The following is a 230,686-nucleotide window of genomic DNA, read 5'->3' on the forward strand; positions in this document are numbered from 1 at the left end:
TATGTTAATAGATTTAAGAAATAAAGATATTAGTGGTAAAGATGCAGAAAATGCATTGACAAAAGCTGATATTACAGTAAATAAAAATATGGTTCCTTTTGATGATAAATCACCTTTTGTAACTTCAGGAATTAGAATTGGTGCTGCAGCTGTTACAACACGTGGCTTAAAAGAAGAGGATATGAAAACTATTGTTGATTTAATTGATGAAGTAATTCAAAACCATTCAGACGAAGCAATTTTAGAAAATATTGCAGAAAAAGTAAACGAAATGATGTCTCACAGACCTATATTTACTTGGTAATATTAAATATTTTTTAATTAAATACTAAAAAAGACTGTTTAGAATTTCTAGACAGTCTTTTTTTATAGTCTTATTTTTTATAAGTAAAACTTCTATTTTATAAACTTTAAAAACATTAAACCTGGTTATACATTAAAAACCTCCATTTTACCATATTTTTTTTAAAATAACGTGACAAATGTCACTAAATTTTTTTTAAAATAAACTGGTAAACCAATTGTTATAAAGTATCTTTGTAAGAAAATTTTTTATAATGAATAAAGCTATTTATATAGCAACAAGTGAGGCCAATACCGGCAAATCAATTGTTGCTCTAGGCCTCATGAGTATGTTACTAGGTAAAACTGCTAAAGTAGGATATTTTAGGCCAATTATTGATGATGTAAAAAAAGGAGAAAATGACAATCATATCAATACGATAATTTCTCATTTTAATTTAGACATTAACCCAGCAGAAGCTTTTGCTTGTACGCGTAAAGAATTTATTAGTAAGCGTAATAAAGGTAAAGAAGGTGAAATTGTTGATACAATAATAGAAAAATACAAGGCGCTAGAAGAAAAAAATGATTTTGTTCTTGTAGAAGGTTCTGATTTTTCTGGAGAAGGTAGTGCAATAGAATTAGATGCAAATATTGAGATTGCTAAAAATTTGGGGATACCTGCGGTTATTGTTTCTAGCGGTGTAAATAAATCTTTAGAAGATTTTACACAAGGTATGCATTTAGCATATGATTCTTTTAAAGAAAAAGAAGTTGAAGTTATTGCTGTAATAGCAAATAAAGTTGAAGAAAAAAATATTGAAATTGCTAAAAAAGGCTTACAAGATAATTTACCTAAAGATGTTTTTGTAGGTGTTATTCCTTTAATTTCTTCATTAAAAAACCCAACTGTTAAAGAAATTGCCGAAGCGATTGATGCTAAAATATTATTTGGAGAAGAACATATAAATAATCAAACGGATAGTTTTACAGTAGGAGCAATGCAGTTAAGAAATTATTTAACGCATTTAAAAAAGGATAACTTAATTATTACACCAGGTGATAGAGCAGATATAATTTTAGGAGCTCTTCAAGCAAATATATCATCTAATTATCCTTCTGTTGCCGGAATTGTATTAACAGGTGGTATTTTACCTGAAGAACCAATTGTTAAATTAATAGATGGTTTGTCTCAAATTATACCAATTTTATCTGTTAACCAAGGTACTTTTGGTACTGCAAATAAAATAGGTTCTGTGCGTTCGCATATGTATGCAGGTAATACACCAAAAATTATACAGTCTATAAATACTTTCGAAAAATATGTAGAGTTTGATCAATTGGCTGAAAAAATGGCAACATTTGTTAATGGAGGTACTACGCCAAGAATGTTCCAATATAACTTAGTTAAACGTGCAAAAACACAGCGTAAACACATTGTATTACCAGAAGGGAATGACGATAGAATTATAGCAGCTGCTGTACGTTTATTAGATACAGATATTGTAGATTTAACCATATTAGGAGATAAAGTAGCAATTGAGAGTGCTATTGTTAGATTAGGTTTAGTAGTAGATATAGATAAATTAAATATTATTAATCCAATAGAATCTGAATACTTTAACGATTTTATAAATACTTTGTTTGAATTGCGTAAACACAAAGGTTTAACTTTAAAAATGGCTGAAGATTTAATGGGTGATGTTTCTTATTTTGGAACTATGATGGTGCATAAAGGTTTGGCAGATGGAATGGTTTCTGGTGCAGCACATACAACAGGACATACCATTTTACCAGCATTACAGTTTGTAAAAACAAAACCAGGTGTTTCTGTTGTTTCATCGGTATTCTTTATGTGTTTAGAAGATAGAGTGTCGGTATTTGGAGATTGTGCTATTAACCCAAATCCAAATTCTGAACAATTAGCAGAAATTGCAATTTCATCAGCAGAATCAAGTATTAATTTTGGTATTGAACCAAAAATAGCAATGCTTTCATACTCTTCTGGAGCTTCTGGAAAAGGTGCAGATGTTGATATTGTAAGAGAAGCTACAGAAATTGTTAAAGCAAAACGTCCAGATTTAAAAGTAGAAGGACCAATACAATACGATGCCGCAGTTGATCCATCAGTAGGAAAAAGTAAAATGCCAAACTCTGAAGTTGCAGGACAAGCAAATGTATTAATATTCCCAGATTTAAATACTGGAAACAATACATATAAAGCTGTACAAAGAGAGACTGGTGCATTAGCAATTGGACCAATGTTACAAGGTTTAAATAAACCAGTAAACGATTTGAGTAGAGGATGTACAATTGACGATATTTTTAACACGGTAATATTAACAGCAATACAAGCACAAGGTTTATAATGAAAGTTTTAATAATTAATTCAGGTAGTTCTTCCATTAAATATCAATTATTTAATATGCCTCAAGAAGAAGTAGTTTGTTCAGGTTTAGTAGAAAGAATTGGATTGGCTAATCCAGAAATTCATTACAATTCAGAAAACCATACTATTGATAAAATTTGTGAAATTCCAAATCATGAAGTAGGTTTAGAAAAAATTGTAAAATTTTTACTAGATGATGAAGTAGGTGTTATAAAAGCTACTTCAGAAATAACAGCAGTTGGACATAGAGTTGTACACGGAGGTTCTGCATTTTCAGATACTGTTATAATTGATGAAACGGTAAAGGAAATGATAAAAGAACTTTTTCCATTAGCACCATTACATAATCCAGCTAATTATGAGGGGATTATAGTAGCAGAATCTATGTTTCCAAAGGCTACACAAATAGCCGTTTTTGATACAGCTTTTCACCAAACAATGCCTGTTAAAGCATATAAATATGCAATACCAAATAAATTTTTAAACGTAAATAAAATACGTAGATATGGTTTTCACGGCACAAGTCATAAATATGTTACAGAAAAAGCGATTAAACATTTAGGTCTTAAAGCTAGTTCTAAAATTATAACCATTCATTTAGGTGGTGGTTGTAGTATTACGGCTGTAAAAGATGGAAAAAGTGTCGATACATCTTTAGGTTTTGGTCCAAATGAAGGTTTAATTATGGGAAGTAGAAGTGGAGATGTAGATCAAGCAATTATATTTCATTTAATTAACAATTTAGGTTACGGTGTTGATGAAGTAAGTAACATACTTCTTAGAGATAGCGGTTTAACAGGTTTAACTGGTTATAGCGATTTAAGAGATATTGAAACTCTTGCAACTAAAGGTAACGAAGACTGTAAATTAGCGTTAGAAATGAGTGCTTACAGAGTTAAACAATACATTGGTAAGTATGTTGCAGCTTTAAACGGTGTAGATGCTATTGTGTTTACAGCTGGTATTGGTGAAAATTCTATTTTAACAAGAAAAAGAATCTGTACAGATATGGAATTCTTTGGAATTGAAATTGACGATGAAAAAAATGCAATTAGACCAAAAAACTTAGCAGAAATTCACTCTGAAAATTCTAAAGTAAAGATTTTAGTAATTCCAACTAACGAAGAATTAGAGATTGCAAAACAATCTTATACTTTACTAAGTTAGTGAGTAGATAATTAATTTTATAAAAAAAGCTGTTTAGAAATTCTTCTAAACAGCTTTTTTTATGCTTTATAGTAAATAGAATTAATATTATAAAACAATTATTTTTTTAAAGGTTTTTGCATTGTTATTTAATACTTGTAAGAAATATAATCCTTGTTGAATTGAAGGTAAATCAATTGCATCTTTATCATTATTTATTTCTTTTGAAAAAATCAGACTTCCTTTTACATCATAACAAACAATTTGTGATGAGTTTTCTAATTTCGAAAAATCGTAATAAATTCTATTGCTATTGTAATACAATGTAATATTTTCTTTTAAAATATCATCTGCTACAGAAAGTGATTTTTGGGCACTCCACTTACTATTATTAAAGTTAGGCGTATCACCAGAAATTTTTTGGTTAGTAGTGTTGTTTACCCATACATTACCATCATAATAAACTTCCATTCCAGGTAAATATGTCATTGTATCATCATATTCAGGAACTCCATTTATAAAAGTACATTCATTACTATTTTCAAAATATCTAACAAATTCCCAAGCATCATTGTTAGCTCCAGGAGCAGTTCCAGCAGGTGAGTTATCTACTTTTTTCCAAAGTGTACAATTAAAATAGATTTCAGTTTCAGGTTGATATACTACTTCTTCAATATATTTTTCGGCACCATCGTAAAGTTTATATTCTTCAACTAAACTCCAGTTATATTCACTTTCTCCAGGAGTAGACCAAGAACCTACTTCGTTTATTTTTTCCCAGATGTTATTGTCATAATAAACTTTCATTCCAGGTTGGTAAGTCATAGATTTATCAAATTCAGGTACTCCATTATAAAAAGTACAATTACCCCCATCATAATAATTAACAAATTCCCAAGCACCATAGCTTTTTCCAGGAGTAGTCCCAGCACCAGACTTATTTATTTTTTTCCAGATGGTACAATTGTAATATACCTCCATATCAGTTGGGTATATCATATTTGCATCATATTCAAGAACTCCATTGTAAAAAGTACAATCACCTTGATCGTAATATTCAACAAATTCCCAAGCATCATAACTATTTCCTGGTTCAGTACCAGCTGGTGAATTATTTATTTTTTCCCAAGTCATACAGTTATAATATACTATATCTCCAGCATTATAACTCTGATTTTTATTATACTTTTTAATGGCACCATAAACTTGTTCCTCTTTGTCTTGGCTTATAAGATTTATTGGAGAATTTAGTATGTTACTAAAGTCTGATACGGTAGTTGTATTTTTACTATTTAAGTCGGTATATTTATTTTCAAAGTTTTTTGCTTCACTAGTTTGAAGGCTCAATAAAACTATAAAAATAAATAATAAATTGTGTTTGTGGGGATACATCTTATTATAAATTTTGTGCAAATATATGCTCAATAAAGAGTTATATTTTTACAAATTAACGGATGGTATGAAAAAGCTAATAATTGGTAACTATTTCTTTACCGTAGGATAATACACACTTTAAAATAGTTGATTTAAAGGTTTATAAATATAAAATTTATAATGAATAGGTGTTTCTAAATCATATTATTGAGGTTTACACAGGTTTCACATTCTTCAAGTGTAATATTAGCTAAACGTATAGCTTCATTTTTTAAGGTTGTAGCGTTTTTATGTGCAGAATTTTTAATTTCAGCAGCTTTATAGTAACCAATTTTAGTATTTAAGGTTGTGCCTTATATTAATAAGTCTGTAATTAAATTTCTTTAAAAGTTATTAATAAAAAGGATAAATAAACCTTTTTTGTAGCAGCTGTTTTTTACTTCCATTTTGTATATTTGCAGGAGTAAAAATAAAGTTACAAAAAAATATATAAGATGTCTGAATTTAAATATCAAAAGCCGTTTCCTATTACAAAGGACACTACAAAGTATCGTTTATTAACTAAAGAACATGTTTCTGTAGTGGAGTTTGATGGACGAAAAATTTTAAAAGTAGCACCTGAAGGTCTTGAATTTCTTTCGCAAGCAGCATACCATGATGTGTCTTTTTACTTGAGAGCTTCTCATTTAGAAAAGTTAGAAAAGATTCTTAAAGATCCTGAAGCTACGGATAACGATCGTTTTGTTGCATATACTATGTTATTAAACCAAATGGTAGCAGCTTCTGGAGAATTGCCAACTTGTCAAGATACAGGAACTGCAATTTGTGTAGGAAAAAAAGGTGAAGATGTATATACTGGTGTGGATGATGCAGAATATATTTCAAAAGGTGTTTATAATACTTATGAAACTGATAATCTTCGTTTTTCTCAAATTGTTCCTCAAACAATGTTGAAAGAAAAAAATTCAGGTACAAATTTACCAGCTCAAATTGATATTTATGCAGCTACTGGAAATACCTATGAATTTTTATTTATTACAAAAGGTGGTGGTTCTGCTAATAAAACATACTTATATCAAATGACAAAGTCTTTGTTGACTGAAGAAAATTTAACCAATTTTGTTGAGCAACATATAATGGACTTAGGAACAGCGGCTTGTCCGCCTTACCATTTAGCATTTGTAATTGGTGGTACTTCGGCAGAAGCAAATTTAGCAGTTGTTAAAAAAGCATCGGCTGGATATTTAGATCATTTACCAACAGAAGGAAATGATGGAGGTCAAGCTTTTAGAGATTTAGAATGGGAAGAAAAAATAACAAAAATTTGTAGAGAAAGTGGAGTAGGAGCTCAATTTGGAGGTAAATATTTTGTACATGATGTACGTGTTATTCGTTTACCTCGTCACGCAGCATCTTGTCCTGTTGGTTTAGGAGTAAGTTGTAGTGCAGATAGAAATGTAAAAGCTAAAATAACAGAAGAAGGTATTTTTCTTGAACAACTAGAAAAAAATCCTGAGAAATTTTTACCAAAAGAAGCTCCACATTTAAAAGATGCTGTTGAGTTAGATTTAGATCAGCCAATGGATAAAATTCGTGAAGAGCTTTCTAAATATCCTGTAAAAACTCGTTTTAGTTTAAGAGGAACTTTAATTGTAGCTAGAGATATGGCACATGCAAGAATTAGTGAAATGCTTGCAAATGGTGAAGAAATGCCACAATATTTTAAAGACCATCCAATTTATTATGCTGGACCAGCAAAAACACCTAAAGGAATGGCTTCTGGTAGTTTTGGACCAACAACGGCTGGTCGTATGGATCCTTATGTAGGTCCTTTCCAAAAAGTTGGTGGTAGTATGGTAATGGTTGCAAAAGGTAATAGATCACTTCAAGTTACTGAAGCTTGTAAAGCTAATGGAGGATTTTATTTAGGTTCTATTGGTGGTCCTGCTGCAATTTTAGCTAAAAATAGTATTAAATCTGTTGAAGTAGTTGATTTTCCAGAATTAGGAATGGAAGCTGTTCGTAAAATTAGAATTGAAGATTTTCCAGCGTTTTTATTAGTTGATGATAAAGGAAATGACTTTTTTGCTGAATTTAAATAGGAATATTTAAAGGTTTAAAATTTCATTTAAATAAATTATAAAAGTAGTATGTTTAATTAAAAATAAATATTATTTTTGTAAAAATTAAATAAGATATAAAAGTTATGGATTTATCTCAGTTTTCTGGTTTTTTAGTATTTTTAGGAGTCTTTACAATGGGATTTTGGTTGATGTTGTTTTTATTAACATTTGCAATTCCTTATTGGATATTTGGCGCAGCTAAAGAAGCTTGGAAATATAGAAAAGAAGGTAGAGCAATACCTAAAAAATAATTTAGGTTCTAATATATATAAAAGGGTAATTGAAAAATTACCCTTTTTTTTGGTTTATATTTTAAGCGTTTATTTTAATTAAAGCTATTTAGTTATTCCTTTACAATAAGAAATTTGTGAGTCTTTGAGTTTTTATAATAATTGATTTACAGTAAGTTAAGGTTCTGAAATAAATTTAGAATGGTGCGAATAGAAGTTTAAAAAAATTGTATGATATAGTGTAATACTTGAATTTAAGATATAAAAAAAGGACAATTATTTAATTGTCCTTTTTTTATTTTTTAGTTAGTTATGCTTTAAACATTTCATCACCACCACCATCATCAAAGCCACCGCCTTGAGGTCTTTCTCGTTTCTTTTGTTGATTAAATCTATATGTAAAGTTTAACATAATTTGTCGTTCTCTCCATTGAAATTCTCCTTTAGATATTGTTGTTTCAGTGTATGTGGTAGATTCTCTTTTTCTTGTATTAAATAAATCACTTACATTTAAAGCTAAAGTAGCATTTTCGTTAAAAATATCTTTGCTAAAGGCTAAGTTTACCATAAGCATACTTTCTCTTTTAGATACAGCACCTTCGTTTGGGCCCATATAAAAACCAGTTGTTTGCCAGTCTATTGCACCTGGTAAAGTAATTCTAGAAACCATTCTAGTATACCAGTTAACATCGTCAGAATCGTAATTAATACCTGCATATTCTCCATCAGTTACAGATTTAAAGAAGTTAAAACTGTTGTTTAATTTCCACCATTTAAAAGGAGTGTAGTTTGTTGTGAATTCAAATCCATAACGGTCTTGAGAACTAAGGTTTATTGGGTTGGTTATTAATACTAAAGCTTGTTCACCATCAACATCTCTGTATTCTTCGGTTTGCACCATTTCTATATTATTAATAGAGTGGTTATAATACATAGAGGTGTTAAATGTAAATTTATCCCATCTTTTTAAATATCCTAAATCAAATGAGTTTGTATAAGTTGGGTCTAGGTTTACATTTCCTTTTCTAACGTGAGTTTCACTTGTTCTTGATTCAAAAGGATTTAAAAACCAACTTCTTGGACGTCTTAATCTTCTGCTATATCCTAATGTTAAACTTTCAGTATCATTAAATTCTAAGCCTAGATTTACAGTAGGGAAAAGTTCAGTAAATTTTTTATTATAAACTTCATCAGTTTCAACTAAATTAATTTTTCTGTCAGTTGTTTCAGATCTTAAACCCAATAAATAAGAGAATTTATCTATTTTTTTCCCGTATTGTGTATAAACAGCATAAACGTCTTGATCGAAATTTAAAAGGTTGGACAAATCTGTGTCATTTACAAATGCACCATTTTCATAATTTTCAACTCTATAATCAGTAGTTAATTCGTCTAATGTGGCTTTAAAACCAAATTCGAATTGTGCAGTTTCTCCAAGTGGTAAAACATAATCTGCTTGTACTAAAATATCTTTAGATTCTTCATCTGTAAAATTATTTTCATCATTAGTATTGATAATAGCATCACTATCTTCAGTACTTTTTCCGTATTGAAAATCTAATGTTAATTTGTGTCCGTCTGTTTTAAAATCTTGTGTAAAGTTTAAAGAATATTCTATAGTTTCATCTAAATCACTTTCAAGTTCAATACGTTCGTAGGTGCTATCTAATATATAGTCAGCATCTAATAGGCTGTTAATATTTGTTGCAATGTCTTCACCATCAGATTTTCTATACAATACAGAACCTGTTAAAGAGCTGTTGTCACTTAAAAAATACTCAATTCCAAATGTTGTATTAAATCTATTATTTTCTCTTTCGTAGGTTGTTTGTTCATCTCTATAGCTAGTAATAGCTCCGTTGTCATCAAAGTAAGTAGTTTTGTTACTAGAATTTCCAGGTGCATTGCTATAATTATAACCAGTGCTGTTAAAGAAATTTACTTTTTTAGTACGGTAATTTAGGTTAACAGAAGCTCCAAAATTATCTGGGTTACCAGCATTTGCAGTTAAAGAACCATTAAAACCTAGGGCTTTTCCTTTTCGTAATACAATATTTAAAATTCCAGCAGTTCCTTCGGCATCATAACGTGCAGATGGACTTGTTATTACTTCTACTTTTTCTATTGCATCGGAAGGTAATTGCCTTAAGGCATCTGTACCATTTAAACCTACTAAACCAGAAGGTTTTCCATTTATTAAAATTTGAACATTTTCATTACCACGTAAACTTACATTACCTTCTACATCAACAGTAACAGAAGGTACGTTATCTAAAACATCGGAAGCAGAGCCACCTTTAACAGTCATATCTTTACCAACGTTGTATATTTTTTTATCTAAACGAATTTCAACAGTACTTTTTTCAGCTATAATTTCTACTTCATCAAGAGCTTGTGCGTCAAGTTGTAAATAAATTACGCCTAAATCTGTTGTTTTTGAAATGTCTTTATTAAGAAGTGTTTGTGTTTTAAAAGAAATAAATTCTATTGAAATATTATAAGTTCCTTTTGCTACTTGTATATCAAATTCACCATTTACATCTGTAATTCCTCCTGTAACAATGTTTCCATCTAAAGATTTAACCACTATTGTAGCATATTCTAAAGGTTGTTTAGTGTCATTGTCAATCACTTTCCCTAAAATAGAAATTTTTTCTATAGGTTCGTAAGTTTTGGCATTTACGCTTGTGGCAAATAAACTTATTAAAATTAAAAATACAATATTTTTCATGAATTATCTATTAGTTTAATATAGTGCAAATATAGCTTAGCCTAGACTTCTTTTATGTTAATGAGTGTTAATGTCTGTTTGATGTAATTAATACATTGTTAAACAAAAACAATACAATAAAAATTTATATAACCTACTAATTATTAGTCTGTTAAACTAGTTTTTATTAAATTATAATTTAGGGTAATAACTATTTAAGCAGGTTTTGAGGTGTTAAAAAAAACTTAAATTTTATAAAATAGATTTTATTATTTCTGGAGGTCTACCAACTACAGCTTTGTCATTATTTACAACAATTGGTCTTTCAATAAGTTTTGGGTTTTCTACCATTGCAGTAATTATTTCAGCATCAGATAGTTCTAAGTCTTTGAATTTTTCTTTCCATATAGCTTCGTTTTTTCTAACTAAATCTATAGGAGAAATTTTTAGTAGTTTAATAATATTTGTTAATTCTTCCTTTGAAATTGGAGTTTCTAAGTATTTTATTGTTTCAAAAGTTAATTTAGATGCTTCTAGAATAGCTAAGCCTTGTCTACTTTTGCTGCAACGAGGATTGTGATATATTTTCATTTTATTTATTTTGCTGCAAAAATAGTAATTTAATAGGTTGGCTTAATATCTTTTTTATCAAAATCAATTGTTCTATTCTTTTTACTTTGATTGATACGGTAGGTAAAAGAAAGTAGTATTGTACGATATTTATTTTTTATAAAGCTTTTAGAAAAATAATTGGTGTCATAACGATCTCTATCTGTTTTATTTGATAAAAATAAATCGTCAATTTTTAAACTTAATGAAGCATTATTTTTTAATAAATCTTTTTTAATTGCTGCACTTGCATACGAATACGCTTTTCTTGTTGAATAAGGTCCAATAGATTTTAGTTTGTGATTTCCGTTTATTTGAAAATCTATTATTTTTGGTATTCTTAATTGTGTAAATAAGCTAAAAGAACCGTTAGTGCTTTTAGAATTATAGTCTAAAGTAATTGTTTTATTTGCCGTATTTTGTGTTGTAAACGTGCCTTTTTGATCGAAGTTATAGATGTTTATGTTTCCGGTAAAACTTAGCATTCTACTTGCTTTATAAGTAGCACTAATATTTATACCATAATAATTTACTTTACCTAAATTTATAGGCATAGTAATTATTTTATTAATATTGTTTACTTGTTCGCCAGTTTCATAGGTTACATTTTGCCAATAATCTTTAAAAGTCTGAAAATAGATACTTGGTATAAAAGTAAATTTATTACTGTAGCTAGAAAAACCTAAATTAAATCCATCTATATAAATTGGCTCTAGTGTTGGGTTTCCTATAAAAGAAGATGTTTCACTATATTTTTCTTCAAAAGGTCTTAATTGTTCATAACCAGGTGTAAACATATGTTGAGAAAAACTAAAAGTTAAGTTTTTTGTATCATTTATTAGGTATTCTAACGAAATTGAAGGTAAAAGTTTATGATACTTATCTTTTTGAATATTATTTTGGTTTAAATATTCAGTTTTCATGTCAATAAATTCAGCTCGTAAACCTATACCGTAATAAAATTTTTCGGATTGATGTTCAAATTCTATATAAGCTGCATTTATTTTTTCACTATAATCTATTGTAGTTAATTCATTTGTTGTTTGCTTAAAAGGTAATTTAAAATAATCTCCTTTAAAGCCAATATAATAGGTAGTATTTTTATTAATAGGATTAATATATTCTAATTCAACGGATGTACTTGTGGCTTTATTTTCTTCAATATAACTGTCATTTGTAAAGTTTGAATTAGAGTTTGTAATATTATTATCAAATTTATCGTTGTCTTTACTAAAAGTTACTGATGTAGAAAAAACGTGGCCTTCTTTTTTAAATGAATGCGTAAAGTCTGTTGCAAGCTCAACCATTTCATTCTGAAAATCGCCATAAAGATTTCTATCATTCAATTCAGTTAAACTATACCCTGAATCAAATATTTTTGAAGTTGTTAAAGTGTTACTATTGCTGTTTGTGTTAACGTAATTAATACTTGTATTTAATATACTGTTTTTTGAAAAGTTAAATTCTACCCCTACAGTACCGTATAATACTTTTTTATTGTTTTTAAATAAACTGTTTTCATTTAAAAATGAAGTAGTTGTGTTGTTTTCTAAATATTCGTTTTCTGATAATGAATTTTCTACAGTTGTACTTTTATTAAAGGAAGAATTAAAATAAAAGTTGGCAAGTTCATTTTTGTTATTAATAGTAACTAAACCACCATAATAATCTTTGTGTCCACCAGTTGTAGTTAATGAAGCGTTTAAGCCATAATCTTTACCTTTTTTTAAAATAATATTTATAACACTTAAAGCAGAACTACTATATTTTGCTCCAGGGTTAGTGATAACTACAATATTTTCTATGGCACCTGCAGGAAGCGACTTTAAAGCTTCTTCACTAGAAAGTGAGGATGATTTGCCATTAATCATAACTTGAACGTGACCTTGACCTTGCACAGAAATTTCTCCATTAGAATCTACTGAAACAGATGGGATATTTTTTAAAATATCGCTAGCAACACCGCCAGAAGTTTCAAGGTCTTTTTCTATATTGTAAACTATTTTATTAGGTTTAAAATCTATTGTTTTTTTTGCGCCTATAATTTCAATTTCATTTAAAAATTCGGTATCTGTTTCTAACGTAATAGTGCCAATATTTGTGTTTTTAGTAATGTTTGATAAATCAATCTTTTTTGATTCAAATGAAACAAACTCAACAAAAGCATCATAAACCCCTTTTTTAACTTCAATCTTAAATTTACCTTTAGCATTGGTAATAGTACCATATTTAATACTGTTAGATGTTTTATTTTTAAATATAATAGTTGCGTCTTCTAAAGGTTTTTTAGAAATGCCATCAATTATTTTTCCTGAAATTGTATAAGTTTGGGGGTTATTGTTTTGACTATAATTAACTAGAGGGGTAAGTATTATTAAAAATAAAAATATCCGTCTCATAAAAACACTTTTTATTAAACATAACAATTTTTGTATTATTAGAATAATTACAATTTGAATGCATGCTAATGTACTAAATATTGTTTAAAACCTGCCGATTATTTAGTTTTTTTTACCATTTATTGTGTTTTAAGCTTTTTTATTTTTTTGTTAAAAAACTACATTTAAAGATTTTAATACATCTGTTAAGTTAATTTTTTTGGAATAATGAATGCCTTTAATATTTAAAGTATTGGCAGTTTTTACATTTTCATTATTGTCGTCTATAAAAATGGCATGTTCTGGAGTGATATTGTATTTATTTAAAATTAGCTTATAAATTTCAGGAAATGGTTTTATTAATTTTACCTGTCCGGAAACAACAACTCCATCAAAATCTTTAAAAAATGGGAATAATTTTAAAGCAATATCCCATTTTTCAGCACTCCAATTAGTTAATGCGTATATTTTATAATTGTTTGAAGCTTTTAGGCTTTTAAAAAGTTCTAAATTTTCTGTAATTGGACCTGAGAACATTTCTTCCCAATGCTTGTAAAAACTAATAATTTCATTTTTATATTCTGGAAATTCAGCAATTTTTGCAGCATTTGCTTCCTCAATTGTTCTGCCTGCATCTTGTTTAATATTCCATTCAGGTGTACATACATTTTTTATAAACCATTGTACTTTTTGTTCATCTCCTTTAAATATTTTTCGGTATAAATATTCTGGTTTCCAGTCTACTAAAACACCGCCAAGATCAAATATTATTGTATCGATTTTAGTGTCCATTACAACTCATTTTTATTTTCTGTTTGTCCTTGTTGCATTAAATAAGCTTTAATAAATCCGTCAATTTCACCATTCATAACAGCATCTACATTACCGGTTTCAAAAGCTGTTCTAACATCTTTTACTAATTTATATGGATGCATTACATAATTTCTAATTTGAGAACCAAAATCAATTTTCATTTTACCGGCTTCAATGTCACTTCTAGCTTCTTGCTGTTTTCTAAGTTCTAATTCGTATAATTGAGATTTTAGCATTTGCATTGCTCTATCTCTATTTTCGTGTTGTGAGCGTGTTTCTGAACAAGAAATTTGAATATTTGTTGGCTTATGTGTTAATTGTACTTTTGTTTCAACTTTATTTACATTTTGTCCACCAGCACCACTTGAACGTGAAGTAATTATTTCAATATCTGCTGGATTAATAGTTATTTCTATACTGTCATCTACAAGCGGATATACATATACAGAAGCAAAACTTGTATGACGTTTTGCATTACTATCAAAAGGAGAAATTCTAACCAAACGATGCACTCCATTTTCACCTTTTAAATATCCAAAGGCAAATTCACCATCAATTTCTAAAGTAACTGTTTTAATTCCAGTAACATCACCTTCTTGGTAATTGAGTTCTCTAATTTTAAAGCCTTGTTTTTCTGCCCACATTAAATACATGCGCATTAGCATAATTGCCCAATCACAACTTTCTGTACCACCAGCTCCAGCCGTAATTTGAAGTACTGCACTTAAATTGTCTCCTTCTTCAGAAAGCATATTTCTAAACTCTAAATTTTCTAATAGTTCTATAGTTTTGTTATACAATTTTTCTACTTCTTCTTCCGTAGCTTCTTCTTCAGTATAAAAATCTAATAGGATAGAGGTTTCTTCAAAAAATGTTTTAATAGCTTCAAAATCTTCAACCCACTTTTTTTTAGACCGTAAAGCTTTCATTACAACTTCAGCTTCTCTTGGGTTGTTCCAAAAATCTGGATTTGCAGTTTTCTCTTCCTCGTTAGAAATTTCAATTAATTTCTTGTCAATTTCAAGGTAGGATTTTAACTTATTAATTCTTTCTTGTAGTTTATTTATGTGCTCGTTAGATATCATATAGGTGTTTGAAAAATACAAAAATAACTTTTCATTTTTAAACAAAGAAAATTAATTAAATTGATATTGAATAAATTGTGTGTTTTATCTGAAATTTTAAAATTTAGTGGCTTTTACTTCTTATTTTAGTCACTATATTTGAACTTATAAAAGTTAAGCAATGCAAATAAATTTAATTAGTGATACGGTAACAAAGCCTACAAAAGGTATGTTAAAAGCAATGATGAATGCTGAAGTTGGTGATGATGTATTTAATCAAGATCCAACTGTAAATAAATTACAACATAAAATTGCCGAAATGTTTGGTATGGAAGAAGCTTTATTTTTTCCATCGGGTACTATGGCTAACCAAACGGCTATAAAAATACATACGCACCATGGCGATAAAATGTTTTGCGATAAGTATGCTCATGTACATAATTTTGAAGGAGGAGGAGCCGCAGCTAGTTCTGGTGTAACTTCGCATTTAATAGATGGTACAAGAGGAACTTTTACGGCAAAACAATTAGAAGAATCTGCCTTAAGTGGTCGTTCAGATATTCACTCTCCTTATGCACGGTTAGTAGCGTTAGAAAATACTACTAATAAAGGAGGTGGTGCTTGTTGGGATTTTGAAGAAATTTTAAAAATTAGAAAAGTTTGCACCACAAATAATTTAGCATTGCATTTAGATGGTGCGCGTTTATTTAATGCATTAGTAGCTAAAAATGAAGGTCCGGAACAATATGGAAAAGTGTTTGATACTATTTCAATTTGTTTATCTAAAGGTTTAGGAGCACCTGTTGGTTCGTTATTACTAGGTTCAAAAGAGCATATAGAAAAAGCATTAAGAGTGCGTAAAATTTTTGGAGGAGGAATGCGTCAGGCTGGTTATTTAGCTGCAGCAGGAATTTATGCTTTAGACAATCATATAGATAGATTAGAAGTTGACCATACACGAGCTAGAATTATTGGTGCTGCACTTCAAAATTGTGCGTTGGTAAAAAATGTAGAGCCTATTGAAACTAATATTATAATTTTTAATGTAGTTGATACTATAAACGAACAAGATTTTATAAGTAGGTTAAACGATGCTGGTATTGGGCTAATTTCTATGGGGCAAGGCAAGTTAAGAATGGTTACACATCTAGATTTTAAAGAAGAGATGTTAGAATCTGTTGTACATACGCTTGAACATATTTAGTTTAAATAAAATAAAAGGAATAAAAGTTCTTTTTTTTGAATTATAAAAGCGATTGTAATTAAAATGTATGCATTTCGACTTATTGTAAAATATTAATAATGAAGAAATATATTTTAGCTGTATTTATTGTAGTTTTTATAATTAGTACAACTTACGGACAATCTAAACTAACTAAATTAAATTCAATGAAAACTATAGAAACAGCAACCTTAGCAAACGGATGTTTTTGGTGTACTGAAGCGATATTTCAATTGCTAAACGGAGTAGAAAGTGTTACTTCTGGCTATACAGGTGGAACTTTAAAAAATCCAGCATATAATGAAATTACTACAGGTAAAACAGGCCATGCAGAAGCTATTCAAATAAGATATGACGCTTCTAAAATTACATTTGTAGAAATATTAGAAGTGTTTTTTAGTACGCACGATCCAACTACGTTAAACAGACAAGGTTATGATGTTGGTACACAATACAGATCTGCAATTTTTTATAATTCTGAAAATCAAAAAAATGAAGCAAAAGCATTTATAAATGTACTTTCTGAAGCTAATGTGTTTGAAAAGCCTATTGTTACTGAAGTAACCGAATTGAATGTTTTTTATGAAGCTGAAAATTACCACCAAAACTATTATAACAACAACAAAACACAAGGCTATTGTGTAGCAGTTATAAACCCAAAATTAGAGAAGTTTTTAAAGCAATTTAAAAGTAAAATAAAACAATAAAAACTAATTTTTTTGAATAAATCAGTAAGTATATTAGGATGTGGTTGGTTAGGGAAACCTTTAGCGGTTAAGTTAATCTCAGAAGGATATACTGTTAAAGGTTCTACAACTACAAAAGAAAAGTTTACTGATTTTAATGCTTTAGAAATTCAACCTTTTTTAATTTCATTAGAAACTATTTCAACAACAATTAAAGAGTTTTTAACTTCAGAAATTCTTATTGTTGCCTTGCCTTCAAAAAATATAGAATGTTTTAAAAATTTAGTGGAATTTATAGAAAAATCTACTATTAAAAAGGTATTATTTATTAGTTCAACTTCGGTTTATGTAGCCAATAATAAGATTGTAACAGAAGATTCTCCATTACAAGACGTACCTTTAGTTAGTATTGAAAATCTTTTTAAAGAAAACATCTTTTTTAAAACAACAATAGTCCGTTTTGCAGGTTTGTTTGGATATGAAAGAAAACCAGGAAACTTTTTTAAAAATGGACGTATAATTCCAAATCCTGATGGTTTTGTGAATATGATACATCAAGACGATTGTGTTTTAATTTTAGAAAAAATAATAAAAAATAATTTTTGGAGTCTTGTACTAAATGGTTGTGCAGATACGCATCCTAAAAGACGAGACTATTATATTAAAACAAAAGCAGCTATAAATAATGAACTTCCAATTTTTGCAGAAACAGAAAACAGTGTTTTTAAAATTATTTCAAATAAAAAATTAAAAGCTGTTTTAAATTACAAATTTAAGTATGGTAATTTAATGGATATTAATTATGAAAATTTTGATAGTTAAGCAATTTGTAAAAAATAAAAATCTTCTATAAAATAAAATTGGCATTTTAATTGTTATAGAATAAGAAAAGAATATATTTATTTATGCAAAAAAAATACAAATTATTATTATTAAGTCTGTTGTTTGATGGTATTGGAATGCTATCATTTGTTATACCGTTTATTGGAGAGTTTTCAGATGTTGTTTGGGCTCCAGCTTCAGCATTTTTAATCTATAAAATGTATAAAGGTACAGAAGGTAAAGTAGGTAGTATTGTTTCTTTTGTTGAAGAGGCAGGTTTGTTTGGTACAGATTTTTTACCAACTTTTACATTAACATGGATTTATAAATACGTAATAAAAAAAGATAAAGCAGATTAATCTTCATTAAAACGTTTAAAGCCTAAGCGAACTAACATTTTTTTAGTAAAAAAGATCCAAAAGAATTTAAATTGCCCAAAACAAAAACCAACTAAAGGCAAGGTTATTTGATAAATTATAAAAATTAGTAAAATTCTAACAGGCCAAAATACCCAAGGATTGGTAGTTTCATAATCTAAACCAATAAATTCTGTTAAAGGTTTTGCAATATACGCAGCAAAAGATCCATTAATAGAAAAAACAATTAGTATTACTACTATTTGAAAGTTTGATTTTAATCCCCAACGTTTTTTTAAGCTCTCCATTTATAAAAATTTCGTTGCAAAAATACATTTTAATTTTACATTCAAAATTTTATCATAAAAAAAGGTCAAACTTTATAGCTTGACCTTTTGTATTTTATAATTGTATACTATTATTTTCCAAATAAACCACCTAGCATTCCACCAAGTCCACTTTTCTTTTGGCTATTTCCACCTAAAAGCATTCCAGCAACATCATCTATAACGCTTCCGTCACCATCAGCATCTAATAATTGATTAACTAAACTTTGTTGTGAACTAGATTCTCCACCTAGCATTCCACCTAATAAATTTCCAATTCCATTTTGGTCTGAAACACCTTGTTGACGAGTTTCTTTACCTAAAGCTCCCATAACTAAAGGTCCAGCTACTTTTAATATATTCATAGCAGAATTTAAATCAATTCCACTAGATTTACTAACAGCTTGTGCTACATTTTCTTCTTTACCTCCAAATACATGTCCTAATATTCCAGCACCATCTGTAAGAACATCTTCATCAACTCCGCTACCACCTAATACGCTTCCTAAGTTATCTAAAATTCCTCCGCTGTGTTTGCTATTTCCTAATGCGCTTAATAATCCTGAAGCTCCCTCTGGAGTAGAAGCATTGTTTTTCATTGCACCTAAAATTAAAGGCAATGCAGTACTTAATGCACTTGTAGTTTTTCCTTCATCTTGTCCAAATTGTTTACTAGCTCCGCTAATAAGTGTTTTACCAAGGTCGCTATTTAATAAATCTAAAATTCCTGACATATTTTTTATATAAAAAGTTAATAATTTCTCTAAAGTAATAAATATTTACATAAGGTTTGACACAACATTTAAAAATGAGTCACTATAAAATAAAAAATTGCAATTAACGTTGTCGCTAAAATGGCATAAACATTGCATTTTAATCATGTTTACTAATTTAAAAAATAATATAAATATGAAAAGAATAATTTTAGTGGTATCCATTTTATTTGGAGGAGTTTTTTATGCAAGTGCACAGCAAATTTCTGATAACGCTTTAGGTTTAAGACTTGGAGATAATGATGGTTTTGGAGGAGAAATTTCGTACCAACATAAATTATCTCCCGAAAATAGATTAGAAATTGATATGGGATACAGAGATCATAGTAATTATAATGCTTTTAAACTTACAGGGTTGTATCAGTGGGTTTGGAATATTGATGGTGGCTTTAATTGGTATGCAGGTTTTGGAGCAGGTATTGGGTCTTGGAGTTACGATTCGGATTTTGTAAATGTTAAAGATGATGGAATGTTTTTAAATGCAGATGGAAACGTAGGAATTGAATATAATTTTGATGTTCCTTTTTTAATTTCATTAGATTTTAGACCTGAAATAGGAATTATTGGAGACTATGGTAAAGATACAGATCTAGATTTAGCTTTGTCTGTTAGGTATCAATTTTAATAAAATATTGTAAAATATATAGAAAAAGCACTTCATGTGCTTTTTTTTATGCTCAAAATTTAAGTATATTTTCAAGTATTTTTTTATCTTTCCACCAATTATAAAACTTTTTAATGAAAAAAATAGCATTACACTGGCAGATTATTATAGGAATGGTACTTGGGGTTGTAGTTGGATTATTAATGACCAAATTTGAAGGTGGCGAAAAAATAATACAAGATTGGGTAAAACCATTTGGTGAAATATTTATAAATTCATTAAAATTAATTGCAGTTCCCTTAATTTTAGCTTCATTAATAAAAGGTGTTTCCGACCTAAAAGATATATCTAAGTTATCTAAAATGGGAGGAAAAACTATTGGTTTATACCTAATCACTACCGTAGTTGCTGTTTCAATTGGTTTAGTGTTAGTAAATATAATAAAACCAGGTAATTCAATTTCTGAACAAACAAGATCGGAATTAGTTGAAAATTATACAAATGATACTGTAAAATATAAAGAAGAAGCAAACAAACAAAAAGATACAGGACCATTACAAGCTCTTGTAAATATTGTACCAGATAATATTTTTGGAGCAGCTTCAGATAATAAAAATATGTTGCAAATTATCTTTTTTGCAATCTTTTTTGGAATTGGGTTAATCTTAATTCCTGAAAAAAAATCAAAGCCTGTTAAAAACTTCTTTGATGGTTTTAATGAAGTCATATTAAAAATGATTGATTTAATAATGCTTGCAGCACCTTACGGTGTATTTGCTTTATTAGCTGCTTTGGTTGTTGAATCTCCAAGTGTAGATCTATTTAAAGCGTTAATTTGGTATGCTTTTACAGTTGTCGTAGGGTTATTATTAATGATTGTTTTTTATAATTCAATTGTTTGGCTAGTAACTAAAAAGAATCCATCAACATTTTTAAAAGGAATTTCCCCAGCTCAATTGTTAGCATTTTCAACAAGTAGTAGTGCAGCAACCTTGCCGGTAACTATGGAACGAGTTACAGAACATTTAGGAGTAGATGAAGAAGTAAGTAGTTTTGTTTTGCCTATTGGAGCAACAATTAATATGGATGGTACTAGTTTGTACCAAGCTGTAGCTGCTGTGTTTATTGCACAAGCATTTGGAATGGATTTATCTTTAGGTGCTCAATTAGGTATAATTGTAACAGCAACATTAGCAAGTATTGGATCTGCCGCAGTGCCAGGAGCAGGTATGGTAATGTTGGTTATTGTTTTGGGACAAGCAGGAATACCCGAAGCAGGTTTAGCATTAATTTTTGCTATTGATAGGCCGTTAGATATGCTTAGAACTACTGTAAATGTTACCGGAGACGCTTCTGTTTCTATGTTGGTTGCAAAATCAATTGGTAAATTACACAAGCCAAAAGTAAAAGAATGGGATGATGATTATCCAAAGCATAAATCTAAAAAGTAACGTATTATTACGTTAGTTACCTTAAACTAGTTTTAGGGGTTCTTGTAATCAAATTTTCAGACAGTAATTGAGTTTCTGAATTTGAAGATTGATAAATAGTTTAAGTAAATAATAAAGTATGCAAATAAATTTAGAAAATTTTATTTTATAAATCGATTTTTTAATTCGGGAGTAGGAATCATACAATTTTCTTTTTTTCCAAACCATTTGTACCTATTTTTAGCAATATAATTATAAACCCAATCTCTTATAAAAGGATGGATTATTATAAAAAGGTATAATAAACTAAAACCATTGTTTAATTTTTTTGAAATTTTTAAAGCTGCTGTAGATTTTTCATAAAAATTATTGTTTTCTATAAGAATTATTGAGTCCATATTAATTTTTTTTGAATTGTATTGTAACAATAATTCCTTTGCAGCGTCTGATTGAAGAGAAGCAAACTTAAAATGTTCTTTTTTATCGTGTTTTATAATAAAATTAACCGATGCATTGCAAAGGTTACAAACACCATCAAAAAGTATTATTGAGTTTTTTTCTGTATTGTCCACTAAGCAAAGTTACATATTTAAAAAATAAGTATTTTTAAATTTATACCAAGTTTTAGTAGCAAGTTATAGTTTAGTTAAAACAACAACCAAATGATTAGAATTGAAAAATTACATAAATCCTATCCAATAGGGAAGGATTCACTTCATGTATTAAAAGGATTAGATTTACATATTAAAGAAGGTGAATTTGTATCTATTATGGGTTCATCAGGCTCAGGAAAATCTACCTTATTAAATATTGTTGGGTTATTAGATACACATGACGAGGGTAACTATTATTTAAATGGACAAAAAATTGAAAATTTAAATGAAAAGAAAGCTGCGGTTTTAAGAAATAAGTTTTTAGGTTTTATTTTTCAATCATTTAATCTAATAACCTATAAAACGGCATTAGAAAATGTTGCATTGCCTTTATATTATCAAGGTATCGCTAGAAAAGAACGTCTTGAAATTGCCATGCATTATTTAGACAAAGTTGGGCTTAAAGAATGGGCTACACATTTACCTAGTGAATTATCTGGAGGGCAAAAACAACGTGTTGCCATTGCAAGAGCCTTAGCAACCAAACCAAAAGTTGTTTTAGCTGATGAGCCTACCGGAGCATTAGATTCTTCAACATCTAATTCTGTAATGGAAATGCTAAAAGAAATTAATAAAGAGGGAATGACGGTTTTTGTTATTACACACGAAGAAGAAATTGCAGAACAAACAGATAGAATTGTACGCTTAAAAGATGGCGTTATTATAAGTGATGAAAGAACCAATAAAAAAGTAACTGCTTAATTATGTTCGATTTAGATCGTTGGAGAGAAATTTTCCAGTCCTTAAATAAAAACAAACTTAGAACAGCATTGTCTGGTTTTACCATAGCATTTGCTATTTTGTTATTTACACTATTGTTTGGAGTAGGTAATGGATTAAAACACACATTTGAAGAACAATTTGCAGGAGATTCTCAAAACTCAATATACATTAATACCGGTTTAACAACAAAACCATATAAAGGTTTGCAGAGTGGAAGAAGAATTCAGTTTAGAAATGACGATTCTAAATTTATAAATGAAAAATTTGGAGATAAAATTCAATTCTTTAGTCCAAATATTCAAAGGAATATGCAAGTAATTTATAAAGGTGAACAAAGTAGATACCAAGTAAGAGGTGTTTATCCAGATTATCAACCTTTAGAATCTTCAGAAATAGTAGATGGTAGGTTTTTAACATATTTAGATATTGAAAGAAAATCTAAAGTTGTTGCTATTGGTAGACTTGTTGAAAAAGATTTGTTTGGTAATTTAAGCGCCATCGGAAAAAATATTAATATGGAAGGTATTTCATATAAAGTTGTTGGTGTTTTTAAAGATCCTGGAGGAGATAATGATGAACGCTATATTTATGCTCCTTTTTCAACGTTTCAAGGTATGTACAAGCCAAACGATGAAATAGATTATATTGGAATGACTTTTAGTCCAGATTTAAATGTAGATCAGGCGTTGGCATTTAGTAATTTATTAACTAAAGTGCTAAAAGAAAAACATAGTGTAGATCCTAGAGACCAAGGTGCAATTAGAGTTCGAAATTATGCAGAAGGAACAAAAAACGTACAACAATTTATGGGCGTTTTAAATGTAATAATTCTATTTATTGGAATTGGTACTTTGGTTGCTGGCGTAATAGGTATAAGTAATATAATGGTATATATTGTTAAAGAACGTACTAAAGAACTAGGTATTAGAAAAGCTTTAGGAGCAACACCAGCTTCTATTGTAAGTATGATTATGCTAGAATCTATATTTGTAACTGCTATTGCTGGTTATTCTGGACTTATGTTAGGTGTATTTTCTTTAAAAGCTTTAGGAGATACTCTAGAAAAGTACTTTATTTTAAATCCTAGTGTAGAAACTTATGTAGTAGTTGGAGCAACTGTTGTACTAGTTATTGCAGGTACTATTGCAGGTTATATTCCTGCTAAAAGAGCAGCAAGTATAAAACCAATTGTAGCATTAAACGACGAATAATTATGAAATTTTTATTTGATTCAGATACCTGGCAAGAAATATTTAGCAGTATACGTAAAAATAAAATGCGTACTGGTATTACTATTATTGGAGTAATGTGGGGAATATTTTTATTAGTTGTGCTATTAGGTGCTGCAAAAGGTGTAGAAAACAATTTTAATAAATTATTTGGAACCTTTGCTACAAATAGTGTTTTTATTTGGGCGCAACAAACTAGTAAACCTTTTAAAGGATTTCAAGAAGGAAAATCACTAACATTAAAAATGTCTGATTTAGAAAATATTAAAAATGAAATTGAAGGTTTAGAATTTGTTGTACCGCGTCATCAAACGCAAGCATTGGCAATTAATAATTTTAAATCTGGAACCTTTGGTGTTTTTGGTGACTTTCCAGAATTAGATAATGTGCAAAAGAAAGATTTAGTTTATGGTAGATTTATAAACGATAACGATATTAATGAAAAAAGAAAAGTATGCGTTATTGAAGAAGAAATTTACAAACAACTTTTTGATAAAGATGTCTACCCAATTGGTACGTACATTAAAATTAACAACATAAATTATAAAGTTGTTGGTATGTATAAAGAAGGTCAAATTGGAGGAGGAGGACCACAAGGTAATATTCACATACCATTTACTACATACCAGCAAGTATATAACCAAGGAGATAATGTTGGTTGGATGATGGTTACAGGTAAACCAGAATACGATATTACACAAATAGAAGCAGATGTAAAACTACTTTTAAGAAACTTACATAAAGTACATCCAGAGGATGAAAGAGCTTTTGGTAGTTTTAATTTAGGAGAAATGGTTAAACAGGTAACAGGTTTTTTAACAGGAATGCAGTTTTTAACTTGGTTTGTAGGTATAGCAACTTTAATTGCAGGGGTTTTTGCCATTGGTAATATACTTTTAATAACAGTAAAAGAAAGAACTAATGAAATTGGAATTAGACGTGCATTAGGAGCTAAACCGTGGGAAATAAAAAGACAAATTATTTTAGAATCGGTCTTTTTAACCAGTATTGCAGGAGCTTTAGGAATTATTTTTGGAGGCTTGGTTTTAATGTTAATTGATGCAACTATAGGAAGTGGACCAGAAGCGGTTTTAAATAACCCAACTGTAGATATTCCAGTAGTAATAATTGCAGCAATTACATTAGTTATTTTAGGAACATTAATTGGGATGATTCCAGCACAAACAGCAGTTAGTATAAGACCAATAGAAGCATTAAGAGAAGAGTAAACAATTATAAATTACGAATTACGAATTGAGAAAAAAATGAATATTTATGAATAACGATTTTTTAATTATTCAATTTTTCAAGCATTAAATAAACGAATAGAAACAAGTAAATAATCAACTAATGAAAAAAACATTAATTTTTGGAGGAATAGCAGCAGCGCTTATAGCAGTTTTACTTTGGTTTGGGGCAAAAAATAGCCAATCTCCAATTCAATATGAAACAGAAACACCTTTTATAACAAATATTGTTAAAAAAACTGTTGCAACAGGTAAAGTTGTACCTTTAGAAGAAGCTGAAATAAAACCAAAAGTATCTGGTATTATTGAAGAAATTTTTGTTGAAGAAGGAGCTGAAGTTGCCGTAGGAGATTTAATTGCAACTATTAGAGTTGTGCCAAATGTACAAAGTTTAAACAGTGCGCAAGGAAGCGTTAAAACAGCTCAGTTACGTTTTGATAATGCAAAAACCAATTACGATAGAGTTAAAGGTTTATTTGAAAAAGGTGTAAAAGCACGTTCAGAATTTGAAGCTGCAGAATTAAGCTATAACAGTGCGCAACAAGATTTAAGAAATGCTAAAGACAATCTTCAAATTATTAAAAAAGGTTCAGCTGCTGGTATGGGACAAACTGCCAATACAAATGTGAAAGCTGAAATTTCTGGTACAATTTTAGAAATTCCAGTGCGTAAAGGAAACCAAGTTATAGAAAGTAATACTTTTAATGCTGGTACTACAATTGCTACCATAGCAGATATGACTAAAATGATTTTTGAAGGTCAAGTTGATGAAGCTGAAGTTGGTAAAATTAAAAACGGAACAGTTTTAGAAATTTCTTTAGGTGCTATTGAGAATAAGAAATATCCAGCAAAATTAAATTTTATTGCACCAAAAGGTAATGAAGAAAACGGAGCAGTTCAGTTTAAAATAAAAGGAGATGTAACCTTGGATGATGAATTTTTTGTAAGAGCAGGTTATAGTGCAAATGCAGATATAGTTTTAGACAAAAAAGATAGTGTACTTTCTATTAAAGAAGCACTATTACAATTCGATAAAAAAACAGAAACTCCTTATGTTGAAGTAAAAATAGGAGATCAAGAATTTGAAAAACGTGATGTAGAACTTGGAATTTCTGATGGAATTAATGTTGAAGTTTTATCTGGTGTAACCATAGAAGACGAAATAAAAATATGGAATAAAACATCTAAAAAAGAAGATGAAGAAGATTCTAATAACTAATTAGCTATTTAACAAATTTTTTAAAGTGTTTTAATTTTTATTAAAACACTTTTTTTATACCTTTATAGTAGGCACTTATTATTTTTTTTAATATGATTTTTATCAGATAAAAATTAAAATAAAAGTCCGAAATTTAATATATAAATTTAAAGCCAATTGGATATGGAGAGTCAGTTATTATTCTTAAGTGATCTTAACTTCAATTTAGAAGTTTGGAAAAGAGAGTTGAAATTTCAAGAAAGTGAAATGGATTATTTTGAAGAAAAGTTAGAACATGTTGCTATGCGAAAACTTGGAAGCGATGTAATGGTACAATTAGAAGGGTTTCAAAATAAAATAATTCGTGAACGGGAAGTTATGGGGCATTTAAGGCATAGAATTAGAATGAAAAAAAGAGAGATAGCTCAAATAAAATATCAAGAAAATTCTGAAGTTAAATTTCCAGAGAAACAAACATTGTTAAGAGATGAAATGAAAACTTTTGTGAAAATGCATTATGATTTAAAAGAAGACATGATGGATTTCTTCTTAAAATATTTATAATATTAAAAAAAAACCTTTCCAAATTTGGAAAGGTTTTTTTAATTAAAAGTAAATTTTATATAAATTGTTTTGCTATTTTTTCGGCCTTTTTGGTTTCGGAATAATCGTAAAACCCTTCACCAGATTTAATACCTAATTTACCCGCTAGAACCATATTTACTAATAATGGGCAAGGTGCATATTTTGGATTTTTAAAACCATCATACATTACATTTAGTATAGAAAGGCAAACATCTAAGCCTATAAAATCTGCTAATTGTAGAGGCCCCATTGGGTGTGCCATACCTAATTTTAAAACAGTATCAATTTCATAAACGCCAGCAACACCATTGTATAATGTTTCAATTGCTTCGTTTAACATTGGTATTAAAATTCTATTTGCCACAAAACCAGGGTAATCATTTACTTTAACGGGTACTTTATGTAAGCTTTCAGAAAGCTTCATAATTGTATTAGTTACTTCATTAGAGGTATTGTATCCTCTAATTATTTCAACTAACTTCATAATTGGTACCGGATTCATAAAATGCATTCCTATTACTTTTTCTTGCCTATTGGTAACTGAAGCAATTTGTGTTATTGAAATTGAAGAAGTATTTGAAGCTAAAATTGCTTTTTCTGGAGCAGCTTCATCTAATTGTTTAAATATTTTTAATTTTAATTCTAAATTTTCAGTAGCAGCTTCAATTACTAAATCTACATTTTTAACACCTTCAATAATTGAAGTATGTGTAGTAATATTATTTAATGTAGTTGTTTTTAGTGTTTCGGTAATTTTATCTTTTACTAGAAGTCTGTCTAAATTTTTAGTAATAGTTAAAATTCCTTTATCAATTGCTTTTTGTGAAATGTCAATTAAATGAACATTATAATTATTTTGTGCAAATACATGTGCAATTCCGTTGCCCATAGTTCCAGCTCCTATTACTGCAATATTTTTCATAATTATAATGGGTAGTTTAACTGTTATTTTAAAAATCGTTTATAATTAAATGTGCAACACGTAATGCTTCTGTACCTTGTTCTAAAGTAACTATTGGTGTTGTATTATTTACAATGGCATCGGCAAAAGTTTCTAATTCATCTAAAATAGCATTATTTGCAGCAACTGTAGGGTTTTCAAAATAGATTTGTTTTTTTACTCCTTCTGCATTTTGTAAAATCATATCAAAATCTCCAGGTGTTTTTGGAGCATCTTTCATTTTTACTACTTCAGTGGCTTTTTCAAAAAAGTCAACAGCAATATATGCATCTTTTTGAAAAAAACGTGATTTACGCATATTTTTTAATGAAATTCTACTAGCTGTTAAATTAGCTACGCAACCATTTTCAAATTCTATACGTGCATTTGCAATATCTGGCGTATCACTAATTACGGAAACTCCGCTAGCATGTACACTTTTTACTTTTGATTTTACAACACTTAATATAATATCAATATCATGAATCATTAAGTCTAATACAACTGGTACATCTGTACCTCTTGGGTTAAATTCGGCCAACCTATGAGTTTCAATAAACATTGGATTTACAATTGAATTTTTAACCGCTGTAAATGCAGGATTAAAACGTTCTACATGTCCAACTTGACCTTTTACATTATGTTTACTAACTAAATTTAAAATAGCTTCAGCTTCTTCAATTGTTTTTGTAATAGGTTTTTCAATAAAAATATGTTTATTTTTTTCAATAGCTTCTTTGGCACAATCGAAATGTGAAAGTGTTGGTGTTACAATATCAACTACATCAACAGCTTCAATTAATTCTTGAACAGAGTTGAATTTTTTATACCCAAATTCTTCTGAAACTTTTTGTGCATTTTCTTCAATTGGATCATAAAATCCAACTAACTCATATTTTTCTGATTGATTTAATAACTTTAAGTGAATCTTGCCTAAATGACCGGCTCCTAAAACTCCTGCTTTTAGCATCATAAGTATGTATAATTTTATGTAAACAAAAATAACAATCTTTATGCATTTATTCCTATTTTTAGCATCTCAAATTTTAAATAATAGTGAAAGATACGCACAAACACCAAGGACTTAGAAATCAATTAGTAGCAACAATTGTCGAAAAAGGAATTACAGATGAAAATGTTTTAAAAGCTATTGCAGCTGTGCCAAGACATTTGTTTATGGATTCTGGGTTTGAGAATTTTGCCTACCAAGATAAGGCATTTCCTATTGCCGCTGATCAAACAATTTCTCAACCTTATACCGTTGCTTTTCAAACTGAATTATTACAAGTTAAGCCAACCGATAAAATTTTAGAAATAGGTACGGGTTCTGGATATCAAACAGCTGTTTTACTTGAAATAGGTGCAAGGGTTTATACTATTGAACGTCAAAAAGAACTATTTAAAAAAACAAAAATATTTCTACCTAAACTTAGTTATAAACCAAAAAAAATAATTTTTGGAGATGGTTATAAAGGATTGCCAGAAGAAGCTCCGTTTGATGGAATTATTGTTACTGCAGGTGCGCCTTATGTACCAAAACCGTTATTGTCTCAATTAAAAATAGGAGGTAGGTTGGTAATACCTGTTGGTGATAAAGTACAAATTATGACTTTGTTTGTAAGAACAGGTGAAAAAGATTTTGAAAAATTAGAATTAGGAGATTTTAAATTTGTGCCAATGTTAAAAGAAAAAAATTAACAGTATTTAATGTGTTGTTTTATAGTTTAATTGCTGGTAAAAATGAAAATAATGACATTTTTACCAGCAATTCTAAAATAGATGAATACTATAAATATTTTGCAATTTAAGCTTTTTTATTATTTTACTTTGTGCCAATATTGAGTTCTTCCTAGTAAAGCAAAACCAATATATCCTCTCACTTTAAGTTTATTTGTACCTTCGAGTGTTATATAGCATTTATATTCTTTACCTGTTTTAGGATCTAATATTTTAGCATCGTTCCATTCGCTACCATCTTTAGTAAGTCCGTCAATTATTTCCATTCCTACCATAGGCTTATTTTTTTTATCACCTTTGCAAGCTTCACAAACTTTATTTTTGTTTCCTTTTTCTAAAAGTTGAACAATTTTAGCGTAAGCTTTACCATCTTTTTGATAAATTTCTACAATAGATTTTTCATTACCAGTTTGATCATCAATTGTTTTCCATTTTCCAAAAATAGATTGTGATTGTACTGATAAAATTCCAATAAAGAATAAGCAGCTTAAAATTGAGATTGTTTTTTTCATAAGTATTTGATTTAGTAGTTAAAAAAACTGTCTAAAAGCAATAATTATTTTAGACAGTTTCTTTTGTTAATTATATAATTATTTATGTTTGGTTTGGTATATTAATCAGTTTGGGCATTAAATTGCTTTGCCCACTTTCCTTGTACTTTTAAAACTTGTTCAATAACATCTCTAACACAGCCAGTTCCTCCTTTTTTTTGCGATACATATTTTGATACTTCTTGAATTTCTGAAACGGCATCTTTTGGACAACAAGGTAAGCCAACTAATTTCATAACAGGGTAATCTGGAATATCATCTCCCATGTATAACACATTTTCCGGGTTGATATTGTTTTTAGTAAGATATTCGTTTAACTGAACAACTTTAGTATGTGTACCTAAATAAATATCTGTAATTCCTAAACCTTCTAGGCGAGAGCGTACACCTTCATTACTTCCTCCAGAAATTATGCATATATTATAGCCTGCATCTATTGCAGTTTTTAAGGCATAACCATCTTTAACATTCATGTTTCTTATAAGTTCACCTTTTGTTGTTACTGTAATTAAACCATTTGTTAAAACACCATCAACATCAAAAATAAAGGTGTTAATCTGGGGCATTATTTCTTTATAACTTTTTTCCATACGTATTGTAAATAGATTGAGATAGCAATTTATAAATTTCTTTTTGATTTTTACTTAACATTGCCTCGTGTTTTTTTAAGGTTTTAGTATCATTTCTTTTTGCAGGTCCGGTTTGTGCATCAAAAGGAGTTAAAGTTTCTATTTTTGAAGCTGTTTCTTTAATTAAAGGACGTAAAATTTCAAAAGGAACCTCATTTTCTTCACAAATTTGATTTCCAATATAATAGAGATGATTAACAAAATTATTAATAAAAACGGCAGAGACATGTATGTTTTTGCGTTGTTTTGAATTTATGTAATAACTGTTTTTTGAAATTTTTTTAGCTAATGTTTCTAGTAATTCTAAATCTTTTTTAGTTTCAGCTTCTAAACAAATTGGAATGCTTGAAAAATCGATGTTTTTATTTTTTGAAAAAGACTGAAGTAAGTAAAAAACACCTTTGTTTGCATTGCATTTTAATTCGTTTAAAGCAACACTTCCAGATGTGTGAACTACTAACTTGTTACTAAAATTTAGTTGTTTAGAGACTTCTTCAATAGCATTATCTGAAACACAAATTATATAAATATCAGCGTCTTTTAACGTGTTTAAATTTGCCGTTATAGCTGTTTTATGTTTTAAATATTGAATTTTATCTAATGTTCTATTATAAACTTCAACCAGTTTAACAGTGGGTGTTTTTAATAAAATAGCTGTTAAATGGTATGCAACATTACCACCGCCAATTATACTAATTTTTATCATATTACGAAGATACTGTAATTGTAGTATAAAAAAAACCCCAACTTTTTTAAAAGTTGGAGTTTTAATCTACTAACTAAAAATTATATTATTATGCTTGTTTTTTTATAGCTGCTTGTGCTGATGCAATACGAGCAATTGGCACTCTAAAAGGAGAACAACTTACGTAGTTCATTCCTGTATTGTAGCAGAATTCTACAGAACTTGGCTCTCCACCATGTTCACCACAAATACCTACTTTTAAGTTTGGTTTTGTGCTTCTACCTTTTTCTGTTCCTGTTTTAACTAATTGACCAACACCTTCTTGATCTAGAACTTCGAAAGGATCTACATTTAAAATTCTATTTTCTATATAAACTGGTAAGAATTTACCAGCATCATCTCTAGAATAACCGAATGTCATTTGTGTTAAGTCATTTGTTCCAAAAGAGAAGAAATCAGCTTTTTTAGCAATTAAATCAGCTGTTAATGCAGCTCTAGGAATTTCAATCATTGTACCAACTAAGTATTCAACTGAGTCATTTCTTTCTTTAAATACTTCTTCTGCTGTAGCTCTAATTACTGCTTCTTGATTTTCAAACTCAGCAATTGTACCAATTAAAGGAACCATAATTTCTGGTTTTGCAACAATTCCTTTTTCTTTTAAGTTTAATGCAGCTTCAATAATAGCTCTTGTTTGCATTTCGGTAATTTCTGGATAGGTAATACCTAATCTACAACCTCTATGTCCTAACATTGGATTAAACTCTTCCAATTCTGCAACTTTAATTTTAACAGCTTCTAATGAAATGTGCATATCTTCTGCTAAACTACGTTGTGTTTCTAATTGGTGAGGTACAAATTCGTGTAATGGTGGATCTAATAAACGAACTGTTACTGGTAAGCCATCCATTGCTTCAAATATACCTTCAAAATCTTCACGTTGCATTGGTAATAATTCATTTAACGCTTCTTTACGACCTTTTACGGTGTCGGCTAAAATCATTTCACGCATTGCTTTAATTCTGTCTACTTCAAAGAACATATGTTCTGTTCTTGTTAACCCAATACCTTGTGCACCAAATTTAACAGCTACTTTGGCATCTTTAGGAGAATCAGCATTTGTACGCACTTGCATAGTAGCGTATTTGTCTGATAGTTTCATAATTTCTGCAAATTCACCACTTACTTCTGGTTCAGCTGTAGCAACTTTACCTTCAATAATATTACCTGTAGAACCGTTTAAAGAAATCCAATCACCTTCTTGGTATTTATGGTCTCCAACAGTTAATGTTCTAGCTTTGTAATCAATTTTTAAAGCACCTGCACCAGAAACACAACATTTACCCATACCACGTGCAACAACGGCAGCGTGAGAAGTCATACCTCCACGAGCGGTTAAAATACCTTTAGCAATATTCATACCTTCTAAATCTTCAGGAGAAGTTTCTATACGTACTAAAATACTGTGTTTAAATTTGTCAGCTTCATCTGCAAAGAAAACAATTTTACCTGTTGCAGCTCCTGGAGATGCTGGTAAACCTTGAGCAATAACATTTGCTTTTTTTAATGCAATTGGATCAAAAACTGGGTGTAATAATTCGTCTAATTTATTAGGCTCAATTTTTAAAAGCGTTTCTTTTTCAGTTATTAAACCTTCTTTTAAGAAATCCATTGCAATTTTAACCATTGCAGCACCAGTACGTTTACCATTACGTGTTTGAAGAATCCAAAGTTTACCATCTTGAATGGTGAACTCCATATCTTGCATATCTTTATAATGCAATTCTAATTTTTGTTGGTACTCGTTTAATTCTTTATAAATTTCGGGCATTAACTCTTCTAATGAAGGATAATTAGCAACTCTATCTTCTTCTTCTACTTTAGCTAATTCAGCCCAACGTAAAGAACCAATTTTAGTAATTTGTTGAGGTGTTCTTGTACCTGCAACTACATCTTCACCTTGTGCATCAATTAAGTATTCACCATTAAAAAGGTTTTCTCCTGTACCCGCATCACGTGTAAAACATACTCCAGTACCAGAGTTACTTCCCATATTTCCATAAACCATAGCTTGTACGTTTACGGCAGTTCCCCATTCACCTGGGTAACCATTCATTTTTCTATAGTATACAGCTCTATCACTATTCCAACTATTAAATACAGCCATTACTGCACCCCAAAGTTGATCCCAAGGGTTTGTTGGAAAATCGAAACCTGTACGTTTTTTTACAGCTTCTTTAAAATCATATACTAAATCTTTTAAATCTTGAATTGTGAATTCTGTATCTAATTCAATATTACGCTTATGTTTTAGAGCTTCCATTATTTCTTCAAAAGGATCAATATCATCTTTTGATTCTGGTTTCATACCTAAAACTACATCTCCATACATTTGAATAAATCTTCTGTAAGAATCCCAAGCGAAACGTTCGTTTCCAGATTTTTTAGCCAATCCAATAACTACTTCATCATTTAAACCTAGGTTTAAAACTGTATCCATCATTCCTGGCATAGAAACTCTAGCTCCAGAACGTACAGAAACTAATAGTGGGTTTTCTTTGTCTCCAAATTTAGAACCCATTATTTGCTCTACATTGTCTATTGCGTCTTCTACTTCTTTAGTAATCAATTCAACAACTGCATCTTTTCCAAGTAAGTTATACTCTGTTGAAACTTCTGTAGTAATGGTAAACCCAGGAGGAACAGGTATTCCTATTAATCCCATTTCAGCTAAATTAGCTCCTTTACCTCCTAAAAGGTTCCTCATTGTACTGTTACCATCAGCTGTTTTGTTTCCAAACTTGTAAACTCTGGTTTTGACTTCTTGTTGCGTCTCCATCTTAATATTTATTTATGTTATCTTTTTATTTTAAGAGAACAAATTTAAGAACAGTAAATAAAGTAGAATATGACTTTTGTCAGTATAATTTTCCGTTTTTAAATAAAAGTAATATTTGTTACAATTAAGATTTTGTATTTTTTATTAAGAAAATTATGGTTTTAAATACGTTTTTTATAATATTTTGATATTCAGTATTTTATTTTTATTTGATATTTTTTTTATTCTATAATTATAAAATAATAAAGCCTAAAATTTAGTGATGAAGCTAAATTTTAGGCTGTTAAACTGTTAATGTTTTAGTTAAATTTTTTTTTGAAGAATTTTAGTATTTAAAAATCGGTATCTAATAGCTCTCCTGAAAGTTGTAGCAATATTAATTCTGCATTTTTAGCATCGTATTTAGCAATGTTATAACTAGATTGTGCATTTAATAAATTTAATTGCGCTTGTCTAAACTCTATAGAGGTAGTTTGACCTAATTTAAATTTTTCTTCTGTTCTAGAAAAGTTATTTTTATTTGTTTCCACATTTTTTTCTTCAGCATTTAAAATAAATAAGGCATTGTTATAAACTTCTAAAGCATTTGCAACGTTGCGTTCTAATTCATTAAGAGTTTGTTCTTTTTGAACTTTTAAATTATCTTCATAAATTTTTGCATTTTGAATGCTTGTTTTTGTGCTTCCTCCATCAAATATATTCCAATTTAAACTTAAACCTGCATTTAAACCTTTAGAGAGTTGTTCTGCATAGGTAAAAGTACCATCGTTATTATTTTTATTAAATCCATAAGAACTATTTAAGCTTAGACTAGGTAATAAATTGGATTTATTTATTTTAATATCGAATTGGCTTAATTCTAGGTTTTTATTAGCTTTCTGAATTTCTATATTGTATTCTTTTGCTTTTTCAATTAGTGTATTTAATTCAAAAACTAAATTAAATGTAATATCTGTATCTACAGTAAAATCTGTATTTACATTTCTACCTAATACTAAATTTAAATCTCTTTTAGAATTAGCCAATAAGCGTTGTGTATTTATGTAATTAATACTATCATTATTAACATCAACTTCAGCATTTAATACTTCTAGTTTTGTGTTTTGTCCATAATCAAACCCGTATTTAGCTCTTAATAAACGCTGTTTAGAAATGCTTAACGATTCTTTAATATTTTTACTGTCTTCAGTTAATTGAGCTACATTATAATATATTGAAAAAACTTGTAATAGAGAATTTTCAATTACGGTTTGGGCTTCTAATTCTGATAAGTTATGAGCTTCTTTTAATTTTTTATAATTGTAAGTTCTTCCTAAACCATCATAAAGTGTGTAATTTAAGCCAATAGACGCATTGTACGAATTTGATTCAGCTCCATTAGTTTCTGAAACAGTTCCATTTTGAAGCGTATATTCGGTATCATCTAAATTGTAATTAGCACCAGCACTAGCTGTTATTTGAGGTAAATAACCGCTATTATTTAGACTGGCATTGTTTTCGGCAATTTTAACATTATTCTTAGCAATTAAAATTCCATAATTATTTTCTAAAGCTAAGTTTACGGCATCTTCTTTTGTAAGCTTTTCTTGTGCAAAACCACTTGTTAAACAAAGTAAAAATGCAAATGCTATTTTATTAATATAATTCATCTTCTTCAATATTTGATTCAATAATTGCTCTTTCTACTTCTTCTTTGGTTACTTTTTTTCCTGTTCTTAGCCATTTAAAAAAGACTTTTATAGAATTACCTAGAGATAATAAAAGAGGTAACATAACCAATGTTAAAACGGTAGCTACGCCAATACCATAAGATATTGATAATGCCATTGGTTTTAAAAATTGTGCTTGTCTACTTTTTTCTAATAGGAGTGGAGCTAAACCTGCAATTGTTGTTAATGAAGTTAAAAAGATTGCTCTAAATCTAGAAATACCTGCTTTATACAAAGCTTGATCGTATTTTAAACCTTGTTTTAAATTAGAGTTTACTTTTCCAATAAGCACTAAACCATCGTTTACTAAAATACCTATAAGTGCAATTATTCCTAATCCAGATAAAACATTAATTGGAAAACCGTGAATCCAATGGCCCCAACCAACACCAATTAAACTAAAAGGTATCATTATCATTAATAACAAAGGTTGATCGTACGATCTAAATGTAAAGGCTATTGTAAAATAAATTAGCAATAAAATTATAGGAAATGTTTTAGCAGCTGAGCTAGAAGTTTTATTGGCTTCTCTATTTTGTCCTTCATAAAGAGCAGAAACTGTTGGGTATTTAGATAGAATTTCAGGAATTATAGTTGTTTTTATTTTTTCTATAGCATCTACAGCACTTCCGTCAGGATCTTGTAAATCTGCATTTACTTGAATTTCTCTTTTACCAGCTAAGTGATTTATAGCTACTTCTCCTCTTTGTATGGTATATGTGGCAATTTCACTAAAAGGAACTCTATCTCCAGTTGGTGTTGTAATCCACATATTGTCTAAATCTTTAATAGAAGATCTATCTTCTTTTAAATAACGCACCCAAACTTTAATTTCATCTTGTCCACGTTGAAAACGTTGTGCTTGGTAGCCAAAAAAACCGGCTCTAACTTGACTCATTACAGTTTGTAAGTTTAAGCCTAATATATAAGCATCGTTTTTTAATTTAATTTGAACTTCTTTAATACCTTGTGGGTCGTTGTCTGAAATATCTTTTAAATCAGAATCTAAACTTAAAGCAGCTTTAAGGTCGTTTTTAGCAGCTTTTAATTCGCTGATATTGTTTCCCAAAAGAGATACAGATACTGGACTTCCTCCAAAACGGCCACCAGAGCCATAGGTTAAACTTTCTGTACCATAAAAAGTTCCTGCTTTTTCTCTAATGGTATTTGTTATTTCTGTTGAAGAAAATTCTCTAGATTCACCAGGTAATAAATTTACGGTTAATGAAGCATTTGAAGTTCCAGGTCCTATACGTTTTATTACATTTTGCACAACTCTTTGGTGGTCAGATTGTTTTTCGGTATATTCTTCACTTACCAACCAAACAGCTTTTTCAATTTCAGAAATTATAGAATCTGTAACTTTTTCATTAGTACCTTGTGGCATTGTTAAATTTATACTAACTCTATCACTAGCAACTTTTGGAAAAAAATCTGTTTTAATAATACCTCCTTGAATTCCATATATTGTAAAAATTAATAAAGATAATGGAATTGCAAAACCAGCAATTTTATTTCTTAAGAAGAATCGTAAAAAAGGAGCGTATATTTTATCTCTAATTAAAAATAAAAATGTTTCAGATTTAGTATTAATTGCTGAGAAAAATTGATTGATTTTAGATTTCTTTTTTTCTTTTCTAACCAGTGCTTTTGAATGTGCAATATGGGCTGGTAAAATAATTAAAGCTTCAAGTAATGAAATTAACAGAGTGAGAATAACTACAGAAGAAACTTCGCCAAAAAACTTACCAATTCTACCATCTAAAAAATAAAATGTAGAAAAAGCTAATAAGGTTGTTATAATTGCTGAAACAATAGGAGGGATTACTTCAACAGTTCCATCTATTGCAGCTCTAATAGGGCTTTTGCCTTTTTCGTAGTGATTGTAAATATTTTCTCCAATAACAATTCCATCATCAACTAAAATACCAATAACTATAATCATTCCAAATAGCGATAAAATATTAATTGTAATATCTAACATTGGAGCAAAAACAAACATTCCAAAAAACGAGATTGGTAAACCTGCGGCTACCCAAAAAGCCAATCTTGGATTTAAAAAGAGCGATAAAAATAAAAGCACTAATAAAATTCCAACAATTCCATTGTTTACAAGTAATTCTGTACGTTGCATTAATGTAATTGAGCGGTCACTAGTAACATCAATTTTTACATTGGTATATTGTTGATTAAATTTATCGATATACTCGTTTACAATATTTGCAGATTTTATTAGATCTTCACTATTAGTGTTGGTTATTGAAATATTTAAAGCAACTTCACCATTAAAATAGACTCTATCTGGAGTTTCAGACCAAGTATCTCTTACTTCAGCTACATCACTTAGTCTTATAATATTTCCAGAATTGTCGCTTTTTACTGGAATATTTAAGAGTTCTATACCTTGATATTTTTTGTTTCTAGCTCTAATTAAATAATCTTCTTCAGTAGTTTTAATATTTCCACCAGAAATTAAAATATTAGCATTTGCAACTGCTTGAGCCACTTCTTGAAAAGTTATATTGTAAGCTCTTAAATCACTTTCTTTAAGGGCAATGTCAATTTCTTCATCAGGGAAACCAGTTAATGAAACTTGAGAAATACCTTCTATACCTCTAATGTCATTTTCTATAGTTCTACCATATTGTTTTAAAGTAGCTAGCGGTATATTGTCTCCGCTTACTGTAAAAGAAATAGTTTCTCTAACACTTTCAATTTTTGAAATAACCGCAGGTTCCATACCAGAAGGGAAGGAGGGAACTCTATCTACTGCATTTTTTACATCTGCTAAAACTACATCTACATCTTTTCCTTTTTCAACTTCAATACTAATAGAAGCTGAATTTTCACGAGAAACAGAAGTAACTCTATCTACACCAACTATACCTTTTAAGTTATCTTCAATTTTAAGAACAATACCTTCTTCCATTTCTTCAGGAGATGCTCCAGGATAGGATACGCTAATGCTGATACTATCTGAATCTGATAGTGGAAAAAAGGAAGATTTCATTGAAAATACTCCAACAATCCCAAAAATTATAAATGCAATAATAAAAATATTAACTGCAACTGGGTATTTTATAAAATATGTAATTATTTTTTTCATTGTTTATTCGTTGTTGGTAGTTTCATTAATAGTTTTAACTAACATACCATTATAAGCACCTGGAAGTGGTTTAGATAAGATGTTTGTGCCATTTTCTAAACCTTGTACAATTACGGTGTTATCATTAAAATATACCGGTTTTACAGTTACTAAATTTAGTGTAGAATCTTTTATTGTGAATAGTTTTGTATCATCTACTAATAATTGTCTAGATACTTCTATGGCATTTTCAATAGATTTGGTTTCTAGATCTGCAGTTAAATACATACCTTCTCTTAGTTGTTCTCCTTTAACTTGTAAAAAAGCTTTTACTGTTTGTGTAGTTTGGTCTACTTTACCATTTACCCTAACCACTTTAGCTTCCCAAACATTAGTTTTATTTTGGTTGTAAATACTAACGGTATTTCCTTTTTTTAGTAAATTAGCATAGGTTAGGTTTATATTAACTTCCATTTCATATATAGATGGATCTATAAATTCGCCTAATTTTTGACCAGATCTAACCAAAGAACCTTGTGTAACCATTACTTCTGTTAAAATACCTTTAAAAGGAGCTCTTAAAGTATATTTACCATGTTTAACCTCTAAATTTTTAACATTGTAATAAGTTGTAATAATGCCTCTTCCAGAAATAAAGAATTTTTCTTTTTCTGAATTTGTATCAGGAAGTTTAGGTATTGGTTTATTAATATCGAAACTATTTAGGTACGACTTCCATTTTTCATATTCATTAGGGTAATCTAACTGAATATCTGGCATTATTGCAGTAATAACATTAAATAAATTACTTTTTTGAGCTTTTAAATTGGCATAAAACTCATCGCTATTAATAGAAATAATAGCTTCATTTTTTGCAAACTCTGTTCCTTCTTTAAATTCTTTAGAAGTTGTTTTTAAAATACCTTGTACTTCAGAATACAATTCAATTTTATTACTAGCAGTTATACTTCCGCTAGTAGTTATAACAACAGGAATAGCGTTGTTTTTAATTTTTTTAGCATAAACGGTACTTACAATTTTATCGAAAGTTGGGTTGCCCTTTTTACTGTTGTTTACAATTGCTGTACCTCCAATAATTGATAGCGCAATTAGTAAAAGGCTTCCAATTGTAATAATTATTTTTCTCATAATTTAAGTGAATGTTCTTGGGTTATATTAAGTTGTATTTTTTTTATAGTTTCTATTGCTTGAGAAATTTCTGAATTTGTAATGCCTTCTTGAAGTTGCTCAAAAGATTTTTTAATTATTGGTAATGTTATAGCGTAGAGTTCTTCACCTAAGCTTGTTAAACAAATATTTTTTACTCTTTTATCCTTTTTTATAGGTTTTCTAGATATAAGGCCTTTTTTTTCCATAGTAGAAATTAATCTAGAAAAAGAAGTTTTATCGCTTTCGGTAATTAAAGCAATATCGTGTTGAGGCTTACAATTATTTTCAGTTAAGACTTTTAGAACTACAAATTGCTCTTTAGTTAAATCAATTGTATGTTCTTTAAAAATTTTATTTATATAGGAAGCGTGCATTTTTGCTGTAATACCTATCCACGGAAAAATTGAATGTTCTAAAAACAAAATATTTAATTTTTTTGCAAATATAGTATTTAATGATATAGTTGTATGTGCAACTATGTTAATTAGTGTTAACAAAAACAGTTAAAAAATACTTTTATGGTATTTATTATATTATACCTTTGCTTTTAAAATTTAGAGCGGTTTAATACAAACAGAACGCTGTTTAAAATTATATAGACATGAAATTAGATATTTTAGCAATTGGTGCGCATCCAGATGATGTTGAATTAGGTTGTGGAGCAACAATATTAAAAGAAATTTCTTTAGGGAAAAAAGTTGGGATTTTAGATTTAACAAGAGGAGAACTTGGAACAAGAGGGTCTGCTGAAATTAGAGCTATTGAAGCTAAAAATGCAGCAAAAATATTAGGAGTTGAAGTTCGAGAAAATTTAGCTTTTTCAGATGGATTTTTTGTTAATGATAAAGAACATCAGCTTGAAATTATTAAAATAATAAGAAAATATAAACCTACAATTGTATTGTGTAATGCTTTTGATGATAGACATATAGACCATTCTAAAGGAAGTAAATTAGTATCTGATGCTTGTTTTTTATCGGGTTTAATTAAAATTGAAACTAAATTAGATGGAGAAGTTCAAGAAGCTTGGAGACCAAAACAAGTGTATCATTACATTCAATGGAAAAATATTGAACCAGATTTTGTAGTTGATGTTTCTGGCTTTATAGAAACTAAGTTAGAAGCTGTAAAAGCTTATAGTTCTCAGTTTTATGATCCAAAGAGTAATGAGCCAACTTCACCTATTACAAGTAAAAACTTTTTAGATAGTATTATTTATAGAGCCCAAGACTTGGGTAGATTGATTGGAACTTCTCACGCAGAAGGTTTTAACACAGAGCGTTATGTTGCTGTAGAAAATTTAGATAAATTAATTTAAAAAAATACTTGTATAAAATTATACAATGTTTTACATTTGCATCCGCGAATAAATGGTGGTTGTAGCTCAGCTGGTTAGAGCGCCGGATTGTGGTTCCGGAGGTCGCCGGTTCGAAACCGGTCTTCCACCCAAAATAAAAGGTCTGTTTTACAGACCTTTTTTTGTTTATAAACTTACTTTTTTCTACAAATCTTATACTAGATCACAATTATTTTAATAGTTTTACAAACTAAAAAATTAAATTATTAAAATGAAAAATTATATATTTATTGCTGTACTATTTGTAACAACTTCAATTTTAGCACAAACTACAAGTAATTTAGAGTTACAACAACAAAAAATAAAATTAGCTTTAAGTTATAATGATAAAGAAGCTGCTGCTTCTGCAATGTATTCTATTATTGCTATGGAAGGTGCAGAAAGCACTTATAAAGATAGCTTGGCTTATATGTATTTTAATAATGCTAAATATGTCTCTAGTTTTTTAGTTACCAACGATATTTTAAAATACAAACCAGACAATGTTGAATTGTTAGAAATGAATGCTATTTCTGTTGAAAATATGGGAGCTTTAGATAAAGCTATTGAAGTTTATACAGATTTACTTTCTAGAACTAAAAATAATTACCACGCATATAAACTAGCTGGTTTGCAATTAGCATCTAAAAAATATATAGATGCTTATAAATCTATTAAAAAAGCAGATTTATTAGAAGATACAGGTAAAATTCAAGTAACCTTTCAAGTAAATAAAAACTACAACCAAAGTGTTGATTTAAAAGCTGCTATTGCTTATTTAGAAGGAATTATTTTACTAAACCTAGAAAAAGAAAAAGAAGCTAAATTAAGTTTTATGCGTGCTGTAAACTTATTTCCAGATTTTGTACTTGCAAAAAGTAAAATAACCACCTTAGAAAATTCTGAACAAAAAGAAGAAGAGTAGGATTAAAAATACCAGAATCAAAATTGTATTAGCTAAATAGTATTAAAGCCTAAATGCGTAACTCTTTATAGAATACTATAAAATTTGCCAATGTAGGCATAAGTATGTTATGTGCTGGTAATATTTAAAATCCAACAAAAGGCAGGCTTTTATTTTATTGAAAATTATTAATTTATACGTTTAACTTTTCGGCTAAATAAGGTGCTGTTAAAGAACCTTTACATTTAATTAGTGCTTCTGGTGTACCTTGAAATAGGAGAGAACCTCCATTTTTACCACCTTCTTTTCCTAAATCTATAATATAATCGGCACATTTAATTAAGTCTATATTATGCTCAATTACAATTATAGAATGTCCATTTTTAATTAAAGCATTAAACGATTTCAATAATTTTTTAATGTCGTGAAAGTGCAAACCAGTTGTAGGTTCATCAAAAATAAATAACGATTTACTTTGTCGCGTGCCTTTAACTAAAAATGAAGCTAATTTAATACGTTGTGCTTCACCACCAGAAAGTGTTGAAGAAGACTGTCCTAATGTTACATAACCCAAACCTACATCTTGTAGAGGTTGTAATTTTTTTACAATTTTAGTTTCGTTATGTTCTTTAAAAAAGGAAATAGCATCGTCTATAGTGCTATTTAAAATATCATTTATATTTTTTTTATAAAATTTAACTTCTAAAATTTCTTTTTTAAAACGCATTCCTTTGCAAGCTTCACACTCTAAATGCACATCTGCCATAAATTGCATTTCTACGGTTACTTCACCTTCTCCTTTACAAACTTCGCAACGTCCGCCTTCAACATTAAAAGAAAAATGTTTTGGTTGGTAGTTTCTTATTTTCGATAATTTTTCTGAAGCAAATAACGCTCTAATATCGTCATAGGCTTTTATGTAAGTAACAGGATTTGATCTGCTTGAACGGCCAATTGGGTTTTGGTTGATAAATTCTATATGTTCAATGGATTTAAAATTGCCTGTAATTTCGGTAAACTGACCAACCTTTTCGCCGTAACCGCCAATTTTCTTTTGAATGGCTGGAAACAAAATTTTACTAACCAAGGTGCTTTTACCACTTCCAGAAACACCTGTAATTACGGTTAGGCAATTCAATGGAAAAGTAACATTGATATTTTTTAAATTATTTTCTCTTGCTCCAATTACAGTAACTGCATTTTTTGAAGTTCTTCTTGTTTTTGGAACTTCAATTTGCTGTGTGTTATTTAAATAGTGAGCCGTTAAAGAGTTGGATTTTAGTATTTCTTTATAAGTACCTTCAGCAACAATTTCTCCACCAAAAGTTCCTGCTTCTGGGCCAATATCTATAATTAAATCGGCAGCCTTCATAATATCTTCATCGTGTTCAACCACAATAACTGTATTGCCTAAATTGCGTAAATCTTTTAGTACTTTTATTAAACGTTCGGTATCTTTTGGATGTAAACCTATACTAGGTTCATCTAAAATATACATAGAACCAACCAAACTACTACCAAGAGAAGTTGCTAAGTTAATACGTTGACTTTCACCGCCAGATAGAGTGTTTGAAGTTCTGTTTAAAGTTAAATAATTTAAGCCTACATCATTTAAAAATTGCAACCTGTTATTGATTTCAACCAATAAACGTTTCGCTATTTTTTCTTCATAAACATCAAGTTTTAGGTTTTTAAAGAATGTTGCTAATTCATTTAAAGGTACGTCAACTAATTGGTTAATACTTTTAGAATTAATTTTTACATAATTGGTTTCTTCTCTTAACCTTTTACCTTTACAAGTAGTACATTTAGTTTTTCCTCGGTAGCGAGAAAGCATTACTCGGTATTGAATTTTGTAACTTTTTTCTTCTAAATGCTTAAAAAAATGTGTTAATCCGTTAAAGTATTTATTACCATCCCAAATAAGTGCTTTTTGAGCTTCGGTTAGTTCGAACCAAGGTTTATGAATTGGAATATCAAATTTATATGCGTGTGATATTAAGTCGTTTTTATAATGGCTAAATGTATCTGTTTTCCAAGGAAGTATAGCATCTTCATAAATAGAGAGTGCTGTATTTGGAATTACTAAATCTTCATCAACTCCAATAACATTACCATAACCTTCGCAAGTTGGGCAGGCTCCATAAGGATTGTTAAAACTGAATAAATGTGTATTTGGTTCTAAAAATTGAAGACCATCTAATTCAAATTTATTATTGAATAAGGTTTCGTTTTTGGTTTCTAAATTTTGAATAATACAAGCTCCTTTTCCTTCAAAAAAAGCAGTTTGAATAGCATCGCCTAAACGGTTGTAAAAATCTTCATCATCCTTTACTATTATTCTGTCTATTACTAGATAAAAATCACGATCAATTTCTTCTGTAATAGTTTCAATTCTAAGAATTTTATTTTTATATTTTATTCTTGCATAGCCTTGTTGAGCAAGTATTTTTAATGTTTGAAGAACACTTCTTTCTTCTGGTATTTGTACAGGAGCAAGCAGTAATAATTTTGTTTTTAAGGGTGTTTTTTTTATATGATTAATTACGTTGCTAACGGTGTGTTTTTTTACTTCATTTCCAGAAATAGGAGAGTAGGTTTTACCAATTCTAGCAAACAAAAGTTTTAAATAATCGTAAATTTCTGTTGAGGTTCCAACGGTAGATCTAGGATTTGTGGAGTTTACTTTTTGTTCAATAGCAATAGCTGGAGCAATACCTTTTATATAATCTACTTTAGGTTTGTTTAATCTGCCTAAAAACTGACGTGCGTACGATGACAAGCTTTCAACGTATCTACGTTGTCCTTCTGCAAATAAAGTATCGAATGCTAAACTAGATTTTCCAGAACCAGAAAGTCCTGTAATTACAACCAATTTATTTCTAGGAATTGCAACATCAATATTTTTTAAGTTATGAAGAGAGGCTCCTTTTATTAGAATATTTTCTTTTGGGTTTAATTCGGCAAGGTTTTTGGTCATATTACTTCAGAAAAATTAAAAAACAAAGATAATTACAATAAATGAGAATTTTAATAGCATTGCAAAACATAATTTAAAAAATATATGTAGTAAATTTAAATTTTACTTGTAAATGTTAAAAAAATACTGCATATTTGATTATTAATTCTAAAAAAAGAGCGCCTATATAACACAATTACTTTTTAAATCAAATACAAATTAATTAAACCCCACTTAAATGTATTTTTATTATGCAAAGTAAAGTTATATCCGATAGCGTTTTAGTTAACGACTATATAAATGGTAATGAAAAGTCTTTAGAAACTTTAATTGTTCGTCATAAACAGCGAATTTTTAGTTTTATATTGTCTAAAGTACTCGATAGAGAAATTGCAGAAGATATTTTTCAAGATACTTTTATTAAAGTTATAAATACCTTAAAAAGAGGTAAATATAATGAAGAAGGTAAGTTTTTACCATGGGTTATGCGTATAGCTCATAATTTAGTAATTGATCATTTTAGAAGAAATAAAAGAATTCCAACATTTAAAAATACCGACGAGTTTGATATTTTTACTGTAATAAGTGATGAAGTTTTAAATGTAGAAAAACAACTTATAAAAGATCAAATTTTAGACGATATTAGAGGTTTAATTGTTGAATTGCCCGATGATCAAAAAGAAGTTTTAGTTATGCGTATGTATAAAGACATGAGCTTTAAAGAAATTGCAGAAAATACTGATGTAAGTATAAATACTGCACTTGGAAGAATGCGTTACGCTTTAATTAACTTGAGAAAATTAATTGAAAAACACAATATTGTTTTGGTTAATTAATACTAAATGTAAAATTTCATCGTTATTAAACTATAAATAAGTTATATATGATGAAACTTTACTCTGAAAAGATTCCAATTATGGAACAACCAAAACCTGAAATAATTCAATATTTGCTGAGTTACTCTAAACAAATAAGAGTAATTAAAACCAACAAAAACAACTATATTGAATTACATTTGAATTAATGTTCTTTAAGCCCATTTTTTAACCAAAAATGGGCTTTTTAGTGTTTTAAATTAATCGTACTTTGCTTTTTTAGCCTTTTTTGCAGCTTTTTTTTCTTTAGTAGTTTTAAGCGGCTCTTTTTTTACATTTTTTTTTGCATCTTGACCTTTAGACATTTTGTGTGGTTTTAGACATTAAATTTAAAATAAATAAATAAATATTAAAATTGCTATTTATTTTAAGTATGAAGGTAGGTTAATTTTTTTACTTAAATAATAAAATATTGCTTCTTTATTTTTAACTTAAATTATGAAAAAAGGGCCTTCTTAGGCTTAAAATTAGTATCGAGAATGGTGTTTTTATAGAATTATAATGGTTATCAATACGATTTTTACCAAAAATCACTCGAGCTGACGCGTATACACAAATAAATAATTAAAATGCATAACGGGTTATTCATAATTTAAAAAATTAACTTAATAACTAAATTTTTTCCGTAAAAAAACATTTATTCACTTTCTTGAGATTTTCTAACAATGGCTTTTAAGCGTTCTTTGTTGGCTATTTTAGAAGCTTTTAATTTATTTTTTTTCTGGTTCATTAATTTTGAATGTAAAGCTTTGTTCTTTGTATTTTTTGCGCTTCCTTTTTTAGCCATTTTTTATTTTATTTAAAATAGATTTTCTACCAATGGTTTTAGTAATTATATCCTTCTCAATATCCCAGCCTCTAGCAGGAGAATATTCTCTACCATAAAATATAATTTGTAAATGAAGCTTGTTCCATAATTCTTTAGGGAATAAACGTTTGGCATCTTTTTCACTTTGTTCAACATTTTTTCCATTTGATATACCCCAACGATATAATAATCTGTGAATGTGAGTGTCTACGGGAAATGCAGGGAACCCAAAGGCTTGACTCATAACAACGCTTGCAGTTTTATGACCTACAGCTGGTAATTCTTCTAAATCTTTATAATTTTGAGGAACTTTTCCTTGGTGTTTTTCTATCAATATTTTAGATAATCCATAAATGCCTTTAGATTTCATAGGAGATAATCCAACAGGTTTTATAATTTCTCGTATTTCTTCTACCGTGAGTTTTACCATATCGTACGGATTATCAGCTTTTGCAAATAAAATAGGTGTAATTTTATTAACTCCAATATCTGTGCTTTGGGCAGACATTAAAACTGCAATTAGTAGCGTATACGGATCTTTATGGTCTAAAGGAATTGGAACTTTTGGATATAATTCTTCAAGAGTATCAATTACAAATTGAATTTTTTCTTTTTTTGTCATTATTTAGTTATTGTAAAAAATAAAAGTACAAAGTTTCTTAAAATTTACAGAGATAATTCTTAAAAAAGTTTTAATTGTACTAATAACTTTTTAACTTTCAATTTTAAAACCAATTATAAATGACAACATTAAAAGTAGGTGATAAAGCACCAAATTTTGAAGCATTAGATCAGCAAGGAAATACCATTAAATTAGCAGATTACGCAGGGAAAAAGTTAGTATTATTTTTTTACCCAAAAGCAAGTACACCAGGTTGTACAATGGAAGCCTGTAATTTAAGAGATAATTATCAATCTTTTTTAGCTAAAGGATATGATGTTTTAGGTGTAAGTGCCGATTCTGCAAAACGTCAACAAAATTTTATTAATAAAAATGAACTTCCTTTTCCGTTATTGGCAGACGAAGATAAAACTGTAATTAATGCTTTTGGTGTTTGGGGACCAAAAAAGTTTATGGGAAGAGAATATGATGGAATACATAGAACTACATTTGTTATTGATGAAAATGGAATTTTAGAAGATATAATTTCAAAAGTAAAAACAAAACAGCATACAAGTCAGATTTTAGAATAATTTGACTGTGTTTTTATAATTATAGCCTATTTATTTTTAGTAGTGTAGGGGAGAAGTGTAGTTTTAAGAAGTTGTATTTTAAATAGTTATATTTTAGTTTTTAATTAAAATTTAATATATTTGAAATGCTATGAATAAAAATCACATTTCATTTACTACAGTTATTTTAAAAAAAGTAATTCACAGAAAAAAACCTGTTTTACTTTTTACATTTAAATATGATGACAAAATAATTAACCTTTTACGTAAAAAACATTTTTTTAAATGGAGTAAAACCTTAAAAGGTTGGTATTGCAATTATACTGATGAAAATTTAAAGATCGTAAAAAAAGAAATTATACCTTACCTTAAATATACTTTTGATAAAGAAAGTTTTAATACTAAACAATTAAAATATTATAAAGACCGAAAGCTTTCAGATAAAAATAAATTACTTATTAGTAATTATATAAAATATTTAAAAGGTAAAAGATATAGCGAAAGTACTGTTAAAACCTATTTTACATTTATAGCAGACTTTATTAATTATATACAAGCTAAAGCTATTTCTGAGATATCAAATAGAGATGTTGAACTTTTTATAGAAGAAGTTTTTGTGCCTAGAAAATACAGTATTAGTTCGCAACGTCAGTTTATTAGTGCAATTAAATTATTTAATAATTTTTATCCAGAATGTAAAATAGAATCTATAGAGTTAGATCGTCCCAAAAAAAGTAAAATATTACCCACTGTTTTATCTAAGGAAGAAATTATTGATTTGCTTAGATGTACAAAAAACTTAAAGCATAGGGCTGTTATAGCAATGATTTATTCGGCTGGTTTGCTATAAGTGAGTTGATTAATTTAGATTTAAGCTATATTGATATTGATAGACGTCAAATTATAGTAAAAACAGTAAAGGTCGTAGAGATAGAAATATTTTTTTGGCAGAAAGTTTTATTCCGTTATTACTCAATTACTTTAACAGTTACGAACCCCAGCATTATTTTGTAGAAGGAAAACCAGGAACTAAGTATAGTGTTGAAAGTGTACGTGCTTTTTTAAAACGTTCGTGTATAAATGCAAATATTACAAAACGTGTAACACCACATATTTTACGACATAGCTATGCGACACACTTATTAGAAAATGGTATTGATATACGCTATATTCAGGAACTTCTTAGACATTTACCCCATGGGATAAAACAATTAGCATGAGTTATTATTATTTTATCTACTTCTGCTCCCTTCTTTATAGGTTTTAATACCTTGTTTAAGCCAACGTTTAAGTTCAATACAAGGCTGAAAATTTAAATGGTATTTTAGAATACTGCGTTTAGGAGTTAATTTTTTAGGATCTTCATTAGCTTTGCATTTAAAACCTATTTTAAATTTTCCAATATTTTCTAAATCTACAATTTGCCCTTCTTCAAGGTGTTGTTTTAATTTTCCTCCTAAAGCCATTAAAACAAATTTTACATCAATAGCACTTAAACTGCACTCGTTGCTAATTTCGTAACTAATTTGATTTAGATTAATAGTTCCCGTATTAACTGCCTGCATAATGTATTGCTCTTTATTTTTACTTGTAATAGTATTACTTCTTTTTGTAATTCGATATCTTGGAATTACTACATTAGACTGGACATAAAGATGCGAGATTTAGAGTTACTTAAATTAACTTTGAATTATGAAAAGACAACACAGAAATTACAGTACATCATTTAAACAAAAGGCCTTAGAATTAAGCTATGCACGAGGTAGTGTTAAGCAAATATGTGAGGAATTGGATATCCCATATTCGGTATTACATCGTTGGCGGCGTGAGTCACAAGATTATGGGAAGAACAGTTTTCCAGGTCGAGGGAAGCCAAAATTAACAGATGAGCAAAAAGAACTAGCGTTATTAAAGCGTCAGTTAAAAGATGTTTCAGAAGAAAATGAGATATTAAAAAAGGCGGTGAGCATCTTCTCCAAGAGCGACAAGAGAAATTCAGGTTTATAAAACACCATAAATTTAAATTTTCAGTTGAGAAGATGTGTAAAGTATTAAAAGTAAGTACTAGCGGTTATTATAATTGGTTAAAGGCTAAGGCGTCAGATCTTTGGTTATATAATCAGAAGCTGTCAGCAATGATTGTTACTATCTTTAATGATAGTTTTGAAAGCTATGGAGCTCCAAGAATAAAAGCCGCATTAGAAAAGCTAGGTCATTATATTTCTAAACCAAGAGTAGCTAGAATTATGAGGGTTAACGGGTTATTTGCTAGAAGAATACGAAAATTTAAAGTAACTACAGATAGCAATCATAAATATTCTGTAGCAGCAAATATTTTAAATCAAAACTTTGAAGTCTCTAGAAAAAATCAAGTATGGGTGTCGGATATCACTTATATAGAAACTAAACAAGGATGGATGTATTTAACGGTCGTTATAGATTTGTTTAACAGAAAAATAATTGGGTGGTCTATGAGTGATAATTTAACAACTAAAGACACTATAATCTCTGCTTGGAATATGGCTGTTAAATCGACTGTAATTAAAGAAGAACTCATTTTTCATTCTGACAAGGGAGTTCAGTATGCTAATAGTCGTTTTACAGATATTATTAAAAATTACAAGGGGCTAGTAATACAATCTATGAGTAGAAAAGGGAATTGTTGGGATAATGCGGTTGCAGAATCCTTTTTCAAAAGCTTAAAAACAGAATGGGTTTATAAACACAAATACAATTATAGATCTCAGGCAGAACTATCAATCTTTAGTTGGATAGAAACTTGGTATAATAAAAGAAGGATACACTCAACTTTAGGTTATAAAACTATTAATGAATTTGAAACAGAAATGTATAATCAAAATGTAGCCGCTTAAATCTCGCAATTAATTGTCCAATGTTTTGTTGCAAGTCCACTTATAAAATTAACAAAAACAAGTAGTTATAAAACAAAAAGAAAGATAATTACTTTCCGATACAGAAGTTGGCGAAAATATTACCCAATAAATCTTCTGTAGTGACTTCTCCGGTGATTTCTCCTAAATGAAATAATGCTTGACGAATATCAATTGCAAATAAATCGGTACTTATATTATTTTCAATTCCTTTTTGAACTTCTTTTATAGACAAATACGCATTGTTTAGTGCTTCAAAATGTCTAGAATTACTAACAATTGTTTCATTATTACTTAAGGCTCCTTTGTTTACTAATTGAGTTAAAGTTGTGGTAAGTTTATGAATACCTATTTTATTTTTTGCGGATAAAATGATTAGACTTTCGTAGGTGTTTTTTAGTGTAGTTATTTGTGCTTCACTTAATAAATCTGATTTATTTACAATTGTTAAAATCTTTTTTGAAGGGTATTTTTGCTCTAATTCTGAAATATTTTGTTGTAATGTTTCTATATTAGAAGCATCTATTAATTGTAAAACTAACTGAGCTTTTTCTATAGTTGAGAATGTTTTTGTAATTCCTATGTTTTCAACATAATCTTCTGTAGTTCTTATACCTGCAGTATCTATAAATCGATAAGCTATACCTTCAATATTAATTTCATCTTCTATAGCATCTCTTGTTGTTCCGGCAATATGACTAACTATTGCTTTTTCTTCATTTAAAAGAGCATTTAATAAAGTAGACTTTCCTACATTTGGCTCTCCAACAATGGCTATTGGTATTCCGTTTTTTAATACATTTCCTAAGGCAAAAGAATCTATTAGTTGTTTTAAAACGGCACTAATTTGATTGATTAGATTAGAGAATTCAGTTCTGTCAGCAAATTCAACATCTTCTTCTGCAAAATCTAATTCCAATTCAATTAAACTGGCAAAATTTAGTAATTGTTGACGTAGTTTTTCAATTTCTGAACTAAATCCGCCACGCATTTGTTGTAAAGCTACCTGGTGAGAGGCTGCAGAATTTGAAGCAATTAAATCAGCTACAGCTTCAGCTTGACTTAAATCCATTTTACCATTTAAAAAGGCGCGGAGTGTAAATTCTCCGGCATCGGCATTTCTAACGCCACTTTTTATAAATAATTGTATAATTTCTTGTTGAATATATACAGAACCATGACAATTTATTTCAACTACATTTTCTCCAGTATAACTGTTTGGGTTTTTAAAAACAGATATTAAAACTTCATCTATAATGCGTTTATTATCTATAATATTTCCTAAATGAATTGTATGAGATTTTACATTGTTTAAGTCTTTATTTCCAAATTTTGATTTAAAGTGCTTGTTTACAATTTCAATAGATTTTTCACCAGAAAGTCTAATAACAGCAATAGCTCCAACTCCAGATGAAGTTGCTAAAGCAATAATAGTATCGTTTTTAATTGCATTCATAATTGCAAAAATAAGGTTTTCTTTAAAGATGGAGGAGAAAAGATGAAAGAGAAAATATAAATTGAATAAAGAGAGTGAAAATATGTGTGTTAACTATAAAAAAAATAGCAAATAGTAACTAATAGCTAGTAGATTGCTCTTTTTATAAAGTCTTCATAATATTCATAAAATTCTTCAAATTGGTGCATAGCTTCATTAAAAAAATAATATACATTTTGCCAGGTATTTTTGTTATGAATATTAAATTCGCCATTGTATTTTACATAAATTCTATGAATTACTTTTCCGCTTTCTAAAAGGTAAACTTCATCAAAAATTACATCAGGTAAATAATCTTCTATTAAAATGTCTTTTAATTCTATAACTTGATCAAAAAGTAATTCATTTTTAGTTCTATCAAAAGATTCAATGTCTAAACAAACAAGTGCTTGTTTTTTGTCTGCAACAAATTTAAACCCGAAATCTTTAATTTTGGTTCTATACAATAACCATTTTCTAGGAAATGATTTTCCAAAACTAGTCCAAAATTCTTTTCTTAATTGTGCAGATTCTTCTTTGCTAAACATTACCCGTGTACTTTTGCTTTAACACCTCTTTTTTTCATAAATTCAGCTTCATAGGCAACAAGTCCTTTCCATTTTTCATCTACAATTTTTCTGTCTTGATATTTTCTAGCAAAATTTAAAAAAGTAACATAATGGTTTGCTTCTGAAACCATTAAGTCGTAATAAAATTTAGACAGTTCTTCATCTTTCATATTCTCAGAAAAAACTTTAAAACGTTCGCAACTTCTTGCTTCAATTAAAGCTGCAATTAGTAAACGTTGAATTAGACTTTCTAAACGATCTTTTGTTTTTGGAAAGTAGTTTTGCAAATGCATTGCATAGTCGTTTTTTTGTGCTCTACCTAATGTCATACCACGTTTTACCATTATATCATGCACCATTTTAAAGTGCTCTAATTCTTCAATAGCAATTAAAGCCATTTCTTGAACCAATTCGGTTTCTTCAGAATAATTTATAATAAGTGAAGTGGCATTTGCCGATGCTTTTTGTTCTGCATAGGCGTGATCGGTTAATATTTGTCGTAAATCGTTTTTAGCAATTTCTGCCCAAGAAGTTCCTGTTTCAAATTGTAGACCAAGCATCATGATAAATTAATTTTTATTGTTTGAAATTATAAATCTAAATCGAATGTTTTTTTTAGTAACGCTAACGCATCATTTTTTTCTTTTAACTTTTCATATTTTTCTTGAGGTGTGTATGCAAACTTTTTAGTTTCCTCTTCATTAACATGTAAAATTAAATCTACTTTAAAATTATTTAATTTTTCTCGTATAAATTTTAAAAGAGGATATTTACCTTTTTCTAATTGGTCTTTCATTAAATGATTTGGTAAATTAAAATGTAGATTTGAATCTTTTAAATATGGTTTGTTGGTATTCATAACCGCAGTTAGACTTTTTTTTCCTTTACTTAAAAGTAATTCTGCATATTTTTTCCAAGCTAAAACAGCTTCACCTTCTGAAAAACTATCTGTTGGTAAACCTTCAACTTCATCGTATTCAACTTCTATTTTTTCTAATTCTTTTTTACGGTTAATACTTGTTAAAGATAGGGCAGAGCGTCTTCTAGTTGTTTCTATTATTGGCTTTACTATTTTTTTCTTAACAGGAACCTCAGTTTTAGAAATTATTGGAGCTTTTTCTACGTTATTTACTTGTTTTTGGTACGTAGGAATTTGTTTTGAAAACGTGCGTCTTTTTACTTTACTTTCAAAATGAATAGCTGCAATTATGTAAGGTTTGTTATTTTTTTTTTCTCTATCAAAAGTGATAGAGGCTAATTGCATTAAAGTAAGTTCTACTAACAACCGTTGATTTTTACTGCTTTTATATTTTAAATCGCAGTTGTTTGCCAAGTCAATAGCTTGTAATAAAAAACGCAGATCACTTTTTTGTGCCTGTGCTAAATATTTCTTTTTAGCATTGTCTCCAACTTCTAATAATTCTAAGGTAATTTTATCTTTAGCAACTAGTAAATCTCTAAAATGAGAAGCTAAACCACTAATAAAATGATGGCCTTCAAAACCTTTAGATAAAATAGTGTTATAATGAACTAAAACTTCTGGTATTTTATTTTCTAGCAGCAAATCTGTGGTTATAAAATATTCATCATAATCTAAAACATTTAAATTTTCAGTAACTGCTTTTCTTGTTAATTCTTTTCCTGAAAAACTTACAACTCTATCAAAAATAGATAAAGCATCTCTCATAGCTCCATCTGCTTTTTGAGCAATTATATGAAGCGCATCATCTTCGGCATTAATATTTTCTTGAGCAGCAATTTTAATTAAATATTCTTTAGCGTCTAAAACTCCGATTCTTTTAAAATCAAATATTTGACATCTAGATAGAATAGTAGGTATTATTTTATGTTTTTCTGTTGTTGCTAAAATAAAAATAGCATGTGCTGGCGGTTCTTCTAATGTTTTTAGAAAAGCATTAAATGCAGCTTGAGAAAGCATGTGAACCTCATCTATAATATAAACTTTATATTTTCCGGTTTGTGGTGGAATTCTAACTTGATCGGTTAAGCTTCTAATATCATCAACAGAGTTATTTGAAGCTGCATCTAATTCAAAAATATTAAATGCAAAGTCATCTTCGCTAGTTTCGCCTGCATTTTCATTAATTTTTTTAGCTAAAATTCTAGCACAGGTTGTTTTACCAACACCACGAGGGCCTGTAAATAAAAGTGCTTGTGCTAAATGGTTATTTTTTATAGCGTTTTCTAGCGTGTTTGTAATCGCTTTTTGCCCAATTACATCCTCAAATGTTTGAGGTCTATATTTACGAGCTGATACTATAAATTGTTCCATTAATTATAATTTAGTTGTTTTACAAAAATAGATAAACTAAAGTGTTTTTTAACTTAAAAAGCAGAAAAAAGTTATAAAAAACACATAATATTCTTGTTGAAAAATGCCATTGTATTTTTTATAACTTTTAATTAATTAGCTTAGTGTAGCTTACCGTTGCCCTTTATTTAGGGTTATTTTCATATATTTTATTATATAAATGAGTGTATTTCTTTAAAATTTCGTTTCGTTTAGGTTTCATTGTAGGAGTAAGCAGGTTGTTTTCAATACTCCAAACATCTGGTGTTAATTCGAAACGTTTAATAGTTTCCCATTTTGCAAAGTTTTTATTTCCTTTTTTAATTTCTTTGCTAATACGTTTAATTACTTTTGGGTTATCTATTAATTCTTGATTGTCTTCTGAAACTTGTTCTTGATGAATACGTGCCCAATCTCTAATAAATTCAAAGTTAGGTTGTACAATAGCTCCAGGCATTTTTTGACCTTCACCTACAACTAATATTTGTTCTATAAAACGAGATTGTTTCATTTCATTTTCTAGAAGGGCAGGGGCTACGTATTTTCCACCAGAGGTTTTAAATATTTCTTTTTTACGTCCTGTAATAGATAAAAACCCATCTTTATCAAATTCTCCTTTATCACCAGTATGAAAATACTCACCAGTCATAACACTTGCAGTACGTTCAGGGTCTTTATAATAACCTTGCATTACATTTGGACCTTTTACTAAGATTTCACCATCTTCAGCTATTTTTACAGTTACATTGTCTATTGTTTTTCCAATAGTTCCAATTCTAAACATATTGCCATTAATCATATTAACAGAGATTACAGGAGATGTTTCTGTTAATCCATAACCTTCCATTACAGGCATTTGTGCTGCTGCAAATACTCTTGAAAGTCTTGGTTGAAGTGCTGCACTACCAGATACCATAGTTGCCATTCTTCCACCTAAAGCTTCACGCCATTTGCTAAAAATTAATTTGTTTGCTATTTTTAATTTTTGTTCGTACCACCAGCCATTTGCGTTGTATGGTTCATATTTAAGGGCTAAATCTACAGCCCAAAAGAACAGTAATTTTTTAATTCCTTTTAATTCTGAACCTTTATTAATAATGCTATCATATACTTTTTCTAATAAACGTGGAACAACGGTCATAAAATGCGGTTTCACCTCTTTAAGATTATCTACTATTGTATCCATCCCTTCTGCAAAATAGATTGAAGTTCCTGTGTATTGGTATAAATAATGTAACATTCGTTCAAATACATGGCAGACAGGTAAAAAACTTAAGGCTGTAATTTTTCCAAATTCTAAAGGAAGTCTAGGTACACTATCTAAAACATTTGTTACTATGTTTTTATGAGATAACATAACACCTTTTGGTTTTCCTGTTGTTCCAGATGTATAAATAATTGTAGCTAAATCATCTGTTTTTACTTCTTCTTTTATTTTATCTACTTCAGCCTGTAAGCTTTCATCTTTCCCTAATTCTATAATTTCATTCCAATTTTTACACTTTTTTAATGTATCAAATGAATATATTTCTTTTAAAGATGGCACTTCTTTTCCAATACTTTTGGCTTTTTTATATAAATCTTTATCAGATAAAAAGCAGTAAGAAACTTCTGCGTGGTTAAAAATGTATAAATAATCTTCTTCAGATATTGTTGGGTAAATAGGAACATTTATAGCGCCTATTTGTAGTAAAGCAAAATCTAAAAGATTCCACTCTGTTCTATTATTAGAAGAAATAACAGCTATTTTATCTCCTGGTTTTACTCCTAATTTAAGTAATCCACGGCTAAGAGTGTTTCCTTTATTAATAAATTCTTGTGAAGAAGTAGCCTTCCATTCACCATTATATTTGGTATTGAAAGCATTTGGTAATTTATAAGTTTCAAGTTGGTGGTATGCAAACTCAAATAATTTAGTTATGTGTTTAGACATGTATGTTTGGTTTTATGTAGCGTTGCAAAGTATAAAATATTAAATAATTTTACAAGAACAGAAGTTACTAAGTAGGCTACTTTGTTGTTAAATATATTTTATCAATTAATTTTTGGTATTTATTTTTAATAGCATTTCTTTTTATTTTCATTGTTGGGGTTAGTAATCCGTTTTCTATACTCCAAACTTCTGAAGTTAATTCAAAAACTTTTATTTGTTCCCATTGACCAAATTTTTTGTTTGCTTGGTCAATTTCTTTTTGAATGCGTTTTATTACTTTTTTATTGGTTATTAATGCATTTAAAGAAGCGTCAGTTTTAATTTTTTTTCGTTTCAACCATTCATTTAAAAATTCAAAATGAGGTTGTATTATTGCTGCGGCCATTTTTTTACCTTCACCAATAACCATTATTTGTTCTATAAAACGAGATTCTTTTAATTTGTTTTCTAGTACAGCAGGGGCAATGTATTTACCTCCAGAAGTTTTAAACATTTCTTTTTTTCTATCGGTAATTTTTAAAAAACCTTCATTGTCTAGTTCTCCAATATCGCCGGTATGTAAATAATTATTTATGATAGTTTTTTTAGTAAGATCTTCGTTTTTGTAATACCCTAGCATAACATTACTTCCTTTTACCAATATTTCACCATCGGTTGCTATTTTAATTTCTATAGCTTCTAGAGCTTTGCCAACTGTACCTATTTTAAAGCTTTTATTTCTAAAATCGTTTATAGAAATTCCAGGTGAAGTTTCTGTCATTCCATAACCTTCAAAAACTGGAATATTTGCTGCAGTAAATACTTGAATTAATTTTGGTTGAAGAGGAGCACTTCCTGAAACTAAAAATTTAATGTTTCCGCCTAAAGCTTCTCGCCATTTATTAAAAATTATTTTGTTTGCAACTTTTAGTTGAAAATGATACCACCAGCCATTTTTATTATATGGTTGATAGTTTTTTGCAAGGTCTAAAGCCCAAAAGAATAATAGTTTTTTAATACCAGTAAGGTTGCTTCCTTTGTCTACAATTTTATCGTAAATTTTTTCTAATAAACGAGGAACAACAGGTATAAAATGTGGTTTAACTTCTCGCAAATTATCACCTAATTTATCTATAGATTCTGCAAAATAAATTTCAAAACCCATTAATTGGTAGTAATAAAGCGCAAAACGTTCAAAAATATGACAAACAGGTAAATAACTTAAAACTTTATATGTTTTTGCATCTAAGGCTAAAGCTTTAGAGCTGACATAGGTGTTTTCTACAATATTTTGATGACTTAGCATAACTCCTTTTGGTATTCCTGTTGTTCCAGACGTATAAATAATAGTTGCTAAGTCTTTTTTGTCGACTTTGTTTTTAAGAGAATTTACATTTTTTTGATTTGAAGTGTCTTCACCTAATTTTAATAAGGATTTCCAAGATAATATATTTTTTAATGTATCAAAAGAGTAAATGTCTTTTAACTGTGTTTGGTCTTTTATTTTAGATACTTTTTTTGCTAAATATTCATCGGAGACAAAGCAATAAACAGCATCTGAATGATTGATGATATACGCATAGTCTTTAGATGAAATTGTAGGGTATAACGGTACATTTATGGCTCCAATTTGTAAAACTGCAATATCTAAAATGTTCCATTCAATTCTATTTGTGGAGGTAACTACGGCAATTTTATCCCCAGGTTTAACACCTAACCTTAATAATGCTCTACTAATTTTATTTGCAAGTTCTAAGTATTCTAAAGTTGATGTTGCAACCCAAGAATTATTAACTTTTGTGTTAAATAATTTTTCTTGTTGATTGTATTTTAATTGCAAGTATGCAAAATCAAATAATCTAGTAGCTGTTTGAGTCATTATATTAAAAAGACAAGTTGGTTAATGCAAAATATAAATTAAAAACTGATTTTGCAAATTATGAATTTTAGTTAATTTAACGATACTAAATATTTAAGCTCAAAAAATATTCTTTTTTTACATATTTATCTTTTTAACGAGTGTTTTTTTTATAATATTTTAAATAAATGTCTTTTTTAAGCCTTTTTAGTGTATTTTAGATAAAATTAATATATCTTAAATTAACTTGAAAATGTATTAAATTGATATTTTAATACCTAAACTTTTTATTGCATTTTTAAAAACATTTCTCTAGCTATATACTTCAATCGTTTTAGTAAATAAGTGAAAAATAAAAGTCTATTTAGTCTTAAATAGGGTGTTTTTTATGGCTTTTAGACTTAAATTTGTAATGAGAATTAAGCAAATATTTTAAAGTTTTTTAAACAATAAAAAAATGACAGAAATCGATTTTAAAAGTGGAATTTGGAATAAAACAGTTAATGTTAGGGATTTTGTATTAAATAATGTAACACCTTATTATGGTACACATGAATTTTTAGTTGGACCAAGTTCAAAAACTGAAAAATTATGGGAAATTTGTAAAAAAGCAACATTAGAAGAAAGAAAAAACAATGGAGTACGTTCTTTAGATACAGAAACTATTTCTACTATAGCTGCATTTGAAGCTGGGTATATAGATAAAGAGAACGAAGTAATTGTTGGTTTGCAAACAGATCAATTATTAAAAAGAACAATGAAACCTTTTGGAGGTTTTAAAGTTGTACAAAAGGCATTATCTGAACATGGAGTAGAACCAAACAAAACATTAACTAACTTATTTTCTAAATATGTTAAAACACATAACGATGGTGTTTTTGATGCGTATACTGCTGAAATTAAAAAATTCCGTTCATTAGGGTTTTTAACAGGTTTACCTGATAATTATGCACGAGGAAGAATTATTGGTGATTATCGTAGAATTGCATTATATGGTATAGACTTTTTAATTGCGTCTAAAAAAGCTGATTTGGCTTCAATAAAAGGACCAATGACAGATAGCGTAATTCGTTTAAGAGAAGAAGTAGCTGAACAGATAAGGGCTTTAAGTGAAATGATAGCCTTAGGAAAAACATATGGTTTAGACTTATCTCGTGCAGCTGTAAATGCTCAAGAAGCCGTTCAATGGACATATATGGGATATTTAGCAGCCGTAAAAGAACAAGATGGTGCTGCAATGTCTTTAGGAAATGTTTCTACATTTTTAGATGTATATATTGAGAATGATTTACAAAAAGGGTTAATTTCTGAAGTTGAAGCTCAAGAGTATATAGATCAATTTGTTATGAAGTTAAGAATGGTACGTCATTTACGTATGGCTGCTTACGACGAAATTTTCGCAGGTGATCCAACTTGGGTAACAGAAGCTATTGGAGGTATGTTTTCTGATGGAAGAACTAAAGTAACTAAAACATCATTCCGTTTTTTAAATACATTGTATAACTTAGGACCATCACCAGAGCCAAATATTACAATTCTTTGGTCTTATAGTTTACCTCAAAATTTTAAAGATTACTGTGCAAAAGTATCAATTGATACTTCATCAATTCAGTTTGAAAATGATAACTTAATGCGTGAAAACCGTGGGTCTGATGATTATGGTATTGCCTGCTGTGTTTCTTATCAAGAATTAGGAAAATCTATTCAATTTTTTGGAGCTAGAACCAATTTAGCTAAAACATTATTATTAGCTATAAATGGTGGTAGATGTGAGTTTACAGGAACACAAGTTGTTGATGGAATACCAGCTTATACTGACGAGTATTTAGACTTTGATACTGTAATGGCTAATTTTAAAATTGCAATGAAAGAAGTTGCACGTGTATACAACGATTCTATGAATATTATTCATTATATGCACGATAAATATTATTATGAAAAAGCACAAATGGCTTTAATTGATACAAATCCATCAATAAATATAGCATATGGTATTGCTGGTTTATCAATTGTTGCAGATTCTTTATCAGCCATAAAATATGCAAAAGTAAAACCTATTAGAAATGAAGAAGGTTTAACTGTAGATTTTAAAATTGAAGGAGAATTTCCTTGCTATGGTAATGATGATGATAGAGTAGATGCACTTGCAACACAAGCTGTAGCTGATTTTAATAATGAATTGAAACAATTACCAGTATATAAAAATGCAGAACCTACAATGTCTGTATTAACAATTACTTCAAATGTTTCTTATGGTAAAAAAACGGGAGCTACACCAGATGGTAGAGCTTATGGTGTTGCTTTTGCTCCAGGAGCAAATCCAATGCACGGTAGAGATAAAAATGGCGCAATAGCTTCATTAAATTCTGTAGCTAAAATTAATTATAAAGATTCTCAAGACGGAATTTCTAATACATTTTCAATTGTTCCAAAATCTTTAGGAGCAAACGAAGAAGATAGAATTAATAATTTAGTAACTACCTTAGATGGTTATTTTTCTAGAAATGCACAACATTTAAATGTTAATGTATTAAATAAAGAAACATTATTAGATGCTATGGAACGACCAGAAGAATACCCACAGTTAACAATTCGTGTTTCTGGTTATGCAGTAAATTTTGTACGTTTAACAAAAGAACAACAACAAGAGGTTATTACACGTTCTTTTCACGAATCTATGTAGCTAATATTAAAAATATGAATATAATTAAGCATCAGAATAAATATTTTTTGATGCTTAATTTTTAAACTTTTGCTTTATCAAAACAACTGAGGAAATATTAAAAGTACATTCAATAGAATCTTTTGGAACGCATGACGGTCCCGGAATAAGATTGGTTATTTTTTTACAAGGTTGTAAACTTAAATGTTTGTATTGTCATAATCCAGATACCATTCAAACTTCTGGAGGTATGGAATATAACATTGAAGATTTGGTTGCTATGGCCATAAAAATGAAGCCTTATTTTGGTAAAACTGGAGGAGTAACAGTTTCTGGAGGAGAACCTTTATTGCAAGCAAAACAATTAATTCCGTTTTTTAAAAGATTAAAAGAAGAAAAAATCCACACTAATATAGATACTAACGGAAGAATTTTAAATCATTTCACAAAAGAATTGTTAGATAATTATGCCGATTTGGTAATGCTAGATATAAAACATATGACTGAAGAAGGCTATGTTGCATTAACTGGAATGCGCAATAAAGAAACAACATTTAAGTTTGCTGCATATAGAGAGGCTTCAGGCAAAAACATGTGGTTACGCTATGTTTTAATTCCTGAAATAACTAATAAACCAGAATTATTACATGCCTTGGGTAAACACTTTAAAAAGTATAAAACCATAGAAAAAATTGAGATTCAACCTTATCATAAATTAGGTATTCACAAATGGAAAGCTTTAGGTTGGGAGTATCAATTAGAAGAAGCGAGAGAAAATACACCGGAGGAATTAGAAAATGCTTCAAAAATTTTAAAAGAATATTTTAAAGAAGTAAAAATTAACTAGAATTCTTTATAAAAGTAAATAATATAGCATGAAACAAAAATTAAAAAACCGTTGGTTAATCGCATTATCTGCAATTGGAATTCATATATCTATAGGTTCTGTATATGCCTATTCAGTAATGACAAACCCAGTAAAAAATATTTTTGAAGTTGAAGGAGGTGATATAAAATGGGCTTTTAAATTAGCTATATTGTTTTTAGGTTTAACAACAACATTTTTGGGTAAATGGGTAGAGAAAATGGGACCTAAAAAAAGTGGTATAATAGCAGGTATATTTTATGGTATAGGTATTATTGGTGCTGGATTAGCTGTTCAAATTACTTCATTATCGTTGTTTTTTATATGTTATGGTGTTATTGGTGGAATTGGTTTAGGTCTAGGATATATTGCACCAGTAAGTACACTAATAAAATGGTTTCCAGATAGAAGAGGGTTAGCTACTGGTATGGCAATTATGGGTTTTGGTTTTGCAGCTTTAATTTTTGGTCCTATTATGCAAAAATTGTTTGAAAATGTTGGTGTAGCTAATACTTTTTATATTCTAGGTATCATTTATATGATACTTATTTTAGTTTCTGCAAGTTATTTATCAACTCCACCAGATGGATATTTACCTGAGGGTTTTATACCTGGAAAAGGAAATAACGTACAAAAAGATTTAGCGACTATAAGCTCAAAAGAAGCTTTAAAAACAACGTCTTTTTATTATTTATGGATTATGATGTTTATTAATATTGCCTGTGGTATTTCTTTAATTGCAGCTGCAAGTCCTATGATGCAAGAAAAATTAAATTATACACCAATTGAAGCTGCTGCTATAGTTGGTTTTATAGGTGTTTTTAATGGTTTAGGACGTCTATTTTGGTCGAGTTTATCAGATTATTTGGGAAGAATAAATATATTTATATTATTTTTTGTTTTTCAAATTTTCGCTTTTTATTTTCTTCCAAAAATAGATTCTGAATGGATGTTTTTAGCAGTATTATTTACCGTAATTACAATGTACGGAGCTGGTTATGCTATTTTACCTGCAATTGTTGGTGATTTATTTGGGACAAAAGATTTAGGTGTTATTAATGGTAGAGTTTTATCTGCTTGGGCAATTGCAGGAATTGTGGGACCAACAATCTATGATGTAATTAAAAAAAGCACAGGATCTTTAGATATTACATTAGCTGTTTTTGCTGGTTTGTTTGTGATAGCTTTAATTGTTTCAATTTTATTAAAAAAATTGATTGTAATAACGCAGAAAAAAATAGATTTAAAGAAAGTCATTGTTTAAAGTTTAAATGCTATAAACTGTTATTCGTCTAAATTAAATTAAAAGAAATTTGAATTATAGTATATTTAGAGTGCTAATATATATTATATGAAATTCCAATATTTTTTAATTTTTAGTTTATTTACTTCACTTATTTTTTCACAACAAAAGAAAAAGCCTAATGTGCTATTTATTATTTCAGATGATTTAACAACAACTGCGGTTTCTTCTTATGAAAAAAATGTTTGTAAAACACCTAATATAGATAAGCTCGCTTCTCAAGGTACACGATTTACAAAAACTTATAGCCAATATCCAGTATGTGGGCCTTCAAGAGCTTCATTGTTAACAGGCTATTATCCAAGTGCAATTAAAACGTATGGTTATGTAAGTGGAAGAGAAAATATTGGAGATTCTAGAAATACTTTACCTCAGTTATTTAAAAATAATGGATATTATACTGCTAGAGTAAGTAAAATTTACCATATGGGTGTTCCAATTGATATTGAAACAGGTTCAAATGGACAAGATGATGAGGCTTCATGGACAGAACGTTTTAATAGTCAAGGTCCAGAATGGAAAGCTAAAGGTGAAGCTGAATTAATACAAGGTAATCCTGATGGAACGCTAGAAAGAAAAGGAGGAAATGTTATGACTATTGTTAAAGCAGTTGGAGATGATTTTGTACATTCTGATGGTAAAACCGCTAAAAAGGCAATAGAACTTATTAAAAAACATAAACATGAACCTTTCTTTTTAGCTGTAGGTTTTGTTAGGCCTCATGTGCCTTTTGTAGCTCCAAAAAACTACTTTAAACCTTATCCTTTTGAAGAAATAAAAGTTCCTAAAAAAATAGATGGAGATTGGAATGATATTCCAAAACGAGGAATTAATTATGTTAATAGTAAAAATGCTCAAATGAGTTTAGAGCAAGAGAAGAAAGCAATAGCAGCATATTATGCAAGTGTTTCTTATATGGATGCACAGGTTGGAAAAGTTTTAAAAGCTTTAAAAGATGAAGGCTTAGAAGAAAATACTATTGTTGTTTTTACTTCAGATCACGGATTTCATTTAGGGGAACATGATTTTTGGATGAAAGTTAGTTTACACGAAGAATCTGTAAGAGTTCCAATGATTATTAAAGTCCCAGGAGAAGAGCCTGCTGTTTGTAATTCTTTTACTGAATTATTGGATCTATATCCAACCTTAGCATCGTTAGCTGGATTAAAAGTTTCAAAACACATTCAAGGAAAAGATTTAACACCGTTACTTTCTAATTCGAAGAAAAAAGTAAGAAATATGGCTTTTTCAGTAAGTCAAGGTGGAAAAACTCTTTTGATTAGGACAAAAAAATGGGCATACATTCAATACAATGAAGATGCAACAGCAGGAATAGAACTTTTTGATATGAAAAATGATCCACAACAATTTACAAATTTAGCAGAAAACCCAAAATATAGACGTGTTGTAAAAAAAATGAAACGTAAATTAAATACTAAACTAGCTAAAATTAGAACGAACGATTTAAATATAAAATATTAATAATTGTATTTAATACGTTTATTAAATATTTTAGTACTTTTATACTATTAATATTTTTAATGCTTCATAATATGAAATTAGAATTCAGAAGAATAGCCTTACTATTAGTTTTATTAGTAAACTTAAGTGCTTGTAAAGAAGTATCTACAAAACCAAATGCAACAAAACCAAATGTAATTTACATATTAGCCGATGATTTGGGGTATGGAGAATTAGGTGTTTATGGTCAAGAAAAAATTAAAACGCCAAATATTGATGCGTTAGCAAATTCTGGAATGTTATTTAAGCAACATTATTCTGGAGCTCCTGTTTGTGCTCCTTCTAGATATATGTTAATGACTGGAAAACATGCAGGACATGCAAGAATTAGAGGAAACGATGAATGGGATGAAAGGGGAGATGTTTGGAATTTTGAAGCAGCAATAAATGATCCAAATTTAGAAGGTCAACGTCCAATTTTAAATACTACCGAAACAATTGGAAAAGTGATGCAAAAGGCAGGTTATAAAACAGCAATTATTGGAAAATGGGGATTAGGAGCTCCGTTAACAGAAGGAATACCAACAAAAAGTGGATTCGATTTTTTTTATGGGTATAACTGCCAAAGACAAGCACATCAACTATATCCAAAACATTTATGGAAAAATGAAGAAAGAGAATGGTTAAATAATAATTTAGTAGTTCCAGGAACAAAATTAGATAAAGGTGTAGATCCAATGGATATTGCAAGTTATAGTAAGTACGAACAAGTAGATTATGCGCCAGCTAAAATGCAAACAGAAGTATTAAATTTTATTGAAGAAAATAAAGAACAACCATTTTTTATGTATTATGCTACTCCTTTACCTCATTTACCTTTGCAAGTTCCACATAAATATGTAGAGAAATATGTTGAGTTGTTTGGAGATGAATCGCCTTATTTAGGTGATAAAGGCTACTTTCCTCATAGATATCCACATGCAGCTTATGCAGGAATGATTTCTTATTTAGATGATCAAGTTGGAGAAATTATAGCTAAATTAAAAGAGTTAAATTTATATGAAAATACCATAGTAGTTTTTACAAGCGATAATGGTCCTAGTTATTTAGGTGGTGTAGATGCTCAATTTTTTAATAGTGCTGGACCTTTTAATAATAATTATGGACATACTAAAGGTTTTACTTATGAAGGAGGAATACGTGTACCAATGATTGCAAGTTGGCCTGGAAAAATTAAAGCAGGAAGTAAAACTAATCATATTTCTGCTTTTTGGGACGTAATGCCAACACTTGGTGAGCTTGTAAATACTGAAGTACCAAATGATATTGATGGTATTAGTTTTTTACCAACTTTATTAGGAAAAGATAATCAAGAAAATCATGAATTTTTATATTGGGAATTTCCTGCTCAAAAAGGGCAACAAGCTGTAAGAATGGGAGAGTGGAAAGCTGTAAGAAAAAAAATATTTAAAGGAAATAAGACCTTAGAATTATACAATTTAAAAAATGATCCATCAGAAACTACAGATGTTGCATTAAAATATCCTGAAATAGTATCTAAAATTGAAACTATTATGAAAAATGAACATACAGCTGCAGAATTAGATAAATTTAAAATTAAACAATTAGGAGATTAGTTTTTAAAACAGGCATTATTATTTAAGTATTTCCTTTGTTGTATTAATACGCTATTTTATAGATATAAACTATTTGTTTATAGTAGAATAATCCATATATTTGGTAAACCAAATTGGTAAACCAGTTTTAAATTAAACCAAATATAATTTATACTACTTGTAAATATGAAAAACAAATACAATCAAATACGTATTATTGTTAGTGTTTTATTTTTACTAATAACACAGCTTTCAATTTCTCAAACAATTTATAATATAGATGATCCAGAAGAATTAGAAGAATACACCTATGTGGCTGGTGATGAAATTATATTAGCAAATGGAGTTTATGATACGGATGAGCGTATAAAATTTGTTGGAAACGGTACTGCGGAGAAGCCTATTATATTTAGAGCTGAAACGCCAGGTGGTGTTACTTTTACTGGCGGATTAAAAATGAGCATTGGTGGAGATTATGTTGTTGTAGATGGATTTTATTGGAAAGGTGGTTATGGTGCTAGTAATTTTATTGAATTTAGAAATGGTTATGATTATGCAAATCATAGTACCATTCAAAATTGTGCAATAGATGGTTTAGAGATAGAACCAGATGATAAGGCCGATGATTTAGCTGAAGGATCAATTACAAAACATAGATGGATTGTATTGTACGGAACATTTAATACTGTTATTAATTGTTCTTTTATGAATAAAGAAAGTGCAGGTGCTTTAATATTAGCAGAATATGCTTATAATGCATTTCCACCAGTTGCAGATGGTGAACCAGAAATTAATAATAGTTGTGAACTAGTTGGGCATACTATTAGCAATAATTATTTTTACAATTTTGCTAAAATGGATGCATCATTAAGTAATTCTGGAGATAGTGAAACAATTCGTATAGGTACTAGTGAATATCAAAATGTAAATAGTGGTGCTACAGTTAGCAATAATTATTTTGTTGAAGCTAATGGAGAGAATGAAATTATTACTAATAAAAGTAAAAACAATACCTATATTAATAATACTTTTAGAAGATCTAGAGGTTCTTTAGTACTTAGACATGGTTCTAAAGCTACTGTTGAAGGAAATTACTTTTTAGGTGAAAATGTTGATGGTACTGGAGGTATTAGAATTACAGACAGTTACCATAATATAACCAATAATTATATTCAAGATTGTATTACAGTTGTAGATCAAGCAAAATGGAATAATGGAATCACGTTTATTGGTGGAAGTGATAAAGCGGATGTTGATTGTAATTCTACCAATGTTTCAAATGGGTATCAAAAAACTACAAATATTAATGTTTCTAACAATACTATTATTAATACAAATGCTCCTTTGTATTATAATACAGATAAAGGATCAACCGATCCAACCGGAGATATAACTAATAATTTAATTTATTTTACGCCAAATAATGCAAATTTAACAGATGTTATTTCTGGACAATATTCTAGTTTAGGAACAGCTCTAACATACAATAGAAATGTTTATAATGGAACCAATTTAGGAGTAACTAATGATGGTTTTACAGAAGAAACAGCAATTAATGCAATTGCAGATGGCGAAATTTATACTTTTTCAGGTGCAGATGGTAAAGGTGCAGATATGGGAATGTATAAACCAACAACAGATACTATGGTTGGCTACGGAATTGGAGCTTGCTTTTTAGATAATACTGGAGCTAAAATAACAGACGGTGATTGTACAATTGAAATTAGTGAATCTTTAATTGTTAGTTCTTTACCAGCACTTAATTATGAAGCTGATAGCTATAATGTTTCAGTGAATGCAAATGTAAGTTGGACAGCTGTTTCTAATGATGATTGGATAACTATTGATCTAAATTCAGCAACTGGTGATGCAGAAATTTCTCTTTCAGTTACTTCAAATACAACAACTACAGAAAGAACCGGTACAGTAACCTTTACGCAAAATACAGATGAAGATGCTATAGTAAAAACATTAACCATTATTCAAAATGGCGTGCCACCAACATATGGCCTTAAACTTATTAATGATGGGTCTATAAACGATAATGTAGCTGTTTATTCAGTATTTCATGAAGAAATAACAGATTCTAAAAACAATATTGCAATACATAGTTTAGATAAAGATACTGATACGCAATGGTCTGGTAACAATGAGATTTCAGAAATTAATGAAGGTACAAATGTAGGTGAAATTATTTACGATTTAGGTGGTAGTTTTGATTTGAAATTAGTTGATTATATGGCAACTAATGGTAAAACTTATGAGTTTAAAATATTAGTTTCTTCTACAACTACTGATGATACTGCATTTACAAATCCGTTTGGTGAAAGTAATCTTGTCTGTGCTACCGAAGCTGATGAATTCACAAATTTTCTTTTACCGCAGGTAGCAACTGGAACCAAATATGTAAAAATTATAGGTTTTGGTCAACCAGCTAGACCAAGTGGTTGGAATACCATTGTAGAAATTGAGTTTTATGGAGTTGCAAAGGATTTAAGTGACGATAGTGATAATGATGGTGTTATGAATAATGTTGATCAATGTAACAATACACCAGCAGGTGAAGTGGTTGATGCAGAAGGTTGTTCAGAAAGTCAATTAGATGATGATAATGATGGTGTTATGAATAATGTTGATCAATGTAACAATACACCAGCAGGCGAAGCAGTTAATGCAGAAGGTTGTTCAGAAAGTCAATTAGATGATGATAATGATGGTGTTATGAATAATGTTGATCAATGTAATAATACAACAGCAGGTGAAGTGGTTGATGCAGAAGGTTGTTCAGAAAGTCAATTAGATGATGATAATGATGGTGTTATGAATAATGTTGATCAATGTAATAATACAACAGTTGGAGCAACTGTAAATGAAGTTGGTTGTTTTGTTTTACCTGCAAATAATTTTAAAATTGAAACTGTTAGTGAAACTTGTCCGAATAAAGACAACGGAAAAATAATAATTACTACTGAAGAAAATTTAGATTATGTAATAACCATTAATGAAGAAACATATAGATTTAATAATAGTTTAGAAGTTGATGGGTTAGAACCAAAAAACCACGATTTTTGTATTTCAGTAGAAGGAGAAAGCTTTGAACAGTGTTTTAATGCTATTGTTGAAGCTGGTACAACTATATCTGGTAAAACGTCAATTACTTCAAACAAAGTAATTATTGATATTGAAAAAGGTACTGCTCCTTATAATATTTCTATAAATGGGAAAGAAGCTTTTGTAACTATGAATAATTCATTTTCATTAGATGTTATGCATGGAGATGTTATTCAAGTTAAAACCAATATAGAATGTGAAGGTGTTTTATCAAAACAAATAGATTTATTTGAAACCATTACAGCATATCCAAATCCAACAAATGGAAAATTAGCAATTAATTTACCTGTTGAAATGGATAATGTAAAAATTGAATTATTTACGATGCATTCGCAATTAATTTCATCAAAAACATATAATGTTGACTATGGAAAAGTAGTAATTTCTTTAGAAGATTTGCCTACTGGAGTTTATTTAGCAAAAATTATGTTAGATAAACCTAAAACTATTAAAATTATTAAGGAATAATTGTAAATTTAGTTGATCTGAATTTATTTACTCATCCATAACTTATTTTAAAATAAGAAATTTGAGAGTTTAGAAATTCAGGTTCTAATAGTAATTGATTTTATTAGATAAGATTCTGAAATAAATTCATAATGACGGGTTTCTAGACGTTTTAGATGTTTTTTTAATTAAATCTTCTTAATTAACGTTTTCTAAATACTCCAGAAAACAATAAACCACCAATAATTCCCATTAAAGTATAAGCTACTTGTTCGTAAATATTATCAGCAATTATAATTGATGAATTTAAAAAAGAATTGCTTAATCCCATAAAAGATTTACTACCTGGAACAAGCATTACAATACCTTGTGTTAAAAATACTGTTTTTGGTGTTTTTGTAATTCTATTAAAAAAGTGACTAATAGCAACAGCCATAATTGTACCAATAAAAGTACTAAATAGCACACCATATCCTGAAAATAATACAGTAGTAAAAAATACAAGAACTCCAGTAACTGCACCAAAAACCATATCTTTTTTTCGTACTTGAAAAATAGCTAAAAGACTTATAGAAAATAAGGGAATACCACTAAACATAATCCAATGTGGTAAATTGGAAACATGAACTAATTGCTTAAAATCAATAATAGAAGCCATTAAAGCTAAACCTAATAATACTCCAAAAAATTGTTTAAATAAAGATATAATTGAATCAAACAACTTTGCTCCGCCAGAGACTAAACTTTTTGATGTTATTTCTTCTAAGGCTGTAGTTATTGATAACCCGGGAATAAAAATAATTATGGAAGATAAAATTATGATTCCAACATTAAGTTCAGGAAATATTAAATGTAATAAACTAGCAAGTACTGTTACTATAAAAGAGGCTAAAGATTCTAAAACGGTTTCTAAATAATTAGATCTGGTAGATAAATAAACAAGTGGATAAACCAATGCACCTAAAATCAATGCGAAAATTAAAGAAATCCAGTTAGTGCCAATCATTAAACTAAATGCTCCTGAAGCCACTGCATAAGAAACAGTTAATATAAAATGATTAATTTTAGTGGACTCTTTATTGATTTTGTCTAATTCTAGAACTACTTCTGTACTGTCAATTTCTTTTGAAATTACTTTATTTGTAACTTCATCTACACGAGATAATCCACCTAAATTTAAAACTCCAGGAGGAATACATTCTATATAATTATAGGTTTGTTCATCTTCATAAAATACATAATTTATCCAAGTAGGTAAGTCCATAAACACACCTTTTATATCTTCCGTTTTAGACACTTTAGTTAAATAAGATTGCACTTTGTAAGAAGGCACACCATAAATATGAAGGGCTTTCCCTAATTCAATAATGTGTTTATATTTTTCAGGAATATTCATTTGGCTTAATTCAATTTAAAAAATGCAAATGTAAACTATTGAATGATATGTTTTTAAAATAATTTATAAGAATTTCTCACGTTTTAATTTTTACATTTAATGTAAAGAATTATTGAATTAAAAGCATAAAAAAAGCTCTCATTAGAGAGCCTTTATTAGATATGCATTATTCTTATTTGGTAAGCCATTTTCTAGCATTTACAAAAGCTTCAGCCCAAGGAGAAACTTCGTCTTTTCTTCCAGCAGGGTAGTTTGCCCAGTTCCATTGAAAAATAGAACGTTCAATATGTGGCATCATTACTAAATGTCTACCATCTTTAGAGCTCATCATTGCTGTATTATAATCTGAACCATTTGGGTTTGCAGGATAACCTTCGTAACCATATTTAGCTACAATATTGTATGCGCTTTCTTCCATTGGTAAGTTAAATTTTCCTTCTCCGTGTGAAATCCAAACTCCTAATGTACTTCCAGCTAAACTAGAAAGCATTACCGAATTATTTTCTTGAATAGTTACTGAAGTAAAATTACTTTCGTGTTTGTGAGAATCGTTATGTAACATTTTTCCGTGTATTTCGTGTTCTGGATTTATTTCTTCTAATTCCATAAACAACTGGCAACCATTACAAATTCCAACAGATAAGGTATCTTCTCTTTTAAAGAAATTTTGTAGCGCTGTTTTTGCTTTTTCATTGTATAAAAATGCACCAGCCCAACCTTTTGCAGAGCCTAAAACATCTGAATTACTAAATCCGCCAACAGCACCTACAAATTGAATGTCTTCTAGGGTTTCACGACCAGAAATTAAATCGGTCATATGCACATCTTTTACATCAAAACCAGCTAAATACATTGCATTAGCCATTTCACGTTCAGAATTCGATCCTTTTTCACGAATAATAGCTGCTTTTGGCCTTGGTTTTGTTGCATCAATTTCTGGAAGTTTTCCTGTAAAGTGATCTGGGAATGTATATTTTAAAGGTTGTACTTTATAATTATTAAAACGTTCTTTAGCTAAATTATTTGCTGTTTGTTTATTGTCTAATAAATAAGAGGTTTCAAACCAAATATCTCTGTATTTTGCAATGTCTAATTTACAAGGGCCAAAATCTAATGTTGCTTCATTAGTTACGGTACCTAGTTTGTAAAAAGAAACATTATTTTTAGTTAGTTTATCCTCAACCAAAGCGTTTTCTTTTGCTTGAAAAACAATTCCAATATTTTCAGAAAATAAATATTTGATAATGTCTTTTTCTTCAAAAACTGAGAAATCTATTTTTAAACCTAAATCAGTATCGGCAAAACACATTTCAAGCAATGTAGTAATTAAACCACCACTTCCTATATCGTGACCAGCAACAATAGCTTCTTCAGAAATTAATTGTTGAATGGTATTAAATGCATTTTTAAAAAAAGCAGTATCTTTAATAGTTGGCGCGTCATTTCCAATTTTATTGAGTGTTTGTGCAAAAGAAGAGCCTCCTAATTTAAAATCGTCTTGCGAAAGATTGATATAATAAACTGAAGCACCATCTTTTTGTAAAACAGGCTCTACAACTTTTTTAATATCAGTACAATTTCCGGCTGCGGAAATAATTACTGTTCCAGGTGCAATTACTTCGTTGTTAGGATATTTCTGTTTCATAGATAAAGAATCTTTACCTGTTGGTACATTAATACCCAATTCAATAGCAAAATTTGAAACAGCTTCAACAGCTTTGTATAAACGAGCGTCTTCACCTTCATTTTTACAAGGCCACATCCAGTTTGCAGACAAAGAAATACCTTTTAAACCATTTTTAATAGGCGCCCAAATAATATTAGATAGAGATTCTGCAATGGCAGTTCTACTACCAGCAACAGGATCTATAAGCGCTGCAACAGGTGAATGACCTATTGAAGTGGCAATACCTTCTTTTCCGTTATAATCTAAAGCCATTACACCCACATTATTTAAAGGTAATTGTAGCGGTCCGGCACATTGTTGTTTGGCAACTTTACCACCAACACAACGGTCTACTTTATTTGTTAACCAATCTTTACAAGCAACGGCTTCTAACTGCAATACTTGTTCTAAATATGTTGAGATATTTTGGATTGAATATTCTAAGTTTGAATAATCATAAACAACAGTTTTGTCGTTCATAATTGTTTTAGGTGAACTTCCAAACATATCATTCATTTCTAAATCCATAGGTTTTTCGCCAGTAGTTTTAGATTCAAAAGTAAAACGGTTGTTGTTCGTAACATCACCAACTTCGTAATAAGGAGAGCGTTCACGATCTGCAACTCTATGTAGGTATTCAGCATCTTCTTTTCCAATAACCAATCCCATACGTTCTTGAGATTCGTTTCCAATAATTTCTTTTGCAGAAAGGGTAGGGTCACCAACTGGTAATTTATCTAAATCGATTAATCCACCAGTTTCTTCAACTAGTTCAGATAAACAATTTAAATGTCCACCTGCACCGTGATCGTGAATAGAAACAATACTATTTTTATCGCTTTCTACCATTCCACGAATAGCATTTGCGGCTCTTTTTTGCATTTCAGGATTAGAACGTTGTACGGCGTTTAATTCAATTCCGCTTTCAAATTCTCCAGTGTCTGCTGAAGAAACTGCAGCTCCACCCATTCCAATTCGGTAGTTGTCACCACCTAAAATTACAATTTTATCACCCGAGTTTGGTGTGTCTTTTAAAGCTTGTTCAGCTTTTCCATAACCAATACCGCCAGCTTGCATAATTACCTTATCAAAACCTAATTTACGTGCTTGTTCTTCGTGCTCGAAAGTTAATAAAGAACCCGAAATTAAAGGTTGTCCAAATTTATTTCCAAAGTCTGAAGCACCATTAGAGGCTTTTATTAGAATATCCATAGGAGTTTGGTATAACCATTTACGTTCTTGCATACCGTTTTCCCAAGGACGATTTTCTTTTAAACGAGAATAAGAAGTCATATAAACTGCCGTACCTGCTAAAGGAAGAGAACCTTTTCCTCCAGCTAAACGGTCTCTAATTTCTCCACCTGAACCTGTTGCAGCTCCGTTAAAAGGCTCTACAGTTGTAGGGAAATTATGTGTTTCAGCTTTTAATGAAATTACAGATTTAAAATCTTTTTTCTCGTAAAAATCTGGTTTATCGGCAGATTTTGGGGCGAATTGTTCTACGGTCGGTCCTTCAATAAATGCTACATTGTCTTTGTAGGCAGAAACAATTCCATTATGATTTGTTTCTGAAGTTTTTCTAATTAATTTAAATAATGATGAAGGCATTTCTTCACCATCAATAATAAAAGTTCCGTTAAAAATTTTATGTCTACAATGTTCAGAATTTACTTGTGAAAATCCAAAAACCTCAGAATCGGTTAATTTTCTGCCAATTTTTGCACTTATGCTGTTTAGGTATTCAACTTCTTCATTACTTAAACTCAATCCTTCTTGTATGTTGTAAGCTGCAATGTCATCAATGGCTAAAACTGGTGCAGGTTTGGTATTTATAGTGAAAATATCTTGATCTAATCTTGAATATTTTTGAAATATCATTGGATCAAAGACTTCATCTTTAGTTGAAGCTATAAATTCTTCAATTCTAATAATACCATCAATAGCCATGTTTTGTGTAATTTCCACAGCATTTGTACTCCAAGGAGTAATCATAGCAGCTCGTGGTCCAATAAAAAAAGCATCTATAGATGCCTCTTCAAGTTTTGGTTGATTTCCAAAAAGCCAATTTAATTTTTGCGTGTTTTCTTGCGCAAAATCTTTTGACGTTTGCACAGCATATATTTTACTGTTTTGGTTTCCAAAGAAATGAATCATATGTAAGATTTATTTGAATATAGTTAGAAAAATGCAAATTTAACCAAAATATTAGAAATGTCTTTGTTAGTTTTTACAGAATTTAAACAGTTATTAAATGAGTTTTAAACAATTTATACTATAAAATAGGTAGTGAGTATTTTAAAGTATCTTGTAAATTAGTAGTTTATCTGCGGTTAGTGTTAGATTATCAGTGTTTTAGGTTGCCAATATAAGCTTGCGTTTAAAATTAATTTTTAAAATTATAAAACAACTCTAAGTATGTATATTTATAAAAAATTTAATTAGGTGTTTTATGTTTCAAAAAAGCATTAACTTTTCAATTTCTGAACGAAAATTTCTATTGAGATTTTTTGATGTATTAGTTGTAATAATTGGATTGTTTTTAGTGTTTTATTTTTTCGATTTTCATTATTTTAAACCTAATGATTCAAATTTTTATGGTTATTTAATTGTTCTAATTTGTTATGTGTTGTTTTTTGGACAATTATTTGAAATGTATAATTTAAAGGTTTCAAATGATGCTTATCAAACTTTAAAAAACACATTGATTACAGGGCTTTTAACTACTTTTTTTTATGTGTTTACGCCGTTTATTACGCCTGTTTTACCTGTAAATAGGTTACAGATAGTATATTTATTTTTAGCAATTACTATTTCAATTTATTGTTGGAGATTTATTTATATTCAATTTATTTTTTCACCATTATTTTTTAATAAGATTTTAATTATTGGATCTAACAAAGAGTTTATTGAAACTCTAATTAAGGATATAAAAATGAAAGCTCCTTATAATTATATTGTGGGGTATGTAAGTCCTAATAGCATTGAAAATCTTTCAATAAATTATATTAAAGCAACAAACTTAGATCTTAAAAAATTGGTGAAAGCTCATAAAATTAAAGAAATTATAGTTGAAGACTTTCAAAAAAATGAATTTATAAATAATTTTACGCCTAAGTTAATTTCACTTTTTAATGAAGGTATAATTATTACAAGTTCAGAAAAATTTATGGAATTTATTTATAAATGCATTCCTGAAAGTCAATTAAATGAGAATTTTTATAATTATTTAAACTTTAGTTTAAATCACCAAAATAGAATCTATCTTATTTTTCATAGATTATTTGATATAATAATATCGTTTATAGGTATTTGTTTTTTAATTTTAAGTATTCCCTTTATAGCTATTGGAAATTTATTTTTTAACAAAGGATCTTTATTTTATTTGCAAGAAAGAGTAGGTAGAGGTGGTGTTTTGTTTAAAATTATTAAATTTAGAACTATGGTTCCAGGTGCCGAAAAAAATGGTGCAGAGTGGGCACAAAAAAATGACTCTAGAATTACTAAATTCGGAAAGTTTTTAAGAAATACTAGATTAGATGAGGTGCCTCAATTTATAAATATTTTAAAAGGAGAAATGAGTGTTATTGGGCCTCGTCCAGAGCGTCCAGAGTTTGTTGAATCATTAAGTAAAGAGTATCCATTTTATACAATTAGAAATGTAATTAAACCAGGTTTAACAGGTTGGGCTCAAGTTGAGTATCCGTATGCAAGTTCTAAAGAAGAGCAGTATGTGAAGCTACGATACGATTTATATTATATGAAAGAACGTAATTTATTGCTTGATTTTAAGATTATTATAAAAACAATAAGTACCGTTTTATTTTATAAAAACAGATAAAAAAAACACCGAAATATTTAAATTTCGATGTTTTTAATTTAACCTTTAACTAATTTTAGTTAGTAATTAACTATTATTAACTTCTTCTTTTAGTTTTACTGCTAGATTTAGATGCTGTACTTTTAGTAGAACTTCTAGTTGTAGGTGTAGAAACACTTCTTTTTTGTGTACTTCTATTTGGTGTATAAGATTTAGAACTTTTTGTTCTATTTTGATTTATTGAACTACTTCTATTTTTAGAACTATTTGAGCTCCTATTTTGGGCAGTTCTAGTAGGAGTGTTAGTTTTTACTGTTTTTGTACGTGTTATAGTTGTACTAGTATTTCTTTTTTGAGCTGTGCTATTTCTATTTCCAACAATATTAGTGTTACTACGTGTGCGGTTGTTTACAGAAGAATTTCTGTCGTTTCCAATTATATTAGTACTACGTGTACGATTATTTACAGAAGAATTTCTATTAGTACCTATAACATTTCTTTTTACTTGAGTATGTGATTTACTTGTATTTTTATAAGCAATATTACTTGTTCGTCTTTTAGGTACATTAGTTGCTATACGTTGTCTGTTATTACTTTTAGCATATGTTTTATGTCTGCTGTAATATTTATTGTTTTTATAATATTTGTTTCTAGAATGATTGCTATAATATCTATAACGATTAGGTTTGTAATTATGTCTGTAAGGTTTGTAACTTACAATTCTAAAATCGAATAATGGTCTAGAAAAATAATTATGGTATGGGTGAAATACATATCTACGGTTGTAACTATTTATATAGCCAGAGTAGTGAGAATAATATCCATAATTATCATAGTATACTCTAAGTCCACCCAATCTAACTAATCTGTTATTATTGTAATTAATGTCTACATTTCCAACTTTTACTACACGTCCATAATAATCGTAATAAATAGGGATATTTTCTATTTGAATGATTGCTCCATAGTCGTCATATTGAACATAAGCATCGTAATTATAGCCAGAGTTATAGCTTATGTTTATACCATTACTATTGTAGTTAGCGCTAAAATTACTACTTGGATTTATATAAAAATCGAATTCACCATTTTGAAAAACAGAAAATGTTACACCATTTTCAACAAATGTAAATGAATCTCCGTAATCATTATAAGAATTATGGTTTGTTGAGGTTGTATTAGTTGTGTTTGAAGCGAAAGTTCCAAAACTAACTAATAAAAAGATTCCGAATAAAAGTATTTTGTTTTTCATAATGTTTGTTTTTAAGGTTACTACTAAAATAGCTGGTTAGTTAGCAACTACGTTAGTTTTAAAACAAACAACGTGCCAAAAAAAAGTCCGATAAAATATCGGACTTTAAAATGTATAAAAATAGGTGTTTAAATATCGTCTGGTAATTCTCCAGTTAAAGAATTTAAAAAAGCAAAAATAGCTTCTAGTTCATCAGTAGTAAATTCTTTATCTAGTTGTACTTTAGCCATTATTTGTATCGCTTCTTTTAAATCGTAAACACTTCCATCATGAAAATAAGGATATGTTTTAGCAATGTTTCTTAATGATGGTGATTTAAAAATATATTTATCAGATTCTTTTTCTGTAACTTCAAATTTACCTTCATCAATTTTTTCACTTTGTGTATGTTTCCAATAATCATCAAATATTCCAAATTTTTGATGCATATTACCTCCTAAAGCTGTTCCAGAGTGGCAAGCAACGCAACCTTTATCTATAAATAATTGTAAACCTTTAATTTCTGTAGATGTAAGAGCAGTTACATCTCCTTCTAAAAAATCGTCAAATTTAGATGGTGTTATTAATTTACGTTCAAAAGCTCCAATGGCATCTTGAATATTTTTATAAGAAATAGGACTTTTATCTTTAGGAAAAGCTATTTTAAATAGTTCATTGTATTCTTCTTCTTTAGAAAGTCTTTTAACAACTTCTTCTTCACTAGGCATTGCCATTTCTACAGGATTTAATATAGGTCCTCCAGCTTGTTCTTCAACATCTTCGGCTCTTCCATCCCAAAACTGATTTATATGTAATGCGGCGTTAAAAACTGTAGGTGAATTTCTAGTACCTAAATTACCATCGTTTCCAGGAGATGTACTTAAATTATCAACTCCGTATGTTTCTAAATTATGACAAGTATTACAACTTTGTGTATTGTCTTTAGATAATTTATTATCAAAATATAATTTTTTTCCCAAGGCAACTTTTTCTTCTGTAATAGGGTTGTTTGGGTTTTCAGCAACTTTAGGTAGTAAGCCAAAAAGTGCAACAGATTTTTGTTGAAGTGCTACATATTCTGGATTTACTTTTTCTTGTTCTTTGTTCTTTTGTTTCTCTTTACATCCAATAAAAAGAGTAACTAATAAGCTAGCAATTATGTATTTTTTCATACGAAACTAATTTAAGTTTAAATTATCTCAAATTTAATAAATTTGTTCTTAAAAAAAGTAACTTATATAACAGATTTTAATTTTTTTATATAATATTTGTCATTCAAATTATTAGAGATTGAACTACTATTGTAACGTAATATTACCAATTCCACTTTCTAAGTTATTTACTTATAAAATAACTGAAGCAGAGGCTAATTTTTTAAAGCCAGGAATGCGTATTGCAGTAGAGTTTGGTAAATCTAAAATATATACAGCCTTAGTTTACAATATTCATAATACAGCGCCAGTAGGATATGAAGCTAAAGATATTTATCAAATTTTAGACGAGTTTCCAATAGTTAACCAACTACAATTAAAACATTGGGAATGGTTGGCTAATTATTATATGTGTGCTTTAGGCGAAGTTTTTAGAGCAGCTTTACCAAGTGCATTTTTATTAGAAAGTGAAACAGAAATTCAATTAGTAGCCGGTTTTACCAATGAAGAAATCTTATCTGACGAAGAATTTTTAATTTTTGAAGCCTTACAACATCAATCTCAACTTTCAATTTTTAAAATTATAGAAATTTTAGGTAAAAAGAATGTATTTCCCATAATTAAAACATTGATTGAGAAGAATGTAATTGTAGTTAAAGAGCAAATTTACGAACAATATAAGCCAAAACTTATAAAATATATCCGTTTAAAAGCTCCTTGGGATTCAAATGATAAATTATCTAAATTATTAGAAGAGTTAAGTAGGGCAAAAAAACAACGTGAATTAATTTTAACATATTTTCAGTTACAAAGTTTAAAAAAACCAATAAAAGCTACAGTACTTCAAGATAAAGCAGGTACTTCAAGTTCTGTACTAAAATCGTTGATAGATAAAGAAATTTTAGAGTATTATTTTATTCAAAAAGATCGTATTAATTTTAATGGAGTTTCTTCAGAAATTAAAGAGTTAACAAGTCATCAACAAGAAGCGTACAAAGGTATAAAAACATCATTTGAAACCAAGAAAGTAACTTTATTAAAAGGTGTTACTAGCAGTGGTAAAACTGAAATATATGCTAAATTAATAAAGCAATTATTAGAAGATGGTAAGCAAGTACTTTATTTATTACCCGAAATAGCTCTAACCACGCAATTAATAGAAAGATTACAGTATTATTTTGGTGAATATTTATCTGTCTTTCATTCAAAATATTCTATGAATGAACGAGTAGAAGTATGGAATAATGTATTAGAAAATAAACAAAAAGCGCAACTTATTTTAGGTGCTAGATCTTCATTGTTTTTACCGTTTTCTAATTTAGGGTTTATTATTGTTGATGAAGAACACGAGCTTTCTTTTAAGCAATATGATCCTGCTCCACGTTACCACGCAAGAGATGCTGCAATTGTTTTAGCAAGCCAGCATAAAGCTAAAGTTTTATTGGGGTCGGCAACGCCAAGTGTTGAAACTTTTTACAATGCGCAACAAGGTAAATATGGCTTTGTAGAATTGAACAGACGATTTGGAGATGTTTTATTACCAGAAATTGAATTGGTTGATGTAAAGGAGAAATATAGAAAAAAACGAATGAAAGGTCATTTTTCTGATAGATTATTAGAAATGATTCAAGATGCGTTAGATGAAAAAGAACAAGTTATTTTATTTCAAAATAGAAGAGGGTTTGCACCAGTTGTAGAATGTGAAACATGTGGTGTTTCTCCTCAATGTCCGCAATGCGATGTAAGTTTAACGTTTCATAGTTTTAGAAAAGAATTACGTTGCCATTATTGTGGCTATAGGCAAGCAATGCCTCATAATTGTGGTGCTTGTGGAAGTGAAAAATTAAACACAAAAGGTTTTGGAACTGAGCAAATTGAACAGGAATTAGAACAATTGTTTCCAGATGTGTCTATTGGTAGAATGGATTTAGATACAACGCGAGGTAAATATGGATATCAAAAAATAATAGGTAAATTTGAAGCGCAAGAAATTGACATATTAGTTGGTACACAAATGCTTTCTAAAGGGCTAGATTTTGCAAATGTTTCTTTAGTTGGAATTATGAATGCAGATACGATGCTTAATTTTCCAGATTTTAGAGCACATGAACGCAGTTATCAATTAATGGTTCAAGTTGCAGGAAGAGCAGGAAGAGCAAAAAAAAGAGGTAAAGTAGCCATACAAACCTTTAATCCTTACCATCAAATTTTACAGCAAGTTTCTACTAATTCTTATAATGAAATGTTTAAAGAACAGTTAGACGAACGCTGGCAGTACCATTATCCACCATTTTATAGAATTATTAAAATTACGTTACGACATAAAGATTATGTTAGGGTGGAAGAAGGAGCTAATTGGCTAGGTAAATCTTTAACAAATATTTTTAAAGAACAAATTTTAGGGCCAACAACGCCTGCAATATCTAAAATTAGAAACTATTACATTCGTCATATTATTATTAAAATTCCGCAAAAACAATCATTAGCAGTTACTAAAAGTAATATTTTACGTGTTAAAAATTCATTTCAAGCGATAAAACAATTTCGTTCTATTAAATTTAATATAGATGTAGATAATTATTAAGGTGGTTTAAAAGTTGAAAATTTAAAAGTTGAAGTTTTACGGTTTAACTTGGTTAAGTTGTTGGTTTTAACAAGCAGCACCGCAATACTAACTACTTAATATTAAATACTTTATTTTTTATTAATTTATGACTTGTTAGTTCCATAAATAACTGTATATTTGCAGCCTTAAAAGTAAAACTTAAAATTATAAATTATGAATCATTACGAAACTGTTTTCATTTTGAATCCCGTTTTATCTGATGTACAGATAAAGGAAACAGTAAAGAAGTTCGAGGACTATCTTGTTTCTAAAGGTGCCGAAATGATCTCAAAAGAAGACTGGGGGCTAAAAAAATTAGCGTATCCAATCCAAAACAAAAAAAGTGGTTTTTATCACTTATTTGAATTCAAAGTAAGCGGACAAGAAATTAGCGCTTTTGAACTTGAATTTAGAAGAGATGATAGCGTTATGCGTTATTTAACTGTAAAGTTAGATAAACATGCTGCTGCTTGGGCTGAGAAAAGAAGAGAAAGAGTTAAAGCAACTAAAAAATAAGAGTTATGTCTATAGAACAACAAGCAAAAGGAGGAAAACAAGGTGATGTTCGTTACCTAACTCCACTAGATATTGACACTAAACAAGTAAAAAAATACTGTCGTTTTAAAAAGAATGGTATCAAATATATTGACTATAAAGATGCTGACTTTTTATTATACTTAGTAAACGAACAAGGTAAAATTTTACCACGTCGTTTAACAGGTACTTCATTAAAATACCAACGTAAAGTTTCTGTAGCTATTAAAAGAGCTCGTCACTTAGCTTTAATGCCATATGTTGGCGATATGTTAAAATAAAACTGAAAGGAATCATGGATATTATATTAAAACAAGACGTTGAAAACTTAGGTTTTATAGATGATATTGTTACTGTAAAGAATGGTTACGGTCGTAACTATTTAATTCCTCAGGGATTTGCAGTATTAGCAACTTCATCAGCTAAAAAAGTATTAGCAGAAACTTTAAAGCAACGCGCTTACAAAGAAGAAAAACTAATAAAAGATGCAACTAAAATTGCAGATGCTATTAAAGAATTAGAAATTAAAATTTCTGCCAAAACTGGTGACGGAACTAAATTGTTTGGTTCTGTAAACAATGGAAATGTATCAGAAGCATTAGCTGCAGCTGGTCACGAAGTTGATAAAAAATACATCAAAGTTGAAGGTGGAAATATTAAAAGACTTGGTAAATACAATGCAACTATTAGATTACATAGAGCTGTAATTGTTGAATTACCTGTTGAAATAATTGCAGAAGACAAATAAAATCGTAAGATTTTTATATATTTAAGCCGCCCAATTTGGGCGGTTTTTTTTTGATAGCTAAGTAACAAAATTGATTTTTTTTAGTTTTATTTAAACTTAATTACCTATGAAATACAGACAATTAACAAAAGAACAATTATTAGAATTGCATGAAGAATTTGCTAAATTTTTAGCAACACAGCAAATAGATGTTAAGGAATGGAAAACTATTAAAGTTGAAAAACCTGAAGTTGCAGATGAAGAATTAAATATTTTTAGTGATCTTGTTTGGGAAGATGTACTTTCAAAAACTAAATATTTAGAACATATTTCTAAAAATGATATCAATCTTTTTAAATGCTCTTCAAAAGAAATAATTAGAATTTACATAAAATTAAACGATACAACTAAAAGTTTTTTAGATACAAACGATTTTAATTGGTTTTTAAAAAATCCTGTAAATGATAGTATTGATTATTTTAAAGCTTCAAAAAAATATGCCGAAGAACGTAACTTAGAAATTTTTAAGTTAATTGAAATGGGAAGTGTAATTTCAAAAGGAGATTTATTTAAGGCTACAAGTCAATTAATTCAGTAACTACTTTAGCAACTCCTGTACTAGCTTTTTCAGAAATAACTGTTAAGTTTGGAAAGTAATTTTTTTGAATTGCAGGTTTTGGATCAATAAAATAAACTGGAATTTTAGGCTCTATAAAATTAATTAAGTTAGCAGCTGGATATACCTGCATAGATGTTCCAATAATAATAAGTATATCTGCTTTAGATGTTATTTCTATTGCTTTTTCTAACATAGGAACTTCTTCTCCAAACCAAACAATATGTGGTCTTAATTGCGAATGGTCTTCACATAAATCACCTAATAAAAGATCTTTTTTCCAAGAATAAATTAAGTTAGGGTTTTTAGTGCTTCTAACTTTTAATAATTCTCCGTGTAAATGCAATACGTTTTTGCTGCCTGCGCGCTCGTGTAAATCGTCTACATTTTGCGTAATTATGTTTACTTGATATTTATTTTCTAATAAAACTAATGATTTATGAGCTAAATTTGGAGCTACAGATAATAATTGTTGTCTTCGTTTATTGTAAAAATCTAAAACCAGTTCTTTATTTTTATTCCAACCAATAGGAGATGCTACTTCCATAACATCGTGTCCTTCCCAAAGTCCGTCGCTACCTCTAAATGTATTAATTCCACTTTCTGCGCTAATTCCTGCGCCAGTTAGTATTACAACTTTTTTCATATAAATGTTTTAGAGTTTTAATAAATGCTATTTCGAATTTTTATTATTCAAAAGTAAAGATTTATCTTTGAAAAAAGATAATTTTAGATGGTAGATGAGAAGTATATTGAATATTTAGAGCAATTTGTTACTGAAAAAAGAAGAAACCTATTTGAAAAGGTGTTAAGCGAACGTACAAGACATTTTACGGTTGCAATTGAAGATATTTTTCAACCTCATAATGCGAGTGCTGTTGTAAGAACTTGTGATATTTTTGGAATTCAAGATATGCATGTAATTGAGAATAAATATAAATTTTATGCATCTAGATTGGTTGCAAAAGGAGCTCAGAAATGGATTGACTTTTCGATGTATAATCAAAAAAACACCAATAATACACTAGATTGTATTTCGGCTTTAAAAGAAAAAGGCTATAAAATAATTGCAACTACACCACATAATGAATCTTGTTTATTGCAAGATTTTGATATTTTAGAAAAAGCAGCGTTCTTTTTTGGAGTTGAAAAAGAAGGACTTTCTAAAGATGTGATGGATAATGCAGATGGTTATTTAAAAATACCAATGGTTGGTTTTACAGAGAGTTTAAATATCTCTGTTGCTGCTGCAATTATTCTTCAAAATATGAATCAGAAATTAAAAGCCTCAACTATTGATTGGCAACTAACAGAAATTGAGAAAAGAGAAAAATATCAAGATTGGTTAGAGAAATCCATTAAAAGTATTAGAAAAATAAAGGAAGTATATTTTAATGAAAATAAACTTTAAAATAAAAAAAGTAGTTAATTATACATATTAACTACTTTTTTATAAAAATTAAGCTGCTTTTTGTTTATTGATATAATTCTTTATAATTAAAAACAAAGTCAGTAGGAGCAGTTCCTATGTTCTCAAACTTATTTAATTCTTCGCCTTCTTCATTAAAAATTAGCATTACACTATTACTCATATCAAAAAAGTCTGTTACACCGGCTAAATAAATGTCTCCAGTTTTAGGATGAATTTTAAGAGCTGTAGTAAAAAACAGGTTGTAATTAAATGGTGTTATAAATAATTCTTGAGTTTTATTTTCGCTATCAAAACGATGAATGTTTCCTGTTGAAGTTTCTTGCCAATAAAAATATTTTGAATTAGCTGAAGTCAACATTCCATTACGATATAATTTTACATCAGTACCTAATTTTACGGTTTCTGCAATAGATAAATCAGCGTTTAATTTTACAAATGTAGCTTCTTCATTTCTACCTTCTGTAGCAATCCAAATATTGTTATTTGGATCGGTAACAATTCCTGAAACATTATCTGAAAATGTAAGTATTTCATTTACAGACTCAGTAGTTGTATCAAATTCTTTTACTGAATTTCCATCAGCAATAAGTAATTTATTTTCTATAGCTAAAACAGCCGATTGTATAGCAGGAACATCTGAAATACCATCTATTTTATTTTGAATTGCAGCATTTGTAAAATCTACATTATAAAGTAATCTGGTATTACTGTAAGCGCTTAAAATATATGCTTTATCATTATCTACTAGTGAAATATATGCTGGATTTCTAGCTTCAGAAGTAGAAATAGTTTCTTCAAGTTTTAAAGTTTCAGCATTTGTAACAGTTATATAGTTAGCACCACTTTGTGAAACGAAGTAAAGTTTATTATCTGAAATTTGTCCACTAATTAAATCGGTTCCTAATGTTTTATCTGGATTTTCTAGTTGAAAAACTTTAGATGTAAATATTGAATCTTTTAAGAATCCAACAGTTCCATTATCATTTTCAGAAGAAGCAGAAACAATAAAAACACCTTCGGCATATTTTCCAAAAACACGGATGTTATATATTAAGGTTTCTTTACCTGCTGAATTTTCAACAACTAATTTTAATTCGTTTTCACCAATTGAATTTGATAAGAAAGTATATGTTGGTTCAGTTGATACAATTTCATCATTTAGAAACCAATTTATAGTAGTTTCTGTTAAATTTTCTATTTCAGGGTTCAATACTATTGCTTCTTCAAAATCTAATTGGTAATTTGTTTTTTGAACTAAAATTTTTGGGGAAAATAGCGAATTGTCTTCAGAACAAGACATAAAAACAAGTGTAAACAGCGTTATACTGAAAATTAATTTAAGTTTCATTTTATTTGTTAATTTATATGGTTACAACAATATAAACCTTAGGTAATAAATATGGTAGTATACAATAACGTACCATAAGCTTTTATTCCCGAAAGCTTTGATATTTAATATGTATTTAGGCAGGTTTCCTGACTGATTTCAGCTTTATTTACCTTCCCATTTAAAAAAACAGTGGTTGTGGTAAAGCCATTTCGGTGAAAAAATCACCTGTGAAATTTACAGTAGCGGGTACTGTTCAGAGTTTTCATCTGATTCCCTTTTAAACTTATAAAGTCACCTAAAAACGCCGCAAAGTTAATTGTTTTTTTCCTAATTAATTTCCTTTTAGATATAATAAAAAAGAAACAATTTAAGTAGTGTTAAGTGTCAATTAGTTATGTTTAAAAGTATAGTGAAGTATTGTTTTAAATAGGTGTTATTTTGTGTAAATAGCTACTTAAACTTGGGTTTTATTCAACTTTAATAGCTTTAATAATAGCATTAGATTCACAATTAATAACTGTAAGTGTAATGTTTTTTAGGCTATCAATTCCTTTGATATTATATTGATATAGGCAACTGTCTAATTTAATTTTATGAGCTAAATCTACATCTCCATTCTTTAGGATTTGAGAAATATATGCGGTATCAATTTTTTTGGTATTTAAAATAGTCAATGCATTTTCTGAAAAAATACGTTCTTTAGCTCTAATATTTTTTAATACACGTGCATTTGGACCGTAATCAAAAGTAGTATTTTTTTTACCCCAAATAAATACTACAATAATGGTTCCTATAATTAATCCGCCTAAAAAGTATGGCAATCGTTGTTTAAAAGTCATATTATAAAAATAATAAATTTACATCTCTAAAAGGAATATTAAACCAATCTGCAACAGATTTGTTAGTTAAGATTCCGTGGTAAAAATACATACCTTTTTGTAAACTTTTGTCATATCTAACAGCATTTTCAAATCCACCTTCTTCAGCAATATTAGAAAGGTAAGGTGTAAAAATGTTACTTATTGATACTGAAGCAGTTCTTGAGTATCTAGAAGGGATATTTGGAACACAATAATGAGAAACCCCATATTTTTCTATAATTGGATTTTTATGTGTAGTAACTTCAGAAGTTTCAAAACAACCTCCACGATCTATACTAACATCAACAATAACAGCACCCGTTTTCATTTGTTCAACCATTTCTTCTGTAACAATTACAGGGCAACGAGAATTACCTCTAATGGCACCAATAGCTATATCGCAACGCATTAAAGCTTTTTGAAGTGTTTTAGGTTGTATAGTTGATGTGTAAATGGGTCTACCTAAATTGTGTTGAATTGTTCTTAATTTTGTTATTGAATTATCAAAAACTTTTACATTTGCTCCTAAACCAATGGCCGAACGAGCTGCAAATTCAGCAACTGTTCCTGCACCTAAAATAACCACTTCGGTAGGAGGGACTCCATTAATATTTCCTAATAGTAATCCGTTACCTTCTTTATCGTTACTCATTATTTCCGCAGCAATTAAAATTGAGGCGGTACCTGCAATTTCACTTAAAGATTTTACAACTGAATAAATACCATGTTCATCTCTAATATAGTCAAATGCAATAGCTGTAATGCGTTTACTAGCTAAGGCTTCAAAATATTTTTTAGATTGCGTTTTAAGTTGTAATGCAGAAAATATAATGCTTTGCGGGTTAATTAATTTAATTTCCTCTAAGGATGGTGGTTCTACTTTTAAAATAATATGGCATCCAAAAACTTCTTTAATATCGTATGATATTTTAGCGCCAGCTTCAGAATATTCTTTATCAGAAAAATTAGCACCATCACCAGCGCCTGTTTCAATAATAAATTTATGCCCTTGGTTGGTTAATGCTGCAACTGCATCTGGCGTTAAGCAAACACGTTTTTCTTGGTAGTGTGTTTCTTTAGGGATTCCAACAACAAGTTCGCCTTTTTGTTTTGAAATTTCTAAAGTTTCCTCTAAAGGAATTAATTCGTGCTTACTAAATGGTGAAGTAATTTGTTTACCCATTATTTATAACTTCTATAGTTCGTAGTTGTTTTTTTGATGTGGTAATTTTAATTATTACCGAGTTTAAAGGTAGTAAATTTTCTACTTTATTTGGCCATTCTACTAAACACCAATTATTACTGTAAAAATATTCTTCAATTCCCATATCCATAGCTTCTTCTTCTTCTTCAATTCTATAAAAATCGAAATGATAAACTTTTTCGTTTTTTAAAGTATGGTATTCGTTTACTAAGGAAAAAGTAGGGGAGCTTACGGTATCTAAAACACCTAATTTTTTAACAATTTCTTTTATAAGAGTAGTTTTTCCAACTCCCATATCACCATAAAAAAGGAGAATTTTATTTTTTGAAAATTTAAGAACTTCTTCAGCAATTTTTGGAAGTTGTTCTAGTGTGTAATTTTTTATCATACGCGTACTTAATGTTTAATGGTTGATTTGTTGAACTGTTTAATTGTTAGTTTTAATGGTCGTCAAATCTGAATTTATTTCAGCATCTCACGTTTAGTAACTAACTATAATGAGAGACTGAATCAAGTTCAGGGTGACGAATTTTATTGGCTTTTATTACTAAATTCAACCTCTCAACTTTATTTCGGTACAAATATAGCACAAGGAATTATCATTTCCTCTAAAGAAATTCCACCATGTTGGTAGGTATTTCTGTAATATTTTACAAAATGATTGTAATTGTTTGGATATGCAAAAAAGTAATCTTCTTTTGCAAAAATAAATGAACTATTTAAACTTAAAGAAGGTAATAAAATGTCTTTCGGATTTTTAACTGCGTATACTTCTTTGTTTTCGTAAGAAAGACTTTTGCCTGTTTTATACCTTAAATTTGAACTAATATTTTTATCGCCAATTACTTTTGAAGGAGCTTTAGAATTTATGGTACCGTGGTCTGTAGTAATAATTAATTTTAATCCTAATTTTTGTGCTTTTTGAATCATATCTAACAACGGAGAGTTTAAGAACCAGCTATTTGTTAAAGATCTATAGGCTTTATCGTCACTAGCTAATTCTTTAATAACTTCCATTTCTGTTTTGGCATGAGAGATCATATCAACAAAATTATAGACAATAACAGTTAAATCATTTTCTTTTAAAGTGTTAAAATTATCTGCTAAATGTTTACCAGACTTTAAATTGGTTATTTTATAATATTCAAATTTAATAGTTTCTCTAAGTCGTTTTAATTGTGCTTCTAAAAACTCTTTTTCGTGTAAATTTTTACCGCCTTCATCTGTGTCGTTTTTCCATAAATCTGGATGTTTTTGCTCCATTTCTAAAGGCATTAAGCCAGAGAAAATAGCATTTCTAGCATATTGTGTAGCTGTAGGTAAAATACTTAAATAAGGTATTTCTTGTTGTTTTTTGTAGTATTTATTAATTGTTTTTTCAATAATATTAAATTGGTCGTAACGTAAATTATCAATTACAACTAGCAGTGTTCCTTTTGAGTTTTTAACTTCAGGAATTATTATTTTTTTAAATAAGGTATTTGATAAGATTGGAGCTTCTTCGGCATTATTAATCCAATCTTTATAATTTTTTTTGATAAATTTAAAAAATAAAGAATTTGCTTCTTGCTTCTGACTTTCTAGAATTTCAACCATTCCAGAATCATTAATATTTTCTAATTCTAGCTCCCAATAAACTAATTTTTTATAAACAGTAATCCATTCTTCATAAGAATTTACCATTGCCAAATCCATTGCAATTTTTCTAAATTCCTGCTGATAATTAGAAGTTGTTTTTTCTGAAACCAAGCGAGAAAGGTCTAAATTCTTTTTAAGGCTTAGTAAAATTTGATTTGGATTTACGGGTTTTATTAAGTAATCTGCAATTTTATTACCAATGGCATCTTCCATAATATATTCTTCTTCACTTTTAGTAATCATTACTATTGGAAGATTGGCACGTTTGCTTTTAATTTCAGTTAAAGTTTCTAGCCCACTTAAACCAGGCATGTTTTCATCTAAAAAAACAATATCGTAATTATTTTCTTCACATAAATCAATGGCATCAGCACCATTATTACACTTTGTAACCGCATATCCTTTTTTTTCTAAGAATAGAATGTGTGGTTTTAGTAAATCAATTTCATCATCTACCCATAAAATACTTATTTCACTCATATTGTTTGTTATATTTGTACTGTTATTAAAAAATAATTGTTTTGAACGAAAAAAACACGAACAAACTTAAAATATTAAACGATCCAATTTACGGTTTTATTACGATTCCGAATGCTTTAATATACGATTTAATAGAACATCCTTATTTTCAGCGCTTAAGAAGAATATCTCAAATGGGGATGTCTTATTTAGTATATCCTGGTGCACATCATACACGGTTTCATCATGCTTTGGGTTGTATGCATTTAATGCAAAAAACGGTCCATATTTTAAAATTTAAAGGTGTAGAAATTTCAGATGAAGAGGCAAATGCACTTTACATAGCTATTTTATTACATGATATTGGACACGGACCTTTTTCACATGCCTTAGAAAAAAGTATTGCTACAGGTATAAATCATGAAACAATTTCATTAAAATTTATGGAAGCGTTAAATGTCGATTTTAAAGGTAAATTAAGTTTAGCTATAACTATTTTTAAAGGAGATTATCATCGTAAATTTTTATATCAATTAATTGCAAGTCAGTTAGATATGGATCGGTTAGATTATTTAAAAAGAGATAGTTTTTATACGGGTGTTTCTGAAGGAAATATAAATTCTGAACGATTAATAACCATGTTAAATGTAATAGATGATGAATTAGTTGTTGAAGAAAAAGGTATTTATTCTGTAGAAAAATTTATTGTTGCAAGACGTTTAATGTATTGGCAAGTTTATTTGCATAAAACAGGCTTAGGAGCTGAAAAACAGTTAGAAAGAGTGTTAATGCGTGCAAAAGAATTAGTGTTAAACGGAGCTAAATTACCTGCTAGTAAAGCATTTAATTACTTTTTAACCAACCAAATAGATGAAGCTAATTTTACTACAAATACATTAAAAATATTTGCCAAATTAGATAATTATGATGTTTTGGCTTCTATAAAAGAATGGATTTCTAACGATGATTTTATTCTTTCTAAACTCTCAGAAAGTTTAATTAATAGAATACTACCTAAAGTTGTATTGCAAAATAAACCCTTTAGAAAAGAAGAAGTTCAACGTGTTAAAGATCTTGTAAAAAATAATTTTAATCTAAGCAATAAAGAAGTTAATTATTTAGTTTATAATGGTAAAATTTGTAATCAGGCATACGATTCAACTAAAAATACAATAAAATTATTATTTAAAAATGGAGATGTTAAAGATGTTGTTGAAGTATCAGATCACTTTAATATTCAGGCACTTTCTAAACCTGTAAATAAGTATTATTTGTGTTATCCTAAGAAATAGGTATAATGATTCTTTTTTTTTACTTTTGCAACAATGAAATTTACAGCAAGTCAAATAGCAGAAATTTTAGGAGGTGAGATTTATGGCAATGCAGATGTTGAAGTATTTAAACTTTCTAAAATTGAAGAAGGGGAAAAGGGCTCTTTAACTTTTTTATCGAATCCAAAGTATACCCCATTTATATACTCAACAAAAGCATCAATTGCTATAGTTGGGAAAGATTTTATTCCTGAAAAGGAATTTGAAACTACACTTGTAAAGGTTGATGATGCATATCAATCTTTTGCATTATTATTAGAGTATTACAACCAGGCAAAACCTCAAAAAACAGGTATTGAACAGCCTTCGTATGTTAGTGATAACACCGAGATTCCAGAAGATATTTATATTGGAGCATTTGCTTATATAGGTGAAAATGTAACTATTGGAACAAACGTAAAAATTTATCCAAATGTATATATTGGAGACAATGTTAAGATTGGTGATAATGTAATATTTTTCTCTGGCGCAAAAATATATTCTGAAACAGAAATAGGGAATAACTGTGTTATAAACTCAGGAGCTATTATTGGAGCAGACGGTTTTGGTTTTGCACCTGATAAAGAAGGTGTTTATGGAAAAATACCTCAAATAGGAAATGTAATTATAGAAGATAATGTTGATATAGGTGCAGCAACCACAATTGATAGAGCAACTATGGGATCAACTATTATTAGAAGTGGTGTAAAGTTAGACAACCAAATTCAAGTTGCACACAATGTAGAAATAGGTAAAAATACCGTTATTGCAGCTCAATGTGGTATAGCGGGATCTTCTAAAATTGGTGAAAATTGTATGTTTGGAGGACAAGTAGGTGTTGCAGGACATTTAACCATTGGTAATAATGTAAAAATACAAGCACAATCTGGTATAAGTAAAAACATTAAAGATGGTGAAACTATACAAGGTACACCTGCATTTGGATACTCCGATTTTAATAAATCGTATGTGTATTTTAAAAAATTACCCGAACTTGTGGCAACTATTGATAGTTTAGAAAAAAGAGTAAAAGCTTTAAAAGAAAAATATGAGTACTAAACAAAAAACAATTAAAAAAGAGGTAACACTATCTGGTGTTGGTTTGCATACTGGAAATAAAGTTTCTATGACTTTTAAACCAGCGCCAATTAACTACGGATATGCTTTTGTTAGAATTGATTTGGAGGGAGAACCTGTAATTGAAGCAAGTGCCGAGTATGTAGTTAATACACAAAGAGGTACAAATTTAGAAAAAAGAGGTGTTTTTGTAAACACTTCAGAACACGTATTAGCTGCAGTTGTTGCATTAGATATAGATAATATTTGTATAGAAATAAATAGTGCAGAACCACCAATTATGGATGGCTCTTCAAAACAATTTATTGAAGCGCTTGAAAAAGCTGGAATTCAAGAACAAGATGCAGAAAGAGAAGAATATGTAGTAAAAGAGATTGTTTCATATAAAGATGAAACTACTGGAAGTGAAATTATTTTAATGCCTTCAGATGAATATCAAATTACTGCAATGGTAGATTTTGGAACTAAAGTTTTAGGAACTCAAAATGCTACTCTAAATTCTTTAAAAGATTTTAAAGATGAAATTTCTAATGCACGTACTTTTAGTTTTTTACACGAATTAGAAACGTTATTAGACCATAATTTAATTAAAGGTGGAGATTTAAATAATGCCATAGTGTATGTGGATAAAGAAATCTCAGATGCAACTATGAATAAGTTGAAGAAAGCTTTTAATAAAGAAAATTTAACAGTAAAACCAAATGGAATTTTAGACAATCTAACTTTGCGTTGGGCTAATGAAGCAGCTAGACATAAACTATTAGATGTAATTGGAGATTTAGCTTTGGTTGGTACTAGAATTAGAGGAAAAGTTATTGCTAATAAACCAGGACATTTAATAAATACTACTTTTGCTAAAAAACTTCAAAAAATTATTAAGCAAGAAAAGAGAAATAAAGTCCCAACATTTGATTTAAATCAGCCGCCTTTAATGGATATTCATCAAATAATGAATATTCTACCACATAGACCTCCATTTTTATTAATTGATAGAATTATAGAATTATCTGATAAGCATGTTGTAGGAATGAAAAATGTTACAATGAATGAAAATTTCTTTGTCGGACATTTTCCTGGAGCACCTGTAATGCCAGGAGTACTTCAAGTAGAAGCTATGGCACAATGTGGAGGTGTATTAGTGTTGAGTACTGTTCCAGATCCTGAGAATTATTTAACATACTTTATGAAGATGGACAATGTTAAATTTAAACAAAAAGTATTACCAGGAGATACGTTAATTTTTAAAGCCGAATTAATGTCACCAATTAGACGTGGAATTTGTCATATGCAATCTTATGGTTATGCTAACGGAAAATTGGTTGTAGAAGCAGAACTAATGGCTCAAATTGCAAAAAAACCTAAAGAATAATGAATCAACCTTTAGCATATATACACCCTGGAGCCAAAATAGCTACCAATGTAGTAGTAGAACCATTTACTACAATTCATAACAATGTAATTATAGGATCTGGAACTTGGATTGGTTCTAATGTTACTATAATGGAAGGCGCAAGAATAGGAAAAAATTGTAGAATTTTTCCTGGTGCAGTAATTTCAGCAATTCCACAAGATTTAAAATTTGATGGAGAAGACTCTTTAGCAATTATTGGAGATAATACAACCATAAGAGAATGTTGTACAATAAATAGAGGAACTAAAGCATTGGGTAAAACCCAAATTGGAGACAATTGTTTAATAATGGCAACTTCACATGTTGCACATGATTGTATTATAGGAAATAATTGTATTTTAGCCAATGGTTCGGTAATTGCAGGACATGTAACAATAGGAGATTTTGCAATACTAAGTGGGTTAGTAGCTGTACATCAATTTATTCATATTGGAGAACATGCAATGGTTTCTGGAGGTTCTTTAGTAAGAAAAGATGTGCCACCTTATACCAAAGCAGGTAAAGAACCGCTTTCATATATTGGAATTAATTCAATTGGTTTAAGAAGACGAGGATTTGAAACTGAAAAAATTAGAGAAATTCAAAATGTCTTTAGGCTTTTATATCAAAAAAATTACAATACTTCACAAGCTGTTGAAATTATTGAAGCCGAAATGGAAGCAACAAAAGAGAGAGATCAAATATTACTTTTTATAAAAAACTCACAAAGAGGAATTATGAAAGGATATACCGGGAGTTGATAGTAAATTACCAATTATGGATTACGAATTTTAATTCTGTTCATAAAATTTTCAATTCTTTTAAAATTATAATTAAAACTTAGAACTTAAATAAAACAAATGGCAACAACATCAGATATAAGAAACGGACTATGTATTAAACATAATAATGATATTTTTAAAATAGTAGAATTTTTACACGTAAAACCGGGTAAAGGACCTGCATTTGTTAGAACTAAGCTAAAAAGTTTGTCAACAGGTAAATTATTAGATAATACATTTCCTGCAGGACGTAAAATTGAAGATATTAGAGTAGAAACTAGAAAATATCAGTTTTTATATCCAGAAGGTGATTTATTTCACTTTATGAATACAGAAGATTACAATCAAATAACACTAGGTAAAGAAACGCTTGACACACCAGATCTTTTAAAAGAAGGGGAAATAGTTACCGTAGTATTTAATACAGAAGATAGCATGCCTTTATCTGTAGAAATGCCTGCAAGTGTAATATTAGAAATAACACATACAGAGCCTGGAGTAAAAGGAAATACAGCTACAAACGCTACAAAACCTGCAACTGTTGAAACAGGTGCACAAATTAACGTACCGTTATTTATTAATGAAGGTGATAAAATTAAAATAGACACTTCAAAAAGCTCATACTTAGAAAGAGTTAAAGAGTAATTATATGAAATTTCCTCATAAATTTAGTTTAAAGGAAATTGCAAAATTATTAGAGGTTGAATATATCGGCGCTGATGATTTTCCAATTTATGGATGTAATGAAATACACGTTGTAGAAAGCGGAGATATTGTTTTTGTAGATCATCCTAAGTATTACGATAAGGCTTTAAAATCTAAGGCTACGGTTGTTTTAATTAATAAAAAAGTAGATTGCCCAGAAGGTAAAGCATTATTAATTTCTAAAGATCCATTTTCAGATTTTAATAAATTAACAAAGCACTTTAAAGCTTTTAAACCAGCAAATTCATCAATAGCACAATCTGCTTCAATAGGTGAGGGCACAATAATTCAACCAAATGTTTTTATAGGAAACAATGTTACAATTGGAAAAAATTGTATAATTCATCCTAATGTTACAATTTACGATGATTGTACAATTGGTAATAATGTAACAATACATTCAGGTTCTATATTAGGAGCAGATGCTTTTTATTATAAAAAACGTAAAACCGGTTATGATAAATTAATATCTGGAGGTAGTATTATAATAAAAGATAATGTAGATATTGGAGCGTCATGTACTATTGATAGAGGTGTTTCTGGAAATACAACAATTAATGAAGGTACAAAAATAGACAATCAGGTTCAAATAGGACATGACACTATTATTGGTAAAAAATGCTTAATAGCATCGCAAACTGGAATTGCAGGTTGTGTAATTATAGAAGATAATGTAACTTTATGGGGACAAGTTGGAACTAATAGTGGAATTACTATTGGTGAAAATGCAGTTGTTTTAGGTCAAACAGGTGTTACTAAATCTATAAAAGGAAATTTAACATATTTTGGCACACCTATAGAAGAATCAAGAAAAAAGTTAAAAGAAATAGTTGAAGTAAGACAATTATTAAAAAATCAAAAAAAATAAGTTTTATTTTAACTTAGAAAAAAATTACTTTTGTAATAATTTATAATATAAAATACATACAAATGAGCGTTTTAGTAAATAAAAATTCAAATATAATTGTCCAGGGTTTTACTGGTAGTGAAGGAACTTTTCACGCCTCACAAATGATTGAGTATGGAACAAATGTTGTTGGTGGTGTTACTCCAGGTAAAGGAGGGCAACTTCATTTAGAAAAGCCTGTTTTTAATACAGTACAAGACGCGGTAGATAAAGTTGCTGCAGATACATCAATTATATTTGTACCACCTGCTTTTGCTGCAGATGCAATAATGGAAGCAGCGGCAGCAGGAATTAAAGTAATTATTTGTATTACAGAAGGAATTCCAGTTGCAGATATGGTAAAAGTTAAAGCTTATATAGCAACTAAAGATTGTAGATTGGTTGGACCAAATTGTCCAGGTGTTATTACTCCTGAAGAAGCTAAAGTTGGTATTATGCCAGGTTTTATTTTTAAGAAAGGTGCTGTAGGTATTGTTTCTAAATCTGGAACTTTGACGTATGAAGCTGCTGATCAAGTTGTAAAACAAGGCTATGGAATTACAACAGCAATTGGTATTGGTGGTGATCCAATTATTGGAACTACTACAAAAGATGCCGTTGAATTATTGATGAATGATGAAGATACAAAATGTATTGTAATGATAGGTGAAATTGGTGGTCAATTAGAAGCTGAAGCAGCGCAATGGGTTAAAGCTACAGGGAATAAAAAACCAGTTGTAGGTTTTATAGCAGGACAAACTGCACCTAAAGGAAGAACAATGGGACATGCAGGAGCAATTGTTGGAGGTAAAGATGATACTGCACAAGCTAAAATGGAAATTTTAAAAGCAAACGGAATTCATGTTGTAGATTCACCTGCAAAAATTGGAGCTAAAGTTGCTGAAGTATTAGGATAAAACAATTTATCTATTTAAATAACATAAAAAAACCTTTGAATTTCAAAGGTTTTTTTGTGCTTTTATTATAGAATTTATAGCTGGTTATTTATCATCTGTAGTTTTTATAGTACTCCCTTTCTTTATGGCTTTGTAGTTTTCATAACATAATAATACAGCTTCAATTAATTGTAAATCACTAGCTTGTTTAATAAAATAATCAGAATAATTACATTCGTTAAGTAATTCTGTTAACTCAGTAGAATCCATCTCTAAATATTCCATCATTAATTCTCTATTAAATTTAGCTTCTAATTGTTCGCGTAATTCATCATTATCACGCATTTTTTTAAGCTTTTTTAGTTGTTTAGGCTTTTTTCCAAACATATTATAAACAAAATCAATTGGTTTAAATAAGGCGTCTACAGGAGAATTAAAATCTTTTCTTTGTCTTGTGCCACCAACTTCATAAGTTTGCGCTAAACCATTTATATGTATACGAGCATATTTGTCTTTAGGTACATTTTTAGCATCTATTTCTAAAACACCAATTAATTTATGAGATTTTACAACAACCTCACCAATTTCTTCTGCTTTTTCATATAATTCAATCACTAACTCATTTCCTTTTAATAAATCGTTAGTAATTTTTAATTTAATAGATTGGTGGCCTAAATAGGAAACATAAATTGTATCGCTTACAGTAATTGGAAGTTCAAAATTTCCATCATCATTTGTAATTGTTCCTATTACAGAGTTTAAATTAAATATATGTGCACCTTTTAAAGGTGTTTTATCTAGCTGATTTACTACTTGACCTTTTAAGACTGAAGATGATAGTGTTTTTTTTATAGTATCATTTTCAATTAACTCTTGTGAGAAATTATTTAAAGTTACAAAAAACAGAGCCGTATACAGTATTTTTTTTATCATATACAATTATAGTAATTATTAGTTATAAATTTAGTTAAAGAACTAAGAATATTTTAAATTTTAAAGAGCAAGAGCCTTTATTTAATAAAAAATAAAGGCTCTTTTTATTTCTATATAAATATTTTTATTAATCTGTTTTAAAATTCCAGATTTGACCAATGGTTTCACCACCTTTATCGTCTTTTACAACAACTTTCCAATAATAAGTTTTTGAATTACTTACATCTACACTAAAGGTTTTAGCTGTTTGATTTTCAGAAACAATTGTTGATGGTGTTTTAGAAGTTCCAAAATACACATCAAAACTAAGAGGGTCATTATCTACATCTGAAGCATTCCATTCTAAAATAGCGCTAGATTCTGTAACTGTAGCATTTAAAGTTGGAGCTATAATTTCTGGTGAAAATGGTAAATAGTTAGAAACACCTTCTCCTTCGGTATAAAAAGAATTAACACTAGAATAGCTACTTGATAAATTTTTAGTATCCTTAGCACTTACTCTCCAATAATAAGCAACACCTTTATCTAAAGAAATAGTTCTAGTTGTACTTGTATTAGATATAGATTGTACTATATCTGTAAATTGATTGTCTTTTGCTATTTGAATTTGATAAGAAACAACATCACCATCAGGGTCAGTTGCAGTATTCCATTCAAAATCAATTGTATTGTCTATACAAAGTAGATTGTTAGTTGGATATTTTAATGTTGGTATATTTGGTGCATTATTTACCGGTTCTGGTTCTGGAGAATCACTTCCTCCCGATCCACCACATGACCATAATAACGTAGTTAAAACTAATGTATATATGTATTTTTTCATTTTCTATAGATTAATGTGCTAAAATTAATGCTTTTTAAAATAGTAGCAAAACAAAGATGTATTAAATTTTTAATTTCAAGTTTTTTTATAACGTAACTAGAATTTGAATTAGTTTGTTTTATTTAGTTGTTAAAAAAAATATTATTTAATATTTTTTTTGAACTAATTAATTTACAAGTTTAATATTAGATATTTTGGATAATAAATTATTTTTCTTTTGTTGTTAAGTTGATTTATTCATCTAAATGCGTACCAAAATAAGCAGACATCCTATATGATTGTTCTGCTTTAATTAATAAATTAAATTGTTTAAAAATCCGTATCGGTTATTTAGGACTTACTATAGTAAATTAAATAATCATTGTAATTAAATAGTAAAGTTTGATGCTCTAATAATTTAATAAACATAAACCATTTTATAAGAAAGTAACTTATGATAGTTATCATAATGATTAATTAAAAATAAAATTAATTTTTTTATTTTGCTTTTAAAGGTTGTTAAGGTTGCTGTTATTTCACTAGATTTTAATATATTTGATGTATAATTTATATGTTGTAAAAAAATAAAAAAGCAACTTAAATTTGAAGTATATACTATTAATCCAAAATTATTATGAAAAAAAATTATTTACTTACAATTGCAAGTATTACCCTATTAATATTAACTAATTGTAACTCTACAAAAACACTTTCAAAAGTAGAGGATATGACTGAAATTCAAATTCCATTATCGGGCAAAGAATATATGAGTAATGAAAATTATTTTAGAGCAAAACAAGTTGGAGAAAGTTCTGACTTGGCTACTGCAAAAAAAATTGCAACTCAAAACGCTAAGGCTGATTTAGCAAGTAATATCCAATCATTAATAAAAAGAGTAACTGATCAATACACCAACCAAAGATCAGTTGGTGATAAAAAAGAATTTGAAAATAAATTTGAAGAATTATCTAGAGAAGTTGTTAATCAAGATTTAAGAGATATAAAAGTAATAGGAGAAAAACTTTTTAAATTAAAGAATGGAAATTATCAATATCATATAGCTGTTGAAGGTTCTAAGGAAACAATACTTAATGGTATTTCTGAACGAATAAATAAAGAATCAAAATTAAAATTAGACTTTGATAAATTTCAGTTTCAAAAAATTTTCGATGATGAAATGAAGAAGTTTGAAAATTATTAGAAATGACAATTAAAATTGACAGTAAATTTTATTTTTTATTTCTGTTCCTTTTAGTTTTTACTAATTTTTATGCTCAAAAAAAAATTAAGGTACATAAAGTAAGTGGTATTTCAATTAGTAGAGATAAAACCCCACTTAAGGCTTTGGAAGAGGCAATAAAAGATGCACAAATTAATGCTTTAAGAAAAGCAGGGGTTACTGAGCAGGTCTCAGTATCAACTATGTTATTTAATGAAAGTAATGGAGAAACTATTAAAAATTATTTTAATGAAATTTCTAATATTGAATTGCAAGCAAATATTGTAACTGAAAAAGTATATCCAGAGGTCAGAAAATTTGATGAAAATGGGAATATGGTCGTTTCTGTAGATATTGATGCAACTATTTTTAAATACAATACAAAAAAAGATCCCTTATTATTTTTTAAAGTTAATGATCTTAAAGATGTTTATTATGAAAATGATTTAATCTCTTTTTCATTTATTCCTTCTCTCGATGGATATTTAAAAATTTTTGTTATTAATAAGAATGAAACATTTTTATTGTATCCTTTTGAAAATAAAAATCAGGATTATTTAAGCGATTCAAAAAATAAATTATTTAGAAAGAATGAAAAAGTTTTTTTTCCTATACATGATGCTTATAAACCAGGTTATTCAATTGAATTAAATAATAAAGAAATAGCTGAAAGTAGTGTTTTAATTTTTGTTTTTACTAAAAAGAATATTCCTTTTATTGATGATAAAGTAAACGTAAAAACAATATTAAATTGGATATATAATATACCAATAGATGAACGCAAATTATTATTTAAAAATTTATTATTAAAGCATCTTAATTAATCAAGATAAAATATATTCAAGTATGAAAAATGTACTTATTTTAATAGTGTTTTTAAACTTAACTATAAGTTATTCTCAAACTCAAAATTATTCATCTTATGAAACTTCAGCAAGCTTTATTACTATTGCTGGTGGAATAGGGCAAGGTGATTCTGAAAATCAGTTAAATATACCTTCTGGGATATTTGTGGATGATAAAGAAAATGTTTATGTAGCTGATACTTATAATCACCGTATTCAAATGTGGACTCCGGGAGCTAAGAAAGGAATTACAGTTGCGGGTGGAAAAGGTAGAGGGAATGAAGCAAATCAATTAAATAGACCTTCTGGTATTTTTGTAGATATAAAAGGAAATATTTATGTAGCTGACACTTATAATCATCGTATTCAAATGTGGGCTCCAGGAGCTTGGAACGGTATAACTGTTGCTGGAGGAAGCCAAGGTAGTGCAGATGATCAATTTAATTTACCTTATAGTATCTTTATAAGTGCACAAGGAGAAATGTTTGTATCTGATGCTGGTAACCATAGAATTCAAAAGTGGGTTTTAGGAGAAAGAAAGGGAGTGACTGTAGCAGGGGGAAAAGGCAGAGGAAATAAATTAAATCAATTAAATAGGCCTTTTGGATTATTTTTAGATACAGAAGAGAATATTTATATTGCAGATAGTTTTAATCATCGTATTCAAAAGTGGGCTCCAGGTGCTAGAGAAGGTATAACTGTTGCAGGTGGAAATGAGAGTGGTAATGCGGCAAATCAATTAAATATGCCAACAGGTGTATTTGTAGATGAGCAATATAACATTTATATAGCTGATAATGGTAATAATAGAGTTCAAAAGTGGAATTTAGGAGCCATAGAAGGTATTACAATTTCTGTAGGAAATGAAAATGATACTTCTAAAAGCCAATTTGTTTCAGCTTCAAGTATTTTTATAGATAGAATAGGAAATATTTATATATCTAATATAAAAAGCCATAGTGTTCAAAAAAAATATAAACGTTTTGACTATACAAATTTAACTAAAGATAGAATAAATTTCTTTATACAAAATTTTGTAAATGAAGAAATGAATAATTGGAATAAAAAGGGGGAGTTCGAAAAGTCTTCAAGCTATCAACTAAGAGTAAGTGAAGCAAATAGGAAGCAGAAAATTAAAGATTTGCAGCAATTAGCAATTACTAAATTAGAAAATGAATATAGTAAAACTGTTGATTTTGGAAGTAGTATACTTGGTTCTTATGATGCAGATAACGAGGTTTTCACGGTTAAATTAGGTGGTTTTGAAGAAATCACAATTAATGTAAAATTAGAAGAAGCTCCGCTATTTAAAGAAAATTGGAATGAAATTTTAAAAACAAAAAAATTTATATTAACAGAAAATGGCTTTGAATTATCTAGTTTAAATTTTTATAATCCAAAAACATCAAAAAAATATTCTTATAATTATTTACAGAATAAAAATGTTTATGCCTATGAAAATAATAATTTAAAAAAAGAATATAACTCTTCTGATAAACAAGGTATTGGTGTTGATTCTGAATTAAAGAAGGTTGATAAAAAAAAGGAAGTTATCAAATCTGATGTTGACATAAATATTCCTGAAACTACTTCAAAGCAAATGAATACTTATGCTTTAATAATAGGAAATGAAGATTATAAGTCAAAACAATCTGGATTAACATTGGAACAAAATGTTGATTTTGCAGAAAATGATGCTGATGTTTTTGCTTTATATTGTAAAAAAACATTAGGAATACCAAATAAACAAGTTAAGATATTAAAAAATGCTACAGCAGCTGAAATTAGACAGGGTTTAGCTTGGATAAATAACCTCTCAGATATTGAAAATGGGAATGCAAAAATAATATTTTATTATTCTGGTCATGGCTTACCAGATCAACAAACGAAAGAGCCTTATTTAATTCCAGTTGATGTTTCAGGTACTCACTTAGACTATGCCATTAAATTATCTGATGTTTATAAATCACTAACAGAATTTCCTGCACAACAAATTACGGTTTTTTTAGATGCTTGTTTTAGTGGAGGAGCAAGAAATCAAGGTTTATTAGCCATGAAAGGTATAAAAGTGAAAGCAATGAAGAATATTGTTTTTGGAAATATTGTAGTTTTTTCTTCAAGCTCAGGTATTGAAAGCTCTGCTGTTTATAGAGAAAAACAACATGGGTACTTTACATACTTTTTACTTAAAAAGTTAAAAGAAACAGAGGGAAAAGTAGATTACAATAATCTTAGTAGGTTTATAAAATATTCCGTTAGAAAAGAGGTAGGATTAAAAGGTATAATTCAAACCCCTCAAGTGAATGTTGGCATAGAGGTAGAAAACGAATGGATGTTATGGAAATTAAAATAATTTAGTTCGTTAAATAAAGATATTGTTAAGTTTACCTAAATTAAATTGCTTAATAGCCAAAATAGATGGTGAAAATATTAAATCTTTTACGACCAAAGGTTTAGATAAAATTTTATTGAAACTGAGTTTAATAAACTTTTTTTTGTAGCATAAAAACATAAAAAAAAGCGTTGCTGGGCTTGCTCAATTCTTAAAACAATTTAATGGGAAAACAACAAGGAAAACATCGATTTAAATGTAAGAATTGTGCTTTGTTATTTCACTTCATTTGGTAGAGAAAAATAAAAGTTAGTGCCTTTATCTAGCTCCGATGTAACCCAAATCTTACCCCCATGTTTTTCAATAAATTCTTTACAAATTATTAGACCTAGTCCAGAGCCTTTTTCATTAGCTGTTCCTTTAGTAGTATCGTTAGTATGAAGGGTAAATAATCTATTTCTAGATTCATCATTCATTCCAATACCGTCATCAGAAACAGCAATTTCAGTAAATTTATTTTTTTGTTTTATACATATTGATATGTTGCCTTTTGGGTGTGTAAATTTTATTGCATTAGTTATTATATTTCTTAAAATAGTCTTTAACATATGAGTATCGGCATATACCTCAATTTCTTCTGGATGAAGGTAATGTAAAGTAATGTTTTTTAATTCAGCTGTTGGATTTAGTTCTTCTAATATTTGTAAAATTAGTGTTTGAATATTTTGCTTTTTTGGTTTAAAAGCAATCTGTCCTGTTTGAGATTTGGCCCAATTTAAAAGGTTATCTAATAAAGAGAGTGTATTGGCAGCTTCAGAATTTATATGCTGACTAAATTTTACAATTTTGGTAGTTTCTAGTTTTTTTGCATTACTGCTTAATAAATCAGAAAATCCTAAAATAGTATTAAAAGGACTTCTTAAATCATGGGCAATAATGGAGAAAATTTTATTTTTGGTAGTGTTTAAGATGTTTAGCTCATTATTTTTATGCAGCAATTTATTGTAAAATAGATATATAATGATTGCAATAATAATTATAATTAAGATTACCAATCCCATTAAAATTTGATAAATTTTTTGTTGCTCAATTTTTAAAATATTAACTTCTTTTTCTTTTTTTAATTGATTTATTTGTTGATTTTTTTCATCCAGTTCGTAAAATGTGTGAAGCTGTTCTATTTGAATATCTGCTTCACCAAATAAAATTAAGTCTTGTACTTCAATTTGTTTATTTTTATAATAAATTACCTTTTTTAAATCATTTAAACCTAAATAGACTTCTGCTAGCTTCGAATAAATGGTTAATTGATTTTTTTTAGACTTAGTAGATAAAGCAATTTCAAGACCTTTGTTAATTTTCTGTAATCCTTCATTTAAATGTCCTGATTTAATTAGACAAAGACCTAAATATTCATAAATACTTGATTTTCCGTGTAGATTTAAATAGTTATTTTTTATTTCTAAAGATTTATATAAATGTTCTTGAGCTTGTTTATAATTTCCTTTTAAATATTCTAATTTACCTAACAGGCTGTAAGAAGAAGATATACCATATTTAGAGTTTGTTTTGGAATAAATTTTAAGTAAAATATTTATATTTTTGTTAGCTTCATCAAGGTTTCCAAATTCTAAATTTAATAGAGCAATTTGTTCATAGCACATAGCCAGTCCGTTAGTATTACCATCAATAGAATTTAAAATGTGGTATTTACCTAAAGCTTCTTTAAAATATTTTAATGCTTTTTCTGAATTTCTAAGGTCGGAGTTGACTTGACCAAGTAAGTAGGCCACCCAAGCATCACCTTCATTAAAATTGGCTTTTCTATAATTTAATCTCGATTTTATAAAATATTCAATAGCTCTACTGTACACTCCATTTACACGAAAAATAGTTCCAATCATTGAATAACTAGAGCCAATAGCCTTATAGTTTTTTGATTCTTTGCTATAATAAAGTGCATCATTAAAGGTTTCAAGAGCTAATTTTGTATCATTGGTTCTGTATTGATTTATTGCTATTCGGTTTAAAATTTCGCCTTTATACCAATAATCTTCAATTTCTTCTGATAAAATTAACGCTTTATTAAAATGTTTTTGGGAGTCATTTATACTGTCAATACTAAAAAATGCTTTTCCTAATACATATTGGGAACGCATTTCTAAAAATTTATTTTTTATTTTTTGTGATTCATATAAACAAAAATTAGCTAATGTTTGTGCTTTGTAGTTGTTTTTATGAATTATATTTAATGCACTATCTAATTTTAGATTTAGTTTATTTTGTATTGTTTTATTATCTACTTTATTAATTATATCTTGGGTAGAATAATTAAAAGCAAATGATATAACAATAAAAATAAATATTATAAAAAAATATTTTTTTGGCATTGAGGTTTTACTTAGAAATGAAATATGTTGAAATAATTCAATTTTTATCTATTAGTATTAAAAAATTTATTTTTTTGTAAACTTAATAAATCAAATATAAGATTTTTACTACATTTTTTTACTATTTAATTGTATTAATGTATAAATTAAATTAATTGGTAATGAATAAAATGTGAAATGTTACTAAATTATAGGAAGCCAAAGAGGGAAGTAGTTTTAGTTGTGCGCGTAACTGGAGTCGAACCAGCACGTTCTATGCGAACACCAGCCCCTCAAGCTGGCGCGTCTACCAATTCCGCCATACGCGCGTAAGTTTGTTGTAAAAAAAAAGTTAAGTAAAAACTTAACTTTTTGTGACCTGGCTGGGGCTCGAACCCAGGACCACCTCCTTAAAAGGGAGGTGCTCTACCAACTGAGCTACCAGGTCTTTCCTTTTGCAATTGCGAGTGCAAATATACTCCCTTATGTTTAAAAAACAAGTTTTTTTTTAAACTTTTTTAATCGATATTTGTATTCTTATTTTTTTACAAACTATTTTATGAAAATTGTATTATTAGGTTATATGGCATCGGGAAAATCAGCAGTTGGAAAAAAACTAGCTATAACCTTAAAAACTAAGTTTATAGATTTAGATGCATATATAGAAACTTGTGAAAAAATTTCAATTTCAACAATTTTTGAAACAAAAGGTGAAATTTATTTTAGAAAAAAAGAAAGTGAATATTTACAACAATTATTAGATTTAAAAGAAAATTATATCATTTCTTTGGGTGGTGGTACACCATGTTATGGTAATAATATGAAATTAATAAAAGAAAAATCTAAGTCGTTTTATTTAAATGCATCTATTAATACTATTTTTAATAGATTAAAAGGAGAAACGTCTCAAAGACCTTTAGTAGCAACCATTGGTAAAGAAAATTTAAAAGAATATATAGGAAAACATTTTTTTGAGCGTTCTTTATTTTATAATGAAGCTGATACAATTGTTTCTGTTAATGATAAATCTATTGAAACTATTGCCCAAGAAATTGCAACATTACTCTAAAACAGCATAAGCATTTTTGGTATCAAATATTACATTTATATGTTCTTGCATAGATGTTGATAAAGAAATTCCTTTAAAATCTGCTTTTACAGGATACTTTTTATGATTTCGGTTTATTAAAACGGCTGTTTTAAAACGTTTAAGAGGTACTTCTAAAAAATGTTTAATTCCATAAATTAAAGTAGTTCCAGAATTTAAAACATCATCTACTAAAACCAACGATTTATTTTTATAATTTTTTGCTTCTATACTTGTTGAAATTTCAGTTCTAGGATTTTTTTTGTCTATGCTAACTTCACACAAAATAACATTCAAGTCAGAAATACTATTAAGAATATTTGCAATATTTTGAGCAAAAATATAACCGTTTCCATTAATTCCAGCAATTATAATTTCTTTTTCATTACAATTGGTTTCATAAATTTGATAAGAAATACGACGTGTTTTGTTGTTAATTTGCTCGTTTGTTAAAATAATTGAACTTTCCATTGTGTTATTTTTTTTCAAAGATAAAAAACAATTCGTTTCCTTGTCTTTGTTTTATTGAATTATAGCAATTTTCTATAATTATAATCTTAAATAGAAGTATAACTGAAATATTATCAATCTATCAATCTATCAATCTATCAATCTATCAATCTTTTAATCGTTCTGTAGATCATCTATATCTCTTCTGTCTTTTTTTGTAGGTCTTCCTGTTCCTTTTTTTCTATAATAATCTTTAGAATATTTTAAAAGTTCAAATTTTTCAAATTCTTCAGCAGGAGTAGTGTCTTTTCTATATAAATCAACCAGTTTTGCACTAACTCTATTAGGTGGGATGTCTAAAACTTCAATTTTATAATTTATTTGATTTTTTCTAACAGTAATCTTTTCGCCATTAAAAATTAATTTTGAAGCTTTTACACTTGTATCATTTACTTTTACATGTCCTTTTTTACAAGCTTCAGTGGCTATACTTCTAGTTTTATATAACCTAATACACCATAAATATTTGTCAATTCGCATTTAAATACAATAATAAAGTTAAATTTTAGTTTTTCTCTTTTAACAAAGGTATGAAAATAGTATCTTGCGCACCTTAAAATAAAAGTAAATGAAACGAGTATGTTCAAAATTTAATCATCTAAGAGAATGATTATTTGCGAACTGCATGTGACCATTTAAAAATAATAAATAGAAACACATGAAAATTAAAAATTTATTAGTCTTATTCGCAATTTGTTTAGCAATTTTTTCTTGTAAAAAAGATGATGATGATTCAGATGATTATGACGCAGCTTCACAATCAATTATAGATGATAATACTTTAATTGAATATTTAAAAACTCATTATTTAAATGAAGATGGGGCATTGGATACCATTACAAATGGAGAAAGTTCTTTAATGGTAGATCCTAGGTTAGGAGTTCAAGAAATTGAATATAATGAAGTTGATTATAAATTATATTATCTAGTTAAAAATGAAGGTTCTACAATTTCTCCTTCAGGTGTAGATTCTATTTATGCAACTTATACGGGTATGTTATTAGATAGTACTGTGTTTGATTCAAAAACTACGTTTTCTTGGAATATAGGTTCTAGTGCAGCAATTTTGAGCAGTTTAATTCCTGGGTGGCAATATGGTTTTACAAATTTTAAAGGAGGAACTGTTGTTCAATATGAAGATGAATCTTTTGATTATGAAGATTATGGAGAAGGAATTTTATTTATCCCTTCAGGTTTAGCCTATGGAAATGTTAGTTCTGGTATTATTGAAGAAAATTCACCATTAATTTTTGAAATAGCTTTAAAAGATGTAAACTTAATTGATCACGATTATGATGGTGTAGATTCAAAATTTGAAGATTTAAATGGGGATAATAATTTTAATAATGATGATACTGATGAAGATGGAATTCCAAATTATTACGATGATGATGATGATGGTGATGGAGTTCTAACAATAGATGAAGATGCAAATGGAGATGGAGACCCAACCAACGATGATACTGATGGCGATGGTATTCCAGATTATTTAGATGCAGATACTTATTAAATTAGGAGTGTTTTTTTAACAATCTTTATTTCGTCATGTTGAATTTATTTCAGCATCTCATTAAGCAGAGAACTTATCATTATGAGAACCAGAAACAAGTTAAGGTTGATGTATTTCGTAAATTCACACGAACTAATCCTCATCTTCTAAAGCTCTTTCAAGTAATTTATCATTAAATTGTTTAGAGCCTTTTGCACCTAATTTTTTAATACGTTCAACTTTTCTAATAAGATTTCCTGTTCCAGTTAATTTTTTCATGGAAGAATCATAAGAGCCTTGAACTGTTTTTAATTGATTGCCAACCTTAATTAAATCATTAGTTAAATTTACAAATTGATCGTATAATCTTCCTGCTTGAATTGCAATTTCTATGGCATTTTTTTGTTGCTTTTCGTTATTCCACATACTATCAATTGTGCGTAATGTTGCTAAAAGGGTAGTAGGAGTGACTATAACTATATTTTTTTCAAAAGCTTTGTTATACAATTGGTTATCGTAGTTTAGAGCAACAGCAAAAGCTGGTTCAATTGGTATAAATAGCAAGACAAAATCTGGAGATTCAATTTGATAAATATCTTGGTAATTTTTTTCGCTAAGCTGCTCAATATGTCGTTTTAAAGAGTTTACATGCTCTTTTATTGTTTGTTCTTTTTCTGTTTCATCTTCTGAGTTAATATATTGTTCATAAGCTGTTAAAGAGACTTTAGAATCAATAATCATTTTTTTATTATCGGGTAAATGAATAACAACATCAGGTAAAATTCGTTTTCCTTCGTTGTTTGTAAAACTTTGTTGTACAAAATATTCACTATCTTTTTCTAAACCAGATTTTTCTAAAACGCGCTCTAATACCAATTCACCCCAATTTCCTTGTGTTTTACTATCGCCTTTTAAGGCTTTAGTTAAGTTTAATGTTTCTTTACTCATTTGTAGATTTAGATCTTTTAAACCAACAATTTGCTGACGTAAAGCGGCATGGTAATCAATGCTTTCTTTATGTGTATTTTCTACTTTTTTTTCAAAATCTTGAATTTTTTCTTGTAAAGGATTTAAAATATTTTTGATATTCTCCTTATTTTGCTCGGTAAATTTAGATGATTTTTCTTCTAATATTTTATTGGCTAACAATTCAAAATCTTTGGTGAATTTCTCTTGTAATTTTTCAATTTCTAACTTGTTGTCTTGTAATTTTTCTGTTACATTTTTTAGTTCAGAAACCTTTTGTGTTAGCTGTAAATCAATTTCATGTTTTTCATTAGATAATAATAGCTTGTCAGTGTTTAATTGACTGATTAATTTATTATTAGTTTCTTTATCTTCAAGTAAAAGTTGATGTTTTATTTCTAATGCTGAAGTTATTTTTTGATATTTATTTTTTATAATTAAGTTGCTAATAACATAACCAATTATAAAAAACAAAACTGCTATTAAACTATAGATTAAAAGTGCATTCATTGTAATAAAAATTAGTTTATAAATGTAAGATTTTTATATTTGTGACGGTAACTTGTGAATTAGAATATAAAGCTGAGTTATTAACATGAACATGAAAACAATTTCAAAATTTATTTTTCACAAATTATTGGGGTGGAAAACAGTGGGGCTTTTTCCAATAAATATTAAAAAATATATAATTATTGGTGCTCCACATACGCATTGGAAAGATTTTATGCTTGGTTTAGCTATGAAATTGACTCAAAATTTACCTGTTAATTTTATTGGTAAAGCTTCTTTATTTAAACCACCTTTTGGATTTATTTTTAGAAAGTTAGGAGGAATTCCTATTGATAGAACTAAAAGTACTAATAAAGTAGAGGCTATTATCACTATTTTTAAAGAGAGAGAACAATTTATATTTGCACTATCTCCTGAAGGAACTAGAAAACGTGTAGATGTTTGGAAAACAGGTTTTTATCATATTGCAAAAGGTGCCAATGTACCAATTGTTATGATGACTTTTGATTTTGAAAATAAGCAAGTTAAAATATCTGAACCATATTATTTAACAGATGATAAAGAAAAAGACATGAATTTTATTTATGAATTTTATCGTGGCGTAAAAGGTAAAATTCCTGAATATTTTAATTTATAATCTTCTTAACTTGTTTTACGTTTGTAAATAAATAATAATTTTGAAATTGGAATAAAAGAGAGTCCGGCAAAAATAAAAACAAAAAAAGCTTGTTTTAATCCAAAGGCATGTGCTAAATAACCTATTAGCGGTGGTCCAATAAGCATACCAACAATGGCATAAGTACTAATAATAGATATTGCCATTCCTGGAGAGTATTTTTTAGATGTTCCAGCTAAAATAAGTGTCATTGGAAATATTGGAGCTGTACCAATACCTACCAAGCAAAAACCAAAAAGAGCTGGCCAAAACGAAGGAAAAAATACTGCAGTAGAAATACCTAAAGCAATTAAAATTGCACTTAAAACATACGTTTTTTGCATACCAATGGTATCCATTAATTTATCTGAAAAAAATCGAGATAAAGCCATACATGTCATAAATGAAAGGTATCCATAAGTAAAAATTTCTTCGTTTATAACTTCTTTAAAATAAACACCGCTCCAATCGAACATACCTCCTTCACATAATGCTGCAAAAAAGACTAATAAACCTAAATATAAAATAAAAGTGTCTGGTTTTCCTAAAATTAATTTATTTCCTGAGATAGATTTATCTCCTTTAATTAGGTATAAAAATGCAATTAAAGCGCTTATTAAGGAGAATAGTGAGATGCTTAATAAATGATTTGAAATAGAAATATTCATTTTTACCATAAGCGTAGAAAATCCAACACCAATTAACCCACCGGTACTCCAAAGTCCGTGAAAAGAGCTTACAATTTTCTTTTTAAATTGTTTTTGAAGCGTTATAGATTGTGTATTTATTGCAATATTTAAAATTCTCATTGCAAAAGAAAAAAGGCAAATAGCACCAATTAAAACAAGAGGTGTTGTTGCATAACCAATTAAAATTAAAGAAAAAGAGAAGAATAAAAATGAAATTATAATTGGTTTTCTACTGTTAAATTTTGAAATAATCCATCCAGAAATTGGAAGTCCAATCATAGAACTTATTGGCATTGCTAATAATATGGTTCCAAGTTCGGCTTCATTAAAGTTAAAAAAGGTTTTAATAGTAGGTATTCTAGATGCCCAAGTCGCAAAGCATAAACCTGTTAAAAAGAAATATGTACTTAAGGAGATACGTTGCTTAATTTTTAAATCCATAAAATTAATTTAAAAAAATAATTTTAAATAGTAATCATCTGATTTTAAGCTTAAAACCAGAATTTTAACTCCAATCAAATAGCTATATACTGATTGGAGTTAAAATTATAATGATATTTTAAAAAATAGTTTATGCTTTGTAAAATGGCAGTCTTACAATTTTTGCAGGAATTGCCTTTTTACGAACTTGAATAAAAATTTCGGTATCTCTTTTAGCATATTCATTAGTTACATAGCCCATACCAATACCTTTTTTAAGTGAAGGACTCATAGTACCAGAAGTTACTTCACCAATTACAGTTCCATTTTCATCAACTATTTCGTAACCGTGACGAGGAATTCCTTTTCCTGTAATTTCAAAAGCAATTAATTTTTTTGTTACACCTTCTTCTTTTTGCTTTTTAAGTGCTTCAGAATTAATAAAATCTTTTGTGAATTTTGTAATCCATCCTAAGCCAGCTTCAATAGGAGAAGTAGTGTCGTTAATATCGTTTCCGTATAAACAGAATCCCATTTCTAAACGTAAGGTATCACGAGCAGCTAATCCAATTGGTTTTATTCCAACAGCAGCACCTGCTTTAAACACAGCATTCCAAACAGCTTCGGCATCTTTATTTTTTATATAAATTTCAAATCCTCCAGAACCTGTATACCCTGTTGCAGAAACAATAACATCTTTTAAACCGGCAAATTCACCAATTTTAAAACTGTAATATTCCATAGAAGAAAGCTCAATATCTGTAAGTGATTGTAAAGCTTCAGGTGTTTTAGGTCCTTGTACAGCTAATAATGAATACTCGTCAGAAGCATTAATCATTTCAACACCTAAATCGTTATGTTGAGAAATCCAATTCCAATCTTTTTCAATATTAGAAGCATTTACAACAAGCATATATTTTTCTTCAGAAATTCTGTAAACTAATAAATCATCTACAATTCCACCATCATTATTAGGCAAACAGCTGTATTGAATTTTTCCATCTACAAGTTTAGAAGCATCGTTAGAAGTTACTTTTTGAATTAAAGCTAATGCATTTTTTCCTTTTAGAAAAAATTCACCCATATGAGAAACATCAAAAACACCAACAGCGTTTCTAACAGTTTCATGTTCAATATTAATTCCTTCATATTGTACAGGCATATTAAAACCTGCAAAAGGCACCATTTTAGCACCTAATTTTTCGTGTATATGAGTTAAAGCTGTGTTTTTCATTTCTTTGATTTTTTAATGTTGCTAAAATACTAAATATTCATAAAAACCATTGGTATTAAATTAACATTTTACCATTGTATAAGTGATTAAATATTATAAGTAGCGAACTAACATTATAAAAGTTGTTCTCAATTTTTCTTTTTTTATATTTGAATATTATTAATTTATAGAATTTAAGGTTTATGATATTAAAAAAACTAACATTCATTAGTTGTTTCTTAATTTTTTTTGGAAGCTATGCACAAAATCCATTTTTACCTGAAGATTATTTAACAAAAGATTTTCATAAAGATAGAAGGGAAGCTTTACGTGCTAAAATGCCAGCTAATAGTGTTGCTGTTTTTTTTGCAAACCCAGTTAGAAACAGAGCAAATGATGTAGATTATGTATACCACCAGCATCCTAATTTTTATTATTTAACCGGCTATAAAGAGCCACATGCTATGGTTTTAATTTTTAAAGAAAATCAAGCGGTTGATGGTAAATTGTTTAATGAAGTGTTATTTGTTCAAGAACGAAATGAAAATGCAGAAATGTGGACTGGAAAACGTTTGGGAATTATAGGAGCTCAAGATCAATTAGGGTTTAAAGTTGCATATAATGGTAGCGATTTTAAAAGCGCTGCCATAGATTTTTCAAAATTTGATAAAATATTTTTTGAGGAATTTAAAAACGATGTTAGGGATACAAATAGCAATGCTGATTTATATGATTTAATTAAAACATTTAAAGAAAAAGTTTCATATAATTTAATTTATTTAAATGATGTAAGTAATGATAAAATCCGTAATGAAATTAAAAATAATTTAGATACACAATTTTTAAAAAAAACAATGACTTCTTTACGTGAAATTAAAACAGAAGAAGAATTGGTATTGCTAAAAAAAGCTATAGAAATTTCAGCAATTGGGCAAATTGAAATAATGAAAGCAATGCACCCAAATATGTCTGAAGCTGAAGCCCAAGGTGTTCATGAATTTGTGTATAAAAAATATGGCGCAGAATACGAAGGATATCCTTCAATTGTTGGGGCAGGAAATAATGGTTGTATTTTACATTATATAGATAATACAAAAACGTTGATAGGCGATAACAATTTAATTTTAATGGATTTAGGTGCAGAATACCACGGATATACTGCAGATGTGACTAGAACAATACCTGCTAATGGTAAGTTCTCTCCAGAACAAAAATTAATTTATGATCTTGTATTTAAAGCCCAAGAAGCAGGAATTAAAGCCTACACCGTTGGAACAAAAATGAGTAAACCTCATGATATAGTCAAAAAAATAATAAATAAAGGTTTAGCTGAATTGGGAATTATAAATTCTGAAAAAATTTACCACACCTATTTTCCTCACGGATCTATGCATCATATTGGTTTAGATGTACACGATCCTGGTAATTACAATAGATTTGAAGAAAATATGGTTGTAACTATGGAACCTGGAATTTATATTCCGAATGGTAGTGATTGTGATGAAAAATGGTGGGGTATTGGTATACGTATTGAAGATGATATTTTAATCACTAAAAATGGACCTGTAAATCTTTCGGAAAAAGCACCAAGAACTTCAGAAGAAGTAGAAGCTACAATGAAGCTTTCGAGTGTTTTAGATAGTTTTATTTTACCTAAATTAGATTAAAATTTTAGATACAAAACCTTCCTAGTTTTAAAAATAAATAATATATTTAAAATAAATTTAATAATGTATGATGTTTCAAATATTTAATTTGAATAATTTTAAAAAAATAGTATTTTTTTTAGGTGTTGCTTTCTTAATTTCTTCTTGTGAAGAAAAGAGTGAATTTAGTTCAATACAAGCTAATAATTGGAATAAAAGAACAGTTAAATTAAGTGCTAAAGATACTCTTATTTCCGGACAAACATATTTGTCTGTTTACTCTCAAATATATAGTAGTTCTGAAGATAGAACCCATAATTTAACTGTAACTGTTAGTATGAAAAATATTAATTTAAAAGATACAATTTATATTGAAAAAGCTAATTATTACGATACTAAAGGAAAGTTAATTAGAACCTATTTTAATAATACCATTTATATAGCACCTTTAGAAACAGTTGAAATTATTATTGATGAAGTTGACCAACATGGTGGAACTGGAGCCAATTTTGTTTTTAATTGGAAAAAGGAAAAACGAACTAATGATCCTCATTTTGAAAGTATTATGATTTCAACTTTTGGACAACAAGGTTTATCTTTTACATCACAAGGAATAAAATTAGAATAATTAAAATTTTTCAAAAACACCTAGTCCAAACAGTGCAAAATCGTATTTAACGGGGTCGTTTTTATCCATTTTTCTTAATGAAGTATCTAATTCTGCCAATGCTTTTGCATCGTTTTGTTTTCTTTTTAAAAGACTTAATTTACGTGCAACATTTCCAGAATGTACATCTAAAGGACAGGATAAAATACTTGGAGAAATGGTGTTCCAAATTCCAAAATCAACTCCTGCAGCATCATTTCTAACCATCCATCTTAAAAACATATTAATTCGTTTTGCAGCAGAACCTTTTAAAGGATCTGATATATGTTTTTTAGTGCGTTCTAAATGTGGAATTTCAAAAAATAATTCTTTTAATTTATGTATTGCTGGCTGTGTAGTTGTTTTTGTTGAATGTTTAGAAAACACACTTTCTAAACCATTGTGGTTTTTATAAATATGTTGTAATGCTTTAACAAAATAAACAGCATCTAAACTGTTAAAAGTTCTATGTACAAAGCCATCAAAGCTATCTAGATGATGCTGTTTGTAATTCAAAATAAAATCATAGGGAGAATTCCCTAATAATTCCATCATTTTTTCAGCATTTTTAATAATCATTTTTCTATTTCCCCAAGCAATAGTTGCTGTTAAAAATCCTGCAATTTCTATATCTTCTTTTAATGTAAATTTATGTGGTATTTGAATAGGATCACTTTCAATAAATTTTGGATTGTTGTATTCAACTACCTTTATGTCTAAAAATTCTTTAAGTTCCTTTTTTGTCAACGGTAAAAGTTTTAATTTAAAATATCTATTGGAGCATTTTTTGTTGAAGCCCATTCAGTCCAAGAACCATCATAAATAGCCTTTTTATTTTTTAAAACAAGCTCACTAGCTAACATAATTATACAAGCTGTAATTCCAGAACCACAAGAAAAAATTAAAGGATTGTCATCAACTTTTAAATTGTTGAACATGGATTTAAGAGCAGTTTCAGATTTAAATTTACCATCTTTAAGAACAGTACTATAAGGTAAATTTATAGAATTTGGGATATGACCACTTTTTAAATTAGGTCTTGGGTCTGGAGCAGTACCATTAAATCTACCTTCAGATCTAGCATCTAAAACTATTGCTTGTTTAGTTGATAAATTTGTTTTAATTTCATTTATATCCTTCACCAATTCCGGATGTAAAACAGCTTCAAAATTACCTAAACTATAGGTGTCTTTTTTAAAGGATTCTAATTCAAAACCCTCTTTATCCCAAGCGGGTAAACCGCCATTTAAAACAGCAATATTATTATGTCCCATAGTTTTAAATAGCCACCAAACTCTTGGGCTTGTATAAATACCTAAATTGTCATAAACCACAATTTTACTAGTTTTATTAATACCTAATTTACGACATTCTTGTTTAAATTGTTGTGTATTTGGTAGTGTATTAGGAAACGGCGCATTTTTATCGCTAAAAGAATTTTTTATATCAAAAAAACGTGCATTTGTAATTCGTAAATCTTCAAATTTAGATTTTATTCCAGAAATATTATTTTTTTGACTAGCATCTAAAATAATTAAATCAGGATTATTTAAGTTTTCATGTAACCATTTTACTGATACTAAGTTGGTTTTCATAAGTTTAAAATTGTTTTAAATATAGGTAAAGATACATTCAATTTTATTTTTTAAAAATTATACTGAATAAAGTTATTCAGTTTTAATTATTTTTTAAAAAAACACTTAAATTAGTGCAATATTCTATTCAATTAACTTAAACAACACTTTATGTATAATTTTAAAAACAAAAGTTGGATAATTTCATGTATTCTACTTCTATTTTTTATTGTTTCTATACAAGAGTCTAATGCTCAAAATAGAAAAAAGAAAAGTTCTAATACTACTAATAAATTTAAATTAAATAATAGCACATTAAATATGTTTAGTTTTAGAAGTATTGGTCCTGCAGCATATTCTGGTAGAATATCAGATTTTGCTGTAAACCCAAAAAATCCTTCAGAATATTATGTGGGAGTTGCTTCAGGAGGTTTATGGAAAACGATCAACCACGGAACTACATTTAAACCAATTTTTGATAATGAAGCTGTTTTTTCAATTGGTTGTTTAGCAATGGATCCAAATAATTCAAATGTTGTTTGGGTTGGTACTGGAGAAAATAATACACAACGTAATTTAGCGTATGGAGATGGTGTTTATAAAACCACAGATGGTGGTAAATCATTTACAAATATGGGGCTTAAAACAAGTTCTCAAATCGGTAAAATTATGATTGACCCAAGAAATAGTAATGTGGTTTATGTTGCAGCTCAAGGTCAAGCTTGGGGGCCAGGAGGTGAACGTGGTTTGTATAAAACTATTGATGGTGGAAAAACCTGGGATAGAATATTAGAAATAGGTGAATATACCGGTGTTTCTGATATGGAAATGGATCCTAGAAATCCTGATGTTTTGTATGCTGCTTCACATCAAAGAGAACGTAGGGTATATTCTAAAATTGATGGAGGGCCAGAATCAGCTATTTATAAATCTGAAGATGCGGGTGCAACTTGGCGAAAATTAAAAAAAGGATTGCCTTCGGGTGATGTTGGTAGAATTGGTTTGGCTATTTCTTCAAATCCAGATATTATATATGCTGTAATTGAACTTCCGGGTAATAAAGGAGGAACATATCGTTCTAATGATAGGGGAGAAAGTTGGGAAAAACAAAGCGATAAGGTTTCTGGAAGTCCTCAGTATTATAACGAATTATATGCTGATCCAATTGATCCAGATGTAATAATTTTGATGGATACACGCGCTGGATATTCTGATGATGGAGGAAAAACCTGGGTGAATATTGAAGGAAGAAATAAACACGTAGATAATCATGCGCTATGGATAAATCCAGATGATACCAATCATTATTTAATGGGTTGTGATGGCGGTATTTATGAAAGTTATGATAAGGCAAAAACGTGGCAATTTAAAAGTAATTTACCCGTAACTCAATATTACCATGTACGTACGGATAATGAATATCCGTTTTATAATGTGTATGGTGGTGCTCAAGATAACGGTTCTTGGTTTGGGCCTTCTCAAACGCATAGAAGAAATATTGTTAATAGCGACTGGACTTATACAATTGGTGGAGATGGTTATTTATCTATTCCAGATCCAGAAAACCCTGATATTCATTATTGTGAATCTCAATATTGCGGATTAAGACGATACGATAGAACTACAGGTAATAGCATATCAATTAAACCACAACCAATTGCAGATGAAGAATATAATTGGAATTGGAATACACCTTATTTTATAAGTAAATTTGATAATAAAACCCTTTATGTTGGTGGTAATTATGTATTAAAAAGTACAGATATGGGTGGAACTTGGGAAAAAGTAAGTGGAGATATGACACGTGGTATTGATCAAAATTCGCTACCAATGATGGGTGAAATGTGGCCGCCAGAAGCAGTTGCAAAAAATATGTCTACTTCTAAATTTGGTAATATTTTTGCACTTGCAGAATCTCCTTTAAAACAAGGAATGTTATATGTTGGAACAGATGATGGATTGATTTGGACTTCAGAAAATGATGGTGAAAATTGGTTGCGTTATGATACATTTACGGGAGTTCCGGATATGACTTTTGTAAATTATATTTTACCGTCACAACACACCTTAGGAACTGTGTATGCTTGTTTTGATGGTAGAAAAAATAGTAGTGATTTTACACCATATTTAATTAAAAGCACAGATAATGGTAAAACTTGGAAGTCAATAGCTTCAAATTTGCCTTCTGGTACAGTTTATTGTATTCAAGAAGACCATGAAAATCCTAATATTTTATTTATTGGAACAGAGTGGGGTGTATGGACTACAATTGATGGTGGTGAAAAATGGGTGCAAATAAAAAATGGAATTCCAACCATTCAAGTTAAAGATATAACAATTCAAAAAAGAGAAAATGATTTGGTAGTTGCTACTTTTGGTAGAGGCTTTTATGTGTTAGATAATTATGCTGCATTAAGAGAATTAGCTCCTTCAGTTGAAGAAAAAGAAGCACATATTTTTGATATAGATGAAACATTATTATATTTTCCTTCAAGTAATTTAAATTATCAAGGAGATGTTAATTTTAGTGTTGCTAATCCAAATCCAGCTGTTAAATTTGAATATTTTGTAAAAGATGGTTTTGAATCTTTAAAACAAAAAAGAATTAAAAAACAAAAATCATCAGAAAAAACATCTTCATATTTTTATCCTTCAGAAGAAGAATTGTTAGCAGAGAAAAATGAAGTTGCTCCTAATCTAATATTTACGGTGTATAATACTGAAGGAGATATTATGAAAAAGTTAAATGCTCCTTTAAGAAAAGGGTACAATAGTATTTCTTGGAATTTAGAATATTTAACAAGACGTGGCCCAAAAGTACCGCCAGGAACTTACAAAGTTGGATTGGATAAAAATGATAATGGAAAAGTTACCAGACTTGTAGCACCAAAAGAATTTAAAGTTATTTCATTGCCAAATGCAATGGGAACACCAAATTATAAGGCTAATTTTAACTTCTTAAAAGATGTTTCAGATTTAAACACACTTGTTACTTCTGCAAGAGGAAAAATTATGAATATAAATGAAAGACTTAAAAGTATTAAGGATAATCTTATAAATATGCCAGTAGAAGCACATGTTTTAGTAAACGAAATTGATGCGAAACAAAAAGAAGTAGATGCTGTTGCAAAGGTTATTATTGGTGGATTTGGTGCTAAAAATTCAGTAGCTTCACGTAATAGATTTGCATTGTATACAACTTCTTCTGCACAAGTAGATATTACTGGGGCACAAAAAGAACAATATAATTTAGCTAAAAAATCTTACGATGTTGAAGCTCCTAAGTTAAATGAGTTATTTACAAAAGAACTACCAGAATTAGAAAACAAATTTAAAGAATTAGGAGGTGTTTTATATAACAATACTTCCTATGAAAGACGTTATGGAGAAGAGTAAATAATATGTAATTACTAAGTTTATAGAACTTTTACAAACCTAACAGTTATAAAAAAATTGTTAGGTTTTTTTATTGTTTATAATTGTATAATTTAAAAACTGTAGTGAAAATTTACTAGTTAGATTTTTAGCGTAATTTAAACAATTAGCGATTCAATTTTTGTAATTATTTCTGAAGTTTCGGTTTTAAAATCGAACCAATTAATAGAAGCATCTTTTTTGTTCCAAGTGACTTGTCTTTTAGCAAATCTTCTAGTGTTTTTTTTAATTTCTTCTATGGCAAATTCTAAAGAGTATTTACCATCTAAATATTCAAATAATTCTTTATAACCTACAGTTTGTAGGGCGTTTAAGTTTTTATAAGTATGTAATTTTTTTACTTCATCTAATAAACCGTTTTCCATCATAATATCAACACGTTGGTTTATGCGGTTGTACATAATGGCTCTATCGGCAAAGAGTCCTATTTTTATTGGTGTAAAGTTTCGTGGCGTTTTAGGTTTATTTTTAAATTCAGAATATTTTTTACCTGTACCAATACAAATTTCTAAGGCTCTAATTAAGCGATGTGGATTTTCAATTTCTAAGGTTGAAAAAGACTCAGGGTCCAATACTTTCAGTTGTTCTTGAAGTTCTAAAATACCCTTATTTTGAAGTTGAAGATTTAACTGAGTTCTAACTTCTGGAGCAACTTCAGGAAAATAATCTAAACCATTAATTACAGCATTGGTGTATAAACCACTACCGCCAACCATAATTAAATACTTATTTTTTAAAAAAAGATAATCTAATTTTTGCAAAGCATCTTTTTCAAATTGTCCTACGCTGTAATTATCAAAAATGGATCTGTTTTGAATAAAATGATGTTTTGCAGCGTTTAATTCTTCAGGTGAAGGAACAGCGGTACCAATATTCATTTCTTTGTAAAACTGACGCGAATCACTAGAAATTATTTCGGTATTAAAATGTTGTGCAAGTTTTATACTTAAAGCAGTTTTTCCTATTGCAGTAGCACCAACTACGGTAATTAAATAATTCATTTTACAGTTTTTTTCCACATTTATTACAATATTCAGAATTATCTAAATGCTTGTCTTCACCACAATGTTTACAATGTAGGGTGTTTAATTGTATATTTGTGTCTGGTTTAGCCATTTCTGCCGTTACAATTCCTGTTGGTATTGCAATAATTCCATAACCTAAAATCATTACAATACTTGCAATAAATTGACCAGTTGGTGTATGTGGAGAAATGTCTCCATAACCAACCGTAGTTAAGGTAACAATTGCCCAATACATACTATAAGGTATGCTAGTAAAGCCATTTACAGGGCCTTCGACTAAATACATTACTGTACCTAAAACAACAGTTAGTAGAATTACTACAAATAAAAATACGGCAATTTTTATTCTGCTAGCTTTTAAGGCACTGGCTAATGTTTTAGAAGCTCCTAAATAACGTGTAAGTTTTAAAATTCTGAAAATTCTTAAAAGGCGAAGTGCTCTAAGTGCCACAAGTGCATGCGTACCTACAAATATTAATGAAAGGTATTTTGGTATGGTTGCTAATAAATCTATAATACCGTAGAAACTAAATATATATTTTTGTGGTTTTTTAATAGAAATTATGCGAGCTATGTATTCTATTGTAAATAAAACGGTTATAATCCATTCAGATATATTTAGAAAATCATGATAATTTTTATCAAAACTTTCTACACTTTCTAGCATAACCAATAGTATACTAGCTATAATAGTAAGAATTAAAATTATATCAAATAATTTGCCGTTAGGTGTGTCTGCTTCATAAATAATTTCATGAAGTTTGTATTTCCAATCCTTAATATCTTTTTGTTTTTTCACTTTTAAAAAATCCTTAATTTTTACTAAAATATAGTAATTATTTTAATTAAAATCTAATAAGTTTTTCAACACTATTTCTTTGAAGGTATTTTTTTATTGTAGCTCTATTGTGAATAGAGTTTTCCATAGGTGAAATAAGATTTTGTAAAATTTGAATATTTGTAATTTGTTGTGCTAAATCTGTATAACAGAAGCCTTTAAATTCATTATTTTCAATTAATAAAACTGATTTTTCTCCAACAGTTCTACCTTTATCTACAATTATTAAATTAGGGTTGCTAAATTCAATTTTATTAAAATTAGGTTTTTGTTTAAAATTAAATTTAGGGGTATGAATTTTAAGTTTTTCTATATGCTTTAATTGTGCAATAAGTTCACTTCCTGTTACTTCAAAAGTAACGGAAACAACAGCATTTTGTAAGATTTTAGCTTTTTTTGATGTTCTTAAAAATAACTGATTTACTGTTTTTTTAATATTTTTTCCTTTACCAATATATATAATTGTTCTATCTATATTAAAAACATAAAACAATCCAGCTTTAGCAGGTAATTCATCTAAAATGTTTAACAATTTAGGTGCTAATTTTCTAGAATTATCGGTTTTAATCGCTTTTTTTATAATTTGTTTTTCAGTATCTTTATTAAGTAGCAATTTAAACAATTGTACTGTAGCTATAGCATCACCATCAGCTCTATGTCTGCTAGAAATTGGTATTCCAAGAGCGCTACATAATTTTCCTAATTTATAAGAATTTTGTTCGGGTATTAATTTTTGACTTAATTCTACTGTACATAGTGTTTCTCTTTTAAAATTAAAACCTAAACGTCTAAATTCTGTTGTTAAAATTCTATTGTCAAAATTGGCATTATGAGCAACTAAAACGCAATCTGTAGTAATTTCAACAATACGTTTTGCTACTTCGTGAAATTTTGGGGCATTTTTTAACATGCCATTATTAATTCCTGTTAAATTTACTACAAAAGGTTGTATGTCTTTTTCGGGATTAACTAAACTAATAAATTGATCTACTATTTGTTCTCCGTCAAATTTATAAATTGCAATTTCAGTAATTCCTTCTTCATCAAATTTACCACCAGTTGTTTCTATGTCTACTATTGCGTACAAATTATTTATAGTTTCTTGTCCCAAAAATAGCACTTCCAACTCTAACCATAGTACTACCTTCTTCTATGGCTATTTTATAATCTCCACTCATTCCCATTGAAATTATTGTTGGATTAAAATTTATTGAACTGTGTTTTTTTAAGGCGTTAAAATAATCAGTTAAAGTTTTAAATTCTTTTCTTATAATCGTTTCATCATCAGTAAAACTAGCCATTCCCATAATACCTTTAATATTAACATTAGAAAGCTGTTTAAAATCTTCTGAAGTTATTATATCTTCAACTTTATTAAATGAAAGTCCGAATTTAGTATCTTCTTTTGCTATTTTTAATTGCAACAAACAATTTAAAACACGATCATTTTTAATGGCTTGTTTGTTAATTTCTTTTAGTGTTTTAAAACTATCTACACCATGAATTAATGTTACAAAACTAGCCATATACTTCACTTTATTGCGTTGTAGATGTCCAATCATATGCCATTCAATATCTTTTGGCAATACTTCATGTTTTTCAACCATTTCTTGAATTTTATTTTCGCCAAAAATGCGTTGACCTGCATTGTAGGCTTCTAATATATCAGAAACGGGTTTTGTTTTTGAAACTGCAACTAATTTTACATTTTTTGGAAGCGAATTATTTAATAATTCTATATTTTTTGAAATGCTCACTTACTTATTCATTAATTTTATTAATTACTAAACCAGATCTTAACTTTGGTTCAAACCAAGTTACTTTTGGAGGCATAATATTATTTGTGTCAGCTATATTCATTAATTGATTCATACTAACAGGGTATAGGGCAAAGGCTACAGCCATTTCTCCACTATCCACACGCTTACTTAATTCAGATAAACCTCTAATACCACCAACAAAATCTATTCTAGTATCAGTTCTTAAGTCTTTTATATCTAAAACAGGATCTAGAACATATTTAGATAATACACTTACATCTAAACTATCAATAGGATTGTCATCATTAAAAGTGTTGTCTTTTGCAGCTAAACCATACCATTTTCCATCTAAATACATAGAGAATTCGTGTAGTCTTTCAGGTTTAACAATTTTTTCACTAACTTGTTTAATTGTAAAGTTTTTATCAATTTTAGATAAAAATTCATCTGTTTTTAATCCGTTTAAATCTTTTACAACACGATTGTAATCAATTATTTGTAACTGTGTATCTGGAAAATGTACAGCCATAAAAAAGTTGTAAGGTTCATTTCCAGTATGGTTAGGATTTTTTTTACGAAACTCTTCACTCATACCAGCAGCAGCAGCAGTTCTATGATGTCCGTCAGCTACATAGGTATTTGGTACTTTATCTTTAAAAAGTTGTTCTATTCTTTTATTAGTTTCAGCATCTTCAATTACCCAAAAATGATGTCCAAAACCGTCTTCAGCAGTAAAATCATATTCAGCTTTATTGTTAGTTACAATATTTTCAACAATTGCATCTATTTCTGGAACTGCTCTATAGGTAAAAAATACAGGTTCTACATTTGCTTCTAAAATTCGAGAAAGTACTTTTCTATCTTCCTCTTTATCTGGTCGTGTTAATTCGTGCTTTTTTATTACTCCATCAATATAATCTTGGCAAGAAGCAGCTCCTACAATACCATATTGTGTTTTACCATTCATTGTTTGCGCGTAAATATAAAATTTAGCTTCGTTATCTTGAATTAAATATTTTTTATTTTGAAAATTTTCAAAATTTGATTTAGCATGAAGATACACTTTTTTATCATGTGAGTCAGTACCTTTTTCTAATTCAATTTCGGCATGTGTAATACGTAATAATGATGCGGCTTTTCCATTTGCCATTTTAGCAGCTTCTTCAGAATTCATTACGTCATAAGGTAAACATGCAATTTCTTCTACAATTTCTTTAGGAGGTCTTAATCCTTTGAAAGGTTTAATGATTGCCATAACTAATAAGTAATTTATATTAAAATCTACATCAAAGATACAATTTTTAGCTTCTTTAAACTAAAAAAGACTGCCTTTTAAGACAGTCTAATTTAAAAAATAATTAAGAAATTATTATTATTTTAATATTTCAATAATTTGAGTTGCTAATTCGGTTCCAATTCTATCTTGAGCTTCACCTGTTGCAGCACCAATATGAGGTGTAAGCGATAGGTTATGATTCATTAATAATTGAATTTCTGGAGTTGGTTCGTTTTCAAATACGTCTAAAGCAGCAGCAGCAATTTTATTACTTTCTAATGCTTTTACTAAAGCAACTTCGTCAACAACACCACCACGAGCAGCATTTACTATAAATGCTCCCTCTTTCATTAATTCAAATTCTTTAGAAGATATTACATATTCTTTTTGTGCTGGGACATGTAATGATACAAAATCTGCTTGTTGTAAAACTTCTTCTTTGGTAATTGTATTTATTTCAAAAAATACTGATTGTCCATCAAAAAACTCGACTTCTAAATTTACATTGTCCATAAATGGATCAAAAGCTACTATATTCATACCAAGGCCTAAACCAATTTTAGCAGTAGCTTGTCCAATACGTCCAAAACCAATAATACCTAAAGTTTTACCTCTTAATTCAACACCTTTTGCGTATGCTTTTTTTAGTCCTTTAAATTTAGAATCTCCTTCTAAAGGCATATTTCTATTAGAATCGTGTAAAAAACGAGCCATTCCAAATAGATGTGCAAAAACTAACTCTGCAACTGAATGCGAAGAGGCTGCTGGTGTATTTATAACGTGTAAACCTTTTTCACGTGCATATTCTACATCAATATTATCCATACCAACACCACCACGTCCAATAATTTTTAAAGAAGGGCAATTATCAATAATATCTTTTCTAACTTGTGTAGCGCTTCTAACAAGAAGTACATCAATTTCATTTGTATTGATATAGTCTACCAATTGCTCTTGAGCAACTGTTGTTAAATCTACTTCAAAACCACTTAACTCTAATGCTTTGATACCGCTTTTAGCTATTCCGTCGTTTGCTAATACTTTCATTTTATTAAGATTTTTTTAGTTTATGAAACTTGTTTTTCAAGTTGTTGCATTACATCAACTAATACTTGAATACTTTCTATTGGCATTGCATTATAAATACTTGCTCTATAACCACCTACAGATCTATGTCCTTTAATTCCACTAACACCTGCAGCATTCCAAAGAGTATCAAAAGCTTCTTGGTGTGCTTCATTAGCTAAGGTAAAAGTAACATTCATTAAAGAACGATCTTCTTTTTTTGCAAAACCATTAAAAAGAGGGTTTCTATCAATTTCAGCATATAATAATGCTGCTTTTTCTTCATTTAATTTTTCTATAGCAGAAATTCCACCTTGATCTTTTAACCATTGTAGAGTTAGCATTGAAACATATACTGCAAAAACAGGAGGTGTGTTAAACATACTGTCTTTACTTATATGTACTTTATAATCTAACATTGCAGGAATTGATCTTCCAGTTTTACCTAGAATTTCATCTTTTACAACTACTAGAGTAGTACCTGCTGGCCCCATATTTTTTTGTGCACCTGCATAAATTAAATCGAATTTTGAAAAATCTAATTGGCGAGAAAAAATATCAGAACTCATATCACAAACTAACAAGCTATCTGTTTTTGGAAATTCTTTAAATTGAGTTCCGTAAATAGTATTGTTTGATGTTATATGTACATAATCAACATCAGTTGGTACAGTATAGTTTTTTGGAATATGATTATAGGTTGCATCTTTAGATGAAGCAAAAACATTTACTTCTCCAAATAATTTAGCTTCTTTAATAGCTTTTGAGCTCCAAGCACCTGTATCGATATAACCTGCTTTACCATCAACTTTCATTAAATTGTAAGCGGTCATTAAAAATTCTAAACTGGCACCACCTTGTAAAAAAAGTACCGAATAACCTTCTGGTAAGTTTAATAATTCTTTTACTAAATTTCGAGCATTTTCCATCACTTCAACAAATTCTTTGCTTCTGTGAGAAATTTCAATTAACGATAAGTCTATACCGTTAAAATTCACAACTGCTTCAGCAGCTTTTTTTAAAACTTCTTGTGGTAAAATACACGGTCCTGCACTAAAATTATGTTTTTTCATTTTATTATATAATATGAGTTTAGTTCAACAAATTTCGATAAAAAAAAATAAACTTACACGATAAATGTTATAAAAAAAAGGTTATAATTTTATTAAAAAATCAATTGTATCTACATTATCGGCATAATTCCATAATTTTGGGTGTTGAGTTTTACCGAATTTTACGAAATTTATAACGTTTTCGTTACTTACAATACATTGAATTTCTTCACTTTCTTTTGTTAATTTTTCTGAAAGGTTTTCAAAAGTATTATAATGCTCATAAAATAGCGTTGCAATAGGAGAAGCGTAATTTTTATCTTCTTTTAACATAACAAATCCGTTTTCTAAAATATTGAAATTACTCATTATATAAACAGCTTTATTATAGTCGTAATTATTTTCGTATTTTTTATAATTTATAATATCTTTAAATTTATAAAAAGCATTAAATAGTAAATCGAAATTGTAGTTTTTAGGTAAAAATAGTTTAGAAACACTTCTACATCCTAAACCAAAATATTGAAAAACATCGTTACCTAAGGCCTCTAGTTCTTCTTTGGTTTCATTTCCGGTTAAAATTGCTACAGAATTTCTATTTTTTCTAATTATTGAAGGGTATTTTCCAAAATAGTGTTCAAAATAACGTGCAGTATTATTACTTCCAGTAGCTATAACAGCATCAAAATTGGCTAATTTACCTTCGGTAAATGTTATTTTGTTTTTAAAATAAGCATTGTTACTTTCTAAAAATTTTGCTATTAATGGCAAAAAATGCTTGTCGTTAGATGATTGTTTAATTATAGCATTATTTCCACTGATTAAAACGGATAAAAAATCGTGAAAACCAACTAAAGGAATGTTTCCTGCCATAATAATGGCTATGGTTTTTGATTCAGTAGAATTTTTAAAATTATATTTAGATGTCCAAGTAGTTAAGTTTTCTTTAGTTAATGCTTTGTTCCAACTTTCTAAAGCTTTTAAAACATTATCTTTTGTAAACCAACCATTAAATTCTTGCGCTCTTTCAATTTGCATTTTAAAAGCATTAAAAAATAAGGTATTTGTTTCAGAAGTTTCTTTTTTAACAATTCCTTTAGTAGTAAACTGACCAAAAAAATCTCCAAGTTTTGCAAAAGCGTTAATACGTTGTTCTAAATTCATATTCAAATATAATTTTATATTTGCAAAAATAATGTAAATAATAGTATGGCAATAAAAATAACAGATGAATGTATAAATTGTGGTGCTTGTGAACCAGAATGTCCAAACAATGCAATTTATGAAGCTTCTGAAGAATGGCGTTTTTCAGATGGTACAGAATTAACTGGTAATGTAGTTTTACCTAACGGCAATAAAGTTAATGCTGATGCAGAACAAGAGCCTATTGATGATGAAGTATATTTTATTGTAACAGATAAATGTACAGAATGTAAAGGTTTTCATGACGAGCCACAATGCGCTGCAGTTTGTCCTGTAGATTGTTGTGTGCCAGATGATGAAAATGAAGAATCTGAAGCACAATTATTAGCTAAAAAAAGCTTTTTACATAAGGAATAGTACTTTTTGAATTGCACTTAGTTTTTAGTATAGAATTATTACAATTTTATATTGAGTTGTTGTTAATTTTATTCTTTAAATTAAAATGATACCAATTAAAATGACGTTTGAAATTTGTATAAATTCTGTTGAAGGAGCAATAGTTGCAGCAAAATATGGCGCAAAACGAGTTGAACTGTGTACTGCATTAAATGTTGGTGGGTTAACTCCAAGTTTTGGTTTAATTCAACAATGTGTTGAAAAATCTTCAGTAGAAGTTCATGTAATTATTCGTCCTAAAGAAGGCGGATTTACCTATGATTTACAAGATATTGAGTTGATGAAAATTGATATTTCTGAAGCAAAAAGGGCAGGAGCAAAAGGTGTTGTGTTTGGAATTTTAACTGTAGATAATACGGTTTCGAATTATAATAAAGAATTGGTAAACCTTGCCAAATCTCTTAATTTAGAAGTTACATTTCATAGAGCTTTTGATTTTATTTTAGACTATAAAACAGGGATACAAAAAATTATAGATGTTGGTTTTGATAGGTTGCTTACTTCAGGAACAAAACCAACTGCCATTGAAGGCATAGAAGTAATTAATTTTTTACAAAAAAACTTTGGAAACAAAATAGAAATTATGGCCGGAAGCGGGGTTAATTCAGAAAATGCATTACAATTAGCAGCTACTGGAATTAAAAATTTACATTTTACAGTTATAAAGTCAATTAACTTAAATTCAAAACTTTCAATGGGTGAACTTAAAGTTATTGATGAAGTTAAAATAAAAAATATTGTTGACTTATTTTAATTCTAAAAAATAAAAATATTTTAGATTTTTAATATATAATTTTATTAAAAAATATATTGATAAGTGCTAAAATTAGAAGTTTAATAGTTTTTTATTTCAGTGAGAAAAAGAAGGATTAAAAGTGGTATTTTTCTAGTAAAAGAACTGTTGAATGTAAGGTAAAATAGCATAAAAAAAATAAATGCTTTAAAACTTAAATCTTAATAGTATATTTGCACCGCTAAAAAACAGAATTATATAAAGAATACATCAATATGTTAGTTATCTAAAACAAAGATATATTTCAAATTGGTTTGTTGTTATTATAAAAATAATATATACATATGAAAGCAGGAATTGTAGGGTTACCAAATGTAGGGAAATCAACATTATTTAATTGTTTATCAAATGCAAAAGCGCAAAGTGCTAACTTTCCTTTTTGTACAATTGAACCAAATATTGGTGTAGTTAATGTGCCAGATCCAAGAATTACAAAACTAGAACAATTGGTAAAGCCAGAACGTGTTCAAATGGCAACAGTTGATATTGTTGATATTGCAGGTTTAGTAAGAGGAGCAAGTAAAGGAGAAGGTTTAGGAAATCAGTTTTTAGCAAATATTAGAGAAACAGATGCTGTAATTCACGTTTTAAGATGTTTTGATAATGACAATATTGTTCATGTAGATACAACTGTAGATCCTGTTAGAGATAAAGAAACTATTGATATAGAATTACAATTAAAAGATTACGAAACTTTAGAAAAAAAGTTAGAGCGTGTTAAAAAAACAGCGCGTACTGGAAATAAAGATGCTCAAAAAGAATTAGAAGTTTTAGAAAAAGTTAAAGCAGGTTTAGAAGCTTCAACTTCTATAAGAGCTATTGAACTTACAGATAAAGAACGCGAAGAATATATTAAACCATTGCAATTTATAACAGATAAACCTGTGTTATATGTTTGTAATGTTGATGAAAATTCTGCTGTTAAAGGAAATGCATATGTTGATGCTGTAAAAGAAGCAATAAAAAATGAAGATGCTGAAGTAATTGTTTTAGCTGTTGGAGTAGAAGCAGATATAATGGAGCTTGAAACTTTTGAAGAGCGTGAAATGTTTTTAGAAGATTTAGGTTTAATAGAGCCAGGAGCTTCTGTATTAATTAGAGCTGCTTATAAATTACTAAATCAGCAAACTTATTTTACTGCAGGAGTTAAAGAAGTAAGAGCTTGGACCATTAATATTGGCGATACAGCACCACAAGCTGCAGGTGTTATTCATACCGACTTTGAAAAAGGTTTTATTAGAGCTGAAGTTATTGCTTATGAAGATTTTGTAAGCTACGGAAGTGAAGCCAAAGTAAAGGAAGCTGGTAAAATGCGTGTTGAAGGTAAAGAATATATAGTGAAAGATGGAGATGTAATGCATTTTCGTTTTAATGTGTAAAACGCAATCATTTATAAAATTAAAAACGCTATTGATATTATTATTAATGGCGTTTTTTTATTTAAAAAAGAGCAATGTAGTATAGTGTATTTGGCCTTTGAACATCGTAAAAGGTTTATTTCTAATATTATTTATAATAAATCATCTGAGTATGTTTGCTAGATGAATTTTTCAAAAACAATAAATTCGGGAGTATTTATAGCAATTGTTGGAATTGTACTATTTTCAGCAAAGGCTGTATTAGTAAAATTAGCTTATCAATACAATGTTAGTGCTATTCATTTATTGTTATTTAGAATGCTTTTTGCACTTCCATTTTATATATTAATAGCATTTTATGTAAAACCTCAAAATCCAAATATAATTAAGAAAGTAGATTTTTTATGGATTGTTTTATTTGGTTTTATAGGGTATTATTTAGCGAGTTATTTCGATTTTTTAGGACTTCAATATATAAAAGCGGGTTTAGAGCGTATTATCTTATTTGTTTATCCAACATTAGTTTTATTAATTTCAAAAATAGTTTTTAAAACTATAATTTCTTTAAAACAACTTTTAGCTATTTTAATTACTTATTTTGGGGTTTTAATTGCCTTTTGGGGCGAACTAAATTTTGAAAGCTCTAATGTTATTTTAGGTGGCTTTTTGGTGTTTTTAAGCGCTTTAACCTATGCTATTTACTTAGTTGGTAGTGGTTGGTTAATTCCTAAATTTGGTGTAGTTCCTTTTACGGCTTATGCTATGATAGTTTCTACTATTTGTGTGTTAATTCATTACTTAGTTATTGACAGAACTAGTATTTTTGAGTATTCGTATCAAGTTTATGTTTTAGGCTTTTTAATGGCTGTTTTATCTACATTAATACCTTCGTTTTTGGTTTCTTTGGCAATAAAAAAGTTGGGAGCTTCAAATTTTTCAATTATAGGAAGTATTGGGCCAATTTCAACCATAATTTTAGCATATATATTTTTAGGTGAAAAATTATCGTTTTTGCAATTTATTGGTGCTTTTGTTGTAATTTTAGGAATTGGAATTGTATCTTCAAAAAAAATGAAATTAAAATGAATGTTGCAAATTTGTAAAAAAACTGAAGCATTTATATTTGTATATTTCATAAAATTGGCTTACAATTATTAAGCATAATTTAAGCTAACTTTTTTGCCTTTTTTACAGCAAAATGGTACATTAGCAAATCTTCAAGAATAGTATTAATATATATGGCAGAACAAACATCGTATACCGAGGATAATATTCGCTCATTAGACTGGAAAGAACATATTAGAATGCGACCTGGTATGTATATCGGGAAATTAGGTGATGGCTCATCTCCTGATGATGGTATTTACATTCTAATTAAAGAAGTTTTAGACAACTCCATTGATGAATATGTAATGGGGGCAGGAAAAACAATTGAAGTTTCAGTAAAAGGAGAAACAGTTACAGTACGAGACTATGGTCGTGGTATTCCTTTAGGAAAAGTAGTAGATGTGGTTTCTAAAATGAATACAGGTGGTAAATACGATTCTAAAGCCTTTAAAAAGTCGGTTGGTTTAAATGGTGTTGGTACCAAAGCTGTTAATGCACTTTCATCTTACTTTAAAGTACAATCTTTTAGAGATGGAAAAACAGTGCTCGCTGAATTTGAAAAGGGAACAATTACCCACGAAGAAAAACCACATGATTCTACAAATAGAAAAGGAACTAAAGTAACTTTTATACCAGATAAAAGTATTTTTACAAAGTTTAAATACCGAAACGAATATATTGTAAAAATGATTAAAAATTATGTATACCTAAACACGGGTTTAACCATAGTTTTTAATGGTGAAAAATATTTTTCAGAAAATGGTTTAAAAGATTTATTAGAAGAGAATATTGCAGATGAATTTATGTTATTTCCAATAATTCATTTAAAAGAAGATGACATTGAAGTAGCATTAACTTATAGTAAGGCGCAATATAGTGAAGAATACCACTCTTTTGTTAATGGGCAGCATACAACACAAGGAGGTACACATCAAAGTGCTTTTAGAGAGGCTATTGTAAAAACCTTACGCGATTTTTTTGGTAAAAATTATGATGCTTCTGATATTAGAAAGTCTATAGTTTCTGCAGTAAGTGTAAAAGTTATGGAACCTGTTTTTGAAAGTCAAACAAAAACAAAATTAGGTTCTACAGAAATGGGTGGAGATTTACCTACAGTTAGAACTTTTATTACAGATTTTGTAAAAAGAAATCTCGATAATTTTTTACATAAAAATCCAGAAATTGCAGATAAAATTCAAAAGAAAATTTTACAAGCAGAAAAAGAGCGTAAAGATTTATCAGGTATTAGAAAACTTGCAAGAGAACGTGCAAAAAAAGCAAGTTTACACAATAAAAAATTAAGAGATTGTAGAGTTCATTTAAATGATTTAAAAAAAGATAATCGTTTAGAAAGCACTTTATTTATTACAGAGGGAGATTCAGCAAGTGGGTCTATTACAAAATCTAGAAATGTAAATACACAAGCGGTATTTAGTTTAAGAGGTAAGCCTTTAAATTCATACAATATGAGTAAGAAAATAGTGTATGAAAATGAAGAATTTAACCTTTTACAAGCTGCATTAGACATAGAAGATGGATTAGAAAATTTGAGGTATAATAATATTGTAATTGCAACGGATGCTGATGTAGATGGTATGCATATTAGATTGTTGTTAATTACATTCTTTTTACAATTTTTTCCTGAATTAATAAAAGAAGGACATCTTTATATTTTAGATACGCCGTTGTTTAGAGTGCGCGATAAAAAACAAACATTTTATTGTTATACTCCTGAAGAAAAACAAGAAGCTATTAATAAGCTAAAAGGAAAACCAGAAATGACCCGATTTAAAGGTTTGGGTGAAATTTCTCCAGATGAGTTTGTGCATTTTATTGGAGGAGATATTCGTTTAGATCCTGTAATGCTTGATAAAGAAATGTCTATAGATAAATTATTGGAATTTTATATGGGAAAAAATACACCAGATAGGCAAAAATTTATTATTAATAATTTAAAAATAGAATTAGATATAGTTGAGGAGTAATAACTTAATTATAAGTTTTTCGAACCCAATAAATACTAAATATCAGATACTAGCTACCAAATACTATATAGAATACAATGCAAGAAGAGAATAACGAACCAAATAAAGAAGAATTTGGAAACCAAGAGACCATCACGAAGGTAACGGGTATGTATAAAGATTGGTTTTTAGATTATGCATCTTATGTAATTTTAGAGCGCGCAGTTCCAGGAATTAGAGATGGCTTTAAGCCAGTACAACGTAGAATTATGCATTCTATGAAAGATTTGGATGATGGGCGTTATAATAAAGTTGCAAATATTGTTGGACATACAATGCAATACCATCCACACGGAGATGCTTCTATTGCAGATGCTATGGTGCAAATTGGTCAGAAGGATTTGTTAATAGATATGCAAGGTAACTGGGGAAATATTTTAACCGGAGACCGTGCAGCAGCATCACGTTATATTGAAGCGCGTTTATCTAAATTTGCTTTAGATGTTGTTTTTAATCCGAAAACTACACAATGGCAAGCATCTTATGATGGTAGAAGAAAAGAGCCTATAGATTTACCCGTTAAGTTTCCAATGCTTTTAGCACAAGGTGCTGAAGGTATAGCAGTTGGACTTTCAACAAAAATCTTACCCCACAATTTTAATGAGTTAATAGATGCTTCTATAAAACATTTAAAAGGAAAAAGTTTTACATTGGTGCCAGATTTTTTAACTGGTGGAATTGCAGATGTTTCTAATTATAATGATGGGAAAAGAGGAGGGAAAATTAGATCGCGAGCTAAAATATCTCAACTCGATAAAAAAACATTAGTAATTACAGAAATTCCTTTTGGAACAACAACTTCTAGTTTAATAGAATCTATTTTAAAAGCAAATGATAAGGGAACTATAAAAATAAAACGAATTGAAGATAATACAGCTGCTAATGTTGAAATTTTAGTGCATTTACCAAACGGAATTTCGCCAGATAAAACCATTGATGCTTTATTTGCTTTTACTAATTGTGAAAATTCAATTTCCCCATTATGTTGTGTTATTGAAAACAATAAACCTGTATTTATTGGAGTATCCGATATTTTAAGACTCTCAACAGATCATACAGTAGAGCTATTAAAACAAGAGCTTGAAATTCAGTTAAATGAATTAGAAGAACAATGGCATTTTGCATCTTTAGAACGTATTTTTATAGAAAATAGAATTTACCGAGATATTGAAGAGCAAACAACTTGGAAAGGTGTAATAAAAGCTATTGATGAAGGTTTAAAACCTCATATAAAACATTTAAAACGTGCTATTACAGAAGAAGATATTGTACGTTTAACTGAAATTCGTATCAAAAAAATATCAAAATTTGATATAGATAAAGCTAAACAATTTATTGAAAGTTTAGAAGACAAGATTGCAGAAGTAAAATATAATTTAGAACATTTGGTTGACTATGCAATTGATTATTTTAAAAACTTAAAAGTAAAATACGGAAAAGGAAAAGAACGTAAAACTGAAATCCGTCTATTTGATGATATAGTTGCTACAAAAGTAGTAATGAGAAATACAAAACTATATGTAAATAGAGAAGAAGGTTTTGTAGGTACTTCATTAAAAAGAGATGAATATGTAGATGATTGTGCTGATATAGATGATGTAATTATCTTTAGAAAAGATGGAGTTATGATGGTGACAAAAGTAGATACCAAAACTTTTGTAGGTAAAGATATAATTCATGTTGCAATTTTTAAGAAGAATGATAAACGCACCGTTTATAATATGATTTATAGAGATGGTAGAAGCGGACCAAGTTATATGAAACGTTTTAATGTTAAAGGTGTTACACGTGATAAGGAATACGATTTAACAAACGGAAGTAAAGCTTCTGTTGTACAGTATTTTACTGCAAATCCAAATGGAGAAGCAGAAACAGTAACGGTTCATTTAAGAGCCGTTGGAAGTATAAAAAAACTAAAATGGGATATTGATTTTTCTGATTTAGCAATTAAAGGTAGAGGCGTAAAAGGTAATATCGTAACAAAATATGCTATTAAAAAAATTGAATTAAAAGCAGAAGGTGTATCTACTTTAAAACCTCGTAAAATTTGGTTTGATGAAACTGTACAACGCTTAAATGTTGATGATAGAGGAGAACTTTTAGGTGAATTTAAAGGTGAAGATAGATTGTTGATAATCAATCAAAAAGGTATTGTTAAAACAGTTAAACCAGAACTTACCACACATTTTGATACTGATATGATTGTGCTTGAAAAGTGGGTTCCAGAAAAACCAATTTCAGCAATTTATTATGATGGTGAAAAAGAACGTTACTACATTAAACGTTTTATGATTGACAATCCAAATAAAGAGGAAGTATTTATTTCTGAACATCCAAAATCACATTTAGAAATTGTATCAACAGATTATAGACCGATGGCAGAAATTCAATTTTCTAAACGTAATTTAGATGATATAGAAGTGAATTTAGAAGAGTTTATAGCTGTAAAAGGAATAAAAGCTCAAGGGAATCAATTAACAACAGATAAAATTAAAAACATAAATATGTTAAACCCTTTACCTTATGAAGCACCTGTTGTTGATGAAGTTGAAGTAGTGGAAGAGGAAGTTATTGATAGTTTACCCATAGAGGTAGAAATTCCTGAAGTTAAAAAATCTATAGTTGATAAAAATAAAAAGAAGCCAACAATAATCCCACCTAAAAAAAAGATAGATGATGAAGATGATCCTGATCAAATAACACTGTTTTAGTGCTAAAATTTTCTAATTCTAGCACTAAATTAAATGAAGAATTTAGGTTTGACTAGATAGTTATTTGTGTACAATTAAATAATAGCTATATTTTACTCTAACTTTTCATAAAAAGTAAATTCATAATCCAGCATTAATTCTGGGTGTGTAATTTTTATTAAATCTTTTAAAACTAAATCTGGTCGGGCAGGAGCTAATTCAAAATAAATTACACCATCTGTTGCGCCACGGTTATTAATGTAAGAATATATTTCTTTTGTTTTAAAGGCATTAAATTGAGTGTAAATATCATTAGCTTCTTCAAGGTGATTAAAAGAATTATAAAAACTAGGAGATATCCATATTTCTGCATTTTTACCTTTTTCAAAAACATTTTCTATATTTAAAGATAAACTAGCACTTCCTTTAGAATCTGCCCATAAATAATTAGTGTTAGCATCTCTTAAAAATGTAGCTTCAAAACTGTCACCTGCAGGTAAATTCCATATATCTTTAAAAAGTCCACCAGAAAGTATTGTTGGTTTTTTAGTACTTTTTAGTGCTAATTTTTTTGCTTCTAAATAATTGGCTTCAATGGTATTAAAAATACTATCAGCTTCTTTTTCTTTATTAAATAATGCACCAAAAAACTTAATCCATTCTGCACGTCCAAGTGGTGTTGCTTCTAACCAATCGCCGTTTAAAAGTACTGGAATTCCAAGTTTTTCAATATTTGCAAACATTTTACTATTACTATTAATAGAAAATCCAACAACAATATCAGGATTTAAACTCATTAATAATTCCGTATTAATACGTTCTTCGTTTCCAAGCTCTTTAATTGCTCCACTATCTATAAGTTTTCTAGTTTTTTTAGAAGAAACATAATTAGTATTAGGGTAACCTATCAATTTATTTTCAACTTCTAGCAATTCTAACATTGGAATATGTGTTGTGCTTGTTACTACAATAGAATTTATAGGAGTTTTAATGGTGTTGCTTGTATTTTTTAAAACAGTATCTGATAAAATAAATTCAAAAGTTTCTTTAGAATCTTTATATGGAGCCTTTATTATTAATTTAGAATAATTTTTAAAGTGTTGGATTTCAAATCCTTTAGCGTATTTTAAAGTGTTTTTAGAGATTTTCTTAGTGTTTTCTTTAGGAGCATTAGCATCTTTACAAGAAAATAATACACTAAATATTAGAATTAAAATTAGGGGTTTTAAGATAGTTGTTTTCATAAAATAGGTAGTGTAAAATATTTTTTTTGAAGTTATTTTAAATAAAACTTTTTACTTCATTTTTAATAAAAGCCAATGCTGTTGTAGAAGGCGGAGTGCTTTCTAACATTTTTTTTAAAACTGCTTCACGTAATTCTTGTGCTGTTTTTACTTCTTCATTTTGCTCAGTTTGTTTTATAAGCTGTATTGTAGCATTTTTTGAAGTAATTATAACACTCCAACATTTATCAGAAATATAAATTTGCTGCGCTAAATTATGTTCAAATTCTTGTTCTATAGTATTAATTATACTTAAAACATAAGCTTCCTTATCATTATTTATAGATGTAATTCTAAGTAATAATTTTGAAGGATTTATACGTTCTAAATATAAAGTCATTCTTTCATAAGCTTGTAATCTAATAGGTAAAGCAGCTTTTTGATTCTCTTTTAAAAATGATAAATTTAAACGCTGTTTTTCAAAATCTGTATGATTCATAAAAAAATAATACGCTACAGCTCCGGTTACAATTGCAGGAATTGTATAAGTCAATAATTCAATAAATTTTTCCAACTCTTTAATGTTTTTAGTTATACAAAAATAGACTTCGTAATAATACTATACAATTAACTATTAAACTTTATAGAATATTTAATTAAAAAGAGGCTGCTTGAAAATTCCAAACAGCCTCTTTACTTGATTTTAAAAAAATGTTATTCTTGAGGAATAATATACATTTCTTTACTATATTTCTTTTTATCTAAAGAGTTAAATATTGTTTCTCCTGTTTTAAATAGGTTTTTACTAGCTAAATTAGATTTAGAACTTACTCCAGAAATAAGATCTAAAGCAGTTTTTAACAAGGGTTCTTCAACATTTCCAAAAGGTTTTATTTGCGATGCATATTCAATAACTTCATAATCTGGAGTAAAACCTTGTGTATAATCACTTTCATCTAACTTATTATATATTTGAAATACAATAGGTTGTAATGCATTAGTATGAGAAGTACTAGCACCGTCTTCACCAAAATCTGGAGAGTCATATAAGGTAATAGAACCTACATTTTTACCATAGGTAGTTGTTCCAATTTTTACAACAGACATGTATGGTGAAAGACCATTAATTATCATTTCACTTGCAGAAGCAGTACTTCCAGAAGTTATTACATATAGTTTTGTAAGTGAATTTAATCTGTTTATAGTTACATCATTAGTATAATCACCTTCTTTATCATACACATAAGCTGAATTAAAAAATGGATAATAACCACCTTCGTCAGTATGTTTTGAATTGTATATTAATTTAGCAAAGACGTCATTTTCAGAAGCAGCACCATAAATCATACTTGCTAAATAAGCAGATGTTAAAACGGAACCACCACCGTTGTAACGAAGATCTAAAACTAACTCTTGAATACCTTCAGCTTTAAAATCAGCAAAAACATTATTCAATTCTTCATGAAAAGTATATTTAAAACCATTATAAACTAAATATCCAATTTTAGTTCCGGCATCGTTAGTTATTACATCTGAATATAATACTGGATTTTCTACAACTTCTCTAATTACTAAGGTTTTTTCTATATTATTTGGAGTAATAACACCATTTTCTAGAGTATTAAACGCTAACGATATAGATGTTATTTCACCATCATAAAAATTATTTACTACACCATAATTGTCAATCGTTAGTTCAACTCCATCAAATTTATAGAAAAAATCACCACGTTGCATACCCGCATCTGATGCTGGTGAATTAGGTACAACATAAGTTACATAACCAAGTACTTCATCACAATCACTGCATAATCTTGTTAAATCAAACTCAAATCCATAGGCATCATTTACACCTCTAAATGAAGCTCCTTGCTCATTATAATCTTCAATAAACCAAGAAAATCTATCTGTTGTTCCTTTATTATATAATAAAGTTTCAAAAAGACTTTCAGGAGTTGAATAGCTATTCAAATAATCGTAATAAGCATCAAAATCATCATCTTTAGTATCGGCTAAATTAGTTACATTTGGTTGCCAATTATACCAAGAGTTCATTGCTTTCCATACAAAATGATTGACTTGATTATCAATTTTAGTTGTATCAATAAAGTTATTAGATATATCATCATCATCTTTATTACAACTAACAAAAGCAATACTTGAAATTAGTAAGATTGCTATAAAAGAATTTATTTTATTCATATTTATGTAAATTATTTTTTTTAAAACGACTCTTTAAATTCATCATTAATATGAATGGTGAATTTTAATTTAGTTTGTTTATATATTATTTTGTTTTAAATTTTGTCGCAAGATATTAATTTAATTACAAAAATTAAATCAAAGTGTAACAATAACGAATTAAGTTCGTCATAATTGTAACAACACCAAAAAATAATCAAACTTAGAATGAAGCAGTCAGAGTTTTTAAAAACTGTAATGCCTTTTAAAGATAAAGTGTTTCGAGTAGCAAAAAGGCTACTTGTTTCTACTGAAGAAGCTGAAGATGCAACGCAAGAGCTGTATTTTAAGCTTTGGAGAAATAGAACTAAATTAAAAGATTATAAAAGTGTTGAAGCTTTTGCAATGACAATGACTAAAAATTATTGTTTTGATCGATTAAAATCGAAACAAGCAAGTAATTTAAAGTTAATTCATAGCAATTATGAAGAAAAAGATACGCCTTTACAAAGACGTGTAGAATTGAATGACAGTGTAAGTATGGTTCATAAATTAATTGAAAACTTACCAGAACAACAAAAATTAATAATACAGTTAAGAGATATTGAGGAATATGAATTTGATGAAATTTCTAAAATGTTGGATTTAAAACCAACAGCTGTAAGAGTAGCATTATCAAGAGCAAGAAAAACAATTAGAGAACAATTAACAAAACAACATAATTATGGAATTAGCTAACATAGAAAAGTTGTTGGAAAAATATTTAGATGCAGAAACAAGTATTGCAGAAGAAAAAGAATTAAAAAACTATTTTTTAAGCGATAACGTGGCGCCACATCTACAAGAATATCAAGCGATGTTCGGATATTTTTCAACTAGTAAAAATGAACGATTTACAAAAACCATCCAATTAAAACGAAAAAAGACGAATTGGAAATGGTTATCTGTAGCAGCTTCAATAGTTTTATTAGTTAGTGTTTACACTGGTTACCAAAATAACCAACAAAAAAAGGCTGAAAAAATATACGCAGAAACCAGAATGGCTTTTGGTATGTTGGCAGCAAATTTAAACAAAGGAAATGATGCAATTCTACAGTTGCAACATTTTGAAGACACAAAAAACAAAATTTTTAAACAACCAAAAAAGTAAAAAAGTAAAAAATGAAAAAATTAATAATATTAGCAGTAGTTGCCTTAGTATCCTTTGGTACGTATGCTCAAAGTTCAATATTTGATAAATTTGAAGAAATGGATGATGTTTCTTCAGTTATCGTAAATAAAGAAGCATTTAGAATGCTTGCAAAATTTAAAGGCGGTGGAGAAGAAGGTCAAGAGTATTTTGATATGGTAAAAGGCTTATCCTCTTTTAGGGTATTTACAACAGAAAACCAATCAATTGCTAGCGAAATGAATACTATAGTTTCTAAATACTTAAAAAGTTCAAAATTAATTGAATTAATGAGAGTAAAAGATGAAGATTCAAATGTTAAAATTTATGTACGCCAAGGAAAAGATGAAGACCATGTAAGTGAGTTGCTTATGTTTGTTAGCGGTGCTGGAAAATATACCAATAATTCTGACAGTCCAATAAAAGCAGAGTCTGTAATACTTTCATTAACAGGAGATATAGATTTAAATAAAATATCTGAACTTACAGAATCTCACGTTCCAGGTAGTAGTAAACATCTAAAAAAACAATAAAAGGCAACTTTATGAATTCAGCTATAAAATTTTTTGGAATACTCTTTTTTGTAATGTTTGCTTTTATTTCTTGTAATAATTCGCCTACTTTACAGGAATATTATGTAACTAGTAAAGAAAATGATGCTTTTATTTCGGTAGATTTACCTGCAAATATTTTACAATTAAAAAACAATGAAGTTTCTGAAGATGTAAAACAAACGCTAGCATCTATAAAAAAAGTAAACTTTTTAGCTTTGCAATTAACAGATTCAAATGAAGCATTATATACTTCAGAAAAATTAAAGGTAAAAGCAATTCTTAAAAATCCAAAGTACAAGCAATTAATGCGTATGAATTTAGGAAAAGGAGCTGTTAGTGTAAATTATTTAGGCGAAGAAGACGCTATTGATGAAGTTGTGCTTTTTGGATCAGATAATAATAAAGGATTTGCTGTTGTAAGAGTATTAGGAGAAAATATGAATCCAGCTGAAATTATGAAAATGGCACAAGAAATTGAGCTAGATGGAGATTCAGAACAATTAAAACAACTTGGCGGATTGATTAACGGTTTAAAATAAATTACTAAAAAAATATAATAATAAAGCCATACTTGAATAAAGTATGGCTTTTTAACTATCTATTAACTTCTTAAAACTTAAAAAATAGTATTTTTGAGGCTTTAAAAATTAGGTTTTAATATGAAGAATATTGCTATACTATTTATTTTATTTATAACATTTGCGGTAAAAGCTCAAGATACCCCTTATCAACCAGAAAGAACTAAGGTTAATAATTTAGTACATACTAAATTAAAAGTTGATTTTAATTTTGAAAAAAGTCAATTAAACGGGGAAGCTTGGATAACATTAACACCTCATTTTTATCCTACAAACAAAGTTACGTTAGATGCTAAAGCATTTAAAATAAATGAAATAAAAATTAACAATACAACTGCTACATATAATTATTCGGATGATCAACTTACCATAAACCTTGATAAAACTTATGTTAAAGGTGAAGAATATACGGTTTATGTAAATTATATAGCTAGACCAGAGGAAGTTAAGCAAAAAGGTAGTAAAAATATAACTGATGCAAAAGGTTTGTATTTTATAGATCCATTAGATACAGACCCAGAAAAACCTACACAAATTTGGACTCAGGGTGAAACAGAAGCAAGTAGTTGTTGGTTTCCTACAATAGATGCTCCAAATCAAAAAACTTCACAAGAAATTTACATGACTGTTCCAAATAAATTTATTACACTTTCAAACGGAACATTGCAATCTCAAATAGATAATAATAATGGTACTAGAACAGATTATTGGAAAATGGATCAAAAACATGCTCCGTATTTATTTTTTATGGGTGTTGGTGATTTTAGTATAGTAAATGATACTTGGAATGGTAAAATAGTAGATTATTATGTAGAACATGATTATAAAGATGTAGCTAACGATATTTTTGGAACTACACCCGAAATGATGACTTTTTTCTCAGATTTAACAGGAATACCTTATCCTTGGGATAAATACAGTCAAATTGTAGTTAGAGATTTTGTAAGTGGAGCTATGGAAAACACTACAGCTGTTGCACATGCAGAAGATGCACAACAAAAAAAAGGACAATTAGTTGATGATAATGAATGGGAAGGAACAATTGCACATGAGTTATTTCATCATTGGTTTGGCGATTTAGTTACAACAGAAAGTTGGGCAAATTTAACAGTAAACGAATCTTTTGCAACTTATAGCGTTTATTTATGGTTCGAGCATAAATATGGAAAAGATAGGGCTGCAGCACATATGTATAAAGATATACAAACGTATTTGCAAAGTGAGAGTGATGACAAAATTTTAGTGCGTTTTCATTACCACGACAAAGAAGATATGTTTGATACGGTAAGCTATCATAAAGGAAATGCTATTCTTCATATGTTGCGTAATATTTTAGGTGATGACGCTTTTTTTACAGGATTGTCTAAATATTTAAACGATCATAAATTTGGTACTGCTGAAGCACATGAACTACGTTTAGCATTAGAGGAAGTGAGTGGTAAAGATTTAAATTGGTTCTTTAATCAGTGGTATTATGGAAGCGGGCATATAAAAGCTGAAGTAACTTACGATTACAATACCATAAATAATACTGTAACTGTAAATATCAATCAACAAGATAAAGCATTTACATTTCCTTTAACTATAGATATTTATGAAGGTACTGCTAAAGCAACACATAATGTTTGGGTAGAAGGTAAACAAAGTTCATTTACATTTCCATACAATAAACAACCTAGCTTAATTAATATAGATCCAGAACATGTACTTTTGACTGAGTTTACCGAAAGTAAATCGTTAGACGAATATATTTTTCAGTTTAATAATGCAACACATTATGTAGATAGAAGATTGGCTTTAGAAGAAATTGTAAAACATCAAAGAGATAATAAGACAGCATTAAATACTGTTGTTAAAGCTTTTGAAGATCCGTATTATGAAATTAGAGTAATTGCATTAGATAATTTGGATTTATTTCAAAAGTATAATAAGAAAAATATAATAGCAAAGGTTGAAAAAATGGCTCAAAATGATGAGAAAACATTAGTAAGAGCAGCAGCAATTGGCGTTTTAGGAAAATTAATAGATCCAATGTATAAACCATTGTTTGAAAGAGGAGTGGAAAATGAATCGTATGCAATAACAGGAAGCTCGTTGATTTCTCTTTATCAAATTGATAAAGAAAGTGCTATCGCTAAAATTAAAACTTTAGACGAAACTACTAAAGAAAGTTTAGCAGATGCCATTACAACTATTTTTATCCAAGAAAAAGATAAATCTAATTTACCATTTATTGCAAATCAGGTCTTAACCGGAATGTTTTTAACAGAAAATGCTAGAACACAGCAAATTTATGGTGAAGCTTTTAAATGGATTGCAGAAAGTGATAATAAAAAAGCTATTAGTAATTTAACAGACGACTTTGTAAAATTAGGAAAACAATATAAAAAGTATAATTTTGATCAAATGGCTATTAATATGCTAAATCAAATGGTGTATATGCAGCAACAATCTTCTCATGAAAACAAAAATGAATTGATTTTGATCTTAAAAAGAGGAATGGCTAAACTTATAGAGTAAGAATTACTTTAAACATTATTCTGAAAATAATAAATACAATGCTGTTTAGTGCCTAATAGTTTGTATTTGATAAAAACTATATTGTACATTTAAAAATAAAGAGATTTATTTTAATGTTTAAAATATACTTTGTTATATAGCTATTTTAAACGAATAGAATATTAAAATATAATCTAAGCAGAATAATTTTTAAAACTTCCATCTTTAAAGAAAATTACAATTCTTTCAATTTCTTTTGAAGAAACTTCTTTTGAATTTTCAATAATTTTTTCTGGAATCACTTTTTCAACCGCATCTGTTTTTTCATTTGAAAAAAGAGTAGGAGTACTACTTGTTTCTTTTTTCTGATTTATAGATTTAGGAAAAGTGCCAACGCCATTTAATAGCCAATACAATTCTACTTCAGGAAAAGTTTTTAAAATTTTTAAAACAAAATCTAAACTTGGTTTATTTCTTCCAGATAGTAGGTGAGATATACTTGAACGTTGAACTTCTATTTTATCAGCTAATAAAGCAGCTGATAAATTATAATAATCCATAATTATATTCAATCGTTTAGCAAATTCATCAATGTTTACCATATGTTACAAATGTAAATTATTATATCTGTTACAAATGTAATCAATCTTATAATAAGAAGCAAAAGTATTATTTTAATTTAATTATAAGACTCTAATTTTATTAAAGTTTATGTTTATATAATGAATGTAAATACCTAAATAACAATATTTAACAAGTGATTGATAAAAAAATCCTATAATAGCTAAAAGTCTAGTTATTATAAGGAGACTATTGCCTGTTCAGTTGATTACATATGTATACAAGAGCGCTATTAGTTCTATTTACATTTGTGAATTACAGGTTGTTTACAAATGTAAATAGATATATTTGAATTTAATTACATATTAAGTTTCATAAAAAATATATTCTTATTTTTGTTTAAAATTTGAGATAGTTAAAAGCTTACCATAATAATAATGAATGGCTAATGACTGAAATAAAGGACTACACATGAAAATAATAAATACAGCTTTTTTAGAAAATTGGTATGCTGCTAATTTTGAAACTAAATTAAAAGGAAGGAGAATTTTATTTGACGATATACAACCTCTTGTAGAAAAATTATCTTTAAAATTTAAAAAAGAGGTTATAGGGTATTCAGAAAATAATATACCTATTTATATGGTTTCTATTGGTGAAGGACCTATTAAAATACTTTCTTGGTCGCAAATGCATGGTAATGAAAGCACAGGTACAAAAGCATTATTCGACTTATTTAATTTTTTTGAAGCGAGTGGGGTTGAATTAAATGCTGTTTCTGAAACAATATTAAAGAATTGTACACTTAAATTTATTGTTTTATTAAATCCAGATGGCGCTATTAATTTTACACGTGAAAATGCAAATAATATTGATTTAAATAGAGATGCTGTAGCTAAAACTGCGACTGAAAGTAAATTATTACGCTCTGTTTTAGATAGTTTTAACCCTAAATTCTGTTTTAATTTACACGATCAACGTTCAATTTTTAATGTAGAAGGTACAGAAACCCCAGCAACCATATCTTTTTTAGCACCTTCTGAAGATTTAGAACGTACATTAACAAATGGACGTAAAGAAACTATGAGTGTAATTGTAGCGATGAATAGTTTGCTTCAAAAATACATACCAAATCATATAGGAAGGTATACAGATGAGTTTTATCCAACGGCTACAGGAGATAATTTTCAAAAACTAGGTCATAATACCATTTTAATAGAAGCTGGTCATTATGATAATGATTATGACAGAGAGCAGACAAGAAAGTATAACTTTTATGCAATTTTACAAGGTTTGTATTTTATTGCTACAGCAACTGATTTTTTAAATTACAAACCATATTTTGAAATCCCTAATAATGACACCTTATTTTTAGATATAATATATAAAGACTTAAAAGTTATAACAAATGGAGTTGAAAGTATTGAAGATGTTGGTATTCAGTATAAATTTAAAGTTGTAAACAATAAGCTTGTAATGTATAAATGCATTGAAAAACAAGGAGATTTATCAAAATATTTCACTAATAACAAAATAAATGCAGTTAAATTGAATTTTAACGAATTAAAATTGTCAAATTCGTAAATTTTTTATGTAAATATCATTTTTTTTTAATAAATTTGCCTTGTAATTATATATTATTAAGAAAAAAAATATGAAAAAATTCATTTTAGATGAAATAGATCATCAAATACTAGATATTCTTATAGAAAATGCTAGAACTCCATTTACAGATATCGCAAAAAAACTAGTTGTTTCTGCTGGTACTATACATGTTAGAGTTAAAAAAATGGAAGATGAAGGAATTATTAAAGGCTCTACATTAACATTAGATTATGAGAAAATGGGCTATTCTTTTATTTCTCATGTTGGTATATATTTAGCGAAAACTTCTAAAACTAAGCAAGTTATAAATGATTTGCAAAAAATACCGAATATTACTATTGCTTACATTACAGCGGGTAAATTCAATGTTTTTTGTAAAATTAGAGCAAAAGATACTACACATGCAAAAGAAATTATTTTTGAAATTGATGATATTGATGGTGTTTCTAGAACTGAAACTATGATTTCTTTAGAAGAAAGTATTAATGATAAAACAAGATTAATGCACTCTATTTTTAGAGAAATTTAATCAATAAAATATAGAATTCTGTCTAGAAAGAATAAATACTTGTATTTAACAACTATTTAAAATTCTATTTAGACAGAGTTTTATGGGTTTTAATTAGTTATATAACGCTAATTAACTCTAGAGTTGCAATTGCAATTACAACCAGATATTTCATTAGATATTGGCGCCATAGCTTCTAAGGTACCGTTAATTAATTTTTCAATAGCAATATCTGGATCAGTTTCTTCAATTTTATAGCAGGCTATTCCATATTTAGATAACTTTTCAATGGCCCCAAAACCAATACCTCTGGTTAATAAAATGTCACATTCAAATAAAATATGTTTTTTCATTTTATTTTCATTTCGAAAAAAAGATCTTAATGTTTCATTTACAGGTAATTCTAAGAGCCTTTTACTTTCAACTACAGCTCCATTAATTGTATAAATTAAATAGTTTCTGCATTTTCCAGTATGATTAAAAATACTTTTTTTATTTTGAAAAGTAACTGCTACAATATTTTTCATAAATGTATTTTTATTTCAAATTTAAAACTAAATAGAAGAGTATACTGCAACTTAGGTTACTATGAATTATAGAGCATTTAAAGTAATTAAACTTTATATAGCAAAAAACGAGAAAAGTAAATACATAAAATTAGCCTAATTATTTATTCTTTTCTTCAATCCATTTAGACATATATTTAGTGCTTTTTAGGGTATGATGTAGTAACATTGAACCTATAAAATTCTGATTTCTATGGTTTTCTAAATCATTAAAAATAGTTTCAATTTTTAACATTAATTCATTATCAAATTTTTGTTTTGAAAAATTAGAATTGATTATTTCTATTCCATTTTGTTGTTTTTTTAGCCAAATTTCTTCGTTTTTATACAGTTTTATGGCTTTTTCAGCAAAAAATTCAAGGTTATTTTCTATAAATCCATTCCAAGGTAGGGTGTTATTTATACCTTCAGCACCAATTGAAGTAGTTATAGAAGGTGTTCCAAAAATTATAGCATCTACAAGTTTTCCTTTTAAACCAGCACCAAATTGTAATGGGGCTAGACATATTCGTGCATTTGAAAAAGCTACTTCTTTATTTGTAGCCCATCCTTTAATTAAAAATCCATCTTTGGTATTGTGCAGTTGTGTTACGCTTTGGTTATTTCCGTAAGCTCCATAAATATGAATATTAGCTTTTGGTAGTTGTTTTTTTATTTTAGGCCAAATATGTTTTTTTAATGTTCTAACAGCTTCTAAATTAGGTTTGTGCTTAAAATTGCCAATTGTCATAAAATCTTTTCTTTTATTAAATGTTGGATATTTTGTAAAACTATCAGCTGTTAATTTATCTAATAAAAAAGGAGTGTAACTTAGTAAATCAGTATCTATTTTAAATTTATTTACTAATAATTCTAATTCGTACATTGAAATTATTAAAGTTAAATCGCATCTATAAATACTTGCAATTTCACGTTTAGTAATATCGTTATTTAATAAAGAATTATTTATTTTAGTAGTATTTCTAAAGCTTTTTTCTCTTGCAAATCTTAAAAAATGTAAGTCTTCTGTATCTAATATTTTTAGTGCGTTTGGACAGTTTTCTGTAACTCTCCATCCAAATTGCTCTTCAGTTAAATACCTGTCAAACAAAACAATATCTGGATTGTATTCAATAATAAATTTATTAAAACTCGTATTATTTAATTCAATAGTTGATGTTTTAATTTCATCTTCAGAAAAATTATAAGATTGTGGTGTTTTAGCGGCAGTACTTACAAAATGAATTTCTAATCCATATTTTTTAAAAATAGCAATAAGCTGTAACATTCTTGTTCCAGCAGCAGTAGTGGTTGGTTCTGGCCAAACAAAGCCTATAATTAGTACTTTTTTCATAATTCAAATGTATTAATTAGAATTAAGTTAAAATTTGATTTTATAAAAAATGTGATTGTAAATTTTAAATTATTTGTACTATAATTTTATAAAAAAAGGACTTTTAAAATAGCAATTTTTAATTTTTTATATCAATATATTAACATGGTGTGTAAAAAATTAAATAGAAGTGTTATATTTGCATAGGCTTATAATTAACTAATAGTCATTTTATAAGCAAGTCATTTAATAACTTCAGTTGTATTTTATAATTCAATTATATAAATTGTTTTCATAAAAAAAATCTATTTTAATTTATAATGACAACCTTAACTGTTTAGGAAACAACAGGATAAACAAATAAAATTTAACATAAATAATTAATGGCAGGATCACAAGAAACATTTGGTAAAAAAGAAAGAGAAAAGAAGAGATTAAAGAAAAAGAAAGATAAGCTTCTTAGAAAAGAAGAGCGTAAAGCTAACGGACAAGATAGTATGTTTGTCTATGTAGACGAATTTGGACAATTAACTGATACGCCGCCAGATCCATCCAAAAAAATTAAAGTTGATGCAGAAAGCATTGAAATAGGTATTCCTAAAAAAGAAGATAGAGAAGAAGAAGTTCCAGTTGATAGAAAAGGAAAAGTTTCATTTTTTGATACTTCAAAAGGATTTGGATTTATAATTGACACCAACACACAAGAAAAGTTTTTTGTGCATGTTAGTGGTGTTTTAGAAGAAATTGCAGAAAATGACAAAGTTACTTTTGAATTAGAAAAAGGTTTAAAAGGAATGAATGCCGTTAGAGTAAAAAAGATATAACATTATTATAAAATATTTAAAAGCTGCTTTTTAAGCAGCTTTTTTTGTTTTTATAAAGTAAGGGATTAAAAGTATTAATTATTGTAAATTTAATAACTGTACATTTGCAGTATAAAATAAAAACATGGCAACATTTTTAGAATTAGGAGTTCATAAAGAATTTATTCAGGGATTAAAAGAACTTGGTATTAAAACGCCAACAGAAGTTCAAAAAGCAACAATTCCTGTATTGTTAAACTCTAAAACAGATTTAATTGGTTTAGCACAAACAGGAACTGGTAAAACAGCAGCCTTTGGATTACCAATTTTACAAACAATAGATGTAAACTCTTCAAATATTCAATCGTTAATTTTAGCGCCTACTAGAGAATTAGCGCAACAAATTAAAAAACAACTATTTAAATATACCAAGTATTTAAATTCAAAAATATTTGTTGAAGCTGTTTATGGTGGTGAAAAAATAGAACGTCAAATTAAAAATTTAAAACGTACTACACATGTTGTAGTTGCTACGCCAGGAAGGTTAATAGATTTAATTGAAAAAGGTGAAATAGATTTAAGTAAAGTGTTAACAGTGGTGTTAGATGAAGCTGATGAGATGTTAAGTATGGGTTTTAAGCAAGACCTAAATAGAATTTTAAAATATACGGGTAAAAAGAAAAACACCTGGTTATTTTCAGCAACTATGCCTAATGAAATTCAGCAAATTATAAAAACCTATATGGCATCTGATGCTGTTAAAATTGCGGTTAATAAAAACACTTTAGTAAACGCAAATATTACGCATCATTATATAAAAACTAGTATTAAAGATAAACCCGAGTTATTAATTAAGATTTTAGAACGTAGATCTAACGATAGAGGAATAATATTTTGTAGAACAAAAGCTGGTACACAAAATTTAGCTAACTTTTTAAAAGAAGAAGGTTTTTCGGTAGACGCTCTAGAAGGTGATATGCAACAAAGAGATCGCGAAAAAGTAATGCGTGCTTTTAAAAATGGGACTTTACAAGTTTTAATCTCTACAGATGTTTCCGCTAGAGGTATAGATGTTAGTAACTTAGGTTTTGTAATTCATCATCAATTGCCAGAGCAATTAGAATATTATACACATAGAAGTGGAAGAACTGCTAGAGCCGGAAAAGCAGGTTTTTCAATAGCGCTTATTTTACCTAATGAATTACAAAAAATTCAAGATTTTCAAAAGGCTTTAGGAATTAAATTTGTTGAAATTTCGATATAATTTAGTTTATAATCTATTTTAAAGCTCTGTATATTATTTTTTACAATTAATATGCAGAGCTTTTTTATTAGTGTTAACTGTACTTTTACCAATTTAACAAGTTGTTATTTTCTAGTATTTTTTTTATTTAAAATAATTAATATTAATCTTTTACGATTATATTTATACTTTCTAAAAAACAACAATTATATGAGACTATTTTTAACCTCACTTTTAGTGCTATTTACGTTTACAGTTGTAGCTCAAAAAAAAGTATTGGACCACAAAGATTATAAAAATTGGAACGCTATTAAAAGTCAAAAAATATCCTCTGACGGAAATACTATTATGTATTTACTTGAAAAAGGAGAAAAAGATAGCCACCTAAAAATTAAAAATAATAAAGCTCAGTTTATTTTTGAACACGAAAGAGCTGAAAATCCAATATTTGCTAATAATGCTAAGCAAGTTTTATTTACAGTAAAACCGTGGAAAGATAGTATTAAAGAGTTAAAACGTAAAAAAGTTAAAAAGGATAAATTACCTAAAGATACCTTGGCTATTTATACATTTAAGTCTAAAGAACTTTTAAAAATTTCAAATGTAAAATCTTATAAAATTCCAAAAAAAGAAGATGGTTTTGTAGCATATTTATTAGAGGATATTAAAGCAGTTAAAAAAGAAAAAGATACCTCTAAAAAAGAAGAGAAAAGCAAAAAAACAAAAAAAGCTAAAAAAGTAGGAAAAGATAACGGTTACCATTTGGTATTAAGAGATTTAACAACTACCAAACAAGACACCTTTAAATTTGTAACAAATTATACTTTTGCTAAAGAAGGAAAACAATTAGCGTTTATAACAACCGGTGTAGATTCTACGGTAAATGCGGGTGTTTATGTTTTAAATTTAGAAAATAAGCAATTAACTCATATTTTTAAAGCAAATAAAAAAACTAAATATTACCAATTAAATTTTAGTGATTCTGGTAAAAATTTAGGTTTTGTTGCAGATTTAGACACCACTAAAGTACAAGTTAGACCAAATGAATTATACCATTGGTCTCAAGGAGATACCAATGCAAAAAAAATGTTAGATGCTGCTAATGCTCCAAAAGGTTATAGAGTATCTTCAGATGGGGGTATCTATTTTTCTAAAGACGAATCTAAAATGTATTTTGGTTTAGCAACACCTCCAATTGTTAAAGATACCACTTTATTAGATGAAGAAATTGTAAATGTAGAAGTTTGGACTTATAATGAGCCTAGACTATATACAGTTCAAGAAATGCAAGTTAAAAATGATACTAGAAAATCATATACAACTACTATTCATTTAGCAACTAACAAATTAGTACAATTAAGTTCAACAGCATATCCAAATGTTAGAATTGGAGATGAAGGAAATGCAGAATTTGCGTTAGTTAACAACCCAGAACCATATCTTTTAGAGAGTCAGTGGACGGGTAATTCAGCAAAAGATTATGCAATTGTAAATACAAATACTGGAGCCGTTACTAAAATTTTCGATAAAATGAGCGGCCGTATTAGTTTAAGTCCTAAAGCAAAATATGCTTATGGTTACAATTCAGTTGATAGTACATGGTTTGCATTTAATTTAGTAACCAAAAAAATGACAAACCTTACCAAAGGAAAAGTTTTTTATGATGAATTAAATGATGCTCCAGTAAGTCCAAGACCTTATGGTAGTGCTGGATGGACAGAAGATGATGCTTCTATTTTACTATATGATAGGTATGATATTTGGGAATTTAATCCAGAAAATGGTTCAAGCAAAAAATTAACTAATGGACGTGCTGCTAAAACTAGTTATAGATATATTAAACTTGATAGAGAAGAGCGTTTTTTAGATAAAAAGAACAAATGGTTACTTTATACATTTAATGAAACAACTAAAAATTCAGGCTATTTTGAATTCAATCCTAAAAATAATAAAGGAAAACAGTTACTTTTTGATGCTTATGATTTTTCGGAACCTATAAAAGCTAAAGATTCAGATAAAGTATTATTTACAAAACAAACTTTTGAAGTATATCCTAATATTATTTATTCAGATTTAAGTTTTAAAAAACAAACTAAAATTAGTAATGCAAATCCACAACAAAGCGAATATAATTGGGGAACAGCAGAGTTGGTGAATTGGACTTCTTTAGATGGTGATGCATTAACAGGAATGCTAATAAAGCCAGAAAATTTTGATCCTTCAAAAAAATACCCAATGATTGTTAATTTTTATGAAAAAAGTTCTGATGGACTTTTTAGACATAAAGCTCCTTCACCAGGAAGATCTACAATAAGTTACAGTTTTTACGCTAGTAGAGGCTATTTAATATTTAATCCAGATGTAAATTATAAAATAGGAGCACCAGGCGAAAGTGCTTATAATTGTGTTATTCCAGGTATTGAATCACTTATAGAAAAAGGTTTTGTAGATAAAGATAATATTGGAGTACAAGGACATAGCTGGGGAGGTTACCAAATTGCACACTTAGTTACAAAAACAAATATTTTTAAAGCTGCAGAATCTGGCGCACCTGTTGTAAATATGGTGAGTGCTTATGGTGGAATTAGATGGTGGACAGGTTTAAGTAGGCAATTTCAATACGAGCATACGCAAAGTAGGTTAGGAGGTACCCCTTGGGAATATCCAGAACGTTATTTAAAAAATTCTCCAATTTTTAATTTGGATAAAATAAATACTCCTTTATTAATAATGCACAATGATGCAGATGGACATGTACCTTGGTACCAGGGAATTGAATTTTTTGTATCGTTAAGAAGATTAGGTAAGCCATCTTGGATGTTAAATTATAACGAAGAGCCTCACTGGCCATTAAAAATGCAAAATAGAATAGATTTTAATATTCGTATGCAACAGTTTTTTGATCATTATTTAAAAGGTGCTCCAATGCCTGTATGGATGAAAAAAGGGGTTCCAGCAATTGAAAAAGGAATTAATCAAGGTTATGAATTATTGCCTGATTCTAAATAATTATAGTTATTGATTTAAATGGAAACAGCTTCAGTAAAAGAATTAAAAACTGCATTAAATGATTGTACAAATTCAGAATTAATTGAACTTGTTTTAAGGCTTTCAAAATTTAAAAAAGAAAATAAAGAATTGTTAACGTATTTGTTATATAAGGCATCTGATGAAGATGCCTATATTTCAAATATAAAAATTGAAGTAGATACGTTATTTAATAACATAAACACATCTAGCTACTATTTTATAAGGAAAAGTGTTCGTAAAATATTAAAAGTTGTTAAAACTTATATTCGCTATTCTAAAAAGAAAGAAACTGAAGTTGAGTTATTGCTTTATTTTTGCATGCATCTAAAAAAATTAAAACCTTCAATTAATCGAAATACAACACTTAAAAATTTATATGAACGACAAATTTTATTCATAAAAAAAGTGGTTGCTACTTTACATGAAGATTTGCAGTACGATTATACCGTTGAGCTAGAAAAATTAAAGAATTAATTGTCTAGAAATCAAGTTAAAAAAAAGTTTTTCATAAAAAAGTTGCATTAACACTAATAAAGGCTGTATTTTTGTGTGTTTTTTAAATTACAAATGTGACTTTAACTACTACAGAACAAGAAGAGAAGAAAACTGGTAAAGAATTATATAATTACCAGAAAGAAGCGATTACAAAAATTTTCAAGAGGTTTGAAGAAGCCCCTGATGATTATCATTTACTATTTCAGCTACCTACAGGTGGTGGAAAAACAGTTATATTTTCAGAACTTGTACGCCAATATCTAAAGCATCATAAAAATAAAAAAGTATTAATTCTAACGCATAGAGTTGAGCTTTGTAAGCAAACTTGCGCAATGCTTTCAGACTTTGGTGTAATAAATAAAGTGATAGATAGTAAGGCTAATTTAGATGATCATAGAGACTACTCTTGCTATGTTGCAATGGTAGAAACATTAAATAATAGGCTTAATGATAATAAATTAGATATTTCTGATATAGGTCTAGTAATTATTGATGAAGCACATTATAATTCATTCACAAAATTATTTAAGTTTTTCGAAAATTCTTTTATTTTAGGTGTAACAGCAACTCCTTTAAGTTCTAATATTCAGTTACCTATGACTGATAATTATGAAGAATTAATTATTGGTGAAACCATAGAAACACTTATTAAAAATAAGTTTTTAGCAAAAGCTAAAACATATTCGTATAACGTAGGTTTAACATCTTTGGTTGTTGGTGTAAATGGAGATTATACCGTAAAATCTTCAGATGATTTATATACAAATAGCGAAATGTTGGGCAAATTAGTTAGAGCCTATGAAGAACGCTCTTTAGGTAAAAAAACACTGATTTTTAACAACGGAATTAATACTTCAATAAACGTTTTTGAAGCATTTAAAATGGCTGGCTATCCAATAATGCATTTAGATAATACGGCAACAAAAAGAGAACGTGAATTTATTTTAAGGTGGTTTAAAAAAACACCAAATGCAATTTTAACCTCAGTTAGTATTTTAACAACCGGTTTTGATGAGCCAACGGTAGATACTATTATTTTAAATAGAGCAACAAGATCTCTAACTTTATACTACCAAATGATTGGTAGAGGGTCTAGAATTTTAAAAGATAAAACATCTTTTACAGTTATAGATTTAGGAAATAATATCCACAGGTTTGGAATGTGGGGAGCAAAGGTTGATTGGCAAAAAATATTTAAGTATCCTAACTATTATTTAGATAATTTATTGACAGACGAAGAATTAGAAGATAATTTTAGGTATGAAATGCCAGATGAATTAAGAGCTAAATTTTCTAAAACAGAAGATGTCTTTTTTAATGTAAAAAAAGTATATACAGAAGCAATAAAAGTAGGTGAGTCGTCTAAAGTTGTACTTTCTCGTTCTATAGAGCAACATGCTTATATTTGTATTGAAAATAGTGAAGATGTTTATGATGCCTTAATTTTAGCAAAATTGTTAGGAGACGATATAGATTATAGAATTCAGCAGTATCTAAAATGTATTTGTAAAAGTACCAATAGTTTTACAGATTGGTTAAAAGAAGATTATAGGCAAAAATTAAGAGCTTATTTGTTAGCAAATTTTGATAGAGTGTTTGAAGAAATTAATGGTTATCCACCTGAAGAATAATTTTAAGTATCGCTATTTAATATCTTGATTCAAAATTAATTAGGTGGTGTTTTTTTAAACAATATGTCGTAAAAGAACTTCATATTATAATTACAAAGTAGGACTGTCTTAAGTAGATGTTTAGAAATAAATTACAATGAAACTATTGCATTGAATTAGTAAGATAAATCAATAGCTTAGTTTTAATAAGCAACTCAAAAGATAGTTACAGTTTATTTAAGCAGTCTTATTTCTTTATAACTTTTTAAAATACGTACATTTGTGCGTTTTAAAATTTTTAATGCAAAACCCCAATAAATATTCTTTTATAAAACCTGAAAAATCACCTATTTTTTATGGTTATATTGTACTTTTAGTCGGTAGTATCGGTATTCTAGCTAGTATTCCTGGTCAAACAGTAGGTGTTTCAGTTTTTACAGATCCGGTAAAAGATGCCTTAGGGCTTTCTAGAAATCAGTTTAGTAACGCTTATATGTTAGGTACCTTATTAAGCTCACTTTTAGTAACTAAAGCGGGTTTTTTATTCGATAAATATGGTGCAAGATCTGTTGCCTTTTTTGCAACATTATTTTTAGGTTTCTCTTTATTGTTATTTTCAATTTCTGAAAAAATTAGTAATTTTTTTAAATCAATTTTAGCTATAGATACTTGGTTAATACCATTTATATTAATTACAATTTTATTCTTTTTTATAAGATTTAGTGGGCAAGGAGTTTTAACAATGACTTCTAGAAACATGGTTATGATGTGGTTTAACAAAAATAGAGGTAAAATTAACTCAATAAGTAGTATAACTGTATCATTAGGTTTTTCTTCATCTCCAATTTTAATAAATAAATTAATAGATGAAAATGGGTGGGAACTTAGTTGGCAACTATTAGCTATTTGCTTATTTATTTTCAGTTTCTTTATAGTACAATTTTATAGAAATAAACCCGAAGATTTTGGGCTAAGCCCTGATGGATTTAATAGTATAGATACTTCTAAATCTATTAAAGCAGTAGAAGAAATTGAAAATAATTTAACTTTAGAAGAAGCTAAAAAAACAAGAGCTTTTTGGATGTTTGGGTTAATTTTAGCCTTTAATAGCTTTTTTATTACGGGTTTTACCTTTCATATAGTATCAATTTTTGCAAGTCAAGATTATACAAAATCTCAAGCAATCGCTGTATTTTTACCAATTTCAATTATTGCAATTTCAGTATCAACTTTATGTAATATATTAAGTGATTATATAAATCATAAAATATATTTATACACTATGATTCTAGGTGGAATTTTAGCTTCATTTGGACTTTTATTTTTATCTACAACCTTTGGAGTTTATATGTTAATTGGTGGTTTAGGATTACTTGGCGGTTTATTTTCTGTTGTAAATGCAGTTACGTGGCCAAGATATTTCGGAAGGAAATATTTAGGATCAATTACTGGAAAAGTTATGAGCTTCTTAGTAATTGCTAGTGCTGTGGCGCCAAGTTTGTTTAGTTACTGTTTTACTACCTTTAATACATATAGCTATATTAGTTATGTAACATTAGCTTTTTTACTTTTTTTAATAATAGCTTCTATTAAAGTAGAAAAACCATAAAATAGTAATTAATAATTAGATTTTATAGCTGATTTTTAATGAATAATAATGGTATTAAATTGTTGATTATCTGCATTTAGCACATTTTTAAATCTCTTTTTAATAAGCTGAAAAATAAGATGGTTCTTAGATTATATAGTTTATATTAGCGCCCTTAATAATTTTACTATAATATTTAAGTTTCTTACTATGGAAAATAATGAAATGCATAAAAAACCACAAATTTCAATTGAAGAAATTGAAAAGTGTGTTTCTATATTAGAACAATTAGTTACTGATACAGATCAAATTTTTGATATTCCAAAGGAACAAAGAACAGCATTAATTAAAGCTGCTGGGTTGTTTTCTAGACCGAGTAGAGAAGAGTTTTCTAGAAGGAAAAAAGATGGAAAAAAAGCGGCAAAACGTAAAAAAGCTGCTAGAGATAGACATGCACGTAAAGAAACAGGTATAAGAAGTGCACGTGAATCTGTTGTTTTTGAAGCTCCTAAATTGTTGAATGCAGCAGATTTAACTAATAAAAAGGAATTAGAATTAGAATCTCCAAGAAATTGCTACGTATGTAAAAGCTTGTTTACAAAATTACATCATTTTTACGATACTATGTGTACAGAGTGTGGCGATTTTAATTACGCAAAACGCTTTCAAACAGCTGATGTTAAAGGGCAAGTAGCTGTTATAACAGGTTCTCGTTTAAAAATTGGATACCATATAACTTTAATGTTGTTACGTGGCGGTGCAACTGTAATTGCAACTACTAGATTTCCTGTCGATTCTGCTTTGCGTTTCTCAAAAGAAGCCGATTTTATGGAATGGGGACATCGTTTAAAAATTCACGGTTTAGATTTACGTCATATTCCTAGTGTAGAAATTTTCTGCAATTATATAGAGCAGAAATACGATAAATTAGATATTTTAATTAATAATGCAGCACAAACAGTTAGGCGTCCTGCTGGTTTTTATCAGCATTTAATGCCTAATGAAGAGCGTCCAATTGAAACTTTACCGCCATTTGCAAAAGAGTTATTGGTAGATCATACAGATTGTTTAGAAGAATTAAAGGTGTTAACATCAACAGCATCTTCTAATAAAAATATGCCCGTAACTTGGCACGGCCCAGAACCTGGAATTGGTTTAAGAGCTTCTGCAAAATTATCGCAAATTCCGTATAGTTTTGATAATACGCTTGTTGCTAAGGAAATTTTTCCTGAAGGTGAATTAGATGCGGATTTACAGCAAGTGGATTTAAGAAAAACCAATAGTTGGCGTTTAAAACTTGGTGAAATTGAAACTACAGAAATGATTGAAGTACAATTGGTTAATTCAGTAGCGCCTTTTGTTTTATGTAACCGTCTTTCAGAATTAATGAAAAAAGAAAATACTGGTAAAAAACATATTATTAATGTTTCTGCTATGGAAGGTAAATTTCATACTTTTTTCAAAGAAGCAAGACATCCACATACAAATATGGCAAAAGCAGCATTAAATATGTTAACGCATACATCTTCTGGAGCTTTGGCTAAACATGGTATTTATATGAATGCAGTTGATACTGGCTGGGTAACAGATGAAGATCCTGCTGAATTAGCTAAGAAAAAACAAGAATTACACGATTTTCAACCTCCGTTAGATATTGTAGACGGTGCAGCTCGTGTAATGGATCCATTATTTGATGGTATAAATACTGGTAAACATTGGTGTGGTAAATTTTTAAAAGATTATAGACCAATTAGTTGGTAGTTTTGGTAGTGTTGAAATTTTTCACAAAAAATTCGCTATTAAAAATTCAACCTATTTATTCAGAGTTTATATAAGTTATAGCAGGGGTAATTGTAGAATTTGAAGCTTTATAATATTTGTTTTACCGAATAAATTGATAGAAATTTGTCATATAATTCAGAGACATGAAAAACTATACTTTTATTTCTTTAATTTTTATTTTATTTATATATTTTGGATATTCTCAAGAGTTAAAACCTTCAACTTTGTTTTGTGATAATATGGTATTGCAACAAGGTATGCCTGTTCCAGTTTGGGGAACTTCAAAACCAAACGAAGTTATTACCGTAAAATTTGCCAATCAAAGTAAGTCTGTAAAAACTGGAAAAGATGGTAAATGGAAAGTTGTTTTAGATACTTTATCAGCTTCAAAAATTGGTAGAACAATGTCCATCTCTGGAAGCTCTAAATTAACGCTATCCAATGTTTTAGTTGGGGAAGTATGGATATGTTCTGGTCAATCTAATATGCAATTTCCAGTAAAAGCCGTTCCTGAAATAGTTTCATTAATACCATTTTCAAAAAATATTAGAAGTTTTGAAGTTAAAAGAACTGTTTCTTTTCAGGAAGAAGAGAATGCTATTGGTACGTGGACTACAACACAACCAAACAGTGCGGTAGCTTTCGGATTTGCTTATTTTCTTGAAGCGGTTGGAGATGTTCCAGTAGGAATTATACATGCTTCTTGGGGTAGTTCTTCTATTGAAGCTTGGATGCCACGAGATATGGCTGAAGATTTACCTTATTTTAAATCCATTATGGATGATTTAGATGCAGATACTATAACTCATAATAAAATTAAAAAGTCTCTTAATGCTAAAAATAGTTGGTCTAATAAAGAAGATATTTTTATGAGAAGACAACCAAACATATTGTACAATGCAATGATAAAGCCTTTAGCACCGTATGCTTGTAGAGGATTGGTATGGTATCAAGGAGAACGCAATGCTAGGTATCTTTCTGGAGTTCCTGAAGTTTCAGAAGCGAATTGGTTTCATAGAGTTATTGGGATGAAGGAATATGGGGATGTTTTAAAATTATGGATTGAAAGGTATAGAAAAGAATGGCAAAATGATAAGATGCATTTCTCAATAGTAATGTTACCTGGTTACGGAAAAGGTACTGTTGCCAATCCTAATATAGATCCTAAAAGTCCAACAGAAGAGTCTTTTGCTTGGCTTCGAGAATCACAATTAAAGGTGTTAGAATTGCCAAATACAAGTGTTGCTAATACAATTGATCTTGGTGATGTAAAGAATATCCATCCTAAAGATAAATTTCCTGTTGGACAAAGATTAGCTTTGTTAGCAGCTAAATATACCTTAGGTAAAGATGTTGTTTCTGAAGGTCCAGTATTTAAAGAAGTAGAAATTAGTAATAATTCAATAAAAGTTCATTTTAAAAATAATGAAGGCTTAAAAACTTCAGATAATAAAGCACCAACAGGATTTTGGATTGCAGATGTATCTTTAAATTGGAAAATAGCAGCTGCTAAAATTGAAGATAATTGTGTAGTTTTAAGTAATTCAGAAATAGAAAAACCAATCTATATTCGTTATGCTTTTGCAGGAAAACCGGATGTTAATTTAATAAATGGAGCTAATTTACCTGCATACCCATTTAGAACAGATAATTAAAATATTAATTAAGAATATATTAGGTGCTACTATAATTAAAAATGAGGTTATCTTTGTAAAAATAAAAAAATATGTCAAAAACGTTTTCCAATTTAGGAATCAATAAAGAATTGCAACAAAGTTTAGCTGATTTAAAAATTACTATTCCAACAATTGTTCAAGAAAAATCAATACCTCTTATTTTAAATAAAACTGAAGATATTGTAGTTTTAGCGAAAACAGGAACAGGAAAAACAGCAGCATTTGGCTTACCTTTGTTACAATTAAATGATGTAGAAAATACTGATGTTCAGGCTGTGATATTAGCTCCAACAAGAGAGTTAGGACAGCAGATTTATACTAATTTAGTAGATTTTTCAGTAAAAACACCTTTAATTTCTATAGTACCTCTTTTTGGAGGAGCTCCAATTAAACCTCAAATTGAAAGTTTAAAAAACACCGCAAATATTGTAGTTGCAACTCCAGGTCGTTTGGTTGATTTATTAAAAAGAGAAGAAATCAGTTTAAAAAAACTAAAGTATTTAGTGTTAGATGAAGCAGATGAAATGGTGAGCGCTTTAAAAGAAGATTTAGATACTATAATTGCTCAATTACCAAAAACTAGAAGAACTTTATTGTTTACAGCAACTATGCCAGGCGCTATAAAACAATTGGTTCAAAATTATATGTCTAAACATGTAATTCAAGTTGAAGCTGATATGGAAACTGTTGGTCACCAAGGAATTGATCACCAATATGTAGTGGTAAAACCTATTGAAAAATTAGAGGTTTTACTTCATTTTTTAAATTCAAAAGAAGGAGAAAGAGGGATTATTTTTTGTAAAACAAAAGCAGCAGTAAATAAACTAGCAAAAAACTTAGCCATAAATAAATTTTCTTCAGGAGCACTACACGGAAGTTTATCTCAAGGGATTCGTGATAGAATTATGGGGCAGTTTAGAGAAGGTTATATTGATATTTTAGTAGCTACAGATTTGGCAGCACGTGGTATTGATGTTCAAGAAATTTCATATGTTGTAAATTATCATTTACCAGATACTTTTGATACCTATGTGCATAGAAGTGGACGTACAGCTAGAGCAGGAGCAAAAGGACTTTCTTTAACTGTTTTACAAGAAGAAGAAGTTGATGATATTGCTGATTTTGAAAAAGAATTAGGGATTGTTTTTAAGGAATATAAAAAAGCAGATGCGCAAAGTATTGAAGAAAATAATACATTGTTATGGGCTAAAAAAATATTTAAAACCAAACCGAATCGTGCTATTCCAGAGCATTTAAAACAACAAGTAAGAACTGTTTTTCATCATTTAACAAAAGAAGAATTGATAGAAAAAGTACTTGCAAATTATGCGATGCAAACAGCTGCTAAGAATTCTAAATCTACTGATTTAAAACAAAACAAAAATAAATAACACAAAAAAAGAGCGAAAATTAATTATTTAAACACAAGTTAGTTATCGCTCTTTATTTAAAGTAATAGTTCTACATAGCATCTTAAGCTAAAACTTCAGCTTTTTTTATTTTTCTATATAAAAAAGAGTTAAAAATATTTCTTCTTCCAAAGTTACTCAGAGATTTACTATTTATAAATTTTAAAAATAGTTTACGATTTACACCAAAATATTCATAGGTATTTCCATCTGTAAAAGTAACTTCTAACAGCATACTTTTATGATGATAATCTGCAATTTTCTCATCTGTAATTGTAGTGGCGTATTCATTTAAATTAGCTGCTTTTGTTTCTGGAGCAATACTTACTAAAAAATGATATGCATCAATTATTTTTAAACTTACTTCACCAGCTTCAGCTTTTTTTTCTTCATCCTGAAATTTATCTGGATGCCATTCTTTAACAAGTCCTCTGTAAGTAGTTTTTAGCTCTTTTAAATTAATAGCGCTTTCTACTTTAAAAAGCTTTTTAGATGCATTAATACGCTTCATATTTCTTAGTTTTCGATTTTTGTGCAAATGTATTCTAATTATTGGTATATAGATAAAAAGCGTCTCTTTATATTCTAAATAATGTTTTTGGTACTTGTAATCATTGTAAAACGCTTGTTTTAAATAGAATGGTTAAATTATAATATCAAAAAATCTCATCTATTAAAAAAGGGTATTTATATAGTAAATCGTCCTAAACGTATATTCCTTTTTATTATAAGAGTACATAGTTTCATATTTGAAGTGTTAAATTAAAAAACATTCAAAAAATGAGATTATACATAATTATAGCAAGTTTATTATTTGTGCAATTTACGTTTGCGCAAGAAGCTTCAGATGATTCAATGTCAAAAATATGGTCTTTAGAAGATTGTATCAACTATGCGTTGGAGAATAACATTACAGTTAAAGAAGCATCTTTAAACAGAAGTATTGCTGAAGTAAGTTATAGCAAAGCTAAATCGTCCAGATTGCCTAATTTATTTGGTAGTGCATCACAAAATTTTTCTAGCGGAAATGCAATTGATCCTATTACCAGTGATTATGTTACAGATCAAATTAACAGTACAAATGTTGGCTTAAATAGTTCTATGACACTATTTCAAGGAAATCAATTAAATAATGAGATTAAACAAAATAAATTATTATTTGAACAAAGTGTTTTTCAAGAAGAAGTTGAGAAAAATAATATTTCTTTAAATATTTTAGAAACTTATCTACAAGCTTTATACAGCAAAGAAAGTATTACTATTGCTGTAAATAATTTAGAAGCTTCAGAAAAAGAAGTTATTAGAGCAAAACAACGTTTAGATGTAGGTACAATTGCATTAAGTGATTATACTGAAGCTCAAAGCCAGGCTGCAACTAATAAATACAATGTTATTACTGCAAAAAATGACTACCAACAATATATTATAACACTAAAACAGCTGTTAGAGTTATCTCCAATGGACGAATTAGAAATTGAAAGTGTAGATGAGAATTTAGATTTAGTAAACTTAGCACTAAATAAAACAGAAGTGTACAATAATGCTTTAGGAATTTTACCAGAAGTAAAAGCAAGTGAGTTAAATATAGCTGTAAACGAAAAAGAATTAGATATTGCTAAAGGTGGATATTTACCAACGTTAACTTTATCAGGTAGCCTTGGCTCTGGATTTACAAGTATAAATGACGATACATTTTCAAATCAGTTTGATTTTAATTTTAATCAAAAATTAGGGTTGTCATTAAACATTCCAATATTTAACAGAAATCAAACAAAAGCAGCTGTACAAACAGCAACTATTAATATTGAAAAAGCTCAAATTCAAAAACAAACAACAGAGAAAGAAGTCTATAAAAAAATAGAAACGGCTTATCAAAATGCAGTATCTGCACAAGAACAAGTAATTGCATCTGAAGCTTCTAAAATAGCAGCAGAACAAAGCTATAAATTAGCTCAAAAAAAGTATGAATTAGGAGATTTAAGTACAACCGATTTAGTAATCAGTCAAAATACATTTACTAATGCACAACAAAATTATTTACAAGCAAAATACTTAAATATTTTATACCACCAATTATTACAATTTTACCAAGGAAACGATATTAAATTATAAGCAATACACTCATGAAAAATAAAAAAATAATCATTATAAGTAGCATTGTATTAGTTATACTTGCTATCGCAGCATTCACATTTATGAAAGGTGATGATGCTATTATTATTGAAGCAAAAACTGTTACAGCAAAAAAAGCAAATGTAACAACCATGGTAACTGCAACAGGAACAATTGAACCTATAACACAAGTAGAAGTAGGTACACAAGTGTCTGGAGTTGTAGAGAAAATTTATGTAGACTACAATAGTGAAGTTACAGAAGGTCAGCTTATTGCAGAATTAGATAAAACTAATTTAAAAGCTACATATTCTCAAAGCAAAGCAGCTTACGATAATGCTGTAACTCAGAAAAATTATTTAGAAACTATTTACAAAAGACAAAAAACTTTATTTGACAATCAAGTAATTAGTAAATCTGATTTTGATGATGCAGTCTATAATTACGAAACTGCTAAAGGAACTGTTGTAGAACGTTTATCAGATCTGCAAAAGGCAAAAACAAATTTAAGTTATGCTAATATTTATTCACCAATTGACGGTGTTGTACTTTCTAGAGCTATTGATGAAGGACAGACAGTAGCAGCAAGTTTTAGTACACCTACACTTTTTACAATTGCTCAAGATTTAAAAGAAATGCAAGTTGAAGCAGATGTAGATGAAGCGGATATAGGAAATGTAAAAGAAGGTCAACGTGTTACTTTTACTGTAGATGCTTATATTGGAGAAACTTTTGAAGGTGTAGTAACACAAGTTCGTTTAGACCCAACAGTAACTTCAAATGTAGTAACATACACAGTTGTAATTAAGGCAAATAATCCAGACTTAAAATTAAAACCAGGATTAACAGCAACTATTTCTATTTATACATTAGAATTAAATAATGTTTTAACGGCAGAAGCAAAAGCAATAAATTTCACTCCAGAAACAGAGGCGTTAGCAACTTACAATATGCATCATAATTTACCTGAAAGTGCTAATAGTACTACTAAGGATGAAAAAACATTATGGGTGTTAAAAGCTAATAAAAGTATAACACCAAAAACGGTAACATTAGGAGCTAGTGATGGTGTAAATGTTCAAATTTTAAGCGGTATAAGCGAAGGAGATAAATTAGTTTATAGTTTAAAAGGTGTGTCCAGAGCTGAAGCAGCTCCAGGTGGCAAAAGTGAAAGTCCTTTTATGCCACAAAGACCAGGAGGTAACAAGAAAAAGTAAACAACTATGAGTAAACAAATTATTAAAATAGAAGACTTAAAACGTGAGTTTACAATGGGAACCGAAACGGTTCATGCCTTAAGAGGTATTTCATATACCATAAAAGAAGGTGAGTTTGTCACTATCATGGGATCAAGTGGGTCAGGTAAAAGTACCATGTTAAATATCTTGGGATGTTTAGATCAGCCTACTTCAGGAAACTATGAAATTGATGGCGTAAAAGTGAAAGATTTAAGTCGAAATCAATTGGCAACTATTAGAAATGAAAAGATTGGTTTTATATTTCAATCTTATAATTTATTGGCAAGAACCTCTGCACTTGAAAACGTAGAATTACCATTATTATACAATAGTAAAGTATCTACTGAAGAACGCCGAGAAAGAGCTATTAAAGCATTGGAAATGGTTGGTTTAGCAGATAGAATGTATCATACGCCTTCTGAGCTTTCTGGAGGACAACAACAACGAGTTGCAATTGCTAGGTCGCTAGTTAATAATCCTGTAATGATTTTAGCAGATGAAGCTACAGGTAATCTAGATACACGTACATCTTATGAAATTATGTCCTTATTTCAAGAATTAAATAAAAAAGGAATCACCATTACTTTTGTAACCCATGAGCCTGATATTGCAACGTTTAGTAGTAGAACTATTGTGTTAAAAGATGGACATATTATACAAGATTATAAAAATCATAAAATACAATCTGCAGCCCAAGAATTAGCAAAACTACCAAAACAAGACGATTAATTATGAGACTATTAAATTTATTTAAAATTGCTTTTAAAGCCATAGTTCTTAATAAAACTAGAACTCTGTTAACCATGTTAGGAATCATTATTGGGGTAGCTTCTGTAATTGCAATGCTAGCTATTGGAGAGGGTTCTAAAGAAAGTATCCGGACTACCATTTCTGCAATGGGTTCTAATATGATTACTGTAAGACCTGGATCTGATGTAAAGGGAGGAGTTAAACAAGAACGAAGTGCCATGGAAACATTAAAGCTAGATGATTACTATGCAATTAAAGAACAAGCTAACTTATTAACTTATATAACTCCAATGGTTAATGGAAGTGGACAAGTTATAAATGGCTCTAATAACTGGCCATCTTCAATTTATGGTGTAAATTCAGACTATTTAAATATTAAAGTGGTCGATTTACAAAGTGGAAGTATGTTTACAGAAGCTGAAGTAAAAACAGCTTCTAAAGTAGCTTTAATAGGACAAACAGTGGTTGATAATATTTTTCCTAATGGAGAAGAACCGGTTGGTCAAATGATTCGTTTTAATAGCATACCATTTAAAGTGATTGGTGTATTAGAAGAAAAAGGAGAAAATACTTTTGGCCAAGATCAAGACGATGTTGTAATTGCACCTTATACAACAGTACAAAAACGTATTTTAGCAATAGACCATTTAGAATCTATTGTTGCATCTGCTATTAGTGAAGAAGATGCGCCAGATGCGGTGACTCAAGTTTCTGAAATTTTACGAACTCAACATAAAATAACAGAAACTGAAGAAGACGATTTTCATGTGCGCTCTATGGAAGAATTAATTTCAACGTTTAGCTCAACTAGTGAAATGTTAACCATTTTATTAGTGGCAGTTGCTAGTATTTCCTTATTAATTGGAGGTATTGGTATTATGAATATTATGTATGTATCGGTAAAAGAACGTACTAAAGAAATTGGTTTGCGTATGGCAGTAGGAGGTAAGGGGTCAGATATTTTAATGCAGTTTTTAATTGAAGCCATTTTAATAAGTATTACCGGTGGACTTTTAGGTGTTATTTTAGGACTAGCATCAACAGTTTTTATTGAAAAATTCTTAAATTGGCCTACTAGTGTGGCGCTGTATTCAATAATAATATCTTTTGCTGTTTGTGCGGTAACAGGTATCTTTTTTGGGTGGTATCCAGCACGAAAAGCAGCTGCTCTAGATCCAATAACTGCTTTGCGTTACGAGTAATTTACTAATTCAATTTCAAAATAAATGTTTCAATAAATGAATAAAATAGCAGTAATAACAGGAGCTAGTAGAGGCATTGGTTTAGCATTAACCAAAAAAATGTTAAACAATGGATATACTGTAATTGGAACAAGTAAAAATGGAATTATTAATGCAATAGCACACGAAAATTTTTGTGCTGTTGCATTAGATATTAGTAACGAACAAAGCATTCAAAAGTTTACAAAATTTGTTGCAAAGCGCTTTCATAAAATAACTATATTAATAAACAATGCAGGCGTAGGACCTGATCTTGGAGCGAGTTTACCGGATTCTAAATCTTTTGAAACTACTTTTAAAGTTAATGTTAGTGGTACCGTATTTTTAACAGAAAGTATGATACCACTTATACAAAATGAAGGAAAAATAGTAACAATTTCTTCAAAAATGGGCTCAATAGCAAATGCATTAGATTTTGATTCAGTAGCATATAGAATGTCTAAAAGCGCATTAAATATGTATACAAAAATCCTTTCAAATAGATTAAAAGATAAATTATTTGTAGCCGCATTAGATCCCGGCTGGGTACAAACAGAAATAAGACTTAGCAATCTTAAAAATGCTCCGCTAACACCTTCAGAATCTGCAGATAATATTTATAAATTTGTTGTCAGTAACTTTAAAACTGGTTCGTATTGGGATACTGTAAATAACAAATTACATAATTGGTAATTAATTAAATTTTTCAAATGAAAAAAAATACAGATTTAGGTTTATTAATTTTAAGAATAACAATTGCAGGATTAATGCTGTTTCATGGTATAGCAAAATTAGGACATTTAGATGGTATAAAAGGAATGTTATCCGGAATGGGCTTACCTGAATTTATAGCTTATGGTGTTTATATTACAGAAATAATAGCTCCATTACTAATAATAATTGGTTACAGAACTAAATTGGCTTCTTTAGTGTTTTTCTTTGGAATGGTAGCTGCATTATTTATGGCACATTCTAATAATATGTTTGCTTTATCTAAAACAGGAGGTTTACAAATTGAGTTAATTTTATTATATGCTTTTGGAGCATTGACACTCTTTTTTACAGGTTCTGGAAAATATGCAATTTAATAAGAGTAGTTGGGACTAAAAAGTAAAAATTTGTAGTAAATTTATTATTTCAAAGTATCGGTTGGTTATTTTATTTCAACTATTTTACGGTTATATTATAAATAATTGGATGGTATTTCTGAATAAAAAAATTAACGTCTTTTTTTGATATAAAACCAGGGTAGGACATTAATAATAATTGCAATGGAGATTTACTTTTTCTTAAAGATGGAATTTCATAATAATGTTCATTTAGTTTAAATCCAATTCTTTTGTAAAAATTTATTCTTCTTTCATTTATATTAGATATAGGTAGTTCTACTTCCAGTATAATTTGCTTATTTTTTGTATCAATAAATTTCTCAAGAACTAATTTACCTATTCCTTTATTTCTATGTTGTGCAGATGTTGCAAAATATTCTAAATAATTGTATGCTTCAAAATTCCACCATAAATTAAATCCAACAAATTGATCTTTCTCAATTATAACATCAAAATGATAATCTTCATTTTGTAAATCAATAATTTGCTCATCCAATGTTTTTTTTTCTTCAATAGGAAAGGCATCTTCATAGAGTTTCCAGGCTTTGTCGAAGTAGTAATCTGAAATATTTTTTAATCGTATTGTTTTCATTGGATAATTTGCTACGGATTTTTTAATCGAGTAGGCAAAGGGGATTTCACCCTAAGCCTCTCACAGAACCGTGCTTGAAAGTCTCCCCTCACACGGCTCTTGTTGTACAAATCTAAGCAATAATGTTGATTTGAGAAAAGTTCCAATGGTAGAACAATGTAGGATATTGTTTCCTTACATTCTCCAACCACTTGTATGCTTTTCTGATACTGGTTTTATATCGCTTGTACCTTTTCCTTGCCCACCAAACCAATCGTTTACTCAACAACATAAAGACTTTTGTAAGTTTATACATTTTAAACTTTCCATAGTAATACACCCACCCTCTAATTATTGGATTAAGGTATTGAGCAATTCCTACTATGCTTTTAAAACTTAGTTTACTTACCTTCAGTTCTTCGAGCTTATCAGCGATTCGTTTTCTTGAACTTATACTTATAGCACAATCATATCCTAAAAACAGCTTTTTTCTTAGAATAGGCTGTTCTTGGCTGAAAAGAATAACCCAGAAAATCAAATTTGACTATTGGGTACTTTTCTCTTCTTCTGTTGTCTCGGCAGTAGACTATCTTTGTCTTCTTGGGATGTAATTCCAACCCTACCATTTCCATTCTTTGATGTACTAATTGTAGTATTTGTTCTGCGTGTGCTTTTGTATTACAGTGTAGTATCACATCATCGGCATAACGTGTGAAGGCTACTTTTTCATCTGTTTGTTCTAACCATTTATCAAAAGCATAATGCAGGAAAAGGTTAGCCAATAATGGACTGATTACTCCGCCTTGTGGCGTTCCTTTTCCTTGCTTTTGGATTAGTTCTCCAAATACCGTAATAACGGGTGCTTCTAACCATCGTTTAATGTAGCCTTTTACCCAATTTTCGGGTACATGTTTCTCTACTGCAAGCATCAGTTTGCTGTGGTCGATATTGTCGAAAAATCCTTTGATGTCTAAGTCAATAACCCAGTTTTGTTTCCAACAATTCTCTCGAACCTTTGACAATGCCTGATGGGCATTTCTATTTGGTCGATAACCGTAAGAATTTGGACTGAATACAGCTTCCAATCTTGGCTCAATAAACATTTTTACCACCATTTGTCCAACTCTGTCGCTTATAGTAGGAACACCTAATTTACGGATTGAACCGTCTTTCTTAGGTATTTCTACTTCTTTGACTGGAGGTGGAAAATAACTCCCTGATGCCATTCGATTCCAAAGTTTGTACAGATGTTTACTGCGATTCGTATCAAATTCTTGCATACTTATCCCATCAACTCCTGCACTCCCTTTATTAGAACGCACTTTTTGATAAGCCGCCCAAACCATTTGGCGACTTATCGGTATTGATTTTGTTTCATTCCATAAATTCATCCTCAATATTTATTTGAGTTGGTAAATAAAGTAAAACGGTACAACTTAACCCCTTCGCTCCATTTCCATTACAGAAACTTCATCACTACTACGGGTTAATCTGCCACTACATACACCTTCGGTATTTTGCCTTTAGGTTGTACCTATTGTGCATTTTCCTTAACATTTGTATGCAGCTTCCCAAGTTCCGTAAATAAGCCTAAATAAAGGTCTTGCCATCTGAATGACGCCAGTCTTGCAGAAAATAAATAGGTCATCTCTACAATCGGTATTATAAATAACACTGCTTTTCACTCCGTATCATACTACGTAGCTTTTGACTGGAGGTACGCACTTCTCGACACCTCATCAATGGTTCACTTTCGTTCAACTCCTTTATTCTCACCTGCTAACCTCAAGGGCTAGATTCCCCTAAACGCTCAATACCAAGACTATTAATCAAAGCACCTTTAGGTGGTTTAGAGCCATCGCCTATACAACGACTCTGATGGACCTACCATCATCTTATTTACAGCATTCAACCATTTTATTGCCGTGGTTGATTCTTGGCACACTATGATTTATGCGACTGGAAAATCGGAGATTTTTCGGTGGTAGCAAATCGATTTGTTAGAATGTTTGTAGTTTATGTTAGTTCAAATGTAAGCATAAATTATATGAGGTGTTGGCATATGTTTTATTAATTTAAAGTGTCGTTTAATTGTTCAATCGTTTCTTCTTCAGTATTTATGATAGAGTCCAAATCAATTTCTAATGATAGAATCATTTTTTCTTTTTTTGTTCTTAAATCGGGACAATTGAAATGCTCACCTCTTTCTTTAAATTTAAAAATTGTCTGTTTAGTCCAATTTTCTATATCGGTAGAATCTATTTTTCCAATGTTATTTTCAATTCGGGTTAGTTCAATTATTTGATTAATCCAACTTGTTTTCAAAGTGATTTTATTTTTTGATTTGGAAATTAAAACTAAAGTATCTATTTCGTTCGGTAACTCACAATTAATTCCTTTCATAATTAATGAATTATCTCGGAGTGTATTTTCAAAAATAGCTATATCATCTTTTATTAATCCCAATATCAAAATGTTGTTTTTGTCAATTTTCCATTCAAAATATTCTCCATTATCATTACATTTAGCCCAAGTTCCAATCAGTTCATCCGAATTGTCATTTTTCTTACAACTTAGAAGAATAATAGAAATTAATAAAATAGTCAAATATTTCATTTCTTTAATGTTTACCAACTTGTTATATACTTCATTTATGTTGTTTTATCCCGAGTAAGTTTCCCGGATAAACAAACTTATAGTTGTTTTGTTATTTTGATACTGCAATTTTTTTAAAGAACTAATTTAATAAAAAAAGTCTATTAAAACATTAAATATATTTTTATAGGCCCAGAATTATAATGTCATAAATTAACGATGAATTTACTTGTTTTTACCACAGTACTTTGTTGTGTGTAGTTTTTTTCTTTTTTATTAATTCAGTTATTTTTCCGATTCCGAAAACAAAGAACGCAATAATTCCAGAAAAAATTAATCCAGTTATAAATGAAAAATTTCTTCCAGTATCACTTATCAGATTTCTCATCGCTTCTTGCTGTTCAGCTGTGATTTCATTTCCGTTAAAAAATCCATCTTGATTTAAGTCAAACTTATTCGAATTCCATTGAGCATAAATGTCATCATAAGTTGCTCCTCCAACAATAAATAAATAAAATAGAAAGAAAACTGTCAAACTTATCCAAAACCATTTCAGTTTTTCGTTTCCAAATATTCGCTTTCTTTTCAAGAATATTATTCCTAAAATCAAAACTGAAATTATTGATGGAATTATTAAATGATAATGTAAAGTTATTTCGTTCATTAAATTTCTGTCGGTTCGGTCAAATTACACACAACTTGTTATATACTTCATTCCCAAATATATTACCCGGATAAACAAACTTTAAAGTTGTTCTTGGTTTTTGATGTTGCAATTTTTTTTAAAATACTAATTTAATAAAAAAAGAGTTTTATAAAAATGGTTATCACTAATTTAAAATGAATTTAAATATGGCGATTCATAATTTTATTTATTCTTTTTAAAAATAAATTTTATTGCGTTGTAAAAACTTGAATAAGTAGGTGAGGAGCTAGCAATTAATTAGTTATATTCCTTATGCTTTGTGATTTTTATTAAATAGATTTTTTAAATATACCGAAATCTCCTCACATTCAGGAACATATATTTTTTTTATAAAATCTTCGTTCTCATCTTTATATTTCTTAAACATTTGTGAACCATTATTTTTTGAATGTGTAACATTTGCAATTCTATCACAAAATTTAATAAATGGCGCATTCTTAGTTTCTCTAATTCCTTTATAGTAGTTTTCATTCGCTCTTTCTGCTCTGTTTCTACCTTTTTCATTAGTTAAAGCGTAAGCAAGTTCAGCTACGGTTTCATTCGTTTCTTTTTTAACATCATTATACGTCTCTCTTGCGTCTTCAATTATATCGTGAACCCAACATCCAGCTAATACATTTTCTTGTTCATTTGGCTCTACTAAATAGATAAATTTTTTGGCTATTTCAAACACCATATTTAAATGAAAATCGTAATGGTATTTGTCATATGTATGATTTGAATTTCTATGTTTTTCTATAGCATATTCTTTTGCTTTTTCTAATAGTTTCATTAAATATTATATTTATATTTGCTTTAAAATCAATACTTTAACCAATGCTATATTAAGTTGTTAAGCACTAAAGTTAGCCACCTAATTATATGTAGCTATTGTTAGATCTTCATTTTATTTTATTGGAATCCATATTTCTTCTTCAGAATTTGGGTCATTATTTTTATACTTTTCGCCTAGTACTTCAAAATGAGGTCTGTTATCCAATTGATATTCAGAATTTGATAACCAAGACATAAAAATATACTGAAAAATACTGTTATCAGCACTTGAGCCTTTATAATCAAATACAGCATATTTGCCACCGCTTAAATTAAAAGTCTCCATATCTTTAGGTGTATTATTAAAGTTACACACTTCAACTGTTGCCCATTTTTCAAATTCATTATTAGGATTAAAGGATTTATAATATGAAGCATCATAAATTTGCATTGAAATCTTATCAGTGCTTACTCTATTTTTAATATCCTTGATTTTGGGTGCCATTTGTCCCCATAATTGAACTGTTTTATTATTGGTTAAGCTCATTTTTAGTTTATAACCAATCAGTTTTTTATCTTTTAGTAGTTCTATTCTAGGTTCCACCATTGTTTCTAATTTAAAATTAGCTGCTTGTTTTTCGTTCTGTGGAGACGAAAGTAACAAATAAAACATAGATGAAATCCGTAAAGACTTATGTTAGTAGGCTAGAAGCAGCTAAAAACTAAATAAAATATCCTATAAAAAAGGAATCTATAAGTAATCAAGCAAAACAAATTTGTATATGCTTTAAACATTAAAACTAGTAAAAATAAACATATTCATAGTAAAATGGAATAAGTTTCAAATAATTTAGCGCATCTTAAATAATTCTTGATGAAATTTTGAATGATGCCCATTGCCTTTTAGGTCTTTCTTTATTGATTTCCCCATTTTTGAAGGACCACAAAACCAAATACTTGCAGATTCCCAATCAGAAACAGTATTTTGGATATGGCTTCCTGAAATTAGCACAGATTTAGAAGTTTCAAATAGGTGTAGATTAATGTTGGCTTCTACAGAAAGTTGTACTAACTTTTTCTTAAAATTAGCATCTAATTTTATTGCCGAATAGAAAAAATCAATTTTTTGCTTATTGTTCTCCTGTGCCAAACGCTTCATTCGTGCTAAAAAAGGAGTGATTCCAACTCCTCCAGCAATCCATATTTGACTTTCTTTTTTATCATTAAAAGTAAAATTACCATAAGCACCTTCAAGTACTATAGAATCACCAATTTTTAATTTATTTGCTAAATTATTTGTATAATCTCCAAGAGCTTTAATTGTAAAACTGATATTTTTAGTTTTTTTATTCCAAGCCGAACTGATTGTAAAAGGATGATGTGGTTCGTTCTTTTCAAATTTTAAAAAAGCAAATTGCCCTTCATTATGTCCTTTCCAAGTATCGCTTTTCACTATTAATTCTAACATATTCATATCAGGGTAAGTGTTGATAGCAATAATGGAAGCTTTAGACTTTTGTTTCTTACCCACTTGTCCAAAAAGAACAATAAACGAAGAAACTGTTCCTGCTATCATCATAATTACCATGGTTACACCTATGGGTTCCGTCCAATAATCGATATACATTAGTGCAAAAGCATGAAAAACCAATACCAAGTAAATGACTGCCATTGCAATGTGAGTTTTTGCAAAAAAACGATAGGGAATTTTTTTTAACAATGCCATTGTTAAAAACAGCACTGTTAAATAAAAAAAGTATTCACCTACTAGTAGAGCTGGAGATTCAAGAGATTCTAAAAACGTTTCAAATGCGCTAGGGTCTGAACCCTCGGTGGCTCCAGAAATAGCATCTAAAATTATTAACTGATCTAAATACGACCACCACTCTGGTAATTTAGACACTAACCAGTGCATAATAGAAAATGAAAATGCAACAATACCTAACCATTTATGCAGACGATAACTTTTATCAAGTCCATTTAAGTGTTTGTCAATCCATATTGGACGCGTTGCCAATACCATAGAAAAAGTCATAGCCGAAAAAGCAATAATTCCTGTATATTGATCCAAACTTTTTGTAAACAAATTAGAATCAAATGGAAGATACAATAATGTATTTGTCAAAAACCAAATAATTGTAAGAAATGTAATTGACAGAGCGAGTGTTAGTTTTATTTTATTCATTTAAGATTTCCAATTTTATTAGAACTTACTGCCTTTAAAATTATTTTCATTTTTGTAAATTATTACTCTAGATGACAGTATTCCAACAAAAATGTAGAGACAATTTATAAACTACCTCTACATTCAAATAAAAAATATTTTTAATTTAATTAAAGTTCAAAAATTACATCTTCTTTTGCCATTCGTGCTTTAGGCAATTTACGGTTATAATCTTTTCCATCATTATGATACCCGATTGCTAAAGCAAAAGTACATTCATAATCATTGCCTAACTCTTTAGAAAATTCTTTTTTAATGGCTTCTGCATCAACGCCTTCCATTGGAGTAGAATCGATATCAAGACGTGCTAATGCGTGCAACACGTTACCTAAAGCAATATAAGATTGAGCTTTTGTCCAATGTGCATTGTTTCCATTTTCATCAGCTACCATTTCAGCAAATTTGAATGATGATTTTAGCTGTTTATCATACCCTTTTTGATTCATACGTCCGGCAGCCATATTAGCGTCTAATCGTTTTTTAAAATCTTCTTTGCTATAATGTACTTTATTGGCAAAAAGAATGATTTCTGATGCCTTTGTAGCGTGAGGCTGATTGAATTTATAATTTTCAAAAGTTTTTTCTAAACGTTGTTTTGCTTCATCACTTTTAATAACTATAAATTTCCAAGGCTGTGAATTGATAGAGGAAGGTGATAAGCGTAATACTTCTTCTATTGTAGCCAAATCTTCGGGTGAAACACGTTTTGTTTCATCGTAGGCTTTTGACGTGTATCTGCTGTTCAAATCTTCAATAATTTGTTTACCAACAGAAGCTTCTGATGTATTTTCTTTTTCTTTTGATGTACAGGCTCCTAAAATTCCTACAACAACTGCCAATACTAAAATTCTTATTTTCATTTTTCTTATTTATTAATATTCAACTATAAATTTTATAGTTCAAAAATATAGACAGTTTTAAAACTACACAATAACAGTCAAAAAGGATAGTATGTTTTTCTGTGGTTAACCTGCTGGTAATGAGTAATAACTCTTTTAATATTTAACAAATATTTGTGAAATTATAGAGTAGTATATTTAAAATAGGGTGTTTTTTAGCCCTTAAATATTTTAGTAAGTAGAGTAGAGCCTAGCTAAAATAAAAAAGATTTTAGTGCTTTTTATTCAATTTATAATAGCTGATATTAGGTTTTAGACTTTATTCTACTTAATGTTTCTTGTGAAATATTTATATAAGAAGCTATAATTTTATTAGGTATACGTTTAACAATATTGGGGTTTATTTTAAATAATTGATTGTACCTTTCTGAAGCATTTAATGTGGTAAAAGACATGAGCCTCTTTGAATTATTAACATAAGCTTTTTCTAAATAGATACTATAAAAATCCTTCCATTTCGGAACAATTTTCATAAGATGTCTAAAATCATCGTGAGTAATGTAAAGCAGTTCGCTATTTTCAACAACTTGAATTGTTTCTTGAGCTGGTTCGTTGGTTATAAAACTAACAAGTGCTGTGGCAAACTGATTTTCAAATGCAATATAACGCGTAACGTCTTTACCATTATCATCAATAAAAAATAATCTTAAACAACCTTTTTTTACAAAATAACTAACCTGACTAACTTTACCTTGTAAAAGTAAAATATCATTTTTATTTTTTTTTATAAGTTTAAAATATGATAGAATAATTTTTAACTCTTCATCTTTAACAGTAATGTTTTTTTTAATAAAATTAGTGAGTTCTGTGTAGGTTGTCATTTATTTAAAATCTCTAACAAATTTACGATAATAAATAATATCTTTTATTGATAAGACAATTAAATCGTGTTCATTTGCAAACTTAGTAATACTATCTATTTTAGCCATAGTTCCATCTTCATTCATTAATTCACAAAGAACTGCTTCTGGTTTTAAGCCTGCTAATTTCATTAAATCAATACTTCCTTCAGTATGGCCTTTTCTATCTAGAACACCGTTATTTCTACCTCTTAAAGGAAATATGTGTCCAGGTCTTGCTAAATCATCGCTTATTGCATTTTCATTGCACGCAACTTGTATAGTTTTTAGTCTATCTTTAGCAGAAACACCTGTAGTTACTCCTGTTTTTGATTCTATAGAAACGGTAAAAGGTGTTTGAAAACCACTCGTGTTTTCTGCTACCATATATGGTAAATTAAGTATATCTGCTTTTTCATTAGTTAAACAAAGACAAACAATACCACTACAATTTCTAATCATAAGTGCCATATTTTCAAGAGTCATATTATGTGCTGAGAATACCAAATCTCCTTCATTTTCTCTGTTTTTATCATCAATTAATATAACTCCTTTACCATTTTGAAGATGTAATAATGCTTTTTCTAATCGTTCCTTACTTTTAGTAGTAGTTTGTATAGTGTCTAATTCTGCTAATTCCATTTTAATTTATTTTTATGTTTTAGATTAGCAAAACTAATATTGTTTTAGGTCAAATTATTTGATGTAAGTCAATAAAATAATCTATTCATCAAATAAAAAGAAAGGGAATAATCAGTTATTTTAATGTTTATTTGGTTTGTGTTACAAGGCTTAAATCTTCAAATAGTGTTTCAAAAATTGAGATACAATTCCAATTCGTTTTCTCGTTCTGTTTTCCATACCAGTTTCATATCTAATTGATAAGGTAAATCAGAAAGTTCTATACTTTTTAGGTCAAGAGAATATCCTTTTAAGGTCGATTTTCTCATCATTGTTATTCCAAGTCCTGCAGAAACCATTCTTATTAGAACGGTAGACGTGTTGGGTAAACGATGCGCGATTTTTAGAGAATATCCATAATTTCCAATAATTTTTAGAATTTCCTCCATATATCCAAATCCCTCGGCTTGTGGATTCAAGTCCCATTTTTCGTTTTACAGTCCGCCAAATATCGTAGCAGTTCTGGCAATTTTACTTGTAAGCTTGTTGAACTAATCCGCCCAAAAAGGCGGAAGTTAATTATTAAATAAAAATAACACAACTTATATCCCCATAGAAACGGAAAATTAACCTAAATTAATCTGAATACGATTAGTCAACATAGCATTCAGCTTTAGTCTATCGGCAAGCCGAATGCTTAGTTGTTGGCTGTAGTGTTTTTTCAATCCCATAAATTTGGTCTATCAATTTCTATTGCTCTTAAATAGGACAGGAATTGCCCTGCGTGAACTGACTCGTGATATCCAATACGTAACAAATATTTTGCAAGATTTTTTTTGTCTCCATTTCCAGGATGAATGATTTCCGTTTCGTTTAAATCCTTATCAGAAAAATGTTGAATACTTTCTAAAAATGTTTTTCTAAAAGGTTCAGCAAATTTAAGTTCATCTTTTAGGTTTGTAAATGGTCGGTTTTTCCAAGGTGTTTTATAATTTGTCATATCTCCTTGATTAATAATAATATTCCAGCCATAATCAGCCTCTAAAACGTGCCGTATCATTTCTGATGCACTCATTGCTTTAGCGTCAGGTTTCCAATTATAGTATTTTTCAGGTAGACCATTCCAAAGTTTTATACTTCTTCTCCTAATCTCTGTAAAGTTTAAAATTATAAGTTCAGACTGGTTCATTTTTATATTTTTTAAGAATTTAGTTTTATATCAACAATCTTTATAATTTTCCAATTAATAAGGTTAGAGTAAAATTAATAAAAAGAGTTGTTATTTTTTTAACGCTTAAGCATCTGTCTTTACAATACGTAAACTAACCTTAATTAAAATATTATACATTGTACCTGTTGCATAATTTCACTAAAATATAAAGAATTATTATTGTTACATACAGTTAGTTTTTTTGTATTCTAGATTTTATTTTAAAAGTTAGGTTCTATTTTAATGTTATATTTGGTTAAAAGTCCAACTACGGTATCTAAATTAAATTTTGCTCCTTTAATATTATTATTTTCAGGATCAATTGTAAAGTTAGAAGAACTTCTGAAATCAGCATTTTGTAAGTTGGTGTTTTTGAATATTGCATTTTGTAAATCACAATCGTCAAAAACGCATGAACTCAAATCACACTCCGTAAAATCAACTTCCTGAAGTTTGGTTTTCTGAAATGAAATTTTTGAAAGTTTGCGTTTAAAAAATGACGAATGATTTAATTGACATTTTTCAATTTTTATTAAAAATCCAAAGTCGTTACATTTATCGAATTGTAAGCCTAACATTTTACAATCTTTAAAAAGTACATTTTGAAATCCTGTTTGTAAAATATGAGCTGAACTTAAATTACAATCATAAAATTCGCAGTCTATAAACCTAATTTCGGACAAATCAGAATTCGAGAAATTACAATTTAAAAAAGTACATAATTCATATTCGCCTTTTTCAAGTCCATTTTCCGAAAAGTCTTTTTTCTTATATGTTTTTTCTACTATAAATTGTTCATTCATTTAATATCTATTTTTTCGCTTGCATATAAAGTGCTAGTGTAAGAATAGTAGTAGGTTTTTACAAATTAACTTTTTGGTTAAATACAGCACTTTTATATTTACTTATCTTCACTTTATTACTTAAACCGCTATTATTTATATACATTACTAAATTAACAAACACGTATCCTAATTAGTCAACTAAGTATTCAGCTTTAGCCTATCGACAAGCCGAATGCTTAGTTGTTTAGCAACTGGATTTTTATTGATTTTTGGATAATTCTAGCAAAACTTTAATTGCTTTCTCCGAGTCTTTTTTATCAACGAAAATATGGTCGTGATAATATCCTGCAATTACATTGCAACTAATATTATTTTTCGCTAATTCTGTTGAAAATATAGCTGTTAAACCTACTGCATCTAGAGATGAGTGAATCATAAGAGTAATCCAAGAAGCAATATACTCATAGCTCAAATTCAGCTCGTCTGCTTTTTTTCTCTCAATAACAATAGTAGTTCCTTCCATTTCTTGGAATTCACAAACTGTATCATTACGGCTAATCTTATTTAAGTCCTTTACAGTAGAAAACACATATTCTCCTATATTCAGTTTGGGAGTCATTCCTTTTAATAATTCTGAGATATCTGTTTCACCAGCCATTTAATTTCTGTTTTTTTAACTTGTTGCTAACGTGATTTTATATGATTTGTGAGACTGGAAAATCGAAGATTTTTCGGACGTAGCAAATCGTTTGTTAAATGTTTGTCGGTTCGTTATTTAGTTTAAAAGTAAGCATAAATTTTATGAGGTGTTGGCATTTTGTGCTTTTCAATCTTTTTATTTAACTAATTTTATAAATCATTACGTTTCAATTTTCAATCAACTGATAATTGGAAAAATTTGTAATCCTTTTTTATAGAACTTTGCCTTTTTCCATTTTTCCGAAGTTATCAGTAGGATATAACCATTTATTCTTTCCTAATTCTTTTTGCGGTCTTTCAGAAGATTTTTGAATATTATTTTCTTCAGGTTCAGCATTTGACATGTGATTCTTTTTATCAATGTTAAATTGAAGTTTTATCTTGATATTAGTCCATTTGTAAATAATAAAAAATATTAAAACTCCTAATGCAATACTAGTAATTATTAATCCCATAGTCATCTTTTTATTAGTACTTTAATTCGAATTAATTTCTTTCTGTTTTCTACTTGCGTTTTTATTTTAAATTCTAGAATGTTTCTAATTTTTCAGGATTTCAGTCGGCATAAATGCCAACTCGTTATATAATAACAAATATAACTGTTTTACCCTAAAAAAAAACACGGGATAAATGTAGTTTCTATATTTTTAAATTAATCTCAATTTCGTTCTAATGTTATTACATACAACGTATTTTTATATATGTTTTACGGAGTGTTTTAAGTACTAAATTTAGTAAATAATTACAGACCAAAAAAAACGAAGATGTTTTTATAAGTAGGGGATAAGCAAGCAATAAAATATACCAAGTGCTGCACTTATCAACCCAAAAAGGCGGAAGCTAATTATTAGATAAAAATAACATAACTTATATCCCCATAGAAACAGAAAATTAACCTAAATTAATCTGAATACGATTAGTCAACATAGCATTCAGCTTTAGCCTATCGGCAAGCCGAATGCTTAGTTGTTAGCAAACGTTATTTATTCTTTTGGTATTGTTTAATTTTTTCCCAATATTTTGGGTCAACCATTTTCCAATAGACTTCGTAAAAATCTTTCTTTTCAGGATTGTGGTTTTTAATTAATTCACCAAAGAAGTTTGTCAAAGCAATTTTTTCTTCAGTTTGTTCCGTTAAAACGTCCTTTTCTTTTTCATCCAATATCATAACTGATGCATAAATATGTTTCCACTCCTCAAGTCCGTTTGTCAAAACAGTATATTTCTTTCCGTTTGACAATAGGTCAATGTTATTCCACATAAGTATTGGGTACTTTCTGTTACTCGGGAAAATTTCCTTGTCCCATTTCCCATATTTATCATACATCACTTTGTGAGTGTATAAAGCAGAGTAAACACATTCATATCTAATTTCATTAATTTTTGTAGTGTCTTTGCCATTTACAGTAATGTACTTTTCATTCAAAATTTCCGTAAACTTATTCTTGTAAATTTTAGGGCATTTTGTTTTCTTAATTGTTTTTTGAGATGAAGAACAACTTAAAAAAATAGAAAATATGATTGTTATGTAAATTCCTTTCATAGATTGGGTTCTAATGTTTGCTAACGGTTGTTGTGCTATGAATAGTTGCCGATTGCGAGTTACTTTCCTGTCTAGTTACGCCGAACTTGATACGGGCGACAAACTTTGAATAACTTACTAAACGGCAATTATTTATAAGCACGTGTTATGTGGTGTTTTTTATTCAAAATCCACAATAAATATCTCAGTCATTATTTCTTTTTCATTAAATTCAATTCCCAGTTTCTTGTCAAAATACGTTAAAATCTCATCTCTTTTTACACTTGGAACTTTAAAAGAATAAAATTGAGAGTCCTTGATATTGTTTTGAAAAACCTGTCCATTTACAGAAAAGTTGAATGCCCTAAAAACCCCATCTAAATCATTTCCCATAAATTCAATATAGTCTTTCCCGAGTCTAAATTTTCCAATCTTTTCACCAACCTTTTTTTTGTTGAGTTTTTCTTTATCAACAAGCTTAGCTACATATTCTCGCATTTGAACACTGTCATAGTGATATTTAAAATTAAATTCTCCACTGAGTTTATCTAAGATTTCGGTTTTGTTTAATTTGTAGTTTACCGTTGAGTCTTTGGGATAATATGAAAAATTGAATCCTTTTGGAGGTATTTTAGCTGAATTGCTAAACTCGCTACTATTAATATTCTTTTGAGTTAGAAACAATAGAATATCGTTAAGTTTGAAATTGTAAATCATAATGGTGTCACCATAAAAGTCGATTCCTCTTTTAGCACAACCTTTTGATAAATTCATTGCCATTTCGATTTTAAAATCATCAGTCTCATAGACTAAAGATTCCTTTTCCCATTTTTTTGTAACCTCACGTAATATTGCCTTTCTAAATACAAGTATTCCAGCAAGGGAAATCAATAGTAGTATTATTATTCGTTTTATACTCATCTTTTATTTTTGGATTAGGTTAGTTTAAATACCACATAACGTGTTATATAATAACAAATATAACTGTTTTACCCTAAAAAAAACACGGGATAAACGTAGTTTTTATATTTTTAAATTAATCTCAATTTTGTTCTAATGTTATTACACACAACGTATTTATATATGTTTTACGGCGTGTTTTAAGCACTAAATTTAGTAAATAATTACAGACCAAAAAAAACGAAGGTGTTTTTATAAGTAGGGGATAAGCAAGCAATAAAATATACCAAGTGCTGCACTTATTAACCAAAAAAATTATTAAATAAAAATAGCATAATTTATTTAGGTAAGTTTAAAAATTAATAACTACCCAAAAATCACCAAAAAAAAGTAAAACACTTCAATACTTTTTTTAATTAGCTTCTCAATTAGTATCGAAATCCCCATAGAAACAGAAAATTAACCTAAATTAATCCAAATACGATTAGTCAACTAAGTATTCAGCTTTAGCCTATCGACAAGCCGAATGCTTAGTTGTTTAGCAACTGGATTTTTATTGATTTTTGGATAATTCTAGCAAAACTTTAATTGCTTTCTCCGAGTCTTTTTTATCAACGAAAATATGGTCGTGATAATATCCTGCAATTACATTGCAACTAATATTATTTTTCGCTAATTCTGTTGAAAATATAGCTGTTAAACCTACTGCATCTAGAGATGAGTGAATCATAAGAGTAATCCAAGAAGCAATATATTCATAGTTCAAGTTTAGTTTGTCTGCTTTTTTTCTCTCAATAATAATAGTTGTTCCTTCCTTTTCTTTGAATTCACAAATAGTATCTTTTCGGTCAATTATATTAATATCTTTTATTGTTGAAAACACGTACTCTCCATCAATCAGTTTAGGCGTCATTCCTTTTATTAATTCCGATAAATTTGTTTCTCCAGCCATTTTAATGTTTTGTTTTATATTTTTTAAGTAAAATTAAAGATACAATATCACGAATGTTATTGTCAAATAATTCCAACATGTTCTCTAATGTTGAAATTTGTGAATTATTCATAGATAGAAATTCATCTATTTCTTTAATATTGGTATTAAACTCTGTCCGTAACGACAATAAGTATTCTTTCTCAGCTTTTCTTTGTTGATTAAGACTATTAACATTATTAATTTGAAGTGCAATTAAAATTCCAATCACAACCAGAACGATTTCTCCAATGGCATAAAGAAGATACTAACTGAATTTGTTTTCAGTCAACATTTTTTCATCGTAATATTTGCCAACGAGTTTGTTTATGATTAGTGGCGTGGTTAAGCAACTAATTTAGCAAATAAAAACCGAATAGAAAATCCGCAAGGATTTTCGTAAGCGAGCCAGAACTAGCCATTAATTATAAATCTATATATATCGAACCATTTGTATATGTCATTTCAATGCATCTTTCTGCAATGGCTTATAACCTCAAAAAACATCTAAAATTCATTACAAAAATTGTAGAAAGTGATGCCAAAGCAGTGCGTCATTTTGTTTTATATTTAAAAGCCTTAATTCAAGTTCAAATAAAGCCTTTATTCAAAAATTAATTATTTAACAATGATGTAAAAAACAAAAACCTCTTAAAAAGAGGCTTTTGTGGGTTTGTCTAATTATTATCGTGGGCTTGTGCAACGATTACCATTGTTGTAAGTAGTGCTTTTCACGTTCAGCCTTGTTTTCCGATGTTTGTTATTTAGTTCATAATTGAGCGTTGGCAAGACATACTCTTTTGCAATTTTTGGTGTAGCGTTAGATAATGCGAAACGAAGTTCACGAACTCCAAAAAGCAACTTAAAATATGTGAGTAATTGCAAATGTGTATGGCTTTTTAGCGTTTGCTTAACACAAACAAATTTCCAATATTCGATTAATCCATTACAAACTTAAATCCTGCTGTAATAATACTAGAACTAAAAGATGTATCTCTATCGTACTGATAAAATTTTAAGTCAATACTTTTTAGACCTAGTTTCCAAATATGTGTTTTTGCGAAAATATCTGTGTACGACACTCCAAAACCAATTTGGTTCGCAGAATATTCGGAAAGGTCATAATCAGCAGTGTAAAACTCATCGGTAGATAATGCACTTTCATAAGGTCTAAAATAATCAGCTACTGTTTGGTTATAAAATCTATACGATGGATACAATGTAAACTTATCTGTTATTTTAACTGGTACTTCAATACTTGCAGTATGTGAAGAGATTCCCCAATCATCAAAATAATAGCGATAGAATGTTCTTACTGTAAATATTTCATTTAAATACCAATTTAAACGTCCACCAGCTGCTACTTTAAATCTTGAATCTGGCAAACGCTCAACTGCATCTGCAAGTTGAAAGTTATCTATAAATGAATCTGCTACATCACTAAAATACACGCGTTGAAATGGTGTAGATAATAAACCTTGCTGTTGCACAAAATCTAATGCTATCGAACCTTGTAAATTCTTATGAAGAATTTGAGAGAACCCGAAACCTAAAGCATAAGAATTACGCCCTTCATCTTTAAATTCACTAAATCTAGGATTATAATTTGTGTTGCCTGTAATTGTGTTTTGAGTAAACAAATTATCATTTAAACCATTTCCATTTTCTTCAAACGGTCTTAATTCGGTTGGGTAAATGGCATTCCAAGTATCTATATAAACATTTGCGTTTACACTTAATTCTGTATTTTTTTCGTTAAATAATTTTGTGTAACTACCACCAATACCTGCTGAAAAATAATCGTATTCTGATGAAATAGCTATTTTTGCAGACCAAATATCATTTCTATCGTCAGAGCTATGACTATAACTTCCAGTTAAATTGGCCCAAAGGTCACTACTTGATGCACCAGAAGACGCTTGAAATGGGTCTGCTGGTCCATCATCAAAAGGTCCAATATTACTTGAAGATGCTGATGTGTATGCTGAAACTCCTGCATCAATGGTTAATACATCATCATCATTTAAAGGTATTGAAACGACAAAAGTACCTGTAACATCTGTTAATTCTTCAGTACCAATTCCGCCACTTACCGCAGCATTATCTCCATCTTGCGAGTAATAACTTGTTAGAAAATCTACTTCTGTAGTTTCTAATACACGTTTTTTATAAACTTTGGTCGAGTCTTGCCCTGTTTGCGAATATGATTTAGCAAAAGCAAATACGCAGAATATTAAAATTATTTTTTTCAAAATTTCTTGTTTTATTAATTACAGCCGCAGCCTCCTCCAGTTTTTCCTCCATTTGCTCCTACAGCAGCTTCACGATAAGAATGCATAGTAGAAACATTTCTGTCACATTTCTTATCTACCAATGCCATATCTGGGTCATTTATATTTACTTTTTCGTATTCTTTAACCACAACACAACTACTAAAGCAAGTAGTTATTAATACAGTGCATATCAACTTTTTAATCATAATTTATCTATTTCTATATTCTTTGATTTTGTAATATTTCCTTTATCATCTATAATAATACATTCTATTTTTGGTAATTGATTAATGCGGTCTAACCCAGCTTCTTTTCCCATAACAAATACTGAAGTTGCTAGTGCATCTGCCAATTCTGCTTTTGGCGCAAATACGGTTACACTTATAATTCCGGTAGAAGGATATCCAGTTCTTGGGTCAATAATATGTGTGTATCGTTTACCATTAAAGTTTACATATTTTTCATAATTTCCAGAAGTAACTACGGCTCCATTAGTAATAGGTAGTAATGCAAAGACTTTATTTTTATTCATTGGGTTTGTAATGGCTATTTTCCAATCTTTTCCATTTGGTTGTTTTCCCCAAGTATTCATATCTCCAGAGGCATTAATAATTCCTGAACTTACACCTTTTGAAATAAGTAGCGTTTTTGCCATATCAGCTGCATAGCCTTTTCCAATAGCACCAAAACCTATTTTCATTCCTTTTAATTTAAGAAATACTGTACTATTTTCTTTATCTAAAATAATGTTTTGATAGTCAACTTTTTCTACAGAAGCAATTATTTCATCTTTTGAAGGCATTTTGGTCATACTGCCATCAAATTTCCAAATTCTGTCCATTGAAGCATAGCTAATGTCAAAAGCACCATCCGTTAATTTTGAAATGCCTATTCCTCTTTCAATTAAATTAAACAATTCTTTGTCAACTTTCACAGGATTAATTCCAGCATTGCGATTAATTTCTGATGTTTGAGAATTTTCATCCCAAGAAGAAATCAACTTTTCAATTCTTGATATTTCTGCGACAGCAGTATCAATATATTTGTTTGCTTGTATAGAATCGTTTGCCACAACAGTAATATCAAATCGGCTACCCATTAGTTTGAGTGTTCTCTTATGAGGTTGTTGTGCTGTACAACCCATTATTGAGAATAAAAATAATAAAGTGATTAGATGTTTCAAATTACTTTGTAAAAGCGTTTAATTCTTTAATATAATTTTCTGGTGTAGTTTTCTTATAGCTACTTTCTCCTAATACTTTGCCATTAGAATTAAGTACTACAACAAAAGGAAAAAATCCCTGTTTATTGTATTTTTCAGCAAGTAATGCATTCGATTTTGTTTGTTTTTCTGACAATGTATTTTTCTTTCTTCTAGGAAAATCTGCCTTTAGCATAACATAATTTTCATTAGCATACTTTTTAAAAGTGTCTGTACTCCAAATTTCTCTGTCAAGTTTAATACAAGGCGCACACCAATCTGAACCTTGAAATACTAATATTATGGGTTTGTTTTCTTTGGATGCAATTTCTTTTGCAACTTTAATATCTGTTTGCCATTCTTGAGCCATTGTCGTGCTTACGCATACAACCATTACTAATAATGCCACAATTATTTTTTTCATTTTTACTTTTATTTAATATTCATAAATTTATAGTAAACAATTAGACCAATACCTATCAACGAATGTATTATTTTTTTGTTATATGAATAGCTCATTTTTTTCAGTTTAATATTAGAGTCAATTCGAGCGTTGGCAAAGAAACAGCTCTTTTGTTTTTTTTTGTGTTGGCTGATGTTTCGGCAAAAAAAACAAATGTGCTGTTTGGGCGTTGGCTTTTTTAGTTCAAATGTTGATGTTTAGCAAAATTTTACGCATTATGCACAACGGTATTTTGTCGAGTAGGCAAGGGGAATTTCACACCAAGCCTCTCACAGAACCGTACTTGATAGTCTCCCAACATACGGCTCTTCTAAAATGTTTGACATATAGGTTCATCCTCCTAAAAGTTGACCAAATATAAAACATTCTAGCTAATCCCTTTGCTCCAGTTTCATTACAAAACCTTCATCACTACTACGGATTAGTCCGCCTCTACATTTAGTATCGGTATTCTACCTCTAGGTTGTTCCTATTGTGTATTTCCCTTGACAACTAAATGCAGATTCCCGAGTTCCGTAACTAAGCCCGAATAAAGGTCATGCCTCCTATATGACGCCTGTCGCATAGCCAATAATCAGGTAACCGCTATACTTATAATGTTTGTCTTACTTCAAACACTTTTGACAGAATGTTGCACATTCTCGACACTTCATCAGAGGTTCATTTGCATTCATCTCCTTTATCCATACCTGCCAACCTCGTGGATTGGATTCTCCTAAACGCTCAGCACCATGGCTCTTTACCACAGCACCTTTAGGTGGTTTGAAGCCCTCCCCTGAAGAACGACCTCGGTGGGTCAACCTCACGGTTTCCACCATCTCAATTACAGCATGCTTAGTAATTATTGCCGACTAAGCTTCTCGGCACACATAAGATTTGTGCGACGTAAAAATCGAAGATTTTTCCGCCGTAGCAATATTTTTATTGAATGTTTGTTGGTTTGTACCAAATCCGATTTGAGCATAAATTTTATACATTGTTGTACTTTCGTACTTTTTATTTATCTTTTTTCGACCCACTTACTATTCTGGAAATAATTCCTTTTTGGTCAGTAAATTCTGCTATTAATACACCTGCTAAATGGATTGCAATAAAAGCTATTAGGTAGTAAATACTTAACACATGGATTTCTTCCATTGGTTTTTTAAATTCTTTAGGCCCTAATACTATAATGAGCCCGGTAACAAGCGAAACAATAACGCATAAATAGAATATAATATATATCCCTTTTTGAAATTTCATTTTTGTGGACAGATTTTTATCAAGAGGATTTTGAATCTTCATATGTCCGAATGCAGGAATTAATAAACGAATACTAAATAGTGCTACCAATACATAGCCAATGTAAATATGCCAATTCCACATTGGTTGTCTTATCTTTTTCGCTAAAACAATGAGTTGTTCCTGAGATAGCACCTGGTCAGTAGTACTCAGGTAATCCTGTATGATAGCTGCCACATTATATTTATTGAGCCACGTTAATCGTAAAAAAATTGTAATTAATAATAGAAGAAATGAAACAGCAATTGTCCAATGAATTATTCTATAGACCTTAGAATACTTTGTAATTTCCATAATATTTATTTTTAAAAATGATTTTTTTTGTTTGAAAAATAGCGGTTTAGAGTAACCAAAAGTGTGGTTTGGTTATTGTGATTTTTCATACTTAAAATTAATTAATTTAAAATTAAGAAACGTTGCTAATTAGCAATAATAAATAATTTTAGTTGCGTCTTGTTGACCGTAGTTTATTCCTCTTCAAAGAAATTATAAAAGTCATTAAATTTTGTTTTCATATTTTCAACTAAAGATTTAGCATTTTCAATTGATTTTTCTTCAATTAATAAATGCATATCACTTTCTACACCACTAAAGAAATTATGAATTTGGTCAAATTTATCGCCTGTGTAAGATTTATCTAACATTATAAATTTAGCTTGTTCAAATAAGTCTTTTCCAAATTGGTTATACTCCTTAATCTCATTAGATTTAAAGGTATATAAACTGTTTGTAATGCCATCCAATTTTTTAATAGTTTCCTTTTTTAATTTCCATCTTTCACCATTATTTAATTGTAACCCTCCCATCATTAACATTTTCATTTTTGGAGCAGCACCAAAATTGTATTTATAAATAGTTTCAGCAATTAATTTTAATTCATCTTGATTGTAAATTAATTTAGGCATTAAGTTAAATTTTTTAATAGCCCCAGGCATTAATGTATTTTCTTCAGAAGGGTTATTTATAATATTGGTAATTGCTTTTATAAAGTCTTCTTTATTTTGATAATTTGGTAAATAATGCTCTTTAACACGCAGCATTGGTGGTGCAAGCATTTGGTTCATTTTGACAGGATCGGGCACTTCAAAATGACAGATATAGCACTTACTTTCTAAAAGTTTATAACCTTTTGTGCTTTTTAAGTCTTGTTGGGATATTGCTATAGCTTCTGTTTTTTTTGTTTGATTATTATTACACGAAATAAAAACCACACTTATTATGGTAGCAATTGAAACTAATTTTATTAAATCTCCCATCTTATTTGTTTGTAAAAAAAATATCAGGTGCTTTTACTAGCACCTGATATTTTTAATTATTTATTTTTAAATCTATTTGCTTGATTTTTCGCGAATTCTGAAGGTAAAATAACACCGTCCTTGTTTAAATCAATACTTTCAAACGATGGAGCACTAGCGCTGTTTTTCATCATACCACCATTTTTAGCATTTTCAGTTTGTCTTTCTTCTCTTACTTTATCAAATTCTGAAGCTGTAATTTGTCCGTTTCCATCAAGATCAAAAGTATCAAAAGAAGCGCTGTTTTGCATTCTGCCAGTCATTCCTTGCCCGTTTTGTGTATTTGATCTACTATTAAACATATTTGCTTGGTTTTCTGCAAATTCGTCTTTAGATAGTTTACCATCGCTATTTAAATCAATAGTTTCAAAAGATGGTGAAGTAGCTTTGTTTTTCATCATACCACCTTTTTTAGCATTTTCAGATTTTTTTTGCGCTCTTACTTTTTCAAATTCTGAAGCAGAAATAAATTCGTCATTATTAAGGTCAAAAGTTTCAAAAGAAGCTCTGTTTTGCATTCTTCCTTGAGTTGCTCCAACTCCTTGACTTCCTCTCATTCCTTGTCCGTTTTTTGAATTAGATCTGTTATTAAATCTATTTGATTGATTTTTTGTAAATTCTGAAGAAGATATTACACCGTCATTATTTAAATCAATACTTTCAAACGATGGCGCATTTGCTTTATTTCGCATCATACCACCTTTTTTAGAATTTTGAGCTTGTCTTTGTGCTCTTACTTTTTCAAATTCTGAAGCTGTAATTTGTCCATCTCCATCAAGATCAAAAGTTTTAAAAGTACCTCTGTTTTGCATTCCTTTACCCATTCTACCACCTTGTGAATAAGAATTGACACTAAATAACAATATTGTTACAAAGGATACTAACGTGATAATTTTTGTTGTTTTCATTTTATTATTTATTTAAATGATTTTTTCTAATTGTTTTTATAACTTTTTTCTTCTGGCATTGGAATAATATCGCTTGAATTAACCATTGCTTTAAATGTTTCAAATAATTTCACCTTTTGCTTTTCATTACAAACTTCTTTCATATTAAGGTAATATTGAATGGTTAAATTTTTTAATTCAGTATGCAGAAAACCTAAATCTTGTGATAATTTATTTAACGTTATGGTGTCCGATTTTTCTTTACCTAACTCTGTTAATAAATCATTTCTATTCTTATCCATTTTTTTAATAATAACATCAGAATTTTCGTGATACTGATGCCTAATATCCTGAAATGCTCTATGTTGTTTATTTGAAAGATTTAATGCATCTCTAAAATAACGACCTAAGTGATTTGTAGGCATTGCTATTTCCTTATTATCCTGAACCTTATAATTTGAAATTTCACTTTTATTATATAAAATAGTTCCTACTATTGTAAGGTTAAGCAGTATTAAAAGCACTATTATTCCAGTTAATATTTTAGTATTTCTTTCCATTTTTTTTATTCTTTTATTAATAAAATGGTTTCAAACTTTTCAAGTTGTAACTCGTTGAAATAAATTTCTGATTTGTTACTAAAAGTAGAAGATTCATTAGTTGTTTTGTTGTTTATATTGCCAATATTATAACCTGTATATAGCGTTAATAAAATTAAAGATATTGCCATAATTGGTTGAAAAAGTCTTTTTACAAAGTATGTGTTATAACTACTTTTTGGACCTTTATTTTCAGTGATTTTATTCATAATTTCCATATATAAATATGGATTGTCTTCTAATTTTTCCTTTTCATTAGTTAAACTGTAAGTCACTTTTAACTCATTTATTTTGCTCTTATATTTCTCTGAATTATTTATAATACTGCCTACCCGTGTCATTTCTTTAGGGGAAAGTTCTTTGTTAAAGAATTTCAATAATGTATTATTTGATAATTGAGTTTTCATTGTGTTGCTTTTACTTATTTGACACCGTTTATAGAATAAACTTTTGCTTTATTTTATTTTTTTCAAAATATTTTTTTGAACATTTATTTTAGCCCTATGAATAAGTCCTTCTACTGAAGCCAATGACACATTCATAATTTCGGCTATTTCTTGATAAGAAATCTCTTCATATTTATGAAGAATAAAAGCTATTTTTTGATTTTCGGGAAGTAATTGTATTGATTCTCTTAATATATTTAGCCGTTTTATTTTAATAGAATCAGATTCTTCTTCTATTGAAGTTGGCTCTTCTATTTGTTGTTCGTATTTGGTATTTTTATTAAATATGTTGTCAATACTGTTAAAAATATTTCTTTTTTTATTGTCTCTAATAAAATTGAGTGATTTATTTACAGCAATTCTATACAACCAAGTTGATAATTTAGATTGATAATTGAAATTTTTTATAGATTCATATACTTTAATAAAAACTTCTTGTGTAATATCTTCCGCATCGTTTTTGTTATGTGTAAAATGAAAGCAAGTATTTAAAACAAGAGATTGATACTTATCAACTAATATCTTAAAATACAGTTTATTTCCATCTATTATTCCTGAAACTAATTCTTCATCTGTCATTTATTGCTGCATCATTTATATAGGTTAGACACAAATAAAATTAGAAACTTTTGAGTTAAATCTTTTTTTTTAATATAAATAATTTCCGATGTTTTTTTATTCTACTAACGGCCACCGTTGTTGTATATGGTTTGTTGCGTGGTTTAAGCACCTAATTTAGCAAATAAAAACTGAATAGAAAATCCGCAAGGATTTTCGTAAGTAGGTGAGGACTAGCCATTAATTATATACAGCTTAAGTTTGTAATTTATTAAATTAGACAAATAAACAGAAAGCACAAAAGAGAGGAATAAGGTTATTATATACGGAGAGACTTTAGATCTCGTCAATATTGAAAATCCCCTCTTTTTTTCTACACAGATTTCGTACAGTTCTATGAGGCTTTAGACCTCGATTTTAAGTCGTTGAAACTAGCGTAGTATGTCCTTTCAAAAAACATTTTCTTATGAATAAAGATATAAAATATTTTGGACTTGACATCAGTCATTTAGTTTTTGATGTTACAGATTCTTCTGGGAATTATTACCAGTTTAAAAATAGTATTTCGGGCTTTAAAAAGTTTACAAAATTGCTAGATATTAATAGCCATTGTGTTATGGAAGCTACTGGTTATTATCATTATCAATTAGCCTATTATTTACAGTAACAAGGTATTAAAGTTTCAGTAGAGAATCCATTATTTGTAAAACGATTTATTCAGATGAAGTTGTCTAAAATCAAGACAGATAAAAGCGATTCGAAGTTAATTTGTGAGTACGCCAAACATGTTAAATTAAAGCTATGAAAAGGTAATTCTAAGCATCAATTAGAATGCCTTCAAATGACTAGACTCCTTTCTGTGTATACAAAACAAAGCACTATGCTTAAAAATAAATTACATGGAGAAACTGTTTTAGGAAACCCAAGTAAAGCGGTTGTGAGTTCTCTAAAACGTAGTTTAAAGCAGCTTCTGAAAGAAATAAAAATGGTAGAAGATAAACTGATGATTTTAGTGAAGCAAGTACACCAAGATGTTTTAACACGCTTAAAAACGATACCTGGAATTGGAAACAAAACAGCTTTAATGTTAGTTGTTTTAACAGACGGATTTGATCGTTTCACAAGCGGAAGCGAATTATGTAGTTATGCTGGTCTAACCCCTGTGATTAGAAAAAGTGGAAGCAGTGTAAATGGACGACCAAAGATTAGTAAAATAGGAAATCAAAAGCTTCGAAATTTATTATTTATGTGCAGTTTTAATGCTTGCAAATACAACAAGGCTTGTAAGGAAATTTATGAACGAATAGTAGCAAAAGGAAAGAGCAAAAAATTAGCATTAATAGCTGTGTGTAATAAACTACTAAAACAGGCTTTTGCTATTGCAAAATCAGGATTAATATATGATGGAAACTATAAAAGTACTTTAATGAAAAATTAATACATTTTTACTTGTTTTTTACCACAGTACTTTGTTGCCAGTAGTTTTTATTCAATTAGTTTAGTTAAATCCACATTCGTAATTTCTTCAAATATTTGAGCTGCTAATTCTGTGTCAATTTTTCCCATTCCAAAGCTTACAATTTTTCCAATAAGCATCATTTTCAAATCTTTTTTACTGATTTTTTTGCTTTTCCCTTTTAATTGCTCAATTTCCTCAAATATTATTTCTTGTCCAAAACCAAGTTTCTCAAGCTTTTCCAAAACAGAGTTAATTCGGTCGTGAAGTTCTGTAAGTTCTTTTAGAGAATAGTCAACATCGTCATCTGTTAATTCACTTTCTGGAACTTGGTAGTTGTCAAATATATTCTGTTGACGTTGAATTTCAGAGTTTAGATTCCGAATATTGCTCAATTCTGAACGGTTAATTCTCTCTTTTTCCTTTAAAAAATTCAATTCCTGACTTTGTCTCTTTTTGGTTTCATTATCAACAGCTTTTGTCAAATAATCTTGATTTCGAGACAATTCTTTTCGTTTATCAGCTAGCTTTTTTTCAAAGTCAGCAACTTTAGCACTTACGCGTATTAACTCCTTTGATTTACTGTCTATTTGTCTTTGATAACTTTGGACTGTAGAAAGATTTTTTGATGAAAAAGCTCTTTTAGATAAATCATTGATTTTAGAATTCAAATCAACTTCCTTTTTTCTTTCAGCAACCTGCTTTTTCATTAAATCCGCAATTTGAGAATTTAGTTGGCTGACTTTATTTCTATAGCTACTTACTGACATTATTGGTTGGTTTTCAAATTACTGGCAACTCGTTATATAATAACAAATATAACTGTTTTACCCTAAAAAAACACGGGATAAACGTAGTTTTTATATTTTTAAATTAATCTCAATTACGCTCTAATGTTATTACACACAACGTATTTATATATGTTTTACGGCGTGTTTTAAGCACTAAATTTAGTAAATAATTACAGACCAAAAAAACGAAGGTGTTTTTATAAGTAGGGGATAAGCAAGCAATAAAATATACCAAGTGTTGCACTTATCAACCCAAAAAGGCGGAAGCTAATTATTAAATAAAAATAACATAACTTACTTAAATAATCTTAAAATTTAATAACTGCCCAAAAATCACCAAAAAAAGTAAAATACTTCAATACTTTTTTTAATTAGCTTCTCAATTAGTATAGAAATCCCCATAGAAACAGAAAATTAATCTAAATTAACCTGAATACGATTATTCAACATATCATTCAGCGTTAGCCTATCGGCACGCCGAATGCTTAGTTGTTGTGCATAGGTGTTATTTCTTGTTTCGTGTTTTAATCATTAGTTTGTTATCATCAAAAAACTCAATCCTCTTGGTTTCTTGATTAATTACTGCATAGTATTTGAAATTAGGATGTTCCTTAAATCCTTCCGTTAACTTTTCAATCCTATTTTCGTTCGGACTTTCATAATTTTCAATAACAAAATCAAATAGCTCATCGATAGCTTCTTCCCAATCTGTTAAACTTAAATCGTTGTCAAACAATAGTTTTATTAGTCTACCGCTTTTTGTTTCTACTATTATAGATATTGAGTGAGATTGATTGTATGTTTTACTGAGTTTTTCAGTTGATTGTGATGCTGTCAGTAATTTGGTTTCGAAGGATTTTCCTTTTTTCAATAAAGGCTTAATTTTTTCGCTCAATATTTTGTAATGTTCTTTTCCAGCTTCTTTTAAAAATGTTTCAAAATATGGTTTTAAAATATAGCCAATAATTAATGTCGGAATTGTCCATTCAAGAGCATTCCATACACTATTTTCGTGCTTATTAATTTTAACATTAGCACCGCATTCAGAGATTTCAGTTATTTCTTCGGATATTAATTCTTCTGGAAGAATTTCGTTAAAATCAATTAGTATATCTGGTTTGTTTTCCATTTTCTTCACTTATGCACAACGGTCAAGTATAAGCGTAGTGCGGGTTTTCGGAGCAATACACTGTCCGCTAGCACGAACTTTGATAGATGCCAAAATACCAAATTTTAAGCCACTTCGCCCGCATTACGCTTATACAATGTTGGCGGTAGTTTTTTTATTCAATTCTCCTTAATACCCCCTTTAATTTTGCTTCAACTCCAAGATTATCAAAAAGTTTTTCAGTCAATGTTAATGTCTTCTTGAAAGCTGTTTTAATATCTGTCGGATCTAATTCTGATGTTGTCTGCTGAAATAACAAATACCAATATGGATCTATGTCTTTTTCCAAGCTTTTTGTTGGACTTTCCCAATGTTTGGTTTGGTATGTTTCAATTCTTATTAACCAAAGTAAATATTTTTGAACATTTGATAAGCTTTGGTATGCGTGAGCAAATTCCTGTCGTTTAATTAAGTTGCTTGTTGTAAGTAAAACATTCAACAATGATTGGCTCAACCACAGGATATTTTCATTTGTTGTTCGATCAGGTACTTTAGTTTTTATTTCTTTGAGCGTGTTAGTCAATAAATCTTCTTTATCTACTAAAATCATCTTGTCAAAGTCGCTAAACTCTACCAAACCGTCCCACGATTTGATAACTTCCATTTGGTCGTTTGTCAAAAAATGAAACTCCCCCCTTATCATATTTTCAAAAATGGCAACTTCACTTCCATACTCGTTGGTAAAATATAATGCCAAAGGATGAATTTGGCTTACCCAATTTTCAGCGGAAAATTTTTCTTTATCCTTCAAGAAGATGTAGAATTCAATATCTGAATATTTGTCCCCTTCATTTTTGGTAAATGACCCGTACATAAATACGGCAGAAATATTTTTATCATTTTGAGCTATTGACTTTGTTTTGTCAATCATTTGTAACTGTGTCATTTTCTAATTTTTTAATATTAACAATCGCCCTTTCTACTTTGCGTATTAAAGGATATTTCAATTCTTATTCTATCTTACAGTTACTTATAGCTTCATTTTTTTGAATGTTTTTCGTTGTTAATTGTTTCTTCAAATTACCGCCAACTCGTTATATAATAACAAATATAACTGTTTTACCCTAAAAAAACACGGGATAAACGTAGTTTTTATATTTTTAAATTAATCTCAATTACACTCTAATGTTATTACACACAACGTATTTATATATGTTTTACGGCGTGTTTTAAGCACTAAATTTAGTAAATAATTACAGACCAAAAAAACGAAGGTGTTTTTATAAGTAGGGGATAAGCAAGCAATAAAATATACCAAGTGCTGTACTTATTAACCAAAAAAATTATTAAATAAAAATAGCATAATTTATTTAGGTAAGTTTAAAAATTAATAACTACCCAAAAATCACCAAAAAAAAGTAAAATACTTCAATACTTTTTTTAATTAGCTTCTCAATTAGTATCGAAATCCCCATAGAAACAGAAAATTAATCTAAATTAATCCAAATACGATTAGTCAACATATCATTCAGCGTTAGCCTATCGGCACGCCGAATGCTTAGTTGTTGTAAGTAGTGCTTTTTTCATTCACTTACTTAATTTCAAAATCCGAAATGCTCCTTGAATTACCAACGCAAAAACAATTGTTCCGATAATCAAATCAGGTTTATTAGAACTCAAATAATGCACTAAAATTCCTGCAATTATTACTCCCAAATTGATAATCACGTCATTCGAAGTGAAAATCATACTCGCCTTCATATGTGCTTCTTCTTTGCTTTTTGACTTTTGCAAAATGTAAAGACAAATTCCGTTTGCGATAAGTGCAAAAATCGAAACGATAATCATTGTCGAAAAATCGGGAAGTTTCTCGTCTCCGAAAAATCTTCTTAAAACTTCTACAAATCCAATAATCGCAAGTGTTATTTGAAAATATCCAGCAAGTTTGGCAATCCGTTTTTTCTTTATTACTGTTCCGCCAACCGCAAATAAACTAATTCCGTACACAAAACTGTCCGCAAGCATATCTAAACTGTCGGCAACAAGTCCCATAGATTTTGAGATAATTCCTGTTGTCATTTCGATTATGAAAAACGCAAAATTTATGATAAGTACAGACCAAAGAAGTTTTTTTTGATTTTCGTTTTCTTTAAATTCCGTTTGGTCGGTTTTTTTAGTTGAGATTTTCTTTCCGCCTAAATTCAATTCGATTACGGACTTTTCGATTTGGTCAATTTCTCCGCTGTGAAAAACGGTCAATTTTCGGTTCGGAATATCAAATTCCAAATTTGCAATGCTCGAAATTCCGTCCAATTTCATTCGGATTAGATTTTCCTCTGAAGGACAGTCCATTTTGGTAATTTCAAATATCGTTTTATTCACTCGGTTTCTGGGTTTTTCGGCATTACTTACAACTCGTTATATAATAACAAATATAACTGTTTTACCCTAAAAAAAAACACGGGATAAATGTAGTTTTTATATTTTTAAATTAATCTCAATTTCGTTCTAATGTTATTACACACAACGTATTTATATATGTTTTACGGCGTGTTTTAAGTACTAAATTTAGTAAATAATTACAGACCCAAAAAAACGAAGGTGTTTTTATAAGTAGGGGGATAAGCAAGCAATAAAATATACCAAGTGCTGCACTTATTAACCAAAAAAATTATTAAATAAAAATAACATAACTTACTTAAATAATCTTAAAATTTAATAACTACCCAAAAATCACCAAAAAAAGTAAAAAGCTACACTACATTTTTTATAATTACTACACAAGTAGCCTCTATATCCCCATATCTAAATTAATAACGTGTATCTCGATTAGTCAACATATCATTCAGCGTTAGCCTATCGGCACGCCGAATGCTTAGTTGTTCAAGTAGCCTCTATATCCCCATAACTAATTCAATAACGCGTATCTCGATTAGTCAACATATCATTCAGCGTTAGCCTATCGGCACGCCGAATGCTTAGTTGTTGTACACTGGCTTTATTCCGTTCAGATTGTCATTCAGCGTAGGCAAAGACATACTCTTTTGCAATTTTTGGCTTGTGTGTTGGCTGTAGCGAATTGCAAATGTGTATGGCTTTTAGCGTTGGCTTACATCGGTTTTATTATTTCTTCAATGAATTTAGCTTCTTCATAGTTCAGTTTATACTTTTCGTAAAGTTGTTTATCAATTTCTTCAATGGATTTAGTCCAATCAATATCCGATTCAGGCGTGAAATCTTGAATGGGAACAAATTGATATACATTTTGAAGTATATTCTGTGAAGTTTTTAATATGCCAACCATATATCTTAAAAACTTTGTTTTAATATAAGATTCTAAGGCTTTTGCTTCAAATTCAGTTTCAAAATTTCCAATTGGGATTAGAGAATCAGTACAAGCCGACTTTGGTTTTGCTAAGTAAGGTTTGCCTAAAATTGATACTTCTTTGTTGTCAGTTAGTAAGCCTGCTGCACCATTACTTTTGGATATAAAAATCTTCCATTTATCGGCAATCTCTTTATTTTTAGTAATGAGTTCGCTATCAACATATCTAATTTCTTCGTGCTTACATCTTAATTCGTAATATCCATTTTGATAGGTTGAACTTGAAATCTCATTTGCATTTTTACCTAAAATGCCAAAAGCGTTACGACCTTTCGTTAAGGCTGTTATTGATTCGAAACCTTCATTTTTTACTTTACTTATGATATTATGACTAAAACCACTACTTAGAATAATATCTAGTCCTTCTTCAAATAGCGGTCTTGTAAAAGTTTGCGAATTTTCTTCATCATAATACTCAGTGAATTCTATATTACCATTGTGATTCGGATTGTAAACAAAATAGTTTATACCACCACTTATTTCAACTGCGGGAAAAACAGAACTTGAAATTGGTATGTTGACTATGCTCTGTATATGGTTGTTTTCTTGAAAAAATTCTCGCAATCGCAAAAAAGATTTATCCTGAGCATCTCCTGTGAACCATCTTGAAGGTGTTACAAGAGATAGATAGTGTGGGTTTAGACCAACACAAATTTTTATAAAATCAGGAAATATTTGTCTACTTAATGATTTGTTTTTTGAGTTGTCACTAATTGTTTGCTGATATGGTGGATTTCCAACAATTGCATTAAATTTCATATCGTTGTTGTTAATTTTTATTGTTTCATCTTCAATCAAATCGTTTTCTTCAATTAAATCGTAAGATGTGTAGTTTGATTCTATATTTTCTATGTTTAGCTCAAGTAATGAATAGACTTTTCTAGTAAATTCATAAGCAATTTTTGATGTTGGTATTGAATAAAAATTGTTCGCTACCTTTTTACCAAACTTTTTATAAAAAGAGTAAACAAATTCACCTTGTTTTGAAGCAATGTCTAATATTAAAGTGGAATCACTAATAGTATCTTCTGGTAAAGTTTGAATGATTTTATCAGTTACGATTTCAGGTGTAACAATCTCAGAGTCTGATAAACGACTGAATTTTTTCATTGCATTGCTTGCTCTTTCGATAGGCGAAATAGTTGTGTCATTTGCAAGCGAATTGATATTTTGAATTTTATAATCTAACTCGCTTAAAACAAAAGGATTGATGTGTTGTTGAAACAGTGAAAGTATCACTGTTTCTAAACTTAAGTTAGACGCAATACGAAGATTGTCTTGTACATCATTTATGGCTTCAATAATTTCTTCCAGAGATTTAACTTTTGAATTTGTGAGAAAAGAAAAGAAAAGAATTCTTGCATAGTACATTGCAAACTTTCCTTTGTAGTCTACCTTATCTTCTTTTGAAGTTTCTGTTTCTTTGTCCTCTTTTCCAGGTGTGTCATCACCATCAGGCTTGTCACCTGTATCTAGGTCTTCTCCTTCGCCTTCAGAAGGTTTAATTTCAATACCTTGTCTTGAACCTATTTTACCTTGTCTGTCAATAACTGCTTTTATTTCTTCAATACTTAAAAGCGAATAATCTATTGAAATTGAGGTGGCTTCGTCTAACACACTTCTTTCACTTGAATATTGACGAACTGCATTTAAAATATCTGTTGGTTCAACTTGAACCATTTTTTTGTTATTGATTACTATTATTGGTGAAACTTGAAGTTCTTTTTCTATTCGTTCTCCTAATCTTGAATTTCCATTGGATTCTACATTTACATTGTAAATCTGTGATTTATGCTCCTGCATTTGGAACATTCTGTTTGGATTAAAGTCAACCAACAATGTTTGAGGCTTCATATTGTATTTAACAGAATCTCCATTAGGTTCTTTGTAAGTCTTTATAAATTGACTTTGAAGTCTAAAAATAGCTTGGTCGTATTCTTGAGGTGAAGCAGTATCTTTTAAATATAGCATAGTATCCCATTGCGGAACTGTACTACCAGTTAGCATTCTGTTTACTGTCAAAGTGATTGTTTTCTTGTTTTCACTTTCACATTTTTCAATTTTAGATTTTACTGATTGCGTATCTTTAAATATCTTTTCATTTTCAACTCCAGAAATATTAATTACCTCGTACGAGCTAAGATTTTTAAACTCATTTGATTTAATTAAGCTTTCAAATGCGTCACAAGAAGCACGATAGGGAAGAACACAAACAATGTGACGACACATTTTACCTTCTTTCAGTTTGTCATAATCGAGAAAGCTCAATAAGTTATCGTCATTTTTTGTGCCATCTATAACATTAAGCAAGTCAACAATTTCTTGTTCGTGAACGAACTTTTTATGTAGTTCGGTTTTTGTGTCTTTTAGAATGGATTTTGGTCTGAACAACTCTGAAAAAGCGTAAGTAATACCCAATTTTTTCAGTTCTTCCATTTTTTGTCTAGATGACTCGTTTGGGTTGAAAGCAAATCGAATCATTTGAGGAAAACCATAGTAAGGGTTTTCCCATTCTTTTGTGTCGTCTTTGGTTAAGTATTCATTATCCCAATTTTGTTGGTCATCAGCAATATTAGTGAACTGATAAAATGCAATAATATCATCAGTTGTAAATTCACTATTCATCAAGATACGATATGGTGTTCCCGATAAATGGATTCGAATTTTCGAGTTAATTGTCTTAGTTGTTTCGTCTAAGTTGTCTAAAGTTTCATCATTAAGTTTGGTTTCGCTTTTTAGTTCTTTTTTACTCTTTAACTCTTTTAAAACCTTACCATATTCTAAAGCTCTTGCACCAAAATGAGTTTCATCTATTAGTAAAAGGTCAATTTGATTTTCAAACACTTCCTTATGTTTGGATTTTATGTCATCTCCTTGTAAGTCTTGAAGTGTAAGAAATAAGGCAATTTTTTCGTTAGCTTTCAGTTTATCTTTTATGATTGTTCCGCTTTCTAAAAGTGAATTACTATCTAAAAAACTAAAACCATCAAATTTGATATGACTTTCAACTGTTTTCTTCCATTCTTCTCTTACATCAGCTTTAGCGGAAACGATTAAAACTATTTTTGCATCCATTGCAACAGCACAGCACATTGAAGTAAACGATTTACCAAATCGCATTACTGCATACATTAATAGGTTTGTTCTACCTTTTTTTATTGCTTCTTTAAATCTCTTAATGGTTTCATCTTGATTTGGTCTTGGGTCGTAACTTTCGGTTCTTTTGTATGTGTGAACTATTGGTATGTGACTATCTTCAAACTTATAAAATTGATATTTTGTGTCATTATTCTGATAAGTTTCTTGAATATCTGCAATTGCATCATCTAGTTCTTCTACTTCAGTATCTTTAAAGAATTCGTTAGAGTAATAAGGAATTGATTCTAATGAATCTGGTAGCAACCTAGTTTTATGGATTTCGGATTCTAAAAATTTATGTACTGCAAAGTCTCTAAAAAATGTTTCTTCATCAACTTTGGCAACCTTTTGATACTTCTTTTCAAGTTCTGGAAAATGCTTTCTCCATTCATTAAGTCTTTGCTCAATAGGTCTATATGTGTCACCAACTTTTAAATAATTAGGGACTGTTTCTGTTGTAAAAGCATAGATGTGAGGCTCAACTCTTCCAATAATTAAATTTTCTAAAAGTTGTATGTCAAGCTGATTATTATTTGCCATTTATTGATTGATGTTTATTTTGAAGAAGGTCTATAAATCTTATTTTTTTTCCTTTTAATCCTGTGTTTGGCCAATCCATTATCATACAGTAAGTTCCATTATGTTCGAAAATATTACCATTAAGACAACCTTTGCAAAATGAATTATCGGTTTCCTCTTCTCCAAATAGGTTAACTGTTTTGGTTTTTATTTCTCCACAAGAGAAAGGAATTACGCCTTTTAATCCGTCCATTTGCCAAACATTCAAAGAAATTATTTCTGCTATAGTTTGTATTGATTTAAGTAAAGGCTCTTTTTCAAATTTAGATTTGTAATTTTCTATGAATGTAAATAGCATTGATTCTCTAGCTAACAATAAACTGTCTCCTTGCCACTCATAAGCATATGTGTTTTTATAAGCTGATTTAGTTGCCTCAAGCCATTCATTTGATTCATCAACATTTTCATTTATTATTCTGAGTTTTCTATCAAGTAAACCAATTCTATTTTCAATTTCTATGAATTCTCCTGTTGTTGTGTCGTATCGGTTTGTTATGTATGGTGCTTCACCACAAGAAATTTCAAGTCGTTTGTCATTTATATAATCTTGCCAAGATTTATTTTTAGGAAATTCAATTTTTGCTTGATTTGTTTTCCATTTTTTTTCATTTGGGATTTCTTTGTTGAAAACATCTTTTCGCTCAAACCAAGCATTATCTATCAAGTTGTTTTGAGCATTACAAATCCAAGATGGCGTAAAGACTTCAGCCATATTCTTAACCCTAGACTGTTGTAATATTTGGTCTTTTTGAACCCTTGGCATTATCACATCACCGTTAATGCCTGTAATGAGTTCGGACTTAATCTGTTTGATTTCTAAATATGATTCTCCAAGATGTTCATAATTACTCGTTGCCCAAATAATGTTTTTTTGAGTCGTTTGGTCTCGCAAAAGAATATCCAATACTTCTGGATATTTTTCTAAGATTTCATTTTCTAATATGTCTATTTCTGTCCTCAATTCAATTCTTTTATTGGCACTAGTAATTCTTTTGCTTCTATGTTTAGAATTTCCGCAATCTTGTATAAGTCTTCCAAACTCGGTTGTCGTCTGTTTTGGGCGTAAGAGTTTACCATATTATAACTCTTTCCCATTTGTTCAGCTAACCACTTTTGTTTAATTCCTTTTTGTTCTAAAACCTCTTTAATTCGGTTCATAATTGAATTATTTAATTCAGTTTACTAATGTAAGAAGAATTATTAAATATCTCACTAAATGAGTATTAAAATAATCATTCGGTTTGGGTGAGCGTATGGAAAAGGCAAGCTCTTTTTATTTTGTGAGGCACGAGCAAAATGAAATGTGCTTGACTGTGCGGTTGGCTTTTCAGAGCTTGTGTACAACTCGTTATATAATAACAAATATAACTGTTTTACCCTAAAAAAACACGGGATAAACGTAGTTTTTATATTTTTAAATTAATCTCAATTACGCTCTAATGTTATTACACACAACGTATTTATATATGTTTTACGGCGTGTTTTAAGCACTAAATTTAGTAAATAATTACAGACCAAAAAAACGAAGGTGTTTTTATAAGTAGGGGATAAGCAAGCAATAAAATATACCAAGTGCTGCACTTATCAACCTAAAAGGCGGAAGTTAATTATTAAATAAAAATAACATAACTTATTTAGGTAAGTTTAATATTTAATAACTACCCAAAAATCACCAAAAAAAGTAAAATACTTCAATACTTTTTTTAATTAGCTTCTCAATTAGTATCGAAATCCCCATAGAAACAGAAAATTAACCTAAATTAATCCGAATACAATTAGTCAACTAAGCATTCAGCGTTAGCCTATCGGCACGCCGAATGCTTAGTTGTTGTGGTTAGTACTTATTTTATTTACTTAATTTCAATATTCTAAATGCACCTTGAATTACCAAAATAAAAACGATTGTTCCGATAATCAAATCAGGTTTACTTGAACTCAACCAATTTACTAAAACTCCTGCGATAATTACACCTAAATTAATAATCACATCATTTGAAGTAAAAATCATACTCGCTTTCATATGAGCTTCTTCTTTACTTTTTGACTTTTGTAAAATATAAAGGCAAATTCCGTTTGCTATAAGTGCAAAAATCGAAACGATAATCATTGTCGAAAAATTAGGAAGTTTCTCGTCTCCGAAAAATCTTCTTAAAACTTCCATAAATCCAATAATAGCAAGTGTAATTTGAAAATATCCAGCAAGCTTCGCAATCCGTTTTTTCTTTATCACAGTTCCGCCAACCGCAAACAAACTAATTCCGTAAACAAAACTGTCTGCAAGCATATCTAAACTATCAGCAACAAGTCCCATAGATTTTGAGATAATTCCTGTTGTCATTTCGATAATGAAAAAGGCAAAATTTATTGCAAGTACAGACCAAAGAAGCTTTTTTTGGTTTGCATTTTCTTTAAATTTCGTTTGGTCGGTTTGTTCAGTCGAGATTTTTTTTCCGCCTAAATTCAGTTCGATAACGGACTTTTCGATTTGGTCAATTTCTCCGCTGTGAAAAACGGTCAATTTTCGATTCGGAATGTCAAAGTCTAAATTCGCAATACTTGAAATTCCGTCCAATTTCATTCGGATTAGATTTTCCTCTGAAGGACAGTCCATTTTGGTAATTTCAAATACTGTTTTATTCACTCGGTTTCTTGGTTTTCGGTATTAACCACAACTCATTATATAATAACAAATATAACTGTTTTACCCTAAAAAAACACGGGATAAACGTAGTTTTTATATTTTTTATTAATTATCTATACACCGTATTTAACTTATACTATTTTATAAATTAGTAGCTTTTTAAGCTAAAAATATACTAAAACTAAATTTATTTTTAAACAACAATTAAGTATATATTTACCTAACAATAATTTAGTCCCTATTTTTAACAAGATTTTATAATTAAAAAAAAAGTACTATATTCGTTTATAAACAACTCTATTTCAGAGCTGTATCTATTAACTAAAAAAATAAGTTATTATGAAAAAAGATAATAAAAAACAAACCCCAGAAAACCAACATCCATATTTAGAATTTGATGCCCATTTATTAGAAAATGAAGTATGGCTAACCACAGAAGAGGCCATGGCACATTTAAATGTAAGTCGTAGTACTATATACAGGTTAAGAAAGCAACAACGCATTCCTAATTTTAAATTAGGTCATATTCCTATGTACCCAAAACACTTATTAAACAAAATGTTAATGCACCGGGCAATAAAAAATGTAAAACAAAAGTAGTTTATATTACTTTTTTAATAAATTACTTATACTCTAAATTACAATTTAATACTTAGTACCTAAAACATAAAAGACTGTTTAAAAAATAAAATTTTAATTAATCTAAATTTATTTTAGCTTATTAAATTAATTGCAAATTTTTAAAATAAGATTCTAAAGCAAGTTTAAAATAACCGATTTATATACTTTTTAAAGTGTCTGTTTTAGCTTTAATTATTGCAATACAGTTGTATTTAGTATAGCATACAAAAAAGCAAAACGCATAAATGTATTATAGCAATATAATAATACATTTATGCGCCTTAATCAGCTTTTTTACAACTACAATATTTACACTACCGTTACACTACCTAAATAGGTACTTATAGCTGCAAAATTGGTATCTGGCTTACTAAAAGATGCCCAAACCTCAACTTCTAATCCAGCCATATAATCGGGTAAAGTTACCGTTGCTGTTGTGGCATCTCTTGTAGCAACTGCTAAATTGGTATAAAATAAATTAAGATCGGGGGCATATGCCACTACCATAAGTTGATCTGTTCCAGTAGCCTTACCTTGTCCGCTATTATCTTGCCACCCAAAAACAAGTGCTTGACTAGCACCTGCCGTAAGAGTACCAGTATCTAAACCTCGTAAATCGCCTTTGCTTATTAAAACTTTAGCATAATCCATTACCATACCTAGGGGAGTGCTAACTACTGCATTTTTTAGATGGTAAGAAGTTGCTAAATTTGCACGCGATTTATCGCCTTGTGGGTTTCCAAAATAATTACTTAATACCCCTACAATAGGACTTAAAAAACTAATAACGGTTTTAAATTTTTCGCGTTGTTCTTCTTGTTTTACAGAAGGTGTATAGTTACCGCGTTGTGGTAAACTTCGCATTATGTTTTTTCCACGCCAACGAGAGCCTACTACGTTACCTACTTTACCAGAAAATCCGCCTAAAATTCCTTTTTCGAATGTTGCCATAATAATATGTGTTTTTAATTAATAAATTCCAAATCTAAATGCTAAACCCTTAACAAACAAACTCTTGAAACATACTGACACGTATTGAAATAAATTGAAAGTTTTTGAATGCTTATAAAACAAAATGCCATTTTTAGACTACTATAGCCTTTTTATGATAGCTACTGAATGGTAATGACACTAAAACAGTTATTTTAAGGGTTTTTGTTCTGGTTTTATTCGAGAATCCTTCGGTAAATAGCAGGGGTTATTTTTTTAAAATGGAAATTTTTAGGAGAAAAAGGGGAGTAAACCCATTTAATACACAATGTATAACAGTAGCAGTAGTATGGTAATTTTTAATACTTTTTATGTAAATTACAATCGATAAAATGCCGTAGTTGGTATAGTTAATAGTGTATATTATCTATTATATAACACTAAAATGGTAAAAAGTTTTACTTTTGAAATGTATTTAAAAACAGGTATTACCCGTTGTGCATTTTTATTAAATACGCTATAAAATTAAACAGCATGGATAAAAATATAAAAATAACAATCTTTTCTCACTTACTTGTATGGCTAGTACTGTTTAGTATCCCTTATATTTTATCGTATGGTCAAGAGCAAAATATCAATAGAATAATTGCACATTTCTGGATTCCAATATTGTTTTATGCCATTATTTTTTATCTAAATTACTTTGTACTTATAGATCGGTTTTTGTTTGCAAAAAAAACCTTGTTTTTTGTTCTTATTAATATACTTATGATAACAATATTTATTCTATTAAAAGAGCAAATTGAAAACCAATTATTTGTTGATATTATTAGAAAAAGAGGTAGTACAGATGACGCTGGTCCGCCTTTTAAAATGACTATATATGTTCAAATGTTATCTTATATGGCTCCTTTATTATTTTCAGTAGCCATTAAAACTACAAAGCGCTGGGCTGAAACAGAAGCTAAACGCAAAGAAGCAGATAATATAAAGTTACAATCAGAATTACAACATTTACATTATCAATTACAACCGCATTTCTTTTTTAACTCATTAAATAATATTTACTCTTTGGTAGATATTTCGCCAGATCAAGCAAAAAAATCTATTCATAGTTTAAGCAAGTTAATGCGTTATATGTTATATGAAACCAATATGGAATTAGTTCCGCTTTCAAAAGAAATTGATTTTATGAAAAAATATATTGATTTAATGAAGTTACGGGTTTCAGACAAAACAGTTGTTAATTATAATTTTCCTTCAAAAGAATCAGGAATTAAAATTGCGCCATTATTATTTATATCATTAATAGAAAATGCCTTTAAACATGGAGTTTCTGCAAGTAAAGATAGTAGTATAAATATACAAATGACTTGTAAAGATAAAACCGTACTTTTTACGGTTGAAAATAATAATTTCCCTAAAAAAATAAACGATAAAAGTGGTTCTGGTATTGGATTGCAAAACTTAGAAAAACGCTTAAAACTTTTATATGCTGGTAAATACAGCTTTAAAACATCTGTTGAAAATAATCTTTTTTTAGTACATTTGGAGATAGAAACAATGTAAAATGAATAGTATTAAAATAACCTGTGTTATTGTTGATGATGAACCTATGGCACTTAATTTAGTTGAAAGCTATGTAGAAAAAACACCCTTTTTAACACTTAAAAAAAAGTGTAGTAATGCTATTGAAGCTATGGAGTTTATAAAATCTGAACCTGTAGATTTATTGTTTTTAGACATACAAATGCCTGATTTAACAGGAATTGAATTTTCTAAAATGTTACCCGAAAATACACGCGTAATTTTTACTACTGCATTTGATCAATATGCTTTAGAAGGAATAAAAGTTGAAGCTTTAGATTATTTATTAAAACCTTTTGATTATGCCGAGTTTTTAGCTGCAGCTAACAAAGCAAATAAATGGTTTTCATTGGTAAAAGAAAAACAGCAAAAAATAGTATCTTCAAAAAAAGAATTCCTTTTTGTAAAATCTGAATACAAACAACTGCGTATTAAACTTACAGATGTATTGTATTTTGAAGGATTAAAAGATTATATTAAAATATGGTTAAAAGACAATCCAAAGCCAATTTTAACCTTAATGAGCTTAAAATCGTTACAAAAAGAACTCCCTGAAACACAATTTATGCGCGTACATAGATCATTTATTGTTTCTTTAAAAAATATTGAAGAAATAGAGCGTAGTCAAATTATTATTAACAAACAACGTATTACAGTTTCAGAACAATACAAGCCAAAGTTCTTAGCGTTTGTAAATAACAATTCATTAACTTAGTTGTGTTTAATTAAAATATTGAATATCAGTACAAAAAATAAAAAAAACTGATTTAAATCAACTAATTATATCTTAATATTTAATATATTTGAGTAACAGCTTGTTTTAGATATTTTTTAAAACAAATACAGTTTCTTTATTAACGTTTTAAATAGTTTAGATATGACTAAAGATTATTCAAAACACTACAACGATCTCTCTAAATTAATGGGAGAAATGGGCGCAAAAATCCCTAATATTATGGAAGGTTTTAGTAAAATGCACACCGCAAGTTGTGAGGATGGTGCGCTATCATCTAAAACTAAAGAACTTATAGCCTTAGGTATTGCAATTACTATTAGATGCGAAGGCTGTATTGTATGCCACGTACACGATGCGTTAAATGCTGGTGCAAGTGCCGAAGAAGTTATGGAAACTATTGGAGTTGCTATTCTTATGGGAGGTGGACCTTCGGTAGTTTATGGCTGTGAAGCTATGGAAGCTTTAAACCAATTTGTAGTTTTAGAGCGTTAATTTTTATTAGACTAGGTTAATTTCATCTATAAATTTAACGCTTTAAAAGGTAAATTATTAAAGTTTGTCTATTCCATTTTTTTTATACTAGTAATGTAGTACATTTGCCGCTTCATTAAAAAATAAATTTATATTATGAAAAGAATCGTATTACCTTTAGTATTAGCACTTACAATGTTTAGCTGTGATAGTGTAAAAAATGTAAACACATCTAATATTTCAAGTGCAGCAACATTGTTAAGTTCTTTAAGTTCTAATTCTACTGTTCAGCAAATTTCAACACTTTTTACTTTATTAGATAGTAATAAAGATGAAGCTATTAGTACTACAGAAGCTATTGGATCTGTAGCTGAAAATTTTGGTGTACTAGATACTGACAAAAGTTCAAGTTTAAACCTAACAGAATTAACAGGTTTACTTAGTTTATTAAAATAATAACTTTCAAGTAAATTAAGGAGGCTGTTTTAAAAGTGAAAAATTCGTCAACCTGAACTTGATTCAGGTTCTCATAATGATTGATTATCAGTATGATGAAATTCTGAAATAAATTCAGAATTACGGATTTCATTACTTTTTAAACAGCCTTTTTTTTTGTGTAATTCCTATCTTAAATTATGCAACTTCTATACAATACGCCTATTTATAGATACAATAGTAGAGAGCATCTATTAACTTTTTTTTAGACTATTTATATAAATACCTTTAAACTATTAATAAAAAAGCGAGTCTTAATATTAATAACAAGAATAGAGGTTTAATCTAAAAAAATTAAAAATTATGAAAACGCATATTAAAGCATATGTTTTAGCATCATTATTTATGGTAGCTTTAACAACTCAGGCTACAGCACAGTCACGTAGAAGTAGTACAACAAGTAAAACTGTAAAAACAACTACGGTTAAAAGAACAACTACAAGTAAAAGAATACCAAGTACAAAAGTAACTTATAAAAAACCTACAAAAAAGGTAATTTCAGTAAGAACAGTACCAAATAGAACAGTTATAAAACATAATGGGCAAAATTACTATTATGCCAATAATAAGTATTATACACAATCTAGAGGACGCTATATTGCAATTGCACCTAAAATTGGATTTAGAGTAAGTGTATTACCAGCAAATTATAGAAGAATACAGTTTAACAACCGCAACTATTATAATGCACAAGGTATATTTTATATACAAGTTAACAATGTGTATGAAGTAGTTGAACCAGAAATAGGTACTATTGTGTACGAATTACCAAATGATTATGAGAAAGTAGTTATTGATGGTTTAACGTATTACGAATACGCAAACATTTTATACGAAAAAATACAATACAATGGTACTAGAGCTTATGAAGTGGTAGGTATTATAGATGTTCAATAAAAATTTATTTGGTTGATTGTTAAAAAGCGGGTAATTCATTTTGAATTACTCGCTTTTTGTTTGCAATCAATTTTGCTTTTACCAAAGTTTTCTTAATGTTTAAATATTTATAAAAGAGTTGTTTTTGTACATTTTTTCGTAAACATCTTTACTAAACATATAAAGTTTAGAAGGTTTTTTAGTTACTCCAATTTGTTTTTCATCTAAAGCAACCAAATATTTTTTAGCAATCATTTTTCTTCTAAAGTTTCTATTATCTATTTTAACATCTAAAACAGATTCAAAAATATCTTGTAATTCATTTATTGTAAATTTATCTGGAAGCATTTCAAAAACAATTGGTTTATACATTGCTTTTGTTTTTAAATCTTCATACGCTTGATTGATAATTTCTAAATGATCAAAACCTAATTCTGGTAAGTTATGTATTGGAAACCATTGCGCATTGTATTTATTATCTTTTAAATTAACCTCGTATGTTTGAAGTAAAAAATAATAAGCTACAGTAATGGTTCTTAAATTAAACTTTTTGTTTTTTGCCCAAATAATATCTTTTTCATTCATCAATCGGGTAGGACTTCCAAAAGATTTAAATTGTTTTTTATAAAGGTTGTCTAATCCGGTTAGTTCTTTTAAAACTCTTGTAGCTGTTTCATCTAGTTTTTCATTTTCATAAACATGATACCCTGTTAAAACAAAATCATTTACTAGTAATTCATTAGTATCTTCATCTTTTAATTGTCGTTGTATTAATAAAACATTTAATGATTTTGTGGTTGCATCAAATCCAAAAACTACACAATCAACAGATACATTAGGTATTATTTTAGGAGTCATAACTATTTTTATTTTATAATAATAAGCTTAATTAATACTTTTTTTTAAGTAATAGCAAATATACAAAATTTAAACAAACGTCATAATAACATTATATGTTATTATTAAAATACCTCTTTAAATAAGCTGACAAATATCAATTATGATGTTAATAATGATAAAAAAACACATATTTTAATAAAATTATTAGGAATTGTATATTTTTATTTATTACATTTGACAAATAAACGTCATAATGACGTTATTTAACTAAAACGAAATAGTGACTATAAAAGTTATTTATTATGAAAAACAACAATGTTACTTTAACACTACTTAAACATTTAAAAGCTTTACAGATTTTTAAGACTAAAAAAAGTAATCTTAAAAAAATTATAGCACTGTTGTTATTAATTTTAAATAGTCACTTTTTAGAGGCACAAAAAATAGATAAGGATAAATACAAAGCGTTTGAAATATCAGCACATATAAAAAACATGCATACTTGGCATGGTTCTGTAGTGCATCCAGGAGCCATTTTTGCAACTAGTTTAGAATTCAATTCATACAATTCAAAATTAACTGTTGGTTTATGGGGTGGAGCAGGTTTTTCTAGCGTTAATGTTACTAATAATAGTACAGGAGAAAGCGTAAGTGCTAACTATAAAGAGGTATCTATCTATGCAATGTATCGTTTTTCAGATAATTTTTATGTAGAAGCTGTTTCACATAATAATTATACTGGGGTTGAAGAAAGAGGTGATAAATTGTCCTTTTGGAGTTATGATAAAACGCAAGGATACAATTTTGTAGATGTAGGTTTTGGTATAGATGTTTCTAAAAAAACTTCCTTGTATTTAGCCACAATAATAAATGGAGGGTCAGGTGATTATGAAGTTAAAAATAATGGCGATTTAAAAAACTCTTGGACACATTATTTAGAATTAAAAAGTGCAATTTGGCAAAAAGAAGATTATAAACTATCTGTTTTTACCGGAGGCGCTTGGTCTTTTATTACAGATAAAACTTTTTACACAGAAAACAAAGGGAATATTATAAATGTTGGAGTAAGCTTAAATAAAAACATTGCTATAAGTAATTATAAATTACCGGTAGAAGTTACGGCAATGTGGAATCCTGAAAAGGAAAAAACAATTCTTCAACTTGATATAACCTTATTTTAAACCAACATAATTAATACATATTACTCATGAAATTTAAAAAACATAAAACAGTTTTAAGCAATTTATTTTATAAGTTGATGCCTTACTTTCCATTTCAGAAAAATACCATAACCGTTAATTTAGAAACAAAACATTATGGAAACATCTAATAATTTTAAACAATTCCAAAATCTAGAAGCAGAACAATTACCAGTTTCAAAAAGCAAACTGCATAATTGGACTCATTTTGCAGGGCTATACGCAGCAGAACATGTTGCTGCTACCGAATTTGTTATTGGAGCTACTTTTGTTGCTTTAGGGGCAACAACTAAAGATATTTTACTAGGCTTGTTAATAGGTAATATCTTAGCTGTTTTAAGCTGGAGATTTATTACTTCGCCAATTGCTGTTGACACTAGATTGAGTTTATATACTTACCTTAATAAAATAGCAGGAGATTCTATGACCAAGCTTTATAATTGGGCAAATGTTGTTATTTTTACGGTTATATCAGCTGCTATGATTACAGTTTCTGCAACTGCAGTGCGTTTTGCATTTAATATTCCAGCACAACTAAATTGGTATCCAACAAACTTATGGTTTATACTAATAGTTTTAATTGTAGGTTCGGTAGTTGTATCTATAGCTATCTATGGTTTTAAAGCAGTCTCCGATTTTTCGGGAATCTGTGCGCCTTGGTTATTTGTAATGTTTACTTGTGGTGCTTTTGTGCTTTTACCAGCTTTGTCTTTAGAAGTATTAGGAAAAACAGTTCCAAATGGATGGAGCGATTTTATAAGTCTAGGAGACCTTTCTATATGGACAGGTTTAAATAGTAATGGCGAACCAGGTATTGGATTAACAGAAGTTATTGGTTTTGCTTGGGCAGCAAATACAATTACCCATTTTGGACTTATTGATATGGCTTTATTTCGTTTTGCAAAAAAGAAATCCTATGGGTTTGCTACTGGTACAGGTATGATGTTCGGTCATTATATAGCTTGGATTTCTGCGGGAATTATGGGAGCTGGAGCTGCAGTAATTTTAGGAAAATCTATTGTAGAACTAGATCCAGGTGATGTTGCGTATTATGCATTAGGTTGGTCTGGTTTTGTAATTGTAATTGTAGCTGGTTGGACTACTGCTGTTGCTAACCTTTACCGAGCAGGTTTAGCAGCACAAGCTATTTTTAATAATCAATCGCGTAAAAAAACCACATTAATGGTTGGGCTGGTAACTATGATAGTTGCTTGTTTTCCTTTTGTATTTTCTCAAATACTTCCATTGCTTACGTATGCTGGATTAATAGTTGTGCCTGTTGGAGCTATAGTTTTTGCAGAACATCAAATATTTCCTAAAATTGGTTATACTAGATATTGGGCGCAATACCGAAAATTAACATTTAGTACACCTGCAATAGCCTCTTGGGCTTTAGGACTTATTTTTGGTTTTGGTTTAAACGCCTTAAATGTAATGTCTTTCTTCTATTTATTTATACCTACTTGGATATTTACTATATTAATCTACACATTTTTAGCAGGTAGGTATGGTGCTAAAAATAAATATTTAGAAGAAGTACAGCAAGAAAAAACACGAAATGAAGACATTATAAAGTATCAAGAACAGCAAACAGAACAAGAAATTGTATCCGTAAAAGATACGTCTATTTTCACTAAAGTATTAAGAGTTATTTCAATTATTGTATTGCTTATTACTATGGTACTAGCTTGTATTGTTCTATTTGGAAGCTCTAATGAAACTACGTACATAGAAAATCGTGAACTATTTTATCGCTATACATTTATATGTACTCTAATTTATTTTATTACTTCATATTGGGCATTAAAACGCGGAAAATTAAAAAACATATAATATCATGAAAACTAATATAAAACTTAATCAAAATAATTTGGCAGAGATTTCAAAACGAATTTCTTGTCCTAGCTACAATAGAAAAAACATTAAAACAGGAATTGTTCATGTTGGTATTGGTGGTTTTCACAGAGCTCATGAAGCTTATTACACAGATCAATTATTGCATGATGAAGCTGTTAAAGAATGGGGAATTTGTGGTGTAGCACTGTTAAATTTTGATACTAAAATTTACAATACTCTTAAAGAGCAAGACGGCTTATACACATTAGTAATAAAAGAATTAGATGGTTCTTTAACTAAAAGAGTTATAGGTTCTATTGTAGATTATTTATATGCTCCAGAAAATCCATTAAAAGTAATAGAAAAAATGGCAAGTCCAGATGTTAAAATAATAACATTAACTATTACAGAAGGTGGTTATAATTATAATGAAGCAACAGGTGCGTTTGATTTTGACAATCCATTAATTCAACATGATTTAGAATTTTCACAAGCACCAAAAACAATTTTTGGTTATTTAACAGAAGCATTAAAACTTAGAAAAGAAAACGGATTAAAAGGGGTAACTATTCAATCGTGTGATAATATACAAGGAAATGGACATATGGCTAAAAAAATGCTATTAAGTTATGTAAAAATAGCTGCACCAGATTTGGTTTATTGGATAGAAAAAAATGTATCGTTTCCTAACAGTATGGTAGATAGAATTACACCTGCAACTTCACCTTCAGACATTTCAAATTTATTAGAAACATCAGGAATTGAAGATGCTTGGCCAGTGGTTTGTGAACCATTTAAACAATGGGTTATTGAAGATGATTTTATTGCAGGTAGACCGGCTTGGGAAACGGTAGGAGCGCAATTTGTAGAAGATGTAGTACCATTTGAAAAAATGAAACTAAGCTTGTTAAATGCAGGGCATTCGGTATTAGGTATTTTAGGTGATTTAATGGGGTATGCAACTATAGATGAATCTGTTCATAATACTGCAATAAAAAGTTTTTTAACCAATTATATGAATATTGAAGTTACCCCAACTTTAGCAGGTTTAGAGAATGTTAATTTAGATGCATATAAAGAATCGTTATTACAACGGTTTGGAAATATTTATATAAAAGATCAACTAGATAGAATTTGTTCAGAAAGTTCAGCAAAATTCCCAATATTTATTTTACCAACTGTAAATAAACAATTAAAGAAAAATGGATCGGTTGAATTTGCATCATTTGTAGTAGCTGCTTGGGCAATTTATAGCTTAGGAAAAAATGAAAATGGAAAACCACTACTTATTAAAGACGCCATGAAAACTATTTTAAATGAAAAAGCTATAGCGGCTAAAAATAATCCAAAAGAATTTTTAGAAATCACATCAATTTTTGGGAAATTAAAAGACTCTCAAACCTTTGTAAACGCATATACAACAGCATACAATAATATTGTTACATATGGAGTTGAAAAGTGCATTATAGCTATTAATAATAAAGTTATTAAATAATTATCTTATGAAAAATTTAGTTTGTTTTGGAGAAGTTTTATGGGATGTGTTTCCAAATCATAAAAAAATTGGTGGTGCACCTTTAAATGTTGCCTTAAGATTGCAGTCTTTTAATAATAATGTTTCTATAATTACAAGAATAGGAGATGATGAGGAAGGACTGGAAATAAAAAACTTTATTGAAAAACACCATGTGCAAATAGAAAATATTCAAATTGATTCAAAATTAAAAACAGGTGAAGTTAAAGTTCTATTGAATGAAAAGGGTTCAGCAACTTATGATATAAATTTTCCAAGGGCTTGGGATAATATACAACTAACAGAAAATGCAAAGAAAATTATTAAAAAGTCAGATGCCTTTATATTTGGAAGTTTAGTTGCTAGAAATGATGTTTCAAGAGATACATTGTTTAAACTATTAAAATTTGCAACCTATAAAATTTTTGACATTAATCTTAGAGCCCCATATTATACATTAGAAGTTTTAAGTTATTTAATGAACGAAGCAGACTTTATTAAATTTAATGATGATGAGATTTATGAAATTTCAAAAGCATTAGATTTTAACACTAAATCTTTAGAGCAAAATATTAAATTTATTGCAGAAAAAACAAATACAGAATCAATTTGCGTTACAAAAGGACGCCATGGAGCAATCTTATATTATAATAATATTTTCTATTACAATAATGGTTATAAAATAGATGTTGTTGATACTGTTGGTGCGGGCGATTCTTTTTTAGCGTCATTAACCAATAAATTATTAAATGGAATAGCTCCACAAAAAGCATTAGATTTTGCGTGTGCTGTAGGTGCAATTGTTGCTAGGAGTGAAGGGGCTAATCCAGAAATTGAAAATAAAACTATTGATACATTTATAAATGCTTAATTGTAATATAAAAGAACATTGATTTAAGTTATTTTTAAAAGTACCTAATAAATTTATAAAATTTATTAGGTACTACTTTTTTAAATCACATTTAAATGATTATCAGTCAGTTTTTGTTTGTTTAAATAGTTTAGCTTGCTCCAAAATCTGTATGGTAACTTCGGTAATATTGTACAATAAACTATACTGAATATTTAAAGACGCTTCTTTTTTAGTATGTAATTGTATGCTTATTTCTTCTAAACTATCCTTAATTGTATTTATTTCACCTTTATCTTCAGTAGTTAACCAATCATAAGCCTCATCTAAAGCTTTTAAAATAAGACTTTCAAACTTTAATATATTTAAAGCTTGCTGTTTATGTGAATCTCTATGTGCTCCTAAAGCAGATAAATAAGAAAGTAGCGCATGATTTAAATAGGTTAATCTAAATGCGGTTTTTTTAAGTTTTTGATGCTTTTGAGGATCTAACTGCATATTTTGCCAAGCCATAACCAATGCATTGTCTGCTCTATGTGCTTCTCTTCTTGCAATTCTATATGTTAAATCATCGTTTACAGGTGCTTTATATTCATTTAAAATTGCCTTTAAATAAGCTGTATTTTTTACAATAACTTCGCTTAGTAATTTCGGTAATTTTTTATACTGCCAATCTGGCCATAAAAAGCGTACCACTATAAATGTTATAAAAGCACCAATTAGCGTATCTATTAACCTAGGAGCCATTACATCTACACCTTTATTGGCAATTATATTAAATGCGCACAATACAAAAATGGTAATAAAAATAATACTGATTGAGTATTTGCGTTTCATCCAAAAGAAAAATAAATAGGCCGATGAGAGCATCAACACTATTTGTCCTGAAAATGAAAATAATTGCACAATTAAAACTCCAGAAACAACTCCCATAAAAGTACCTAAAATCCTTTGAAACAAGCGTTTTCTGGTTTCACTATAACTAGGTTGTAATACAAATAAAATAGTTAAAACAACCCATTCACCTTTTTCTATATGAAAATACTTATAAATTGCGTAACCAATTAAAAAAGAAATGCTTAATCGTATAGCATAACGCATTCTTGGATGGTTAAAATTAAGTTGTGCTTTTAATCTTTCTAAATAAGAACTGGTATCTTGCTCTAATTTAGGCAATAAATCCGTATCGTAATTTTTATGAATGTTTTTTAAAGTTTTATGAGATTGGGTTAAATTTTGAATTAATAATTTTAGTGGAAGAGAAGGTTTATCATCACTATATTTTATTGAATTATGAATTGTTTTTGTTAACCAATCTAAAGCAGACGGGTGCTTGTAAGTAGTACCTGTAAGTAAACATTCAGCAAAATTTTGTGTTGCATGTGAAAGTTCATGTAAAAACTGACGAATACCCCCCATTAAATCGTTGTTTAAAGGGTTAGAACTTAATAAATCATAACGTTCATGGCTAGATGCAGCACGTTCGTGCAAACTTTGTAACGCCATAAAATAATGTAAATAGGGTTGTAAAGGTTTTTTGTCTTTTAGAGATTCTCCATAACTATTTAAAACCTCTTTACAACGGTCTAAAGCTTCAACAGTTTGTACATTTAAAAGTGCTAGTTTAGCTCTAACTTCTTTTTCATTTTGTTTATCACTGGGAAAAAGTTTCGATTTTTCATTTAAGTATAAAGAAAGTGCAGAAAAACCTCTAGCAAGTTGTTCTTCTAATAAGCTATAAGGTTTTATACGCAATGTAATGTATGAAAAAACACCATAAATAAAGGCTCCAGATGTTAATAAAATAGGTTGTAAATACCAAACCGGACTAATTGAAGTACCAATCATAGTATAGATACCTACTAATAAACCTCCAAATGTTACTCCTCTAAAACGTTCACTAATACCACCAATTAAAATAAAAACAATGGTAGATAATGCCAATCCAATTCCTAATAAAATAGGGTATGGCTGCAATAATTCTACCGAAAAACTGGAGATGGCAAAGCTCACAATTTTTAATGCCATAGATTTTAAGCGTCCATTAGGATGGTCATCTGTTTCAGAAAGTGCACCTGCAAGCGCTCCTAAACCAAGCGTTACTGCATAAAAAGGTAAATTTAAACTCACCATTAATATAACAAGAACTCCAATTACAAATGTTGCTTTAATAGATAGTAGCCTATTTGGGTTTCTTAAAAAAGAGGCTCTAAATGAACTAAACCAAGACTGCTGCTTTAAGTAATTTAAGGGGGATTTCATATTCTAAGAATAAGTGCGAGTTATAATTAAGCGCAAAAATAAACAAACAAGCTTAATAACTAAGTGTTAAATTTAATTTTTCAATAAATGGTAAAACGTATACGGCTAATTTTTATATGAAATAACATAAATTATACGCTAATTTATTTAGAATTAAAGCATTGTAATAACTAAGAAAACTAGGTTAAAATTTATTGTTTTTAATAGTATCTTTAGTAAGTTTACAGTTGATACTATTTTATAAAAATGCAACACATATTATACTCTATATTAGATTTAGCTTTAGTTTCTAAAGGACACTCGCTTAAGCAAACCTACAACAATACGCTTAAATTGGCGCAACAAGCCGAAGCTTTTGGTTATACGCGTTATTGGCTAGCAGAACACCATAATGCACATAATATTGGAAGCAGTGCAACCTCTGTATTAATAGGTTATGTTGCAGAAGGAACAAAAACACTTCGTGTTGGTTCTGGAGGAGTGATGTTACCAAATCATTCTCCTTTAATTATAGCAGAACAATTTGGAACCTTAGCTTCTTTATACCCAAATAGAATTGATTTAGGTTTAGGAAGAGCTCCAGGAACAGACCGTGAAACGGCACAAGCAATCCGTTCAGATTTTATGCAAGCAGCACACTCTTTTCCTGAAGAATTAAAAAAAATACAAACTTATTTTTCCAAAGAAAATGCTTCATCTAAAGTTAGAGCAACTGTAGCTGAAGGTGTAGATGTACCTATTTATATTTTAGGTTCAAGTACAGATAGTGCGCATTTGGCTGCAAAAAAAGGATTGCCCTATGCTTTTGCTAGTCATTTTGCCACCAATCAATTATGGGATGCATTAGAAATTTACCGCAAAGAATTTCAACCCTCATCAGTATTAAAAAAGCCATATATAATGGCTGGTATAAATAGTATTATTGCAGATACAGATGAAGAAGCAGAACGATTACTAACTTCATTAATTCGTATGATAGTTGGTATATTTACAGGTAAACGAGATTTTGTACAACCACCAACTGCAATGACTCCAGAATTTGAAGAAATATTACAACATCCACAAATACATCAAATGCTAAAATATACTTTTGTTGGAAGTAAAGCTACGGTTAAAACTCAAGTAAAAGAGTTTATAGCACAAACAAAAGTAGATGAGTTAATTGCTGTAACAAATATTTATGGTATTACAGATAAAATACATTCATATAAATTATTTGCTGAAATTATGGATGAAATAAATTCAGAACGCTCAATTAATTAAAATACAACTTTAATAACTTATAACATTTGTAACTGGTTTATTGATGAATATTCTAATTTCATAGAAATTTTATAGTATTTGGTTGATTCTACAACACCAAAATGTAACATTAATTACATATTTGTTTTTATTAACTAAAACTATTAAAATGAAAAATGTATTTAAATTAGTATTATTAATTGCAATTATAAGCTTAATAGCTTGTATGTCTGAAGATAATGTAAACACAACAGAAGAATCTTTAGAGGTTGCTTTAACAGAATTACCTTCAGAATTTATAGCGTTTAATTCAGATGCTGTAAGCGCTTATTTATCAGATGGTGGTACAACTATCACTATTGAAACTACAGGTTTACCAAACCATAAAACAGTGTATTGGGGAGAAGGAAATGAACTTTATATGGAAGAAGATGATGTAGCTGTTACACCTTCCATTATGTCGAGTAATAACAATGCAACTACAATTACCGTAGATGCAACCCCTAATTTAACAGGTAACACGGTTGCAACGCAATTAAATACAGTAGGTATTGCTGTAAGTGGCGCATCAATTTTTAACGATTCTGAAGGCAACGGCCCCTTGAGTCAAGCAGCAGCTAGTTTAGATTGGACAGGCGCACATATTGGGCCTGGTGTTTATCATTATCATTTAGAACCAATTGCATTTAGTAATGATGACGATAAATTAAACGGCATTTTATTAGATGGAGTATTTATTTATGGTAGAAAGTGCTCTTCTACAGGAACATACCCAACAGATTTAGATAGCTCGGGAGGTCATACTTCAACTACACCTTATTCAGAAGGTGCAGAAGAATATCATTACCACATTATTAATGAGGTATATTCAAATACAGGTTCCTATATTTTATTTGCAGGTCCATATCAAGGATATTAAAATGAAAGCTTATTATTTTTTAAGCCTACTTATTGCTGTCTTAATTTTTAGTTGTAAAAATTCTACGGAACCAATAGAAAATAGTGTTATTGAAGTGGCTAAATTTTCAAAGGTAGAAGTAACAAAAGATCAATTAAAACTGAATGGTAATGAAGGTAATTGGTACTATAAAAATCAGTTGTTTACCGGTTTTTTAATACACCGTAATTCCGAAGGAATTTTAGAACAAAAGGTTGGTTTTTATAAGGGTAAAAAAGAAGGCATTGCTAAAGTTTGGTTTTCTAATGGTCAATTAAAAGTAGTATCATATTACCAAAAAAATAAACTAGAAGGCAGTTATAAATCTTGGTGGATAAATGGAGTGTTGGCTTCTGAAGCTATTTATAAAAACGGAAAATTAGAAGGAGTTGAAAAACGATGGTATAACTCTGGTCAGTTGGCAAAAAAAATGCACTATATCAATGGTATTGAAGCTGGAATGCAACAAGCATGGCTTAAAAATGGTAAAATATACGTTAACTATGAAGCTAAAAATGGACGAATTTTCGGTATGAGAAAAGCAAATTTATGCTACCAATTAGAAGATGAAATTGTAATAATGGATGAAAGAAGTGAAGCAGCTTTTGGAACAAATAAAAAATAAATAAACCTAATTAAAATAAATTATGAGGTATTTAATACTAGTAATTCTTATAGTTACAACTAGCTGTAAAAATAAACTAAAAAAAGAAAACATAAAAATTGCTGAAACTAGTAGGGTAGCCTATTTACCTTATTATAACGAGGAATCGTTTACGCCTAATTGGTTAACTCCAGGAACAAGCGAAGAAGAAACATTCCATAAAATTCCAGATTTTAAATTAATCAATCAATTAGGAGACACTATAACACAACATACTTTTAAAGATAAAATATATATCACCGATTTCTTTTTTACTAGTTGCCCAGGAATTTGTCCTAAAATGACTGGTAATATGGTAAAATTACAAGAAGCGTTTAAAGAAGATTCGGATGTGTTATTTTTATCGCATTCAGTTACACCAACTATAGATACTATAGATGAATTAAAAAAATACGCAGATACTTATGGTGTTATAGATAATAAATGGCATTTAGTAACTGGTGATAAAACAGCTATTTACAACCTTGGTAGGAATCAATATTTTGTTGAAAATGATTTAGGAGAACCTAAAAACATAGATGATTTTTTACATTCAGAAAACTTTTTACTAATAGATAAAAACAAACATATTAGAGGAATTTATAACGGTTTAAATAGAGCTTCAATGGCGCAATTAATTACAGATGTTAAAGCGTTGAAATTAGAAAAATAATTATCTTAAAAATCAAATATTTAAAATTTAATTTTTTTATTTTTAAAAAAAATAAGTAAGAAAATAAATTATAGTAGCATGAATCAATTTGATAAAGTACATACCGTAAAAAATAAATTTACTAAAAGCAATCCTAATTTTTTAAAACCTATGTTTGGTACTACAGATGTAATTCCGTTATGGATTGCAGATATGGATTTTGAGGTTGCTAAACCAATTCAAAAAGCATTGCAAGAATTGGTTACGCGTAATATTTATTCTTATGAATTTGATACGGATAGTATTTTTAAAGCTATTTCTGATTGGAATTTTAAACGTCATCAATTACAATTAAATCCAAATTCTTTTATTCAAGTACTTGGAGTACTTACAGGAATTGCTGTTTTAATTAGAGAATTATCTGAAAAAGGAGATGCTATTTTGGTTCAAACACCGGTTTATCATCAATTTTTTAAGATTATAGAAACCGCTGAAAGAAAAGTGGTTAGCAATAAATTAAAAATTGTAGATGGCCATTATAAAATGGACTTTGAAGCAATAAAAAATCAGATTAAAACCTTAAATATTAAAGTGATTTTGCTTTGTAACCCTCATAATCCGGTTGGTAGAGTATGGACTAAAGCTGAATTACAAGAGTTGGTTAATATAGCAAATGAACATAAGGTAACTATTATTAGTGATGAAATTCATTCGGAAATTGTATATTCAAATGCAACATTTAATAGTATTGCTTCATTAAAAGATAGTGAAAACCATATTACTGTTATTGGCTCGCCTGCAAAAACATTTGGATTACAGAGTATTTCTAATGGCTATTTATACATTCCAAATAAGAATATGTATAAACAAGTTAAAAGTACTGTAGAATCTTTATACATAGACCACGGAACTATTCTTACTAGAAATGCAACATTAGCAGCATATACAGAAGGCGAGGAGTGGTTAAGTGAATTGTTAATTTATCTTGAAAAAACTGTTGATTGGATAGTTAATTTTCTTGAAAAAGAATTGCCAAATGTTACAATGTGTAAACCAGAAGGTACTTACCAAATTTGGTTAGATTTTAGTAAACTAAATTTATCTGAAACTGCTTTAAAATATTTAGTAATGCATCAAGCAAAATTAGGATTGGCTCCAGGAGATTGGTTTAAAGCAAATGGCCCGCAATTTATGCGTATGAATATAGCGTCGCCTTTATCTAAAATTCAACAAAGTTTTTATCAATTAAAAGAAGCTATTGACGGTGGTTTAGATAGTTCTTTTAATGAAACAGAAGCTGCTCATTATTTTAAACCTTTTTAAAAAGTAAAATAAATTACAACTATTTTATTTTCTATTGAATTTAAGATAATTAATTAGCAACGTTATACTTACTATTTATGTATTATTAAAAAGTATAACGTTGTTCTTGTGTTGAAGACGCGTTTAATAATTGATGAAATTTACTGATACTGTTAAAGTCATTGGTAATTTCTTCGGAAACTGCAATTCCAGAAATACCTGTTTTTAATATATCATTAAGCGCAGGAATGGTTATTCCTCCAAAACCAATAATTGGTGTTTCCGTTTTTAAGGCTCCAATAATTAAAGAATACCCGTTTAAACCTAAAGCTTTGTATGGATTGTCTTTGGTTTCCGAAGTTTTAAAAGGGCCTAAGCTAATATAATCTACATCTTTGCTTATTAAAATTTCACAATCTTGTAGCGTATTTGCAGTTCCACCAATCATTTGCCAAGTGTATAAATAATCTCGAACAATAGAAGGACAGCTAGCTGTTTTTGTTAAATGCACGCCATCAGCTTTAATGGTTTTCGCTATTTTATAATGTTTCTCTATAATTAATCTAGTTTGAAAATGAGCGGTAATTTCTCTAGCTTCTTCAGCAAGTTTTAAATATTTTTTCTCTGAAGTAGTATTTAGCTGTAATTGCACTAATTCTGAACCAGATGAACACGCTTTTTGAATATTTTCTAGATGCTCTTTATGAGAGTTTCCTTGTGATATATAATGTAATTTAGGTATAATCATGGTTCGTTTTAATTAATAAATTTAAGCTGTAAAAATCTTATAAAATTTTTAGATTGAAATTGTTTTAGCATATTCCATAAAATGCGATTTAAAGCGTTTTAAAACTGGGTGCATTTTATCAGAATAAATTACAAATTGACATTTGCTAATGCTTTGGGTAATTTGTAATAAATCGGTATATGGAGATTTTTGAGCTAAAAAAGCCGCATCATCTATACTAAATAGTTGTAACTGAGTAGTGTTTACGCCGTTGTACAAAAACAACTTTTTCATAGATTGCGGAGTGGAAATAAGAATATCTGCACCTTCAAATATATCAGATTTTTGAACATCAACATGCAATTTTTCATCTACAAAATAAACACGTAACGAATTGTGTCTGGTATAGGTTAAAAAGAGTTCATATAATTCCAATGCACGTTCTCTATTTTCTACAAAAATAAAAGCCCTGGGAGCGGTTCCAACAGCTTCACATTTTAATTTTTGTAAAGTTGTAAGTATAAGTGTAGTTGTTTTTCCACTGTTTATTGGTGACGTACAAAATAGGTTTACACCACTTTTTATTGCAGGAATACTAACTTTCTGAAAAGGAGTAGGAGCGGTTATTTCAAGAATTTCAAGCTTTTCTTTTATGTTGGAATGTAATTTTTTAAAAGGCATAAGTTAATAAAAGATAATTATTATTAGAAAAAACGCAAATATACAATTTAATTGATGTAATGTGTTTTTTCTCTTTATTGCTCTTAGAATTGATGAAATTTTAATGAATAACCAGGTTTATTTATTCTTTGTAAAATCTAAATCTAGAATGTTAAAATTATTAGCAGCTTTAACCAAAAGGGTAGAGCCAATAGCTTCAAAAAGATAATTGGTTTTAACTATAAATTCGGCTTGTAGTTCAATTTTATAATTTGGAATACCAATTAAAGTTAAATCTGTAGTATTAGAATTTTGCTTAATTATTTCATAAAAAGCGAGTTGTTGTATTGCATTATTAATAATTACAATTTCTATTTTAACACGTAAATCTTTTACAAGATTATCAATTTTATCGTATATAATTTTAGTGTCTATATTGTTATTATTAACAAATAGCACTCTCATTTTAGTATTTTGCCATTGTGGTGAAGCAATAATAAAACGAGCAATATTAAGCATCATTTCTGCATTTTTACTATCGGTTTCTCGCCACCATAAATCTACGGTTTTGTAATTTCCAAATTTTGCTTTTTTATCAAAATCTAAATACAATAAATTATAATCTAAATAGAGGAGTTCTTCGGTCATTTCGGCATATTCTTTAGAACCTTCTAAACCTTTAGGCCAACCCATCATAATTGTATTAGGTTCAACACCAGAAAACCCAAATGTTGTAGCAATATTTTTAATTCCTGTATAAATATTATCTACCTTCATTTGCCTGGCAAAAATTCCTAATTCTGAGAAAATTTCATCTGTAACAATTTGTTCTGTTTTTTTAAGTGGTTTTTTATTTTCTTTATCAAGTATAAGTTTAAAATTGGTTACAATACCTGTTCTACCAGAAACTGTTTTGCTTAATTCTAATAAATATTTTTGATGTTCACTACGGCCACTAAATAGAATTATATTAGGATTCCAACTAGCGTTTTCTTCTGGATTGGCATTTATTTTTTTCAATCCTTTATTAACAACATTTTCCCATACACTGCGCCAAACATCGTTTGATTGAATTTTTACTTCCTTGCGTTGTAGCCATAAATACAAACTACCAACAATGGTTAATGCGGCAATCATTGCCAACATATCTAATTTAAACATTACAGCAAAACAAGCAAAAAAACCAAGTAAACCAATCCAACGTTTAATTTTAAAAGTTGGTTGAAAATCTGGATTTGCCCAATTTTCTAAAAAGAAGGCAATATTAATAAAACCATAAGCAGTAAGATAAAACATTGAAACAACGCGGGCAATAACGTCTAATTCACCAATTAAAATACCAGCTTCAGCAATTATAAACACCATAATAAGTGCATAAACAGGCTCATTATTTTGACCTTTTCCCTTAGAAAATAGCGTTGGAGTTACTTTGTCTATAGACATTGCTTGTAAAATTCTAGGTCCGCCTAAAATACCACCCAAAGCCGAAGATAAAGTTGCGCCCCAAATACCTGCAACTACCGCTGGAGCAAATAAGGACATCTTCATTAAGATATTATAATCTGTTCTTAAAGTCTCAGAATCTACACTTATTGAAATAA

At 28.9% G+C, this 230,686-nt stretch carries 203 protein-coding genes, 3 tRNA genes, 3 pseudogenes and 1 riboswitch (2 of these 210 running past the window's edge); of the genes and pseudogenes, 98 read left to right on the forward strand and 111 right to left on the reverse strand.

Annotation, left to right across the window (positions count from 1 at the left end; genetic code table 11):
- The 3 genes from glyA to MKD41_RS03055 all read left to right on the forward strand — a co-directional run.
- On the forward strand, nucleotides 1-304 hold the 3' end of the coding sequence (gene glyA, locus MKD41_RS03045) for a serine hydroxymethyltransferase (protein WP_240243975.1). It extends 971 nt beyond the left edge of the window; 304 of the gene's 1,275 nt are visible here — the last part of the coding sequence; its start codon lies off the left edge, out of view; the stop codon is at nucleotides 302-304.
- Nucleotides 305-557: 253 nt separating this feature from the next.
- The gene (pta, locus tag MKD41_RS03050; RefSeq protein ID WP_240243976.1) at nucleotides 558-2,651 is read left to right on the forward strand and encodes a phosphate acetyltransferase; all 2,094 of its coding nucleotides are present in this window, start codon (nucleotides 558-560) and stop codon (nucleotides 2,649-2,651) included.
- A complete protein-coding gene (locus tag MKD41_RS03055) occupies nucleotides 2,651-3,838 on the forward strand; it encodes an acetate/propionate family kinase (protein ID WP_240243977.1) in 1,188 nt (395 codons plus the stop codon). Before pta ends, MKD41_RS03055 begins: the two co-directional genes overlap by 1 nt.
- Before the next feature lie 87 nt (nucleotides 3,839-3,925).
- On the opposite strand, the gene MKD41_RS03060 is transcribed toward MKD41_RS03055, so the two are convergent.
- Both MKD41_RS03060 and fumC read right to left on the reverse strand, forming a co-directional pair.
- On the reverse strand, nucleotides 3,926-5,209 hold the full coding sequence (locus MKD41_RS03060; RefSeq protein WP_240243978.1) for a T9SS type A sorting domain-containing protein: 1,284 nt from the start codon (nucleotides 5,207-5,209) through the stop codon (nucleotides 3,926-3,928).
- Between the two features lie 176 nt (nucleotides 5,210-5,385).
- A pseudogene (gene fumC, locus MKD41_RS03065) lies at nucleotides 5,386-5,541 on the reverse strand (class II fumarate hydratase); the annotation flags it as partial.
- Nucleotides 5,542-5,685: 144 nt separating this feature from the next.
- Between fumC and MKD41_RS03070 the strand changes: the two are divergent.
- Entirely contained in the window at nucleotides 5,686-7,293 is a 1,608-nt protein-coding gene (locus tag MKD41_RS03070; protein ID WP_240243979.1) for a fumarate hydratase, read from the forward strand.
- A gap of 104 nt (nucleotides 7,294-7,397) precedes the next feature.
- Complete coding sequence (locus MKD41_RS03075; RefSeq protein ID WP_240243980.1) at nucleotides 7,398-7,565, forward strand: hypothetical protein; 168 nt, start codon at nucleotides 7,398-7,400, stop codon at nucleotides 7,563-7,565.
- Between the two features lie 289 nt (nucleotides 7,566-7,854).
- On the opposite strand, the gene MKD41_RS03080 is transcribed toward MKD41_RS03075, so the two are convergent.
- The 5 genes from MKD41_RS03080 to prfB form a co-directional block, all read right to left on the reverse strand.
- Nucleotides 7,855-10,275 (reverse strand): TonB-dependent receptor domain-containing protein, encoded by a 2,421-nt coding sequence (locus MKD41_RS03080; protein WP_240243981.1) that lies wholly within the window; start codon nucleotides 10,273-10,275, stop codon nucleotides 7,855-7,857.
- A gap of 231 nt (nucleotides 10,276-10,506) precedes the next feature.
- Nucleotides 10,507-10,845, reverse strand: coding sequence for an arsenate reductase (glutaredoxin) (gene arsC, locus MKD41_RS03085; protein WP_240243982.1), 339 nt, complete (start codon nucleotides 10,843-10,845; stop codon nucleotides 10,507-10,509).
- Nucleotides 10,846-10,874: 29 nt separating this feature from the next.
- The gene (locus tag MKD41_RS03090) at nucleotides 10,875-13,262 is read right to left on the reverse strand and encodes an outer membrane beta-barrel family protein (protein WP_240243983.1); all 2,388 of its coding nucleotides are present in this window, start codon (nucleotides 13,260-13,262) and stop codon (nucleotides 10,875-10,877) included.
- Nucleotides 13,263-13,412: 150 nt separating this feature from the next.
- Nucleotides 13,413-14,033: an HAD family hydrolase gene (locus tag MKD41_RS03095; protein ID WP_240243984.1), complete on the reverse strand. Its 621-nt coding sequence runs from the start codon at nucleotides 14,031-14,033 to the stop codon at nucleotides 13,413-13,415.
- Nucleotides 14,033-15,139 (reverse strand): peptide chain release factor 2, encoded by a 1,107-nt coding sequence (gene prfB / locus MKD41_RS03100; protein ID WP_240243985.1) that lies wholly within the window; start codon nucleotides 15,137-15,139, stop codon nucleotides 14,033-14,035. The genes MKD41_RS03095 and prfB overlap by 1 nt, the downstream gene beginning before the upstream one ends.
- Nucleotides 15,140-15,299: 160 nt before the next feature.
- Between prfB and MKD41_RS03105 the strand changes: the two genes are divergently transcribed.
- The 4 genes from MKD41_RS03105 (at nucleotide 15,300) to MKD41_RS03120 (ending at nucleotide 18,207) form a co-directional block, all read left to right on the forward strand.
- A complete protein-coding gene (locus MKD41_RS03105; protein WP_240243986.1) occupies nucleotides 15,300-16,322 on the forward strand; it encodes a threonine aldolase family protein in 1,023 nt (340 codons plus the stop codon).
- 98 nt (nucleotides 16,323-16,420) lie between these two features.
- A complete protein-coding gene (gene msrA / locus MKD41_RS03110; protein ID WP_371824281.1) occupies nucleotides 16,421-17,047 on the forward strand; it encodes a peptide-methionine (S)-S-oxide reductase MsrA in 627 nt (208 codons plus the stop codon).
- A gap of 12 nt (nucleotides 17,048-17,059) precedes the next feature.
- A complete protein-coding gene (locus tag MKD41_RS03115) occupies nucleotides 17,060-17,848 on the forward strand; it encodes an NAD(P)-binding domain-containing protein (protein ID WP_240243987.1) in 789 nt (262 codons plus the stop codon).
- An 83-nt stretch (nucleotides 17,849-17,931) separates the two neighbouring features.
- Nucleotides 17,932-18,207, forward strand: a complete 276-nt coding sequence (locus tag MKD41_RS03120; protein ID WP_240243988.1) for a hypothetical protein — start codon at nucleotides 17,932-17,934, stop codon at nucleotides 18,205-18,207.
- On the opposite strand, the gene MKD41_RS03125 is transcribed toward MKD41_RS03120, so the two are convergent.
- Together MKD41_RS03125 and MKD41_RS03130 are read right to left on the reverse strand one after the other, a co-directional pair.
- The gene (locus MKD41_RS03125; protein ID WP_240243989.1) at nucleotides 18,204-18,512 is read right to left on the reverse strand and encodes a DUF6787 family protein; all 309 of its coding nucleotides are present in this window, start codon (nucleotides 18,510-18,512) and stop codon (nucleotides 18,204-18,206) included. The genes MKD41_RS03120 and MKD41_RS03125 overlap by 4 nt on opposite strands.
- Nucleotides 18,513-18,622: 110 nt before the next feature.
- Nucleotides 18,623-19,264, reverse strand: a complete 642-nt coding sequence (locus MKD41_RS03130; protein WP_240243990.1) for a DUF937 domain-containing protein — start codon at nucleotides 19,262-19,264, stop codon at nucleotides 18,623-18,625.
- 175 nt (nucleotides 19,265-19,439) lie between these two features.
- Here MKD41_RS03130 and MKD41_RS03135 point away from each other — a divergent pair, with 175 nt between their 5' ends.
- Both MKD41_RS03135 and MKD41_RS03140 read left to right on the forward strand, forming a co-directional pair.
- Nucleotides 19,440-19,928 carry a porin family protein gene (locus tag MKD41_RS03135; protein WP_240243991.1) on the forward strand — a complete coding sequence of 163 codons (489 nt, stop codon included), beginning with the start codon at nucleotides 19,440-19,442 and terminating at the stop codon, nucleotides 19,926-19,928.
- A 113-nt stretch (nucleotides 19,929-20,041) separates the two neighbouring features.
- Nucleotides 20,042-21,358 (forward strand): dicarboxylate/amino acid:cation symporter, encoded by a 1,317-nt coding sequence (locus MKD41_RS03140; protein ID WP_240243992.1) that lies wholly within the window; start codon nucleotides 20,042-20,044, stop codon nucleotides 21,356-21,358.
- Between the two features lie 140 nt (nucleotides 21,359-21,498).
- On the opposite strand, the gene MKD41_RS03145 is transcribed toward MKD41_RS03140, so the two are convergent.
- The gene (locus MKD41_RS03145; RefSeq protein ID WP_240243993.1) at nucleotides 21,499-21,909 is read right to left on the reverse strand and encodes a thiol-disulfide oxidoreductase DCC family protein; all 411 of its coding nucleotides are present in this window, start codon (nucleotides 21,907-21,909) and stop codon (nucleotides 21,499-21,501) included.
- Nucleotides 21,910-21,999: 90 nt separating this feature from the next.
- Here MKD41_RS03145 and MKD41_RS03150 point away from each other — a divergent pair, with 90 nt between their 5' ends.
- The 5 genes from MKD41_RS03150 (at nucleotide 22,000) to MKD41_RS03170 (ending at nucleotide 26,951) form a co-directional block, all read left to right on the forward strand.
- Nucleotides 22,000-22,692: an ABC transporter ATP-binding protein gene (locus MKD41_RS03150; RefSeq protein ID WP_240243994.1), complete on the forward strand. Its 693-nt coding sequence runs from the start codon at nucleotides 22,000-22,002 to the stop codon at nucleotides 22,690-22,692.
- Between the two features lie 2 nt (nucleotides 22,693-22,694).
- Complete coding sequence (locus tag MKD41_RS03155; protein WP_240243995.1) at nucleotides 22,695-23,924, forward strand: ABC transporter permease; 1,230 nt, start codon at nucleotides 22,695-22,697, stop codon at nucleotides 23,922-23,924.
- A 2-nt stretch (nucleotides 23,925-23,926) separates the two neighbouring features.
- Nucleotides 23,927-25,171 carry an ABC transporter permease gene (locus MKD41_RS03160; RefSeq protein WP_240243996.1) on the forward strand — a complete coding sequence of 415 codons (1,245 nt, stop codon included), beginning with the start codon at nucleotides 23,927-23,929 and terminating at the stop codon, nucleotides 25,169-25,171.
- A gap of 121 nt (nucleotides 25,172-25,292) precedes the next feature.
- A complete protein-coding gene (locus MKD41_RS03165; RefSeq protein ID WP_240243997.1) occupies nucleotides 25,293-26,408 on the forward strand; it encodes an efflux RND transporter periplasmic adaptor subunit in 1,116 nt (371 codons plus the stop codon).
- Between the two features lie 162 nt (nucleotides 26,409-26,570).
- Entirely contained in the window at nucleotides 26,571-26,951 is a 381-nt protein-coding gene (locus MKD41_RS03170) for a hypothetical protein (protein WP_240243998.1), read from the forward strand.
- Between the two features lie 55 nt (nucleotides 26,952-27,006).
- On the opposite strand, the gene MKD41_RS03175 is transcribed toward MKD41_RS03170, so the two are convergent.
- Together MKD41_RS03175 and MKD41_RS03180 are read right to left on the reverse strand one after the other, a co-directional pair.
- Nucleotides 27,007-27,894 carry a 3-hydroxyacyl-CoA dehydrogenase family protein gene (locus MKD41_RS03175; RefSeq protein WP_240243999.1) on the reverse strand — a complete coding sequence of 296 codons (888 nt, stop codon included), beginning with the start codon at nucleotides 27,892-27,894 and terminating at the stop codon, nucleotides 27,007-27,009.
- Between the two features lie 28 nt (nucleotides 27,895-27,922).
- Nucleotides 27,923-28,882 carry a Gfo/Idh/MocA family protein gene (locus MKD41_RS03180; RefSeq protein ID WP_240244996.1) on the reverse strand — a complete coding sequence of 320 codons (960 nt, stop codon included), beginning with the start codon at nucleotides 28,880-28,882 and terminating at the stop codon, nucleotides 27,923-27,925.
- Nucleotides 28,883-28,968: 86 nt separating this feature from the next.
- Here MKD41_RS03180 and MKD41_RS03185 point away from each other — a divergent pair, with 86 nt between their 5' ends.
- On the forward strand, nucleotides 28,969-29,610 hold the full coding sequence (locus MKD41_RS03185) for a protein-L-isoaspartate(D-aspartate) O-methyltransferase (RefSeq protein ID WP_240244000.1): 642 nt from the start codon (nucleotides 28,969-28,971) through the stop codon (nucleotides 29,608-29,610).
- Nucleotides 29,611-29,729: 119 nt separating this feature from the next.
- Here the strand turns inward: MKD41_RS03185 and MKD41_RS03190 are convergent, their stop codons facing one another.
- The 8 genes from MKD41_RS03190 to MKD41_RS03225 form a co-directional block, all read right to left on the reverse strand.
- Nucleotides 29,730-30,161: a DUF2147 domain-containing protein gene (locus MKD41_RS03190; protein ID WP_240244001.1), complete on the reverse strand. Its 432-nt coding sequence runs from the start codon at nucleotides 30,159-30,161 to the stop codon at nucleotides 29,730-29,732.
- 101 nt (nucleotides 30,162-30,262) lie between these two features.
- On the reverse strand, nucleotides 30,263-30,790 hold the full coding sequence (locus MKD41_RS03195) for a KdsC family phosphatase (protein WP_240244002.1): 528 nt from the start codon (nucleotides 30,788-30,790) through the stop codon (nucleotides 30,263-30,265).
- Nucleotides 30,774-31,535, reverse strand: coding sequence for a Rossmann-like and DUF2520 domain-containing protein (locus MKD41_RS03200; protein ID WP_240244003.1), 762 nt, complete (start codon nucleotides 31,533-31,535; stop codon nucleotides 30,774-30,776). The genes MKD41_RS03195 and MKD41_RS03200 overlap by 17 nt, the downstream gene beginning before the upstream one ends.
- A gap of 88 nt (nucleotides 31,536-31,623) precedes the next feature.
- Nucleotides 31,624-34,353, reverse strand: coding sequence for a pyruvate, phosphate dikinase (ppdK, locus tag MKD41_RS03205; RefSeq protein ID WP_240244004.1), 2,730 nt, complete (start codon nucleotides 34,351-34,353; stop codon nucleotides 31,624-31,626).
- Between the two features lie 332 nt (nucleotides 34,354-34,685).
- The gene (locus MKD41_RS03210; RefSeq protein ID WP_240244005.1) at nucleotides 34,686-36,002 is read right to left on the reverse strand and encodes a TolC family protein; all 1,317 of its coding nucleotides are present in this window, start codon (nucleotides 36,000-36,002) and stop codon (nucleotides 34,686-34,688) included.
- Nucleotides 35,989-39,168, reverse strand: a complete 3,180-nt coding sequence (locus tag MKD41_RS03215; RefSeq protein ID WP_240244006.1) for an efflux RND transporter permease subunit — start codon at nucleotides 39,166-39,168, stop codon at nucleotides 35,989-35,991. Before MKD41_RS03215 ends, MKD41_RS03210 begins: the two co-directional genes overlap by 14 nt.
- Nucleotides 39,169-39,171: 3 nt before the next feature.
- Complete coding sequence (locus MKD41_RS03220; protein ID WP_240244007.1) at nucleotides 39,172-40,296, reverse strand: efflux RND transporter periplasmic adaptor subunit; 1,125 nt, start codon at nucleotides 40,294-40,296, stop codon at nucleotides 39,172-39,174.
- On the reverse strand, nucleotides 40,293-40,814 hold the full coding sequence (locus MKD41_RS03225) for a MarR family winged helix-turn-helix transcriptional regulator (RefSeq protein ID WP_240244008.1): 522 nt from the start codon (nucleotides 40,812-40,814) through the stop codon (nucleotides 40,293-40,295). Before MKD41_RS03225 ends, MKD41_RS03220 begins: the two co-directional genes overlap by 4 nt.
- Nucleotides 40,815-40,918: 104 nt before the next feature.
- Here MKD41_RS03225 and bshB1 point away from each other — a divergent pair, with 104 nt between their 5' ends.
- From bshB1 to MKD41_RS03240, 3 genes are all read left to right on the forward strand, one after another.
- Nucleotides 40,919-41,635, forward strand: a complete 717-nt coding sequence (gene bshB1, locus MKD41_RS03230; RefSeq protein ID WP_240244009.1) for a bacillithiol biosynthesis deacetylase BshB1 — start codon at nucleotides 40,919-40,921, stop codon at nucleotides 41,633-41,635.
- Between the two features lie 54 nt (nucleotides 41,636-41,689).
- Nucleotides 41,690-41,765: transfer RNA gene (locus MKD41_RS03235), tRNA-His, on the forward strand.
- 120 nt (nucleotides 41,766-41,885) lie between these two features.
- Entirely contained in the window at nucleotides 41,886-42,578 is a 693-nt protein-coding gene (locus MKD41_RS03240) for a hypothetical protein (RefSeq protein WP_240244010.1), read from the forward strand.
- 172 nt (nucleotides 42,579-42,750) lie between these two features.
- On the opposite strand, the gene uvrA is transcribed toward MKD41_RS03240, so the two are convergent.
- Nucleotides 42,751-45,537 carry an excinuclease ABC subunit UvrA gene (uvrA, locus tag MKD41_RS03245; protein ID WP_240244011.1) on the reverse strand — a complete coding sequence of 929 codons (2,787 nt, stop codon included), beginning with the start codon at nucleotides 45,535-45,537 and terminating at the stop codon, nucleotides 42,751-42,753.
- A 230-nt stretch (nucleotides 45,538-45,767) separates the two neighbouring features.
- Here uvrA and MKD41_RS03250 point away from each other — a divergent pair, with 230 nt between their 5' ends.
- On the forward strand, nucleotides 45,768-46,352 hold the full coding sequence (locus tag MKD41_RS03250) for an RNA polymerase sigma factor (RefSeq protein WP_240244012.1): 585 nt from the start codon (nucleotides 45,768-45,770) through the stop codon (nucleotides 46,350-46,352).
- Nucleotides 46,353-47,028: 676 nt separating this feature from the next.
- Here the strand turns inward: MKD41_RS03250 and MKD41_RS03255 are convergent.
- Both MKD41_RS03255 and MKD41_RS03260 read right to left on the reverse strand, forming a co-directional pair.
- Nucleotides 47,029-47,178, reverse strand: coding sequence for a hypothetical protein (locus MKD41_RS03255; RefSeq protein WP_240244013.1), 150 nt, complete (start codon nucleotides 47,176-47,178; stop codon nucleotides 47,029-47,031).
- Nucleotides 47,171-47,821 (reverse strand): endonuclease III domain-containing protein, encoded by a 651-nt coding sequence (locus tag MKD41_RS03260; protein ID WP_240244014.1) that lies wholly within the window; start codon nucleotides 47,819-47,821, stop codon nucleotides 47,171-47,173. The genes MKD41_RS03255 and MKD41_RS03260 overlap by 8 nt, the downstream gene beginning before the upstream one ends.
- Before the next feature lie 119 nt (nucleotides 47,822-47,940).
- Here MKD41_RS03260 and bcp point away from each other — a divergent pair, with 119 nt between their 5' ends.
- The 3 genes and pseudogenes from bcp to MKD41_RS03275 form a co-directional block, all read left to right on the forward strand.
- Nucleotides 47,941-48,393 carry a thioredoxin-dependent thiol peroxidase gene (gene bcp / locus MKD41_RS03265; RefSeq protein ID WP_240244015.1) on the forward strand — a complete coding sequence of 151 codons (453 nt, stop codon included), beginning with the start codon at nucleotides 47,941-47,943 and terminating at the stop codon, nucleotides 48,391-48,393.
- A 130-nt stretch (nucleotides 48,394-48,523) separates the two neighbouring features.
- Nucleotides 48,524-49,222 carry a site-specific integrase gene (locus MKD41_RS03270; RefSeq protein WP_240244016.1) on the forward strand — a complete coding sequence of 233 codons (699 nt, stop codon included), beginning with the start codon at nucleotides 48,524-48,526 and terminating at the stop codon, nucleotides 49,220-49,222.
- 73 nt (nucleotides 49,223-49,295) lie between these two features.
- A pseudogene (locus MKD41_RS03275) lies at nucleotides 49,296-49,592 on the forward strand (tyrosine-type recombinase/integrase); the annotation flags it as partial.
- Between the two features lie 12 nt (nucleotides 49,593-49,604).
- On the opposite strand, the gene MKD41_RS03280 reads toward MKD41_RS03275, so the two are convergent.
- A complete protein-coding gene (locus tag MKD41_RS03280) occupies nucleotides 49,605-50,036 on the reverse strand; it encodes a DNA-binding protein (protein WP_256451677.1) in 432 nt (143 codons plus the stop codon).
- Nucleotides 50,037-50,064: 28 nt separating this feature from the next.
- Here MKD41_RS03280 and MKD41_RS03285 point away from each other — a divergent pair.
- Nucleotides 50,065-51,245, forward strand: a protein-coding gene (locus MKD41_RS03285) for an IS3 family transposase (protein WP_240244018.1) whose coding sequence is annotated in 2 segments (ribosomal slippage) — nucleotides 50,065-50,323 and nucleotides 50,323-51,245 — 1,182 coding nt in all. Because the reading frame shifts where the segments join, the coding sequence is not laid out codon by codon here.
- 88 nt (nucleotides 51,246-51,333) lie between these two features.
- Here MKD41_RS03285 and mnmE read toward each other — a convergent pair.
- The 6 genes from mnmE to MKD41_RS03315 all read right to left on the reverse strand — a co-directional run bounded on the left by mnmE (nucleotide 51,334) and on the right by MKD41_RS03315 (nucleotide 59,408).
- On the reverse strand, nucleotides 51,334-52,719 hold the full coding sequence (mnmE, locus tag MKD41_RS03290; protein ID WP_240244019.1) for a tRNA uridine-5-carboxymethylaminomethyl(34) synthesis GTPase MnmE: 1,386 nt from the start codon (nucleotides 52,717-52,719) through the stop codon (nucleotides 51,334-51,336).
- Between the two features lie 125 nt (nucleotides 52,720-52,844).
- Nucleotides 52,845-53,285: a DUF4268 domain-containing protein gene (locus MKD41_RS03295; protein ID WP_240244020.1), complete on the reverse strand. Its 441-nt coding sequence runs from the start codon at nucleotides 53,283-53,285 to the stop codon at nucleotides 52,845-52,847.
- Nucleotides 53,285-53,866: a tRNA-(ms[2]io[6]A)-hydroxylase gene (locus MKD41_RS03300; protein ID WP_240244997.1), complete on the reverse strand. Its 582-nt coding sequence runs from the start codon at nucleotides 53,864-53,866 to the stop codon at nucleotides 53,285-53,287. Before MKD41_RS03300 ends, MKD41_RS03295 begins: the two co-directional genes overlap by 1 nt.
- Nucleotides 53,867-53,895: 29 nt before the next feature.
- A complete protein-coding gene (dnaX, locus tag MKD41_RS03305; RefSeq protein WP_240244021.1) occupies nucleotides 53,896-55,599 on the reverse strand; it encodes a DNA polymerase III subunit gamma/tau in 1,704 nt (567 codons plus the stop codon).
- 163 nt (nucleotides 55,600-55,762) lie between these two features.
- Nucleotides 55,763-57,550: an AMP-dependent synthetase/ligase gene (locus tag MKD41_RS03310; RefSeq protein WP_240244022.1), complete on the reverse strand. Its 1,788-nt coding sequence runs from the start codon at nucleotides 57,548-57,550 to the stop codon at nucleotides 55,763-55,765.
- A gap of 76 nt (nucleotides 57,551-57,626) precedes the next feature.
- The gene (locus MKD41_RS03315; RefSeq protein ID WP_240244023.1) at nucleotides 57,627-59,408 is read right to left on the reverse strand and encodes an AMP-dependent synthetase/ligase; all 1,782 of its coding nucleotides are present in this window, start codon (nucleotides 59,406-59,408) and stop codon (nucleotides 57,627-57,629) included.
- A 436-nt stretch (nucleotides 59,409-59,844) separates the two neighbouring features.
- Here MKD41_RS03315 and pflB point away from each other — a divergent pair, with 436 nt between their 5' ends.
- The 6 genes from pflB (at nucleotide 59,845) to MKD41_RS16395 (ending at nucleotide 70,873) form a co-directional block, all read left to right on the forward strand.
- On the forward strand, nucleotides 59,845-62,070 hold the full coding sequence (pflB, locus tag MKD41_RS03320; protein WP_240244024.1) for a formate C-acetyltransferase: 2,226 nt from the start codon (nucleotides 59,845-59,847) through the stop codon (nucleotides 62,068-62,070).
- Between the two features lie 112 nt (nucleotides 62,071-62,182).
- On the forward strand, nucleotides 62,183-62,896 hold the full coding sequence (pflA, locus tag MKD41_RS03325; RefSeq protein ID WP_256451678.1) for a pyruvate formate-lyase-activating protein: 714 nt from the start codon (nucleotides 62,183-62,185) through the stop codon (nucleotides 62,894-62,896).
- A gap of 28 nt (nucleotides 62,897-62,924) precedes the next feature.
- A complete protein-coding gene (locus MKD41_RS03330; RefSeq protein WP_240244026.1) occupies nucleotides 62,925-64,178 on the forward strand; it encodes an L-lactate MFS transporter in 1,254 nt (417 codons plus the stop codon).
- An 87-nt stretch (nucleotides 64,179-64,265) separates the two neighbouring features.
- Nucleotides 64,266-65,699 (forward strand): sulfatase, encoded by a 1,434-nt coding sequence (locus tag MKD41_RS03335; protein WP_240244027.1) that lies wholly within the window; start codon nucleotides 64,266-64,268, stop codon nucleotides 65,697-65,699.
- Between the two features lie 71 nt (nucleotides 65,700-65,770).
- Nucleotides 65,771-67,315: an arylsulfatase gene (locus MKD41_RS03340; RefSeq protein ID WP_240244028.1), complete on the forward strand. Its 1,545-nt coding sequence runs from the start codon at nucleotides 65,771-65,773 to the stop codon at nucleotides 67,313-67,315.
- A 165-nt stretch (nucleotides 67,316-67,480) separates the two neighbouring features.
- The gene (locus MKD41_RS16395; protein ID WP_305852419.1) at nucleotides 67,481-70,873 is read left to right on the forward strand and encodes a chondroitinase-B domain-containing protein; all 3,393 of its coding nucleotides are present in this window, start codon (nucleotides 67,481-67,483) and stop codon (nucleotides 70,871-70,873) included.
- 181 nt (nucleotides 70,874-71,054) lie between these two features.
- Here MKD41_RS16395 and MKD41_RS03355 read toward each other — a convergent pair whose 3' ends face one another.
- Together MKD41_RS03355 and purL are read right to left on the reverse strand one after the other, a co-directional pair.
- A complete protein-coding gene (locus tag MKD41_RS03355) occupies nucleotides 71,055-72,248 on the reverse strand; it encodes a threonine/serine ThrE exporter family protein (protein WP_240244029.1) in 1,194 nt (397 codons plus the stop codon).
- A gap of 172 nt (nucleotides 72,249-72,420) precedes the next feature.
- Nucleotides 72,421-76,068, reverse strand: a complete 3,648-nt coding sequence (purL, locus tag MKD41_RS03360) for a phosphoribosylformylglycinamidine synthase (RefSeq protein ID WP_240244030.1) — start codon at nucleotides 76,066-76,068, stop codon at nucleotides 72,421-72,423.
- A 295-nt stretch (nucleotides 76,069-76,363) separates the two neighbouring features.
- On the opposite strand from purL, the gene MKD41_RS03365 reads away from it, so the two are divergent.
- Nucleotides 76,364-77,752, forward strand: coding sequence for an exopolysaccharide biosynthesis polyprenyl glycosylphosphotransferase (locus MKD41_RS03365; RefSeq protein ID WP_240244031.1), 1,389 nt, complete (start codon nucleotides 76,364-76,366; stop codon nucleotides 77,750-77,752).
- A gap of 76 nt (nucleotides 77,753-77,828) precedes the next feature.
- Here the strand turns inward: MKD41_RS03365 and MKD41_RS03370 are convergent, their stop codons facing one another.
- Nucleotides 77,829-78,983, reverse strand: coding sequence for a hypothetical protein (locus tag MKD41_RS03370; protein ID WP_240244032.1), 1,155 nt, complete (start codon nucleotides 78,981-78,983; stop codon nucleotides 77,829-77,831).
- 128 nt (nucleotides 78,984-79,111) lie between these two features.
- A complete protein-coding gene (locus MKD41_RS03375) occupies nucleotides 79,112-80,134 on the reverse strand; it encodes a cytochrome-c peroxidase (protein ID WP_240244033.1) in 1,023 nt (340 codons plus the stop codon).
- Between the two features lie 118 nt (nucleotides 80,135-80,252).
- On the opposite strand from MKD41_RS03375, the gene priA reads away from it, so the two are divergent.
- The 5 genes from priA (at nucleotide 80,253) to MKD41_RS03400 (ending at nucleotide 84,577) form a co-directional block, all read left to right on the forward strand.
- Complete coding sequence (priA, locus tag MKD41_RS03380) at nucleotides 80,253-82,697, forward strand: replication restart helicase PriA (protein ID WP_240244034.1); 2,445 nt, start codon at nucleotides 80,253-80,255, stop codon at nucleotides 82,695-82,697.
- A gap of 195 nt (nucleotides 82,698-82,892) precedes the next feature.
- Nucleotides 82,893-83,234 (forward strand): 30S ribosomal protein S6, encoded by a 342-nt coding sequence (gene rpsF / locus MKD41_RS03385; protein WP_240244035.1) that lies wholly within the window; start codon nucleotides 82,893-82,895, stop codon nucleotides 83,232-83,234.
- Between the two features lie 5 nt (nucleotides 83,235-83,239).
- The gene (gene rpsR, locus MKD41_RS03390; RefSeq protein WP_111708427.1) at nucleotides 83,240-83,533 is read left to right on the forward strand and encodes a 30S ribosomal protein S18; all 294 of its coding nucleotides are present in this window, start codon (nucleotides 83,240-83,242) and stop codon (nucleotides 83,531-83,533) included.
- 14 nt (nucleotides 83,534-83,547) lie between these two features.
- Nucleotides 83,548-84,000 carry a 50S ribosomal protein L9 gene (gene rplI, locus MKD41_RS03395; protein WP_240244036.1) on the forward strand — a complete coding sequence of 151 codons (453 nt, stop codon included), beginning with the start codon at nucleotides 83,548-83,550 and terminating at the stop codon, nucleotides 83,998-84,000.
- A 106-nt stretch (nucleotides 84,001-84,106) separates the two neighbouring features.
- Complete coding sequence (locus tag MKD41_RS03400) at nucleotides 84,107-84,577, forward strand: DUF6495 family protein (protein WP_240244037.1); 471 nt, start codon at nucleotides 84,107-84,109, stop codon at nucleotides 84,575-84,577.
- On the opposite strand, the gene MKD41_RS03405 is transcribed toward MKD41_RS03400, so the two are convergent.
- Nucleotides 84,555-85,241, reverse strand: coding sequence for an SIR2 family NAD-dependent protein deacylase (locus tag MKD41_RS03405; protein WP_240244038.1), 687 nt, complete (start codon nucleotides 85,239-85,241; stop codon nucleotides 84,555-84,557). The two genes, MKD41_RS03400 and MKD41_RS03405, sit on opposite strands and share 23 nt — an antisense overlap.
- An 87-nt stretch (nucleotides 85,242-85,328) precedes the next feature.
- Here MKD41_RS03405 and MKD41_RS03410 point away from each other — a divergent pair, with 87 nt between their 5' ends.
- Nucleotides 85,329-86,006, forward strand: coding sequence for a TrmH family RNA methyltransferase (locus tag MKD41_RS03410; protein ID WP_240244039.1), 678 nt, complete (start codon nucleotides 85,329-85,331; stop codon nucleotides 86,004-86,006).
- 64 nt (nucleotides 86,007-86,070) lie between these two features.
- Here MKD41_RS03410 and MKD41_RS03415 read toward each other — a convergent pair whose 3' ends face one another.
- The 5 genes from MKD41_RS03415 to MKD41_RS03435 form a co-directional block, all read right to left on the reverse strand.
- The gene (locus tag MKD41_RS03415; RefSeq protein WP_240244040.1) at nucleotides 86,071-87,375 is read right to left on the reverse strand and encodes a DUF5074 domain-containing protein; all 1,305 of its coding nucleotides are present in this window, start codon (nucleotides 87,373-87,375) and stop codon (nucleotides 86,071-86,073) included.
- A gap of 101 nt (nucleotides 87,376-87,476) precedes the next feature.
- Nucleotides 87,477-87,671: riboswitch (cobalamin riboswitch) on the reverse strand.
- A gap of 153 nt (nucleotides 87,672-87,824) precedes the next feature.
- Entirely contained in the window at nucleotides 87,825-88,196 is a 372-nt protein-coding gene (locus MKD41_RS03420) for a hypothetical protein (RefSeq protein WP_240244041.1), read from the reverse strand.
- Between the two features lies 1 nt (nucleotide 88,197).
- Nucleotides 88,198-89,400 (reverse strand): alanine dehydrogenase, encoded by a 1,203-nt coding sequence (locus tag MKD41_RS03425; RefSeq protein WP_240244042.1) that lies wholly within the window; start codon nucleotides 89,398-89,400, stop codon nucleotides 88,198-88,200.
- Nucleotides 89,393-89,809: a tRNA (adenosine(37)-N6)-threonylcarbamoyltransferase complex ATPase subunit type 1 TsaE gene (tsaE, locus tag MKD41_RS03430; protein WP_240244043.1), complete on the reverse strand. Its 417-nt coding sequence runs from the start codon at nucleotides 89,807-89,809 to the stop codon at nucleotides 89,393-89,395. Before tsaE ends, MKD41_RS03425 begins: the two co-directional genes overlap by 8 nt.
- Before the next feature lie 179 nt (nucleotides 89,810-89,988).
- Nucleotides 89,989-91,539: a bifunctional response regulator/alkaline phosphatase family protein gene (locus MKD41_RS03435; protein ID WP_240244044.1), complete on the reverse strand. Its 1,551-nt coding sequence runs from the start codon at nucleotides 91,537-91,539 to the stop codon at nucleotides 89,989-89,991.
- Nucleotides 91,540-91,580: 41 nt separating this feature from the next.
- Between MKD41_RS03435 and MKD41_RS03440 the strand changes: the two genes are divergently transcribed.
- From MKD41_RS03440 to sucD, 7 genes are all read left to right on the forward strand, one after another.
- The gene (locus tag MKD41_RS03440) at nucleotides 91,581-92,810 is read left to right on the forward strand and encodes an HD domain-containing protein (RefSeq protein WP_240244045.1); all 1,230 of its coding nucleotides are present in this window, start codon (nucleotides 91,581-91,583) and stop codon (nucleotides 92,808-92,810) included.
- A gap of 33 nt (nucleotides 92,811-92,843) precedes the next feature.
- Nucleotides 92,844-93,887: a UDP-3-O-(3-hydroxymyristoyl)glucosamine N-acyltransferase gene (lpxD, locus tag MKD41_RS03445; protein WP_240244046.1), complete on the forward strand. Its 1,044-nt coding sequence runs from the start codon at nucleotides 92,844-92,846 to the stop codon at nucleotides 93,885-93,887.
- On the forward strand, nucleotides 93,877-95,274 hold the full coding sequence (locus MKD41_RS03450) for a bifunctional UDP-3-O-[3-hydroxymyristoyl] N-acetylglucosamine deacetylase/3-hydroxyacyl-ACP dehydratase (protein ID WP_240244047.1): 1,398 nt from the start codon (nucleotides 93,877-93,879) through the stop codon (nucleotides 95,272-95,274). The genes lpxD and MKD41_RS03450 overlap by 11 nt, the downstream gene beginning before the upstream one ends.
- Nucleotides 95,274-96,056, forward strand: a complete 783-nt coding sequence (gene lpxA / locus MKD41_RS03455; RefSeq protein ID WP_240244048.1) for an acyl-ACP--UDP-N-acetylglucosamine O-acyltransferase — start codon at nucleotides 95,274-95,276, stop codon at nucleotides 96,054-96,056. Before MKD41_RS03450 ends, lpxA begins: the two co-directional genes overlap by 1 nt.
- 99 nt (nucleotides 96,057-96,155) lie before the next feature.
- The gene (gene efp / locus MKD41_RS03460) at nucleotides 96,156-96,722 is read left to right on the forward strand and encodes an elongation factor P (protein WP_240244049.1); all 567 of its coding nucleotides are present in this window, start codon (nucleotides 96,156-96,158) and stop codon (nucleotides 96,720-96,722) included.
- A 4-nt stretch (nucleotides 96,723-96,726) separates the two neighbouring features.
- A complete protein-coding gene (locus tag MKD41_RS03465) occupies nucleotides 96,727-97,650 on the forward strand; it encodes a UDP-3-O-(3-hydroxymyristoyl)glucosamine N-acyltransferase (protein WP_240244050.1) in 924 nt (307 codons plus the stop codon).
- Nucleotides 97,651-97,712: 62 nt separating this feature from the next.
- A complete protein-coding gene (gene sucD, locus MKD41_RS03470; protein ID WP_240244051.1) occupies nucleotides 97,713-98,585 on the forward strand; it encodes a succinate--CoA ligase subunit alpha in 873 nt (290 codons plus the stop codon).
- A gap of 84 nt (nucleotides 98,586-98,669) precedes the next feature.
- Here the strand turns inward: sucD and MKD41_RS03475 are convergent, their stop codons facing one another.
- Nucleotides 98,670-99,497: a carboxypeptidase-like regulatory domain-containing protein gene (locus tag MKD41_RS03475; RefSeq protein WP_240244052.1), complete on the reverse strand. Its 828-nt coding sequence runs from the start codon at nucleotides 99,495-99,497 to the stop codon at nucleotides 98,670-98,672.
- Nucleotides 99,498-99,624: 127 nt separating this feature from the next.
- Nucleotides 99,625-100,320, reverse strand: a complete 696-nt coding sequence (locus MKD41_RS03480) for a SusE domain-containing protein (RefSeq protein ID WP_240244053.1) — start codon at nucleotides 100,318-100,320, stop codon at nucleotides 99,625-99,627.
- A gap of 613 nt (nucleotides 100,321-100,933) precedes the next feature.
- Here MKD41_RS03480 and MKD41_RS03485 point away from each other — a divergent pair.
- From MKD41_RS03485 to MKD41_RS03495, 3 genes are read left to right on the forward strand one after another with little or no spacing between them, the layout of a single operon-like run.
- On the forward strand, nucleotides 100,934-101,500 hold the full coding sequence (locus MKD41_RS03485) for a hypothetical protein (protein ID WP_240244054.1): 567 nt from the start codon (nucleotides 100,934-100,936) through the stop codon (nucleotides 101,498-101,500).
- Nucleotides 101,501-101,502: 2 nt separating this feature from the next.
- The gene (locus tag MKD41_RS03490) at nucleotides 101,503-102,342 is read left to right on the forward strand and encodes a hypothetical protein (protein ID WP_240244055.1); all 840 of its coding nucleotides are present in this window, start codon (nucleotides 101,503-101,505) and stop codon (nucleotides 102,340-102,342) included.
- 22 nt (nucleotides 102,343-102,364) lie between these two features.
- A complete protein-coding gene (locus MKD41_RS03495; protein ID WP_240244056.1) occupies nucleotides 102,365-104,716 on the forward strand; it encodes a caspase family protein in 2,352 nt (783 codons plus the stop codon).
- Between the two features lie 254 nt (nucleotides 104,717-104,970).
- Here the strand turns inward: MKD41_RS03495 and MKD41_RS03500 are convergent, their stop codons facing one another.
- From MKD41_RS03500 to MKD41_RS03510, 3 genes are all read right to left on the reverse strand, one after another.
- Nucleotides 104,971-107,085: a tetratricopeptide repeat-containing sensor histidine kinase gene (locus tag MKD41_RS03500; protein WP_240244057.1), complete on the reverse strand. Its 2,115-nt coding sequence runs from the start codon at nucleotides 107,083-107,085 to the stop codon at nucleotides 104,971-104,973.
- A 223-nt stretch (nucleotides 107,086-107,308) separates the two neighbouring features.
- Nucleotides 107,309-107,393: transfer RNA gene (locus MKD41_RS03505), tRNA-Leu, on the reverse strand.
- 46 nt (nucleotides 107,394-107,439) lie between these two features.
- Nucleotides 107,440-107,512, reverse strand: a tRNA-Lys gene (locus MKD41_RS03510).
- Nucleotides 107,513-107,623: 111 nt separating this feature from the next.
- Between MKD41_RS03510 and MKD41_RS03515 the strand changes: the two genes are divergently transcribed.
- Complete coding sequence (locus MKD41_RS03515) at nucleotides 107,624-108,133, forward strand: shikimate kinase (protein ID WP_240244058.1); 510 nt, start codon at nucleotides 107,624-107,626, stop codon at nucleotides 108,131-108,133.
- Here MKD41_RS03515 and MKD41_RS03520 read toward each other — a convergent pair.
- Both MKD41_RS03520 and MKD41_RS03525 read right to left on the reverse strand, forming a co-directional pair.
- Nucleotides 108,125-108,622: a phosphoribosyltransferase domain-containing protein gene (locus tag MKD41_RS03520; RefSeq protein WP_240244059.1), complete on the reverse strand. Its 498-nt coding sequence runs from the start codon at nucleotides 108,620-108,622 to the stop codon at nucleotides 108,125-108,127. The genes MKD41_RS03515 and MKD41_RS03520 overlap by 9 nt on opposite strands.
- Nucleotides 108,623-108,775: 153 nt before the next feature.
- Nucleotides 108,776-109,141: an RNA-binding S4 domain-containing protein gene (locus MKD41_RS03525; RefSeq protein WP_240244060.1), complete on the reverse strand. Its 366-nt coding sequence runs from the start codon at nucleotides 109,139-109,141 to the stop codon at nucleotides 108,776-108,778.
- A gap of 178 nt (nucleotides 109,142-109,319) precedes the next feature.
- Between MKD41_RS03525 and MKD41_RS03530 the strand changes: the two genes are divergently transcribed.
- A complete protein-coding gene (locus MKD41_RS03530; RefSeq protein WP_240244061.1) occupies nucleotides 109,320-110,171 on the forward strand; it encodes an FKBP-type peptidyl-prolyl cis-trans isomerase in 852 nt (283 codons plus the stop codon).
- 132 nt (nucleotides 110,172-110,303) lie between these two features.
- Here MKD41_RS03530 and rmuC read toward each other — a convergent pair whose 3' ends face one another.
- Nucleotides 110,304-111,626, reverse strand: coding sequence for a DNA recombination protein RmuC (rmuC, locus tag MKD41_RS03535; protein WP_240244062.1), 1,323 nt, complete (start codon nucleotides 111,624-111,626; stop codon nucleotides 110,304-110,306).
- 91 nt (nucleotides 111,627-111,717) lie between these two features.
- On the opposite strand from rmuC, the gene MKD41_RS03540 reads away from it, so the two are divergent.
- Nucleotides 111,718-112,263, forward strand: a complete 546-nt coding sequence (locus MKD41_RS03540) for a 1-acyl-sn-glycerol-3-phosphate acyltransferase (protein ID WP_240244063.1) — start codon at nucleotides 111,718-111,720, stop codon at nucleotides 112,261-112,263.
- Nucleotides 112,264-112,268: 5 nt separating this feature from the next.
- Here the strand turns inward: MKD41_RS03540 and MKD41_RS03545 are convergent, their stop codons facing one another.
- Both MKD41_RS03545 and gcvT read right to left on the reverse strand, forming a co-directional pair.
- A complete protein-coding gene (locus MKD41_RS03545; protein WP_240244064.1) occupies nucleotides 112,269-113,411 on the reverse strand; it encodes an MFS transporter in 1,143 nt (380 codons plus the stop codon).
- Between the two features lie 130 nt (nucleotides 113,412-113,541).
- On the reverse strand, nucleotides 113,542-114,624 hold the full coding sequence (gene gcvT, locus MKD41_RS03550; protein ID WP_240244065.1) for a glycine cleavage system aminomethyltransferase GcvT: 1,083 nt from the start codon (nucleotides 114,622-114,624) through the stop codon (nucleotides 113,542-113,544).
- A 182-nt stretch (nucleotides 114,625-114,806) separates the two neighbouring features.
- On the opposite strand from gcvT, the gene MKD41_RS03555 reads away from it, so the two are divergent.
- Together MKD41_RS03555 and MKD41_RS03560 are read left to right on the forward strand one after the other, a co-directional pair.
- A complete protein-coding gene (locus MKD41_RS03555) occupies nucleotides 114,807-116,270 on the forward strand; it encodes an aminopeptidase P N-terminal domain-containing protein (RefSeq protein ID WP_240244066.1) in 1,464 nt (487 codons plus the stop codon).
- 67 nt (nucleotides 116,271-116,337) lie between these two features.
- Nucleotides 116,338-116,877: a DUF3124 domain-containing protein gene (locus MKD41_RS03560; protein ID WP_371824282.1), complete on the forward strand. Its 540-nt coding sequence runs from the start codon at nucleotides 116,338-116,340 to the stop codon at nucleotides 116,875-116,877.
- On the opposite strand, the gene MKD41_RS03565 is transcribed toward MKD41_RS03560, so the two are convergent.
- On the reverse strand, nucleotides 116,878-117,642 hold the full coding sequence (locus tag MKD41_RS03565; protein WP_240244067.1) for a TIGR02757 family protein: 765 nt from the start codon (nucleotides 117,640-117,642) through the stop codon (nucleotides 116,878-116,880). It lies immediately after the preceding gene.
- A gap of 11 nt (nucleotides 117,643-117,653) precedes the next feature.
- Nucleotides 117,654-118,490, reverse strand: a complete 837-nt coding sequence (locus MKD41_RS03570; protein ID WP_240244068.1) for a sulfurtransferase — start codon at nucleotides 118,488-118,490, stop codon at nucleotides 117,654-117,656.
- A gap of 150 nt (nucleotides 118,491-118,640) precedes the next feature.
- Between MKD41_RS03570 and MKD41_RS03575 the strand changes: the two genes are divergently transcribed.
- Nucleotides 118,641-121,865, forward strand: a complete 3,225-nt coding sequence (locus MKD41_RS03575) for a VPS10 domain-containing protein (RefSeq protein WP_240244069.1) — start codon at nucleotides 118,641-118,643, stop codon at nucleotides 121,863-121,865.
- A gap of 137 nt (nucleotides 121,866-122,002) precedes the next feature.
- Here the strand turns inward: MKD41_RS03575 and miaA are convergent, their stop codons facing one another.
- The 8 genes from miaA to MKD41_RS03615 all read right to left on the reverse strand — a co-directional run bounded on the left by miaA (nucleotide 122,003) and on the right by MKD41_RS03615 (nucleotide 130,084).
- The gene (gene miaA, locus MKD41_RS03580) at nucleotides 122,003-122,905 is read right to left on the reverse strand and encodes a tRNA (adenosine(37)-N6)-dimethylallyltransferase MiaA (RefSeq protein ID WP_240244070.1); all 903 of its coding nucleotides are present in this window, start codon (nucleotides 122,903-122,905) and stop codon (nucleotides 122,003-122,005) included.
- A 1-nt stretch (nucleotide 122,906) separates the two neighbouring features.
- Nucleotides 122,907-123,728 (reverse strand): ion transporter, encoded by an 822-nt coding sequence (locus MKD41_RS03585; RefSeq protein WP_240244071.1) that lies wholly within the window; start codon nucleotides 123,726-123,728, stop codon nucleotides 122,907-122,909.
- Nucleotides 123,729-123,774: 46 nt separating this feature from the next.
- A complete protein-coding gene (locus MKD41_RS03590; protein WP_240245000.1) occupies nucleotides 123,775-124,854 on the reverse strand; it encodes an exonuclease domain-containing protein in 1,080 nt (359 codons plus the stop codon).
- 1 nt (nucleotide 124,855) lies between these two features.
- Nucleotides 124,856-125,524 carry a YggS family pyridoxal phosphate-dependent enzyme gene (locus tag MKD41_RS03595; protein ID WP_240244072.1) on the reverse strand — a complete coding sequence of 223 codons (669 nt, stop codon included), beginning with the start codon at nucleotides 125,522-125,524 and terminating at the stop codon, nucleotides 124,856-124,858.
- 4 nt (nucleotides 125,525-125,528) lie between these two features.
- Nucleotides 125,529-126,782 (reverse strand): DUF1015 domain-containing protein, encoded by a 1,254-nt coding sequence (locus tag MKD41_RS03600; RefSeq protein ID WP_240244073.1) that lies wholly within the window; start codon nucleotides 126,780-126,782, stop codon nucleotides 125,529-125,531.
- 117 nt (nucleotides 126,783-126,899) lie between these two features.
- Complete coding sequence (locus tag MKD41_RS03605; RefSeq protein ID WP_240244074.1) at nucleotides 126,900-127,850, reverse strand: D-2-hydroxyacid dehydrogenase; 951 nt, start codon at nucleotides 127,848-127,850, stop codon at nucleotides 126,900-126,902.
- A 20-nt stretch (nucleotides 127,851-127,870) separates the two neighbouring features.
- A complete protein-coding gene (serC, locus tag MKD41_RS03610; protein WP_240244075.1) occupies nucleotides 127,871-128,941 on the reverse strand; it encodes a 3-phosphoserine/phosphohydroxythreonine transaminase in 1,071 nt (356 codons plus the stop codon).
- Nucleotides 128,942-129,022: 81 nt separating this feature from the next.
- A complete protein-coding gene (locus tag MKD41_RS03615) occupies nucleotides 129,023-130,084 on the reverse strand; it encodes an acyl-CoA reductase (protein WP_240244076.1) in 1,062 nt (353 codons plus the stop codon).
- 45 nt (nucleotides 130,085-130,129) lie between these two features.
- Here MKD41_RS03615 and MKD41_RS03620 point away from each other — a divergent pair, with 45 nt between their 5' ends.
- The 6 genes from MKD41_RS03620 (at nucleotide 130,130) to MKD41_RS03645 (ending at nucleotide 138,512) form a co-directional block, all read left to right on the forward strand.
- Nucleotides 130,130-130,480 carry a 4Fe-4S binding protein gene (locus MKD41_RS03620; protein ID WP_240244077.1) on the forward strand — a complete coding sequence of 117 codons (351 nt, stop codon included), beginning with the start codon at nucleotides 130,130-130,132 and terminating at the stop codon, nucleotides 130,478-130,480.
- 100 nt (nucleotides 130,481-130,580) lie between these two features.
- A complete protein-coding gene (locus MKD41_RS03625; protein WP_240244078.1) occupies nucleotides 130,581-131,273 on the forward strand; it encodes a copper homeostasis protein CutC in 693 nt (230 codons plus the stop codon).
- 323 nt (nucleotides 131,274-131,596) lie between these two features.
- Nucleotides 131,597-132,691, forward strand: coding sequence for a redox-regulated ATPase YchF (gene ychF, locus MKD41_RS03630; RefSeq protein ID WP_240244079.1), 1,095 nt, complete (start codon nucleotides 131,597-131,599; stop codon nucleotides 132,689-132,691).
- A gap of 162 nt (nucleotides 132,692-132,853) precedes the next feature.
- Nucleotides 132,854-133,756: a DMT family transporter gene (locus MKD41_RS03635; protein ID WP_240244080.1), complete on the forward strand. Its 903-nt coding sequence runs from the start codon at nucleotides 132,854-132,856 to the stop codon at nucleotides 133,754-133,756.
- Between the two features lie 152 nt (nucleotides 133,757-133,908).
- On the forward strand, nucleotides 133,909-135,762 hold the full coding sequence (locus MKD41_RS03640; protein WP_240244081.1) for a DNA topoisomerase IV subunit B: 1,854 nt from the start codon (nucleotides 133,909-133,911) through the stop codon (nucleotides 135,760-135,762).
- A 77-nt stretch (nucleotides 135,763-135,839) separates the two neighbouring features.
- On the forward strand, nucleotides 135,840-138,512 hold the full coding sequence (locus MKD41_RS03645) for a DNA gyrase/topoisomerase IV subunit A (RefSeq protein ID WP_240244082.1): 2,673 nt from the start codon (nucleotides 135,840-135,842) through the stop codon (nucleotides 138,510-138,512).
- Nucleotides 138,513-138,604: 92 nt separating this feature from the next.
- Here MKD41_RS03645 and MKD41_RS03650 read toward each other — a convergent pair whose 3' ends face one another.
- The 3 genes from MKD41_RS03650 to MKD41_RS03660 all read right to left on the reverse strand — a co-directional run bounded on the left by MKD41_RS03650 (nucleotide 138,605) and on the right by MKD41_RS03660 (nucleotide 141,916).
- The gene (locus MKD41_RS03650) at nucleotides 138,605-139,735 is read right to left on the reverse strand and encodes an ABC transporter substrate-binding protein (RefSeq protein WP_240244083.1); all 1,131 of its coding nucleotides are present in this window, start codon (nucleotides 139,733-139,735) and stop codon (nucleotides 138,605-138,607) included.
- A 37-nt stretch (nucleotides 139,736-139,772) separates the two neighbouring features.
- Complete coding sequence (locus MKD41_RS03655; protein WP_240244084.1) at nucleotides 139,773-140,288, reverse strand: DUF7935 family protein; 516 nt, start codon at nucleotides 140,286-140,288, stop codon at nucleotides 139,773-139,775.
- A gap of 140 nt (nucleotides 140,289-140,428) precedes the next feature.
- A complete protein-coding gene (locus tag MKD41_RS03660) occupies nucleotides 140,429-141,916 on the reverse strand; it encodes a S41 family peptidase (protein ID WP_240244085.1) in 1,488 nt (495 codons plus the stop codon).
- Nucleotides 141,917-142,123: 207 nt separating this feature from the next.
- Between MKD41_RS03660 and MKD41_RS03665 the strand changes: the two genes are divergently transcribed.
- From MKD41_RS03665 to MKD41_RS03685, 5 genes are all read left to right on the forward strand, one after another.
- A complete protein-coding gene (locus MKD41_RS03665; RefSeq protein ID WP_240244086.1) occupies nucleotides 142,124-142,633 on the forward strand; it encodes an RNA polymerase sigma factor in 510 nt (169 codons plus the stop codon).
- On the forward strand, nucleotides 142,620-143,045 hold the full coding sequence (locus MKD41_RS03670) for a hypothetical protein (protein WP_240244087.1): 426 nt from the start codon (nucleotides 142,620-142,622) through the stop codon (nucleotides 143,043-143,045). The genes MKD41_RS03665 and MKD41_RS03670 overlap by 14 nt, the downstream gene beginning before the upstream one ends.
- An 11-nt stretch (nucleotides 143,046-143,056) precedes the next feature.
- Nucleotides 143,057-143,596 (forward strand): DUF4252 domain-containing protein, encoded by a 540-nt coding sequence (locus tag MKD41_RS03675; RefSeq protein WP_240244088.1) that lies wholly within the window; start codon nucleotides 143,057-143,059, stop codon nucleotides 143,594-143,596.
- An 11-nt stretch (nucleotides 143,597-143,607) separates the two neighbouring features.
- Complete coding sequence (locus MKD41_RS03680) at nucleotides 143,608-144,156, forward strand: DUF4252 domain-containing protein (protein WP_240244089.1); 549 nt, start codon at nucleotides 143,608-143,610, stop codon at nucleotides 144,154-144,156.
- Between the two features lie 120 nt (nucleotides 144,157-144,276).
- Nucleotides 144,277-146,715, forward strand: coding sequence for a M1 family metallopeptidase (locus MKD41_RS03685; protein WP_240244090.1), 2,439 nt, complete (start codon nucleotides 144,277-144,279; stop codon nucleotides 146,713-146,715).
- A 173-nt stretch (nucleotides 146,716-146,888) separates the two neighbouring features.
- On the opposite strand, the gene MKD41_RS03690 is transcribed toward MKD41_RS03685, so the two are convergent.
- Nucleotides 146,889-147,296: a helix-turn-helix domain-containing protein gene (locus tag MKD41_RS03690; RefSeq protein ID WP_240244091.1), complete on the reverse strand. Its 408-nt coding sequence runs from the start codon at nucleotides 147,294-147,296 to the stop codon at nucleotides 146,889-146,891.
- A gap of 430 nt (nucleotides 147,297-147,726) precedes the next feature.
- Between MKD41_RS03690 and MKD41_RS03695 the strand changes: the two genes are divergently transcribed.
- Both MKD41_RS03695 and MKD41_RS03700 read left to right on the forward strand, forming a co-directional pair.
- Nucleotides 147,727-148,839, forward strand: a complete 1,113-nt coding sequence (locus MKD41_RS03695) for a M14 family zinc carboxypeptidase (RefSeq protein ID WP_240244092.1) — start codon at nucleotides 147,727-147,729, stop codon at nucleotides 148,837-148,839.
- A gap of 70 nt (nucleotides 148,840-148,909) precedes the next feature.
- The gene (locus MKD41_RS03700) at nucleotides 148,910-149,389 is read left to right on the forward strand and encodes an Lrp/AsnC family transcriptional regulator (protein ID WP_240244093.1); all 480 of its coding nucleotides are present in this window, start codon (nucleotides 148,910-148,912) and stop codon (nucleotides 149,387-149,389) included.
- A 107-nt stretch (nucleotides 149,390-149,496) separates the two neighbouring features.
- Here the strand turns inward: MKD41_RS03700 and MKD41_RS03705 are convergent, their stop codons facing one another.
- Together MKD41_RS03705 and MKD41_RS03710 are read right to left on the reverse strand one after the other, a co-directional pair.
- Entirely contained in the window at nucleotides 149,497-149,895 is a 399-nt protein-coding gene (locus tag MKD41_RS03705) for a NifB/NifX family molybdenum-iron cluster-binding protein (protein WP_240244094.1), read from the reverse strand.
- A gap of 139 nt (nucleotides 149,896-150,034) precedes the next feature.
- A complete protein-coding gene (locus MKD41_RS03710) occupies nucleotides 150,035-151,267 on the reverse strand; it encodes a glycosyltransferase (protein ID WP_240244095.1) in 1,233 nt (410 codons plus the stop codon).
- Between the two features lie 362 nt (nucleotides 151,268-151,629).
- On the opposite strand from MKD41_RS03710, the gene MKD41_RS03715 reads away from it, so the two are divergent.
- The 9 genes from MKD41_RS03715 to MKD41_RS03755 all read left to right on the forward strand — a co-directional run bounded on the left by MKD41_RS03715 (nucleotide 151,630) and on the right by MKD41_RS03755 (nucleotide 164,864).
- A complete protein-coding gene (locus MKD41_RS03715; protein WP_240244096.1) occupies nucleotides 151,630-152,070 on the forward strand; it encodes a cold-shock protein in 441 nt (146 codons plus the stop codon).
- Between the two features lie 124 nt (nucleotides 152,071-152,194).
- Entirely contained in the window at nucleotides 152,195-153,313 is a 1,119-nt protein-coding gene (locus MKD41_RS03720; RefSeq protein WP_240244097.1) for a DEAD/DEAH box helicase, read from the forward strand.
- 189 nt (nucleotides 153,314-153,502) lie between these two features.
- A complete protein-coding gene (locus MKD41_RS03725) occupies nucleotides 153,503-156,301 on the forward strand; it encodes an alpha/beta hydrolase family protein (RefSeq protein WP_240244098.1) in 2,799 nt (932 codons plus the stop codon).
- Between the two features lie 18 nt (nucleotides 156,302-156,319).
- Nucleotides 156,320-156,796 (forward strand): hypothetical protein, encoded by a 477-nt coding sequence (locus tag MKD41_RS03730; protein WP_240244099.1) that lies wholly within the window; start codon nucleotides 156,320-156,322, stop codon nucleotides 156,794-156,796.
- Nucleotides 156,797-156,891: 95 nt separating this feature from the next.
- On the forward strand, nucleotides 156,892-158,448 hold the full coding sequence (locus MKD41_RS03735) for a DEAD/DEAH box helicase (RefSeq protein ID WP_240244100.1): 1,557 nt from the start codon (nucleotides 156,892-156,894) through the stop codon (nucleotides 158,446-158,448).
- A 280-nt stretch (nucleotides 158,449-158,728) separates the two neighbouring features.
- Nucleotides 158,729-160,036: an MFS transporter gene (locus MKD41_RS03740; RefSeq protein ID WP_240244101.1), complete on the forward strand. Its 1,308-nt coding sequence runs from the start codon at nucleotides 158,729-158,731 to the stop codon at nucleotides 160,034-160,036.
- A gap of 189 nt (nucleotides 160,037-160,225) precedes the next feature.
- A complete protein-coding gene (locus tag MKD41_RS03745) occupies nucleotides 160,226-161,776 on the forward strand; it encodes an SDR family NAD(P)-dependent oxidoreductase (RefSeq protein WP_240244102.1) in 1,551 nt (516 codons plus the stop codon).
- A 164-nt stretch (nucleotides 161,777-161,940) separates the two neighbouring features.
- Nucleotides 161,941-163,452 (forward strand): sialate O-acetylesterase, encoded by a 1,512-nt coding sequence (locus MKD41_RS03750; RefSeq protein WP_240244103.1) that lies wholly within the window; start codon nucleotides 161,941-161,943, stop codon nucleotides 163,450-163,452.
- A gap of 71 nt (nucleotides 163,453-163,523) precedes the next feature.
- The gene (locus MKD41_RS03755) at nucleotides 163,524-164,864 is read left to right on the forward strand and encodes a DEAD/DEAH box helicase (RefSeq protein ID WP_240244104.1); all 1,341 of its coding nucleotides are present in this window, start codon (nucleotides 163,524-163,526) and stop codon (nucleotides 164,862-164,864) included.
- 82 nt (nucleotides 164,865-164,946) lie between these two features.
- Here the strand turns inward: MKD41_RS03755 and MKD41_RS03760 are convergent, their stop codons facing one another.
- Nucleotides 164,947-165,393 (reverse strand): KTSC domain-containing protein, encoded by a 447-nt coding sequence (locus MKD41_RS03760; protein ID WP_240244105.1) that lies wholly within the window; start codon nucleotides 165,391-165,393, stop codon nucleotides 164,947-164,949.
- A 269-nt stretch (nucleotides 165,394-165,662) separates the two neighbouring features.
- Here MKD41_RS03760 and MKD41_RS03765 point away from each other — a divergent pair, with 269 nt between their 5' ends.
- From MKD41_RS03765 to MKD41_RS03790, 6 genes are read left to right on the forward strand one after another with little or no spacing between them, the layout of a single operon-like run.
- Nucleotides 165,663-166,994 carry a TolC family protein gene (locus MKD41_RS03765; RefSeq protein ID WP_240244106.1) on the forward strand — a complete coding sequence of 444 codons (1,332 nt, stop codon included), beginning with the start codon at nucleotides 165,663-165,665 and terminating at the stop codon, nucleotides 166,992-166,994.
- Nucleotides 166,995-167,005: 11 nt separating this feature from the next.
- The gene (locus MKD41_RS03770; protein ID WP_240244107.1) at nucleotides 167,006-168,211 is read left to right on the forward strand and encodes an efflux RND transporter periplasmic adaptor subunit; all 1,206 of its coding nucleotides are present in this window, start codon (nucleotides 167,006-167,008) and stop codon (nucleotides 168,209-168,211) included.
- Between the two features lie 6 nt (nucleotides 168,212-168,217).
- On the forward strand, nucleotides 168,218-168,961 hold the full coding sequence (locus tag MKD41_RS03775) for an ABC transporter ATP-binding protein (protein WP_240244108.1): 744 nt from the start codon (nucleotides 168,218-168,220) through the stop codon (nucleotides 168,959-168,961).
- Between the two features lie 2 nt (nucleotides 168,962-168,963).
- Nucleotides 168,964-170,184, forward strand: a complete 1,221-nt coding sequence (locus MKD41_RS03780) for an ABC transporter permease (protein WP_240244109.1) — start codon at nucleotides 168,964-168,966, stop codon at nucleotides 170,182-170,184.
- A 36-nt stretch (nucleotides 170,185-170,220) separates the two neighbouring features.
- On the forward strand, nucleotides 170,221-170,895 hold the full coding sequence (locus MKD41_RS03785; protein WP_240244110.1) for an SDR family NAD(P)-dependent oxidoreductase: 675 nt from the start codon (nucleotides 170,221-170,223) through the stop codon (nucleotides 170,893-170,895).
- A 17-nt stretch (nucleotides 170,896-170,912) separates the two neighbouring features.
- A complete protein-coding gene (locus MKD41_RS03790; protein WP_371824283.1) occupies nucleotides 170,913-171,290 on the forward strand; it encodes a DoxX family protein in 378 nt (125 codons plus the stop codon).
- Between the two features lie 79 nt (nucleotides 171,291-171,369).
- On the opposite strand, the gene MKD41_RS03795 is transcribed toward MKD41_RS03790, so the two are convergent.
- The 30 genes from MKD41_RS03795 to MKD41_RS03940 form a co-directional block, all read right to left on the reverse strand.
- A complete protein-coding gene (locus tag MKD41_RS03795) occupies nucleotides 171,370-171,903 on the reverse strand; it encodes a GNAT family N-acetyltransferase (protein ID WP_240244111.1) in 534 nt (177 codons plus the stop codon).
- 112 nt (nucleotides 171,904-172,015) lie between these two features.
- Nucleotides 172,016-172,420 carry a group II intron maturase-specific domain-containing protein gene (locus MKD41_RS03800; protein ID WP_240244112.1) on the reverse strand — a complete coding sequence of 135 codons (405 nt, stop codon included), beginning with the start codon at nucleotides 172,418-172,420 and terminating at the stop codon, nucleotides 172,016-172,018.
- On the reverse strand, nucleotides 172,350-173,273 hold the full coding sequence (ltrA, locus tag MKD41_RS03805) for a group II intron reverse transcriptase/maturase (RefSeq protein ID WP_240244113.1): 924 nt from the start codon (nucleotides 173,271-173,273) through the stop codon (nucleotides 172,350-172,352). The genes MKD41_RS03800 and ltrA overlap by 71 nt, the downstream gene beginning before the upstream one ends.
- Nucleotides 173,274-173,952: 679 nt before the next feature.
- Entirely contained in the window at nucleotides 173,953-174,498 is a 546-nt protein-coding gene (locus tag MKD41_RS03810) for a hypothetical protein (protein WP_240244114.1), read from the reverse strand.
- A gap of 214 nt (nucleotides 174,499-174,712) precedes the next feature.
- Entirely contained in the window at nucleotides 174,713-175,066 is a 354-nt protein-coding gene (locus tag MKD41_RS03815) for a hypothetical protein (RefSeq protein ID WP_240244115.1), read from the reverse strand.
- A 367-nt stretch (nucleotides 175,067-175,433) separates the two neighbouring features.
- Nucleotides 175,434-175,955: a phosphohydrolase gene (locus MKD41_RS03820; protein ID WP_240244116.1), complete on the reverse strand. Its 522-nt coding sequence runs from the start codon at nucleotides 175,953-175,955 to the stop codon at nucleotides 175,434-175,436.
- Nucleotides 175,956-176,069: 114 nt separating this feature from the next.
- Nucleotides 176,070-176,543: a GyrI-like domain-containing protein gene (locus MKD41_RS03825; protein ID WP_240244117.1), complete on the reverse strand. Its 474-nt coding sequence runs from the start codon at nucleotides 176,541-176,543 to the stop codon at nucleotides 176,070-176,072.
- Nucleotides 176,544-176,786: 243 nt separating this feature from the next.
- The gene (locus MKD41_RS03830; protein ID WP_240244118.1) at nucleotides 176,787-178,121 is read right to left on the reverse strand and encodes a ferredoxin reductase family protein; all 1,335 of its coding nucleotides are present in this window, start codon (nucleotides 178,119-178,121) and stop codon (nucleotides 176,787-176,789) included.
- A 149-nt stretch (nucleotides 178,122-178,270) separates the two neighbouring features.
- The gene (locus MKD41_RS03835; protein ID WP_240244119.1) at nucleotides 178,271-179,020 is read right to left on the reverse strand and encodes a nitroreductase family protein; all 750 of its coding nucleotides are present in this window, start codon (nucleotides 179,018-179,020) and stop codon (nucleotides 178,271-178,273) included.
- 284 nt (nucleotides 179,021-179,304) lie between these two features.
- Nucleotides 179,305-179,880: a Crp/Fnr family transcriptional regulator gene (locus MKD41_RS03840; protein ID WP_240244120.1), complete on the reverse strand. Its 576-nt coding sequence runs from the start codon at nucleotides 179,878-179,880 to the stop codon at nucleotides 179,305-179,307.
- Nucleotides 179,881-180,540, reverse strand: a complete 660-nt coding sequence (gene ribB, locus MKD41_RS03845) for a 3,4-dihydroxy-2-butanone-4-phosphate synthase (RefSeq protein WP_240244121.1) — start codon at nucleotides 180,538-180,540, stop codon at nucleotides 179,881-179,883.
- Between the two features lie 170 nt (nucleotides 180,541-180,710).
- Complete coding sequence (locus MKD41_RS03850) at nucleotides 180,711-180,998, reverse strand: LysR substrate-binding domain-containing protein (protein ID WP_240244122.1); 288 nt, start codon at nucleotides 180,996-180,998, stop codon at nucleotides 180,711-180,713.
- 242 nt (nucleotides 180,999-181,240) lie between these two features.
- Nucleotides 181,241-181,708 carry a DinB family protein gene (locus tag MKD41_RS03855; RefSeq protein WP_240244123.1) on the reverse strand — a complete coding sequence of 156 codons (468 nt, stop codon included), beginning with the start codon at nucleotides 181,706-181,708 and terminating at the stop codon, nucleotides 181,241-181,243.
- A 242-nt stretch (nucleotides 181,709-181,950) separates the two neighbouring features.
- Nucleotides 181,951-182,532, reverse strand: coding sequence for a pentapeptide repeat-containing protein (locus tag MKD41_RS03860; protein WP_240244124.1), 582 nt, complete (start codon nucleotides 182,530-182,532; stop codon nucleotides 181,951-181,953).
- 241 nt (nucleotides 182,533-182,773) lie between these two features.
- A complete protein-coding gene (locus tag MKD41_RS03865) occupies nucleotides 182,774-183,172 on the reverse strand; it encodes an ACT domain-containing protein (RefSeq protein WP_240244125.1) in 399 nt (132 codons plus the stop codon).
- A 253-nt stretch (nucleotides 183,173-183,425) separates the two neighbouring features.
- Nucleotides 183,426-183,668 (reverse strand): hypothetical protein, encoded by a 243-nt coding sequence (locus tag MKD41_RS03870; protein ID WP_240244126.1) that lies wholly within the window; start codon nucleotides 183,666-183,668, stop codon nucleotides 183,426-183,428.
- Nucleotides 183,669-184,192: 524 nt separating this feature from the next.
- Nucleotides 184,193-184,756 carry a hypothetical protein gene (locus MKD41_RS03875; protein WP_240244127.1) on the reverse strand — a complete coding sequence of 188 codons (564 nt, stop codon included), beginning with the start codon at nucleotides 184,754-184,756 and terminating at the stop codon, nucleotides 184,193-184,195.
- 159 nt (nucleotides 184,757-184,915) lie between these two features.
- The gene (locus tag MKD41_RS03880; protein WP_240244128.1) at nucleotides 184,916-185,656 is read right to left on the reverse strand and encodes a hypothetical protein; all 741 of its coding nucleotides are present in this window, start codon (nucleotides 185,654-185,656) and stop codon (nucleotides 184,916-184,918) included.
- A gap of 532 nt (nucleotides 185,657-186,188) precedes the next feature.
- Complete coding sequence (locus tag MKD41_RS03885) at nucleotides 186,189-186,587, reverse strand: ACT domain-containing protein (RefSeq protein ID WP_240244129.1); 399 nt, start codon at nucleotides 186,585-186,587, stop codon at nucleotides 186,189-186,191.
- Between the two features lies 1 nt (nucleotide 186,588).
- Nucleotides 186,589-186,837, reverse strand: a complete 249-nt coding sequence (locus MKD41_RS03890; RefSeq protein WP_240244130.1) for a hypothetical protein — start codon at nucleotides 186,835-186,837, stop codon at nucleotides 186,589-186,591.
- Nucleotides 186,838-187,543: 706 nt separating this feature from the next.
- Complete coding sequence (locus tag MKD41_RS03895) at nucleotides 187,544-188,857, reverse strand: DUF3570 domain-containing protein (RefSeq protein WP_371824284.1); 1,314 nt, start codon at nucleotides 188,855-188,857, stop codon at nucleotides 187,544-187,546.
- A gap of 14 nt (nucleotides 188,858-188,871) precedes the next feature.
- Nucleotides 188,872-189,084 (reverse strand): DUF4266 domain-containing protein, encoded by a 213-nt coding sequence (locus MKD41_RS03900; RefSeq protein WP_240244131.1) that lies wholly within the window; start codon nucleotides 189,082-189,084, stop codon nucleotides 188,872-188,874.
- On the reverse strand, nucleotides 189,081-190,022 hold the full coding sequence (locus MKD41_RS03905; protein WP_240245002.1) for an FAD:protein FMN transferase: 942 nt from the start codon (nucleotides 190,020-190,022) through the stop codon (nucleotides 189,081-189,083). Before MKD41_RS03905 ends, MKD41_RS03900 begins: the two co-directional genes overlap by 4 nt.
- Before the next feature lie 40 nt (nucleotides 190,023-190,062).
- The gene (locus tag MKD41_RS03910; RefSeq protein WP_240244132.1) at nucleotides 190,063-190,503 is read right to left on the reverse strand and encodes a thioredoxin family protein; all 441 of its coding nucleotides are present in this window, start codon (nucleotides 190,501-190,503) and stop codon (nucleotides 190,063-190,065) included.
- A gap of 1,035 nt (nucleotides 190,504-191,538) precedes the next feature.
- The gene (locus MKD41_RS03915; RefSeq protein ID WP_240244133.1) at nucleotides 191,539-192,117 is read right to left on the reverse strand and encodes a cytochrome b/b6 domain-containing protein; all 579 of its coding nucleotides are present in this window, start codon (nucleotides 192,115-192,117) and stop codon (nucleotides 191,539-191,541) included.
- 173 nt (nucleotides 192,118-192,290) lie between these two features.
- Nucleotides 192,291-193,079 carry a hypothetical protein gene (locus MKD41_RS03920; protein ID WP_240244134.1) on the reverse strand — a complete coding sequence of 263 codons (789 nt, stop codon included), beginning with the start codon at nucleotides 193,077-193,079 and terminating at the stop codon, nucleotides 192,291-192,293.
- Between the two features lie 56 nt (nucleotides 193,080-193,135).
- Nucleotides 193,136-194,026, reverse strand: coding sequence for an EF-hand domain-containing protein (locus tag MKD41_RS03925; RefSeq protein WP_240244135.1), 891 nt, complete (start codon nucleotides 194,024-194,026; stop codon nucleotides 193,136-193,138).
- A 26-nt stretch (nucleotides 194,027-194,052) separates the two neighbouring features.
- Nucleotides 194,053-194,565: a Spy/CpxP family protein refolding chaperone gene (locus MKD41_RS03930; protein WP_240244136.1), complete on the reverse strand. Its 513-nt coding sequence runs from the start codon at nucleotides 194,563-194,565 to the stop codon at nucleotides 194,053-194,055.
- 5 nt (nucleotides 194,566-194,570) lie between these two features.
- Nucleotides 194,571-195,011 (reverse strand): hypothetical protein, encoded by a 441-nt coding sequence (locus MKD41_RS03935; RefSeq protein WP_240244137.1) that lies wholly within the window; start codon nucleotides 195,009-195,011, stop codon nucleotides 194,571-194,573.
- A gap of 48 nt (nucleotides 195,012-195,059) precedes the next feature.
- Nucleotides 195,060-195,629 carry an RNA polymerase sigma factor gene (locus MKD41_RS03940; protein WP_240244138.1) on the reverse strand — a complete coding sequence of 190 codons (570 nt, stop codon included), beginning with the start codon at nucleotides 195,627-195,629 and terminating at the stop codon, nucleotides 195,060-195,062.
- A gap of 445 nt (nucleotides 195,630-196,074) precedes the next feature.
- Between MKD41_RS03940 and MKD41_RS03945 the strand changes: the two are divergent.
- Nucleotides 196,075-197,046, forward strand: a pseudogene (locus MKD41_RS03945) (IS110 family transposase).
- A 47-nt stretch (nucleotides 197,047-197,093) separates the two neighbouring features.
- Here MKD41_RS03945 and MKD41_RS03950 read toward each other — a convergent pair.
- From MKD41_RS03950 to MKD41_RS03985, 8 genes are all read right to left on the reverse strand, one after another.
- A complete protein-coding gene (locus MKD41_RS03950; protein ID WP_240244139.1) occupies nucleotides 197,094-197,834 on the reverse strand; it encodes a hypothetical protein in 741 nt (246 codons plus the stop codon).
- 526 nt (nucleotides 197,835-198,360) lie between these two features.
- Nucleotides 198,361-198,984, reverse strand: a complete 624-nt coding sequence (locus MKD41_RS03955) for a hypothetical protein (protein WP_240244140.1) — start codon at nucleotides 198,982-198,984, stop codon at nucleotides 198,361-198,363.
- A 154-nt stretch (nucleotides 198,985-199,138) separates the two neighbouring features.
- Nucleotides 199,139-199,909 carry a lincosamide nucleotidyltransferase Lnu(I) gene (gene lnu(I), locus MKD41_RS03960; protein WP_240244141.1) on the reverse strand — a complete coding sequence of 257 codons (771 nt, stop codon included), beginning with the start codon at nucleotides 199,907-199,909 and terminating at the stop codon, nucleotides 199,139-199,141.
- Between the two features lie 641 nt (nucleotides 199,910-200,550).
- Nucleotides 200,551-201,345, reverse strand: a complete 795-nt coding sequence (locus tag MKD41_RS03965; protein WP_240244142.1) for a cation transporter — start codon at nucleotides 201,343-201,345, stop codon at nucleotides 200,551-200,553.
- Between the two features lie 727 nt (nucleotides 201,346-202,072).
- Entirely contained in the window at nucleotides 202,073-206,026 is a 3,954-nt protein-coding gene (locus MKD41_RS03970) for an Eco57I restriction-modification methylase domain-containing protein (protein WP_240244143.1), read from the reverse strand.
- Nucleotides 206,016-207,026, reverse strand: a complete 1,011-nt coding sequence (locus MKD41_RS03975; RefSeq protein WP_240244144.1) for a restriction endonuclease subunit M — start codon at nucleotides 207,024-207,026, stop codon at nucleotides 206,016-206,018. Before MKD41_RS03975 ends, MKD41_RS03970 begins: the two co-directional genes overlap by 11 nt.
- Nucleotides 207,023-207,223 carry a helix-turn-helix domain-containing protein gene (locus tag MKD41_RS03980; protein ID WP_240244145.1) on the reverse strand — a complete coding sequence of 67 codons (201 nt, stop codon included), beginning with the start codon at nucleotides 207,221-207,223 and terminating at the stop codon, nucleotides 207,023-207,025. Before MKD41_RS03980 ends, MKD41_RS03975 begins: the two co-directional genes overlap by 4 nt.
- A 688-nt stretch (nucleotides 207,224-207,911) precedes the next feature.
- On the reverse strand, nucleotides 207,912-208,706 hold the full coding sequence (locus MKD41_RS03985) for a cation transporter (RefSeq protein ID WP_240244146.1): 795 nt from the start codon (nucleotides 208,704-208,706) through the stop codon (nucleotides 207,912-207,914).
- Nucleotides 208,707-209,045: 339 nt separating this feature from the next.
- On the opposite strand from MKD41_RS03985, the gene MKD41_RS03990 reads away from it, so the two are divergent.
- On the forward strand, nucleotides 209,046-209,306 hold the full coding sequence (locus tag MKD41_RS03990) for a helix-turn-helix domain-containing protein (RefSeq protein WP_240244147.1): 261 nt from the start codon (nucleotides 209,046-209,048) through the stop codon (nucleotides 209,304-209,306).
- A 330-nt stretch (nucleotides 209,307-209,636) separates the two neighbouring features.
- Here the strand turns inward: MKD41_RS03990 and MKD41_RS03995 are convergent, their stop codons facing one another.
- On the reverse strand, nucleotides 209,637-210,278 hold the full coding sequence (locus tag MKD41_RS03995) for a DUF6266 family protein (protein ID WP_240244148.1): 642 nt from the start codon (nucleotides 210,276-210,278) through the stop codon (nucleotides 209,637-209,639).
- Between the two features lie 513 nt (nucleotides 210,279-210,791).
- On the opposite strand from MKD41_RS03995, the gene MKD41_RS04000 reads away from it, so the two are divergent.
- The 5 genes from MKD41_RS04000 to MKD41_RS04020 all read left to right on the forward strand — a co-directional run bounded on the left by MKD41_RS04000 (nucleotide 210,792) and on the right by MKD41_RS04020 (nucleotide 214,443).
- A complete protein-coding gene (locus tag MKD41_RS04000) occupies nucleotides 210,792-211,826 on the forward strand; it encodes a sensor histidine kinase (RefSeq protein ID WP_240244149.1) in 1,035 nt (344 codons plus the stop codon).
- 1 nt (nucleotide 211,827) lies between these two features.
- Nucleotides 211,828-212,559, forward strand: a complete 732-nt coding sequence (locus tag MKD41_RS04005) for a LytR/AlgR family response regulator transcription factor (protein ID WP_240244150.1) — start codon at nucleotides 211,828-211,830, stop codon at nucleotides 212,557-212,559.
- 162 nt (nucleotides 212,560-212,721) lie between these two features.
- On the forward strand, nucleotides 212,722-213,072 hold the full coding sequence (locus tag MKD41_RS04010; RefSeq protein ID WP_240244151.1) for a carboxymuconolactone decarboxylase family protein: 351 nt from the start codon (nucleotides 212,722-212,724) through the stop codon (nucleotides 213,070-213,072).
- A 135-nt stretch (nucleotides 213,073-213,207) separates the two neighbouring features.
- Nucleotides 213,208-213,507 carry a hypothetical protein gene (locus MKD41_RS04015; protein ID WP_240244152.1) on the forward strand — a complete coding sequence of 100 codons (300 nt, stop codon included), beginning with the start codon at nucleotides 213,208-213,210 and terminating at the stop codon, nucleotides 213,505-213,507.
- A gap of 342 nt (nucleotides 213,508-213,849) precedes the next feature.
- A complete protein-coding gene (locus tag MKD41_RS04020; RefSeq protein ID WP_240244153.1) occupies nucleotides 213,850-214,443 on the forward strand; it encodes a DUF6515 family protein in 594 nt (197 codons plus the stop codon).
- Between the two features lie 99 nt (nucleotides 214,444-214,542).
- On the opposite strand, the gene MKD41_RS04025 is transcribed toward MKD41_RS04020, so the two are convergent.
- A complete protein-coding gene (locus MKD41_RS04025) occupies nucleotides 214,543-215,280 on the reverse strand; it encodes an NUDIX hydrolase (protein WP_240244154.1) in 738 nt (245 codons plus the stop codon).
- A 284-nt stretch (nucleotides 215,281-215,564) separates the two neighbouring features.
- Between MKD41_RS04025 and MKD41_RS04030 the strand changes: the two genes are divergently transcribed.
- The 4 genes from MKD41_RS04030 to MKD41_RS04045 all read left to right on the forward strand — a co-directional run bounded on the left by MKD41_RS04030 (nucleotide 215,565) and on the right by MKD41_RS04045 (nucleotide 220,681).
- Nucleotides 215,565-216,443 (forward strand): hypothetical protein, encoded by an 879-nt coding sequence (locus MKD41_RS04030; protein ID WP_240244155.1) that lies wholly within the window; start codon nucleotides 215,565-215,567, stop codon nucleotides 216,441-216,443.
- A 135-nt stretch (nucleotides 216,444-216,578) separates the two neighbouring features.
- The gene (locus tag MKD41_RS04035) at nucleotides 216,579-218,294 is read left to right on the forward strand and encodes a purine-cytosine permease family protein (protein WP_240244156.1); all 1,716 of its coding nucleotides are present in this window, start codon (nucleotides 216,579-216,581) and stop codon (nucleotides 218,292-218,294) included.
- A 4-nt stretch (nucleotides 218,295-218,298) separates the two neighbouring features.
- Nucleotides 218,299-219,792, forward strand: coding sequence for a mannitol dehydrogenase family protein (locus tag MKD41_RS04040; RefSeq protein WP_240244157.1), 1,494 nt, complete (start codon nucleotides 218,299-218,301; stop codon nucleotides 219,790-219,792).
- Between the two features lie 7 nt (nucleotides 219,793-219,799).
- On the forward strand, nucleotides 219,800-220,681 hold the full coding sequence (locus MKD41_RS04045; RefSeq protein WP_240244158.1) for a carbohydrate kinase family protein: 882 nt from the start codon (nucleotides 219,800-219,802) through the stop codon (nucleotides 220,679-220,681).
- A gap of 102 nt (nucleotides 220,682-220,783) precedes the next feature.
- Here MKD41_RS04045 and yccS read toward each other — a convergent pair whose 3' ends face one another.
- Nucleotides 220,784-222,922 carry a YccS family putative transporter gene (yccS, locus tag MKD41_RS04050; protein WP_240244159.1) on the reverse strand — a complete coding sequence of 713 codons (2,139 nt, stop codon included), beginning with the start codon at nucleotides 222,920-222,922 and terminating at the stop codon, nucleotides 220,784-220,786.
- Nucleotides 222,923-223,168: 246 nt separating this feature from the next.
- On the opposite strand from yccS, the gene MKD41_RS04055 reads away from it, so the two are divergent.
- The 5 genes from MKD41_RS04055 (at nucleotide 223,169) to MKD41_RS04075 (ending at nucleotide 227,719) form a co-directional block, all read left to right on the forward strand.
- Nucleotides 223,169-224,185, forward strand: a complete 1,017-nt coding sequence (locus MKD41_RS04055; RefSeq protein ID WP_371824285.1) for an LLM class flavin-dependent oxidoreductase — start codon at nucleotides 223,169-223,171, stop codon at nucleotides 224,183-224,185.
- A gap of 148 nt (nucleotides 224,186-224,333) precedes the next feature.
- Nucleotides 224,334-225,083 (forward strand): YHYH protein, encoded by a 750-nt coding sequence (locus MKD41_RS04060; RefSeq protein ID WP_240244160.1) that lies wholly within the window; start codon nucleotides 224,334-224,336, stop codon nucleotides 225,081-225,083.
- Between the two features lies 1 nt (nucleotide 225,084).
- A complete protein-coding gene (locus tag MKD41_RS04065; RefSeq protein WP_240244161.1) occupies nucleotides 225,085-225,726 on the forward strand; it encodes a toxin-antitoxin system YwqK family antitoxin in 642 nt (213 codons plus the stop codon).
- 22 nt (nucleotides 225,727-225,748) lie between these two features.
- Nucleotides 225,749-226,417, forward strand: coding sequence for an SCO family protein (locus MKD41_RS04070; protein WP_240244162.1), 669 nt, complete (start codon nucleotides 225,749-225,751; stop codon nucleotides 226,415-226,417).
- Nucleotides 226,418-226,495: 78 nt separating this feature from the next.
- Nucleotides 226,496-227,719 carry a MalY/PatB family protein gene (locus MKD41_RS04075; protein WP_240244163.1) on the forward strand — a complete coding sequence of 408 codons (1,224 nt, stop codon included), beginning with the start codon at nucleotides 226,496-226,498 and terminating at the stop codon, nucleotides 227,717-227,719.
- 85 nt (nucleotides 227,720-227,804) lie between these two features.
- Here the strand turns inward: MKD41_RS04075 and MKD41_RS04080 are convergent, their stop codons facing one another.
- The 3 genes from MKD41_RS04080 to MKD41_RS04090 all read right to left on the reverse strand — a co-directional run.
- Nucleotides 227,805-228,446: a thiamine phosphate synthase gene (locus tag MKD41_RS04080; RefSeq protein ID WP_240244164.1), complete on the reverse strand. Its 642-nt coding sequence runs from the start codon at nucleotides 228,444-228,446 to the stop codon at nucleotides 227,805-227,807.
- A gap of 48 nt (nucleotides 228,447-228,494) precedes the next feature.
- Nucleotides 228,495-229,106, reverse strand: coding sequence for a DEAD/DEAH box helicase (locus MKD41_RS04085; RefSeq protein ID WP_240244165.1), 612 nt, complete (start codon nucleotides 229,104-229,106; stop codon nucleotides 228,495-228,497).
- A 117-nt stretch (nucleotides 229,107-229,223) separates the two neighbouring features.
- A protein-coding gene (locus MKD41_RS04090; protein WP_240244166.1) for an amino acid permease crosses the window boundary here: on the reverse strand, nucleotides 229,224-230,686 show its 3' portion. The gene runs 721 nt beyond the window's last position; 1,463 of the gene's 2,184 nt are visible here — the last part of the coding sequence; its start codon lies beyond the right edge, outside the window — the gene reads right to left on this strand; its stop codon occupies nucleotides 229,224-229,226.

Origin of the sequence: Lutibacter sp. A64 (assembly GCF_022429565.1) — a bacterium.
Lineage (GTDB): Bacteria > Bacteroidota > Bacteroidia > Flavobacteriales > Flavobacteriaceae > Lutibacter.

Excerpts from the sequence above, each read along its gene's own strand:
- pta (WP_240243976.1), top strand. The coding sequence starts at position 558 with ATGAATAAAGCTATTTATATAGCAACAAGTGAGGCCAATACCGGCAAA.
- MKD41_RS03055 (WP_240243977.1), top strand. The coding sequence starts at position 2,651 with ATGAAAGTTTTAATAATTAATTCAGGTAGTTCTTCCATTAAATATCAA.
- MKD41_RS03060 (WP_240243978.1), bottom strand. The coding sequence starts at position 5,209 with ATGTATCCCCACAAACACAATTTATTATTTATTTTTATAGTTTTATTG.
- MKD41_RS03070 (WP_240243979.1), top strand. The coding sequence starts at position 5,686 with ATGTCTGAATTTAAATATCAAAAGCCGTTTCCTATTACAAAGGACACT.
- MKD41_RS03075 (WP_240243980.1), top strand. The coding sequence starts at position 7,398 with ATGGATTTATCTCAGTTTTCTGGTTTTTTAGTATTTTTAGGAGTCTTT.
- MKD41_RS03080 (WP_240243981.1), bottom strand. The coding sequence starts at position 10,275 with ATGAAAAATATTGTATTTTTAATTTTAATAAGTTTATTTGCCACAAGC.
- arsC (WP_240243982.1), bottom strand. The coding sequence starts at position 10,845 with ATGAAAATATATCACAATCCTCGTTGCAGCAAAAGTAGACAAGGCTTA.
- MKD41_RS03090 (WP_240243983.1), bottom strand. The coding sequence starts at position 13,262 with ATGAGACGGATATTTTTATTTTTAATAATACTTACCCCTCTAGTTAAT.
- MKD41_RS03095 (WP_240243984.1), bottom strand. The coding sequence starts at position 14,033 with ATGGACACTAAAATCGATACAATAATATTTGATCTTGGCGGTGTTTTA.
- prfB (WP_240243985.1), bottom strand. The coding sequence starts at position 15,139 with ATGATATCTAACGAGCACATAAATAAACTACAAGAAAGAATTAATAAG.
- MKD41_RS03105 (WP_240243986.1), top strand. The coding sequence starts at position 15,300 with ATGCAAATAAATTTAATTAGTGATACGGTAACAAAGCCTACAAAAGGT.
- msrA (WP_371824281.1), top strand. The coding sequence starts at position 16,421 with ATGAAGAAATATATTTTAGCTGTATTTATTGTAGTTTTTATAATTAGT.
- MKD41_RS03120 (WP_240243988.1), top strand. The coding sequence starts at position 17,932 with ATGCAAAAAAAATACAAATTATTATTATTAAGTCTGTTGTTTGATGGT.
- MKD41_RS03125 (WP_240243989.1), bottom strand. The coding sequence starts at position 18,512 with ATGGAGAGCTTAAAAAAACGTTGGGGATTAAAATCAAACTTTCAAATA.
- MKD41_RS03130 (WP_240243990.1), bottom strand. The coding sequence starts at position 19,264 with ATGTCAGGAATTTTAGATTTATTAAATAGCGACCTTGGTAAAACACTT.
- MKD41_RS03135 (WP_240243991.1), top strand. The coding sequence starts at position 19,440 with ATGAAAAGAATAATTTTAGTGGTATCCATTTTATTTGGAGGAGTTTTT.
- MKD41_RS03140 (WP_240243992.1), top strand. The coding sequence starts at position 20,042 with ATGAAAAAAATAGCATTACACTGGCAGATTATTATAGGAATGGTACTT.
- MKD41_RS03150 (WP_240243994.1), top strand. The coding sequence starts at position 22,000 with ATGATTAGAATTGAAAAATTACATAAATCCTATCCAATAGGGAAGGAT.
- MKD41_RS03155 (WP_240243995.1), top strand. The coding sequence starts at position 22,695 with ATGTTCGATTTAGATCGTTGGAGAGAAATTTTCCAGTCCTTAAATAAA.
- MKD41_RS03160 (WP_240243996.1), top strand. The coding sequence starts at position 23,927 with ATGAAATTTTTATTTGATTCAGATACCTGGCAAGAAATATTTAGCAGT.
- MKD41_RS03165 (WP_240243997.1), top strand. The coding sequence starts at position 25,293 with ATGAAAAAAACATTAATTTTTGGAGGAATAGCAGCAGCGCTTATAGCA.
- MKD41_RS03170 (WP_240243998.1), top strand. The coding sequence starts at position 26,571 with ATGGAGAGTCAGTTATTATTCTTAAGTGATCTTAACTTCAATTTAGAA.
- MKD41_RS03175 (WP_240243999.1), bottom strand. The coding sequence starts at position 27,894 with ATGAAAAATATTGCAGTAATAGGAGCTGGAACTATGGGCAACGGAATT.
- MKD41_RS03180 (WP_240244996.1), bottom strand. The coding sequence starts at position 28,882 with ATGCTAAAAGCAGGAGTTTTAGGAGCCGGTCATTTAGGCAAGATTCAC.
- MKD41_RS03190 (WP_240244001.1), bottom strand. The coding sequence starts at position 30,161 with ATGAAAAAAACAATCTCAATTTTAAGCTGCTTATTCTTTATTGGAATT.
- MKD41_RS03195 (WP_240244002.1), bottom strand. The coding sequence starts at position 30,790 with ATGGAAAAAAGTTATAAAGAAATAATGCCCCAGATTAACACCTTTATT.
- MKD41_RS03200 (WP_240244003.1), bottom strand. The coding sequence starts at position 31,535 with ATGATAAAAATTAGTATAATTGGCGGTGGTAATGTTGCATACCATTTA.
- ppdK (WP_240244004.1), bottom strand. The coding sequence starts at position 34,353 with ATGGAGACGCAACAAGAAGTCAAAACCAGAGTTTACAAGTTTGGAAAC.
- MKD41_RS03210 (WP_240244005.1), bottom strand. The coding sequence starts at position 36,002 with ATGAATTATATTAATAAAATAGCATTTGCATTTTTACTTTGTTTAACA.
- MKD41_RS03215 (WP_240244006.1), bottom strand. The coding sequence starts at position 39,168 with ATGAAAAAAATAATTACATATTTTATAAAATACCCAGTTGCAGTTAAT.
- MKD41_RS03220 (WP_240244007.1), bottom strand. The coding sequence starts at position 40,296 with ATGAGAAAAATAATTATTACAATTGGAAGCCTTTTACTAATTGCGCTA.
- bshB1 (WP_240244009.1), top strand. The coding sequence starts at position 40,919 with ATGAAATTAGATATTTTAGCAATTGGTGCGCATCCAGATGATGTTGAA.
- MKD41_RS03240 (WP_240244010.1), top strand. The coding sequence starts at position 41,886 with ATGAAAAATTATATATTTATTGCTGTACTATTTGTAACAACTTCAATT.
- uvrA (WP_240244011.1), bottom strand. The coding sequence starts at position 45,537 with ATGACCAAAAACCTTGCCGAATTAAACCCAAAAGAAAATATTCTAATA.
- MKD41_RS03250 (WP_240244012.1), top strand. The coding sequence starts at position 45,768 with ATGCAAAGTAAAGTTATATCCGATAGCGTTTTAGTTAACGACTATATA.
- MKD41_RS03255 (WP_240244013.1), bottom strand. The coding sequence starts at position 47,178 with ATGGCTAAAAAAGGAAGCGCAAAAAATACAAAGAACAAAGCTTTACAT.
- MKD41_RS03260 (WP_240244014.1), bottom strand. The coding sequence starts at position 47,821 with ATGACAAAAAAAGAAAAAATTCAATTTGTAATTGATACTCTTGAAGAA.
- bcp (WP_240244015.1), top strand. The coding sequence starts at position 47,941 with ATGACAACATTAAAAGTAGGTGATAAAGCACCAAATTTTGAAGCATTA.
- MKD41_RS03270 (WP_240244016.1), top strand. The coding sequence starts at position 48,524 with ATGAATAAAAATCACATTTCATTTACTACAGTTATTTTAAAAAAAGTA.
- mnmE (WP_240244019.1), bottom strand. The coding sequence starts at position 52,719 with ATGAATGCAATTAAAAACGATACTATTATTGCTTTAGCAACTTCATCT.
- MKD41_RS03295 (WP_240244020.1), bottom strand. The coding sequence starts at position 53,285 with ATGTTTAGCAAAGAAGAATCTGCACAATTAAGAAAAGAATTTTGGACT.
- MKD41_RS03300 (WP_240244997.1), bottom strand. The coding sequence starts at position 53,866 with ATGCTTGGTCTACAATTTGAAACAGGAACTTCTTGGGCAGAAATTGCT.
- dnaX (WP_240244021.1), bottom strand. The coding sequence starts at position 55,599 with ATGGAACAATTTATAGTATCAGCTCGTAAATATAGACCTCAAACATTT.
- MKD41_RS03310 (WP_240244022.1), bottom strand. The coding sequence starts at position 57,550 with ATGTCTAAACACATAACTAAATTATTTGAGTTTGCATACCACCAACTT.
- MKD41_RS03315 (WP_240244023.1), bottom strand. The coding sequence starts at position 59,408 with ATGACTCAAACAGCTACTAGATTATTTGATTTTGCATACTTGCAATTA.
- pflB (WP_240244024.1), top strand. The coding sequence starts at position 59,845 with ATGACAGAAATCGATTTTAAAAGTGGAATTTGGAATAAAACAGTTAAT.
- MKD41_RS03330 (WP_240244026.1), top strand. The coding sequence starts at position 62,925 with ATGAAACAAAAATTAAAAAACCGTTGGTTAATCGCATTATCTGCAATT.
- MKD41_RS03335 (WP_240244027.1), top strand. The coding sequence starts at position 64,266 with ATGAAATTCCAATATTTTTTAATTTTTAGTTTATTTACTTCACTTATT.
- MKD41_RS03340 (WP_240244028.1), top strand. The coding sequence starts at position 65,771 with ATGAAATTAGAATTCAGAAGAATAGCCTTACTATTAGTTTTATTAGTA.
- MKD41_RS16395 (WP_305852419.1), top strand. The coding sequence starts at position 67,481 with ATGAAAAACAAATACAATCAAATACGTATTATTGTTAGTGTTTTATTT.
- MKD41_RS03355 (WP_240244029.1), bottom strand. The coding sequence starts at position 72,248 with ATGAATATTCCTGAAAAATATAAACACATTATTGAATTAGGGAAAGCC.
- purL (WP_240244030.1), bottom strand. The coding sequence starts at position 76,068 with ATGATTCATTTCTTTGGAAACCAAAACAGTAAAATATATGCTGTGCAA.
- MKD41_RS03365 (WP_240244031.1), top strand. The coding sequence starts at position 76,364 with ATGTTTCAAAAAAGCATTAACTTTTCAATTTCTGAACGAAAATTTCTA.
- MKD41_RS03370 (WP_240244032.1), bottom strand. The coding sequence starts at position 78,983 with ATGAAAAACAAAATACTTTTATTCGGAATCTTTTTATTAGTTAGTTTT.
- MKD41_RS03375 (WP_240244033.1), bottom strand. The coding sequence starts at position 80,134 with ATGAAAAAATACATAATTGCTAGCTTATTAGTTACTCTTTTTATTGGA.
- rpsF (WP_240244035.1), top strand. The coding sequence starts at position 82,893 with ATGAATCATTACGAAACTGTTTTCATTTTGAATCCCGTTTTATCTGAT.
- rpsR (WP_111708427.1), top strand. The coding sequence starts at position 83,240 with ATGTCTATAGAACAACAAGCAAAAGGAGGAAAACAAGGTGATGTTCGT.
- rplI (WP_240244036.1), top strand. The coding sequence starts at position 83,548 with ATGGATATTATATTAAAACAAGACGTTGAAAACTTAGGTTTTATAGAT.
- MKD41_RS03400 (WP_240244037.1), top strand. The coding sequence starts at position 84,107 with ATGAAATACAGACAATTAACAAAAGAACAATTATTAGAATTGCATGAA.
- MKD41_RS03405 (WP_240244038.1), bottom strand. The coding sequence starts at position 85,241 with ATGAAAAAAGTTGTAATACTAACTGGCGCAGGAATTAGCGCAGAAAGT.
- MKD41_RS03410 (WP_240244039.1), top strand. The coding sequence starts at position 85,329 with ATGGTAGATGAGAAGTATATTGAATATTTAGAGCAATTTGTTACTGAA.
- MKD41_RS03415 (WP_240244040.1), bottom strand. The coding sequence starts at position 87,375 with ATGAAACTTAAATTAATTTTCAGTATAACGCTGTTTACACTTGTTTTT.
- MKD41_RS03420 (WP_240244041.1), bottom strand. The coding sequence starts at position 88,196 with ATGACTTTTAAACAACGATTGCCATACTTTTTAGGCGGATTAATTATA.
- MKD41_RS03425 (WP_240244042.1), bottom strand. The coding sequence starts at position 89,400 with ATGGGTAAACAAATTACTTCACCATTTAGTAAGCACGAATTAATTCCT.
- tsaE (WP_240244043.1), bottom strand. The coding sequence starts at position 89,809 with ATGATAAAAAATTACACACTAGAACAACTTCCAAAAATTGCTGAAGAA.
- MKD41_RS03435 (WP_240244044.1), bottom strand. The coding sequence starts at position 91,539 with ATGAGTGAAATAAGTATTTTATGGGTAGATGATGAAATTGATTTACTA.
- lpxD (WP_240244046.1), top strand. The coding sequence starts at position 92,844 with ATGAAATTTACAGCAAGTCAAATAGCAGAAATTTTAGGAGGTGAGATT.
- MKD41_RS03450 (WP_240244047.1), top strand. The coding sequence starts at position 93,877 with ATGAGTACTAAACAAAAAACAATTAAAAAAGAGGTAACACTATCTGGT.
- lpxA (WP_240244048.1), top strand. The coding sequence starts at position 95,274 with ATGAATCAACCTTTAGCATATATACACCCTGGAGCCAAAATAGCTACC.
- efp (WP_240244049.1), top strand. The coding sequence starts at position 96,156 with ATGGCAACAACATCAGATATAAGAAACGGACTATGTATTAAACATAAT.
- MKD41_RS03465 (WP_240244050.1), top strand. The coding sequence starts at position 96,727 with ATGAAATTTCCTCATAAATTTAGTTTAAAGGAAATTGCAAAATTATTA.
- sucD (WP_240244051.1), top strand. The coding sequence starts at position 97,713 with ATGAGCGTTTTAGTAAATAAAAATTCAAATATAATTGTCCAGGGTTTT.
- MKD41_RS03475 (WP_240244052.1), bottom strand. The coding sequence starts at position 99,497 with ATGATAAAAAAAATACTGTATACGGCTCTGTTTTTTGTAACTTTAAAT.
- MKD41_RS03480 (WP_240244053.1), bottom strand. The coding sequence starts at position 100,320 with ATGAAAAAATACATATATACATTAGTTTTAACTACGTTATTATGGTCA.
- MKD41_RS03485 (WP_240244054.1), top strand. The coding sequence starts at position 100,934 with ATGAAAAAAAATTATTTACTTACAATTGCAAGTATTACCCTATTAATA.
- MKD41_RS03490 (WP_240244055.1), top strand. The coding sequence starts at position 101,503 with ATGACAATTAAAATTGACAGTAAATTTTATTTTTTATTTCTGTTCCTT.
- MKD41_RS03495 (WP_240244056.1), top strand. The coding sequence starts at position 102,365 with ATGAAAAATGTACTTATTTTAATAGTGTTTTTAAACTTAACTATAAGT.
- MKD41_RS03500 (WP_240244057.1), bottom strand. The coding sequence starts at position 107,085 with ATGCCAAAAAAATATTTTTTTATAATATTTATTTTTATTGTTATATCA.
- MKD41_RS03515 (WP_240244058.1), top strand. The coding sequence starts at position 107,624 with ATGAAAATTGTATTATTAGGTTATATGGCATCGGGAAAATCAGCAGTT.
- MKD41_RS03520 (WP_240244059.1), bottom strand. The coding sequence starts at position 108,622 with ATGGAAAGTTCAATTATTTTAACAAACGAGCAAATTAACAACAAAACA.
- MKD41_RS03525 (WP_240244060.1), bottom strand. The coding sequence starts at position 109,141 with ATGCGAATTGACAAATATTTATGGTGTATTAGGTTATATAAAACTAGA.
- MKD41_RS03530 (WP_240244061.1), top strand. The coding sequence starts at position 109,320 with ATGAAAATTAAAAATTTATTAGTCTTATTCGCAATTTGTTTAGCAATT.
- rmuC (WP_240244062.1), bottom strand. The coding sequence starts at position 111,626 with ATGAATGCACTTTTAATCTATAGTTTAATAGCAGTTTTGTTTTTTATA.
- MKD41_RS03540 (WP_240244063.1), top strand. The coding sequence starts at position 111,718 with ATGAAAACAATTTCAAAATTTATTTTTCACAAATTATTGGGGTGGAAA.
- MKD41_RS03545 (WP_240244064.1), bottom strand. The coding sequence starts at position 113,411 with ATGGATTTAAAAATTAAGCAACGTATCTCCTTAAGTACATATTTCTTT.
- gcvT (WP_240244065.1), bottom strand. The coding sequence starts at position 114,624 with ATGAAAAACACAGCTTTAACTCATATACACGAAAAATTAGGTGCTAAA.
- MKD41_RS03555 (WP_240244066.1), top strand. The coding sequence starts at position 114,807 with ATGATATTAAAAAAACTAACATTCATTAGTTGTTTCTTAATTTTTTTT.
- MKD41_RS03560 (WP_371824282.1), top strand. The coding sequence starts at position 116,338 with ATGATGTTTCAAATATTTAATTTGAATAATTTTAAAAAAATAGTATTT.
- MKD41_RS03570 (WP_240244068.1), bottom strand. The coding sequence starts at position 118,490 with ATGAAAACCAACTTAGTATCAGTAAAATGGTTACATGAAAACTTAAAT.
- MKD41_RS03575 (WP_240244069.1), top strand. The coding sequence starts at position 118,641 with ATGTATAATTTTAAAAACAAAAGTTGGATAATTTCATGTATTCTACTT.
- miaA (WP_240244070.1), bottom strand. The coding sequence starts at position 122,905 with ATGAATTATTTAATTACCGTAGTTGGTGCTACTGCAATAGGAAAAACT.
- MKD41_RS03600 (WP_240244073.1), bottom strand. The coding sequence starts at position 126,782 with ATGGCAATCATTAAACCTTTCAAAGGATTAAGACCTCCTAAAGAAATT.
- MKD41_RS03605 (WP_240244074.1), bottom strand. The coding sequence starts at position 127,850 with ATGAAAGTATTAGCAAACGACGGAATAGCTAAAAGCGGTATCAAAGCA.
- serC (WP_240244075.1), bottom strand. The coding sequence starts at position 128,941 with ATGAAAAAACATAATTTTAGTGCAGGACCGTGTATTTTACCACAAGAA.
- MKD41_RS03615 (WP_240244076.1), bottom strand. The coding sequence starts at position 130,084 with ATGAATTTAGAACAACGTATTAACGCTTTTGCAAAACTTGGAGATTTT.
- MKD41_RS03620 (WP_240244077.1), top strand. The coding sequence starts at position 130,130 with ATGGCAATAAAAATAACAGATGAATGTATAAATTGTGGTGCTTGTGAA.
- MKD41_RS03625 (WP_240244078.1), top strand. The coding sequence starts at position 130,581 with ATGACGTTTGAAATTTGTATAAATTCTGTTGAAGGAGCAATAGTTGCA.
- ychF (WP_240244079.1), top strand. The coding sequence starts at position 131,597 with ATGAAAGCAGGAATTGTAGGGTTACCAAATGTAGGGAAATCAACATTA.
- MKD41_RS03635 (WP_240244080.1), top strand. The coding sequence starts at position 132,854 with ATGAATTTTTCAAAAACAATAAATTCGGGAGTATTTATAGCAATTGTT.
- MKD41_RS03640 (WP_240244081.1), top strand. The coding sequence starts at position 133,909 with ATGGCAGAACAAACATCGTATACCGAGGATAATATTCGCTCATTAGAC.
- MKD41_RS03645 (WP_240244082.1), top strand. The coding sequence starts at position 135,840 with ATGCAAGAAGAGAATAACGAACCAAATAAAGAAGAATTTGGAAACCAA.
- MKD41_RS03650 (WP_240244083.1), bottom strand. The coding sequence starts at position 139,735 with ATGAAAACAACTATCTTAAAACCCCTAATTTTAATTCTAATATTTAGT.
- MKD41_RS03660 (WP_240244085.1), bottom strand. The coding sequence starts at position 141,916 with ATGAATAAAATAAATTCTTTTATAGCAATCTTACTAATTTCAAGTATT.
- MKD41_RS03665 (WP_240244086.1), top strand. The coding sequence starts at position 142,124 with ATGAAGCAGTCAGAGTTTTTAAAAACTGTAATGCCTTTTAAAGATAAA.
- MKD41_RS03670 (WP_240244087.1), top strand. The coding sequence starts at position 142,620 with ATGGAATTAGCTAACATAGAAAAGTTGTTGGAAAAATATTTAGATGCA.
- MKD41_RS03675 (WP_240244088.1), top strand. The coding sequence starts at position 143,057 with ATGAAAAAATTAATAATATTAGCAGTAGTTGCCTTAGTATCCTTTGGT.
- MKD41_RS03680 (WP_240244089.1), top strand. The coding sequence starts at position 143,608 with ATGAATTCAGCTATAAAATTTTTTGGAATACTCTTTTTTGTAATGTTT.
- MKD41_RS03685 (WP_240244090.1), top strand. The coding sequence starts at position 144,277 with ATGAAGAATATTGCTATACTATTTATTTTATTTATAACATTTGCGGTA.
- MKD41_RS03690 (WP_240244091.1), bottom strand. The coding sequence starts at position 147,296 with ATGGTAAACATTGATGAATTTGCTAAACGATTGAATATAATTATGGAT.
- MKD41_RS03695 (WP_240244092.1), top strand. The coding sequence starts at position 147,727 with ATGAAAATAATAAATACAGCTTTTTTAGAAAATTGGTATGCTGCTAAT.
- MKD41_RS03700 (WP_240244093.1), top strand. The coding sequence starts at position 148,910 with ATGAAAAAATTCATTTTAGATGAAATAGATCATCAAATACTAGATATT.
- MKD41_RS03705 (WP_240244094.1), bottom strand. The coding sequence starts at position 149,895 with ATGAAAAATATTGTAGCAGTTACTTTTCAAAATAAAAAAAGTATTTTT.
- MKD41_RS03710 (WP_240244095.1), bottom strand. The coding sequence starts at position 151,267 with ATGAAAAAAGTACTAATTATAGGCTTTGTTTGGCCAGAACCAACCACT.
- MKD41_RS03715 (WP_240244096.1), top strand. The coding sequence starts at position 151,630 with ATGGCAGGATCACAAGAAACATTTGGTAAAAAAGAAAGAGAAAAGAAG.
- MKD41_RS03720 (WP_240244097.1), top strand. The coding sequence starts at position 152,195 with ATGGCAACATTTTTAGAATTAGGAGTTCATAAAGAATTTATTCAGGGA.
- MKD41_RS03725 (WP_240244098.1), top strand. The coding sequence starts at position 153,503 with ATGAGACTATTTTTAACCTCACTTTTAGTGCTATTTACGTTTACAGTT.
- MKD41_RS03730 (WP_240244099.1), top strand. The coding sequence starts at position 156,320 with ATGGAAACAGCTTCAGTAAAAGAATTAAAAACTGCATTAAATGATTGT.
- MKD41_RS03740 (WP_240244101.1), top strand. The coding sequence starts at position 158,729 with ATGCAAAACCCCAATAAATATTCTTTTATAAAACCTGAAAAATCACCT.
- MKD41_RS03745 (WP_240244102.1), top strand. The coding sequence starts at position 160,226 with ATGGAAAATAATGAAATGCATAAAAAACCACAAATTTCAATTGAAGAA.
- MKD41_RS03750 (WP_240244103.1), top strand. The coding sequence starts at position 161,941 with ATGAAAAACTATACTTTTATTTCTTTAATTTTTATTTTATTTATATAT.
- MKD41_RS03755 (WP_240244104.1), top strand. The coding sequence starts at position 163,524 with ATGTCAAAAACGTTTTCCAATTTAGGAATCAATAAAGAATTGCAACAA.
- MKD41_RS03760 (WP_240244105.1), bottom strand. The coding sequence starts at position 165,393 with ATGAAGCGTATTAATGCATCTAAAAAGCTTTTTAAAGTAGAAAGCGCT.
- MKD41_RS03765 (WP_240244106.1), top strand. The coding sequence starts at position 165,663 with ATGAGATTATACATAATTATAGCAAGTTTATTATTTGTGCAATTTACG.
- MKD41_RS03770 (WP_240244107.1), top strand. The coding sequence starts at position 167,006 with ATGAAAAATAAAAAAATAATCATTATAAGTAGCATTGTATTAGTTATA.
- MKD41_RS03775 (WP_240244108.1), top strand. The coding sequence starts at position 168,218 with ATGAGTAAACAAATTATTAAAATAGAAGACTTAAAACGTGAGTTTACA.
- MKD41_RS03780 (WP_240244109.1), top strand. The coding sequence starts at position 168,964 with ATGAGACTATTAAATTTATTTAAAATTGCTTTTAAAGCCATAGTTCTT.
- MKD41_RS03785 (WP_240244110.1), top strand. The coding sequence starts at position 170,221 with ATGAATAAAATAGCAGTAATAACAGGAGCTAGTAGAGGCATTGGTTTA.
- MKD41_RS03790 (WP_371824283.1), top strand. The coding sequence starts at position 170,913 with ATGAAAAAAAATACAGATTTAGGTTTATTAATTTTAAGAATAACAATT.
- MKD41_RS03795 (WP_240244111.1), bottom strand. The coding sequence starts at position 171,903 with ATGAAAACAATACGATTAAAAAATATTTCAGATTACTACTTCGACAAA.
- ltrA (WP_240244113.1), bottom strand. The coding sequence starts at position 173,273 with ATGAATTTATGGAATGAAACAAAATCAATACCGATAAGTCGCCAAATG.
- MKD41_RS03810 (WP_240244114.1), bottom strand. The coding sequence starts at position 174,498 with ATGAAATATTTGACTATTTTATTAATTTCTATTATTCTTCTAAGTTGT.
- MKD41_RS03820 (WP_240244116.1), bottom strand. The coding sequence starts at position 175,955 with ATGAAACTATTAGAAAAAGCAAAAGAATATGCTATAGAAAAACATAGA.
- MKD41_RS03825 (WP_240244117.1), bottom strand. The coding sequence starts at position 176,543 with ATGGTGGAACCTAGAATAGAACTACTAAAAGATAAAAAACTGATTGGT.
- MKD41_RS03830 (WP_240244118.1), bottom strand. The coding sequence starts at position 178,121 with ATGAATAAAATAAAACTAACACTCGCTCTGTCAATTACATTTCTTACA.
- MKD41_RS03835 (WP_240244119.1), bottom strand. The coding sequence starts at position 179,020 with ATGAAAATAAGAATTTTAGTATTGGCAGTTGTTGTAGGAATTTTAGGA.
- MKD41_RS03840 (WP_240244120.1), bottom strand. The coding sequence starts at position 179,880 with ATGACAACCTACACAGAACTCACTAATTTTATTAAAAAAAACATTACT.
- ribB (WP_240244121.1), bottom strand. The coding sequence starts at position 180,540 with ATGGAATTAGCAGAATTAGACACTATACAAACTACTACTAAAAGTAAG.
- MKD41_RS03855 (WP_240244123.1), bottom strand. The coding sequence starts at position 181,708 with ATGAACCAGTCTGAACTTATAATTTTAAACTTTACAGAGATTAGGAGA.
- MKD41_RS03860 (WP_240244124.1), bottom strand. The coding sequence starts at position 182,532 with ATGAATGAACAATTTATAGTAGAAAAAACATATAAGAAAAAAGACTTT.
- MKD41_RS03865 (WP_240244125.1), bottom strand. The coding sequence starts at position 183,172 with ATGGCTGGTGAAACAGATATCTCAGAATTATTAAAAGGAATGACTCCC.
- MKD41_RS03870 (WP_240244126.1), bottom strand. The coding sequence starts at position 183,668 with ATGGGATTAATAATTACTAGTATTGCATTAGGAGTTTTAATATTTTTT.
- MKD41_RS03875 (WP_240244127.1), bottom strand. The coding sequence starts at position 184,756 with ATGAAAGGAATTTACATAACAATCATATTTTCTATTTTTTTAAGTTGT.
- MKD41_RS03880 (WP_240244128.1), bottom strand. The coding sequence starts at position 185,656 with ATGAGTATAAAACGAATAATAATACTACTATTGATTTCCCTTGCTGGA.
- MKD41_RS03885 (WP_240244129.1), bottom strand. The coding sequence starts at position 186,587 with ATGGCTGGAGAAACAAATTTATCGGAATTAATAAAAGGAATGACGCCT.
- MKD41_RS03900 (WP_240244131.1), bottom strand. The coding sequence starts at position 189,084 with ATGATTAAAAAGTTGATATGCACTGTATTAATAACTACTTGCTTTAGT.
- MKD41_RS03905 (WP_240245002.1), bottom strand. The coding sequence starts at position 190,022 with ATGGGTTGTACAGCACAACAACCTCATAAGAGAACACTCAAACTAATG.
- MKD41_RS03910 (WP_240244132.1), bottom strand. The coding sequence starts at position 190,503 with ATGAAAAAAATAATTGTGGCATTATTAGTAATGGTTGTATGCGTAAGC.
- MKD41_RS03915 (WP_240244133.1), bottom strand. The coding sequence starts at position 192,117 with ATGGAAATTACAAAGTATTCTAAGGTCTATAGAATAATTCATTGGACA.
- MKD41_RS03920 (WP_240244134.1), bottom strand. The coding sequence starts at position 193,079 with ATGGGAGATTTAATAAAATTAGTTTCAATTGCTACCATAATAAGTGTG.
- MKD41_RS03925 (WP_240244135.1), bottom strand. The coding sequence starts at position 194,026 with ATGAAAACAACAAAAATTATCACGTTAGTATCCTTTGTAACAATATTG.
- MKD41_RS03930 (WP_240244136.1), bottom strand. The coding sequence starts at position 194,565 with ATGGAAAGAAATACTAAAATATTAACTGGAATAATAGTGCTTTTAATA.
- MKD41_RS03935 (WP_240244137.1), bottom strand. The coding sequence starts at position 195,011 with ATGAAAACTCAATTATCAAATAATACATTATTGAAATTCTTTAACAAA.
- MKD41_RS03940 (WP_240244138.1), bottom strand. The coding sequence starts at position 195,629 with ATGACAGATGAAGAATTAGTTTCAGGAATAATAGATGGAAATAAACTG.
- MKD41_RS03950 (WP_240244139.1), bottom strand. The coding sequence starts at position 197,834 with ATGTCAGTAAGTAGCTATAGAAATAAAGTCAGCCAACTAAATTCTCAA.
- MKD41_RS03955 (WP_240244140.1), bottom strand. The coding sequence starts at position 198,984 with ATGGAAAACAAACCAGATATACTAATTGATTTTAACGAAATTCTTCCA.
- MKD41_RS03970 (WP_240244143.1), bottom strand. The coding sequence starts at position 206,026 with ATGGCAAATAATAATCAGCTTGACATACAACTTTTAGAAAATTTAATT.
- MKD41_RS03980 (WP_240244145.1), bottom strand. The coding sequence starts at position 207,223 with ATGAACCGAATTAAAGAGGTTTTAGAACAAAAAGGAATTAAACAAAAG.
- MKD41_RS03990 (WP_240244147.1), top strand. The coding sequence starts at position 209,046 with ATGAAAAAAGATAATAAAAAACAAACCCCAGAAAACCAACATCCATAT.
- MKD41_RS03995 (WP_240244148.1), bottom strand. The coding sequence starts at position 210,278 with ATGGCAACATTCGAAAAAGGAATTTTAGGCGGATTTTCTGGTAAAGTA.
- MKD41_RS04000 (WP_240244149.1), top strand. The coding sequence starts at position 210,792 with ATGGATAAAAATATAAAAATAACAATCTTTTCTCACTTACTTGTATGG.
- MKD41_RS04005 (WP_240244150.1), top strand. The coding sequence starts at position 211,828 with ATGAATAGTATTAAAATAACCTGTGTTATTGTTGATGATGAACCTATG.
- MKD41_RS04010 (WP_240244151.1), top strand. The coding sequence starts at position 212,722 with ATGACTAAAGATTATTCAAAACACTACAACGATCTCTCTAAATTAATG.
- MKD41_RS04015 (WP_240244152.1), top strand. The coding sequence starts at position 213,208 with ATGAAAAGAATCGTATTACCTTTAGTATTAGCACTTACAATGTTTAGC.
- MKD41_RS04020 (WP_240244153.1), top strand. The coding sequence starts at position 213,850 with ATGAAAACGCATATTAAAGCATATGTTTTAGCATCATTATTTATGGTA.
- MKD41_RS04025 (WP_240244154.1), bottom strand. The coding sequence starts at position 215,280 with ATGACTCCTAAAATAATACCTAATGTATCTGTTGATTGTGTAGTTTTT.
- MKD41_RS04030 (WP_240244155.1), top strand. The coding sequence starts at position 215,565 with ATGAAAAACAACAATGTTACTTTAACACTACTTAAACATTTAAAAGCT.
- MKD41_RS04035 (WP_240244156.1), top strand. The coding sequence starts at position 216,579 with ATGGAAACATCTAATAATTTTAAACAATTCCAAAATCTAGAAGCAGAA.
- MKD41_RS04040 (WP_240244157.1), top strand. The coding sequence starts at position 218,299 with ATGAAAACTAATATAAAACTTAATCAAAATAATTTGGCAGAGATTTCA.
- MKD41_RS04045 (WP_240244158.1), top strand. The coding sequence starts at position 219,800 with ATGAAAAATTTAGTTTGTTTTGGAGAAGTTTTATGGGATGTGTTTCCA.
- yccS (WP_240244159.1), bottom strand. The coding sequence starts at position 222,922 with ATGAAATCCCCCTTAAATTACTTAAAGCAGCAGTCTTGGTTTAGTTCA.
- MKD41_RS04055 (WP_371824285.1), top strand. The coding sequence starts at position 223,169 with ATGCAACACATATTATACTCTATATTAGATTTAGCTTTAGTTTCTAAA.
- MKD41_RS04060 (WP_240244160.1), top strand. The coding sequence starts at position 224,334 with ATGAAAAATGTATTTAAATTAGTATTATTAATTGCAATTATAAGCTTA.
- MKD41_RS04065 (WP_240244161.1), top strand. The coding sequence starts at position 225,085 with ATGAAAGCTTATTATTTTTTAAGCCTACTTATTGCTGTCTTAATTTTT.
- MKD41_RS04070 (WP_240244162.1), top strand. The coding sequence starts at position 225,749 with ATGAGGTATTTAATACTAGTAATTCTTATAGTTACAACTAGCTGTAAA.
- MKD41_RS04075 (WP_240244163.1), top strand. The coding sequence starts at position 226,496 with ATGAATCAATTTGATAAAGTACATACCGTAAAAAATAAATTTACTAAA.
- MKD41_RS04080 (WP_240244164.1), bottom strand. The coding sequence starts at position 228,446 with ATGATTATACCTAAATTACATTATATATCACAAGGAAACTCTCATAAA.
- MKD41_RS04085 (WP_240244165.1), bottom strand. The coding sequence starts at position 229,106 with ATGCCTTTTAAAAAATTACATTCCAACATAAAAGAAAAGCTTGAAATT.